Origin of the sequence: Paenibacillus sp. JQZ6Y-1, assembly GCF_040719145.1 — a bacterium.
GTDB lineage: Bacteria > Bacillota > Bacilli > Paenibacillales > Paenibacillaceae > Saccharibacillus > Saccharibacillus kandeliae.
On record NZ_JBFDUZ010000001.1, the window covers coordinates 1,614,800 to 1,845,485 of the forward strand.

General features: G+C 46.2%; 184 protein-coding genes, 4 pseudogenes and 1 other annotated feature (2 of these 189 cut by a window edge). Of the genes and pseudogenes, 161 read left to right on the plus strand and 27 right to left on the minus strand.

Annotated elements, in window-relative coordinates; translation table 11 throughout:
- From ABXR35_RS07050 to ABXR35_RS07085, 8 genes are all read left to right on the plus strand, one after another.
- On the plus strand, window positions 1-98 hold the 3' portion of the coding sequence (locus ABXR35_RS07050; protein ID WP_367057402.1) for a TetR/AcrR family transcriptional regulator. Its footprint begins 493 nt before the window's first position; 98 of the gene's 591 nt are visible here — the last part of the coding sequence; its start codon lies off the left edge, out of view; it ends in the stop codon at window positions 96-98.
- A gap of 51 nt (window positions 99-149) precedes the next feature.
- Window positions 150-1,631, plus strand: coding sequence for a DHA2 family efflux MFS transporter permease subunit (locus tag ABXR35_RS07055; RefSeq protein ID WP_367061255.1), 1,482 nt, complete (start codon window positions 150-152; stop codon window positions 1,629-1,631).
- Window positions 1,632-1,924: 293 nt separating this feature from the next.
- Window positions 1,925-2,542: a flavin reductase family protein gene (locus ABXR35_RS07060; protein WP_367057405.1), complete on the plus strand. Its 618-nt coding sequence runs from the start codon at window positions 1,925-1,927 to the stop codon at window positions 2,540-2,542.
- Between the two features lie 61 nt (window positions 2,543-2,603).
- Entirely contained in the window at window positions 2,604-3,419 is an 816-nt protein-coding gene (locus tag ABXR35_RS07065) for a uroporphyrinogen-III synthase (RefSeq protein WP_367057408.1), read from the plus strand.
- A 178-nt stretch (window positions 3,420-3,597) separates the two neighbouring features.
- Entirely contained in the window at window positions 3,598-4,539 is a 942-nt protein-coding gene (locus ABXR35_RS07070) for an oxidoreductase (RefSeq protein ID WP_367057411.1), read from the plus strand.
- Between the two features lie 471 nt (window positions 4,540-5,010).
- Window positions 5,011-5,820, plus strand: coding sequence for a bifunctional hydroxymethylpyrimidine kinase/phosphomethylpyrimidine kinase (gene thiD / locus ABXR35_RS07075; protein WP_367057414.1), 810 nt, complete (start codon window positions 5,011-5,013; stop codon window positions 5,818-5,820).
- Between the two features lie 120 nt (window positions 5,821-5,940).
- Complete coding sequence (locus tag ABXR35_RS07080; RefSeq protein WP_367057416.1) at window positions 5,941-6,627, plus strand: hypothetical protein; 687 nt, start codon at window positions 5,941-5,943, stop codon at window positions 6,625-6,627.
- A gap of 275 nt (window positions 6,628-6,902) precedes the next feature.
- Entirely contained in the window at window positions 6,903-7,181 is a 279-nt protein-coding gene (locus ABXR35_RS07085) for an HPr family phosphocarrier protein (protein ID WP_367057418.1), read from the plus strand.
- Window positions 7,182-7,413: 232 nt separating this feature from the next.
- Here ABXR35_RS07085 and ABXR35_RS07090 read toward each other — a convergent pair whose 3' ends face one another.
- On the minus strand, window positions 7,414-8,283 hold the full coding sequence (locus tag ABXR35_RS07090; RefSeq protein WP_367057421.1) for a helix-turn-helix transcriptional regulator: 870 nt from the start codon (window positions 8,281-8,283) through the stop codon (window positions 7,414-7,416).
- Window positions 8,284-8,584: 301 nt separating this feature from the next.
- On the opposite strand from ABXR35_RS07090, the gene ABXR35_RS07095 reads away from it, so the two are divergent.
- From ABXR35_RS07095 to ABXR35_RS07105, 3 genes are all read left to right on the plus strand, one after another.
- Window positions 8,585-9,841, plus strand: coding sequence for an ABC transporter substrate-binding protein (locus tag ABXR35_RS07095; RefSeq protein WP_367057424.1), 1,257 nt, complete (start codon window positions 8,585-8,587; stop codon window positions 9,839-9,841).
- A gap of 94 nt (window positions 9,842-9,935) precedes the next feature.
- Window positions 9,936-10,808, plus strand: a complete 873-nt coding sequence (locus ABXR35_RS07100; protein WP_367057427.1) for a carbohydrate ABC transporter permease — start codon at window positions 9,936-9,938, stop codon at window positions 10,806-10,808.
- 58 nt (window positions 10,809-10,866) lie between these two features.
- Window positions 10,867-11,676 (plus strand): carbohydrate ABC transporter permease, encoded by an 810-nt coding sequence (locus tag ABXR35_RS07105; protein ID WP_367057430.1) that lies wholly within the window; start codon window positions 10,867-10,869, stop codon window positions 11,674-11,676.
- A gap of 389 nt (window positions 11,677-12,065) precedes the next feature.
- On the opposite strand, the gene ABXR35_RS07110 is transcribed toward ABXR35_RS07105, so the two are convergent.
- From ABXR35_RS07110 to ABXR35_RS07120, 3 genes are all read right to left on the minus strand, one after another.
- Entirely contained in the window at window positions 12,066-12,767 is a 702-nt protein-coding gene (locus ABXR35_RS07110; protein WP_367057433.1) for a response regulator transcription factor, read from the minus strand.
- A gap of 34 nt (window positions 12,768-12,801) precedes the next feature.
- The gene (locus ABXR35_RS07115) at window positions 12,802-13,989 is read right to left on the minus strand and encodes a sensor histidine kinase (RefSeq protein WP_367057436.1); all 1,188 of its coding nucleotides are present in this window, start codon (window positions 13,987-13,989) and stop codon (window positions 12,802-12,804) included.
- 155 nt (window positions 13,990-14,144) lie between these two features.
- A complete protein-coding gene (locus tag ABXR35_RS07120; RefSeq protein WP_367057439.1) occupies window positions 14,145-14,585 on the minus strand; it encodes a CcdC protein domain-containing protein in 441 nt (146 codons plus the stop codon).
- Window positions 14,586-14,956: 371 nt separating this feature from the next.
- Here ABXR35_RS07120 and ABXR35_RS07125 point away from each other — a divergent pair, with 371 nt between their 5' ends.
- The 23 genes from ABXR35_RS07125 to ABXR35_RS07235 all read left to right on the plus strand — a co-directional run bounded on the left by ABXR35_RS07125 (window position 14,957) and on the right by ABXR35_RS07235 (window position 39,274).
- Window positions 14,957-16,102 carry an iron-containing alcohol dehydrogenase family protein gene (locus ABXR35_RS07125; protein WP_367057441.1) on the plus strand — a complete coding sequence of 382 codons (1,146 nt, stop codon included), beginning with the start codon at window positions 14,957-14,959 and terminating at the stop codon, window positions 16,100-16,102.
- A gap of 146 nt (window positions 16,103-16,248) precedes the next feature.
- Complete coding sequence (locus ABXR35_RS07130; RefSeq protein WP_367057443.1) at window positions 16,249-17,262, plus strand: ABC transporter substrate-binding protein; 1,014 nt, start codon at window positions 16,249-16,251, stop codon at window positions 17,260-17,262.
- Window positions 17,263-17,368: 106 nt separating this feature from the next.
- A complete protein-coding gene (gene ssuC / locus ABXR35_RS07135; RefSeq protein ID WP_367057446.1) occupies window positions 17,369-18,316 on the plus strand; it encodes an aliphatic sulfonate ABC transporter permease SsuC in 948 nt (315 codons plus the stop codon).
- Between the two features lie 63 nt (window positions 18,317-18,379).
- Window positions 18,380-19,204, plus strand: a complete 825-nt coding sequence (locus ABXR35_RS07140) for an ATP-binding cassette domain-containing protein (protein WP_436669325.1) — start codon at window positions 18,380-18,382, stop codon at window positions 19,202-19,204.
- 75 nt (window positions 19,205-19,279) lie between these two features.
- Window positions 19,280-19,912 carry a GNAT family N-acetyltransferase gene (locus tag ABXR35_RS07145; protein ID WP_367057451.1) on the plus strand — a complete coding sequence of 211 codons (633 nt, stop codon included), beginning with the start codon at window positions 19,280-19,282 and terminating at the stop codon, window positions 19,910-19,912.
- A gap of 68 nt (window positions 19,913-19,980) precedes the next feature.
- Window positions 19,981-20,289 (plus strand): glutaredoxin family protein, encoded by a 309-nt coding sequence (locus tag ABXR35_RS07150; RefSeq protein ID WP_367057453.1) that lies wholly within the window; start codon window positions 19,981-19,983, stop codon window positions 20,287-20,289.
- Between the two features lie 46 nt (window positions 20,290-20,335).
- Window positions 20,336-21,661: an LLM class flavin-dependent oxidoreductase gene (locus tag ABXR35_RS07155; protein ID WP_367057456.1), complete on the plus strand. Its 1,326-nt coding sequence runs from the start codon at window positions 20,336-20,338 to the stop codon at window positions 21,659-21,661.
- Window positions 21,662-21,899: 238 nt separating this feature from the next.
- Complete coding sequence (locus tag ABXR35_RS07160; protein WP_367057459.1) at window positions 21,900-22,817, plus strand: LysR family transcriptional regulator; 918 nt, start codon at window positions 21,900-21,902, stop codon at window positions 22,815-22,817.
- 773 nt (window positions 22,818-23,590) lie between these two features.
- Window positions 23,591-24,430, plus strand: a complete 840-nt coding sequence (locus ABXR35_RS07165; protein ID WP_367061257.1) for a transporter substrate-binding domain-containing protein — start codon at window positions 23,591-23,593, stop codon at window positions 24,428-24,430.
- A gap of 54 nt (window positions 24,431-24,484) precedes the next feature.
- Window positions 24,485-25,258 carry an amino acid ABC transporter permease gene (locus tag ABXR35_RS07170; protein WP_367057461.1) on the plus strand — a complete coding sequence of 258 codons (774 nt, stop codon included), beginning with the start codon at window positions 24,485-24,487 and terminating at the stop codon, window positions 25,256-25,258.
- Window positions 25,255-25,965, plus strand: a complete 711-nt coding sequence (locus tag ABXR35_RS07175) for an amino acid ABC transporter permease (RefSeq protein ID WP_367057464.1) — start codon at window positions 25,255-25,257, stop codon at window positions 25,963-25,965. Before ABXR35_RS07170 ends, ABXR35_RS07175 begins: the two co-directional genes overlap by 4 nt.
- On the plus strand, window positions 25,962-26,714 hold the full coding sequence (locus ABXR35_RS07180; RefSeq protein ID WP_367057466.1) for an amino acid ABC transporter ATP-binding protein: 753 nt from the start codon (window positions 25,962-25,964) through the stop codon (window positions 26,712-26,714). The genes ABXR35_RS07175 and ABXR35_RS07180 overlap by 4 nt, the downstream gene beginning before the upstream one ends.
- A gap of 99 nt (window positions 26,715-26,813) precedes the next feature.
- Window positions 26,814-27,881 (plus strand): LLM class flavin-dependent oxidoreductase, encoded by a 1,068-nt coding sequence (locus ABXR35_RS07185; RefSeq protein ID WP_367057468.1) that lies wholly within the window; start codon window positions 26,814-26,816, stop codon window positions 27,879-27,881.
- A gap of 48 nt (window positions 27,882-27,929) precedes the next feature.
- Window positions 27,930-29,093 (plus strand): amidohydrolase, encoded by a 1,164-nt coding sequence (locus ABXR35_RS07190; protein WP_367057471.1) that lies wholly within the window; start codon window positions 27,930-27,932, stop codon window positions 29,091-29,093.
- 212 nt (window positions 29,094-29,305) lie between these two features.
- Window positions 29,306-30,559, plus strand: coding sequence for an aminotransferase-like domain-containing protein (locus ABXR35_RS07195; RefSeq protein ID WP_367057473.1), 1,254 nt, complete (start codon window positions 29,306-29,308; stop codon window positions 30,557-30,559).
- A gap of 269 nt (window positions 30,560-30,828) precedes the next feature.
- Window positions 30,829-31,263, plus strand: coding sequence for a MarR family winged helix-turn-helix transcriptional regulator (locus tag ABXR35_RS07200; protein WP_367057475.1), 435 nt, complete (start codon window positions 30,829-30,831; stop codon window positions 31,261-31,263).
- Window positions 31,264-31,739: 476 nt separating this feature from the next.
- Window positions 31,740-32,408, plus strand: a complete 669-nt coding sequence (locus ABXR35_RS07205; protein ID WP_367057478.1) for a hypothetical protein — start codon at window positions 31,740-31,742, stop codon at window positions 32,406-32,408.
- 207 nt (window positions 32,409-32,615) lie between these two features.
- Entirely contained in the window at window positions 32,616-33,110 is a 495-nt protein-coding gene (locus ABXR35_RS07210) for a GNAT family N-acetyltransferase (protein WP_367057480.1), read from the plus strand.
- A gap of 14 nt (window positions 33,111-33,124) precedes the next feature.
- Complete coding sequence (locus ABXR35_RS07215; RefSeq protein WP_367057483.1) at window positions 33,125-33,748, plus strand: GNAT family N-acetyltransferase; 624 nt, start codon at window positions 33,125-33,127, stop codon at window positions 33,746-33,748.
- 260 nt (window positions 33,749-34,008) lie between these two features.
- Window positions 34,009-35,196, plus strand: a complete 1,188-nt coding sequence (locus ABXR35_RS07220; RefSeq protein WP_367057485.1) for a carbohydrate-binding family 9-like protein — start codon at window positions 34,009-34,011, stop codon at window positions 35,194-35,196.
- Window positions 35,193-37,937 (plus strand): transglutaminase-like domain-containing protein, encoded by a 2,745-nt coding sequence (locus ABXR35_RS07225; RefSeq protein ID WP_367057487.1) that lies wholly within the window; start codon window positions 35,193-35,195, stop codon window positions 37,935-37,937. Before ABXR35_RS07220 ends, ABXR35_RS07225 begins: the two co-directional genes overlap by 4 nt.
- Before the next feature lie 204 nt (window positions 37,938-38,141).
- Entirely contained in the window at window positions 38,142-38,795 is a 654-nt protein-coding gene (locus tag ABXR35_RS07230) for a YdcF family protein (protein ID WP_367057490.1), read from the plus strand.
- Window positions 38,796-38,818: 23 nt separating this feature from the next.
- Window positions 38,819-39,274 (plus strand): hypothetical protein, encoded by a 456-nt coding sequence (locus tag ABXR35_RS07235; protein ID WP_367057492.1) that lies wholly within the window; start codon window positions 38,819-38,821, stop codon window positions 39,272-39,274.
- 274 nt (window positions 39,275-39,548) lie between these two features.
- Here ABXR35_RS07235 and ABXR35_RS07240 read toward each other — a convergent pair whose 3' ends face one another.
- The gene (locus ABXR35_RS07240; protein ID WP_367057495.1) at window positions 39,549-39,917 is read right to left on the minus strand and encodes an iron-sulfur cluster biosynthesis family protein; all 369 of its coding nucleotides are present in this window, start codon (window positions 39,915-39,917) and stop codon (window positions 39,549-39,551) included.
- Between the two features lie 307 nt (window positions 39,918-40,224).
- On the opposite strand from ABXR35_RS07240, the gene ABXR35_RS07245 reads away from it, so the two are divergent.
- Window positions 40,225-40,689 carry a hypothetical protein gene (locus ABXR35_RS07245; RefSeq protein ID WP_367057497.1) on the plus strand — a complete coding sequence of 155 codons (465 nt, stop codon included), beginning with the start codon at window positions 40,225-40,227 and terminating at the stop codon, window positions 40,687-40,689.
- A gap of 209 nt (window positions 40,690-40,898) precedes the next feature.
- Here ABXR35_RS07245 and ABXR35_RS07250 read toward each other — a convergent pair whose 3' ends face one another.
- Window positions 40,899-41,993: a pectinesterase family protein gene (locus ABXR35_RS07250; RefSeq protein WP_367057500.1), complete on the minus strand. Its 1,095-nt coding sequence runs from the start codon at window positions 41,991-41,993 to the stop codon at window positions 40,899-40,901.
- 184 nt (window positions 41,994-42,177) lie between these two features.
- Here ABXR35_RS07250 and ABXR35_RS07255 point away from each other — a divergent pair, with 184 nt between their 5' ends.
- The 10 genes from ABXR35_RS07255 (at window position 42,178) to ABXR35_RS07300 (ending at window position 54,536) form a co-directional block, all read left to right on the plus strand.
- Window positions 42,178-43,071: an AraC family transcriptional regulator gene (locus ABXR35_RS07255; RefSeq protein WP_367057502.1), complete on the plus strand. Its 894-nt coding sequence runs from the start codon at window positions 42,178-42,180 to the stop codon at window positions 43,069-43,071.
- A 374-nt stretch (window positions 43,072-43,445) separates the two neighbouring features.
- A complete protein-coding gene (brnQ, locus tag ABXR35_RS07260; protein ID WP_367057505.1) occupies window positions 43,446-44,786 on the plus strand; it encodes a branched-chain amino acid transport system II carrier protein in 1,341 nt (446 codons plus the stop codon).
- Between the two features lie 406 nt (window positions 44,787-45,192).
- Window positions 45,193-46,089 carry an aldo/keto reductase gene (locus ABXR35_RS07265; RefSeq protein WP_367057508.1) on the plus strand — a complete coding sequence of 299 codons (897 nt, stop codon included), beginning with the start codon at window positions 45,193-45,195 and terminating at the stop codon, window positions 46,087-46,089.
- Window positions 46,090-46,403: 314 nt separating this feature from the next.
- Window positions 46,404-47,387 carry a LacI family DNA-binding transcriptional regulator gene (locus ABXR35_RS07270; protein WP_367057511.1) on the plus strand — a complete coding sequence of 328 codons (984 nt, stop codon included), beginning with the start codon at window positions 46,404-46,406 and terminating at the stop codon, window positions 47,385-47,387.
- A gap of 149 nt (window positions 47,388-47,536) precedes the next feature.
- Entirely contained in the window at window positions 47,537-48,439 is a 903-nt protein-coding gene (gene rbsK, locus ABXR35_RS07275; protein WP_367057513.1) for a ribokinase, read from the plus strand.
- Window positions 48,436-48,834 carry a D-ribose pyranase gene (rbsD, locus tag ABXR35_RS07280; protein WP_367057516.1) on the plus strand — a complete coding sequence of 133 codons (399 nt, stop codon included), beginning with the start codon at window positions 48,436-48,438 and terminating at the stop codon, window positions 48,832-48,834. The genes rbsK and rbsD overlap by 4 nt, the downstream gene beginning before the upstream one ends.
- A gap of 558 nt (window positions 48,835-49,392) precedes the next feature.
- Entirely contained in the window at window positions 49,393-50,874 is a 1,482-nt protein-coding gene (locus ABXR35_RS07285; RefSeq protein WP_367057519.1) for a sugar ABC transporter ATP-binding protein, read from the plus strand.
- 2 nt (window positions 50,875-50,876) lie between these two features.
- The gene (gene rbsC / locus ABXR35_RS07290) at window positions 50,877-51,842 is read left to right on the plus strand and encodes a ribose ABC transporter permease RbsC (RefSeq protein ID WP_367057522.1); all 966 of its coding nucleotides are present in this window, start codon (window positions 50,877-50,879) and stop codon (window positions 51,840-51,842) included.
- Window positions 51,843-52,046: 204 nt separating this feature from the next.
- On the plus strand, window positions 52,047-52,979 hold the full coding sequence (rbsB, locus tag ABXR35_RS07295) for a ribose ABC transporter substrate-binding protein RbsB (protein ID WP_367057525.1): 933 nt from the start codon (window positions 52,047-52,049) through the stop codon (window positions 52,977-52,979).
- A gap of 453 nt (window positions 52,980-53,432) precedes the next feature.
- A complete protein-coding gene (locus ABXR35_RS07300; protein ID WP_367057528.1) occupies window positions 53,433-54,536 on the plus strand; it encodes an SLAC1 family transporter in 1,104 nt (367 codons plus the stop codon).
- Between the two features lie 255 nt (window positions 54,537-54,791).
- Here the strand turns inward: ABXR35_RS07300 and ABXR35_RS07305 are convergent, their stop codons facing one another.
- On the minus strand, window positions 54,792-55,337 hold the full coding sequence (locus tag ABXR35_RS07305) for a MerR family transcriptional regulator (protein ID WP_367057531.1): 546 nt from the start codon (window positions 55,335-55,337) through the stop codon (window positions 54,792-54,794).
- 417 nt (window positions 55,338-55,754) lie between these two features.
- Here ABXR35_RS07305 and ABXR35_RS24055 point away from each other — a divergent pair.
- Window positions 55,755-56,309: pseudogene (locus ABXR35_RS24055) on the plus strand (SDR family NAD(P)-dependent oxidoreductase); the annotation flags it as partial.
- A gap of 625 nt (window positions 56,310-56,934) precedes the next feature.
- Here ABXR35_RS24055 and ABXR35_RS07315 read toward each other — a convergent pair.
- Window positions 56,935-58,401: a glycoside hydrolase family 1 protein gene (locus ABXR35_RS07315; protein ID WP_367057537.1), complete on the minus strand. Its 1,467-nt coding sequence runs from the start codon at window positions 58,399-58,401 to the stop codon at window positions 56,935-56,937.
- A gap of 353 nt (window positions 58,402-58,754) precedes the next feature.
- On the opposite strand from ABXR35_RS07315, the gene ABXR35_RS07320 reads away from it, so the two are divergent.
- From ABXR35_RS07320 to ABXR35_RS07335, 4 genes and pseudogenes are all read left to right on the plus strand, one after another.
- Complete coding sequence (locus tag ABXR35_RS07320; RefSeq protein ID WP_367057540.1) at window positions 58,755-59,099, plus strand: hypothetical protein; 345 nt, start codon at window positions 58,755-58,757, stop codon at window positions 59,097-59,099.
- Window positions 59,045-59,836: pseudogene (gene yidC / locus ABXR35_RS07325) on the plus strand (membrane protein insertase YidC); the annotation flags it as partial. The gene ABXR35_RS07320 and the pseudogene yidC, both read left to right, overlap by 55 nt.
- 520 nt (window positions 59,837-60,356) lie before the next feature.
- Complete coding sequence (locus tag ABXR35_RS07330) at window positions 60,357-60,989, plus strand: CidA/LrgA family holin-like protein (RefSeq protein ID WP_367057543.1); 633 nt, start codon at window positions 60,357-60,359, stop codon at window positions 60,987-60,989.
- The gene (locus ABXR35_RS07335; protein WP_436669349.1) at window positions 60,986-61,678 is read left to right on the plus strand and encodes an LrgB family protein; all 693 of its coding nucleotides are present in this window, start codon (window positions 60,986-60,988) and stop codon (window positions 61,676-61,678) included. The genes ABXR35_RS07330 and ABXR35_RS07335 overlap by 4 nt, the downstream gene beginning before the upstream one ends.
- A gap of 177 nt (window positions 61,679-61,855) precedes the next feature.
- Here ABXR35_RS07335 and ABXR35_RS07340 read toward each other — a convergent pair.
- A pseudogene (locus ABXR35_RS07340) lies at window positions 61,856-62,686 on the minus strand (ZIP family metal transporter).
- 422 nt (window positions 62,687-63,108) lie between these two features.
- On the opposite strand from ABXR35_RS07340, the gene ABXR35_RS07345 reads away from it, so the two are divergent.
- The 5 genes from ABXR35_RS07345 to ABXR35_RS07365 all read left to right on the plus strand — a co-directional run bounded on the left by ABXR35_RS07345 (window position 63,109) and on the right by ABXR35_RS07365 (window position 70,916).
- On the plus strand, window positions 63,109-64,524 hold the full coding sequence (locus ABXR35_RS07345; RefSeq protein ID WP_367057548.1) for a cytochrome ubiquinol oxidase subunit I: 1,416 nt from the start codon (window positions 63,109-63,111) through the stop codon (window positions 64,522-64,524).
- A complete protein-coding gene (cydB, locus tag ABXR35_RS07350; RefSeq protein ID WP_367057551.1) occupies window positions 64,511-65,527 on the plus strand; it encodes a cytochrome d ubiquinol oxidase subunit II in 1,017 nt (338 codons plus the stop codon). Before ABXR35_RS07345 ends, cydB begins: the two co-directional genes overlap by 14 nt.
- Window positions 65,528-65,734: 207 nt before the next feature.
- Window positions 65,735-67,801 carry an ABC transporter ATP-binding protein/permease gene (locus ABXR35_RS07355; RefSeq protein ID WP_367057554.1) on the plus strand — a complete coding sequence of 689 codons (2,067 nt, stop codon included), beginning with the start codon at window positions 65,735-65,737 and terminating at the stop codon, window positions 67,799-67,801.
- The gene (cydC, locus tag ABXR35_RS07360) at window positions 67,798-69,594 is read left to right on the plus strand and encodes a thiol reductant ABC exporter subunit CydC (RefSeq protein ID WP_367057557.1); all 1,797 of its coding nucleotides are present in this window, start codon (window positions 67,798-67,800) and stop codon (window positions 69,592-69,594) included. The genes ABXR35_RS07355 and cydC overlap by 4 nt, the downstream gene beginning before the upstream one ends.
- Window positions 69,595-69,878: 284 nt before the next feature.
- Complete coding sequence (locus ABXR35_RS07365; RefSeq protein ID WP_367057560.1) at window positions 69,879-70,916, plus strand: cation diffusion facilitator family transporter; 1,038 nt, start codon at window positions 69,879-69,881, stop codon at window positions 70,914-70,916.
- An 86-nt stretch (window positions 70,917-71,002) separates the two neighbouring features.
- Here the strand turns inward: ABXR35_RS07365 and ABXR35_RS07370 are convergent, their stop codons facing one another.
- On the minus strand, window positions 71,003-71,380 hold the full coding sequence (locus ABXR35_RS07370) for an ArsR/SmtB family transcription factor (protein WP_367057562.1): 378 nt from the start codon (window positions 71,378-71,380) through the stop codon (window positions 71,003-71,005).
- A 539-nt stretch (window positions 71,381-71,919) separates the two neighbouring features.
- On the opposite strand from ABXR35_RS07370, the gene ABXR35_RS07375 reads away from it, so the two are divergent.
- Complete coding sequence (locus ABXR35_RS07375) at window positions 71,920-73,221, plus strand: arsenic transporter (RefSeq protein ID WP_367057565.1); 1,302 nt, start codon at window positions 71,920-71,922, stop codon at window positions 73,219-73,221.
- A gap of 209 nt (window positions 73,222-73,430) precedes the next feature.
- Here ABXR35_RS07375 and ABXR35_RS07380 read toward each other — a convergent pair whose 3' ends face one another.
- Entirely contained in the window at window positions 73,431-73,925 is a 495-nt protein-coding gene (locus ABXR35_RS07380) for a DinB family protein (protein ID WP_367057568.1), read from the minus strand.
- 326 nt (window positions 73,926-74,251) lie between these two features.
- Between ABXR35_RS07380 and ABXR35_RS07385 the strand changes: the two genes are divergently transcribed.
- The 5 genes from ABXR35_RS07385 to ABXR35_RS07405 all read left to right on the plus strand — a co-directional run bounded on the left by ABXR35_RS07385 (window position 74,252) and on the right by ABXR35_RS07405 (window position 82,052).
- Window positions 74,252-74,806, plus strand: coding sequence for a CGNR zinc finger domain-containing protein (locus ABXR35_RS07385; RefSeq protein WP_367057571.1), 555 nt, complete (start codon window positions 74,252-74,254; stop codon window positions 74,804-74,806).
- 88 nt (window positions 74,807-74,894) lie between these two features.
- Window positions 74,895-75,182, plus strand: a binding site (T-box leader).
- A 174-nt stretch (window positions 75,183-75,356) separates the two neighbouring features.
- Complete coding sequence (locus ABXR35_RS07390) at window positions 75,357-77,117, plus strand: glutamine--tRNA ligase/YqeY domain fusion protein (protein WP_367057574.1); 1,761 nt, start codon at window positions 75,357-75,359, stop codon at window positions 77,115-77,117.
- Window positions 77,118-77,479: 362 nt separating this feature from the next.
- Window positions 77,480-79,861: a heavy metal translocating P-type ATPase gene (locus tag ABXR35_RS07395; protein WP_367057577.1), complete on the plus strand. Its 2,382-nt coding sequence runs from the start codon at window positions 77,480-77,482 to the stop codon at window positions 79,859-79,861.
- Between the two features lie 486 nt (window positions 79,862-80,347).
- Window positions 80,348-81,001 carry a flagellar brake protein gene (locus tag ABXR35_RS07400; RefSeq protein ID WP_367057580.1) on the plus strand — a complete coding sequence of 218 codons (654 nt, stop codon included), beginning with the start codon at window positions 80,348-80,350 and terminating at the stop codon, window positions 80,999-81,001.
- Between the two features lie 601 nt (window positions 81,002-81,602).
- Window positions 81,603-82,052: a C40 family peptidase gene (locus tag ABXR35_RS07405; protein ID WP_367057583.1), complete on the plus strand. Its 450-nt coding sequence runs from the start codon at window positions 81,603-81,605 to the stop codon at window positions 82,050-82,052.
- Window positions 82,053-82,340: 288 nt separating this feature from the next.
- Here ABXR35_RS07405 and ABXR35_RS07410 read toward each other — a convergent pair whose 3' ends face one another.
- Together ABXR35_RS07410 and ABXR35_RS07415 are read right to left on the minus strand one after the other, a co-directional pair.
- On the minus strand, window positions 82,341-84,971 hold the full coding sequence (locus ABXR35_RS07410) for an FAD-dependent oxidoreductase (RefSeq protein ID WP_367057586.1): 2,631 nt from the start codon (window positions 84,969-84,971) through the stop codon (window positions 82,341-82,343).
- Entirely contained in the window at window positions 84,968-85,282 is a 315-nt protein-coding gene (locus tag ABXR35_RS07415) for an ArsR/SmtB family transcription factor (protein WP_367057589.1), read from the minus strand. The genes ABXR35_RS07410 and ABXR35_RS07415 overlap by 4 nt, the downstream gene beginning before the upstream one ends.
- Before the next feature lie 310 nt (window positions 85,283-85,592).
- Between ABXR35_RS07415 and ABXR35_RS07420 the strand changes: the two genes are divergently transcribed.
- The 18 genes from ABXR35_RS07420 to ABXR35_RS07505 all read left to right on the plus strand — a co-directional run bounded on the left by ABXR35_RS07420 (window position 85,593) and on the right by ABXR35_RS07505 (window position 107,370).
- The gene (locus tag ABXR35_RS07420; protein WP_367057592.1) at window positions 85,593-85,823 is read left to right on the plus strand and encodes a DUF896 domain-containing protein; all 231 of its coding nucleotides are present in this window, start codon (window positions 85,593-85,595) and stop codon (window positions 85,821-85,823) included.
- Window positions 85,824-85,858: 35 nt separating this feature from the next.
- Window positions 85,859-86,059, plus strand: a complete 201-nt coding sequence (locus tag ABXR35_RS07425; RefSeq protein ID WP_367057595.1) for a hypothetical protein — start codon at window positions 85,859-85,861, stop codon at window positions 86,057-86,059.
- A gap of 278 nt (window positions 86,060-86,337) precedes the next feature.
- Entirely contained in the window at window positions 86,338-86,925 is a 588-nt protein-coding gene (locus ABXR35_RS07430) for a TetR/AcrR family transcriptional regulator (RefSeq protein WP_367057598.1), read from the plus strand.
- Window positions 86,926-86,972: 47 nt separating this feature from the next.
- Window positions 86,973-90,143, plus strand: a complete 3,171-nt coding sequence (locus ABXR35_RS07435) for a bifunctional cytochrome P450/NADPH--P450 reductase (RefSeq protein ID WP_367057601.1) — start codon at window positions 86,973-86,975, stop codon at window positions 90,141-90,143.
- Window positions 90,144-90,475: 332 nt separating this feature from the next.
- Window positions 90,476-91,102 (plus strand): GNAT family N-acetyltransferase, encoded by a 627-nt coding sequence (locus tag ABXR35_RS07440; RefSeq protein ID WP_367057604.1) that lies wholly within the window; start codon window positions 90,476-90,478, stop codon window positions 91,100-91,102.
- 139 nt (window positions 91,103-91,241) lie between these two features.
- A complete protein-coding gene (locus tag ABXR35_RS07445) occupies window positions 91,242-92,291 on the plus strand; it encodes an LLM class flavin-dependent oxidoreductase (protein ID WP_367057607.1) in 1,050 nt (349 codons plus the stop codon).
- Window positions 92,292-92,483: 192 nt separating this feature from the next.
- Entirely contained in the window at window positions 92,484-93,482 is a 999-nt protein-coding gene (locus ABXR35_RS07450) for an ABC transporter substrate-binding protein (protein ID WP_367057610.1), read from the plus strand.
- 160 nt (window positions 93,483-93,642) lie between these two features.
- Window positions 93,643-95,889 (plus strand): helix-turn-helix domain-containing protein, encoded by a 2,247-nt coding sequence (locus ABXR35_RS07455; protein ID WP_367057613.1) that lies wholly within the window; start codon window positions 93,643-93,645, stop codon window positions 95,887-95,889.
- A gap of 258 nt (window positions 95,890-96,147) precedes the next feature.
- Complete coding sequence (locus ABXR35_RS07460; protein ID WP_367057616.1) at window positions 96,148-96,444, plus strand: hypothetical protein; 297 nt, start codon at window positions 96,148-96,150, stop codon at window positions 96,442-96,444.
- 112 nt (window positions 96,445-96,556) lie between these two features.
- A complete protein-coding gene (locus tag ABXR35_RS07465) occupies window positions 96,557-97,423 on the plus strand; it encodes a prolipoprotein diacylglyceryl transferase (protein WP_367057619.1) in 867 nt (288 codons plus the stop codon).
- Window positions 97,424-97,478: 55 nt separating this feature from the next.
- Window positions 97,479-98,891: a radical SAM protein gene (locus ABXR35_RS07470; protein WP_367057622.1), complete on the plus strand. Its 1,413-nt coding sequence runs from the start codon at window positions 97,479-97,481 to the stop codon at window positions 98,889-98,891.
- 191 nt (window positions 98,892-99,082) lie between these two features.
- On the plus strand, window positions 99,083-101,074 hold the full coding sequence (locus ABXR35_RS07475) for a stalk domain-containing protein (protein WP_367057625.1): 1,992 nt from the start codon (window positions 99,083-99,085) through the stop codon (window positions 101,072-101,074).
- A gap of 908 nt (window positions 101,075-101,982) precedes the next feature.
- A complete protein-coding gene (locus ABXR35_RS07480; RefSeq protein WP_367057628.1) occupies window positions 101,983-102,504 on the plus strand; it encodes an SMI1/KNR4 family protein in 522 nt (173 codons plus the stop codon).
- A 78-nt stretch (window positions 102,505-102,582) separates the two neighbouring features.
- Window positions 102,583-103,029, plus strand: coding sequence for a YxiJ family protein (locus ABXR35_RS07485; protein WP_367057630.1), 447 nt, complete (start codon window positions 102,583-102,585; stop codon window positions 103,027-103,029).
- Between the two features lie 223 nt (window positions 103,030-103,252).
- The gene (locus ABXR35_RS07490; RefSeq protein ID WP_367057633.1) at window positions 103,253-104,455 is read left to right on the plus strand and encodes a GTP-binding protein; all 1,203 of its coding nucleotides are present in this window, start codon (window positions 103,253-103,255) and stop codon (window positions 104,453-104,455) included.
- Window positions 104,456-104,647: 192 nt separating this feature from the next.
- Window positions 104,648-105,847, plus strand: coding sequence for a GTP-binding protein (locus ABXR35_RS07495; protein WP_367057636.1), 1,200 nt, complete (start codon window positions 104,648-104,650; stop codon window positions 105,845-105,847).
- A gap of 25 nt (window positions 105,848-105,872) precedes the next feature.
- Window positions 105,873-106,706 carry an AAA family ATPase gene (locus ABXR35_RS07500; RefSeq protein WP_367057639.1) on the plus strand — a complete coding sequence of 278 codons (834 nt, stop codon included), beginning with the start codon at window positions 105,873-105,875 and terminating at the stop codon, window positions 106,704-106,706.
- 196 nt (window positions 106,707-106,902) lie between these two features.
- Window positions 106,903-107,370: a DUF6678 family protein gene (locus ABXR35_RS07505; RefSeq protein WP_367057641.1), complete on the plus strand. Its 468-nt coding sequence runs from the start codon at window positions 106,903-106,905 to the stop codon at window positions 107,368-107,370.
- Window positions 107,371-107,547: 177 nt separating this feature from the next.
- Here ABXR35_RS07505 and ABXR35_RS07510 read toward each other — a convergent pair.
- Together ABXR35_RS07510 and ABXR35_RS07515 are read right to left on the minus strand one after the other, a co-directional pair.
- Window positions 107,548-109,266, minus strand: a pseudogene (locus ABXR35_RS07510) (alpha-amylase family glycosyl hydrolase); the annotation flags it as partial.
- Between the two features lie 518 nt (window positions 109,267-109,784).
- Window positions 109,785-110,099: a hypothetical protein gene (locus ABXR35_RS07515; protein WP_367057644.1), complete on the minus strand. Its 315-nt coding sequence runs from the start codon at window positions 110,097-110,099 to the stop codon at window positions 109,785-109,787.
- Window positions 110,100-110,308: 209 nt separating this feature from the next.
- Between ABXR35_RS07515 and ABXR35_RS07520 the strand changes: the two genes are divergently transcribed.
- From ABXR35_RS07520 to ABXR35_RS07530, 3 genes are all read left to right on the plus strand, one after another.
- Window positions 110,309-111,814 carry an alpha/beta hydrolase family protein gene (locus tag ABXR35_RS07520; RefSeq protein ID WP_367057647.1) on the plus strand — a complete coding sequence of 502 codons (1,506 nt, stop codon included), beginning with the start codon at window positions 110,309-110,311 and terminating at the stop codon, window positions 111,812-111,814.
- Window positions 111,815-112,007: 193 nt separating this feature from the next.
- Window positions 112,008-112,610 carry a phosphoglycerate mutase family protein gene (locus tag ABXR35_RS07525; RefSeq protein WP_367057650.1) on the plus strand — a complete coding sequence of 201 codons (603 nt, stop codon included), beginning with the start codon at window positions 112,008-112,010 and terminating at the stop codon, window positions 112,608-112,610.
- Window positions 112,611-112,656: 46 nt separating this feature from the next.
- Window positions 112,657-113,505: an LD-carboxypeptidase gene (locus tag ABXR35_RS07530; protein ID WP_367057653.1), complete on the plus strand. Its 849-nt coding sequence runs from the start codon at window positions 112,657-112,659 to the stop codon at window positions 113,503-113,505.
- A gap of 186 nt (window positions 113,506-113,691) precedes the next feature.
- Here ABXR35_RS07530 and ABXR35_RS07535 read toward each other — a convergent pair whose 3' ends face one another.
- On the minus strand, window positions 113,692-114,573 hold the full coding sequence (locus tag ABXR35_RS07535; RefSeq protein WP_367057656.1) for a LysR family transcriptional regulator: 882 nt from the start codon (window positions 114,571-114,573) through the stop codon (window positions 113,692-113,694).
- A 333-nt stretch (window positions 114,574-114,906) separates the two neighbouring features.
- Between ABXR35_RS07535 and ABXR35_RS07540 the strand changes: the two genes are divergently transcribed.
- The 15 genes from ABXR35_RS07540 to ABXR35_RS07610 all read left to right on the plus strand — a co-directional run bounded on the left by ABXR35_RS07540 (window position 114,907) and on the right by ABXR35_RS07610 (window position 132,914).
- A complete protein-coding gene (locus tag ABXR35_RS07540) occupies window positions 114,907-116,622 on the plus strand; it encodes an NAD-dependent malic enzyme (RefSeq protein ID WP_367057659.1) in 1,716 nt (571 codons plus the stop codon).
- Window positions 116,623-116,920: 298 nt separating this feature from the next.
- On the plus strand, window positions 116,921-117,886 hold the full coding sequence (locus tag ABXR35_RS07545) for an AEC family transporter (RefSeq protein ID WP_367057662.1): 966 nt from the start codon (window positions 116,921-116,923) through the stop codon (window positions 117,884-117,886).
- Window positions 117,887-118,206: 320 nt separating this feature from the next.
- Window positions 118,207-118,698: a GNAT family N-acetyltransferase gene (locus ABXR35_RS07550; protein WP_367057665.1), complete on the plus strand. Its 492-nt coding sequence runs from the start codon at window positions 118,207-118,209 to the stop codon at window positions 118,696-118,698.
- A 348-nt stretch (window positions 118,699-119,046) separates the two neighbouring features.
- Window positions 119,047-119,430: a DUF3024 domain-containing protein gene (locus ABXR35_RS07555; protein WP_367057668.1), complete on the plus strand. Its 384-nt coding sequence runs from the start codon at window positions 119,047-119,049 to the stop codon at window positions 119,428-119,430.
- Window positions 119,405-120,589, plus strand: a complete 1,185-nt coding sequence (locus tag ABXR35_RS07560; protein WP_367057671.1) for a CobW family GTP-binding protein — start codon at window positions 119,405-119,407, stop codon at window positions 120,587-120,589. Before ABXR35_RS07555 ends, ABXR35_RS07560 begins: the two co-directional genes overlap by 26 nt.
- 24 nt (window positions 120,590-120,613) lie before the next feature.
- Entirely contained in the window at window positions 120,614-121,612 is a 999-nt protein-coding gene (gene folE2, locus ABXR35_RS07565) for a GTP cyclohydrolase FolE2 (protein WP_367057674.1), read from the plus strand.
- 30 nt (window positions 121,613-121,642) lie between these two features.
- Complete coding sequence (locus ABXR35_RS07570) at window positions 121,643-122,356, plus strand: MBL fold metallo-hydrolase (protein WP_367057677.1); 714 nt, start codon at window positions 121,643-121,645, stop codon at window positions 122,354-122,356.
- Window positions 122,357-122,649: 293 nt separating this feature from the next.
- The gene (locus ABXR35_RS07575; RefSeq protein ID WP_367057680.1) at window positions 122,650-123,012 is read left to right on the plus strand and encodes a cupin; all 363 of its coding nucleotides are present in this window, start codon (window positions 122,650-122,652) and stop codon (window positions 123,010-123,012) included.
- A gap of 119 nt (window positions 123,013-123,131) precedes the next feature.
- Window positions 123,132-123,620 carry a MarR family transcriptional regulator gene (locus ABXR35_RS07580; protein ID WP_367057683.1) on the plus strand — a complete coding sequence of 163 codons (489 nt, stop codon included), beginning with the start codon at window positions 123,132-123,134 and terminating at the stop codon, window positions 123,618-123,620.
- Between the two features lie 181 nt (window positions 123,621-123,801).
- On the plus strand, window positions 123,802-124,992 hold the full coding sequence (locus tag ABXR35_RS07585) for an MFS transporter (protein WP_436669350.1): 1,191 nt from the start codon (window positions 123,802-123,804) through the stop codon (window positions 124,990-124,992).
- Window positions 124,993-125,203: 211 nt separating this feature from the next.
- Window positions 125,204-126,379 carry a sensor histidine kinase gene (locus ABXR35_RS07590; protein ID WP_367057689.1) on the plus strand — a complete coding sequence of 392 codons (1,176 nt, stop codon included), beginning with the start codon at window positions 125,204-125,206 and terminating at the stop codon, window positions 126,377-126,379.
- Window positions 126,380-126,388: 9 nt separating this feature from the next.
- The gene (locus ABXR35_RS07595) at window positions 126,389-127,060 is read left to right on the plus strand and encodes a response regulator (protein WP_367057692.1); all 672 of its coding nucleotides are present in this window, start codon (window positions 126,389-126,391) and stop codon (window positions 127,058-127,060) included.
- A 212-nt stretch (window positions 127,061-127,272) separates the two neighbouring features.
- Window positions 127,273-128,820, plus strand: coding sequence for an efflux RND transporter periplasmic adaptor subunit (locus ABXR35_RS07600; RefSeq protein WP_367057695.1), 1,548 nt, complete (start codon window positions 127,273-127,275; stop codon window positions 128,818-128,820).
- Window positions 128,817-131,939, plus strand: coding sequence for an efflux RND transporter permease subunit (locus ABXR35_RS07605; protein WP_367057698.1), 3,123 nt, complete (start codon window positions 128,817-128,819; stop codon window positions 131,937-131,939). Before ABXR35_RS07600 ends, ABXR35_RS07605 begins: the two co-directional genes overlap by 4 nt.
- Before the next feature lie 204 nt (window positions 131,940-132,143).
- The gene (locus ABXR35_RS07610) at window positions 132,144-132,914 is read left to right on the plus strand and encodes a hypothetical protein (protein ID WP_367057701.1); all 771 of its coding nucleotides are present in this window, start codon (window positions 132,144-132,146) and stop codon (window positions 132,912-132,914) included.
- Window positions 132,915-133,092: 178 nt separating this feature from the next.
- On the opposite strand, the gene cyoE is transcribed toward ABXR35_RS07610, so the two are convergent.
- On the minus strand, window positions 133,093-134,019 hold the full coding sequence (gene cyoE, locus ABXR35_RS07615) for a heme o synthase (RefSeq protein WP_367057704.1): 927 nt from the start codon (window positions 134,017-134,019) through the stop codon (window positions 133,093-133,095).
- Window positions 134,020-134,554: 535 nt separating this feature from the next.
- Window positions 134,555-135,829, minus strand: coding sequence for an MDR family MFS transporter (locus ABXR35_RS07620; RefSeq protein ID WP_367057707.1), 1,275 nt, complete (start codon window positions 135,827-135,829; stop codon window positions 134,555-134,557).
- 218 nt (window positions 135,830-136,047) lie between these two features.
- Between ABXR35_RS07620 and ABXR35_RS07625 the strand changes: the two genes are divergently transcribed.
- The 5 genes from ABXR35_RS07625 to ABXR35_RS07645 all read left to right on the plus strand — a co-directional run bounded on the left by ABXR35_RS07625 (window position 136,048) and on the right by ABXR35_RS07645 (window position 143,018).
- Complete coding sequence (locus tag ABXR35_RS07625; RefSeq protein WP_367057710.1) at window positions 136,048-137,805, plus strand: ABC transporter substrate-binding protein; 1,758 nt, start codon at window positions 136,048-136,050, stop codon at window positions 137,803-137,805.
- A 242-nt stretch (window positions 137,806-138,047) separates the two neighbouring features.
- Window positions 138,048-138,557, plus strand: a complete 510-nt coding sequence (locus ABXR35_RS07630; RefSeq protein ID WP_367057713.1) for a hypothetical protein — start codon at window positions 138,048-138,050, stop codon at window positions 138,555-138,557.
- A gap of 235 nt (window positions 138,558-138,792) precedes the next feature.
- Complete coding sequence (locus ABXR35_RS07635) at window positions 138,793-139,299, plus strand: hypothetical protein (RefSeq protein ID WP_367057716.1); 507 nt, start codon at window positions 138,793-138,795, stop codon at window positions 139,297-139,299.
- Window positions 139,300-139,372: 73 nt separating this feature from the next.
- A complete protein-coding gene (locus ABXR35_RS07640; protein WP_367057719.1) occupies window positions 139,373-141,103 on the plus strand; it encodes an ABC transporter ATP-binding protein in 1,731 nt (576 codons plus the stop codon).
- On the plus strand, window positions 141,096-143,018 hold the full coding sequence (locus ABXR35_RS07645) for an ABC transporter ATP-binding protein (RefSeq protein WP_367057722.1): 1,923 nt from the start codon (window positions 141,096-141,098) through the stop codon (window positions 143,016-143,018). Before ABXR35_RS07640 ends, ABXR35_RS07645 begins: the two co-directional genes overlap by 8 nt.
- A gap of 240 nt (window positions 143,019-143,258) precedes the next feature.
- Here ABXR35_RS07645 and ABXR35_RS07650 read toward each other — a convergent pair whose 3' ends face one another.
- A complete protein-coding gene (locus tag ABXR35_RS07650; RefSeq protein ID WP_367057725.1) occupies window positions 143,259-144,299 on the minus strand; it encodes an NAD(P)-dependent alcohol dehydrogenase in 1,041 nt (346 codons plus the stop codon).
- A gap of 510 nt (window positions 144,300-144,809) precedes the next feature.
- On the opposite strand from ABXR35_RS07650, the gene ABXR35_RS07655 reads away from it, so the two are divergent.
- The 5 genes from ABXR35_RS07655 to ABXR35_RS07675 all read left to right on the plus strand — a co-directional run bounded on the left by ABXR35_RS07655 (window position 144,810) and on the right by ABXR35_RS07675 (window position 150,704).
- A complete protein-coding gene (locus ABXR35_RS07655; RefSeq protein ID WP_367057728.1) occupies window positions 144,810-147,164 on the plus strand; it encodes a TerD family protein in 2,355 nt (784 codons plus the stop codon).
- 48 nt (window positions 147,165-147,212) lie between these two features.
- A complete protein-coding gene (locus ABXR35_RS07660; protein WP_367057731.1) occupies window positions 147,213-147,683 on the plus strand; it encodes a hypothetical protein in 471 nt (156 codons plus the stop codon).
- Window positions 147,684-148,200: 517 nt separating this feature from the next.
- On the plus strand, window positions 148,201-149,079 hold the full coding sequence (locus ABXR35_RS07665; RefSeq protein ID WP_367057734.1) for an aldo/keto reductase: 879 nt from the start codon (window positions 148,201-148,203) through the stop codon (window positions 149,077-149,079).
- Between the two features lie 245 nt (window positions 149,080-149,324).
- The gene (locus tag ABXR35_RS07670; RefSeq protein ID WP_367061259.1) at window positions 149,325-149,906 is read left to right on the plus strand and encodes a LysE family translocator; all 582 of its coding nucleotides are present in this window, start codon (window positions 149,325-149,327) and stop codon (window positions 149,904-149,906) included.
- A 60-nt stretch (window positions 149,907-149,966) separates the two neighbouring features.
- Window positions 149,967-150,704 (plus strand): AraC family transcriptional regulator, encoded by a 738-nt coding sequence (locus ABXR35_RS07675; protein ID WP_367061262.1) that lies wholly within the window; start codon window positions 149,967-149,969, stop codon window positions 150,702-150,704.
- Between the two features lie 102 nt (window positions 150,705-150,806).
- On the opposite strand, the gene ABXR35_RS07680 is transcribed toward ABXR35_RS07675, so the two are convergent.
- Window positions 150,807-151,724, minus strand: coding sequence for an AraC family transcriptional regulator (locus tag ABXR35_RS07680; protein WP_367057737.1), 918 nt, complete (start codon window positions 151,722-151,724; stop codon window positions 150,807-150,809).
- A 288-nt stretch (window positions 151,725-152,012) separates the two neighbouring features.
- Here ABXR35_RS07680 and ABXR35_RS07685 point away from each other — a divergent pair, with 288 nt between their 5' ends.
- The 7 genes from ABXR35_RS07685 to ABXR35_RS07715 all read left to right on the plus strand — a co-directional run bounded on the left by ABXR35_RS07685 (window position 152,013) and on the right by ABXR35_RS07715 (window position 162,286).
- The gene (locus ABXR35_RS07685; RefSeq protein ID WP_367057740.1) at window positions 152,013-152,243 is read left to right on the plus strand and encodes a hypothetical protein; all 231 of its coding nucleotides are present in this window, start codon (window positions 152,013-152,015) and stop codon (window positions 152,241-152,243) included.
- A gap of 15 nt (window positions 152,244-152,258) precedes the next feature.
- The gene (locus ABXR35_RS07690; protein WP_367057742.1) at window positions 152,259-153,239 is read left to right on the plus strand and encodes an aldo/keto reductase; all 981 of its coding nucleotides are present in this window, start codon (window positions 152,259-152,261) and stop codon (window positions 153,237-153,239) included.
- Between the two features lie 312 nt (window positions 153,240-153,551).
- Window positions 153,552-156,719: a GNAT family N-acetyltransferase gene (locus ABXR35_RS07695; RefSeq protein ID WP_367057744.1), complete on the plus strand. Its 3,168-nt coding sequence runs from the start codon at window positions 153,552-153,554 to the stop codon at window positions 156,717-156,719.
- Window positions 156,720-156,751: 32 nt separating this feature from the next.
- Window positions 156,752-157,621 carry an amidohydrolase family protein gene (locus ABXR35_RS07700; RefSeq protein ID WP_367061265.1) on the plus strand — a complete coding sequence of 290 codons (870 nt, stop codon included), beginning with the start codon at window positions 156,752-156,754 and terminating at the stop codon, window positions 157,619-157,621.
- A 331-nt stretch (window positions 157,622-157,952) separates the two neighbouring features.
- Window positions 157,953-158,792, plus strand: a complete 840-nt coding sequence (licT, locus tag ABXR35_RS07705) for a BglG family transcription antiterminator LicT (RefSeq protein ID WP_367057747.1) — start codon at window positions 157,953-157,955, stop codon at window positions 158,790-158,792.
- 154 nt (window positions 158,793-158,946) lie between these two features.
- Window positions 158,947-160,815: a beta-glucoside-specific PTS transporter subunit IIABC gene (locus ABXR35_RS07710; RefSeq protein ID WP_367057750.1), complete on the plus strand. Its 1,869-nt coding sequence runs from the start codon at window positions 158,947-158,949 to the stop codon at window positions 160,813-160,815.
- Window positions 160,816-160,828: 13 nt separating this feature from the next.
- Window positions 160,829-162,286: a glycoside hydrolase family 1 protein gene (locus tag ABXR35_RS07715; RefSeq protein ID WP_367057753.1), complete on the plus strand. Its 1,458-nt coding sequence runs from the start codon at window positions 160,829-160,831 to the stop codon at window positions 162,284-162,286.
- A 142-nt stretch (window positions 162,287-162,428) separates the two neighbouring features.
- Here the strand turns inward: ABXR35_RS07715 and ABXR35_RS07720 are convergent, their stop codons facing one another.
- Complete coding sequence (locus tag ABXR35_RS07720) at window positions 162,429-163,349, minus strand: AraC family transcriptional regulator (RefSeq protein WP_367057756.1); 921 nt, start codon at window positions 163,347-163,349, stop codon at window positions 162,429-162,431.
- Between the two features lie 217 nt (window positions 163,350-163,566).
- On the opposite strand from ABXR35_RS07720, the gene ABXR35_RS07725 reads away from it, so the two are divergent.
- The 29 genes from ABXR35_RS07725 to ABXR35_RS07865 all read left to right on the plus strand — a co-directional run bounded on the left by ABXR35_RS07725 (window position 163,567) and on the right by ABXR35_RS07865 (window position 197,951).
- Entirely contained in the window at window positions 163,567-164,286 is a 720-nt protein-coding gene (locus ABXR35_RS07725; protein ID WP_367057759.1) for an SDR family oxidoreductase, read from the plus strand.
- Window positions 164,287-164,434: 148 nt separating this feature from the next.
- Entirely contained in the window at window positions 164,435-165,133 is a 699-nt protein-coding gene (locus ABXR35_RS07730; RefSeq protein WP_367057762.1) for a response regulator transcription factor, read from the plus strand.
- A gap of 2 nt (window positions 165,134-165,135) precedes the next feature.
- Complete coding sequence (locus ABXR35_RS07735; protein WP_367061268.1) at window positions 165,136-166,602, plus strand: ATP-binding protein; 1,467 nt, start codon at window positions 165,136-165,138, stop codon at window positions 166,600-166,602.
- On the plus strand, window positions 166,599-167,756 hold the full coding sequence (locus tag ABXR35_RS07740; protein WP_367057765.1) for a hypothetical protein: 1,158 nt from the start codon (window positions 166,599-166,601) through the stop codon (window positions 167,754-167,756). Before ABXR35_RS07735 ends, ABXR35_RS07740 begins: the two co-directional genes overlap by 4 nt.
- 247 nt (window positions 167,757-168,003) lie before the next feature.
- Window positions 168,004-168,828: an SGNH/GDSL hydrolase family protein gene (locus ABXR35_RS07745; RefSeq protein ID WP_367057768.1), complete on the plus strand. Its 825-nt coding sequence runs from the start codon at window positions 168,004-168,006 to the stop codon at window positions 168,826-168,828.
- A gap of 44 nt (window positions 168,829-168,872) precedes the next feature.
- Window positions 168,873-169,256: a hypothetical protein gene (locus ABXR35_RS07750; protein ID WP_367057771.1), complete on the plus strand. Its 384-nt coding sequence runs from the start codon at window positions 168,873-168,875 to the stop codon at window positions 169,254-169,256.
- Window positions 169,257-169,588: 332 nt separating this feature from the next.
- Window positions 169,589-170,974: a hypothetical protein gene (locus ABXR35_RS07755; RefSeq protein WP_367057774.1), complete on the plus strand. Its 1,386-nt coding sequence runs from the start codon at window positions 169,589-169,591 to the stop codon at window positions 170,972-170,974.
- Window position 170,975: 1 nt separating this feature from the next.
- Window positions 170,976-173,039, plus strand: coding sequence for a DUF8727 domain-containing protein (locus ABXR35_RS07760; protein WP_367057777.1), 2,064 nt, complete (start codon window positions 170,976-170,978; stop codon window positions 173,037-173,039).
- A complete protein-coding gene (locus ABXR35_RS07765; RefSeq protein WP_367057780.1) occupies window positions 173,023-174,855 on the plus strand; it encodes a DUF2357 domain-containing protein in 1,833 nt (610 codons plus the stop codon). The genes ABXR35_RS07760 and ABXR35_RS07765 overlap by 17 nt, the downstream gene beginning before the upstream one ends.
- Window position 174,856: 1 nt before the next feature.
- Window positions 174,857-175,252 (plus strand): hypothetical protein, encoded by a 396-nt coding sequence (locus ABXR35_RS07770; RefSeq protein WP_367057783.1) that lies wholly within the window; start codon window positions 174,857-174,859, stop codon window positions 175,250-175,252.
- Between the two features lie 239 nt (window positions 175,253-175,491).
- On the plus strand, window positions 175,492-176,448 hold the full coding sequence (locus ABXR35_RS07775; protein WP_367057786.1) for a hypothetical protein: 957 nt from the start codon (window positions 175,492-175,494) through the stop codon (window positions 176,446-176,448).
- A gap of 248 nt (window positions 176,449-176,696) precedes the next feature.
- Window positions 176,697-177,254: a hypothetical protein gene (locus ABXR35_RS07780; RefSeq protein ID WP_367057789.1), complete on the plus strand. Its 558-nt coding sequence runs from the start codon at window positions 176,697-176,699 to the stop codon at window positions 177,252-177,254.
- Between the two features lie 166 nt (window positions 177,255-177,420).
- Window positions 177,421-178,101: a response regulator transcription factor gene (locus ABXR35_RS07785; RefSeq protein WP_367057792.1), complete on the plus strand. Its 681-nt coding sequence runs from the start codon at window positions 177,421-177,423 to the stop codon at window positions 178,099-178,101.
- A gap of 27 nt (window positions 178,102-178,128) precedes the next feature.
- Window positions 178,129-179,913, plus strand: coding sequence for a sensor histidine kinase (locus tag ABXR35_RS07790; protein ID WP_367057795.1), 1,785 nt, complete (start codon window positions 178,129-178,131; stop codon window positions 179,911-179,913).
- Window positions 179,906-180,475 carry a hypothetical protein gene (locus ABXR35_RS07795; protein WP_367057798.1) on the plus strand — a complete coding sequence of 190 codons (570 nt, stop codon included), beginning with the start codon at window positions 179,906-179,908 and terminating at the stop codon, window positions 180,473-180,475. Before ABXR35_RS07790 ends, ABXR35_RS07795 begins: the two co-directional genes overlap by 8 nt.
- A gap of 450 nt (window positions 180,476-180,925) precedes the next feature.
- Window positions 180,926-181,057 (plus strand): hypothetical protein, encoded by a 132-nt coding sequence (locus ABXR35_RS07800; protein ID WP_367057801.1) that lies wholly within the window; start codon window positions 180,926-180,928, stop codon window positions 181,055-181,057.
- Between the two features lie 263 nt (window positions 181,058-181,320).
- On the plus strand, window positions 181,321-182,304 hold the full coding sequence (locus ABXR35_RS07805; protein ID WP_367057804.1) for an ABC transporter substrate-binding protein: 984 nt from the start codon (window positions 181,321-181,323) through the stop codon (window positions 182,302-182,304).
- Between the two features lie 152 nt (window positions 182,305-182,456).
- On the plus strand, window positions 182,457-183,470 hold the full coding sequence (locus ABXR35_RS07810; protein WP_367057807.1) for a FecCD family ABC transporter permease: 1,014 nt from the start codon (window positions 182,457-182,459) through the stop codon (window positions 183,468-183,470).
- The gene (locus tag ABXR35_RS07815) at window positions 183,467-184,507 is read left to right on the plus strand and encodes a FecCD family ABC transporter permease (RefSeq protein ID WP_367057810.1); all 1,041 of its coding nucleotides are present in this window, start codon (window positions 183,467-183,469) and stop codon (window positions 184,505-184,507) included. Before ABXR35_RS07810 ends, ABXR35_RS07815 begins: the two co-directional genes overlap by 4 nt.
- Window positions 184,508-184,533: 26 nt before the next feature.
- Window positions 184,534-185,352, plus strand: a complete 819-nt coding sequence (locus ABXR35_RS07820) for an ABC transporter ATP-binding protein (RefSeq protein WP_367057813.1) — start codon at window positions 184,534-184,536, stop codon at window positions 185,350-185,352.
- On the plus strand, window positions 185,324-186,121 hold the full coding sequence (locus ABXR35_RS07825) for an IucA/IucC family C-terminal-domain containing protein (protein WP_367057816.1): 798 nt from the start codon (window positions 185,324-185,326) through the stop codon (window positions 186,119-186,121). The genes ABXR35_RS07820 and ABXR35_RS07825 overlap by 29 nt, the downstream gene beginning before the upstream one ends.
- A gap of 398 nt (window positions 186,122-186,519) precedes the next feature.
- Window positions 186,520-187,584 carry an ATP-grasp domain-containing protein gene (locus tag ABXR35_RS07830; RefSeq protein WP_367057819.1) on the plus strand — a complete coding sequence of 355 codons (1,065 nt, stop codon included), beginning with the start codon at window positions 186,520-186,522 and terminating at the stop codon, window positions 187,582-187,584.
- Between the two features lies 1 nt (window position 187,585).
- Window positions 187,586-188,935, plus strand: coding sequence for a diaminobutyrate--2-oxoglutarate transaminase (locus tag ABXR35_RS07835; protein ID WP_367057822.1), 1,350 nt, complete (start codon window positions 187,586-187,588; stop codon window positions 188,933-188,935).
- On the plus strand, window positions 188,935-190,377 hold the full coding sequence (locus tag ABXR35_RS07840; RefSeq protein WP_367057825.1) for an MFS transporter: 1,443 nt from the start codon (window positions 188,935-188,937) through the stop codon (window positions 190,375-190,377). The genes ABXR35_RS07835 and ABXR35_RS07840 overlap by 1 nt, the downstream gene beginning before the upstream one ends.
- The gene (locus ABXR35_RS07845) at window positions 190,346-192,244 is read left to right on the plus strand and encodes an IucA/IucC family protein (RefSeq protein ID WP_367057828.1); all 1,899 of its coding nucleotides are present in this window, start codon (window positions 190,346-190,348) and stop codon (window positions 192,242-192,244) included. The genes ABXR35_RS07840 and ABXR35_RS07845 overlap by 32 nt, the downstream gene beginning before the upstream one ends.
- A 5-nt stretch (window positions 192,245-192,249) precedes the next feature.
- Entirely contained in the window at window positions 192,250-194,040 is a 1,791-nt protein-coding gene (locus ABXR35_RS07850) for an IucA/IucC family protein (protein WP_367057831.1), read from the plus strand.
- Window positions 194,037-194,813 (plus strand): HpcH/HpaI aldolase family protein, encoded by a 777-nt coding sequence (locus ABXR35_RS07855; protein WP_367057834.1) that lies wholly within the window; start codon window positions 194,037-194,039, stop codon window positions 194,811-194,813. Before ABXR35_RS07850 ends, ABXR35_RS07855 begins: the two co-directional genes overlap by 4 nt.
- Window positions 194,810-196,102, plus strand: a complete 1,293-nt coding sequence (locus ABXR35_RS07860) for a type III PLP-dependent enzyme (protein WP_367057837.1) — start codon at window positions 194,810-194,812, stop codon at window positions 196,100-196,102. The genes ABXR35_RS07855 and ABXR35_RS07860 overlap by 4 nt, the downstream gene beginning before the upstream one ends.
- The gene (locus ABXR35_RS07865; RefSeq protein ID WP_367057840.1) at window positions 196,053-197,951 is read left to right on the plus strand and encodes an IucA/IucC family protein; all 1,899 of its coding nucleotides are present in this window, start codon (window positions 196,053-196,055) and stop codon (window positions 197,949-197,951) included. The genes ABXR35_RS07860 and ABXR35_RS07865 overlap by 50 nt, the downstream gene beginning before the upstream one ends.
- 257 nt (window positions 197,952-198,208) lie before the next feature.
- Here the strand turns inward: ABXR35_RS07865 and exlX are convergent, their stop codons facing one another.
- Entirely contained in the window at window positions 198,209-198,889 is a 681-nt protein-coding gene (gene exlX / locus ABXR35_RS07870) for an expansin ExlX (RefSeq protein ID WP_367061270.1), read from the minus strand.
- A 415-nt stretch (window positions 198,890-199,304) separates the two neighbouring features.
- On the opposite strand from exlX, the gene ABXR35_RS07875 reads away from it, so the two are divergent.
- Window positions 199,305-203,177, plus strand: coding sequence for an S-layer homology domain-containing protein (locus ABXR35_RS07875; RefSeq protein WP_367057843.1), 3,873 nt, complete (start codon window positions 199,305-199,307; stop codon window positions 203,175-203,177).
- Between the two features lie 159 nt (window positions 203,178-203,336).
- Here the strand turns inward: ABXR35_RS07875 and ABXR35_RS07880 are convergent, their stop codons facing one another.
- Complete coding sequence (locus ABXR35_RS07880; protein ID WP_367057846.1) at window positions 203,337-204,713, minus strand: SMP-30/gluconolactonase/LRE family protein; 1,377 nt, start codon at window positions 204,711-204,713, stop codon at window positions 203,337-203,339.
- Between the two features lie 270 nt (window positions 204,714-204,983).
- Here ABXR35_RS07880 and ABXR35_RS07885 point away from each other — a divergent pair, with 270 nt between their 5' ends.
- The 6 genes from ABXR35_RS07885 to ABXR35_RS07910 all read left to right on the plus strand — a co-directional run bounded on the left by ABXR35_RS07885 (window position 204,984) and on the right by ABXR35_RS07910 (window position 212,272).
- Complete coding sequence (locus ABXR35_RS07885) at window positions 204,984-205,202, plus strand: hypothetical protein (RefSeq protein ID WP_367057849.1); 219 nt, start codon at window positions 204,984-204,986, stop codon at window positions 205,200-205,202.
- Window positions 205,203-205,482: 280 nt separating this feature from the next.
- A complete protein-coding gene (locus tag ABXR35_RS07890) occupies window positions 205,483-205,848 on the plus strand; it encodes a hypothetical protein (RefSeq protein WP_367057852.1) in 366 nt (121 codons plus the stop codon).
- A 337-nt stretch (window positions 205,849-206,185) separates the two neighbouring features.
- Entirely contained in the window at window positions 206,186-207,727 is a 1,542-nt protein-coding gene (locus ABXR35_RS07895) for a PucR family transcriptional regulator (protein ID WP_367057855.1), read from the plus strand.
- A gap of 480 nt (window positions 207,728-208,207) precedes the next feature.
- A complete protein-coding gene (locus ABXR35_RS07900; RefSeq protein ID WP_367057858.1) occupies window positions 208,208-209,512 on the plus strand; it encodes a purine-cytosine permease family protein in 1,305 nt (434 codons plus the stop codon).
- A 65-nt stretch (window positions 209,513-209,577) separates the two neighbouring features.
- The gene (locus tag ABXR35_RS07905; RefSeq protein WP_367057861.1) at window positions 209,578-210,696 is read left to right on the plus strand and encodes an S-methyl thiohydantoin desulfurase family protein; all 1,119 of its coding nucleotides are present in this window, start codon (window positions 209,578-209,580) and stop codon (window positions 210,694-210,696) included.
- Window positions 210,689-212,272: a hydantoinase/oxoprolinase family protein gene (locus ABXR35_RS07910; RefSeq protein ID WP_367057864.1), complete on the plus strand. Its 1,584-nt coding sequence runs from the start codon at window positions 210,689-210,691 to the stop codon at window positions 212,270-212,272. Before ABXR35_RS07905 ends, ABXR35_RS07910 begins: the two co-directional genes overlap by 8 nt.
- 202 nt (window positions 212,273-212,474) lie before the next feature.
- On the opposite strand, the gene ABXR35_RS07915 is transcribed toward ABXR35_RS07910, so the two are convergent.
- Window positions 212,475-213,428 (minus strand): alpha/beta hydrolase, encoded by a 954-nt coding sequence (locus ABXR35_RS07915; protein ID WP_367057867.1) that lies wholly within the window; start codon window positions 213,426-213,428, stop codon window positions 212,475-212,477.
- Window positions 213,429-213,761: 333 nt separating this feature from the next.
- Between ABXR35_RS07915 and ABXR35_RS07920 the strand changes: the two genes are divergently transcribed.
- From ABXR35_RS07920 to ABXR35_RS07940, 5 genes are all read left to right on the plus strand, one after another.
- Window positions 213,762-214,910 (plus strand): tyrosine-type recombinase/integrase, encoded by a 1,149-nt coding sequence (locus tag ABXR35_RS07920; protein WP_367057870.1) that lies wholly within the window; start codon window positions 213,762-213,764, stop codon window positions 214,908-214,910.
- Window positions 214,903-215,718, plus strand: a complete 816-nt coding sequence (locus ABXR35_RS07925) for a hypothetical protein (RefSeq protein WP_367057873.1) — start codon at window positions 214,903-214,905, stop codon at window positions 215,716-215,718. The genes ABXR35_RS07920 and ABXR35_RS07925 overlap by 8 nt, the downstream gene beginning before the upstream one ends.
- A gap of 375 nt (window positions 215,719-216,093) precedes the next feature.
- Entirely contained in the window at window positions 216,094-217,155 is a 1,062-nt protein-coding gene (gene desA / locus ABXR35_RS07930) for a Delta(5) desaturase DesA (protein ID WP_367057876.1), read from the plus strand.
- A gap of 86 nt (window positions 217,156-217,241) precedes the next feature.
- Window positions 217,242-218,366 (plus strand): sensor histidine kinase, encoded by a 1,125-nt coding sequence (locus ABXR35_RS07935; RefSeq protein WP_367057879.1) that lies wholly within the window; start codon window positions 217,242-217,244, stop codon window positions 218,364-218,366.
- Window positions 218,367-218,402: 36 nt separating this feature from the next.
- Window positions 218,403-219,008, plus strand: a complete 606-nt coding sequence (locus tag ABXR35_RS07940; protein ID WP_367057882.1) for a response regulator — start codon at window positions 218,403-218,405, stop codon at window positions 219,006-219,008.
- A 192-nt stretch (window positions 219,009-219,200) separates the two neighbouring features.
- Here the strand turns inward: ABXR35_RS07940 and ABXR35_RS07945 are convergent, their stop codons facing one another.
- A complete protein-coding gene (locus ABXR35_RS07945) occupies window positions 219,201-219,947 on the minus strand; it encodes a GTP pyrophosphokinase (RefSeq protein WP_367057885.1) in 747 nt (248 codons plus the stop codon).
- 140 nt (window positions 219,948-220,087) lie between these two features.
- On the opposite strand from ABXR35_RS07945, the gene ABXR35_RS07950 reads away from it, so the two are divergent.
- Together ABXR35_RS07950 and ABXR35_RS07955 are read left to right on the plus strand one after the other, a co-directional pair.
- Window positions 220,088-220,870, plus strand: coding sequence for an arylamine N-acetyltransferase family protein (locus ABXR35_RS07950; RefSeq protein ID WP_367057888.1), 783 nt, complete (start codon window positions 220,088-220,090; stop codon window positions 220,868-220,870).
- Window positions 220,871-220,911: 41 nt separating this feature from the next.
- Window positions 220,912-221,223, plus strand: coding sequence for a Dabb family protein (locus ABXR35_RS07955; protein ID WP_367057891.1), 312 nt, complete (start codon window positions 220,912-220,914; stop codon window positions 221,221-221,223).
- An 81-nt stretch (window positions 221,224-221,304) separates the two neighbouring features.
- Here ABXR35_RS07955 and ABXR35_RS07960 read toward each other — a convergent pair whose 3' ends face one another.
- Window positions 221,305-222,459 carry a Gfo/Idh/MocA family protein gene (locus ABXR35_RS07960; RefSeq protein WP_367057894.1) on the minus strand — a complete coding sequence of 385 codons (1,155 nt, stop codon included), beginning with the start codon at window positions 222,457-222,459 and terminating at the stop codon, window positions 221,305-221,307.
- 125 nt (window positions 222,460-222,584) lie between these two features.
- On the opposite strand from ABXR35_RS07960, the gene ABXR35_RS07965 reads away from it, so the two are divergent.
- The gene (locus tag ABXR35_RS07965; RefSeq protein ID WP_367057897.1) at window positions 222,585-223,421 is read left to right on the plus strand and encodes an AraC family transcriptional regulator; all 837 of its coding nucleotides are present in this window, start codon (window positions 222,585-222,587) and stop codon (window positions 223,419-223,421) included.
- Between the two features lie 18 nt (window positions 223,422-223,439).
- Window positions 223,440-224,543 carry a glycosyl hydrolase family 18 protein gene (locus ABXR35_RS07970; RefSeq protein WP_367057900.1) on the plus strand — a complete coding sequence of 368 codons (1,104 nt, stop codon included), beginning with the start codon at window positions 223,440-223,442 and terminating at the stop codon, window positions 224,541-224,543.
- Between the two features lie 138 nt (window positions 224,544-224,681).
- Here ABXR35_RS07970 and ABXR35_RS07975 read toward each other — a convergent pair whose 3' ends face one another.
- Window positions 224,682-225,620 (minus strand): AraC family transcriptional regulator, encoded by a 939-nt coding sequence (locus ABXR35_RS07975; RefSeq protein ID WP_367057903.1) that lies wholly within the window; start codon window positions 225,618-225,620, stop codon window positions 224,682-224,684.
- Window positions 225,621-225,796: 176 nt separating this feature from the next.
- Here ABXR35_RS07975 and ABXR35_RS07980 point away from each other — a divergent pair, with 176 nt between their 5' ends.
- Window positions 225,797-226,531, plus strand: a complete 735-nt coding sequence (locus ABXR35_RS07980; protein ID WP_367057906.1) for an SDR family oxidoreductase — start codon at window positions 225,797-225,799, stop codon at window positions 226,529-226,531.
- Between the two features lie 155 nt (window positions 226,532-226,686).
- On the plus strand, window positions 226,687-230,686 hold the 5' portion of the coding sequence (locus tag ABXR35_RS07985) for an S-layer homology domain-containing protein (RefSeq protein WP_367061273.1). 764 nt of this gene lie beyond the right edge of the window; the window shows 4,000 of its 4,764 coding nt (coding positions 1-4,000); its start codon is at window positions 226,687-226,689; the stop codon falls past the right edge of the window.

Sequence of the window (230,686 nt, forward strand, 5' to 3'; positions counted from 1 at the left end):
TCATTATCAGCCTGACCAACCAGAATAACAAGCCGCTGCTGACGGCTGCGAAATATTTATCCATGGTCATGAAAAGCTATGGAGATTCAGTAAAATAACTACACATAGACAGAAAGATTGTCAAGGAGGATGGGCACGTGGATGCTTCCATGAAAAATGATTCTGCACAGAATCAACAAGAAACAACGCAATATAAGGTGGCACCGATTTTGTTCGCCATGCTGCTGAGTGGATTTATCGGCCTATTCGGCGAAACGGCGTTAAATGTAGCGATTACGCCGCTTATGGGTGTATTGGGTATAGGAGCGACTACGATTCAATGGCTGACCACTGGCTACTTGCTCGTCATGGGTATTCTTGTTCCCGTATCAGGCTTGTTGCTGCAATGGTTTTCGACAAGACAGCTGTTCACCACGTCACTGATCTTCTCGATTGCTGGTACGCTGGTGGCGGCGATGGCGCCAAGCTTTGAAGTATTGATGATTGCACGTTTGCTGCAAGCGGTCGGTACGGCATTGCTGCTGCCATTGATGTTTAATACCATTCTCGTTATTTTCCCAGTAGAAAAGCGCGGTTCTGCGATGGGATTGATTGGTCTCGTTATTATGTTCGCTCCGGCAAGTGGGCCAGCCATCTCAGGTCTGATTCTGGCGAATCTGACATGGCACTGGATTTTCTGGATTTCACTGCCGTTCTTCATTATCTCGCTGCTGTTCGGTCTGAAATTCCTGCCGAACATCTCGCGTCTGACTAAGCCGAAGATCGATGTATTGTCGATTGTGCTGTCTACGCTTGGATTTGGCGGAATCGTATACGGATTCAGTAGCGCTGGTGGACACGGGGATGCAGGTAGCGGTTGGAGCAATCCTATTGTTATTGTGACACTCGCGATTGGAGTTATTTCCTTGCTCCTATTCAGTATCCGTCAGCTACGGATGGAGCAACCGATGATTGATCTGCGCGCGTTCCGTTATCCGATGTTTACGATTGGCTTGATCCTTGTCTTCATTTGTATGATGATGATTTTGTCATCGATGCTGATTTTGCCAATGTACTTGCAGCAAGGATTGGCACTGACAGCTCTGGCAGCAGGCTTGATTCTACTTCCAGGAAGTCTGCTGAACGGTTTCCTGTCGCCAGTCATGGGTCGTTTGTTTGACAAATTCGGTCCGAAATGGCTCGTAACGATTGGTATGGCAGTGGTAGCAGTTGTGCTGTTTATTTATACAAGTATTGATGCGTCTACGCCGGTTGGTCTGATTATTACGCTGCATATCTTTATGATGGTCGGCATTTCGATGATTATGATGCCAGCGCAGACCAATGGTCTGAATCAGCTGCCAAGTCACTTCTATCCGCATGGTACGGCAATTATGAATACTCTTCAACAAGTGGCAGGTGCGATTGGTACAGCCCTGGCAGTAAGTATTCTGAGTGCTGGTCAAGCTAGCTATCTTAGCGGTGTTGCTGATCCGTCCAGCCAAGCGAATCAAGCGATGGCATTTACAACTGGTATCCAGCACTCCTTTATCTTTGCGCTGGTGCTGGCGATTGTTGGACTGGTCTGCTCGTTCTTTGTGAAACGTGTCATTGTGAACAAGCAAGCAGGCGCACAAGGTCCGATGCACTAAGAGAGCGTCTATTTTGCTTGAGCGAATCCGATGAATTGGATATAAATACTGGGATTCTGATTCGATTGAGAGAATACTAGAATGAGATTACACATAGCCTCGGTCTTCAAATGATGAAGATCGGGGTTATTTTGTATGAAGATTGCAGTTATGTTTTGATATCAGCTTTTGTCTTGAAGCATAATGGAGAGAGGCTGGATTCATGCTTACCGCTAAGGGTGAACTTCAACCATTTCGCTGCACTCTGAATTTTGATATGCTGAATCCACTTTTCAATTACAGGAGGTTTTTTCATGATTACGATTGATCCGCAATCTATTACCAATATTCAAAATTACAAGCTTGTGACCGGTTCTGTGATTCCGCGTCCGATCGCATGGGTCAGCACCTTATCGGAAACGGATGTATATAATATTGCACCGTTTAGTTATTTTAACATCGTTGCCTCTGATCCGCCGATTGTATCGGTGTCGGTTGCGCGGCGCGAAGGGCAGATGAAGGATACAGCACGCAACATTATCGCTCGCGAAGAATTGGTGATTCATGTTGTCAGTGAAGAATTGACAGAGCAAATGAATATGACCGGCGCAACGCTGCCACCGGATCAAAGTGAATTGGAATTGACCAATCTTACAACAGTACCAAGCGATAAAATCGCTGTGCCGGGAATCGCCGAAGCGCTTGTACGCTTTGAATGCAAATTGGAAAAGCATATCCCGATCCAAAACGATCAAGGTGAAATTGTACAGGATCTGCTGCTTGCACGTATCCTGTGGTATCATTTTGATGAAAAGGTGATTGATGCCGACAAGTTTTACATTCATGCCGCCGAACTGAAACCGGTAGCACGTATTGCTGGGAATGAATACGCACGTTTGACAGATCCGTTTGTTGTAGAGCGTCCGCTTTAATTCAATAGGCAAAAAAGCTATCGGAACCGTTTTGGCAAAACAGACAGAGGGGGAGCATGTTTTGACCAGAGCTATGGAAGGAAAAACAATCGTCATCGGAGGTTCGCGTAAGCTGGACGAGATGACATCACTGATTGTGAAGCAGGGCGCACAGGCTGTCGTTCGTTCGCTTCAAGGAATGACCATGTTTAAGGAAGAGGAAATGGAGCAGGAGCTGAGACAGGTCATCGCAGATAAGCCCGATTGGTTTGTATTTACAACTGGAATCGGAACAGCAGCATTGTTTGCAGCTGCGGATCGTCTTGGTATTGGCGAAGCGTTCCGCGAAACGGTACGGGGTGCACGTATTGCCATTCGCGGCTACAAGACGTACAGTGCTCTCAAATCTGAGGAACTTGCACCGGATGTGCGCGATTCTGATGGTACGGTTCGAGGGCTAGAGGAGCAATTGGAGTCAGTGGATTTGCACGGGGCGCGTATCTGGGTGCAGCTGCATGGCGAACCTGCGCCGACACTTGTTTCTTTTTTGGAGCAAAAGGGGGCTGCTAGCGTTCACACGCTGCTACCGTATCTGAGCATCCCGCCCGAACCGGATACACTAGAGCAGTTGCGGCGAGAGATTGAGCAGCAGACGGTGCATGCTATTTGCTTTACAACGGCAGTACAGGTGCGGCATCTATTCGTTCATGCTACAGAACATGGATATGCAGAGCAGCTGCGTGAAGCGCTGCATGGTCCGATATTAGCAGTATCTGTTGGCAAAGTTACCTCCGAAGCGCTTCGTCAGGAGCAGATTACACGCATTGTTGCGCCAGATAATGAGCGTATGGGTGCAATGATTGTTGAAATGGCGCGTTACTATGAGCAGCAGTCCTGATCTTCAGGGCTGCTGTTTGTTTATGATTGTGCGAAATTGGGTTTTGCGGGTAAATGAAAGTATACTATAAAGTAATGAAGCAACCTACGTTCTGTCCGCAGTAAGGATGGGCGGTACTTTACCTTGCATTACAGTTGAATAGTAGCAGACATAACCACAATAGACGGGAGAGGATTATATGAGTACACAATGGACAGTAGAGCAAATACCTGATCTTACAGATAAGCGGGTTGTCATTACCGGCGGCAGTGGTGGTCTTGGACTAGAGACCGCAAGAGCATTGGCTGCACATGGAGCAAGCCTGATATTAGCGGTACGGAATTTGAAAAAGGGTCATCAGGCAGCAGTCGAGCTACTGCATCAATATCCTCGATCCAAGGTTGAAGTCATGCACTTGGATCTCGCTGACCTCGAAAGTGTACATCAGTTTAGCCAAACCTATATCCAGCGTTATTCATCGCTAGACATCCTGATCAACAATGCAGGAGTGATGATTCCGCCGCTTGGACGAACAGTGCAGGGCTTTGAGCTGCAATTTGGCAGTAACCATCTCGGTCACTTTGCACTGACTGGTGAGCTGCTGCCGGTGCTGCTGGATACACCAGACTCGCGTGTAATTACCCTGAGCAGTATCGCTGCACGCAGTGGATACATTTATTTCAACAATCTGAACGCTCAGATTGGTTATAGCGCGATGAAATTTTATGGTCAAAGCAAGCTTGCCAACCTGCTATTCGCCCGCGAACTGCAAAAACGCCTGCAAGCAACCGGCGCATCAACGATCAGCATCGCCGCCCATCCCGGCGTCGCCAACACCAACCTGATCTCCCGCGGCTCTGGACAAAAAGCCGGCAAAGCCGCAAGCTTCCTGTGGGGCTTAGTCAGCCAATCCGCCGAAATGGGTGCCCTGCCAACATTATATGCAGCTACAAACCCATCGCTAAAAGGCGGCGAATACATCGGTCCCGACGGTAAAGGTAGCCGCAAAGGCTACCCACACATCGACCGCACCTTCGAACACAAATACAACGCCACCACCGCCGACAAGCTCTGGAAACTCTCCGAAGACATGACCGGCGTCTACTACCAATTCCGCCAACCACAAGCCATCGAAGAATAAGTACCAATCCGCTACGTATCCATAGTTACTACAATCAAACAAATAAGAGCAATAATTCCAAAATGGCTGTACGATGAACAAAATCGTACAGCCATAAAATATTTCACATCACAAACACCAAACAGTACAGTCTCTATATCTACTCAACCTATCCCATCACCTGCTACCTCTTTTGCTGAAGTGGTTTGGGATGCAGCGCATTAGATGTACGCTCGGCGGAGGGAAGGGAATTAGGGAAAAGGGCGACCTTGGAGCTGCGGGAATCTTCATTCTTTCCCCATTCCAAAAGATTCCCGCGGCTCCACTGGAGTCCCGTTCCCTAATCCCTTCCCGCAGCCAAGTAACTCCAATGCGCAATGTACCCAAACCACCCATGCAGCATGAAAACAAATGGACTTTTCATGAAAACCTATATTCTCATGTCAGCTTGTGTTAAAATAGGGTCATATTAAGCGAAGGAGAATCACTCACATGACTATACCCAAAACGTTAACGATAGCCGGCTCGGATACGAGCGGCGGTGCAGGCATACAGGCAGATCTGAAAACTTTTCAGGAACTAGGCGTGTACGGCATGACCGTACTGACTACCATCGTGGCGATGGAGCCAAAAACGTGGAATCATCAAGTATTTCCGGTAGATTTGGGCGTAGTCGAAGCCCAATTGCGCACGGTTATGGAAGGTATCGGTTTTGATGCGGTGAAAACAGGGATGCTTGGTTCGGTCGAAATTATTGAGCTGGCAGCCAACTACTTGAAGCGTTTCCCTCTGAACCGTATCGTGATTGATCCGGTTATGGTTTGCAAAGGCACAGACGAAGTGCTGCAACCAGAAAATACGGAAGCGATGCTGGAGCTTCTGATTCCGGGTGCGGATCTCGTGACGCCAAACCTGTTCGAAGCGTCCCAACTGGCAAAAACGCCTTTGATTCGTACCGAGGATGAAATGAAGGAAGCAGCTGTGCGGATTTACGAGCGCGGCGCCAAGCATGTACTCATCAAAACACGCGGTAAAGTGAAAGAAGGCAAAGCGCTGGATCTGCTGTACGATGGCAAAAACTTTGACTGGTTTGAAGTGGATGCAATCGCAACGGAATTTACACACGGTGCAGGCTGCACGACATCTGCTGCTGTAACCGCAGGTCTTGCCAAAGGTCTGACGGTCAAAGAATCCTACAGTGAAGCCAAAAACTTCATCACGCAGGCGATTGCTAACGGCTTCCGTCTGAATGAATTTGTTGGACCAACGCTGCATGCAGCACATCGTCTGCAATTGAGCTAAACGTCTACAGGCAGTGATTTTCCATCCTCCGAAGCAGGCTACAGCTGTCGCTTCACCAAGATCACTTTTCGTTGAACCACAGGTTTAACATTCGCAAGCACTGGAAATGGAGGAACTTCAATGAATCGCTTAACAAAATGGATGCTCGGTGCAGGGCTGGCATTGATGATGATCACCGTGAGCGCATGTTCATCAGGCAATTCCGGTGAATCAGCTCAAACGCCGCAGCAACCGACAACCAATAATGAATCCACTGGCAATACCGAAACCCCAGGTAATGAGAGTACTGGCACGGATACAACCGGTGGCGGTGCAGGCAGTACAGAGCCTTCGACTGGCTCTAGCACCGATAACCAAGGATCGACTGAAGGAAGTACCGGCAGCAACGAATCTGGTACAGACGCAACGTCAGGAACTGGAAACAGTAGCTCCGGTACTACTAGCGGTAGCTCCGAAGTCAACAACAATGCAGACCCAGAACTGACTCCGCAAACAACCGAGCTGAAAATTAGCACGGTCCAGCAGGGTCCGGGTCAAATGTTCCTTCGTGTAGAATCTTTGCCCCAGGGCTACAAGGTGAGCACGATGGAATGGGAATCTCCCGGTTATACTGAATCAGCTACCTTTGATCAGGCTGTGCAGAACGGGAAAAATGGCAAAGACGGTTTTTATGCAAGCAGTGACCAGCGTAATTTTGGTTTTATTTATAATCAGAGCCACAGTGGACAAACAGGGAAAGTTACTCTGACGCTACGCAATGCGTCGAATGATGAATTAACCTGGTACGATGATGTGACCTTACAGTAAATAAAATGTCGAAACGCTCTTACCCGCACAAAAGCCTCTGCCGATAATAAGGGCAGAGGCTTTGTTACTGTTTGGTAATATTTACCGAAAGCCTGGATCAAACATCGTCAAAGATCGGATTGTAATGATTTAAAAAATTAAAATTGGAAACAATGGAAAATGGGTTGAAATTCAGTACATGAAAGGGGTATCATTTGCCTTAAAAAAAGGTAATGGATATCTATACCGCTTGTTGAATGTAGACACGTATCCATCATGAGAAAGGATATGACAAAATGAGAGTACATCAATTCACTATTCAACACACCTTGGATCGCGCGCACCTGTTGCGTATCGCAAATGAAGCATCTAGCTTTGCTTCCGATATTCGTATCGCCTTCGGTCCAGAACAAAGTCGTCGTGAAGTAGACGTAAAAAGTCTGCTTGGTATGATGTTGACTATTATTCATTCCGGTACAGAACTGCTGCTGAGCACCCGCGGCAAGGATGAGCTGGAAGCGCTGGAGCATATTCAGCTGATGTTTGAACAACCAGTAATTGCACCAAGTATGTAGTAAAACATGAACGTATAGCAAAGTGTAGCATGATGCGATAAACTTGTGCATGTAGTACGAGAGAAAATACTCCATCCGCAACACGGAGATGCTTGTATAACCTTATGAATAAAACAGCTCCTTTCGATCTTGTCCCATGAAGTGTATGGGTAAGATAGACGAAAGGGGCTTTTTGCTATACCGTGAGCGGAGCGGTATGCAGCCAGATGCACACCGTGTCCGCTTTTACATGTTACAATACGTGCAATCTGTATTTCTTAGGCGTGAAGCCGCTGTGCTTTTTGAATGCCTTGGAAAAGGAAAAGACATCAGGATAACCAATCGCTTCAGCGATCTCTGCGACCGAGTCATTAGTATCGCTCAGTAGGCGACGTGCCTTTTCCAGCTTGAGGCTACGGATATATTCGGCAGGCGGAACTTTATATTGCTGATGAAATTGCTTGCTGAAATGCGTGCGGTGAATACCGACATGCTCTGCGACCTGATTGACCGTAATCCCTTGATGAAAGCGAGCATGAATATACTCCATCGCTTCTTCCATCCAGCTTTGATCTTTCTTTTGCTCGGTGTAGTCGATGCGGCTGCTCTCATCGCTGCACATGAGACCAAATAGGCGATAGATCATTTCCAAACGAGCTAACTCGCAGGCAATCGTATCAACTTCTTGTTTTGTGTTTAATATAGTACTGTAACAGTGCAGCAACTCTTCAAACAGGCGATCGCTAACTTCGCTGTAACCGTCATGCATACCACTATGACGGATCAGCTCATCCGCTTGAGGGCCGGCAAAGCCGATAAAGAAAGTTTCCAGCGGCTCGTCGGTATTATTAATATATTCAAGGGTGATGTGGGAAGGCACACACCAGACATTGTTTTTGCCAAGTACATAATTTTGACCGTTTTTGATAATGATGCCATCCTGACGGGTGGCGACCCAGAATGCAACGCTATTGCCGGAGAAAATGCGTCGGTTGTCGGGATTGAGCAGATAACGGCCTGCCTGCGTAATCCATAGACCACCGGACTGGGTAAAGGCGGAAGGCGTCACGACGAAGCGCTCAGCGCGTTCACGATCCGTGACGATAGTTACGTCTCTGGTCATGCTTGAGAAATCATCCTTTCGTATTTAAAGGTACAGTTCCATTATACAACACATTTTGACAAATAAAAAAGAACACATATTGACATTGTTTGACATTCTTAAAATTTGCTATGATTTAAATCACGGTATTCCCACTATAATAATAGGGATATGGTCGTGATTAAGATCATTTGGCGTGCCTAAATTGCATTGCGGTAGAGCAGTGCAGTTATTATGTGTACATATCGATGAAGGATATACGCATGATTATAAGGAAACGCCCAGATGAGCTTGCATGCCAATATATAATGGAGGATCGATCATGAAAACAATGACAACCAAATGGGCCTTGCTGCTAAGTGCAGTGCTGCTGCTGTCGGGCGTGCTCGCAGCATGTGGTGGGGGTTCCGATAATGCAGCAAACGGCAAAGTTACGATCAGCTTCCTTCACTGGCGTGGAGAGGACACCCAGGCATTCCAGAAAATCATTGATCAATTTGAAGCAAAAAATCCAAACATCGTCGTTGATATGCAAACGCTAACGTCGGATCAGTATCAAACAACTGCACAAGCCAAATTGACCGATGGCTCGGTCGGTGATGTGTTTGCATCCTTCCCAGGCTCGCAATTCGCAGCTCTGTCCAAAGCCGGTTTATTTACCGATCTGAGTAGCGAATCATTTGTGAAAAACTATAATGCAAGTCTGATTGATGCAGGAAAACAAGATGGCAAGCAGCTCGCTCTGCCATACCAGCTCGTATACAACCAACCGATCTACAACAAAGCGATCTTTGAAAAATACAATCTGACACCGCCAAAGGATTGGGATGGCTTCCTGAAACTGTGCCAGACGCTGAAGGATAACGGCATTATCCCGATTGCTTTTGCAGGCGGGGATATTGGTCCAGGTCAGTTTATGAACACGATGGTGATGAACAATGAACCAAGCGAAGATATTTTCACGAAAGTAGAAGCGGGACAGGCGAAGCTGACCGACGAATTCTGGGTGAAAACATTGACGCAATTCAAAGAACTGAACGACAAAGGCTACTTCCAATCCAACTCGCTGGGTACGAAGGATGCAGCGGCTGGTGCACTGTTTATTCAGGGCAAAGCAGCTATGCTGGCAAGCGGTTCGTATCAGCTGGCGCAAAATGCAAAACAAAATCCAGAGCTGCAACAAGGCTTACTGGCGCCGATCACCGTGTCTGCTGATCAAGCCAAATATCAAGGTGTGCATACGAGTACATTTATGTTGGCGGTCAATAGCCGTTCTAAGCATCCAGAAGAAGCGAAGAAATTCCTCGAATTCCTAAGCCAACCGGAGATTGCTGCTGAGTATGCGAATGCAACTGGTCAAAACGTGACATTGAATGACGTTACGTATGATAGCCCAGAATTGAAAATTGTGCAGGAGTGGGCTGATAAGAAGACGCTGTTCCAGCCACGCTTCACGATTCTGAATGCGGAAAATCAAAAAGCCGTAACCAACTCTATTCAAGCGGTACTTGGTGGCGCAACTCCAGAGCAAGCTGCTCAGGACGCACAGGCAATCATCGATCAGCAGGTAGGGAAATAATTGAGCAAGGCAGTACAAGGCAAATCCGGTCGGGGCTCTAGCGCCGCCCGGAATTTTTGCCGCTAAGATGAAGTAAAGGGATACGGTAACGCTTATGATCAATCGTAAAATGCTGTGGCTGTTCATGCTGCCAGGGATATTACTGTACACAGGACTATTCGTATACCCGGCTTTATCGGGATTGTTTTATTCGTTTACGAACTGGGATGGAGTATCTCCGGCGTATGATTTTGTCGGTATTTCTAATTACAAGGATAGCTTTGAGAGCATTACGTTCCGCAAAGCGTTTGTCAATAATATTAAATTTATGGTCGTTGTAGTAATTATTCAGACGATTGTCTCGCTTGTACTGGCGCTTATTCTGGCACGCAACTCCAAGACCCATATTGTATTCCGGGCGCTGTACTTTTTCCCGGCGATTTTATCATCGGTATCCGTCGGTCTGATCTGGTCATTTATCTATGATCCGTCGATTGGTCTGCTCAATACAGCTCTGCAAGGCGTTGGACTAGAGCAGCTTGGCAAAAGCTGGATTGGTGATGCCAAGATTGCATTGTATTCCATTGCCTTTGTGCAAATCTGGGCGCATGCCGGTCAGATGATGATTATCTTTATTGCGGGTTTGCAGGCGATTCCGGGTGAATTAGTAGAAGCGGCACGCATTGATGGCGCTACCCGATTGCAGGTATTCCGAAAAATTACGTGGCCGCTGCTCGCACCATCGGCAGCAATCGTCATCTCGTACACGACCATTCAGTCGTTCAAAGCGTTCGATCTGATCTTCGTAATGACCGATGGCGGGCCGAACTATTCGACCGAGATTCTGACGACATATATTTATCATCTGGCGTTCTCGAACTACTCATTTGGTTTGGCATCCGCCGGCTCAATGATCTTCCTCATTCTGCTCGGCATCCTTACCTTCTTCCAGTTCCGGGCATTGCGCCGTGAAGGTGCGCATGGATAATGTTGGTAGCATCACCAGTAGGACTAATCTGATTAAACAAGCGGGGTGAATAGCTGCGATGAAATGGGTCGGACGCATCATCATGATTTTGTACGGGCTGCTAGTTGCAGCACCGCTCTACTTTGTGATTGTTTCTTCGTTTAAAACAAGTCAGGGATTTTACGCCAATCCGCTCGGTTGGCCAGATCCGTGGAGTTTTCAGAACTTTATCAATATCTTTGAAGCACAGCCGATGCTGCAATACTTCTGGAATAGTGCACGTGTGACGATATTTACAGTCATTCTGGTATTGTTCCTCGGTAGTCTGATCTCGTACGGTATTGTACGTCTCGGTGGACGATTGGGTAAATTTGCGTTTGCCTATTTTGTAGCTGGATTGATTATTCCATCGCAGGTCATTATGCTGCCGCTGTATTCGCTCGTGCGTCAGCTGGGCTGGTCGGATAGCCTAACTGCGCTGATCTTCGTCACAGCGGCAGGGCTGCTGCCCTTGACGGTATTTACCTTAACCGGCTTTATGGAGATGCTCAGCAAGGAAATGATGGAGGCAGGCAGCATGGATGGCGCAGGTGAGTGGAAGATTTACTGGCGTCTCGTGTTACCGTTATCCGGTCCCTCGCTGTCGGCAACGGCGGCATTTCTGTTCGTCATGGTATGGAATGATCTGTTGATTCCATTGCTGCTGTTGAACAGTACAGAAAAGCTAACCTTGCCGCTCGCCTTGATGCAATTCCGCGGGGAGTATGTGACCGATTATACAATGCTGCTCACTGGTGTTATCATTACGGCATTGCCGATGGTGATTCTGTTTATGTTCCTGCAACGCTTCTTCGTAACGGGTCTGACGGCTGGTTCGGTGAAGGGTTGAGTAGGAAGGGATTTGTGAGGTGAGTATCTTACAAATGGGATGGAATAGATAGAATGGTATATGGTACAGTTGATGAAACGACCTGCGAATTTTACTGTTGCAGGTCGTTTTTTTATAAAACAAGATATGGAGAATGACGTCAAACCTTGAATAGAAAGCAAATCTAAAGTGCAGATTTAGATACGAATCAAGTAAAAAGGCGAACACAGATTAGATGTGTTCGCCTTTTTGTCTGTCTGGCATTTAGACGAGATGGCTGCTTTTTAGTTGGTTTGGAGTGGTTGACATTTTGACTAAGAAATAAACGTTTTTCAACAGCATCAAAATGCCGAATGTATCATCTACCTGTTCGAGCACCATTCAATCCTCAATCGTACCGACGAACTGGATTAGTTCACTAACCCCTGGCGAATCGCCACCACGGCAGCTTGTGTACGATCTTTGACACCAAGCTTCTGTATCAGATTATGCACATGCGTTTTGACCGTGCTTTCCGATACATATAATTCGTCAGCAATCTCAAAATTGCGTTTGCCATAAGCGATTGCCTGCAATACTTCCAGCTCGCGCTCTGTTAGTGGTTCAATCAATTCTAATGGGGAATTTTGCTGTACACGGAATCCGGTTGCATGTTCACTCTGTAATGGCAATGGGCGACCGACCAGTTCGATTAGTGCGCTGCCAGCATTGGTTGTATTGTATACCGCTCCACCTGCGCAGACGGAGCGAATGCCTTGGATCATTTCGCTCATATCGATGTCTTTGAGCAAATAACCGGATGCACCAGCGCGGATGCCTTCGATAACGTATTCCTGCACATCGAACGTAGTCAGTAGCACAATCTTTGTATCCGGCAAATGGTTCAAAATCGTACGTGTTGCTTCAATTCCGGTTTGACCGGGCATCTGAATATCCATCAGCATCAGATCGGGCTTGTGCTGTTCTGCGAGCTGGACTGCCTCGTTACCATTCGATGCTTCGGCGACAACCTGAATATCGGGCTGAAGATCGAGAATATAGCGGATGCCTTGCCGGATCAGCGCCTGATCGTCGGCAAGAATGATGCGAATGATAGAATCGGTTTCGTTCATAGAAGTACTCCTTTAGCGGGTATTGGTCAATGGATTATGACAATGCAGTTGTTACAGGTGTATGTAGTGGTAATTCCACTTCCACCGTCATGCCACCGCCGGGAGTCTGTCGGAAGGTACAGCTGCCATTCAACTCTGCACAGCGACGGCTCATATTGTTCAGCCCGAAGCCATGCGTCAAGGTCTGTTCTTCACGATAGCTTCCATTGTCCACCACTGTCAATCGAACGGTAGAAGCGGATTGCAGAATTGTTACATCCACCTGCGTTGCATGAGCATGTCGTACAATATTGGTCAGCGATTCCTGTAACAGCCGATATAACATCCGTTCAATGGTATCACCCCAGCTAGCATGATCGCCTTCGGAATGGAATGTTAGCTCTAATCCTGAACGCTCCGCCACCTGTGTAGCGAGCATACGCAGCTCGTCATCGGTATGCTCACTGGCAGACCAATCCTTGACCACACTGCGTACTTCTGCTAGACCTTGACGCGAGACTTCTAGCAGCTGGTCGACCGTTTGTTCAGCTTGCTGCGGATTGGGACGGATCATCCATTTTAATGCCTGTAGCTGCACAATAATCGAAGTAAAATGATGACCCAGCCCATCATGAATTTCACCAGCGATACGTGTACGCTCGGTTAGTGCGGCATAACGCACGGATTGGAGGGCATTTTCTTGTAGAGCGTCATGAGCGCTTTGCAGCTGACTGTGTACCTTTTCCAATTCCGCTAACTGCTCGCGGTTAACGCGATTGATACGGATATACCGTGAAAAGCTACTAATACCTACGTACAGACTAAATATGGAGATCGCCATGCTATAAGGCAAGTTTCCATCATAGCTGAACACCAGCATTACCAAGCCAGTAAGGATCAGCAGAATCGTTGTCAAAGGCTCCCGTTTAACGGAGCGCGCTGATAGAATGGAGAACCATGCCCACAATAGAGCAAAATAGGAGTCCACTGCAACATGAAAGTACTCACTAATACTTGCCATCGTAAACAGAAAGATACTCATCACAATGAGTAGCATATTGCTCATGCGGAAGCGCCACCAGATCAAGGAGGCGAAAAAAACAACCGCTAGCAGGTAAACCACTGTAATCCAGCTAGGCTCCTGAATATAACTGCGAATGGAAAAATAGATCAAAATAAGAATGGCGCCGAACCGGAACCACGGTCTGTTATTGTTGAGACGTTCCAGTCGGGACGTGTCCATGAACAGTTTCCTTTCTGTATGGGATCTTAACTGTATAGAATCATATCTGTATGGAATCGGATTGATGTTATCTATGAAGAACAAGGATACTTTATAAAGGATGTATGATAGCAGATCCATCAAGGCATGTTAAAGCTTGACGATATGCCCTTGACTCAATATGAAGAACGGCTACGTCGGACAAGCTGATTATATTGAATAAATATTATGATTCGTGTGGTGGCAATATTGGTGACAGCAGCTAGGAGCAGCGCGCCCGTTAACGCATTGCCCAGTGCAGCATGATGAGGGAGTAGATAGCCTGCACCAATCAGGTACGATACTACGATACGCAGCAGAATCAGTACAATGATCGTGATTCGGCTCATAATCGAAGCACTGGTTACAATTTTACCACTCTCCGGGTCTTGATGAACAGTATGCCAGCGCGAACGGTACCAACCGAGCGCAACCCCTACGGCAGCACCGACGATGAGAAGTAGGGTAAGCACCATTCCGCCATCTAACAGTGGCAAGATTTGTGAAGATAAACCGAGCAGCAGGAGCACCGGCACAATTAGTAAGGAAACAGGACGAACTTCTTTGGACTTGGACATAGGATTCACTCACTTTCCTGCGAATCATAACAATTCGCGGTATAGGATATTGGTCGTTTGAATTACGTTTAGTATAGAAAAGATAACGATATGCTTCATCCGTACAGCGGTGGAATAGGTATGTTGACCTCTCCACCTAGAGGTGGAGATACAGGGCATGCTGAAATGAATGATGGGATGTATAGAACCTTTTGATATACATATAGAATTTATTGATTACCAGATGCGTTGACGCTAGTTCCTGCCGGATGCTAGACTGTATTCAAGTTTTAACCAACTTAAAAGGTCGGAATTATAAGATATATCCAATTCCGTATGACATGGAACGCGAATGGTTATAACCAAACCTGATCATAGAGGAGTGTGGAATCATGATTACTGTGAAAGCACCAGCGGTGTATCGTAATGAACGCGGATTGTTAAAACAAAGCGGTAACTGGGTACGCGAAATCGGTAACTATGCGCTGGTCATCGGAGGACGCAGAGCGCTAGCAAGTGTAAGGGAATCGTTGTTGCCTTCTTTGGAGCAGGCAGGTGTGCAGGTACATATAGAGACATTTGACGGATATTCCACTCGGCAGGAGATTGCGTCGTATACTGCGATCGCCCGTCAGCTACACGTGGATGTCATTATCGGAGTTGGCGGTGGCAAGGTGCTCGATCTGTCCAAGGCGGTTGCACAGGAGTCCAATGTTCCGATCGTCACCGTACCAACGATTCCGGCAACATGTGCAGCATGGTCGGCATTGACTGTGTTGTACGATAGCGACGGTCAATCTGCTGGGTACTTACCGCTCCATCAATCGCCTGCTCTTGTGCTTGCTGATCCAGAAGTACTTGTACAGGCACCGCGCCGTTATCTAGCAGCAGGCATTGGTGATACCTTGGTGAAATGGCATGAATTTGCCGTCAATCTGAATGGGAATGCAGGGAGTCTTGCTTTGCGCAGCAGTGTAGGCACAGCCAAGTTAGCACTGGATATTTTGGAGCGTCATGCGTTGGAGGTGTACGAGCAAGCAGGAGATGGGCAAGCAACGGATGCTTTTGTTGAAGTGAGCGATTCGATCATTCTGCTCGCTGGTCTGGTCGGTACGATTCAGGACGGCTCCGCTCATGCAGCAATTGCACATGGATTGCATGACAGCTTGACTCGATTGGAAGAAACGCATCATAGTCTGCATGGGGAAAAGGTGGCATTTGGACTGCTGACCCAGTGGGTGTTAGAGGGCAAGGAGCAGCAAGAGCTGCATCGGCTTGCTTCATGGCTGCATCAGCTGGATTTGCCAGTTACGTTGAATCAGCTAGGTATCGAAAGCGATCACGAGCAGGCGGCGACCATTATTGCGAATGGGTTGGCACTGCGCGAGGGAGCAGCAGAGCATTTGGCTTTCGCTGTGGATGCGGATAGAGTAAAATGGGCAATTTTACAAGCGCATGAATTGGGTCGTGCATTACGTCAGCATAGCGATTATCCAGTGGGAAAACATGCACAGCGTAGCTTTTCTAGCTTCAATTGATGGGATTGTTAGACCTTTCGTAAGTTATGAATAATGAGATTTTATAATAAATAGAGAAAAGGTGAGGATTCATGAAACAGCAGGTTAATAAGCGTGAATCTATATTAGAAAGGCGTCAATTTGTATCAGCAAGGCGCAAGTCCATAGTGAAAATCGTTCCATCTATGCTGCTTATTGCACTGCTACTCCTAACGGCAGGCTGCTCCAAAGGTAGTCCCAATGCCGCCGCAGAATCGGCATCTGGCTCCGATAGTGGTGTCGTATTGAAGGTTGGACAAACGGGCTGGGGCAATCTAGAGCAAGGGTTAAAAGCTGCTGGGCTGGACAATACGCCATACAAAGTGGAATACAGCGTCTTCCAAGGCGGTAATCTGATTCTCGAAGCGATGGCTGCCAATCAGGTGGACTTCGGAACAACTAGCGAGATTCCACCGATCTTTGCTTCGCAGGCTGCTAATGGCGGTAATTTCAAAGTCGTTGCTGTGCAGGAGGGTAATACGCTGAATCAGGAGGTAGTTGTGCCGAAGGATTCACCGATCAAGACACCTGCCGATCTGAAAGGCAAAAAGGTCGCTTTTGTCAAAAACACAACCGCTCATTATTTTCTTTTGAAAATCTTAGAGGATGCAGGTCTGAGCTGGCAGGATATTCAGCCAGTTGAGCTATCGACCGCCGATGGACTGAGCGCACTGATCAGCGGCAAAGTCGACGCACTGGCAAGCTACGGAAATGCGATTATCTCGGCACATCAGAATGGAGCGAACACACTAGCAAGTGCCAAAGACATTTTATCCGGTAGCTTCCTCGTCACTGCCTCAAATAGCGCACTTGCCGATGCAGCTAAAAAAGACGCGATTGCTGATTATCTCAACCGCATAAACCAATTCTATGACTGGACACGCACACATCAGCAGGATTGGGCGAAAATCACTGCCGCCGCTACGCATCAGCCGGAGGATCAAGCATTAACAACGCTCAAAGAAGGCGAAGCACAGCGTCCTAGTCATATCGTCGCCACCTCTAAAGAAGCCATTGCTTCCGAACAGGATGTAGCCGATACATTCAGCGATGCTGGGGTATTGTCATCCAAAGTGGACGTATCGACATTCTGGAGTGACGATTTAAACGACAAGCTCAAAGCATCGACTACGTCGAAATAAGAGCAATCTGTTATAGGGATGAGATGGAAAGGATTCCTCTATCTTCAAACGTTATGATTCTGACCCCATTTGAATAGACACGAAAATAGCAGGGAGGTGCACAACGATGTCTTCCAAATTCATATCATCAACCGCATCGGCTCGCATGCAGGAGCGTTCCGCAGCGCAGGATGCCGATGTTGAGATTCAGCATTATCAAGCTGCTGTATCCTCGCAGTCATCCGACATGGTACAGCAGCCATCGGTCGTCAGGACAGCAACGAAGAGTGGGAAAGGCAGACTTTTTTTACAAGCTTGGGGCTCACGACTGCTGCCATTCGGCTTGCCGGTGCTGCTGATTATCGCATGGCAATGGTTATCAACGACGGGCTGGATTACGAATAACATTTTGCCATCTCCGGCGCAGGTGCTGGAAGCCTTTTTCCGACTGCTCGGTACGGGTGAGCTGGTGGATAATATTGCGATCAGTACGCAGCGTGCACTAAGCGGCTTTGCTATTGGCGGTGGGCTTGGCTTCCTGCTGGGTGCGCTGAATGGAATCTCTCGCTTATCGGAAAAGGTATCCGATTCTTCGATTCAGATGATCCGCAATATTCCACATCTATCACTTATTCCGCTCGTTATTGTCTGGTTCGGTATTGGAGAGGAAGCGAAGCTGTTTCTCGTCTCGCTCGGCGTATTTTTCCCCGTGTATCTGAATACCTTTCATGGGATTCGGTCGGTGGATCATAGTCTGATTGAGATGGGACGTGTGTATGGGCTGAGTCGATTTGCCCTCTACACGAACATTATTTTGCCGGGTGCATTGCCATCCATTCTGGTCGGTATCCGCTATGCGCTGGGGATCATGTGGCTGACTCTGATCGTTGCCGAGACCGTCGCTGCGGATTCTGGTATTGGATACATGGCGATGAATGCACGTGAATTTATGCAAATGGACGTGATCGTGCTGAGTATTCTGCTATATGCACTGCTTGGCAAGCTGTCCGATAGCATTGCCAAACTGCTGGAAAAACGCTGGCTACGTTGGAATCCATCGTTATCGCGCAAATAAAATTCAGAGCATCTATACTATACGCAAATACAATCAAAACCAATCAAACGAGGAGGAATGGCGATGACTCCATCTGCGAATATCCCGTATTTGCATATCGATCGCATACAGAAACAGTTCGGTGAGCGACTCATTCTGGCGGATATTGATGTACAAATCCAAAAAGGCGAATTTATCGCTATCGTCGGTCGCAGCGGCTGCGGCAAAAGTACGTTGCTGCGCTTGATTGCGGGATTGGAGCAGCCAACGTGCGGAACAATTCATGTTCAACAGCTCTCCACTCATGCAGCCACTGGTGCAGACAGACGGGGGAAAATCAGTCGTCAGCGTCAGGTGGCACGACCGAACACCCGCTTTTTATTTCAGGAATCTCGATTACTGCCGTGGAAAACAGTACTGGATAATGTAAGGCTCGGGATTCCAGACAAAAACCGCGATCATGCTCGGGAAGCATTACAACAGGTTGGACTAAACGACCGCGAAAAGGATTGGCCTGCTGTACTGTCTGGTGGTCAGAAGCAGCGTGTCGCTCTAGCGCGTGCGCTTGCCAGCCATCCCGATCTGTTGTTGCTCGATGAGCCGCTCGGTGCATTGGATGCGCTAACTCGAATCGAGATGCAGCAATTGATCGAACGATTATGGATTGAGCAAGGATTGACGGTAGTTCTCGTTACGCATGATGTGAGCGAAGCGGTCGCACTTGCCGACCGAGTACTGTTGATCGAGAATGGGCAGATTGAGCTGGATGTACGCATCACGCTGGATCGTCCACGTGAGCGGGATAGCGGGTTTGCTCATTTTGAAAATTTGATTCTCAACCGTCTGCTGAAGCGCGACGATCATCCACATCCGCTGGAGCAGCAGCGCCAACCAAGCTTTTCCATTTAATATGAGGCGATGTGAGATTATGCCGATGGAGTAGAGGATTCAGCGATTGACCATAATGGAATGGGAGGGAAAGCCGTGAGTAATCGGTCGTCTCGTGATTCGCAGTTTCATGTCACTGCTCAGCCAGTAGATACTCATACGCAGCCTGTGCCATCACAAGTAGAGGTTGATAGTCAACAGTTGCAAAGTCAACTGGTGTATCGGCAAGCTGTGCTGGACGATGCCATTGAGCTGCATCAGGTGATTGTGGATGCGTATGAACCGCTACGTCAGCTGGAAATTCCGTTTCCGGCAGGCTATGCGACGGTGGAGATCATAGAGAACAATATCGCTGCTCACGAATGTTATGTGCTGCTGCGTGACGGTCAGATTGCTGCTACCGTCACACTGGATCGCGATGATCAGCCGCGCTTGAAGGCATTGAGCGATCTGCCGTTTATCCGCTGGTTTGCTGTCGCTCCTCGCTTCAAAGGGCAGGGAGATGGCGCGCGACTATTGGATTGGGTGGAGCAGCAAATTATTCTAGGCAAGCATCATCAGCCCGGTGTGATGCTGGCAACCGCGTCGCGTCATCCGTGGCTGGCAGCTATGTACGAACGTAAAGGGTATCGTATCTTTCACGACTATGTGAATCAGGGCGAGCATATTGTCTATATGGCGAAGCAATTGAATCAAGAAGTGGATTTCAAGTCACTGCTGCATGTATAAGTCGAACATATCGTATGTCTATTTTGCATCTATTCTAACTGTTCATATTCCAAAGGAGGAACTTTATTATGTCCAATCCATCTACCAACGCACAGGAATTTCAAGCCAATAACGGGAAAATCATCGTCTGGAGCAAAACAGGCTGCCATTTCTGCCAAGAGATCAAAACCTATCTGGAAACAAACGGCTATGAGTACAGCAATCTAGAAGTAGCAGGTAACGATGTACTGCGCGATGTGCTGGATGCCAAATATGGTATTCGTCATGTACCAGTAGTCGAGGTCGGTCACGGTGCCACCTATACTGCGCTGTTAGAAGCAGATTTGGAAAAGCTGCAACAATTGCTGCAACAGCAGCAGGTTCAAGTATCTCTGTAAGGAATGAAAGATAGGTCATTATTTACAAATCGAGAGGATGAATGCAATGAGCAAGCGTCAATTGAAATTCGGAGCGATTATTCATGGGGTAGGCGGTAGTATGTCCACATGGCGTCACCCGGAGGTGCTGTCCGATGCCAGTGTGAATTTTGACTTTTATAAACGTCAGGCATTGAAGGCGGAGGAAGGTAAGTTTGACCTTGTCTTCATTGCGGACGGGCTGTTTATTAATGAAAAATCATTGCCGCACTTTCTCAATCGGTTTGAGCCAGTAACGATTCTGTCGGCGCTGGCTGGTGTCACGTCCAAGATTGGTCTGGTTGGTACGATCTCGACTAGCTATAGCGAGCCGTTCACGATCTCCCGTCAGCTCGCTTCGCTGGATCATATTAGCGGTGGACGTGCAGGCTGGAATGTGGTGACCTCGCCACTGGAAGGTACGGCGCTGAACTATAGCCGCGACCGTCATCCGTCTCACCCTGAGCGTTATAAGATTGCGGCAGAGTATTTGGACGTTGCCAAAGGGCTGTGGGATTCATGGGAAGAGGATGCGTTTGTCCGCGATAAAGAGAGCGGGGTATTCTTTGACCCAGACAAGCTGCATACCCTGAATCATAAGGGCGAATACTTCTCTGTACAAGGACCGCTGAATATCGCTCGTACACCGCAGGGGCAGCCGGTTATTTTCCAAGCCGGTTCATCCGAAGATGGCAAAAATCTCGCTGCACGCTCGGCAGACGCTATTTTCACAGGTCAGGAGACACTGGAGGATGCACAGGCGTTCTATCAGGATGTGAAGACGCGTATTAAGGGCTATGGGCGCGATGAGGAGGAAGTGAAGATCTTACCCGGTATTACGCCGATCATCGGGCGTACCGAGGAAGAGGCAGAGCAGAAATATCAGGAAATCGCCAGTCTGGTTACAATTGATAAGGCGTTGCAATATTTGGGACGTTTCTTTGATCATCACGACTTCGCCCAGTATCCGCTAGATGAGCCTTTCCCAGAGCTGAACGGTATCGGCAGCAATAGCTTCCGCAGTGGCACGGATAAGATTAAAAAGGATGCTAAGGAGCGCAATCTGACGCTACGTGAGGTAGCATTGCAATCGGCAACACCGCGAAGCAATTTTATCGGTACAGCAGAGCAGGTCGCTGACCGCATTCAAGAATGGTTTGAGCAAAACGGGGCGGACGGCTTTATTATTCACTCCGATCTGCCATCTGGATTGCATGATTTTGTCGATCAAGTGGTTCCAATATTGCAGGCGCGTGGTATCTATCGTGAGGACTATGAGCACGATACATTGCGCGAAAATCTGGGTGTACCTATTCCGCAAAATCGGTATGCTGCTAAGCCAGTGAACAGCTAAGTATGATGGGATGACCAGAGATGTATGATTTTCCCATTCTGGTGACAAGTGGGCAAAGTGCGCGCCCCGCCTGCATTTTCCTTTTACTACAGCTAGCGGAGCGCGTTCTGTACCTGCAAAACCCGTTGACAATGCACAGTTCACAACCTATGATACATAAAACCAAGTTAAATGATTGGTAAAATGAGATTTGGTTCATGAATCAAGTCTATCCAACTTAACGAAAGGGGAATGCACCGTGAACATTGAGAATATGGAAGCCTTTGTGTACATCCATCATTACGGCAGCTTTAACAAGGCAGCAGAGATTTTGTTTCTGTCTCAGCCTTCCGTCACCGCGCGAATTCAATCGCTGGAGAGAGAACTGGGCTGCAAATTGTTCGAACGGCTTGGACGTCAAATTGTACTGACGGAAGAGGGTAGACGCTTTTTGCCGTATGCGCAGCAGGTTCTGCAAGTGCTGCAAAAAGGCAGACAACGGATTCAAACGGTCAAGACAACACCTGAGGAGCTGACCATTGGATGCACCATTTCCGTATCCAATTATGTGATACCGGAGCTGTTACCCCAATTGAAGCAGCAATATCCACAAACCAACTTTAAATTAATCACGGCAACGACCGACCAGCTCGTTAGCCGTCTATTGAATAAAGAAATTGATATCGGCTTTGTACGCAAAATGATGCACCCGTCGATCCGTACTGTATCTTCGTATGAAGATCCGATCTCCTTGTACGTATACGCCGACCATCCATTTGCCTATCGTCCGCCTACCTCTATATCTGCACTGGAACGCCAGCAGCTCGTCTTCTTTGAATGCGGCTCACTCGACTGGCTGCGTATCCATCGTGTATTTGAAGCAATGGAATCGCCACCAGAGATCGCCTTTCAAGTCGATCACTCCGAAACCGCCAAAAAACTCGTCCTGCAAAAAGCTGGCATTGCCTTCCTACCCGGCTTGAGCGTACATGAAGAAGTCAAACAGGGCAAACTCGTCCGTGTCGCATTACCAGAAATCGAAGGCATTTCCCTGCAAACCAGCCTCGTCACCTTAAAAGAACAACCTGCTCACATGACATCTATGATGGCTGATCTGCTGCGCGACGTCGACTACTTCCGCCGCCAAGACCAACCCGAAATCGCCGTCCCCGGCTAACGAGGACGACGTATCCTAGAGGAAATATCATCACTAATCTCAACACTCATAAACACATGTATGCTAATACCGATCAATCCACACATAACAGAAATCAACTCATACATCACGCAACACCCGACAAACAAACTGCAATCTATACTAGCCAACGACACTACCAGCGGGGCGAGCCAACCAAAGCACGCCCCATTTGGTATTTGAAAATGATTAAAGCTAACTAGGTGAATACCAGCTATATCATTTAAAAAAACATACCAATCAGTGAGGGCTCTATCCTTTCACCTGCCACCCAACCAAAAGGTGGAAGTTGCACAAAACGGAGGGAAGGAAATAAGGGAAAAGGAACGACTTCTAGTGTTTATAATTTTCAAACACGGGGTTCAATGAAAAGTGATTTTTGCGAAAGCAAAATATCTAACTGCTTAGAGGGCGGGAATCTTCATTCCTTCCTCATCCAAAAGATTCCCGCGGCTCCACCGGAGTTCCGTCCCCTTATTCCTTCCCGCAGTGGATACAACTCTTCACCTCCCAACCTATAGATTTGTTCAATACCAGTATAGAATCTTTCGATTAAAACCCGCATTGACGCTACCCACCACGGGATGATAGATTTATCGCACATCCACTAGATCGGGTGATAGTGAACCCGTCGATGGATAAAATCCGATTAAAAAGATAAGAATTTGGGGGAATCATGTATGAACAACAGACAAAGCCGATTCACGACATGGAATTACATTACAAAAGGACCCGTATTCGCGCTCATGGCGCTCATGCTTTTCTTATCCGGTTGCGCTTCGGTTAGCGAATCAAGCGGTGGTTCTGCTAGTGGCACAACAACAGCATCATCCGGTAGTGCCGATGCGGCAAGCTCCGATGGTGTTCGCAAAATTATCGTCGGAACAGGTACGCAATTTCCGAATGTGTGCTTTATCGATGAGAACGGCAAGCTAACCGGCTACGATGTGGAGCTGGTACGCGAGATCGACAAGCGTCTACCAGATGTGGAGTTTGAATTCAAAACAATGGAATTCTCCAACCTGCTGCTGAGTCTGGAAACGAACAAAATCGACTTCGTTGCTCACCAGATGGAAACTAACCCAGAGCGCGAGGAGAAATACCTGTTCAACAAAGTGCCATACAGCATTTTCCTGAATCGTGTAGCAGTCGCGAAGGATAACAATACCATCAAAGGTCTAGACGATCTGAAAGGCAAAAAAGTACTGACTGGCGCAACAAGTAACGCGGCGTACCTGCTGAATCAATACAATAAGACGCATAACAACGCAATCGACGTTGTTTACACTAGCGGGGCAGCCAATGATACAGTACAGCAAATCGTATCAGGACGCGTGGATGCAACGATTACTACCGATTTTGCGAACCGCTTCAACACCGATGCAGACGGCAATGTAGCCCTGAAAACAGTCGGCGAGCCGCTGAACGAATCGAATGTATACTTTGTCTTCCGCAAAGATGAGCAGCCGCTGGCAGATGAGATCGACAAAGCGATTACCGAGATCAAAGCCGATGGCACACTGAAACAATTGAGCGAGAAATGGTTGGGCGATGACTTTACCAAAACGCTGGCGGAAGCCAAAGTGACCCAGTAATTCAATATTGATGATGCCATCGATTCATATGATTCATGGCAGGGAGGAGCAGACATGAGCAGACGTTTTGACATCAACTATGTGTTTGACTTTATACCGAAGCTACTAGCGTACCTGAACATCACGCTGCTCATCGTCGGCAGCTCGATTGCACTAGGGCTGCTGATCGGTTTGCTGGTCGCACTGCCGAGGCTGTACCATGTGCCTGTCTTGCAGCGGCTGTCACGCATCTATGTATCGTTTTTCCGCGGTACGCCGATTTTGATTCAACTGTTTCTGATTTATTATGGATTGCCGGAAATACTCGGCTGGCTACATATCGATGTATCCCGCTTTTCCGTTCTGTATTTCGTCATACTGACGTATGCGCTGAATAGCGGAGCATTCATTTCGGAGATGATCCGAGCAGCGGTGGAAGCGGTGGATAAAGGACAGATTGAAGCAGCACAGTCGATCGGCATGAGCGGGTATCAGACATTTCAGCGCATCATTTTGCCGCAAGCATTGGGCATCTCAGTGCCGCTATTCGGCAATTTGGTAATCGGGAATCTGAAGGACACCTCGCTCGCCTTTACACTAGGCGTGATGGAAATGACGGGACGTTCGCAAACCCTCGGTACGGCGACCCAGCATTTTATCGAAACGTATATCGCATTATCGCTCATCTACTTTGTGATCAGCGTCATTCTAGAACGCGGATTTGTCTGGTTGGAGCGTTATTTGAACCGATATGCACGTACTGATCAGGTGCAGCAGCGTACACCATCGTCTCGGCGCTGGCAGCTGCGACCGATTCCACTTAACGGAAAAGGAGGCAAAAACGGATGAGCTTTGATCCTTCATTTATGTGGACTGCTTTTCTCAGTCTATTCAAGGCATTGCCTACAACGCTGTTGATCACATTCATATCGGTGATTGCTGGGTTTGTGATTGGCGGTGTGGTGGCATTGAGCCGGATTTACCGGATTCCGGTGCTGGCACAGCTGTCGGCGGCGTATGTTACGTTTGTTCGCGGTACACCAATGCTGATGCACCTGTTGCTGATTTACTTTGGCTTGCCGCTTCTCATCGACGGAATCGCCAAGGCGCTGGGTAGCTCCTTCACATCCGCTTCGATTCCGCTCATCGGCTTTGCCTGCATCGCCTTTTCCATTACGGCGGGAGCATATATGTCAGAGGTGGTGCGCGCTGGTATTCTGGCGGTGGATCGCGGTCAGATCGAAGCGGCGCATTCGGTTGGTATGACAACACCGCAGGCACTGCGCCGGATTGTCTTTCCACAGGCACTGGCAGTTAGTTTACCGAATCTATCCAACTCAGTGATTGGTATGCTACACGGCTCCACACTGGCATATACGATATCGGTGGTCGAGATCAACGCGCAGGCACAGATTGTAGCTGCGGATAATTGGAAATATTTTGAGGCTTATGTGGCGGCAGCGCTGCTGTTCTGGGGACTAACGGTTCTAATCGAACGGTTGAGCGGCTGGCTGGAATATCGACTGAACAGCTTTCAACGGGGAGGTGCACTATGATCGCGCTGGAGAAGATCAGCAAGTCGTTCGGTAAGCATGAGGTATTAAAACAGATCGATCTGTCGGTGGACAAAGGCGAGGTGGTCGTTATCCTTGGTCCCAGCGGCTCTGGCAAAACGACTTTGCTGCGCTGCATCAATTATTTGGAGCGTCCAGATCAAGGACAGATTCAGGTCGGCAAGCATAAGGTGAGCGGCAAGCATCCGTCCCGCCACGATATTCACCAGCTGCGTCAGCAGACTGCGATGGTCTTTCAACAATACAATCTATTCAAGCATAAGACAGCACTAGAAAATGTCATGGAAGGATTGACCGTCGTGCGCCGTATTCCGCGCAGCACGGCGGAGGAGATCAGTACCCGCATGCTGCAAAAGGTAGGGCTGGGCGAGAAGCTACACCATTATCCAAGTCAGCTATCAGGCGGTCAGCAGCAGCGTGTCGGCATTGCCCGCGCGCTGGCGCTCAATCCCGAAGTTATTCTGTTTGACGAGCCGACATCGGCGCTTGATCCAGAGCTGGTCGGTGAGGTGCTGGAAGTCATTCGGCGTATTGCAGAAGAGGGCATTACGATGATTATCGTCACCCATGAAATGGGCTTTGCCCGTGATGTGGCGAGCCGTGTCGTTTTTATGGATGGCGGTGTTGTGGTAGAGCAGGGTAAGCCGGATGAGATTTTTCAGCGTCCACGCGAGGAGCGTACGAAGCAGTTCTTGCGCCGGATTACGCCGGAAGCAAATTATTCCATTTAAAACGATGATGTATCGAATATATACACTTATCCGGTATGAGATCGGAGGAGTGAATCGGCTATTTTACCAAGTAAGCAGATCAAGAATGGAGGATATAAGATGACCATACCTGTTGGAATATTAGATCAAACGCCCATTTATGAAGGGGAAACAGCTGAGCAGTCCTTTGCCCGTACGATTGAACTGGCACAGCTTGCGGAGCGACTCGGTTATCGACGCTTCTGGGTGTCGGAGCATCACGATTCTGCGAGCGTATCTGGTTCATCACCAGAGGTGTTGATTTCCTATCTGCTCGCGCGTACGAATCATATTTTGCTTGGTTCTGGTGGCGTGATGCTCCAGCATTACAGCCCGTACAAAGTTGCTGAGAATTTTAATGTACTAGCAGCACTAGCACCGGGACGAGTGGAGCTTGGCATCGGTCGAGCACCAGGCGGGCTGCCGCGTTCGACGCGTGCGCTGCAAGGGGAGCATGGTGATCACCGTTCATTGACAGATAAGCTGGTGGAGACGCGCAATTATTTGCACAATCGAATTGCGGATGATCATGTGCTAGCAGGCATTCATGTCAGCCCGCAATCGGCACAGCCTGCGCCGATCTTCCTGCTGGGTGCAAGTCGCGATAGTGCGGAATTGGCGGCTCGTCAAGGATTGCCTTATGTATTCTCACTCTTTATCAACGGTGATGAAGAGGTGGCGTTAGAAGCCGTACAGGCATATCGGGCATCCTTTGTACCTTCTGCCGAGCTGGCAGAGCCACATGTGATCTTAGCGCTATCCATTATTGTCGCGGATAGTGATCAGGAAGCTGACGCGTTGGCGGGTGAGAATTTGTCCGTCAAAATTCATCTGGAAAGCGGTCGTGTGCTCACTGTCGGTACCGTGGCACAGGCGGAGGAATTTGGTCGTCAATCAAACGAAACGTTCCGCATCGAAGTGAAGGAAGCCAAAGTTGTCAAAGGCTCTGCGGATCATGTATATGAGCAGCTATCCCATATTCGCGAACGCTTTGATATTCAGGAGATTATTACCCATACCGTGATCCGCGATTTTGATAAAAAAGTACGCTCCTTTGAGTTGTTGCAACAGGTATTCGTGCAGCATGGTGAAGAGAACGGTATCACCAACGCTACCGCCGAGCTGGACACATCCGCAGCAGCACGATAGCATACCGTTATATGGCTATCATTACATCAGGAGAGGAGCGGAATACGGATGACACTAACAGAAGCATTGCAGGAACGGTTGGTGGAGGTGCGTCGTCATCTGCACCGCCATCCCGAACTGTCCGGTGAGGAGATAGAAACAACGGCATATCTCCGTGAGCAGCTATGGGCTGCTGAGATTGCTATTTTGGATACACCATCGCTAAAAACAGGCATAATCGCGGAAATTGGGTCGACGGACGGTCCCATCGTCGCGCTACGTGGCGATATTGATGCGTTACCTGTCCAGGAGGAAACCGGGCTTCCCTTTGCATCGGAGATTCCCGGTAAAATGCACGCTTGCGGGCATGATTTTCATACTGCTTCCCTGCTTGGTGCCGCCTATTTGCTCAAGCAGCAGGAGGATCAATTGCCGGGCAAAGTCCGTCTGATCTTCCAACCTGCTGAAGAAAAGTCGAAGGGAGCTCAGCAGGTCATCGCTGCGGGTGTATTGGAGGGCGTATCCGCTGTATTCGGTCTGCATAACAAACCGGATCTGCCAGTTGGCACGGTCGGCGTGAAGGAAGGCGCACTCATGGCAGCTGCTGATGGATTCCGTGTCGATGTACGCGGTAAAGGTACACATGCTGCGGTGCCAGAAGCGGGGCTAGATCCAATTGTGATTTCTGCCCACATCATTACGGCACTGCAATCCATCGTCAGCCGCAGCATTAGCGCACAGGATAGCGCGGTCATTAGTGTTACCCAATTGAACAGTGGACATGTGTGGAATGTCATTCCTGATTTGGCTCGTCTGGAAGGAACGATTCGTACCTTTGATGAGAAGGTGCGCCGACATGTTCGTCAACAGTTTGAACAGGTCACGTACGGTGTAGCGGCAGCATTCGGCGGTACGGTTACTATTACCTGGATTGACGGACCACCGCCCATTCACAATAGTGAGGAATGGGTTCCCGTTGTCGAACAAGCTGTACAAGCTGCGGGATTGCAAGCTATTGTTCCGGCTGTATCACCTGCGAGCGAAGACTTTTCCTTTTACCAGCAGGAGGTACCGGGGGTATTCCTATTCGTCGGTACATCCGGTCCACAAGAATGGCATCATCCGGCATTTGATGTGGATGAGCAGGCATTAAGTAGCACTGCGCATGTACTCTCACAAACAGCTCGACATGCGTTGAATAAGCTATCCAGCTTACATGATGTGCGTGTGTGAAACATGTCTGCTGTCTAAATAATATTTTCATACAGTTATGATTGGCAATATACACCATAGATCAAGCTGTCGGAAACCAACCCTTTACCGACAGCTTGATCATTATAATTTACAGAATGATGAGATGTAGGGGAATGCTGCTCTATTTGTAGCTCCGATACAACGCTGCATGCTGTGGAACAAGTCTGAATAGGAGAAAGGTGGTTATTCGCATGACTCAACCTGTTTCTACACCTGATCTGTCTCTGCTGTCACGTCATATTCCATCCACACCATCCATTGGCAGTACAACAGTTACACATGAGGATCATGTGCATTTATCCTTTGGCTTTGCTGCCCCGCATCTGTTCCCGATTGCCGAGTTGGAGCAGGCGTCTGGGCAAGCGATTACAGATCACGGGCGGCAGGCACTGCAATATTCAGGCGCGCCCGGTCCAGAGTATATTTTGGAATGGGTACTTGATCGTGCGCAGCATAACGGCATTCCAGCGCAGCGTTCGGATGTACTTATTACATATGGTGCGACCCAAGGGCTGTCGCTTGCTGCGCAATTGCTGCTGGAGCCGGGCGATGAAGTATGGACAGAAGCACCAACCTTTTTCAGTGCATTGCAGGCGTTTCGCTTGTCAGGCGCGACCATCTCATCTTTTCCATTACAAGAAGATGGGCTGAATATTGATGCCTTGGAAGAAGCGTTGATTCAGGCAAAAACGGAAGGACGCTCGCTGCCCAAATTGTTATATACTATGCCCACCTACCACAACCCCGGTGGTGTCACGCTCTCGCTGGTAAAACGTCATCGTCTGGCGGCGCTGGCGCGTGCGTACAACTTTTATCTGCTAGAGGATGATGCGTACGCGGAATTGAACTTTACTGGTGAGTACCTGCCCACCCTGTATTCTCTTGCGCCGGAACGCACCATTTACCTCAATACCTTTTCCAAAATCATCGCTCCCGGCATCCGACTTGGCTGGGCAATTGCACACCCGCTATTGATCGACAAGCTGCGTATCCTGATGCTGGGCGGCAGTACAGGTGTCTTTACACAAGAGATTCTAGCATCTTTACTATCGCGTCTGGACTTTGAACAGCATCTCCATCAGCTGAATGACCATTATCGGACGCAGCGCGACATCATGGCAGCCGCTATCGACCGTCATTTTGGCGACGAAGTTCACTATGTCTTACCTGAAGGTGGATTCTTCCTATGGCTCACCTTTCCTGAACATGTCGATACCACCATCCTTCAACAACTGGCAGCGGATCGTGGCGTCAGTATCGTGGACGGTCGCAGCTTCTATCCAGATCGCCACACCCATCATCACGTTCGTCTCTGCTTCAGCTATTGCACCAGTCTTCAAATCGAAAAGGGTATATCTCGCTTGGCAGCAGCGTATAAAGATTACAAACAAAGTGCTATACCGTATCCAGATCAACCGATTCCAACAGCAACCTCATCTAACTAGCCATCACTTGCAAGCAGTCAAGAGTCAGTATGTCTCACCTTGTATGATTTAAAAAACCTTCGCCACTGCAGGCACTTCCATTTATGACGTGGACGTGATTACAGGGGTGAAGGTTTTTTGCGCAAAAAGGGCAGAACTATTATTTAAATTTTCAACAAATTAATTGTTGACAATATATATGAATCTCGGTATGATAGGTGCAAGCAAGAATCATGTATGCAAATTATAATAACTATTAAATTAATTAAATTATTTAAAGGGTGAGAAAAGTGGATAACAAAGAAACACTGGCTCTGGAACAGCACCTCTGCTTTTCTCTTTATGCAGGTTCACGAGCAATCACGCGCATGTACTGGCCAATGCTTGAAGAAATGGGCATCACCTATCCGCAGTATTTAGCACTGGTTGTGCTGTGGGATAAACGCGAGTGTACCATTAAGGAACTGGGTAAGGAGATTTATTTGGACTCTGGTACGATGACATCGATGTTGAAACGAATGGAAGAAGCTGGGCTGATCACACGTCAGCGCTCAGTAGAAGATGAGCGTGTTGTCAAAATTCGTATTACGGACAACGGTATGGAACTGCGCGATCGCTCTGCTTGTATCCCGCAATCGCTACTGCAATCGACTGGACTAAGCCGTGATGAACTGGAACATCTGAATCAACAAATTCGTCAGATTATCGGTAAACTGAAAGTATAAATGTAAGTATAGATAGTAAAGGAATCGGGTTTCGAAACATTCGTTTCGACGCCCGTCCTTTTGCCACCAAAACTTGTATGCAAGTTGATTGTTAGAAACACAGAAGTGAAACATGGCGTTTGTATATCCCAGACTGCTTATGCGCTGGCAACGTGGAGGCAATCTTTTATATAAATTACCGTATGTACACTCAACCGCTGCTTTCCTTTTTCCTCTTATCGCATTATTCATATATGGAAAAGCGCTTGTTCCGCAGGTGGAACAGGCGCTTTTGTGTATACAAAACAAACATTCTATATATTCGCGAAACGAGTAACCTCCTACAGGTGTATAAAAAACGCTAACATGCTATGATTATTGACAGGAATAAGAAAGAGAGGGACATCATGGAGTGTCAACATGAGGTTTACGGCACTTTCCCGTATACTATTCCAGAAATGATGGGAAACGACAAGTCAGCACAGGAGGGAACAGATATGGGTTCACGAATGATGCATTATTGTATTGCCGCACTGATCGAGAGCAGGCTAGGCTGGCATGACCGTCAGTTTATGCTGGGCAATCTGGCACCAGATGTGGTGGAGTACGCAGTCAATGACCGGAGCAAACGACGCTCCCATTTTATACGGTTGGATTCGACAGGTGAAGGGTTTTTTGATCTTGAACGATTTGCTGCTACGTATTTGCGGGAGCAGCGCAGCCTTTTTCATATTGGTTACTATTTTCACCTACTGACCGATGATCTATGGATCAAAAAGATATATGCGCCTTATATTAGCAAACTGCCACCCGAAGATAGACAGGAAGCAAAAGAAAAATATGAACGCGATCTGTGCCGATTGGACAGCCAGTTGCCAGCCTATTACGGTATTGTATATACCCCGTTGAATGATGAGGTGCTTGCCATGCCGGAAGCGGATCTGAAGCTGCTGCCACTGCTAGTTAGTGATTTGGAACATAAATGGATAGACACTGATGACACATCTGCACCATTGGAATCCTTGGAATTGCTGCAATGGGATAAGGTGACGGCGGTGCTGGAAGAAACAGTACAAGCTTGTCTGACTCAACTACGGATGTGGGAAGAAGCCGATCAAATGTTTTTTCGACATGGATATCGGCAAACATTGGAAGGCAACTTATAGCTTTTGCATATAAATTGTAACAAAAGTAATGAAGGTTTTTATCTGCTGCTGGATTATTGATTTGGCAGCGCGTTTTACATACAAACAGAGCAGTGATATTGCTATACAGCATCATGACAGGGATGGTGGACGTTAGATTGACGTAGATGGTCATTTGATGTTTGCTGCTAACGATTGAGCGCGCTCTATAGCAAAGGGTAATCGTAAATGGCTACGCATCAATTACCAATAGGAAAGGAGTCGGTTATGCCTTCAACTCAGCCTACATTTGAAATTGTTGCGGCAAATGCCTCGCATGCTATGGATCTGGCACATATGAATGCTGAATTTAATGATTTGAATCGAGATCCAGCAGAGATAGCGCAACATTTGGAAAACGGAAATGAGATCGTATTGGTTGCTGTAGTGGATGGACAAGCCATTGGATTTATTTGTGCGCAGACGTATACTTCGTTTTGTTATGATCATCCGTATGCGGAAATTATGGAATTGTATATTCGTCAACCTTTTCGACGTAAAGGAATAGGTCTAGCTCTACTACGCGCTATAGAACAAGCATTGTATAAGCAAGGTGTTTTACACGTCAAACTGTTGACTGGACTAAACAATATAGCAGCATGGCAGACGTATCAAAGCGCTGGTTATACGCGTGAAGAGCATGACGTTGTTTTTAGCCGTAAACTGACACTAGACAATCGATAAATGGAGGGGATAACGTGAGTCATTCGTTATCGGAACACCAACCACTTGATCCGCTGCTGTTATCGTTTCCTGAGCAATGGACAAGTGAGCGGTTATTGATTCGTGCGCCACGTCTCGGTGATGGTGCAGTTGTGAATGAGGCGATTGTGGAAAGTGAGACCGAGTTGCCACCGTGGATGCCTTGGGTTCATCCTCTGCCTACTTTAGAGCAATCAGAAAAGAATGCACGGCAATGTCATATTAACTTTTTGGCGCGTCAGGATCTGGTGCTGTATCTATTTGATCGGTATACTGGGCAATTTATTGGCAGCAGTGGACTGCATCGTATCAATTGGGAGCTACGTAGCTTTGAACTGGGTTATTGGGTCCGATCATCGCAGGCGGGTCAAGGCTTGATTACAGAAGCGGTACATAGCATTAGTGACTTTGCGATTCGATATCTACACGCCAATCGTCTTGAGATTCGCTGTGACGAGAACAATCATGCGAGTGTAGCAGTTGCTCGTAAAGCTGGTTTTGCATTGGAAGGCAAATTGCGTAATGCAAGACGAGATCAGCAGGGAAGGCTGGGTACTACGATGATTTTCTCCAAAGTGAATGGTGTGGAGTATCAATTGGATAACGTATCTATTCGGTGATCCATCCGAAAAATATAAGCGAGCGATCCAAAACATAGAGACATGCTGTGACCTGCCTTTTCCATTGAGAGGCAGGTTTTTGACATATTCATGTATGCTATAATTGCCAATCGCAATTGTAAACTAAGTTCTGCAAAGCTCATATTTGACATACTGAACGATATATATGCCATATTTACGTCAAATTGTGAACATGTGTAGAATGTACATAAGCAAAGCATCACTACAAATCCAATTTCAACAAGCGAGGTAATCTACAGATGAATCCGTTATCCGCCGTTCCCGAACCGAAGCTTGCTTTTCAACCGAAACATTACGTGTGTCGCCGCGCAGTCGGACAGAGCGATTGGAGTGGTAGATTGGATCAGCCGTTCTGGCAGCATGCAGAGTGGACGGATGTGTTTGTCGATATTGAAGGGCATCTCCGTCCACACCCTACCAAGCAAACGAGAGTCAAAATGCTATGGGATGATGACTATTTTTATATTGCTGCTGAGATGCTTGAAGACGAAATCTGGGCATATCAGACGGAACGAGATTCTGTGATTTTTTATGATAATGATTTTGAAATTTTTATTGATCCAGATGGAGATACGCACCAGTATTATGAGTTTGAGATCAATGCGCTTGGAACCGTGTGGGATCTGCTGCTAGTCAAGCCATATCGTGATGATGGACCGCCGATCAATGGCTGGGATATTAGCGGTCTGAAAACTGCCGTACATATTGACGGACAGCTGAATAATCCAGCGGCTGATAACCGGATGTGGTCGGTGGAGATTGCTATGCCTTGGCGTATATTGCAGGAATGCGCGCCGGGTAAACGTCCTCCGCTGTCAGGGGAGCACTGGCGGGTAAACTTTTCGCGGGTGGAATGGCAGGTAGATGTGGTAGACGGTCAGTATATAAAACGCAGCGATCCTGTGACGGGTAAGTCTTTACCCGAGGATAATTGGGTGTGGAGCCCGCAAGGTGTCGTCAATATGCACTATCCCGAAATGTGGGGCTATGTCATCTTCGACGACCAAGCGTTAACAGGAACGGTCATGTCGGACACTACTATGGAAACGATACAAGGTAGCGATACACAGGCTGAAACGGATGCGCTCTATAACAAAAGCTTCGCTTCCCAAATTGCGAGTTCACCAGCGCAAACGGAGTTGGAGCAGCTCAAATGGACACTGCGCCGTCTCTATTATAAACAGCGTTTGTATGCTGAACAGTATGGTGTGTACAGCAATGAAATAGAGCCGTTGCTGAATATTGGCGATACAAGCTTTCCTTTGGCAGTTCCTTCACAATTGTCGATTCAAACGACAAGCAGCATGTTCCAACTGTCTGCTCCTTTGCATGATCAGACGCTGGTCTGCATTCGACAGGATGGTCTAATTTGGCAAGAGAATCGCAAGCAACATCCAGCAAGTAATAGCGGAGGAGGCATACAATGACAGTACAGCAGGAATATGGTCTGAATCGGCGCGACATCGCGGATAAGCTGGAATGGAAAAAGCAGCAGATTCGTGGACGTCAGCAGGAGCTGTTTGGTGTATTGGCACAAGAGTTGGATCAGGAGGAACGTTTACTGCTGGAATGGCTATACGCCTATATGCCGCTGCACGATCTGGCGGACTATGACGGGGATTATTTTCTAGCGCATGTTCGTCATGTATTGCAAGTACGTAAGGATATGCCGTGGGGAAAGGATATTCCAGATGAGCTGTTTGTCCGCTTTGTCCTGCCATATCGAGTGAACAACGAGAATATTGATGATAGCCGCACTATGATTCACGATGAGCTGGCACCGCGCGTACAGCAGTTATCGCTACAGGATGCGATTTTGGAAACGAATTATTGGTGCCATGAGCGCGCAACATATATCGGTACCGACATACGCACCGTTTCGCCGCTGACGATTATGCGAACTGCATTGGGACGTTGTGGTGAGCAGTCGACATTTACGGTAACGGCGCTGCGCAGTGTGGGCATTCCGGCACGTCAATGCTATACCCCGCGTTGGGCGCATTGCGACTCTAACCACGCTTGGGTAGAAGCTTGGGCAGACGGACAATGGCATTATCTCGGTGCGTGTGAGCCGGAGCCTGTACTGGATGAAGGCTGGTTTCGTTGGCCAGCCAAGCGCGCCATGCTCGTGAATACACGAATCGCTGGTCCGGCAGAAGGTCCTGAGGAGGTCTGTTCTACTCATCCGTGGTATAACGAGATCAATATGCTGGATCGGTATGCAGCTACCCGTCGCTTGACCGTTAAAACGGTGGATTCGTATGGGCAGCCGCTGCCAGCAGAGGTGCAATATCAGCAGTATAATGCCGCCGAGTTTTTCCCGTTGTCGATTCTAAACAGTGGTGATGACGGGAATGTCGGTTTGACGACAGGATACGGTGATCTGCTGGTGCATGCACGTACAGCGGATGGTCGGTTGTGGGGAGAGCAACTGGTGTCTGCGCAGGAGACAGAGGTCATCATCGTGCTGACGACAAATGCTCCCTCTCAAGCCTCGCCGTTGAAGCAAACCAAGGGTACATTACAATGGAAGGTGTCGCCGCCCGCTGCTCCCGCCGCTGAAGAAGGACCGTCGGTAACAGAAGCGCAGCGTATGTTGCATGAACAACGTCTGCAGGAAGGCACGGCGATTCGTACTGCATTTGAACAGACATTTATAACAGCCGAGCAAGCGGAGGAATTCGCTGAGAAATGGCAATTGCCAGTGGCAGAGATACAGTCCATGTTACAGTCAGCCAAGGGCAATGGTATGGAGATCGTAACGTTTTTGGAGCAATGTGAACCAGAACAGCGACCATTGGCGCTACGGTTGCTACAAAGTCTGCGACCGAAGGATCTGCACGATACCTTTACCGTCTCGCTTCATGATCATCTGGCGGGAGCGGTATCGTATGAATCGCAGTGGAGCGACCGCGATACTTTTGATCGGTATGTGCTGTGTCCGCGGGTGCATTTTGAAATGATTGCGCCGTATCGAAGATATTTTGGCAGTCTGTGGAATGAGCAAGAACAGGTGCAATACCGCGATCATCCGCAGCAATTGGCGAATGCCTTGCAGCAGCAGATTGTTGTGCTGGAACAGATTGACCGCTATCCGGGTATGGCAACACCTGCTGGTGCGCATCGTCTTGGTGTGACGGATTCGCTGAGTCGGGATATGGTATTCGTTGCAGCCGCACGCAGTATCGGGATTGCTGCTCGTCTGGAACCGCTGAATCAGCTGCCACAATACTGGCAGCATAACGAATGGCATGACGTGCAAATGCAAGGAACTGAACGGTATACTCAATCCGGTAAAGGTGTAGCAGAGGATGCGGCAAATGATCTGTTTACCGCGGCAGCACATACAGGGAACGACAATCATACTGTGACATCGGGCAGTCCTTCCAATTCAGCGGGGAATGAGAGGAAAGGGCAGGTCATTTTCCGTCAAAGCACAGAAGGAGATACAGCACAGGAGCCGCTGTATTACCAGAACTTTACGCTTGCTTTGCTAGAGCAAGGATTGTATCGGACGCTGCATCTCCCATATGGCGGGAAGCAGGTATGTGATCATCCGTATGAAGTGTTGCCTGGGCAGTATCGATTGACGACCAGCACACGGCTTAGTGATGGCTCAGTGCTGGGGCAGTTTAACTATTTTACCGTGACAGCGGGCGAAACGGTGGAGACACCGCTGGTCTTCCGTCTTGCGCAGGAAGAGGTTCCTGTGCTAAGTGAACAGTTGCCAAATAAAGTACGGCAATGGATTGCACCGCAGCCAGAAGCAGTATTGCCGGGCAGTACAATTTTGGCATGGCTTGAGCCAGAGCGCGAACCAACCAAGCATCTGCTGCGGGAATGGAGAGAATGGCAGCAGGAATGGAATGCTCGTCCCGAAGCGCTGCATTTGCTGATTCGGGATGAACGAGAGCGTGACATGCTGGTCGATCAGCCATTGCCGCGCCAGTCTTCTATCGGGATGGATGAGCGATTGGAGGCATTGGCGCAGCTGCCGGAGGTACTAGAGCAGGTACGCGGTCAGCAGCGTCCGGTCGTGTTGGTTGTCGATGAGCAGCAACGGATTCGTTTTTCCGTACAGGGATATAAGCCGGGAACGGCAAGCGATATTTTGAAAGTACTGGAGCAATTGATGCCTATCCATGATGACAATCGCGTATCAAAATGAGCACGCAAGTATTGCTTTAAGGAGTATTGACCAAAAGCAAAGCAGTATAACAGGAGTTCATTCCTTCATACAAGAAAAGGAAGCTAGATATATTCTGGCTTCCTTTTTTTGGTTACATGGATTGCTCGTGGTACAATAAAAAAGACTCACCACTTCATACGACAACGCCATACTACGAATGCTTGCACACAAGGTGGACTACATATGCGTAAATCAACGATTTTCAAACGCTGGCGGCAGGGATATTATGCCTTTTTTCAGCGTCATCCGATCCTGAAATGGACATTTCGCTCTGTATTGCTGCTTATAGTCGGTTCCTTCGTTTTAGCAGAAATGCTCGTGCTGTCTCGCTTTCACGAAGAAGATGATGTCACAACAGATGCACCTTATATTATCATCCTTGGCTCTGGTCTGAAGGGAGCAGAGATCACGGACACGCTCCGTATGCGATTGGATGCAGGGCGATCCTATTGGCAAGAGCATCGTGACCGCAAAATCATTGTCTCCGGTGGACGGGGAAAGGATGAGGATGTGCCGGAAGCAGTAGCGATGCGGGATTATCTACTGAAGCAGGGCATACCACAAGAGGTTATTTTGCTAGAACGTCGTTCAACCAGTACGTATGAAAATTTACTGTTTTCTCAGCAGGTTATTAAACAGGATGGATACACGGATGAACATGCCGGGGTGGTGCTCGTGACGAGCAATTATCATATGTATCGCGCCTGTTGGATCGGCAAACAGCTAGGATATTACCCGGTGTATGCTCGCACGAGCGAGGTACCGTGGAAGGACTTGCCCTATAACATGCTGCGCGAATATCCGGCACTAATCAAAGCGTTGCTCATAACAGGTTAACTGGATTGGAAGGAGAAGAGAATATGAATACATTGATCGTAAAAAAGCCAAGCAATCGGCATGGACTGATTGGGCTGCTGCTGATTACTGTTTTGATGGGAATTCTGTTTAGCGGAATGACGACGCAGGCTCAGAAAGGTTTCTTGTACTATGAAGTAGGTGCTATTTTCATTCTGGGCATAGTGTGCGGGCTGATTATGTTAGTCCAACAATTCCGCAAGCCGAAGGAGATGCGCCTGGAATCTACAGGATTACGCATTGGTACTGATATGTTGAAAACGGATGAAATTGACGAAATTCGAGTAGGCGGACGTTATGATACCATCATTGGTATCAAGCCAAAAGGTAAAACAATAGTACCATCACGGTACTGTTTCAGCTTTACTGATCATGAGGATGAAGACATCATTGCTCTCAGCAAATGGGCAGATGCGAATGGAATTCCTATGATCAATCGCCCATTTATACGTTGGAATTGAACAGTTGAATTTGAATAGTTGAATTTTAGCAGTAGTATAAATGCGATAGATATGTAGTCCATGATAATATGTGCTTGTGTACTATTCATCATACATATGGACAACGTGAAACAGATGAAATGAAGAGATAAAAGAGTCGTATAACAGAAGAAAAAGTCCCGACAGAGCTTCCATCGCTGATGGAGCAAGCTGTCGGGACTTTTTTTATTTATGGTAAAGGTTCTAAGGGTAGTAGCACTGCCATCACTGACATAGCAACCGCTGGATAGAAGGATTAACGGAGTTCGCAGGAATGAGCAGGTGTGCCTTCTGGCACATCTTGACCACGCAGGTCTCTAATTTTGACGTTGTTGCTATATAGCATAGAGTCGCTACGCAATTTGAAGGCGGTATAGTTCACTTCTGCATCCAGCGAAAGCTGTTTGTCGAAGTAAATTTCATGCTGGGCATCAATCAGGATTGGCAATGAATTGGTTTCGATCACATGATCATGCTCGCCTTGACGATCAACAATCAGCAGTACCGGAATACCGTCACAGCCACAGCCTTCACCAGTATCATAAAACAATTTATAATGACCGTCTCGCTCGCCGAGTGCTATTTTTAACTTTTGATCTGCAAGTGCCGTTACGTTGATATTCATAATGATCACCGATCCTTTATTGGAATAGGGCAGCATAAGCGCCCATGAGAATAATGTATGCTGGGTTGAAGCTGGATTATTTTGTTTACAAGATAAATATAACACAAAATTAATTTGTGTGCAATATAAATGTCGAAATAAATGAAATGAATGGTGGATGCTGTAAAGTGTCTTATGATCTGCATCGTTTCGATGAGCGCAAATGTTCAACCCATGCTACAATATCTCTTATGATTAGTATACCCGTACAGCCCTTTGGAGTATCAATCCGGTTGTACATGGAACTTATAGGACAAGGAGTCAGAGCATGATACCAACACAGGATTATATGAAAGGTTATTTACAAGGCATTGCCCAGATGAATATGAGCGGTAATTGTTCGCTTGATTACGATCTGGATGAGATTCCGGCAACGGGTACGCTGGTGGAGAGTGTATGCAAATATATGCAGCTATCACCGGGGCAGGTCAGTCTAGATCGATTGCAGCAATGGGAGCAGCCGTTGCTGGATCTATTGCCGCGCTGGTTGTTTTATCGTTTGCATGAGGGGACAATACCAGCGTCAGAGCAGAACACACTGCATTATGACGAAGAGCAGGCGAGTCGTCAATTTATACATATTCTGAAGGAGTGGCTGAGCCGTGAAGGCAGTTCCGCTACGGTATTTCGGGTAAACAGCAAGCCAGATTCGTTTTATGAGCTGGAATGGGATGATTATCTGTTTTTCACCAATGGAAAATTGTATTTCTTGCATTTTGGGCGGAGCGATTAAATAGGAGCAGGTGCGAAGTCAGCCTTGATTCCAATTTATTATATAGCATGAGAAAGGCTTACCCTGTAGTATGCGGGTAAGCCTGTTTTGCGTGGATATAACGTGGAGCATTTATAGATGGATCATCTAGCGCATATACGACGTACGCTCGGTGTTCCTGTCTGGATAAAGGCTTCGGAGAGGCTATTGCTCAGGCTTACCTTGAATGCTTAGCTGCCTGCGGGATTCCAGTTGTCACTGCCGCGTAATACGTGTTGTGGAGTAAGTTCCGCTGCTTGTTGTGAGGTGAGCTGCTTGGACCAGCTCACGCGTTTGCTTATATTTCCGCCATTGCCGATGCTGCCATATTCGGAATAGCGTGCAGTCTTCTCATTCTCGGCATTGCTCCAGTTGTTCCATCCTTCTGGACGAATATGGCTGTCCATGCTGGTATCAATAAAAGCAACTGACGCATAGGGGCGCCACGGACGGCCTAAATACACACTGGTGTTGGCAACGGTACTGGCACGCGTTAATTTGCAATTCCAAAACACATACCCGTATGCTTGTTCAGCTGTGGTCGAGGCCGCAGTCACGTAGCCATTGCCCAGACTTTTTAATTCGCAATTGTTGAAATACGCGGTGGCGCTACCAAATACAAAGTCCACGGTTCCTTCGATATAGCAGTTCTCATAATATTGCCGTCCCGTGCCAGGCGTGTACAATGTATCCTGATTGCCAAGTATACGTACATGTTTGAATATGGCTTGATCTCCGCGTACATACAGGGCGACTGCCTGACCCGCATCTTTACCAGCGGTATTGGCAAAGGTTATCTGTTGCGCAGTGAAATGGTCGGATAACACAAAGGTGCTAGAACTGTTTGTAGTACCACCAGCAGAAGCGGATGTGTCGTTATAGGTCAAAATCGTTTGGTCTGCGCTTTGTCCGGTAAGCGTGATATAAGGCTTATCTTTGGGAAAGGTAAGCTTTTCGGTATAAATTCCATTTTTGACATAGATCGTAATCGGATTTTTGTTACCGCTTTCAATTGAGTCGATGGCAGCCTGCACTGTGGTGAATTGACCAGAGCCGTCTTTGGCAACCGTAATCGTTTGTGCCTGCGCGGCTGTAGTGGACAAGGGAAAGGAAGAAGCAGATTCCTGTCCATGTACAGTTAGCGGCGATACAGGTAATAGACTGAAGCTGAGTATACAGCTGCATGAGATTAGCAGGGATTTTCGCCAATTCGGTAACGAGCGTAACGATATGCCAATGATAGGAGGTAAGGATGGAGACTGCGTTTGATGTTGTTTGATTTTCATTCAATCACTCCTTTGCTTTTAACCAGCGTTTGGTCTAGCTACAGCCAGTATAGTATGTGCAAAAGCGACATATTTTGCTTCTATTGTCCGAAAATCAAGGTACATTTTGCTCAAATTGTCTTTGTCTGAACGAATAGCAGTATATATGGCAAACAAGTGACAATGCGAGGGGGAGGATGCGATTATGCCTACATTGGCTGAAATGAATTACAGCTTGGAGCCGATTCAACCGCTGCGCATTCATTATTTGCGCCAAAGTGGATATATGGCGATGCCGCGTTATCATGCTCATCATTGCTATGAACTATTTTATGTGCAAAGCGGGGAACGTCAGTATGTGATTAACAATGATATGTATTGTGCTTGCGCTGGTGATCTGGTGCTGATTCGCCCCGATGATGTGCATCGGACGGTTAGTACACAAGCGTTGCAATGCGAGCGGATCTTAGTTCATTTTGGCGAAGACTTTGTGATGCAGGGCAGTGGGCTGCAATTTTCGCTGATGGAGTTGGGGCAGTATCCGATCTTTTCGTTGCCGCTGAGTGAGCGTAAGCAGGTGGAGCAATGCTTGCAGACGCTACTTTCGGAAATGCAGCTAAAGAAGCCGGGCTATATAGAATGGAGTCGCTGTCTACTCGTCACTCTGCTGATTGTGCTGCATCGGGTGAGAACAAATGAACAGAAGTTGCTGCACTCCCGCGATACTGTAGCGACATGCCAAGCTGCATCCTCTCACCATCCAATGGAATCGCAAATGGACGAAATTGTGAACTATATGCGGCAGCATTATCATACGGCGCTGAGTCTGCATCAGATCGCTCGGCAATTTTATATCAGCCCGGCGTATTTATGCCGCATCTTTCCACGGATTACGGGTTTGCATTTTCGCGCTTTTTTACAATGTATTCGATTGCAGGAAGCATGTCGTTTATTATCCGAAAGTCATCTGGATATTGGCTTGATTGCAGAGCGGGTTGGGTATGCGCATGCGTCCAATTTTAGCGTAACTTTTAAAAAGTCTATGGGGTGCACACCAACTGAATATCGTCGACAAAAACAGAGCAACATTCACGAATGACTGGTAACTACAGATGAAAACGGTTAATTCCAATATGTGAAGGAATTAATTAAGTATTTAAAATGATATTCCGATAATTGTCATTGAGTCCTGTCGCATTGTAGGTTAGAATATAACTCTGTGCGTCAGGTTTACGTTGGATGTCAACGTCAGATCGCCATCGTGTGAACGAAATGTTTTACCCTTTTGACACACATATGCTTCGTCGCGTTGCCGTAAAAAAGAGAAGCGGCAGGAGAGGACGAATGAATCTGCGAACGACAACGATCATCTTGTGCGCATGGCATTACGGCTGAATCAATCGCAGGGGTAGCGGCAGGATCACAGCTGGATGACAGACACAATATAGCAGTGACTTATTGGAGGTTTACACGTTGGAGAAGAAAATACCGTTTTCATTTATTGTCGTTATTGGTTTGATGTTGTTCGCACTGTTCTTCGGTGCAGGCAATCTGATTTTCCCAACCATGCTAGGCCAATCGGCTGGCACGAATTTTTGGTCTGCTAATATCGGTTTTCTAATTACCGGTGTGGGCCTGCCGACGCTGGGTGTTATCGCACTCGGATTTTCCGGCAAAGATGATCTGCAATCACTCGCCAGCCGGGTACATCCGGTATTTGGCATTGTATTTACAACCGTTTTGTATCTGTCGATCGGTCCGTTGTTTGCGATTCCGCGTACAGGCAATGTGTCATTTGAGATTGGTGTAAAACCGTTTCTGACACCGGATCAATATACAATCGTAGCAGCGATCTTCTCGGTGATTTTCTTTGCGATCACCTGCTTCTTTTCACTGAATCCAGCACGTATCGTTGATATTGTCGGCAAAGTTCTCACCCCGATCAAGCTGACCTTTATCGGCGTGCTGGTCATTACTGGTCTGTTATTCCCGATTGGTGCATTGCAGCCGCCAACTGAGAAATATACGACACACGCCTTCTTTAATGGATTCCAAGAAGGTTATCTGACGATGGATGCACTGGCAGCCTTCGTGTTCGGAATTATCGTCATCAATGCGATTCGCAGTCGTGGCGGTACAAGTCGCAAGCAGATCGTTTCCGTCTGTCTGAAAGCCGCTTGTGTTGCTGCGGTGATTCTGTCGGTATTGTATGTATCGCTGTCGTATATTAGCGCGTCCAGCGTTACACAATTCGGGTATCTGGAAAATGGCGGTCAAATTCTGGCACGCATGTCTAGTTACTACTTCGGTACGTCCGGCGGGATCTTCCTCGGTCTGATGATTACGATTGCTTGTTTGACTACTAGCGTAGGTCTGATTACATCGTGTGCATCGTATTTCAACAAATTGTTCCCACGTCTGTCTTACAAAAAGCTGGCTGTTGGCATGTGTGTATTCAGTGCTATTATTGCCAACATCGGTCTGAATGAACTGATCTCGATCTCTGTGCCAGTATTGACCATTCTGTACCCGCTGGCAATCGTGCTCATGTTCCTCACCTTCTGCCATCCACTGTTCAAAGGCGAACGTCTGGTGTATCAGGGCAGCATGCTGCTCGTATTCATTATCAGTCTAGCAGACGGTCTGGAAGCTACACCGTTTCATATGAAATGGCTGGATGATTTCCTAGCTGGTTATGTGCCAATGTACAGTATTGGTCTTGGTTGGATTCTGCCCGCCATTATTGGTGCATTTGGCGGTTATGTGATTAGCCATATGAGAAAAGATTCGGAAGTTGCCAATCAGAAAGTGTAATGATACAAGCTGCTTGCAGTTAGGTGCATATTCATAGCTGTTAGAATGAAAAACAAAATCAATAGAAATTAAAAATGGAATAAAGATATAACAAGCCCGTATCCATCATCCGTAGAGAATGATTCTGCCAAGCATCTGCAAGATCAAAGCAGTGTAGATACAGAATATGCAATACTACGATGAGGTGCGGGCTTTTTGTTATCAAAAAGAACGAATAGCGATACGGAGTGGGAATGGCGATCCAAACTTTAATAACGATACGAACGATAATAAGGAGTTACTGGATGTTTTACAGATACATACATGTTCATCTATTATTTTGCTGCAAATAGGGTAATACTGTTACAGTGCATCGGACTGTGGCACAAGCGTAGTTCAAATACAGGCAAAGTGGAGGTAGATGACAATGGAACAGCGTAAATATGGTAATACCGATATGAAGGTCAGTGTATTGGGATTTGGTGCTTCGGAAATTGGAAGCGGTGTCTCGCAGGCAGAGGTGGACACATTGCTACATAGCGCATTGGATGCAGGATTGAATGTGATTGATACTGCCGAATGCTATGGCGATAGCGAAGAGTTGATCGGCAATGCGCTGGCTGGACGCCGCGACGATTATCATCTATTTACCAAATGTGGACATGCTGCTGGGTTTGATGCTCCCGATTGGGATCGTCATATGCTGGAGCAAAGCATTGACCGCAGTCTGCGTCGTTTGCAAACCGATTATGTAGACGTTATTCACCTTCATAGCTGTTCAGAGGAAGTACTGCGTCGCGGCGAAGTGATCGAAGTGCTGCAAAAAGCGAAAAAAGATGGGAAAACTCGGTATATCGGGTATAGTGGCGATACGACGAATGCGCTATATGCGATTGAAACGGGGGTATTCGACAGTTTGGAAACGTCTGTGAATATCGCTGATCAGGAAGCGATCTCATTGACTATTCCACATGCTCGTGATCGAGGCATGGGCATCATTGCCAAGCGTCCGATTGCCAATGCCGCATGGACCAAAGCAGAAGTATCACCACAGGATTATGAATTTGTGTACTGGAACCGTCTGCGCGATCTGCAATATGATTTTTTGCAGGATGAGCAGGTGCAGAATAGCATCAAGCAGGCGCTGCGCTTTACACTGAGTATTCCGGGTGTGGATACGATGATTGTTGGCACGACCAAGTCGAATCGTTGGGCGGAAAATGCTGCTCTGCTGGAAGACGGTATGCTGTCCAAAGAAGACTTTGATCGTATTCGTCAACGCTGGTTCGAGATCGCGGAATCGGAGTGGGTAGGACAGATTTAACAGGTGTTCGTAGAAATATAGATTGGATATTCTCTCTAGTCTGTGTCTATCAATCCCTTCATTTGCAATAGAACTGCTTAGCTGAATTTCGATAAGAATCAGCAAGATTCAATAGCAATGGCATGATCCCCTTTAGGTAATCAGCGCACACTTCAAGATGCGATGAAGTGTGCGCTGATTACCTAAAGGGGAATTTTTGATTGTGGGCTGGTGATTTTCTAGTTCCTTTACATTTCTATAAACAAAAAGGTTGTCAAAAAAATAGTCCTGTGTTATTTTATTTCTGTAACCGGTTACACATCGAGGTGAATTGAGTGACGACGATTAAGGATGTAGCAAAACATGCCGGGGTATCGGTTGCGACTGTATCCCGTGTAATCAACGAAACCGGATATGTACATGAAGATACGCGGCGCAAGGTGGAAGAAGCCGTGCGTGCGCTCAACTATACGCCGAACGAAGTGGCGCGTTCGCTCTATAAGCGCAAATCACGATTGATCGGTTTGCTGCTACCCGATATTACGAATCCCTATTTTCCACAGCTAGCACGTGGAGTGGAGGATCGGATGCAGGAAAGTGGGCTGCGGCTGATTTTTGGCAATAGCGACGAGAGTAAGGAAAAGGAGCAGGATTATATCCAGACCTTTGTCCGCAACAATGTGGTTGGGTTAATCTCGTCAACCAACTATCCGGGCAGCTCAACGTATCGGAATCTGTCCATTCCAGTCGTATTTCTGGATCGTATCGCTAGCGATAGTCCTTCGGTCTATGCCGATGGACGAGAGGGCGGAAGATTGGCAGCGCGAGCAATCGTAGAGCGTGGTAGCAGCAGCATTACCATTTTACAAGGACCGGAGCATATTCGAACGGCACAGGATCGTTTTCAAGGTGCGGCGGAGGTGCTGAGCGATATGGGCATGGATTATGATGTGGTGCGTACCGGCTCATTCTCATTTGATGAGGCAGAACAATGGGCGCGCGAGCTGTTCCGTCAGTTTCCCGATACGGATGGGGTAATTGCCAGTAACGATATTACCGCTACTGCCGTACTGCATGAAGCGATGCGACTGGGGAAAAAGGTACCGGAAGATGTGCAGGTTGTCGGATTCGATGATATTCCGTTTAGCAGCTTGCTATCGCCTGCCTTATCAACCATTCGCCAGCCCGCCTACGATATGGGACGTGCCGCAGCCGAACTGCTGATCTCCTTAATCGAAGGCGATACCGTAATTCAAAAAAATATTCAGATGCCTGTGCAATTTATTGAGCGGCAAACGACAAGGGCATTGTCAGACTAACACTTCAGCGATAAACCGAATCATGATACATCTTCCAACGCAGGCTACAGTCAGAATGATCATATGGCTCGACCTACATCATGGTAGCTTGCCAAGACTTATATAAAAGCTTCTTGCATAACACACATAACAAGAAATGAGGTAATTCCATGACAACATCTCCAGCAAAACAAGCAAAAGTCTGCGTTGTGGGCAGCTGCTCGATGGATCTGGTTGTTTCTTCATCCAAGCGCCCAGTAGCCGGTGAAACGGTACTTGGTGAAAGCTTCAAAACCGTTCCCGGTGGCAAAGGTGCCAATCAAGCCGTAGCCGCAGCCCGTCTCGGAGCCGACGTAACGATGATCGGTCGTGTAGGTGATGATCATCTAGGCGAAACGATTTTGAATAACTTTACAGAAAATCATGTGAATGTAGAATATGTGAAACCGGTTACACATATGGAGAGCGGCACTGCGCATATTATTCTTGCCGAAGGCGACAACAGTATTATTGTCGTCAAAGCGGCGAATGATCAAGTAACCCCTGACTATGTACAGCAAGCCGCTGACGTGATCCGCCAGTCGGACATCGTATTGATCCAGCAAGAGATTCCGCAGGAAACGATTATGGAGGTCAGCCGCATTTGCGCCGAAGCTCAAGTTCCTTTGCTGCTCAATCCTGCACCTGCACGTCAGGTGGAAGCGGAGGTTCTAGAACATATCGCTTATATCACACCGAACGAGCATGAAGCCGCTATTGTATTTGAAGGAACAGAGCTAAAAGATGCGCTGCGCCAGTATGCCAACCGACTGATCATTACCGAAGGCAGCAACGGTGTAAGGTATTACGATGGAGAGCAGGAAGTAGTCGTGCCGACATACAAAGTCGAAGCCGTTGATACAACAGGCGCAGGTGATACGTTTAACGCAGCGCTTGGCGTTGCACTAGCAGAAGGTCAATCGTTGGCAGATAGCTTGAAATTCGCCAACCGTGCTGCATCGCTGTCCGTTACCAAATTCGGCGCGCAAGGCGGCATGCCAACTCGTGCAGAAGTGGAGGCTGCTCTGTCATGAAAAAGAACGGCATCCTGAATAGTCATATTGCTAAAGTGCTTGCCGATCTGGGACACACCGATTATATCGCCATTGGCGATATCGGTCTCCCGATCCCAGACGGCGTTCCCAAAATCGACCTAGCGCTCACGTACGGCGTCCCTAGCTTTCACGATGTGGTCGAAGCGATCGCCGCTGACATGCAAATCGAAAAAGTTGTAATCGCTTCCGAAATGGCGGACCATAACAAATCCACCCATCGCTATATGACCAGCCGCTTCGCAGACATCGAGCTACAACATTGCAGTCACGAACATTTCAAACAGCTAACTCAAAACGCTAAAGTCATCATCCGAACCGGCGAATCCAAACCCTACGCCAACTGCATCCTACAATCCGGTGTCTATTTTGGATAACAAATAAAGAAAACACACATTGTCAAATCACTATCTACAAACCTTTTTAAGATCAAAATCTATAACTACACTCTAAACCGAAAATCACCAAGCCATAATAAAACAATTGCAATGAAATCAACTAACAACGCATTGTTATTAGAGTATCTAAAATAATTTCATCTGTAAACAAAGCAAAGACAAAAGCAAAAAACTCTTAATTACTCAAATCTTCCATCTCTAACACACTACCATCTTTCAAAACTGATACGAACCAACAAGATAGGGATGGATGCAGGAAAAGGTTGCGAGCATCGCGGAACGGCGGAAAGGAAATAAGGACAAAGGACGACCTACAATGTTTGCGATTTTCAAACACGAGGTTCAAGGAATGGTGATTTTTGCGAAGCAAAATATCTTACTACTTTGGAGCATGGGAATCTACATATGATCCCATTTCCTAGATTCCTGTGTTCCATCGTAGGACGTATCTTTATTCCTTTCCAAAGTGAATGACGATGCCCCCGCACCATTTCCATTGCACCAACCCATCCATCCCAACAATGAGGAGGTCACCACATGCACATCCAAATGACCAATATCCACAAAGCCTTCGGCACCAATCAGGTACTGAGCGGCGTGGATTTCGAACTGCGCGAAGGCGAAGTTCATGCGTTGATGGGCGAGAACGGTGCTGGCAAATCGACGCTGATGAACATTCTCGTCGGCTTGCATGCCCGCGACGAAGGCACCATCACCATTGACGATAAGGAAACATATTACACCAATCCCAAACAAGCCGAGGAGCAGGGGATCGCGTTTATCCATCAAGAGCTGAACATATGGCCCGAAATGACCGTTCTGGAAAATCTATTTATCGGCAAGGAAGTCACCACCCCGATCGGCTGGCTCGATTCCCGCAAGATGAAAGCGTTAGCAAAAGAACAGTTTCGTCGTCTGGCAGTGCATTTGCCTTTGCAGCAGGAAGCTGGTCAATGCTCAGTCGGTCAACAGCAGATGATCGAGATCGCTAAGGCGCTGATGACCAATGCACGAATTATCATCATGGACGAACCCACTGCTGCCCTGACAGAACGCGAGATTCAGAAGCTGTTTGAAGTAATTCGCGCTCTGAAAAAGGAAGGCGTATCCATCGTATACATTTCGCACCGAATGGAGGAAATCTTTGCCCTGTGTGATCGCATCACGGTCATGCGTGACGGTAAAACCGTTGATACGCAGGACATTCCACATACAAGCTTTGACGATGTAGTGCGCAAAATGGTCGGACGCGAGCTAACCGAGCGTTATCCGACACGTCATCCGAAGCCGGGCGAATGGGTGCTGGAAGTGAACAACGCCAGCAAGCGCGGACAATTTGAAAATGTTAGCTTCAGCGTACGCTCTGGTGAGATTGTCGGCTTTTCTGGGCTGATGGGTGCTGGACGTACCGAGATTATGCGTGCCATTTTCGGACTAGAGTCGCTGGATAGCGGGGAGATCCGTGTCCATGGCAAAAAGGTTCATATTCGTCGTCCAGATGATGCCGTACGTCATGGCATCGGCTTTATTACCGAAGATCGGAAGGATGAAGGCTTGGTGCTCGACTTTTCCATCCGTGAGAATATGGCGCTGCCCAATCTGTTCAGCTTCACCTCAAAAGGATTCATTTCTGGTAAAAAAGAGCAGGAGTTTGTCGATACGCTTATCAAGCGGTTACAGGTCAAAACCCAATCATCGGAAACCCCAGCACGCAGTCTGTCTGGTGGGAATCAGCAAAAGGTAGTCATCGCCAAATGGATCGGTATCGGACCTAGTGTGCTGATTCTGGACGAGCCAACGCGCGGCGTCGATGTAGGCGCGAAGCGTGAAATTTACCAGCTGATGAATGAACTGACCGACCGTGGTGTAGCGATTATCATGGTATCGTCTGAATTGCCAGAGGTTCTCGGTATGAGCGACCGTATCATCGTGGTGCACGAGGGCAAATTGAGCGGTGAGTTACATCGCGAACAGGCAACACAGGAAAACATTATGACATTGGCAACAGGAGGACAATAATTATGCAAACGGCATCGCAAAGCAAGTCTCGCGCACTTAACGTTTCTGCTTTTACACAAAAACTCGGTCCGCTACTCGGTTTTATCATTCTCGTCGTCATCGTCTCTATATTGAATCCGGCGTTTCTGGAGCCGCTGAATATTTTGAATCTGCTGCGTCAGGTGGCGATTAATGCGCTGATCGCATTCGGTATGACCTTTGTTATTTTGACTGGCGGTATTGATCTGTCGGTCGGTTCTATTCTGGCATTGTCCAGTGCGTTTGTTGCCAACCTGATGTTGTCGGGCATGGATCCGATTCTGGCAATTATCGTGGGCTGTCTGGCAGGTGGTGTGATGGGGATGGTCAATGGTCTGATGGTGACCAAAGGCAAAATGGCACCCTTTATCGCTACACTGGCTACGATGACTGTGTTCCGCGGACTGACGCTTGTTTATACAAACGGGAATCCAATCACCGGATTGGGCGATAGCATGGCATTCCAGCTGTTTGGTCGCGGTTATTTCCTCGGTATTCCTGTGCCAGCGATTACGATGATTATTGCGTTTGCGATTCTATGGGTGATTTTGCATAAAACTGCCTTTGGTCGCAAAACCTATGCAATCGGTGGTAATGAAAAAGCCGCTATCGTTTCAGGGATTAAGGTAACGCGTGTGAAAATACTGATCTACTCACTCACTGGTGCACTTGCTGCGTTGGCAGGAGCGATTCTCACATCTCGACTAAATTCTGCACAACCAACCGCAGGTACATCGTATGAATTGGATGCCATTGCAGCGGTTGTGCTCGGTGGAACGAGTCTATCTGGTGGACGTGGACGCATCGTTGGTACACTGATCGGTGCGCTTATCATTGCTACTTTGAACAACGGTCTAAATCTGCTCGGCGTATCATCCTTTTACCAGATGGTTGTCAAAGGTGTCGTGATCGTCATCGCCGTTCTTATCGACCGCAAACGTTCAGCATAAGCAGATTGCATATCAAAATATTCTGCTGCGATCTAGCATAATGTGACGATTCACGATCTGTTCTGCATACGTGTATACCGCACATATAATCCATGATCCCATCCATATAAGATGCAAGCGAATCCCGAATACCTTATGCAGCCATTGTAGGGGCAGGATAAGATACCAACTGCAAGCAAGCCTAGTGAAAGAAGGGAACTATTTATGAATAAAGTGAAAATACTACTCGCCGCTATGTTAACCGCACTGCTGTTGGCAGGCTGTTCCATGCAGCCGCCGAATTGGGCGAAGCCGGAAAAGGCGACCAATACAGGCGAGATGACGATCGGGCTGTCTATCTCTACTTTGAACAATCCGTTCTTCGTCTCACTCAAAGATGGCGTGACCACAGAAGCGCAAAAGCTGGGCATCAAGGTCATTGTGGTGGATGCGCAAAATGATTCCGCTAAGCAAAGCAACGATGTCGACGATCTACTCCAGCAGGGAGTGGATGCGTTATTAATCAACCCAACCGATTCTGCGGCAATCTCGGCAGCAGTTCAATCCGCGAACGGTCTGGATATTCCGGTTATTACACTCGACCGTTCCGCAGATAAAGGTGACGTAAAGACACTCGTCGCTTCTGATAATGCCAAAGGCGGACGCATGGCAGCTGACTATCTGGTCAAACAGCTGGGCACAGGTGCTAAGATCATTGAACTGCAAGGTGTACCTGGCGCTTCCGCCACTCGTGAACGCGGTAAAGGATTCCATGAAGTCGCCGACAAGCAGCTGGATGTGATCGCTAGTCAGGCAGCCGACTTTGACCGCACCAAAGGATTGAATGTGATGGAAAATCTATTGCAGGCGAACCCAGATGTACAGGGCGTATTCGCACACAATGATGAGATGGCACTCGGCGCCATTGAAGCGATTGAGAGTGCAGGCAAGGACATTCCAGTCGTCGGCTTTGACGGTAACGAAGACGCTCTTACCTCGATCAAGGAAGGCAAACTCACAGCAACGGTTGCTCAGCAGCCAGACTTGATCGGACAAATGGCAGTCGATGCCGCACGCGACGTATTGCAGGGCAAAACGGTAGAAGCATCCATGCCAGCACCGCTCAAGCTGGTTACCCAAAATGGCGAGCAGCAATAATAAACAAATATCTACTAAAGCAGCAGGAAGCGGAAGTCAGATAGCAAATGAATCACACAAAGAAACGGCGATAGGGATGATCCTATCGCCGTTTTGGTCATCCTCCATATTCAGCTACTTCTTCGAGCCGCTTCAACTCCTACTCCATCGCATACAGTCGCATTCACAATTCAGACTCCTATTTGGCATGCTTTTGACATGATTAGAGTTCATCTTGGCAGAATTCAAGTTCATCTTATTCGACTTGGATTATGATGTATGGTGATGAGAATATGGAATGCTACTGCTCATAATTATCACCATAAAATGCACTGCTACCCTTCATGTTATGTTATAATTTTGAGTTAATACATCCTAAACGATACATTATTCATTGCAATCGGGTGAATCCGATTTGGATAGAGGCTGTAAACGGTGAAACGATACACTAAAAAATGCAAGGGAGCATGATGTATGTTTATGATTTTGCTGTTGAGCTGCATCATCATCGGCTTGATTGCACTTGGTAAAAAATTGCCTGCGGCACCGACAGCAGCAGGAAGTATGGTCATGGCACTTGGTATTTTTGTGCATGGCGTTTGGCAGCATATATCTGGTCAGCCACTCACCAGTCTGTCCGCACGTTTGCTGATCATTGGCATTGTACTGGTCTGGTTTTATGTACTGGCGAGCTATTTAACCTCGATTCGTCGCTCTACCTTTTATGAAGATCATGTGGCTCATCCGGTAGAACGCTTTGCGATTGGTACATGGGTGGCAGGCACGTCGGCGCTGCTCATTAATCTGTATACCGGATTTAATGCAGATTGGCTAAATGAAACCGTTCATATTATGGCGACGCTGAATCTGGGATTATGGCTCTTTTATATGGGCATTGTGGTTCAAGGGTGGTACAAGCTGGTAACGAATGCGCAGGCGCAACGAACTGATAGTGTTGTATTGCTGCCAGCCGTCGCTACGCAATCTATCGTGCTGATGTGTCATCAGGTATTTCAATTGCCTGTTGGCGTGTGGCTGAGCCGTAGCTTTATTATACTGGGCTTGCTCTGTTATGGAATTGGTCTTGTATTAATGGTGTGGCGCTATCGCCCAATGGGAGAGCGTAGTATACAGGATTGGAAAATCACCTACTGCATCACATACGGTAGTCTTGCGATTACTGGTGTCGCCATCAGCTTGACTGGCGCATGGAGCAGTGGGGTGAGTTACGGATTCTGGTGGGCAAGTCTGATCGTTCTCGTTATCGTCGAAAGTATAGAAGCTGTGCGAGCGATTCAGCGCATACGTGCATATGGATGGCGTACGGGTGTAGGACGGTATCATACGGCGCAATGGACACGTTTGTTCACACTCGGCATGTTCTATTTTCTGACGATGCAGACATCACAGGTGGCGGCTGGGCATCTATTAACGCAGGGTCTGCATACGATTATTTTGTCTGCGGGCACATGGGTCATTGGTATTTTATTACTGACAGAGCTGATCGTCTGGTTTCAAAAATCGTTTATGTATCATCCTCCTGTACCAGCTTCGACTGCCGAGCATACCCAAAGTTAAGCAGAGTGCAGAGGAAAAAGCAGTATAGCCAGCAAACGAAATATGACAGTAGCATGTAGATGCCACGTAGACAGCAATGGCATATACCAATATGAATAACTGAATCGAATAGCTCAAGCCGAATCCTATATCAAAAACGGAAATCTGTATCGATCACAGCGATCCGTAATATGATATGGCATTCGGCTTTTTGCTGTACATAGCTGTAACAACTCATATATGATGCAGATTTGCCAAGGAGCGGTTATTTTACTATTACTTGGATGGCAGTGAAGCTATACGCATGTGGAAGGCATCAAGACGCGAAGGCACCGCTGGTAATGTACAATCATCGACTTCATCTACATGCAGTGCATGTGATTCAGGGGACGTGTATGGATGCTCGATACTGCCAGCAAGAATTTTGGAATCAATAAAATCCAGAATGCTCAATAAGGAATCTACTTGCTGCTGGATTTGCTCGCGATGATGAAGCAAATGATCATATAGCTCCGGTGTACTGTGTAAGTTGCCATTGCTGCTTCCTAGGTGAATATACGGCTTCATTTCCTCCAGCGACATGCCCGTTTTTTTGAGACATTGGATCATTTTCATCTGGCGGATGCGATTACGATCGTAGATGCGGTGCCCGTTTGCTTTGCGAGTGGCAGCAGGTAGGATTCCTGTTTTTTCATAAAAGCGGATCGTATCCTCTGTCAATCCCGTCTGCCGAGCTGCTTCACCGATAGATACGGCGTCATTGGAAGGTGAATGATTGGAAGACTCGTTTGTATGTTGCGAGTCGGAAAGCTGGATCGTCATTATCATCACTCCTTGTGCTGTAGAATAGTGGTGCTTTGTATACTATTCATAGAGCGTCGTTGAATATGAATGGTATGGCTCTACCTATATAGAATACGTAGCTGTATCCAATCTTAGGTAAGATACATTGAATCAAACATTGAATCAAAATGAGCGTTAGAAACAGATCAACAAATATAAAGTATATGGTACACCTATATCTGTATTGTAGAACTTGGAGTTAACTCCAAGTCAACCCCCGAACACGTATCTTCTATAGTTCGTTTTATCTTTTTCATACCATTATCGTTTTTCTTGCTTGACCTGGTGTCGACTTCAGGTTGTACGCTGAATTTCTATCATGATGAGTGATCTACTTGATAAGCGCACCATTTAGAGGAGGAAGATGTTATGAACATTGATGTACCAACGACTGCCATGAACAATAGGAACAATCATAGCCTCACACCATCGGTTGCACTCGTCAGTGGCGCTAACAGCGGCATTGGTTTGGAGCTAACACGCTTGTTATTGAGCAAGGGCTACGAGGTAATTGCTTTGAATCGCTCTGACTTTGAGTCTACGAATGACAATCAGTCTATTCATCAAGCGTTCCAGCAGGGCAGACTGCGGATGTATCGTGCTGATTTGACGGATTTTCAGCAGCTGCGAGCTGCGTTGGAACAGATCAAGCAACAGGAACAGCGTATTGATATTCTATTTAACAACGCAGGCAATAGTCTGTCCCAATTGAAGCTGTCGCCGCAAGGAAGAGAATTGCATTTTGAATTGATGACGGTTGTACCCTATATTATCACGATGGAATTGCTGCCCTTACTGGCAGCAGAGCAGGGAGGAACGGTCATTCAGACTTCATCTGCCGCTTTTGATTATTTAAAATCATTTGAAGTGGATAAGCTGGATCATCCGTCTACCTTCCGCAAGCTTATCGGTCCGTATGCGTCTTCCAAGCTGGCATTGACCCTATGGGCACAAGCGGCAGCGCCTTCCTTACTACAGCAAAATATCAGAATCCGCAGTGTGGACCCTGGTGGCAACAATACATTACGTAAAAACAAACCGAGCGGATTGCCATTGCCGGTACGCATTCTAATGCAGTGGTTTATGGCACACCCATCCACAGGAGCAGGCAGATTGTATAACGGAGCAGTCGGCGACTATCGAGAACAAACGGGCATTTTACTGAAAAAAGACAAACCGGCAGAACCTCGCTTCGCCGAACAAGCGGAGGCAGTATGGAAGAAAGTTGATCATATTTATCGTGAGGAATACTTGGCAATGCCACAACCCACTCCTATACTTTGAGAGCATGAGCATGAGCATGAGCATGAGCATGAGCATGAGCATGAGCATGAGCATGAGCATGAGCATGAGCATGAGCATGAGCATGAGCATGAGCATGAGCATGAGCGAGAACAGGCGACAGTGCCGGATGGACCGGTGCTGTCGCCTGTTTCGGATGGTTGATGATTTATTTGGAGCCGAACGTTCCGTCATCCCCAATCGGGAGCGTCCAGCATCAAACCTTGGAACGGGTATTATCTAATATGCAATGTAGTACTAAATGTTGTTGATTGTATAATAGTTATTGCCAATTTTACAGCTCTTCGCCGTTGGTTGCGATCACGTTTTGATACCAAGCGAACGAATCCTTTTTGGAGCGTGCTAGTGTACCATTGCCGTCGTCATCCTGATCGACATAGATGAAGCCATAACGTTTGGACATTTCGGAGGTGGACATACTCACGAGGTCAATGGGACCCCATGCGGTATAACCCATCAGCTCTACGCCATCGCGAACCGCTTCTTTCATCTGCTCAATATGCTTGCGCAGATATTGGATACGGTACGGATCATGGATGGAGCCGTCTGCTTCTACTTTGTCATAAGCACCGAGACCATTTTCCACGATAAACAGTGGCTTTTGGTAACGGTCATACATAGCGTTCAGTGTCACGCGCAGACCGATAGGGTCAATTTGCCAGCCCCAGTCGGATGATTCCAGATGCGGATTCACAACGCTACCGGCTACAAGGTTGCCGACGCCTTCCTCACCGGTTGGATGTTCTGCTACAGTGATTGTCATATAGTAACTGAAGGAGATGTAATCTACAGTGTACTGCTTGAGCAGCTCATCGTCGCCTTCTTCTTTTTGCAGTACGATATTATTTTCTTCAAAATAACGATCCATGAATTTTGGATATTCGCCGCGTGCGTGCACATCGGTAAAGAACAGGTTCATCTGGTTGGCAAGCTGTGCTTTACGAATATCTTCTGGATTACAGCTGTTCGGGTACGTTTCCATACGAGCCAGCATACAGCCGATTTGTGCATCTGGAATGATCTCGTGACACAGCTTGGTTGCAATGGAGCTGGCAACAAATTGATGGTGAAGCGCTTGATACATGCCCTGCAATTTGTTATCCAGACGATCTACGACTACACCACCACCCGTAAAGGCACTGATCGTGATCACATTGATCTCGTTAAAGGTCAGCCAGTATTTCACTTTGTCTTTGTAGCGTTTGAATACTGTCTCGGCATAGCGTGCGTAGTGATCGACCACTTCGCGGCTTACCCAGCCGTTATATTTTTGCGTTAGACCCAGTGGTGTCTCGTAGTGAGACAGCGTTACGAGTGGCTGAATGCCATGCTTAAGCAGCTCATCGAATACGTTATCGTAGAATTGCAGACCTTCTTCATTTGGCTGCTCATCGTAACCGTTCGGGAAGATGCGCGCCCAGTGAAGGGACATACGGAATACTTTGAAGCCCAGCTCGGCGAACAGTGCAATATCTTCTTTGTAACGATGATAAAAGTCGATACCATCACGTTTCGGGAAACGAGCTTCAAACGAGCCGTTCAGAATATCTTCAATACGTTGGGAAGTGATTTCCATCGCATGCGACATGTCTTTGCTACGTTGGTCTTTAGGAATATAAGCGATCATATCGGCACTGGACAGACCTTTGCCGCCTTCGTTATAGCCGCCTTCCAGTTGGTTGGCTGCGGTTGCGCCACCCCAGAGGAAGTTTTTTGGAAAACCTTTTGGTGCCATATTCATAACCTCTTTCTACGTATGATCGGGATGAACTGCTGAAACGAAAAAAAACCTAAACCGGAACAAAAGCAGCATTTTCATGCCGGTTTCGTTGCCAATTTAGGTTTTGCCTGCATCACCAGTAACAATCCTGTGTTATGTTTTGCCTGTTTCATGTTCATTGTATACGATGATAATAACGTTTTCAAGTTTTTCGATATGGAAAAGGTTCGTTCACAAGATTGCCGCCGATCCTGTCGAAAGATGTCTACTGCAAATGATGTAAATAGTGTTATAATAAATACAGTCATCCGGGTAACGTTAGGTTGAAGCAGTGTATACCGTTACGTTATCTGAGGATAAAGGAGGTGAATCCCTTGCAGGACTTTCAAGATTGGTTACCCTATATCATGTCGTTGATGCTGATTATCGTGCTGACCTGTTCCCTGATTTTCCATCTGTATTATCATGTGACCCGGTTCTGGATGATCGGCAGCCGCGACGAAGATCATCATTTCTTTCCGCTGATCCTGTCCATTACGAGCCATCCGGCACCACTGCGCTTATCGCGCATGATCCGCCGGAAGGAAGCGCCAGACGATGATAATTCAGACTGTGTTTCCTTGTTGACCTCATCCATTATGAATGATCAACAAGGAGGAATAACATGGAAGTTTTCAAGGGGTTCACAATCGGTAAAAGAGGCCGTCTATACGGTCTGATAATTATGGCATTGATGGTGCTGCTGTTATCGGGATGCAGCAACAATGTAAGCACCATTGACTCGGCGACACCGGGATTTTTTAACCATTACGTCGTCTATCCGCTGTCCTACAGCATGCAGCATATCGCAGGCTGGTTTGGCGGTAGTTATGGCATGGCGATTATCGTGCTAACCTTAATCGTACGTCTTGTTCTGCTGCCGTTAATGATGCGTCAAGCCAAGTCGCAGCAGGGCATGAAGAAGATCATGAGCAAAATGCAGCCAGAGCTGGACGCATTGAAGCAGAAGTACGGTGACAAAAAAGACGCTGCACAGCAGCAAAAGATGCAGCAGGAAATGATGGAGCTGTACAAAAAGCACAACTTTAATCCGCTAAATATCGGCTGTCTGCCGATTCTGATTCAATTACCGATTTTGTCGGGCATGTATACAGCGATCCGATTGACACCGGAGCTATCGACGCATTCCTTCCTATGGTTCAAGCTGGGACAGCCAGACTGGATCATGGCGATTATTGTAGCGGTATTGTATCTGTTCCAAGCGAAGATTTCGCAGAAAACGATGACGCCAGAGCAGCAAAAGCAAATGGCGATGATGGCATATATTTCGCCGATTATGATGGCATTTTTCTCCTTTAGCGCACCGGCAGCGATGCCGTTGTACTGGATGGTCAGCGGTACGTTCTTGATTTTACAAACACTGCTGTTCCAACGTATGTATCCGGTTGATGCGGCGCCAATCGCTGAAGCAGCAGAGGCAGTGATCGAAGAAGAATTTGGCAAACCGCAATCCAAACAATCGTCGAAATCATCTTCGATTTCCACTGAACCATCTGCTACGTCAACATCATCGAAACCAGCAGTGCAGCTAGCGAAAAGTGATGCGTCAGCTGCGCGTTCTGCAACAGCTACATCGTCAACCAACCTTAAACGCAAAAAGAACAAAAAGTCCTCAACTGTTCATAAACCTGCCAACCCAGCAAAATTATAATTTTGTTGTAGAAATGCAGTATTATAGCCTGTAGTATCAACACAGCAAACAGTGCTTTGAATTATCCTTTTCAAGCCATTTCCTACTCTGAGGAAATGGCTTTTTGTTGTATTGCAAAAGAATCGAAATAGAGCGCTTACCCAATTCGACAACAGAAATTTGTCTGTTTTGGTATGGAACGGCTATAAAATCTGGTAAGCTATAGGTATGGAAACAAATACAGATACAGAACCATCCTCAGATGGAGTGGAAGGGAAATGAGGCAATGAAGCTGTTCAAGATCATCATCCAGATTGCGCTGCTGTACGCATTCGCCTGGCTGGGCGGTATGATTCAACAGTGGCTGCATCTGTCGATCCCAGGTAGTATTCTTGGATTACTGCTGTTATTTGTGTTGTTATTATGCCGGGTCGTTCCGGTATCGTGGATTGAGACGGGCAGCAATACGCTGCTTTTTTATTTGCCGCTGTTTTTTGTGCCGGCAACGGTCGGTGTAGTCAACCATCTCGATCTGTTTGTCGGTAAAGGTCTGCTTCTGGTCGCTGTGGTGATCATAAGCACCGCGATCACCATCGTCATTGCCGGTCATGTCAGTCAATGGCTGGCGATTCGTATGGAAAAGAAAGCCGGTGTCCATACAGTCGAAGCATCAGAGACACCGTTAGAACCGGAATGGTCGCTGGATGCTTCTGGTGAACGCGTGATCCATTTGACGGAGGATGAGCATGCTAGCCATAGCCATGTCGATGAGCAGCAGCATTCATCTAACCGGATCGCAGATCCATCGCCCTCTTTGAATCCGCAACAGAAGCAGTCAGCAAATGCACCTGCAAGCACATCAGGCAGTAGCGGTAGGTCACCGGGACATGCTGTGTACAGAGAGAAGGGGAATCGCTGATGAATATTGTACTAGCTGTCGTTATTGTTGTACTGACGGTATTCATCTATGCGATGATGGCGATAATTTACAAAAAGTATCGTTTGCCTTTTCTCATGCCAGCCTTGACAGGAACGGCGGCGATTGTAATTCTGCTGGTGCTATTTCATGTGCCGTATTCGACCTATATGGTTGGCGGGCAATGGATTAACCAGCTGCTTGGACCGGGTGTGGTAGCACTTGCGTATCCATTATACAAGCAGCGCCAGCAATTGTTGAAAAACTGGCTGCCGATTGTTGGCGGATCGCTGGCAGGTGTATTTGCTGGTATGCTGAGCGGTATGCTTCTAGCACTGGTTTGTGGATTCAGCCGCAGCTTTATTTTGTCAGTCGTACCCAAATCGGTCACCACGCCGGTAGCCATTCAGATCGTTAATCATTTGGGCGGCGATTCGTCCCTGACCTCGGTATTCGTGATGATTGCCGGATTTACTGGAGCAGTGGCAGGCGTATACTTGCTGAAACTGTTCCGTATTCGGCATATGATTGGCAGTGGGATCGCTCTTGGTAGTGCTAGTCATGCGCTTGGTACCGCCAAGGCGCTAGAGATTGGCGAACGCGCCTCATCGATGAGTTCCATTGCGATGACCATTAGCGCAATTGTCGCTTCCATCATTGCGCCCCTGGTCGTTTGGCTTGTTTTTCATTAACAAATGAAGACCCTCTACACTGTCATGTGACAGCATAGAGGGTCTTTTGCATTTGGCAATGTGTGCAATTGTAATGGCACCAGTATTTACTATCAAATACCATCCACTGCTCATACAAACGGACGCGCATCTGTAACAATACAAGCACTATGAACTATCGTATATACAGCGTTTCGTCTAACCAAGCGCCACATCCAGAATCATCATAACAGTAAAGCCAATCATTAGACTCATAGATGCCAGATCCTTATTGCCATTTTCCTGTGATCCGGGTATCACTTCTTCAGCGACAACAAAGATCATCGCACCAGCGGCAAAGCAGAGCGCATACGGCAATAGGGGAGTGATCAATGTAACGGCAAGCACACCGACAACAGCTGCCATCGGCTCCACCATTCCAGATAGCTGACCGTAGAAGAATGCCTTGCGCCGACTCATGCCTTCCCCGCGAAGTGGCATGGAAACCGCCAATCCCTCAGGAAAGTTCTGAATTCCGATTCCGATAGCGAGTGCAATAGCGCCAGCAAGCGATTCGGTGGAGGTGCCATTGGCAACGGCGCCAAAGGCAACACCGACTGCCAATCCTTCTGGAATATTATGCAGCGTAATCGCAAAAACAAGCAATGTACTACGCCGCTTGTTGCCTGTACCCATCCCTTCCGGTCGGTGTCCATCGGTAGTAGGGTGCAGGGAAGGGTGTAAATGGGGAATGATTTTGTCAGCTGCCCACAAAAACAATCCACCAAGCATAAAGCCGATTGCTGCCGGAATCCAGCCGGGTAGCGAGCTGTCTCGTTCTGCCATTTCCAGTGCTGGAGCGATCAATGATCAGAAGCTAGCGGCAATCATCACTCCACCAGCAAAACCAAGCATACCGTCAAACACCTTTTGATTTAGCTTTTTCGAGGTGAATACGAGTGCGGCACCGAGCGCCGTCATGCCCCATGTAAATAACGTTGCGAGAAATGCCTGCATGATGGGGGGAATACCTTGAAACCACTCAATCATATGTAGGGTCACGCTCCTTCAGAGTAAGGTATGTGGATGGAAGCATGAATGTTGATATCTATCATGGATTAACCTCATCGCCTGTCTATCTACCATATGTAATGGAATATTTGTACATGTATAGCGGTGTCTGCGTAATCGGCTTTGATTTTCCAGTAGTCTCCATTTGTATTGTATTCTTCTAAATGTAAACGTGAACAAGCAGAAAGGGCAAGGAATTTTGTGATTTCGATCACTTTTTGTCACTTTTTGTTTTATTTTTAGATACTTTTAGTGATAAAAATCACAATCGGTCAGTAACTTTTTTTCTAAACTTGGAATAGCTTTTCGGGCGGGCTGCATAAAAGCGATTGTACATAGACGCAGCATAGCTCCAAATTAACCAATCATTATGAATAATCAGGGGAGAAAGGAAGATTCGTATGGATGTCATTATGTTATCACGCATTCAATACGCGCTCACAACCGTGTTTCACTTCTTCTTCGTGCCGGTATCGATTGGCCTTGTGCTACTCGTTGCCTTGCTGGAGACGATGTATGTTGTGACCAAAAACGAGCAGTACAAAGTATTAACCAAGTTCTGGGGAAAGTTATTTCTAATCAACTTTGCCGTTGGTGTGGTTACTGGGATTTTGCAGGAGTTTCAGTTCGGGATGAACTGGTCCAGCTATTCGCGTTTTGTCGGTGACGTATTCGGTGCGCCGCTGGCGGTCGAAGCATTGCTTGCCTTTTTTATGGAGTCGACCTTTATCGGGCTATGGGTATTTGGTTGGGATCGATTGTCGAAAAAGGTTCATCTGCTCTGTATCTGGCTGGTAACGCTCGGTACAACGCTATCAGCGTTCTGGATTCTGGCGGCGAACTCATTTATGCAGCATCCGGTTGGCTTTACGATTCAGAATGGACGTGCAGAGATGAATGACTTTCTGGCATTGCTGACCAATGGACAGCTGCTAGTGGAATTCCCGCATACTGTATTCGGTTCGTATCTGACAGGTGCCTTTCTCATGGCAGGTGTCAGTGCATACAAGCTGCTGCGTAAGCAGGATGTGCAGTTATTTAAAAAGACCTTCAAGCTCGGCATTATCGTCGGTCTGATCTCGTCGCTGGTTGTCGCATTCAGCGGTCATGATCAAGCAAAATATCTGGTACAAACGCAGCCGATGAAAATGGCGGCAGCGGAAGGCATCTGGGAAACAACACCAGAACAAGCACCGTGGATGCTATTTGGCGGTATAGATACAGACAATCACCGCAATTCCTATGAAATCAATTTCCCGCTGAAGGGTCTGCTCAGCTACCTGTCATATGGTACATTTACCGGTTCTGTGACGGGGATGAATGATCTGCAAGCACAATATGAGCAAACATATGGCGATGGACAATACATCCCGCCAGTAAAAACAACCTTTTGGAGCTTCCGCTTTATGGTAGCGGGCGGCGGTCTGCTGATCGTAATGTCGCTGATTGGCGCGTGGATGCTGCTCCGTCGCCGTACCGAACGTATGCCGAAGTGGTATTTGTGGGCGATGACATGGAGTATTGCGCTGCCGTTCCTTTCCAATACCACTGGCTGGCTGATGACAGAGATCGGACGACAGCCGTGGACGGTATTCGGACTGATGACAACAGCGGATAGCGTATCGCCCAATGTTAGCGCAGGTTCAGTGCTGTTCTCGATTATTACGTTTACGCTTATCTATTCTGTGCTGGGTGGCGTCATGGTCTATCTGTTCGTCAAAGTTATCAAACAAGGTCCGGTGGATGAGCAACCGCAAGACGACCATCTGCACAGCGATCCGTTTGAAATGGAGGGAATGAAGCATGCTGTCTCTTAATGAATTGTGGTTTGTGCTGATTGCGGTACTATTTGTTGGCTTCTTCTTTCTGGAAGGTTTTGATTTTGGCGTGGGCATGTCGACCATGTTCGTCGCTCGTAATGATAAGGAAAAGCGGTTGCTGATCAATTCTATCGGTCCGTTTTGGGATGGCAATGAGGTATGGCTCCTGACAGCGGGCGGTGCGATGTTTGCGGCATTTCCCAATTGGTATGCGACGCTGTTCAGCGGATTTTATCTGCCGTTTGTCGCGCTACTACTGGCATTGATTGCACGCGGGGTCGCATTTGAATTTCGCGGGAAGGTTGGGCATACCACTTGGACAAAGGTTTGGGATTGGTGTATTTTCCTAGGTAGTCTGCTGCCGCCGCTGCTGTTTGGCGTTGCCTTTTCCACGATGTTAAAAGGATTGCCGATTGATGGCGATATGCAGATGCGTGCTGGTTTCTTCGATGTGATCAATGTGTATTCGCTCGTAGCGGGTGTAACGACTGTGATGCTCTGCCTTGTGCATGGATTGATGTTCGCAGCGCTGCGCACGACAGGGGAGCTTCGCGAACGGTCGCATCGTCTGGCACAGCGCTTGCTCGTTCCACTAGCGGGATTGCTTGTGCTGGTAGCAGTATTGACGGCGCTGTATACCGACGCATTCCGTGTACGCGGTACGGCGCTGATCGTGATGGCAGTTGTTGGTTTTGTCGCTTTTGTACTGGCAGGTTATTTTATTCAGAAGCGTCGCGAGGGCTGGGCATTCGGTATGACAGGCGCATTGATTGCGCTGGCTATTTCCGGTGTGTTCGTCTCTTTATTCCCGCGCGTGATGGTGAGTTCATTAGGAGCGATGTATGATCTAACCGTGTACAATGCTTCATCCGGTGCATATTCACTGAAGGTGATGACGATTGTGGCGCTATCATTACTGCCATTTGTGCTAGGCTATCAGATTTGGAGCTATTTTGTATTCCATAAACGGTTGAACGAGAAGACACATTTGGAATATTAAATGTATAGAATGAGCAATGTCTGAAGCTTCTATATGCACGTAATGAGTATGGATACTGCAATGATGTATCTCCATATTCAGTAAGCAATACCTGTAACCAAAGGATGCAGCTACATGATGCCTATGAGAAGCGACTATAGGCATCATGATTGTCGTATTCTTTCTCAAACAATCGATATATGAAATGATAGTAAAGAGGTGGCACGCATGGGCAGAGATTTGTGGAAGCTGGAAGGGATTCGACGTGTCATGATATGGACGGCATTACTCACGCTGGTGCAGTCGGTCGTCATCATTATGCAAAGCGTCTGGCTGGCACAGGCGGTCAGCGGACTCTTCAATGGGGATGCGCTAGAACGTCAGCTTGGTCATATCGGCGGTTTTGTGAGCGCATGGATTCTTCGTCAGCTGCTGTCCATGCTGCTACAAAAGCTAGCATATCGATTTGCCGAAACGACCGGACAACAGCTGCGTCGCGCGCTAATGGATAAGCTATTCGTGCTTGGACCGCGCTATGTAATGGGGCAAGGAACAGGAAATATGGTTACGCTAGTACGTGAAGGCATTGCCAAATACCGTACTTATTTGGAGCTAATCATTCCGCGCATGTTATCCAACGGCTTGACCCCGCTGCTTATTGGCATCTGGGTGCTGCGATTGGATTGGCTATCTGCACTGATTCTTGGATTGGTATTTCCGATCTTGATCGCATTTATGATTTTGCTTGGTCTGGCTGCGCAAAAGCAGATGGATCGGCAATGGGCAACGTATCGAGTGTTGTCTAATCATTTTGTTGATTCGTTGCGTGGATTAGAGACGCTGCGCTTTCTCGGTCGCAGCAAGGCGCATGGCGCGACCATTGTGCGGACGAGCGAGCAGTATCGCAAGGCGACATTATCTTCCATGAAAGTAGCATTTCTATCGTCGTTTGCATTGGACTTTTTTACCATGCTAACGGTAGCTGTTGTGGCAGTTAGTCTAGGTTTGCGATTGGTCAACGGTGGGATGCTGCTTGAACCAGCGCTAACTATTTTGATTATAGCGCCTGAATTTTTCGTGCCGATTCGTTCGCTTGGAGCAGATTATCATGCAACGATGGATGGCAAGGAAGCGGGCGAGGAAATTCGCCGTATTTTACAGCAGTCTGTAGTGGGCGAAGAAATGGTAGAACAGCAGAATGGTACAAACTGGATTGCTGCGCAACCAAATGCCATATGGAATCAGGATAGTGTGCTTTCGTTGGAACATCTATCTGTCGTTTACGGTCAATCGCCGATGCAGCAGAACATTCCATCTGGGCAAAAAGAGTCTTCCTCTCATTCAAAGCAAGGCTTATCTGGTCAAGCACAAGCTTCATTCCGCACGCAAGAAAACGTTATGACACAAGATCACTATACTGCTCTACATGATATTTCGTTTACATGGCAAGGGAGTGGCAAAATTGGCGTTATCGGCGCCAGTGGAGCGGGCAAATCTACCCTGATCGACGTACTTGCCGGTTTTCTCGTTCCGAATGAAGGCACAGCCTACTGCCAATATGAATATTCAGATAATCTGCAAACGATACAGCCGTCTATCCCACATCCAACACATACCAATGATACAGATCAAAACCATGCTAATCATGCAGATCAAATTAATCATATCAATGGAAATAATGATACAAACAAAAGTAGGGTTACCAATCATTCTCTCAATAAAGCTAGTACCGTCAAGACCACATCTACGAATAACTATCTTTCAGTCAACTTACATGATCCTTTGTGGCGGAGTCAGACCGCGTATATCCCGCAGCAGCCGTATCTATTCAGTGCGTCATTGCTGGAAAATATTGCTCTGTACGAACCGCAGGCAACGGAGCAGCAGGTAATGCAGGCAGCACTCGATGCTGGACTCTCTGGGGTAGTACAACAATTGCCCAATGGTTTGCATGAAAGGATCGGGGAAGGTGGGCGCAGTTTGAGCGGCGGTCAGGAGCAGCGGGTAGCACTGGCGCGGGCATTGCTTGGACAACGCCAAGTGCTGCTGCTGGATGAGCCGACTGCCCATCTGGATATTGAAACGGAGTACGAATTGAAGCAAACCATGCTGCCATTATTTGAGAATCGACTTGTTATTCTGGCGACGCATCGACTGCACTGGATGGCGAATATGGATCATATTATCGTAATGGACAAAGGTACAATCGCCGAGCAAGGATCACATAGCGAACTATTACGTCGCGGCGGTCTATACGCTCAGTTGATTCAAGAGCAATGGGAGGGAACCGCATGAACAGCGGAGGATGGATCAAACCTTATATCAAACAAAACCGTTTGCGCTTCGCTGGTATCATTGCATTGGCGGCGCTAACGCTGCTGGCAGCGGCGGCGTTAACGTTTATATCCGGCTTTCTCATATCCAAAGCTTCGCTGCGTCCAGAAAATATACTGATGCTGTATGTGCCGATTGTCGGCGTTCGCACCTTTGGCATTGCCCGTTCGGTGCTGCGCTATGTGGAACGGTTATTGTCCCATAATGCTGTGCTGCGTGTGTTGTCGCAGATGCGTGTCCGTTTGTATGAGCAGTTGGAGCCACATGCGTTGCAATTACGGGGACGTTATCGTACCGGCGATTTGCTTGGGGTGATGTCTGACGATCTGGAATCACTGCAACATGTGTATGTTCGCACCATTTTCCCCGGCATTGCCGCACTGGTTGTATATGGAGTTGTGATTGCTGCGCTGGGCTGGTTTGATTGGAGCTTTGCGCTACTCATTGCACTATATATTCTGGTCATGGTTGCGATTGTGCCGTTTGCTTCTCTCTACCTCACACGCAAATGGCAGCGACAGCTCAAGCAAACACAAGCGATATTATATAGTCGTCTGACAGATGGCGTCATGGGACTTAGCGATCTGCTAATCAGCGGTCGACAACAGGAGTTTGCCAATCGCTATGCGATACAGGAACAAGAAGCGATGAAGGTAGAGCGCCAATTGAGCAGTCATAAGCGTCTGGTAGGTCTGATTTTACAGGTGGTAACTGGTTTGCTGGTAGCGCAAATGGCAATATGGGCAACAGCGCAGGTAGCAGATCGCAGCATGGATGCAACGCTGCTGGCTGCTTGTGTGCTGGTTGTACTGCCGCTCGCAGAAGCATTTATTCCCATGACCGATGCGATTCATCGTATTCCGGCTTATCAAGAGTCCGTTCATCGTTTGACACGTTTGAACGAGCTGGATGCACAGGCTGAACAGGCTGAACCCAATCTACCATTTGATAAAAAAGGTTCAGTACAGCGATCAAAGCAGCACACTTCCATCACGATTGAACATGCCAGCTACACCTATCCCGGCGAACATCAATCCGTGCTGCACAATATAAATCTCCAGATTGCCCAAGGCGAGAAGGTGGCAATCATCGGTCGCAGTGGAGCGGGCAAATCGACATTGCTCAAGTTAATACAAGGTATCTATGCGCCGACCGATGGCATCGTTCATCTCAATGGACAAGCTGCCACTACACTATATGAGCAGCTGCATCATCATGTATCGGTGCTCAATCAGAAGCCCTATTTGTTCGATACGACACTGCTTAACAATGTACGATTGAGCCGTCCCGAAGCAACGGCAGAAGAGGTGGAGCGTGCGCTGCATGAAGCGCAGCTGTCCACATTAATTGATTCACTGCCACTTGGGTACAACACACCGATGCAAGAAGCAGGCAAACGCTTTTCCGGCGGTGAACGTCAGCGGATTGCACTTGCGCGTGTATTGCTACAACATACGCCGATTGTTATTCTTGACGAACCAACCGTTGGACTCGACCCGCGCACCGAGCGACAATTGCTGGATATTATGCTGCAAAGTCTATCCGACAAAACAATGATCTGGGTCACCCACCATCTGGTGCGAGCAGAGCAGATGGATCGGATCATCTTTATGGAGGAAGGCGAGATTGTCATGCAAGGCACGCATCAGCAGTTGTATGCTTCCTCTGAGCGTTACCGTCGTTTGTATCATTTAGATCATCCGAATGTGGAGATGTTGAACACTGACAAAGTATATGCTGTACAGGCACAATAATTTAGATTTCCATCATTGATAAGCAAGCATCATCTAACGAATCTAACAAATTATTCTGGAGTAAGCGTCATAACAAAGCTCTGTAGCAAGTGTCATGAGAAGTGTTGTGAAAAATGAAAAATCATCCGTCTATGTAGAGATACTGGCGGGTGATTTTTTTGATTCTACGGGTTGTCAGAGCAATGAATACGAACTATAATTAACATATGAACAATTGCTCATATGTTTTATTTTATTAAAATTCGGATAATAGTATATGAAAGAATGTACAAGGAGCTGATAGTATGTCGTCCCAATCCAACAACCACAACCACGATGAACATCATGACCACAACCATATTCACGACGAGACGAATGCGCACGATCATTCACATCAACACGAAAAGGCGCATAGTCATGGCGGGCATTCGCACAGTCACGGACATTCCCACGGTCATGGTCACTCTCATGCACATACAACGAATAAGAAGTCACTGACCATCGCATTTTTCCTGATTGCCGCGTTTATGATTGTTGAGGTAATCGGCGGACTCATGACTAACAGTTTGGCTTTGCTATCGGATGCTGGGCACATGCTGAGCGATGCGGCGGCACTGGGATTGAGTCTACTGGCGATGATCTGGGGGCAGCGGCAGGCGAATCGTGACAAGTCCTACGGATACAAACGTTTTGAAGTGCTGGCAGCGTTTCTGAACGGGATTGCTTTGACCGTTATCTCGATCTATATTTTCTGGGAAGCTTTTGAACGGTTTGGGAATCCGCCGGGTGTAGCAAGTTCCGGTATGCTGCTGATTGCGATTATCGGCTTGCTGGTCAATATCGCTGCTGCGTTTGTCTTAATGCGAGGGGAAGGGTCTTCGGAAAATCTAAATATGCGTAGTGCCTTGCTGCACGTATTCGGCGACCTGCTCGGCTCGGTTGGCGCGATTATTGCGGCACTGCTCATTATGGCATTTGGCTGGAATCTGGCTGACCCGATTGCTAGTGTGATCGTGGCGGTGCTCGTATTGATCAGTGCCTACCGGATTACGCGCGATTCCATTCATATTCTGATGGAGGGTACACCGACGAATATCGATACAGAGGAAATGAAGCAGCGTCTCGGTCAGATTCAGCATGTGAACGGCGTTCACGATCTGCACGTCTGGTCGCTCACTTCCGAATTGCCGCTACTTAGCTGTCATCTAATCATCGACCACCGCGACAACGGATCTTCCATCATGGAAAAAGCCCGTACATTGCTGCAAAAGCAGTACGGCATCGGGCATATTACGATTCAACTGGAAACCCCAGATATGAAATGTACGGGAAACGAACATTAGGCTATAACAAGTTCCATCTAAAAATAACATTTATGTAAAAGCAAAAGCACTCCATCCCTGAACCTATACAGGATGGAGTGCTTTTGTTATTTATGAATCAAATGCTGATGTGTCTGCTTGAAAATTTCCTCTACGTGATGATCATCCAACGAATAAAATACCGTCTTGCCCACCTTGCGTGGCTTCACAATCCGCATATTACGCAAATAGCGAAGCTGATGCGAAACAGCAGACTGCGTCATATCCAACACTTCACAAATATCATGCACACACAGCTCCTGCTGCAATAGTGCGTAAATGAGCCGTACCCGTGTCGGGTCGCCCAGTGCTTTAAAAATTTCCGCCATCGACAGCGCGGTATCGTCGCTGATCAGCTCTTGCTTGATACGAGCAAGTGTCTGCTGTGAAGCTTCATTGGCATTTTCGCAATGATCACATTCCTCGATAAGTGTTTCTTGCTTCACGAAATTCACCTTCCTCGTATAACGTCGTATACCGATTATACCAAAAATCGTTGTGATTACGAATAACAATTTTGCAAATGGAGTAGTTTCTTTCTTCCTGCATATGACATATGATTCATATAAGCAGGAACGGTGTAAAAATGCTCGTTACCGACTGTCGGAATTTGACGATGGTATGGTATGATGATTCCCTGAGATCTTCAATTGATAACCAAAGGTAGTGCTGTTAACAGTAGGTTGAATCCCATTTGGCTTCTGCGCGAAGCATGGGACAGATTCGCTTGTCTTATCAGTCCTGCTTGCTTTAGTCCTTGAGCTTGCTTGATAAGTAAGCTTTGCTGCTGCATTTGAAAGTAAACGCTTGAATAAGCCCACTCAGATGCCGTAACTGCTAGCAATACTGATCAGGTTGATCTTTACTATGATGATCCCTATTCATAAGTGAACAAGACGAAATGACAAGACATGAATGTGCTGCAACAAACGGCAAGCTACCCGCTGCTGTTAGACAGCACTGCCTGTAACTGGAGGATGTAAATGTGGTTGAAATTGTACTCGCTATAGCTATTTTTGTTGTCACACTGACGTTTGTCATTTGGCAGCCGCGCAATCTATCGATTGGCTGGTCGGCGTGTGGGGGAGCAGCGATTGCGCTGCTGACTGGCGTTGTTGGCTGGCAGGATGTGCGGGATGTAACTGGTATTGTATGGAATGCGACACTGGCTTTTGTAGCGATTATTATTATTTCGCTCGTGCTGGATCGGATTGGCTTTTTTGAATGGGCAGCGCTGCACATGGCGCGACTGTCGCATGGAAATGGGCTCCGAATGTTTATTTATATTTCGGTACTGGGTGCGGTCGTCTCGGCATTATTTGCCAACGATGGAGCAGCATTGATTCTAACGCCGATTGTACTGGCGATGGTGCGGGCGCTCAAGCTAGAAGAAAAGTATGTATTTCCATTTATTATCGCTGGCGGCTTTATTGCGGATACCACATCTCTGCCGTTAACCGTAAGTAATCTGGTCAACATCGTGTCGGCGGATTATTTTGGCGTGACATTTATGGAGTATGCCGCACGCATGATTATTCCGAATCTGTTCTCGCTGGCAGCGAGTATTCTTGTATTGTATTTGTATTTCCGTAAAAGTATTCCGCGTACCTTTGATGAGAGTCAGTTGAAGGAGCCGATTCAAGCCATTCGCGACCTCAAGCTGTTCAAAATATCGTGGTGGGTGCTCGGATTGCTGCTGGTGGGGTATTTTATCAGCGAGTTTCTGCATATTCCGGTGTCGGTGGTGGCGGGCGTGATCGCGATCTTCTTCCTGATTATGGCGAACCGCAGTAGTACGGTACAGGCGAGCGAAGTGCTACGTAACGCGCCTTGGGCGATTGTCTTTTTCTCGATTGGGATGTACGTCGTTGTATATGGTCTACGGAATGCGGGACTTACCTCGATTCTGGCTGAATGGATCAAAGGATTTTCGGATCATGGTCTGCTGGCGGCAACGATGGGCATGGGCTTCTTATCCGCGATCTTGTCATCGGTAATGAACAATCTACCAACCGTGCTGATCAATGCACTGGCAATTCATTCGTCCGGTGTGCAGGGCGTATTGCAGGAAGGGCTGGTATACGCGAATGTCATCGGCTCCGATTTGGGTCCTAAAATCACACCGATTGGTTCGCTTGCCACGCTGCTCTGGCTGCATGTACTCGGCAACAAAGGCATTCGCATTACATGGGGCGCCTACTTCAAAATCGGTCTGATTCTGACCATTCCAACCCTGTTCCTGACGCTGCTAGGTCTGTACTTGTGGCTGAGCTTACTGGGCGGCTAATCTATTGAAAGAATCGTAATGGCTGAATGACACACTACGTCGATAAGTGGAGCTAGGTCGAAGCTTATATGCAATGATCGGATTAGCTTCAACTTCCCCATATGTATAACCAAATCGGCAATAATAGTAGATGACAGCCATAAAGGCGTATCTACTATCATTGCCGGTTTTTTGTCATTTCATAATGTATATTTCAATCGTTCATGTGTTTAGTTGGAGGTTCGCCAGCAGCCTTGCAATTTACGCAATAATACAATTTGTCCAGCGTGATAGGCATCGTGAATGATCCAACCGGCAAGCTGCTCACCACGGCTCATATCACCATCTGCATAAGGCGTATCCAACGATTCATCGTCATACGAAGCGATTTTTTCACGTAATGCCAGCGAGGTATTCGTCACATCACGAACCAGCTGTTGCCAGCCTGCTTCATCTTGCGGATCGCCCGGAGGACCAAATGTTTCTAGATTATTGTCTGCTTCCGTCCCCGGATCGTTACCTTCATGACGGTTTAATACGCGCTCATTATAATACTGAATATGCGTTACATACTGGCGAATGGTCAGATTATCGCCTTGTGGTTGCCATGCGGCTTGCTTGGCAGTTAGCCCTTCCAGGGCAAGAGAGAGTGGAACAATCCAATCTTCATCTTTCCAGATTTGATCCTTTTGCAGTAACAATACATTCACGTTGCGCTTGCTCATCGTATTGCCTCCTTCGGTTAATATTCCGCATAGTGGACGAGCTATGAAGTAAAGTGATCAATCAGAGAAGTAGCAGCAGACCATATATGAAAAGTGTTTCCTACCATACTTGCGAAGAAGTATAGTATTTGTAACTTTCTATATGGTTCATAGATCGTTACAATGTAATTAAACACAGTAAATATAATGTAACCATCTATTTTCGTAAAGATGGTTACTAATTGATGCGATAATCTATCGTAATGATCTGTAGTTATATAGACATCATTGAACAGTTAGATGAGTGATCAGGTCATAGTGTGGATGACAAGGACAGGTGAATAGGTATGGATATGATGTGGACTGATTTTTTGAATAGTGATTATCATGACTGGAAAGAGGGCAAGCATGATCAAGACAAATTGCCACTATCCTCGTGGCAGCAGCTTTTTCTTGAGCAGCATCAGCTGAACGCCCATGCACCGGCGACTGAGCAAGAATTGGAGATGTTACAGGAATTGCGCGTGAAGCTGAGTCAAATAGCATCGCAAGCATCATCAGGCGAGTCATTATCTACGCAGCATCTAGCATATTTAAATTCTGTGTTGCAAGGAGCTTCTGTACAGCGCCAGCTACAAATCAAAGATGAACAGCTAGCCCTACATTATAGCTCACAGCAGATCGGATGGCATGCAGTAGCAGCAGAGATTGTTACGGATTTTGCAAAAACGTTGCTTGATGGCGATGCCCGCCGTATCCGTCACTGTGACAACCCTGATTGTCGCTGGGTCTTTTATGACGATACCCGTAGCCGTACCAAGCGCTATTGCGATGATAAGCTATGTGGCAACTTGATGAAGGTTCGCCGTTTTCGAGCACGGCAAAAGAACAATACAACGTAATTATCAATAAAGTCTAATCAGTAGAACAGCAGGAGAGGGAATCCAATAGTTGCCAAATGCAACAACTGGCAGTACAATAAAACCCATATCAAATGCGATGATGAGAAAAGTAGACTGGATTTGCGGTTCAACAGAGAGCTCCGGCAGCTGAGAAGGAGTGGAAAGCAACCAAGTCGAAACAAGCCTCTGAGCAGCATACCGGAACCAGCAAATGGAGATGGTATGACAGGCGCTCCTGTTATAGAGCTGGGGTATAATCGGCGTTTTCCGTCTCATCTATTTGATGAGCTATGGCACGACGACGTACCCGACAAGGCGGATGCAGTGATGCAGCCGCGAACTGGGGTGGCACCGCGATCACAATCTCGTCCCCAAGACTAACGTCTTGGAGGTGGGATTTTTTTATTTTATGGCTGGTGTACAGAAGAACTCTTCACAAGGTCATAGCGGATTGCCTAATCGGAAGCTGATATTGCGATATGCCATGATTCGGATGGCTGATCGTAGGTATTCATCGTTTCCTCACCATTAAAGGAGGTCACCCCTAATCATGATTCATTCCAATCCATCGCATTCTATAGATCCTGATCATGTTGAACATGATCATTTTATTACTCGTATCATCAAAGAAGATCTGGCAGAAGGTCTATTCAGTCGCCCTATCGCGACTCGTTTCCCGCCGGAGCCGAACGGTTACTTGCATATCGGCAGCGCCTTCGCCATTATCCTGAACGCAAGTATGGCAAAGCAGTTCAACGGTGAATTTGTGTTACGGCTGGATGATACGAATCCGCTCAAGGAGGACGAGGAATATGTCCGAGCCATCATCCGCGATCTAGCTTGGCTCGGTTATCATCCAGCGGTACATTACGGGTCAGATTACAGCGAAGATTATTATGCTGCTGCTGTACATCTGGTTAAAAAGGGTAAAGCCTATGTATGTGATCTGACGCCAGCGGACATGGCAAAATATCGTGGCACACTAACTGAAAAAGGCATAGATAGTCCATACCGTAACCGCAGTGTCACTGAGAATTTGGAGCTGTTATCCGCTATGCGTGCGGGTCAATTCGCTACTGGGGAAAAGGTACTGCGTGCACGTATTGATATGGCATCGCCTAACATGAATTTACGTGATCCAGTGCTATACCGGATCATTCATACACCGCATTATCGCACAGGGAACGAGTGGTGCATTTATCCGATGTATGATTTTGCGCATCCCATTCAAGATTGGAAGGAAGGCATCACGCATTCTTTATGCTCCATTGAATTTAAGGAGCATCGTCCCTTATACGACTGGGTGTTGCATGAGCTGGAGATCGTCGAGCCGCCGAAGCAACGCGAGTTTGGACGATTGAATATTAGCGGTGTGGTAACGAGCAAGCGGTATTTGCGGCAATTGGTGGAGGGTAGATACGTAGATGGCTGGGATGATCCGCGCTTGCCAACCTTACAAGGGATGCGTCGTCGCGGCTATACGGCAGATAGTATTCATGCCTTTTTCCAAGATGTTGGTATGATTCGGGCAAGCAGCACTGTGGATCTCGGTATGCTGGAACACGCTGTTCGTCAGGATCTCAAGCCAAAAGCCATGTCCGCTATGGTAATTCTGAATCCAGTCAAAGTCGTTATTACCAACTACGATGCTGCCACTACCGAATGGCTAGAAGTGGAGAATCATCCGCAACATGAAGCTAGTGGTACACGTCAGCTTCCATTCACTCGTGAAATCTGGATCGAGCGTGAGGATGTGATGGACGTGCCAGAGCGCGGTTTCCATCGCCTATCGCCGGGTGTGGAAGTGCGGCTGAAAGGGGCGTATTTCATCCGGTGTGAACGGATTGTGCATGACCCAGAGACGAGTGAGATCAGCGAGGTGCATTGTATGTATGATCCTGCCACACGTAGCGGTAGCGGATTCAATGAACGTAAAGTAAAATCAACCATTCACTGGGTAGCTGCCTCTCATGCTGTTCCGGTAGAGGTACATTTGTATCATCCATTGCTCAAGGAAGAAAGTGATGTAACTGAGATGGTGAATACAGATGAAGAGGCGAAGATAGAGGATATTCCCGACACAGTGCATGATCCAGTCAACGATGATCCGTGGAAGGATCGTATCCGCCCCGATTCGCGCATCGTAGTTGAGCATGCGCTGGCAGAGCCGATGCTTCGTCATCCTGATCCAGAGGCGCATTATCAATTCATCCGACATGGGTATTTTGTAACCGATAGCCGGTATAGCCGCGAGGATCATCCGGTATTCAATCGGGTCGTATCACTCAAGGACTCATGGAAACGAAGTTAATATACAGTTAGAGTCGCGTATCGATTCGTCTGGCAGTATCGAATGAATTTCACCATAGACAGGTGGTTCCTATACAGTAGGGAAGTGATTCACTTAGAGAAGTGGTTCCTACTATATGATTCCACGTGCCATTAGCCTATTGTATCGAACCGAGAAAACCAGAAAAAGTCAGCGTCGTGTCATTAGGATACGATGCTGACTTTTTTTATAATATTCCGTCTTTTAGCTTTGACATTGAGAGTAGCGAAACGTATACTGGACATAACATATGAACAATTACTCATGTATTGATAAAATAAAAATAGATAGCGAAAACATGAGCAAAAGGGATAGTAGTCTTTTCGCTAAAGGGAGGAATTACGATGGGACAGGCATCGTTAAAACTGACGACGCGTGAGTTGACACTAGATGGACTGCATTGTGCCAATTGCGCGATGAAGATCGAGAACGGTGTGAGCAAGATCAAGGGTGTATCTTCCTGCTCCGTTAACTTTGTCAATAAAACATTGACCTTAGAAACGGATCAGGAGCAGGCGGAACAAGTGACTGGTGAAGCTGCACGCACCGTGAATCGCATCGAACCGCATATACAGGTCAAGGTGAAAGCACCTATCGCAAAAACGATTGCTCAAGCCCATCGCCTCGATAGCGATACAATGGCTTTGCACCATCCAGCTATCCATGCTGATGCGGATATTTCGCACGGAAATCATACCTCAACATCGGCACAGCATATGCACGCACACGAGCATACACAGTCAGAGCATTCACATACACATACACATACACATGACCATGATCATCAAGGTCACACGCACGCTCATGGCGACAATCAGCAGCGCAATTTGCTGCTCCGTTTGGTAGGCGGCGGTATTTTACTAGCAGGCGGGTTAATACTGCCTTTGTCTGGTACAGTCGAACTGACAGTATTTCTCATAGCGTATCTGATTGCTGGCGGTGATATTGTTTGGCAGGCAGTACGCAATATCATACGCGGACAAGTATTTGACGAGTATTTTCTAATGGCGGTAGCGACGGTGGGGGCGTTCCTTATCGGTCAATATCCAGAAGGTGTAGCAGTTATGCTCTTTTATCAGCTAGGAGAGATGTTTCAAGGCTATGCGGTCGAGCGCTCGCGTCGTTCGATTGCTGAGCTCATGAATATTCGTCCAGATTATGCCAATCTGCAAACAGCGAATGGCATAACTCAGGTATCGCCGGAGACAGTGCAGATCGGCGATCATATTGTTATCAAGCCGGGGGAAAAGGTTCCTTTGGATGGTATCGTGATTGCAGGCAATTCTATGTTGGATACTTCTGCACTGACTGGTGAATCCGTTCCGCGTCAAGCGCAAGTGAATAGCGAAGTATTGGCGGGCTTTGTGAATAAAAATGGCGTGATAACTCTCCAAGTCAGCCGTGGATTTGGGGAGTCATCGGTAGCGAAGATTCTGGAGCTGGTGCAAAATGCCAGCAGCAAAAAGGCGCAGACCGAGAAGTTTATTACCAAGTTCGCTCGCTACTATACGCCAGCGGTTGTGATTATTGCAACGTTGCTGGCAGTTGTTCCGCCATTGCTGATCAGCGGTGCATCCTTTGCAGACTGGGTCTATCGCGCACTTGTGTTTCTCGTAATTTCTTGTCCATGCGCACTGGTCGTGTCGATTCCACTTGGTTTTTTTGGGGGGATTGGTGCTGCATCCCGCAATGGCATTCTGGTCAAGGGCAGCAATTATTTGGAAGCATTAAATGGCGTCAAATATGTCGTATTCGATAAAACAGGCACATTGACAAAAGGTACATTTGCCGTCACTGGAATATATCCTGCAGCAGGTACGTCCTATACGCAGCAGCAATTGCTGGAAATTGCCGCTTATGCGGAGCTGCATTCCAGTCATCCGATTGCCGAATCAATTCGTGATGCCCATAAGGATACATTGGATCAAGCACGAATCAGGGATTATAGTGAGCATGCCGGTTATGGCATTGAAGTGATGCTAGATAATCGACATATACTTGCTGGTAATCGGCGACTGATGGAGCGGAATAAGCTTGTTGCTACAGAACCGACAGGTGTGGGTACGATTGTGCATCTGGCTGTGGATGGAGAATATGCAGGGCATATCGTAATTGCCGACGAGATCAAGCCGGATGCTGCTGCCGCCATCACCATGCTCAAGCAGCAAGGAATCCGCAAAGTGATCATGCTGACCGGCGATACTCGTCAAACAGCGGAGCAGGTGGCGCATCAGCTAGGAGTGGACGAGGTGTATTCCGAATTGCTGCCAGAGGACAAGGTAGCTCAACTGGAACGACTGAATGAATTACGCGCACGTGGAGAGAAGATTGTTTTCGTTGGTGACGGGATTAACGATACACCTGTGCTGGCTCAAGCAGACATCGGTGTAGCGATGGGTGGTCTAGGTTCAGATGCGGCGATTGAAGCGGCAGATGTAGTCATTATGAATGACGAACCTTCCCGTTTACCTGCGGCAATTGGCATCGCTCGTCGTACCCGCCGTATTGTTTGGCAAAATATATGGTTTGCACTTGGTGTGAAGGTGATCTTCATGACGCTAGGCGCATTCGGCATTGCTACGATGTGGGAAGCGGTATTCTCTGATGTAGGTGTCACCTTGCTGGCTGTACTGAATGCGATGCGGGTGCTGCGGATCAACCTTTCATCCTTGATTCCATCTATCCATTCCACTTCATCTTCTATGAAGACAGCAAAAAGTAACTGATTTGTCATGTGAATGTTCATGGAAAGGGCTGCGCGACTGTGCGCAGCCTTTTTGCAGTACTATTTTTGGCAATCCCAATCATGGGACGAATGATATGCCTGCAATGCCATTCTTAACAAGTTTTCATATTTAATCATTCTTAATACCTAGGCGAAAAAATATACAAATACCCAATTTATTACATCTTTTTTACAATTGCTTCATGATAAAACCTATCAAAATTAGTTCTTTTTAACCAAAATTCGACAAAATACATATTATCAATTTGGGACTTTTGTGGTATGATACTTTTACATGATTCACTTGCTTATATAAGTCATAAGCAGTTTGAATTTACAGTTTTGCCTGAATTGGATACAAAGCATATAAACAATGGAAATGAGTACTCGGGCATGACGCAGTTGCTGCATTTTTAAAATAATAAAATCCCTGCTGTATCGCTACGCGAACGCTTACAGACAGGCTAGAGATAAGGGGAACATGGTCATGAAGCTACAAAATTATATTTTTGCCAATCAGTATCTGGATGTGCAGGACGATGAAGGCAATATGTTCGTTGGGCGGGTAGAGGAGTTCGATGAGCAATATATTACGCTGGCTGATATTGCCCGTCTGGAGCATATCGCACCTCGTGAGAAGCTTGCATTGAGCGACATGATGAAAAAGGATGTGTTCGCCTTTTTCGTTGGTCATAACAAGCTGAAATATCAGTTCAAAACTAGAATTACACGCAGCGATGAGAACCAAATTCGAATCAAGCTGCAAAGCCCTAATCCAGACGAGATTATTAAAATTCAAAACCGCGATTATTTGCGGATTAGCTCATCGCTACGCTGTGATCTGCATGTCGTGGAAGAGGATACAGATCTGGAATTGCAAATTTATACGCATGATATTAGCGGTGGCGGTTTATCCTTTTACAGCCGGCAGCCGGTGAATTACCAAAAGTATGAAGGCACCTTATATCTATATAAAGGAAGCAACGAAATGTTGCTGCCCTTCAAAGCAGATCTTGTCTATATGAATCAACTGGAAGATCAAAAATACAAAGTAGCGCTCAAATATAGCGATATTAAGGAACAGCACCGTAACCATATTATCCGTTACGCAATTCAGGAACAGGTGCGTTTCCGTAAATAAATAGTAGATACAGATGTGAATGTATGATAAATCCTGCACTCGGTAACCGCCGGGGAGCAGGATTTTTGCATGATAAAGATAAAATAGCACCTTTATTATTTATGGCGTATTTGCGTATTGTTTTATGGTTTTCACAATAAAAAGAGCGTAGATAAACCATATTTTCTGTAAAAATGACAATGTTTTTACGTTGTTATCCAATTCTAACTATATATCGCAAAAAAAATTCAAATTGCCTATTCGTGAAAAATGTCCTGCTTTTCATTTTAGCAATCCGTTCTTTTGCGAAGTACATACAGGAAGAATGACCCTACATATAGACGTAGATTCCGACGAAATTTGACAAACAAGCGTGAAATGATTTAACCTGTTAAAGGTTACAAAATTTTAACAAGTGATTCATTCCACGATTTCATGGAATCCTAGGCAGATGCGGATTACGATCCGAACTGACCTTTTATCTGTTACCTGACGTTCTTGACACGAATTTATTGCACAGCGGGTAGGTTACTTAATGGGAAAAAGCTCTACATAATGAATGTTTGCTGCCCGTCTGTACCTCTGAAATAACTCCGCAAGCACCGAAGGGAGAAGTATTTGATTGAAGAAATTGATATTGTCTCTGCTGGCTGCGGCTGTGATTTGCACAGCACAACCGGACGGCGCATCTGCCAGCACACCGACATTTAAAAGTGAAATTAAAAGCCAAGCAACTCGCGTCATCGGTACACCTTATGTGATGGGTGGAACGAGCACACACGGGTTCGATTGCTCCGGCTTTACTCGATATGTATATAAAAAGCTGAATAAGTCACTGCCACGCACCGCTCGCCAACAAGCCAAAATAGGTAAAGCTGTCTATAAGGGGAATCTTTCGGTAGGCGATCTGGTCTTTTTTAACACGATGGGATACGGTATCTCGCATGTCGGCATCTATATCGGTAATAACAAATTTATTCATTCCGCAAGCAGTACCGGTGTAACGATTAGTAGTTTATCTCAATCGTATTACAAAAACCGCTACGTGACGGCAAGGCGTGTCGTTAAGTAATGGAATCGGTCATCATGTAAGTGCAACATTGTATTGTAACGAGTTTTCTTTTAGCAATCTTGTTATTCAGTTTGCTCATTGGACAGCCTGATAACAGCAAAAGCTACGATTGAAGTAATAAAAGGTCGAATAACAAAAGGCGTACCGTACTTTCATGATCTTCATGAAGCCGGTACGTCTTTTATTATTCCTTTGTTTCCAACCAGTGATAGCTACAATGGATAGTCATAGACCATCCATTGTAATCCTACATAATGCGTATAGATATACTTGATACTTTAATGCTTCCTAAATAAACAGGTTGTGGTTCGACTGATCTGCTTGACCAAGATAATAGCCAACACCGCCAAGCATCACATCGTCTAGCAGTTCTTCCCGTTGAATGCCCATCACATCCATCGACATCTGACAGGCGACCAACTCTACGCCTTGTGAAAGAGCGCTCTGTATCAGTTCTTCGAGTGAGGCGATATTGCGTTGCCCCATTACACCGCGAATCATACGTGGACCTATGCCCAGCATATTCATTTTTGACATGCCCAGCTTGCGGCTACCGCGTGGCATCATAAAGCCGAACATGCGTCCCAGCATGTCTTTCTGCACAGGCGGTTGCTGCGGCTTACGGATCATATTCAATCCCCAGAAGGTAAAGAACATCGTAACCTTGCGACCGCTGGCTGCCGCGCCATTGGCGATAATAAAAGAAGCAATTGCTTTATCCAGATCACCGCTAAATACAACCATAGTGCTGGCGGGTGGTGACGTTGGCTGTTGGATGTCATCGATAGCGTTGGTCAAGCGTGTAGCTTGCGTTCTATGTTGCTCGGCATCTGTCGGTTTACGCAACACCGCCTCAATCACACCGCCTGCAAGATACTCCAGACGAAGCAAGGAGTAGCCTGACATCTTGCACCATGCCTTAATGTCTTCGTAAAATCCCGGATCAGATGCACGGACGCGTAGCTGTTGCCCGGCAGTCATCTGGTCAGACATTTGTTTGACTTGAATTAGAGGACCGGGACAGCTTAATCCGCATACGTCCAGCTCCAGATCGATTCCTGTACTGGTAGCTGTATGTTCGGACGCTGCACTGCCTTCGGGTGAACGTGCAGATACATGTTCTGCTACGCTTGTTTGTTGTTCACGTTGTTGTGGCTGAGAGATAGGATGACTTGTTTGCTGAGTTGGCTTTGTGTCATGTACAGAACCCTGATGATGGTAGATCTGTCCCGTACGATCCTTATCCTGAAACGTTGGCAAAGAAGCTGGGCGGAATTGTGCTTGTCGCCATGTTTTGTATCCGCCGCTTAAATTGGCGACATGGTATCCGTGCTGCCGCAATATTTGCGATGCGGTATATCCCCGTAGACCGACCTGACAATAGACCAGAATACGTTTATTAGCATCCAGCTCATCGAGACGATCACGTAGCTCATCGACTGGAATGGACAGGGAACCGGGAATATGACCGTTATCGTGCTCAATTTGGCTACGTACATCAATCAGCAATATAGAAGCATCCTCGGCATTATAGAGCTGCTCCAATTGATCATACGTAACCATCTGAGCACGTCCAGTAATCATATTATCTGCTGCATACCCAGCGATATTCACCGGATCTTTGGCAGAAGAATAGGGAGGTGCATAGCTTAATTCAAGCTCAGCAAGATCACTTACATGACCGCCAAAACGCATAGCAATGGCAATATCGTCAATTCGTTTGTCTACACCTTCATACCCTATCGCTTGTGCACCCATTATTCGTCCTTGAGGTGTAAATAAAAGCTTGAGCGTGATCGGGCTAGCCCCGGGGTAGTAGGAGGCATGTGAACTCGGATGTACAATCACGCTATGATACGGCAGACCGAGACGGCGCAACGTTTTCTCATTGGAGCCAGTGGAAGCACCAGTCAACTGGAATACCTTTAAAATGGAAGTCCCTTGCGTGCCCTTGTAAAGAGTTGGCAAACCAGCGATCCGGTCAGCGGCGATTCTGCCCTGCTTGTTTGCCGGACCAGCAAGTGGAATGGCTATAATCTGCCCCTGCTGACCATGCCATTCGGTTGCATCACCGACTGCATAAATATGCGGTTGATTTGTTTCCAATGCTTCATTTACGATAATATGTCCACGCGCCCCAAGCGTAATGCCGCTATCGTGTAGAAAAGCGGTATCTGGCTTTACACCGATGGCGAGAATAACGAGATGAGCAGATAATACATGACCGTTAGCCAATTGAACGCCGACTAGGTCATCGAGAGAAGTAAAGCCTTCTACACGCTGCCCGAAAAGAAGCCGAATGCCTTGCTGCTCCATATGCTGTGCCAGCTGTGCAGCTAACTCATGATCAAAAGGAGATAAGATTTGCTGATTGCCTTCAATCAAGGTTACTTGCATCCCTGCTTCGTGCAGATTTTCAGCCATTTCTACACCGATAAAGCCGCCACCAATAACAATCGCTTGTCCGTTGTTATTTGCATCTAGCAATTGTTTGATGTTGTCAATATCCGATACATTGCGCACGGTACGGATAAGAGGATGATCAACGCCAGGTAGCTCAGGTACGATCGGTCGTGCGCCCGGTGATAATATCAATTCGTCATATTGTTCTTCATATATACCCTTGCTTCGACTGTTTACTGTAATGGTGCGTCGCTGAGCATCTACCGCGATCACTTCGCTCTCTGTACGTACATCAATGCGAAAGCGCTCCGTCATGCCCTTTGGCGTTTGCACAAGCAGCCGCTCTCGATCCGTAATAGAGCCGCCGATATAATAGGGCAAACCGCAATTGGCAAAAGAGATATGCGGCCCTTTTTCAAACATAATAATCTCAGCATGTTCATCCAATCGACGCAATCGGGCGGCAGCAGATGCACCGCCAGCTACCCCGCCGACAATCAAGACTTTTTTACTCATGATTCACATTCTTCCTCTCCAAATAAAATGTGGACAATGGGACCAATACGCTCATCGGCAAGTACGTAGTTTACTTCTAAACCGCTGCGCTCGGTGGCGACAATTCCCGCATTGCGAAGCTTTTGCAGATGTTGAGATACGGTGGATTGCGGCATATCCAGACACTCCTGCATATACGAGACATTACATTTCTTTTTACGTATCAATCCGCGTACGATACAGAGACGTACAGGGTGGGATAGAGCTTTGAGCAGATTAGCAGGCTCGTCAAACAATTTTAAATCTTTGGGATCAAACGCGATGGAATCCATTCGTAAACCTCCTGTACTGGTGTAATAGTAGCATTCGCTGCATCAATATATCGTAATATTACGATATATTGATTTGATAGTCAATCTTAATAATTGCATTACAAGAGTTTGGTAGCTAGACGGATATATGGTGTCTGCCACCCGTATCATAGGCTTAACGCTTTACGTATTCAATCATATTACATGCTAAATTATGGATATTGATTTGAATTTCATTTATGCTATACTAATAACATCTTAAATTGTAACCATTACAAATTAAGATATATAGCAAGCAAAGGTAAATGCGATGATGCAAGGAGGAATAACAATGATCAAAAGTTTAGAACGAATCAATCAACTGGCCAAAAAACAACGCGAGCATGGCCTTACCGATACGGAAAAAGAAGAACAACATGTTCTTCGTCAAGAATACCTGCGCGAAATTCGCGGGCAGGTACTCAGTACCTTTTCCCAACTGACCGTTGTCGATGCTGAAGGTAACGATGTAACACCTGAGAAGCTCAGAGCGGAAAAGGAAAAAGGATTTACTCTGGAATAGGCAGACGCTGCCAGACGGATACAGTTCATTCATCAATGACTTGCCCGTACCATATCGAAAAAATAAATAAGCGCCGCCAGACTCAGCCTGTTTCGCTGGATCTGGCGGCGTTTTACATACTTGCAACCGCAACCGCAACCGCAACCGCAACCGCAACCGCAACCGCAACCGCAACCGCAACCGCAACCGCAACCGCAACCGCAACCGCAACCGCAACCGCAGCGAATCGAATGTAGGTTACATGTTGCACTGGTAGACTCCATAAAATAAGCAAAATCCCTATGGGTTGCGGGATGCCGAGTACGCCGCTTGCATCTGCATGTAGAACGTGCAAGAATGGAAATAGAAACCAGTTACACTGGTCGTTAGCAATGTCCATATTCATTCTGTACTCATATTTGCGCATAAACTTAGGTTGGCAACCGAAATGAATGGAGTGCAAAGGGCTGACAAGCAGATTCGTATTCATGGGTAAACGTATAGTGGAGCATGAATCTGTATGGGAGGTGAATACGTGAATAAAGTGCTGGATAAAAGAGCTCAAATTGTAGAAGCAGCGCTTGAGCTGTTTGCACAGCAGGGCTTTGATGCGACCACGGTACCGGAGATTGCTACACGCGCAGAAGTCGGGGCTGGCACGATCTATCGTTATTTTAGCAGTAAGGAAGCCTTGCTAAATGCGTTATTTCAGGAAAAAATAAGCTGGCTACATGAAGCATTTCAACGGGATTTTCCGCAGGCTGGCGATAGTAAGAGCCGTTGGATTCATATCATTGACCGCTTGCATCAGATGGCAACGCTGGATTGGGAAGGTCTGCAATTTATCGATACCCAACATTATTTCCGATTACTCGATCAGCAGAGCATCGACATTCATGATCAATTGCTGGCATTTGTATCACAGCAAATTGTAGCAGGGCAGCAGGCAAAGGTGCTGAAGCCGATGGAGCCACTGCTGATGATCTCTATTACATTTGGAGCATTTCTCGGTATTCACAAATACCGTCACGGGCAACGAACCGGATTGCCACGCGATCCCGATCAATTGCACGAGATTGCCCGACAATGCTGTTGGGATCTGATTGCGCTACATGCGGAATGAATATTCATTCCGCTATCATCATAGGTAAAGGATAGGGAGGAAACATCATGTCAAAAGAAGCAACTATTCCGCAACCGAAAACGTACGGTCCACTCGGCAATTTGCCGCATCTTGATTCTGAAAAACCTCTGCAAAGTGTTATGAAATTGCTTGGCGAATACGGCTCTGTGATGAAGCTGGGTCTAGGTGGCAAAGATCAAATCTACACTTGCGATCCTGAGATTGTGAAGCAGATTTCCGATGAACGCAAATTTGATAAGGAAGTATGGGCACCTCTGCAACGGGTACGCCCTTTTACCGGAGACGGTCTATTCACCAGTTGGACGGATGAGCCGAATTGGGGCAAGGCGCATCGGCTGCTGATGCCAAGCTTTAGCCAACGGGCCATGCAGGATTATCATGACAAAATGGTCGATATTGCGATCCAGTTAATCCAGAAATGGTCGCGCACGAATGCAGACGAAACGGTAGATGTGGCAGAAGATATGACCCGATTGACGCTGGATACGATTGGACTATGCGCGTTTAATTACCGTTTTAACAGCTTTTACAGCAAAGAGCCGCATCCGTTTGTAGAAAGTATGGTGCGCGCGCTGGATGAAGCGATGACGCAGGGGCAGCGGCTGCCAATCCAGAACAAGCTTGCCTTTTCGAACAAGCGACAATTCCAGAAGGATGTCGATTATATGTTTCAAGTGGCAGATAGCTTGATTGCTCAGCGTAAGGAGAATGGCGATCAGGGTGAGAATGATCTACTCAGCCGCATGCTGGAAAGCAAGGACCCGGAAACGGGCGAGACGCTGCCGGATGAGAATATTCGTTATCAGATGATTACGTTCCTGATCGCTGGTCACGATACGACTAGCGGCTTGTTATCCTTTGCTCTGTATTTCCTGCTAAACAATCCAGATACATTGAAAAAAGCGCGCGCTGAGGTTGACCGTGTGCTTGCCGATCCTGTGCCAACGTACAAGCAGGTGCGTGATCTGAAATATATCCGTATGATTTTGCGCGAATCGTTGCGTTTGTGGCCAACAGCACCAGCATTCTCTCGCTTTGCACGTGAGGATGTAATGCTTGGCGGCAAATATCCGCTCAAGAAAAATGAGAGTGTCAGCATCATTCTGCCATCGTTGCATCGCAATAAGGAAGTATGGGGGGAGAATGCAGAGGACTTCATACCGGAGCGTTTTGAGGATGAATCGCAAATTCCAGAGCATGTGTACAAGCCGTTTGGTCACGGGATGCGTGCTTGTATTGGTCAGCAGTTTGCTCTATATGAAGCAACGCTGGTGCTCGGCATGGTTGTGAAGCATTTTGACCTAATTGATCAGGAGAATTATCAGCTGAACATCCGCGAAGCGTTAACGCTCAAACCAGACGGATTCCGCATAAAAGTTACCCCTCGCGTATCTGAAATGGCTGTGGCGATTCCCGGTAATACGGAAGCTCCTGTACATGGAGATGTACATGTATCCGAAGCGTTCAAACGACATGATACGCCATTATTGACCTTATACGGCTCTAATCTCGGTACAGCCGAAGCAGTTGCACGTGAGCTAGAAGAAGGCGGACGCACGTATGGATTTGAATCGTCAGCAGCAGCATTGGACGATTACGCAGGCAATTTACCGAACGATGGCGTGCTACTCATCATAGCGGCTTCCTATAATGGACGCCCCACCAGCAATGCTGAGAAATTCGTAGAATGGCTGCAACAGGCGGACGATGACAGCTGCAAAGGGGTCAAGTATTCCGTATTCGGCTGTGGTGACCACAACTGGGCAAGCACCTATCAGCGTATTCCAACACTGATCGACAAGCTGATGGAGCAAAAAGGTGCTGAACGCATCTATCCACGCGGCGAAGGCGATGCAAGCGATGATTTTGAATTGCAGCTGGATGAATGGCGCAGTGGATTATGGGAACAGCTGTTTAAAACGTTCCATATCGAGATGGACGAACAGCAGTTGAAAAAAGAAAATGCGCTGCAAGTGCAATTCGTTAATTCGCCAGTCGGAAGTCCATTGGTACGCACCTACAATGCAGTGGAATGCCAGATTACCGAAGCGCATGAATTGCAGCAGCCGGAGAGCGGACGCAGTACGCTGCATTTGGAAATTGCATTGCCGCCGGGTGAGACGTATCACGAAGGCGACCATATGGGCATTATTCCGCGTAATCCGCAAGCTCTGATTCAACGCGTATTACGTCGCTTCCGACTGGATGGTGGGGAACGTATCATTATTCAAGGCAAAGGCAGCAGTGCCGCTTACCTGCCACTGGATCGTCCAATCGCGATTGTAGAACTGCTAACGCTGAGTGTGGAATTACAAGATGTAGCCACTCGCGCACAGATTCGAGCAATGGCAGAGAACAATCAATGCCCACCGCACAGAAAAGAATTGGAAGCTTTGCTGGATGACGAGACATATCATCGCGAAGTATTACAAAAGCGGCTGACTCTGCTTGATTTGATGGAGGAATATATGTCGTGCGAAATGAGCTTTGAGCAGTTTCTTGGATTGCTGCCTGCTCTCAAGCCGCGCTATTATTCCATTTCCAGCTCGCCATCGGTACAAGGCGACCGCGTGACGATTACTGTTAGCGTCGTAACGGGTCCAGCGCGTAGCGGGAAAGGCGAATTCTCTGGTATAGCTACGACCTATTTATCCGGTCTGCAAACAGGTGACACGGTGCTGATGTTCATACGTTCGCCGAAGTCTGGCTTTGAATTGCCAGAACGCGCCGAAGTACCGATTGTGATGATCGGACCGGGTACTGGCGTGGCACCGTTCCGCGGCTTCCTGCAAGCACGCGAAGCCCAGCGCAATAATGGGCAGCGCACTGGTGAAGCGTGGCTGTACTTCGGTTGCCGTCATCCAGAGCGAGATTATTTGTACAAAGAAGAATTGGAGCATTATGCCAAGGAAGGGCTGGTTCACCTACGTACTGCATTTTCTCGCCCAGACGATGGAAATAAGCAGTATGTGCAGGATCTGATTCGTCAGGACGCGACTGATATTGTACGTCTGGTTGATGAAGGTGCCAAGCTATTCATCTGTGGCGATGGCAATCGTATGGCACCAGAGGTAGAGCAAACGCTGCGCGAGATATATGCTGAGATCAAAGGCGTAAGCGCAGAAGAAGCGACACAATGGTTTGATGCATTGCAGCAAAACGGCCGTTATGTCAAAGATGTATGGACAGGGATTTGATCATCAAAGACCTGTGAGGCTGGCGGTGTACTGTGTACTCGTATGATATGGTGCATAAAAGTAATAGCTTGCATGGCAGTTATATCTTGCATGATAGTAGTACATTGGATCATTACTATATTGTAAACAGCAAGTCGAATAAACGGACAGTTCGCATCATGCGGACTGTCCGTTTTGTTAGGATATAGCTGCAACATTTAGTTCATTTTATTAACAGATAGATGTCTTCTATCGCTACTTATAGAAAAGTTCGATTAGTCATCGAGAAAATGGAATGTTAGATTTATATTCATATAATTACATCGTTATAGTCGGAATAAGGAGTGTGAATCATGACGGAAATCTATCGACTCGCGACAGCGGAGGATGCGCCGCGTGTGCAGTATATAACCTATGAAGCGTATATCACCATTCGAGAGCTGAAGCTGCAATGGCCGGCGGCGTATGCGGATGTAGAGCAGATTCGTAACAATATTTTGAATAATAAATGCTATGTATTGGAGCAGGATGGACAGATTCAAGCTACCGTTACACTTGCTGATGCAGAAAAGCTACAGTTTCTCGGCAATGTGACCGATTTGCCATTTGTGATGTGGTTTGCGGTCGATCCGTATATTCAAAGCAAAGGGCTTGGACGCAAGCTGTTGAACTGGGTAGAACAGAATGTTATCCGTGCAGAGCTTGGAGCACCAGCCGTTACACTGGCAACAGCGGAAAAGCATCCGTGGCTGTTACCGATGTATGAACGCTGGGGATATGAGCGCATCCATGCGTTTGAAGCGGGTGAGGATGGGATCATGCACCTGCTACGCAAAGTGGTAGATGAGGAGAAGTTTGCCCGCTATGTGGCATTGCAAGCGGAGGAGCAGCAACAAATAGAAGCAGGTGCAGAAGCACAGCCGGTTGGTGGTTCAGGCATTAGCAGTGTACGCGAAAGACTGCAATTCCGTCGCTTTTAGCCTGTTTTGTTTAGCCTAGGTATCCACTGCTGCTGTTGTATCGTAGATTGCAGACTAGCCAGACCATAATGCTTCTACAAGAATATACAAGCTCTATTAAAATGCTACATGTGACATGCAGCCCACAGGGAGGAATACGATGAAGTTTGCTTTATTTAGCCTAATGTCTAATATCCCGCATGCCCTGACCGGCGAGCAGTTGACCGATCAGCAGAAGTTTAACAATGTGCTGCGACAAGCCGAGCTGGCAGAGGAGCTTGGTTATGACGCATATGGAATTGGTGAACGTCATGGCGAGCCATTTCTGTCGTCTTCACCAGCGATTGTACTGACCGCTATCGCTGCACGTACTGCGCGCATTCGTCTGTTAACGACGGTAACCGTATTAAGCGTGCTGGACCCAGTGCGGGTGGCGGAGGATTATGCGACGTTGGATCATCTGTCCGGCGGACGGCTGGAATTGATTATCGGCAAAGGCAATGATCCGCGCCATTATCCATTGTTTGGCTTACAGGAGGAAGAGCAGTGGGATTCGATGGAAGAGCGGTATGAGCTATTGCGCCGATTATGGCGAGAGGAAAAGGTAACGTGGAGCGGGCGCTACCGTCCGGCGCTGCATGAGTTCACCAGTCAGCCACGTCCGTATCAGCGTCAGATTCCGATCTGGCATGGTAGTGCATCCAGTACACGCTCGACCGAATTAGCAGCGCGCTATGGCGAGCCGATCTTTTCGTCCAATACGTTTCATCGACTGGATACATATCGTGATCTGATTGACCATTATCGAGAGCGGTTGGCGCATTATGGTCACGATCCATCACAGGCAATGGTGGGAGCTGGCGCTGGCGCACTATATCTGGCGGATACGGCGGAAGAAGCGATTCGTCGTTACCGTCCGTATTATGATTCGTTTCAAGGTACAGATGCCGCCAAGCATAACAACAGCCCATTTCGTGGACTGGAAGACAATATTGCCAACGGACCTGCACTTGTTGGCAGTCCAGACCAAGTGATTGAGAAGATTCTATATTATCATCAAGCGTTTGGTCATCAAGTGTTGGGACTGAGTGTGGATGGTTTGACCGAATCGGAACAACAGGAGCAGCTGGAACGCTTCGCTACTGAGGTTGCGCCGATATTGCGTCGTGAGATTCCTTCTACCATATGGCAAAGTAAGCAGCTCATTTGAGCTGCTTTTTGTGTTGTGCAGGTAGACACTGTTATGGAGTGATACCGATCCATCCATCTTTGTATGCAAACTGCAAAATGTATAATACAACCCTGCATTTTATCCATTTCAACCCTGCGCAAAATCCGTTACGATAGTCTTAACGATAATGATTCTCATTATTAATGAAACAGGATACAGGGGGATTGTATAATGAAGGGTTGGCAACAGGGCAATATTAGATCGCGGTATCAAATGGGGATCTGCGGTATAATTCTGATGATGATTCTGCTTGCAGGATGTAGTCAGACAGGAAGCGGTTCAGCCACCGCTACCGAAAATAACGGGCAACCGACTACACAAGTATCGACAACAGGCGAAGCTTCCGGTACTCATGAATACACCGATTATAAGGGCAATACGATGCAGATTCCGGTTCATCCACAGCGTATCATTTCCATCGGTGGTGATGTAGGTGATCTATTGGCACTTGGCGTAGAACCGATCGGTGCGTCGCTTCAGGTCATTAAGGATCAGGTTGTTTATAAAGATCGTTTGCAGGGGATTGCAGATGTGGGCGAGCCAGTTGATCCAGAGAAGGTAGCTGCGTTAGCACCAGATCTAATTTTGGTGGATGGCAGTGGGCTTTATGATGAAATATATCCATCCTTGACTAAAATTGCACCCGTTGTACTGCTGGAGCGAACCGAAACGTATGAGCGCCTACGTACAACTGCAGATGTGATCGGCAAACCAGATGCAGCTGAGCAATGGATCAAAGATTACGAAGCCCGTGCTCAAAAGGTAATAAGCAATCTGAATATTCCAAAAGGCGCGACAGCAACTGCCTTTTTACAAATTGGCAAGGATATGTACGTGATGGGCGATAATGGTCTATCCTCAACCTTGTATCACATTTTACAATTCAAACCGAATGGTGGTGTACAAAAGCTAATAGATCAAAAAGAAAGCTTTGCTCAGATTGCAGGCGAATCGCTGCCAGATTATGCAGGAGACTGGTTGTTTATTTTGCATGATGATACGGATATATCCAATACGTCAGTACAAAGTATGCTGGACAGTGCGATATGGAAAACCGTTCCGGCAGTAAAGGAAGGGCATGTGTATACGCTCGCTTCGGAATGGAACTTCGATGATCCAATTACGCGTGACATGTTGCTCGATCAATTACCGACCATTATGAAAAAGTGATGGCATGAATCAGTAATAAGCAGAGATTTTATGTTTGACCATGCACCTTCGATATGGACATTAGTCAGCCTAGCAGGTACACTAATGAACATTTGAAGGTGCATTTTATATAGGTGAAGTGGCTATCACTGACAGCGTAGATAGCAGAGGAGCGATGGACATGAACAAAGCAACAACGAAGGAATCCTTTCGCTGGCATACATTATTTTGGCAGTATCGGTATTGCGTGTCCGTACATCCACAAGCGATCGGTCAATCTTTGGCATCTCAACGCGAGCGCACGAAGATGCAGCGTTTGCTAATGACTGGTAAGCAAGCGGTGACGATTCAGATTAGATTGGGAAATCAAGCTCAGCTATTTCATATAGAACAAGCAGACAATTCCATGTTGGAAAATGATTCTACTATTTCTGTCGCGCCATATAGTGCGGTATTGCTTCCGCCTCATTCGGTATATAGCATTCATGCAATCAGTGAATGTGGTGAAGATACTAGACAACAATATAATCCAGAGACTGCAAATACTTCAACAGAGGATAGCGACGCAAGCTGGGGGTATGAGTTAGGCTTTGAATATGATGATGATCGCGGTTATCATCAACGTAGTGAATCTAGTGAATCTAGTGAATCTAGTGAATCTAGTGAATCCACAACTTGTGCAGAGCAGACAGATCACACAGATGACCTACATGCTTTGCAACAGCAGTCACTGTTGCCTTATGGCATTCCGATTTCGTTGCATATTCAGAATGATATGCAGTCCACGTATAACATCTATGATGGATTACGGCAGCTACAGCAGGATGATGTCGTGCATTCTGCTGATCATCTGGATGAGTTCAATAGCTTGGATATACTTGAACATTTCGATGAGTCCGATGACATAAGTGAAATGGATAGTCTTCATAAAATGTCTCGTAATCTCATTGTGCAGCAGTGTATGTTGCAGGTCTTATTGCATCATGCTAGGACGAAGACACAAAATCAGGCGATAGCATCAGCTTTTGAGCGCAATCCGTTGCCGATGCTAACAGCAGACTCTATTACATTCCCCACACCACAACCCATGCAGCTTTACGAGGAGCAGCCGCATGAAGCGGTACAGCGGACCATTGATTATATGCGGCAGCATTATCGCGAGCCGATTACAGTGGAGATGCTGCTGGATATGAGCGGCTTAGGACGCTGGCAGTATGGGCAGTTGTTTGTGCGATTATGTGGTTGTCGTCCGCTAGAATATCTCAATCATTTACGAATGGAGCGTGCCAAGGAGCTACTCGTATTGTCGAATGATTCATTGCGGGAGATTGCGAAGGCAGTCGGATTTAAGGACGAGTATTATTTTAGCCGTCGCTTTCGTCAATTGATGGGTATGCCGCCACGTCAATATATGAATCATCGCAAACCGCCGGATGGTGAAGGGGAAACATCTGAATATAGTGACACGTCATCCGAAGACTTGGTAAAAGGAACTACCATTACACACCATGCTGTCGAACATGAACAGTCTTCATCGTCGCCTAAGCGATCCTTACATTCATCGGATCATCAATCAATACCAGACAACCAGCGAATATCGCATCATCCGTTGCGAATTGTCGTGACTGGCAGTGGGCTTGGCGATCTGCTCTGGCTCGGAGTAGAGCCAGTAGGCGCTTCGTTGAAAATTGTCGGTGCGCAGGTCATTTATAGCGAGCGTATCAAGCATATTGCGGATGTTGGGACATATGGCGACCCAGATAAGATTGCCGCGTTGCGTCCCGATCTGATCATTCATGAGTACAGAGATCGTGAGCTAAGTCGGCAGTTGTCGAGTATTGCACCTGTGTATTTGACGTATCGTCATGATCCTGCACATGTACGACTACGGCAGATTGCTGGTTTAACAGGCAAAAAACGCGAAGCAGAGCAATGGATTCGTCAGCATCGTCAGCAATCGCGTCATCAATGGAAGCAATTAAAGCAGCAGCATGGACTGTCTTCTAGCGATCATCTGTTAACTGGGCTGGTGCTGATACAGATTCAGCAGCAATTGTATGTTATGGGGGCGCATGGGGTAGCGCTGACCTTGTATCAGCCATTTGCCCTGCGACCGCCGCAAGCGGTATCGAACATGATTGTAGAAGGGATTCCGTATCAATTAGTTCAGCCAGAGCAATTGGAACAATATCGGAGTGATTGGGTGGTCCTGCTTATCGAGCAAAATGAAGCGGAACGGCAGCAAGCAATGGAATTGATCGAAAGTACGGCTTGGCGCGAGGTACAGAAGCGGCATCCATTTCAGATTTATCTCGTAGATTCAAGCTTGAATTTTGACGATGTGCTGACACGTGAAGTGTTGCTGAAGGAGCTGCCGACCTTATTTTCACCAACAGTCTCGATTACATCTGGTTTCGTTCAAGAGTAGATGTTGCTTTGACATTCAACCAATCCTATATGTGGCAGTCGGTTTATTTCTTGTATAGGCGAGAAATAAACCGACTGCTTTTGGTGTACAGTCATCTCTGCGTAGCTATCGTTTCCTTCCGTAAACGACCATTGTATAAAAGTAAATGTAAAAGATTTTTCAGAACAAGAAGGGTAATATTCCTGTTTAGCGAATATCTTGTTAAGAAGGATCAAAGTTCCATATTTGTATATACATATCTAAGGGTGAGGTGAACGCATGAACCAATTTCATTGCATGAACCATCCAGACCGAGATGCTCTGCATCAATGCTCCCAATGCGGCAAGCCACTTTGCGAAGAGTGCTATGATTCTACAACAGGTGGGTGTCGTAACAATGACCATGCTGCTGTGCATCCTGCGCCTTTTCGTCCGCCTATGCCGCAACATTCGTTACCGTCGGCATCCAGTGGCAGCCGTGTCTTTTGGCAAATTGTAGTTGCGCTGCTCGCGGTTCTAGGCGGTATTGCATTGCTGCTGTTAGCGATCTGCGGAGCGATGATTTTCAGTTATTGATTCAGTTATTAAGAGATGTGGGCTTTATTCGAGTATGCGTAGGATATCGCAATACTGTCTATCAAGTCATTGGTATCCTTTTTTAGGATTAGGGGGGAAAAGGAGGCGTGCGATGGAGTTTCCGGTGTATATTCATCTTGGCTCGCTGCGGATTCACCCGCATGTTTTGTTTGAGACGCTATCTTATTTTATCGGATTTCGAATCTATCTGTGGACACGTCGTCCAAGTGGTATGTCCAAGCTCGTCAGCTTGCAGATTCTAGCGGGTACGATTCTAGGTGCGGCGCTTGGTTCCAGATTGTTATTTTGGTTGGAAGATCCAGCAGCGACTTGGGCACAGCTTAGTCAAGGGCATCTGTTATGGGGTGGCAAGACGATTGTTGGCGGTCTGCTCGGTGGATTGATTGGTGTTGAACTCGCCAAGCGCTGGGCAGGATGGAAAAGCTCAACCGGTGATGATTTTGCTTATCCGCTTATGATTGGCATGGCAATTGGGCGAATTGGCTGCTTTTTGACTGGGCTGGAAGATCGTACATATGGAGTGGCAACAACGTGGATCACTGGTGTGGATTTTGGCGATGGAATTATGCGACATCCGACACAGCTGTATGAGATTGTATTTTTGCTGCTGCTGGCGGTGATATTGTATCCGCAATACAAACGAAGTCGCGTGTTATATTCTTCATCTATTGCTGAACCTTCTTCAAGTATAGAGCAACCAGCTGTATCTAGTGATTCCCGATCGGATGCTGTACCTTACGAATCCGGTCGGCTGTTTCAGTGGTTTATGGCTTCGTATTTGCTGTTTCGCCTATTGATCGAATATATCAAGCCAACACCGCATCTGTATTGGGGATTCAACAATATTCAATTGGCGTGCATTGTCGGAATACTATATTACGGTTGGTTGCTAAGCGGAAGAGGCAGAGGGAAACGCCTGCTTCGTCGTTCTACAGCTGCGTCTGGAGCTGTGAAATAAATGCATCGAATCAAGCATTGGATTACGCTTGACTACGATCAAGGAGGACTACATCATGCCCAAAAATCGTCCATATCTGTATCATGAGCTAACGAATAGCATCTGTTCCACCTGTTATCGTAAGGTGGAAGCAAAGATTATCGAAGAGAATGGTCGCATGTATATGTTCAAGCGTTGTTTGGTGCATGGACCGGAAAAAGTATTGTTATCGACAGATGTAGCATATTATCATCGTACACGCGAGTTTATCAAGCCTTCCGAGATGCCGCTCGTCTGGAATACGCCAATCAAGTATGGCTGCCCATATGACTGCGGATTATGCCCCGATCATGAACAGCATAGCTGTCTGACGCTGCTTGAAATTACGGATCATTGCAATTTGCAGTGTCCGATCTGCTTTGCCGAATCGTCACCTCATCGTACCTCGTATCGTACGCTAGAGCATATTGCATTCATGCTGGATCGGATTGTAGAAAATGAAGGCGAGCCGGATATTGTGCAAATTAGCGGCGGCGAACCGACACTGCATCCGCATTTTTTCGAGATTCTGGATATGTGCAAGGCGCGTCCGATCAAGCATATTATGGTCAATACGAACGGGATTCGTATTGCTCGGGAACGCGAATTTGTCGCACGATTGGCAGAATATATGCCGGGCTTCGAGATTTATTTGCAGTTTGACAGCTTTGAGGCGCATGTATTGAAGGAGCTGCGCGGAGCGGATTTGCGCAGTATTCGTGAGCAAGCGATTGCGCATCTGAATGAATTCAATTTGTCGACGACACTGGTCGTAACGTTGAAAAAAGACCTGAACGATCATGAGGTTGGCAGCATTATTCGTTACGGATTGGAGCAGCAGGCAGTGCGTGGAGTGACGATTCAACCGATTCAGGCGGCGGGACGCTTGCAGGGCTATGATCCTGCGACCGATCGGTTGACAGTGAGCGAGGTACGGCAGATGATTATCGACCAGTCCGGTGTGTTTAATGCGGACGATATTTTACCTGTGCCTTGTCATCCTGACTGTCTAGCGATGGGCTATGCACTCAAGCTGAATGGGGAGGTATTGCCGTTAACACGTATGATTGATCCCAATATTCTGTTGGAAGGCGATAGCAATACCATCGTATTTGAAAATGAACCAGCGATTCGCGGCAAGTTGTTTGAATTGCTATCCACGGGTCATTCGCCTGTGTCCTCGGCGCTCTCGCTTAAAAGTCTACTATGTTGTCTGCCGCTTGCTGCTGTGCCAGAGAAGATCGTATACGACAATGTATTTCGCGTCATTATTATGCAGTTTTTGGATGCGTATAATTTTGATGTGCGTTCTGTGAAAAAGTCGTGTGTGCATATTGCTCATCCAGACGGACGGATTATTCCGTTTGACACGTACAATATGTTTTATCGGGATGATAAGGAGAAGCTGTTGGAGGAGCGCAAGCAGGAGATCGCTACGGCTTGGGATTGATGATCGCATGGTTAAATATAGAATGCCCTATCATTTTATTTTGCCAAGTCGTAAGTATTCAGGAATATGCATAGAAGAACGATAATAATAAAGGGGTAGCCCGCTTGCTTGTGACCTATACATCCTTCAATGTGTGAGGTGAAGGCAGAGGGCGCTCACTACATAATCAGACCAAAGGGGAACGCACGTAGATGAGAGAGAGAAGCAGCAGAATTCAGAATTATGCAGCAGGAGCAATAGTAAGTCTGGCGATGGTAACGGGAACACTATCGCCTTGGACGGCGACGACCACGGTATGGGCAGCTGAACAAAATAATAGTCAGACAGGGATCGCTTCCGTGTTAAACGGTCAAACGTATCTGTTGACAGATGGCACATTATGGGCGCAATCGCTCAAAGGACCATGGCATTCGGAATACAATTTCAAAGGCATCACGGTAGGCAGCAACAATCAATATTATGGCTGGACAACGGGTGGACAGGTACTAACATGGGATGACGTTACTGGCAAAGCAACGATTATATCCGGTATCAGCAATGCTGCGCAGGTGTCCGGTAATGGTATCGTGCTAGGACGTGATGGCAAAATCAATATGGTCGGTTCAGACAAACCGGATACACTGCCAATGAATGTGAAAATGATCGATGGACACGAGGACTCGTATGCAACGGTGAATCAATCCGGTGACATGTTCTACTATAGCTCCTATCGCAATGGGCTTGGGCGCAAGGTGGGCAGTTATCCAGATGCTGCTGCCATTCGTCAAGATGGAGTCGGCTTGGCTGTGCTCAAAAATGACGGTACGGTTGTACTGCTAGATCTGCTGACTGGCGATGCACCACGTACGCTGGCAACTGACGCGGTATCTATCGATTGGCAAGGCAATAATCGTACATTGCTAGTAGCGAAAAAGGACGGTACAGTCTGGTCGTATAGCCGCTCCAATGGCTTCAACCCACAGCAACTTAGTGAGTTGACAGGCATTACCGAAATCGCTGCTAGTGCAGATGGCATCTATGCTCGTCGCAGTGACGGTAGCTGGGTACGAGATGTGCAGCAATCGGTAACTCCATTCGGCGTGCCGTCTATTACACAATTGAAGCTAGCGTTATCCAAGACGGATGCTGCGATTGGAGATAAAGTCGAAGCACAGGTTCAGGAAGTGTATTCCAACGGCTATACAAGCAGTCGTCCGGCACTTTCTGGCGAATTGGCAGTTGATCAGCCGCAAGTTGCTGAAGTTCTGTCAGATGGTACAGTAAAAGTCAAAGCGCTCGGTGGTGCAACCGTGACACTGAGCGTAGACGGTATGACCGCTCAAGCACCTTTAAACGGAACATCGGAGCAGGCACTAACGGGTGCAGTCATGATCAGCGGTACAGTATATTTGCCCGTGCAATCGGTATTCAAGGCATTGGGTGGAACTGTTGCTGTCAGTGGCAATCAATTCCGTATCAGCTGGGGCAAAGACCAGATTGTGCTGAATAAAAACAGCGCAGTGGCGACTATCAATGGACAAAAGCAGACGCTCAAAGGCAAAGTACAAAGCAGCGCTGGACAAACCGTGTTTCCGGCTGCCTTACTGACCGCTGTCTCCACCAATGCAAAAGTAAGCTGGGATGGATCGTACAAGCAGGCAATTCTAAATGTCAATGGCTCCAAAATCACTGTCCAATCGGCGGATACACAAAAGCTGATCAAGCAGGCAGAAATCGGTAACTTAACCCGACTGCTTGGTAAGTCCTATTGGGTAAATGGTTATAGCGGGGCGGGAGATCGCTTTAGCAAAGTCACTATTCGCGATATTACTGCGGAAAAAGATCCGTATAATCACACACGCTTTGTCGTTCATTTCCGTGGCGGCGATGGTAAAGATTACCCATCCAGCATGATGACTGGCTCGGAAATTACCAATCTGATTGGAGATTCCTCGGAATTTTTCACATACAACCCGTATAGCAAATACAACTGGTCGCAGTCCACATGGAACCATATCAAAAATGGCGAAGTGGTTCGCGGTATGACCAAACAGCAGGTACTGCTTTCATGGGGCGAACCGGATCGCAAAGAAGTATCCAAGCAGGGCGGATACAATGTGGAAGTATGGTCGTACATCAGCGACAGCTCACTCGATATGCTCGGATTTGGCGAAGGCGTGGTTTATGAGATTGTTAGCCTGTAAAGATGGTGTGTATGGCTATGAGTGGAATATCTATCCATAATAGTGAATGATAGGTAGTAGGGTGTTAGATAGTAGAATAAGTGATGAGGTTTATGTTTGCATACAGCCTTGGTGTACCTTTTATTGATAAAGGTGTGCCAAGGCTGATTTTTTTAGTTGGCAAATAAATATAGTACGCGATGAGATAAAATGATTAGAAATGGTACTGAAGCGTTTGGTCGAGTAGAGAGTAGAGAGTAGAGAGTAGAGAGTAGAGAGTAGAGAGTAGAGAGTAGAGAGTAGAGAGTAGAGAGTAGAGAGTAGAGAGTAGAAGAGTGAAGTAAAATTTTACAAAAAATCATTATATGAAAAATTCATAATAGAAACTTACATTCAAACTTTATAACTATATAGGGATAATGGAAAGGGGAAGGTAAGATAAGGGAGACAATCATACCGTGCACACAAACACTGCAATCGAGCATTGTGCCGAGCCTATAAAGAAGATCGACTAACTCAATAAAATTGAATCTATAGAAATCAGAAAAAATAAATTGCAGCCTTAGAGAATGCGCGATCTTCAAAAGCGATACGCCAAGATAGCGATTAACCATTCAATAACCATCCAACTGACAGATTTCAGAAAATCGGAAGAACGACTAACCAAGCATTTAAAAATAACATGCGAAGCTGCCGAGCCGAACGAGTGGAAGAGAAAATAAAAAAACAACAAAAATCCTCTCATTTCGCTCCAAACCATCTTATTTTCCTACTAAAATAAATATTTCAACATATGAAAAATTCATAATAATAAAACCTAAATCTGAAAAAAGAAATTATAAAACCCCTCAACCCTACTGTCAAAAGTTATTTTTGCTGGTATGCTTACTACTGATTACGCTATGATCTACAAGGAGGCGCCTATACATATGGACACCAAAGCTCAGCAATTATGGAGAGACATCATACAGCATGCAATGAATATCAATTCCTGTACGATAGATCAGCTGCATCTCCGTCAGGGCGCGACTTTCGAGCAGTTTGTACAATTGGAGCAGACGCTTGCTGTTTCTTTGCCGGAGCCGATGAAGCAATTGTACAGCATTCATGATGGTCAGGAAGAGACGCTGGATATAAACATACTACTGCGAAATCTAACCTTTTTGTCAGTACAACGGATCATTGAGACATGGCAGTTTTTGCAGGAGGAATTTGATCCAGATGGATGGGAACCAGATGCAGGAGATGGAGTTAAACCGTTTCTGTGGAATCCACGTTGGATTCCATTTGCAACGAATGGGGCAGGCGATTATGTATGTATCGATACTGATCCAGCTGCCGATGGTGTGCAGGGACAGGTGTTGTATTTCTGGCACGATTGGGAAAGTCGGACGGTAGAAGCCAACGACTTCTTTCAATTTGTTGAGATGTGTTTGCAGGAAGAGGAATAGGCGACGGGAAGATACGGGTATATAGGAGTACGGAAACGTAATTTTGAGTTTTACAGGCTTAATCGCCAGGTGATAAGTATGATTGAAGAACAATTCAAAAACATGCATGATATAATGATGCGTTTTGACCAACAAATCGACTATGTAACGCTGCATGAAGAATGGAAAGAGCTTGGCTGTGATTTTGACGACCATTTTCAAAATGAACAATCCTGTAATGAATTGAAGATGGAATGGGATACCTACGCATCGAACGTCTATGGATTAAGTACACATCAAATCACCCATCCGAATTGGCAAGATGCGCTATGGCGATACAAGTGGTACGTATTGTTGGAACAATCCTTTTTTGACCGATGGAAAAGGTATCGCTTCTTGCAGTATTATGATCTATCCTGCTACCCTAATATTTATATTGAAATGGAGAGTATGGAGCAATTACGAGTGTATAGTTTGAAGCTGATCCGTGATCTGAATCATCAGTACAGGGCATATAATAAATATAGTGGAATAATCAAGGTTTGATATTAAATACATGCTCACGCATAACCAATAACAGCATCCCACTAAGGTGATGTACAAAACAATATGCCTGTTTGGAATGAACGATGGAGTTGACAAACATTCCAAACAGGCATATATTGTTACATGTTAATCGTAATAATTACTATTTAAAGCTTGCAGTAGACTATGGTCCATTATTGGGTAGCATACAACAAATGATGATAAGGAACGGGGAGAAGCAAACATGACTGGGACACAGAAACCATTGCCGGTGACGGTATTGAGTGGCTATTTGGGAGCAGGCAAGACGACGGTATTGAATCATGTGCTGAACAATCGTCAAGGGCTGAAGGTAGCAGTCATTGTCAATGACATGAGCGAGATCAATATAGATGCTGCATTGGTACGAGAGCAAGGCGGCTTGTCACGCACGGAGGAAAAGCTGGTCGAGATGTCCAATGGCTGCATTTGCTGCACATTACGCGATGATCTGTTGCAGGAGGTAGAGAGACTGACCCATGAAGGGCGTTTCGATTATATTCTAATTGAGTCGACAGGCATTAGTGAACCGGTGCCGGTGGCACAGACCTTTACGTATGCAGATGAAGAGTCGGGGATTGATCTGAGTCAGTTGGCGCGATTGGATTGCATGGTTACCGTTGTGGATGCGAATCGGTTTTGGCATGATTATCAGTCGGGTGAAACACTATTACAACGCGGACAAGCAACAGGGCAGGACGATACGCGTGATGTTGTAGACCTGCTGATTGATCAGATTGAGACATGTGATGTATTACTACTGAATAAATGCGATCTGATGAAGCCTGCTGAGTTGGAACAACTGGAAAGCGTGATCCGTCAGCTACAGCCACATGCACAGATCATTCGTACGGTGAACGGAGAGATTGATCCAGCGCGAATATTGAACACGGGATTGTTTGATTTTGAGCGGACCAGTCAGTCGTCGAGTTGGATACGCGAATTGGAGCTGGAGGAGCATACGCCGGAAACGGAGGAGTATGGAATTAGCTCGTTTGTATATCGTCGACGTGCTCCGTTTCATCCAGAACGCCTGGCAGAATTCATGAACTATTGGCCAGAAGAAGTCGTTCGTGCGAAAGGGCTGGTATGGCTAGCAGCAGAGGGCGATATGGCGGCAAGCCTGAGCCAAGCAGGTCCGTCAATTCAATTTGGACCGGCTGGACATTGGGTTGCGGCATTGCCGGAAGATGAGCAGACGATGATTTTGCAAGAGGAAGATGATGTTCGCGCTCGGTGGGATGAACGTTGGGGTGATCGACTGACGGAAATGGTAATGATCGGCATCGGTATGGATCGTCAACAGTTGGAATCAGAGCTGGACGAATGTCTATTGGATGAACAGGAAATGCAGCAGGAATGGAGTGAGTTTGTAAATCCGCTGCCTTGGCCTGTGCACGTGCAGTAATGATGACCAGCGCAGGATGTTAAGTACTGTTCGTCTGGATACAGATATAATGCATTAAATGTGTAGGTAACAGGAATAATTATACTTAATTTTAAATCGTAATAATTACGCTTTTTCCCATAGAATGGATGTATGATTAGGGCTTACATTACAGCAAAAGCAAAAGAATAAACAAAGGATGGTGTATACCCAATGACTCTAGTAGAACAGGACAACCGAATTCCCGTAACTGTACTTAGCGGATATCTGGGAGCAGGTAAAACGACCATTATGAACCATGTGCTAAACAATCGGGAAGGTCTACGTGTTGCGGTGATCGTCAATGATCTCGGTGAAGTGAATATCGATGCCGATCTGATTCGTGATGGCGGCGGATTATCACGTACAGATGAGAAGCTGGTGGAGATGTCCAATGGCTGCATCTGCTGTACGCTGCGCGAGGATTTGCTGGTTGAGGTGGAGAAGCTTGCCAGTGAAGGCAAGTTTGACTATATTCTGATCGAATCGACAGGCATCGGTGAACCAGTACCTGTAGCGCAGACCTTTACGTATGTGGATGAGGACAATGGAATCGATCTGAGTCGCTTGACCCGACTGGATACGATGGTCACGGTGGTAGATGCGCCGCAATTCTGGAAAGACTACTATTCCCGCGAAAGTCTGATGCAGCGTGGTCAGGCTGCCGGTGAAGATGACACACGCGGCGTAGTGCATTTGCTGACGGATCAGGTGGAATTTTGTGATGTGCTGATCATCAATAAGGTTGATCTGGTAAATGAGGAAGAACTAGAGCGCTTGGAGAAAGCGCTGCGCGCATTGCAACCGGAAGCGAGAATCATTCATTCAGTACAGGGCAATATTCGTCCAACTGATATTTTGAATACAGGGCTATTTGATTTTGAAAAGGCGAGTCAATCCGCGGGCTGGATTCAGGAGCTATTGAAGGAAGAGCATACCCCAGAGACGGAGGAATACGGAATCCATTCATTTGTCTATCGACGCAAAATTCCGTTTCATCCTGAACGGCTGATGAAGTGGGTGACTCAGTATCCGTCTGCGATTGTTCGCTCCAAAGGATTGATGTGGCTAGCGACGCGCAACAATATGGCAATATCCTTTAGTCATGCCGGAACATCCAAGCAGCTATCACCAGCAGGATTATGGGTAGCGGCGCTGAGTCAGGAAGAGCTGGATTACCATTTTGACGGGGAAGTACCCAGAACACCAGATTGGGATGAGCAGTGGGGCGACCGAGTGACCAAGCTGGTGTTTATCGGGATTGATATGAATCGGGAAGAGATCGAACGCAGTTTGGATGAAGCGTTACTCACCCCAGAGGAAATGAACAGCAATTGGCGCGATCTGTATGATCCATTGCCATCATTTGGCTGAATAAAGAAAGAGAGGATGTATTCCTATGAGCAAAAATCGCCGCAACTATGGTAAGATGCCACTTACCAAAGGCATCGAGATGGCTTCGGTCTATAGTGTAAAAGAATGCGGGCATCGTTCACGTCATATCGTGCTATCACAGGAAAACCGCATCATTACTGAAGAATTTCTCAAGATCGTCAATCTCAAAGATACATTCGCATTGCACGATGTACCCGTTCCGAACAAAGTGATGATGTTCGGTCCACCGGGAACCGGTAAAACGCTAACTGCTTTTCACTTAGCCCATGAATTGGAATTGCCGCTGGTAACTGTACGGTTGGATGCACTCATCCATGCTCATCTCGGCGAAACCGGCAGCAATGTACGCAAGATCTTCGAGTATGCTAGACAAGAACCGTGCGTATTATTTATGGATGAATTTGATGCAGTTGCCCGAACGCGCGATAACAACGATGAGGTAAAAGAGATGGCACGTGTCGTGAATACGCTGCTGCAATGTCTGGATGAATTCCCTGAGCATTGTATTTTCATCGCTGCGACCAATTTGGAAACCGAGCTGGATAACGCCATCTGGCGACGATTTGATACGAAGATGGTATATAGCAACCCGGCGGAAGAGTTGCGGCTGGAATATATAACTCGTTTATGCGGAGACTTTCCAAGGGAGACAGGATTGGAGCAGTGGGCAGCAGAATGGATGGATGGCTGTAGCTATGCCGACATCGAACAGATTATTTTAAAAGCGAAACGCAAAGCGATTATCGACGATATTCCGATGTCGCAATTGCTGATCGAAATGTCACTCCATGAATACCGTCCCTATCATATGCTGGTGGCGGAACGGGCAAGCGTGTAGGTCATACATAGATGGCAAGAGTAAATTAGCAGTACTCTTGTCATCTTGTCATATTGTTTGATGTCTCTCGGATGCGTAGTATGCTCCTTTCTTTTGCCTTACAAACGATGATTGGTGTACCATAAACAATAAAGAATATGGGTTCGTCAAAAATTGTAGCATATCGATTATCATTACCAAGAAAGGAAGCCTCTCTATGGATTACATACGCTACAAGCAGCAAGTGATGCAGGAAGTGGAACGACGCAGTCTAACTTCAATTATGAACGATACGCGCTGGGAAAAGCTAAAATATGGTGTCTATCATAAGCTACCCTTTCCTCCGGCATTTCAAGTAAAAACGGTTCTCGCTGCTGATCCATACCCTTTGCAGTTTGAGCAGGACGTCAATTACCATGGCGATTGGAATGCGATCATTGGTGATCGTTCGGATGAAGCAGTATTTTGCGACTGGCATCGTCCCTCGTTCGATATCGAATGGATTCGCGTAAAGCCGCGGCGATTGGAGTATCGCGGTCAATTGGTGGATGACGAAGTAGTGAATATTGAAGAGTCGTTTGTCACTTTGTTGAAAGAATGTCGCATTCCGTATATATGCAGAAAAGGGGATTACTGGATATACGGTTATGCGACGGCGGAAGAGTTTGCGGAACTGCATGTATAAATGTAGTTTGATTACAATTACTATGATAGACATAACAGAAATATAAGAGCCTGCTTGCCTATGCTAACGCAAGCAGGCTCTTACATACAACTTGATGATCAAGATACCAGATGACGTTTAGGCTTGGAAAAGCGCTTTAAGCTATTGCTTTTATTGAATCATGTTCGCGGAAGAACATCATTTCGTCAGGATTTTCACTTCTTTTGGTGCAAGAGTTACTGTGATGGAACCGCTGTTCACGGTTACGGAATCCGTACCCAGCTGGTTTTTCAGCGCTGTTCCGCTACCGAAGTTGTCCAGATTTCCAATCGTACGCGTCTCGCTATTCCACGAGTTGTTGATCAGCACGACCACTTCGTCCGAACCGCTGGAACGTTGGAATCCGTAGACAGTACTGTCTGACCATTTTTCTTTTTGTGTACCGTTTTGCAGCGCTGGATGTGCATTGCGCACGGCATTCAGCTTCGCAATATATTTGTACAGCTCATTGCTTGTGTCAAAGGTCATATCTTCGCGGTTTGCTGGATCATCGCCGCCGCTGAAGCCTTGCTCTGTACCTTGATACACAATCGGAATACCACGCGAGGTTAACAGGAAGCCGAGTGCTGCTTTCAGCTGCGGCCATTTGTCATACGTCGCTCCTGGTTTGCCAGAGGCTTCGTTCAGGAAGCGTTTTACATCATGGTTGTCGATAAAGGTACCGTTCAGATTCACATTTTTGTAACGGGAATCCTGTGTATACCGATCTTTGATCAGATTCATTGAACCATCCTTGGCAAATACATCGCGGATCGTATAATACATTGGGAAATCGAGTGCAGCATCAAGATAATTTGTGTAATCACCTACATAAACCGGATCGCCATTGTATACTTCGCCGATCGTAAAAGTATTAACGGCAGTGTCGAAGTCCTTCAGGAACCACTTCGGTACATGCTTGGCAGTGTCAACACGCAGACCATCTACGCCAGATTGTTGAATAATCCATTTGCCCCAGTTTTTCAGCTCGGTAGCGACAGCTGTATTCTCTTGCTTCAGATCGTCAAGGCTGGCAACATCACCATTTTCGATACGAGTCTGATTGTTGGTGTTGTAGTCATTTTGCGTAATATCGCCAGCATTATGATACCAATCGGCATTGTCGAATGGAGCCTTGGCAGTACCGTTGTTTGGACGGAAGTCGCCTGTATGGTTAACGACTACATCCAGCATAACTGCGATGTTTTTGCTATGTGCCGTTTTCACCAGCTCTTGGAATTTCGCCATATTGCCTAAGTGTCCATCGACAGAGTAGAAGTCATAGGTGTGATAGCCGTGGTAAGCAGTCACGCTTTTTTGCATCGTTACTGGTGTGATCCAGATCGCGGTGAAGCCCATATTTTTGATGTAATCCAATTTGTTGATAATGCCTTGGAAGTCGCCGCCGTGCCATTGACCCGGATTGCTTTTATTGGAGTTAAAGCCACCGTAGTTATCATTGCTTGTATCCCCATTGCTGAAACGATCAGTCATGATAAAGTAGATGCTGCGTTTGCTCCAATCGACTGGTCCGAAATTGTCACTCGGTGGTGTCGTTGGATCGGTTGGTGTGGTAGAACCGGAGGGAGCGCCAGTCGTAATCGTACCAGCTGCACCGTTACTGCCCGGAGTGTAGGTGGAGATGCCTGTATTGAAGAAGTAGTTTTTGGAGTTGTTATTGTCCCATGTGCCATTACCGTTGTTGAAGACGGCTTCCAGCTGCGTATACGATCCGATATTGATTGTCGCCTTCGTATAGCCGCTTACTTCGGCATCCGTCATTTTCACGCCCGGTGCCGTCGTCCAATTACCATCTGCCTGACGGTAATGTATGTACGGTGTAGCAAATCCCTTTTTGTAATACACAGTGACCGAGTTATCCGCCGCATGCGTAACTGGTCCGAAACCGCCCAACATAACTGCGAGCAGAACCAGTAAAGCAAGCGAAACGGAAACCCATTTTTTGAATTGCATTTGAGCCGAACTGAACATAAACCATCCTCCTTTGTGTTGGAAAAACATTTGTGCAAACGTTTACGCAACTGATTATATGATAACGCTTACAAAAAGAAAAGATGGAATTTATATAATATTCTGGATATACAAACGTATTCAAAATCATGCACAAGAAAGCGTTCAGAATGATGATATTTGGCAATCAATAATAGGAGCAACTGTGTGGATCTTACACCAATCATTGTATGACGAATTGTATGACGATGCCATGTATCTATCGTACCTGTACCTATTCAGTAGAACCGTTATTATTGTCAATCATGAACGTTTCTTTCATTTATCCAAATCATCAGACAACCGTATCGTAAGAAAAAGACCGTTGAATGAGTAGCTTCCTCATCATGAAGAAGCCCAGTCAACAATCTATCCTTAACCTGTATTCATTTTCTCAGAGGGAAATAGGTAGCCTCTTCCAACATCAAAGCATCCACACCCAGCACAACATTCATATCAATTGTACCCATATCGTAATGCAATTCGGAACTCTCCATATAGTCAACTTCGGATTGCTGAGGATCGATATTCTCTGCATAAGATACGAGAGCGACTACTTTTGGCTCATGAATAGCCTTGAAAATGCAGTGAACAATAATGCCGAATCTAGGAAGACTTTCAAGATGTTTTTGCCATATTTCATCAAAATATTGTTGAGCAACATTGTCATCCGCAAGTGTATCTATTCGTAATAGATACATGGTTATAACTCCTTTGTGTAGAGAAATGGAAGACCGATAGTTTTTTTGCTGTTTGTTTCCTGTTCTTTTGCTATTCATTTGGATATGCTTGATACATTTTCGATTTGGTTGCTGTCTTTTACATAGTAAGCTGACGGTAGCTTATGGAGCTTGATGTTATCAGGGAGAACCACAAGATCATGAACATGCACCTACAAAGGAGAATAGACATGCGGTTAATGGAACTGTTGCTTTTTCTGTCTACAATCGGATTATTCGTATGTATTACTATATTCCAGCATGAGCGGCGTAAAACTTGGCTACTCGTTGGAAGTATAGTTGCACTTGGTATACTGATACTGCAATGGGCGATTGAAGGAGAGCGCGTGCAGCTACTGTTACTCTATGGCACTACGCTTATACTAGTGATGATTGCAGGCTTTCGTTATTTTGGAAAAGGTATATCGCTCACCCGTCCGCGCTTCCTGAGACGATTGGCTTCTGTTGGTATCATCCTTCTGTTCGTTGCAACAACAGGGCTGCTATATGCTTTCCCTGTCTTTCATTTGCCAGCACCAACAGGCGAGTGGAAGGTGGGAACGCAGACATTTCATTTGGTTGATACGAGTCGAAAAGAGTCATTTGATCCGACCGGAAAGCATAATCGGGAGTTGATGGTTCAGGTCTGGTATCCGGCTCAAGCTAGTCATGAGACCTATGCACCTTTCGTTGCAGATGCTGACATTTTACCTTATATAGCCGAGCATTATGGATTGCCCGGATTTACGTTTCAGCATTTAAAATATATTTCCAGCTATGCGTATGCAGACGCAGCAGTCGCTTCGGCACAGCAGACGTATCCACTCATTATCGGGAATCCTGGCAATGGATCTTCGCGATTCTTCCACACATCACAAGCGGAAGAACTCGCCAGTCATGGATATATCGTAGTTATGATTGATCATACGTATAATACAATTGCAACGCAGTTTCCAGATGGACGAATCACAACCAATACAAGCGATACATTGTTTTCGCCCAATCATGATTATCAGACAGAACGCGCACAGCGCGATAAGCTAGGAGTAATATTAACCGATGATGTGGCATTTGTATTGGATCAATTACAGTTGATTCAATCTGGTCACATCTCCAGTTCACTCAAGGGCAGGCTGGATCTTCAGCATATAGGCATATTCGGTCATTCCATCGGCGGAGCGACTGCATATGATGCCGCATACGATCCGCGCATCACAGTTGGGGTCGATCTGGATGGAGGGTTATATCGATTGCAAGATAGAGAACCTCTGCGCAAGCCATTCCTGTTTATCAACTCGGCAAGCAATCATGAAGCGATACAGCGGGTCATCGATCATGACGTCTATACAGATGCAGAGCTACAACAGATGGGTTCTACCAGAGCATGGGAGGACGGAGTGATGAAGGATAAGCAGTTGGAGTTAAAGGATATGCGTGAAGCCGTCGCAGCTGGAGGAGGCGTGATCTACATCCAGAATACAGAGCATCTTAATTTTACAGATGTACAGTTTGTCTCGCCTGCCTTCAAGCTAGTTGGGGCTACAGGCACAATATCACCTGCACGAGTGAGTGAGATTACGAATGCTTATATGGTAGACTTGTTTGATCACTATTTAAAAAATCGAAAGAGCGACTTACTTAAAGGACCAGATCGCCGTTTTCCCGAAGTAACATTTATCAATGTATCCTCAAACTAACTACAGTATGAGTCATACATCCAAAAAAACCTGTCGCATGACAGGTTTTTTGGATGTAGTGTAATAGTAGAGACTGCGCTTTATTAGTCATATACGCTTGCTTGCTCCATATGTTGGAATAATGATAAGATGAACGCAAACTTGGCTTATTGTAATTACATATGATATTTCAAATCCAAACAGGGAGAAGCCTATGGAAGTGATCTTTGTTCGTCACGGGCAGTCGGAACACAATTTGAATACACGTGATCGTCTGCAAACGATTCATCCACATCTTACCGCATTCGGTGAACAGCAAATGCAAGCACTGGGTACTGAAATTCAGATTACTATTAACGATCTATGTATCATTAGTCCAACGATACGTACGATAGAATCGTTTTATCAGCTTGCACGTGATCATTATTCTGATCAGGTTTGGATTAGTCCGTTATGTGGTCCACGCATGTATCCGCAGAATCCTGATTGGTATACGCTACCTTGTGATCGCATTTTGACAATAGAACAATTATGTACCGATTATGCTGATTGGCGAATAATGAATAAGCAATCATTAGAATTATGGCATGACGCAGTCAATACAATGCCTCATGCCCAGTTTGAATGTCATGCACGTCAATTGTTATTGGAATTAAAAGAAAGTGGCAGTTCACGAGCTATTATCATTTCACATGATGGAACCATCAATCATTATCGCGAATTGCTCGGCGAGCAAGGGCTGAGTAGGGATACGTTTCTCGGAGAGGCAGGATATTATCGCACCACTTTCCATGAAGCGAAGGATGGATACGATTGAATAGCAACAATATCCTTATACCAATTCATAGCAAAGGAGCAGCATAATGTCACAATTACAGTTAAACAGTGGCGACACTGTCGCTTTGATCTCCTGTTCAGATGGAATCGCTCAGGCAAATCGAGGGAGTGTGGATGAACTGATTCAACGTCTGAGCGAGTGGGGGTTGCATGTACAGGAAGCAAGAACGCTAATGGAAGCAGAGTACGGTTGGAGCGGCAGCCCGCAGGATCGGGCAGCAGAACTCAACCGATTATTTGCCGACGAACAGGTCAAAGCGATCTTTGATATTTCTGGTGGTGATTCAGCGAACGGGATATTACCGTATCTGGATTACGATGCTATCGCACGCTCAGGTAAGCCATTGTTCGGTATGAGCGATCTGTCAGTTGTGTTGAATGCGATCTATGCACGGACCGATGTAGCGGGTTACCACTATCAGGTGATGAATCTGGTACGTCAGCACGGGGAGATGCAGCGGCAAAAGTTCTATCATACCTTTTTTGAAGGTGGCAGTGATCTGTATGATCTGGAATTTGAGTTTTTGCGTGGCGAGGATTTGAAGGGAGAGTTGATCGGCGGCAATCTGCGTTGTCTACTGAAGCTAGCAGGTACGCGTAATTTCCCACATGCTCGCGGACGGGTCATCATGCTGGAGGGATTAAGCGGACGACTAAAACGTGTTGTATCTATGCTGGATCAATTGAGTCAGACAGGGCTGTTACAGGAATGCTCTGGGCTGCTGATCGGTACCTTTACCGAATTGGAGCAGCACGGAGAGCGCGATGCGTTGTTGGATTATGTGATGAAAATGACCGCAGAGCGCGAGATTCCGGTCGTTCATACGACACAACTGGGACATGGCAGTGAATGCGGCTGCTTGATTATCGGCTAAATGATGAAGCACACTACGATTCTATACGCATAGAGAGCAGCCTCTTTTTCGATAGACTACTATGCTACATGATGGGAATAGCTAAACAAACAACAAAAGCGCCTTTATCTGTTGAAATAGATAAAGGCGCTTTTTGCTTATACGATACATACACGATAAAGCAGTCTGTGTTATAGAAGAATCTAGTCAGCCTGTCGTCATCTGATTCTGCACCAGCTGGATAAACTGCTTGGCGGCATAGCCGAGAAACTTGTCATTTCGGTGCATGATGCCGATATGGCGGATCGGTGGGAAATCCTCAATTTTGATCAGTCGCAGTGTCGGATCGTTAAATGATTTGGACAGGGAATATGGCTGCAAGCAGGCGCCTACATTGGAACGAACAAAGCCGTACAGCGAAGAGGCAGTGGACGTTTCTACGATAATATTCAAATTCATGCCATGCTCGCGGCAATGGGTTTCGATCAACTCGCGTGCTTTGAAGCCTTTAGGATAGGCAATCAGCGGCAGATTCCCCAACTGCTCTAGCGCAACCGATTTGCGTCCTGCCAACTCATGGCGCTCGGACACGACAAGAACGAATTCCTCGGTATAGAGTGGAATGGTCGTTAATCGTGGATCGCTGAACTCAATCAACGTAATGCCAATATCAACTTGATTGTTAATCACCATATCGGCAACCTCAATCGCAGACGATATTTTCAAATGCACCTTCGGAAATTGCTGGTGAAAATCGATCAGAATCGGAGTCACCCGATAATCCAGCTCTGCCGCCATCAGCCCAACGACCAGATTCCCGCCGTCATATTGACGTAGCCCATTAATCTCATCATACGTATCTTGAAGCTTCAATAAGATACTGCGCGCTTGCTTGAGCAGAATATAGCCTGCTTCGGTCGGAGTGATGCGTTTGCCAATCCGATCAAAAAGCTGCATCCCCAATTCTTCCTCCATCGTGCGAATCTGAATACTGAGTGTAGGCTGGGTAATGCCCAATTTTTCCGCAGCACGGGTAAAATGAAGCTCCTCACAAACCGCTACAAAATACTCCAGTTGTCTTAGTTCCATCGCTGATTTCTCCTTATCATTGCTTCTATCTATCATTATATTATTTTTAATTTATTTTTCCAATCCTTAACATCCCGCGTCGTATCTACATAGTTTCATTTTTTGGACACATGTAAACGGTATCTTTTTTATGAAAGAAGTTGTAAAAATGAAATAAATATTCTGTATATTCATTATTATCATAGTTTTTATCAATGATAAAATGATAATTGATAGAAAATATTCAAATTTAGCCTTTACAATATGTCAAAATGATACTATTATAAATATTGTGATTACTGTTGATTACGAAAAATAACAAATAGTAAAAAAGTAAGAAAGAAGGCTATGAAAATGAATGCTTTTTATCTTGATCGTGATGGATCTCTACGTACTGTATTGAAAGGAAAAGATGTACTAGCTAACCCAATTTTGAACAAGGGGGTTGCTTTTACAGCGGAGGAACGCAAAGAACTCGACTTGAACGGAATTCTGCCTCCCACTATTTTGACTATTGAAGAGCAGGTTAATCGGGTGTACGAACAACTGCAAAGTGAACCTAATAATCTGCGCAAAAATATTATGCTGAACGATCTGTCTAACCGCAACGTGGTACTGTACTATCGTCTGCTGAGCCAGCATCTGAGCGAAATGCTGCCAATCGTGTATACACCGACTGTCGGACAATCGATTCAGGAATACAGCCAGCAATACCATAAACCGGGCGGTGTTTATCTCTCTATTGATAACATGGACGGCATTGAAGAAGCATTCCGCAACTCTGGTATGCAGCCGGGCGACGTTGATCTGATCGTCGCAACGGACTCTGAAAGTATCCTTGGTATCGGCGACTGGGGCGTAGGCGGTATCAATATCGCCATCGGTAAACTTGCTGTATATACTGCTGCTGTAGGTATTAACCCAAGCCGTGTACTGCCAGTCGTACTGGATGCAGGTACGAACAACGAAAAATTGCTGAATGATCCACTGTACATCGGTAATCGTCATGAACGTATCCGTGGTGAGAAATACGACCAATTTATCGATCGTTATGTAGAAACAGTTCGCAAGCTATTCCCAAATGTACTGCTGCACTGGGAAGACTTCGGTAATGTGAATGCACGAAACATCATTAACAAATACGGCGATAACATTCTTACCTTTAACGATGATATTCAAGGTACTGGTGCGGTAACACTGGCAGCCATCATGTCCGGTGTACAAGTAAGCGGCACACCACTGCGCGATCATCGTGTACTCGTATTCGGTCCGGGTGCTGCGGGTATCGGTAATGCCGACCAAATTCGCGATGCTATGATCAAAGAAGGGCTGTCGCAAAAAGAAGCGGAACAACGCTTCTGGGCATACGACTATCGTGGTCTGCTGACAGAAGAAACAGAAGGCGTTTTTGAATTCCAAAAACCATATGTACGTGAAGTATCTGAAGTAAGCGACTGGGCGACTGATGCTGATGGCAAAATCAGCCTGCTGGAAGTGATTCGTCAAGTGAAACCAACCATTCTGCTTGGTACATCCGGTGTAACTGGCGCATTCAGCGAAGAGATAATCAAAGAAATGGCGAGCCATGTGGAACGTCCGATCATTATGCCAATGTCCAACCCAACGTCACTGGCTGAAGCTGTACCTGCTGATCTGTTAGCATGGACAGATGGTAAAGCACTGATTGCTACTGGTAGCCCGTTTGCACCAGTTGAATACAAAGGCGTGACTTACGAAATCGGTCAATCCAACAATGCGTTTGTCTTCCCTGGACTTGGTCTAGGTGCCATTGTTGCCAAAGCAAGCGTATTTACAAAAGGCATGTTTACCGCTGCTGCTGATGCAGTTGCTCATGCGGTCGATTCTTCCGCACCGGGCGCATCGCTGCTACCACACGTGAAAGATCTGCATACGGTATCGTTTGCCGTGGCTGTTGCCGTCGCAAAAGCAGCGATTCAGGATGGTGTTGCCAACCATACTCCAGACGATGTGGAGCAAGCAATCAAAGATGCCATGTGGCATCCAGTATACCGTGATGTAAAAGCTGCCGAAATGTCTCAAGTAGGCTAAATCGAGACAGGCATTCCTATAGAAGAAACGCATCAAAGCGTAAAAGAGAAGCTCTATACAAGAGAGAGCTGTCGAATCACCGGAATACCGGGTATGGATGATGCCCGGAAGATTCCCTAACCGTATTGCCGCGGTTTGTAGATATGTACGCTGCAAACGCGAAGTCAGCTGCTACACACAAATGATGATGCAACTGCTCTGCGTTTGCAGAACCCGGCTGCCTGTCCCTTTGGATAGGCAGCCGCCCTTTTGGGCATTACACAACATAGCGCAACCATAAGATGGAGGTCCTGTAATCATGTCAGTCGGTCATATTTTTGTGATTTTAATTCCGATTTTCTTTGTTATTATTCTTGGGTTTCTAGGCGGTCATTTTAAAGTATTCAATCCCGCCTCGTCCAAAGGTTTAAATACATTAGTTACCAAATTTGCGCTACCTGCGCATCTGTTCATTGGTATTACCACTACCAGCAAACAGACGCTGATTGAGAAATGGCCATTTTTTATGACCATGTTCCTTGGCATTATCGGCTTCTATGTCGTTATGCTGCTGGTTATGCGTCTGGTATTCAAAATGGATCTGAACAAAGCATCCATTTTCTCGCTAAACTCGACACAGCCATCGTTCGCTTTTATGGGGATTCCCGTTCTGGGCAGTTTGTTCGGAGCAGCGGAAGTTGCCATCCCGATTGCGATTACGGGTGTTGTTGTAAACGCACTGCTTGATCCAATTGCCACCATCGTTAGCTCGGTTGGTAAGAAAACACAAGCCAACAGTCAAAAAGAAGGTCATCAAGAAGGTCTCCTGAAGCTGACCATTCATTCCATTTTGCATGGTTTGCGTGAGCCGCTTGCTTGTGTACCGCTGCTTGGTGTCATTCTGACGCTGCTGGGATTCCAAGCACCACAATTGCTGCAAGATTCTTTGGATCAAATCGGGGATGTTACTTCCGGTGCTGCACTGTTTGCTATCGGTGTAACCATTGGTCTGAACCGTATCAAATTCAGCGGTAGTGCCATTGGTATCTCGCTGTTAAAAGTCATTGCACTGCCTGTTCTGACATTTGCATTGGCACTGGCATTCGGTCTGTCATCGAATGATGTGACGATGGCAGTTCTGCTCGTATCGTTCCCAGGTTCAGCTGTCGCTGCCATGATCGCGACACGCTTTGAAACGCTTGAGGTCGAGACAGCGTCGTCCTTTGTCCTAAGTGCAATCCTATCTTTGATTTCCTTACCGATTCTGATCTCCATTCTGTTGTAACAGATCCGATAGTTGCAATTTTAGATGATTTTTGGATAAAAGAGATTTGAATGATTATAGATTTGCATGATAATGCTACATCGTTATCTTGATGTTTATATAACAGTACGTGGTGCCAATATAGAGCGATACAATAAGCATCATGTAGTATTCAATCCGTGAAAAGGCTGCCGTTTTGTTGAAGATATACAATTCAACAGAACGGCAGCCTTTTATATATGAGGTGCTTGTACAGAGGAGCATGACGCATTATCATAAACATACCAACATTTACATACACAAAGCCGGATGATATCGGCATGGGGAAAAGGAGTGGTATGATGTCCAATCAACTGAGTATTCGTCCATATGAAGAGAGTGACCGCGAGCCAATTGCAGAACTGATTGTACATATTCAGCAGCAGGAGTATAACATTGCAATTACGCGTGAGGATCAGCCTGATCTGATGAGTATCCCGCAATTTTACCAGCAGCAGAACGGCAATTTTTGGGTAGCGCTGGATGGTCAACGTGTCGTCGGTACGATTGCGCTGGTTGACATCGACAATCAGCAGGTAGCACTGCGCAAGATGTTTGTGCATGCCGATTATCGTGGCAAGGTATGGAAAACCGCACAGCTGCTGCTACAGCAGGCGATACAATGGGCAGAGGATAAGCAAATCACCGATATTTACCTTGGTACTACTCCGCAATTTCTAGCGGCACATCGCTTTTATGAAAAGAACGGCTTCGTGGAAGTAACCGAGTCGCAATTGCCCGAATCTTTTCCAGTGATGAAGGTGGATAAGAAGTTTTATCGTTTGAAGATTTAAGAGGTGCATGTGAGGATGTGTATTGGAACGTATAGACTGCCTGGGGATCATATGAAGTTGAATGTTGAATTGGTAAGGAAAATGAAAAAGAAGCTTCACAGTTTGTGCTGTGGAGCTTTTTTGTATCCTTTTTTATGTCTGAATCCTCTGTTATGATGGTTGACAAAAATCGCAATGAGGAATATATTGATAATCATTAATCGTAATTATTACTATTAAAGATCGGTGATAAATAGCATCCGATAATGGATAACATAAGTTGATAAGCAGCGTATCAGCATTTCAGTGTTAGCAGTCTGGATACTGACTACCTGAATTGTCTAAAGCTGAAGCAGGAGTGTGGAGTGAATGACAATGGATACCTTTACGATGTGCCGAGTGCAGCGAACGATAGATGGTTATATTCACGCGAAAGTACCTGCACCTATGCGCACATCAGTACAACTGGTTTACGATATGGACGATCACAGTTTGACATTGCATGAAAAGCTACCGGGTACAGAGCGTCATCAGTGGAAAAGCACGCCAGTCGCGCGTTTTACACTAGAACATGGATATTGGCATGTACATGCTTTTCAACCGCAAGCACAGCAATGGAAGCCTGTAGATCATATTGCGCCGACTTCTGATTTTGAACAGCAATTGCAAAAGGTGGAGGAGGATGAACACCAACAGTTCTGGCCAGAATGGGCAGAGGAGGAATGGGATGAGACAGGAGCAGTACGACCATAGCAGGGCAAATGCAGAGATAAATGAATCATTGGATAAAGAACGGCAGGAAGCAGCCCATTCATCTCAATCAGAGGAGACAGAGCAGATCGGTGATCCACGGATTCCGGTTACGATTGTGACCGGCTTTTTGGGCGCAGGTAAGACCACACTGCTGAATCATCTGTTGACTGGTGATCATGGGCAGAAAATAGCAGTCATCGTCAATGAATTTGGCGAGGTCGGGATTGACAATGAACTGATTGTTAGTACGGACGATGAGATTATTGAGATGAATAACGGCTGTATCTGCTGCACTGTGCGGAGTGATCTAGTGGAGATTACAGTTCAGTTGCTGCATCGCAAATTCGGTTCACTAGAGAAAGGTTTAGATTCATGGCAGCAGAATTCAAAAAGCGGCGGGGATTTTGACCGTATTGTGATCGAAACGACGGGATTGGCTGATCCGGGTCCAGTTATTCAGACCTTTCTCGCAGAGGAGCTGCTGGCACAGTTTTTTAAGTTGGATGCGGTGCTAACACTAGTGGATGCCCGTCATGCGCACCTTCATTTGGATCAAGGACCGGAAGCGAAGGCGCAGATTGCTTTTGCCGATGTGTTGCTATTGAACAAAACGGATCTGGTGCATGATCAGCAGTTGGAACAGCTGGAAGCACGGCTACGTCGCATGAATGCGTATGCACCGATTCATCGTACCCGATATTCGAGTCTGGATATTGGGCAATTGCTTGGCATTTATTCTTTCGATGTAGAGCAGAAGCTGGATATTAGCCCAGACTTTTTACATGCGCATCATCACCACCATGAGGACGAGGTGCAGAGTATCGTTTTGCAGGCAGATCGTCCGCTAGACTTGCAGCGAATCAACCAATTTATTGATGAATGGTTGCTGCTTCATGCCGAGGACACATATCGGTATAAAGGAATTGTGCATATTGCAAATGTAGAGCAGCGAGTAGTCTTTCAGGGAGTTCATATGATGCTTGGTATCCATACCGATCGCAGCTGGCAAAAGGACGAGCCGCGCAGCAGTCGCATCGTTATTATTGGCAAGCATTTGGACGAAGAATGGTTTCAGCAGCAATTCGCTCAGTGTGTAGCCGAACCTGCGACGTATACACCGCCTATCTTATCACCGCAACCTGCCGATCCATCCCAGTAAAGCAAACTGTTAAAGGAGTCTACCATGAATAGTAAGCAGCACGACACATCTATTTATTATAATGCTATACGGCACAGACTTCCCACCAAAGCCGAGCGCTTGAAGCGATTCGGCTCGGTAGAGCCTATACAGGGAACGAAGCCTGTTCATAAGGAACAGATGAATGACTTGCAAAATACACATCATGATTATCTGTTCACGTTAGAAGAGGTTGGTATCGGTAATCTGCATTATCCGCTAATGGTTCAGTCTTTGCTGACACCGGAGCAGATGACGGTCAATGCTTGTTTTCGATTAACGACTAGCTTGCCGTCTACTTCACGTGGCATCAATATGAGCAGATTGACAGAGCAATTGGAGCGAGCACGGCGACGCGGATTGAGCGATCGGTTACAGGAGTTGTGCACATTGACCGCCGATCTAGCACAAGTGATGGATCAGCAGCAAAGTCAGTTGCAGGTGACCTACGATTGGTTTTACGAGCAGACTTCGCCGATGACCAGATCGATTGGACTCGGCAATGCAACAGCTAGCTTGCATATTGTCTATCACGCCCATGAGAATCATCCCAAGAAAATGGATCGCTTGGAACAGCAGCATTTTGCTATCGAAGCCAGCTTACAGGTACAGGTAACCACGCTCTGTCCATGCTCCAAGGAAATCAGTGAATATAGTGCGCACAATCAGCGCGGTTACGTGGAATGTACTGTTAGACCAATGGGCAAGCTGCCGTACGATTGGAAGGAGCAGCTATTGGAGGTAGCAACCAGCAATGCTAGCAGCTTGCCTTACCCTGTGCTCAAGCGTCCCGATGAGAAGGTGGTCACCGAGCAGGCGTATGAGAATCCGCGCTTTGTCGAGGATATGCTTCGCCTAACAGCAGCAGATCTATATGAGAAAGACTGGATACAATCCTTCGTGATCCAGTGCCGCAATGAGGAATCAATTCATCAGCATGATGCAGTCGGTACCGTTTCCTATCGGCGGACGGACATAGAGAACCGCAGAAACGATACTATTTGACCATAACGTTGTTTTGGGAGTGAACACCGAATGATTGCACTGAATGACCACTTCACTTTACTTGAGTTGGATATGGAATTCATGGGGAAGGATAGCACTATTTATCCTCTGCTTATTCAGGATCGTCAGTACCGTATGCTGGTGGATGTAGGTCTGCCGGGACACTATGACGAACTTTCGTATCAGTTACAGCTGGCAGGTACTTCGCCGGAATGGCTGGACGGCATTCTGCTCACGCATCAGGATCTCGATCATATCGGCTGTTTGCCAGAATTGGATGCAGTCAATCGATATGCGACCTTCTATGCACATGAACAGGATGCACCGTATATTCGCGGCGAACGACTATTGCTCAAGCCTAATGTTGTGCCTTGGCAAGCCTCTTTGCCGGTATTACCATCAGGACGAATCGACCGTTATCTTACGGATGGGCAGAGCTTTCATATTGCAGGTGGAATACAGGTCATTCATACACCGGGTCATACATCCGGGCATGTTTGTCTACTGCTGGAACAGGAGCGGACGGTGGTCACAGGTGATCTGGTATTTTATATTGATAATGAACTGGTGTTGCCGCCTGCCGAATTGACAGAGAACATGCCGCAGTCGATAGCTTCGCTGCATAAGCTGATGCAGTACGAATTTGACATATTGCTCTGTTATCATGGTGGCATTTGTCTAGATGGTAAGGCGAAGCTACAACAATTGCTGGATCGTTTACCGATATGGCAGACGAACAGCTGACAATTGAATCGTACAGGCATTGCGTGCATCGTATAACTGCTGGAAGCTTCATGAAGCTACGTCATTCCAATTAAGCTAAATCAAGCTGCATCACTCCCATTTTTTCCTGCTTATGTGTCTCATTAAGGTATATTCAGAATGTGTGAGGTACAGGAAATCGGTTTCTATTGTGAGGGGAAAGTCGAGGTAGATTTTATACGTATACTTCATATACTATAGAATCTGCCTCGACTTTTTTACTACATACACAGCCTATCACCTGTATACATCTAACTATTTGGAGGGATTTTACCGTGCATATTTTTCAATTTGGTCAACAATCAGGAAAACATATCGATAAGTTCAATTCAAACTTTATTATTTCTCGCATTATGCAATACACTGGATCATTACATATGAATTGTGTTTACCTTGAACAGGATGGCGTAATTGGATATCATCAGGCTCCTATACCTCAATTATTACTCATTATGAATGGTAAAGGACAAGTGAAGGGGAATGACGACGTATTCATCGACATTCAACAAGGAGACGCTGTCTATTGGGAAAAGGATGAATGGCATGAAACTAAAACAACCTCTGGCATGACTGCGATTATGATTGAAAGTGAGCAGTTGGATTTATCTCATTTGCAGTTGATGTCTAATAAAGCATAATAGCAATAGAATAATAGTTATGTATATGGTTCTTGATTCCATACCAAAGTTTGGCTTTTACATATTGTTGAAAAGGAAACAATAACGCCATATAATGGATGTATCAGGAGGGATCAGCTATGGACAAGCAGGAACAGGTGATGCAGGAGTTCCGCGATGTATTCAATAAAATGGTATGGCTGAATAAGAGTAAGATGGAAGTCAGTCTCAGAGGGCATACACCTTCGGAAGTACACTGCCTTGAATATATCGGCAAATACGAAGATCCTAATGTAACGCGACTGGCAGAGGCTTTTTACATGACTCGCAGCGCAATCAGTAAAATGACCAAAAAGCTGATGGAGAAAGGCTTGATCGAAAGCTACCAGAAAGCGGAGAACAAAAAGGAAATCTACTTCCGATTGACGCCGAAGGGCAAAGCGGTTGACCAGATTCATGAGGAGCTACACCGAGAGTTTCAGGAGCGCGACCAACCCGTATTTGCACAGATTACGGATGCACAATACGACGGTATGCTCCGCTTTATCGACCATTACAGTCGTCATCTAGATGAACAGATTCGGAAAATGGAAGACGATCCCAAGCATATTGCTTCAGCTAATAGCTAAACCAAACAGCCATTCTCAGTAGAGGATGGTTTTTTTGTGTTTATAATTTTGTTGACAAGGAAACAAAATAATTCTATGATATTGTCAACCAGGAAACAAAATAAACTTGTAAGGAGCGATCTACTTGTCTCAATCGACATCCAACTCATCTCATCAACCCCCATCCACACCAGAACCGGCTGTGAACAAACAAGCACTCATTTTCGGTCTAGTTGCCGTATTTCTATGCGGTATTGGCTTCAGTATTATCATGCCAGTGGTTCCGTTTCTCGTTCAGCCTTATGTTCATTCACCAGAGCAGCAGGCAACCATCGTTACGTTCCTTTTATCCGTATATGCTTTTTGCGTATTCATCGCTTCGCCGGGGCTAGGTGCATTAAGTGATCGCTTTGGTCGTCGTCCAGTACTGCTTATTTGTCTATTCGGCTCTGCTATTGGCTATATCGTATTCGGTATCGGTGGGGCGCTATGGGTGTTATTTCTCGGACGCATCATTGAAGGGCTGACGGGTGGCAGTATCGGTACGATCTTCGCTTACTTTGCAGATATTACTCCGCGTGAGCAGCGTACGAAGTACTTTGGCTGGGTCGGTGCTATGACAGGCGTAGGTATCGTTATTGGTCCCACGATTGGTGGTCTGCTTGCTACATTCGGCTATGCTGTACCGATGTATGTTGGCGCTGCGATCACGCTCGTCACCCTGATCTACGGTCTGATCTATATGCCGGAAAGTCTGGATGCACGCCATCGCTTACCCCGCATAACTGCTTCTCGCCTGAACCCCTTTACTCAGTTATTCAGTGTACTATCGATTCGACATTTGCAGCGGTTGCTGCTCTCGGCATTTCTGCTGTGGATTCCCAACGGCTCGCTGCAAGCGATCTTCTCCCAATTCACCATCGACAATTTCCACTGGCAACCAACTGTAATCGGTCTGATTTTCTCCATCATCGGTATTCAGGATATTGTCTCGCAAGGGCTGATTATGCCGCGTCTACTGAAAAGGATGAGCGATTCACAGATTGCCACGCTGGGCATGATGTCGGAAATCGTAGGCTATCTGTTCATTGCAGCATCAGCGATCTTCAGCTTCTATCCGCTGCTTATACTGGGTATGCTTGCCTTTGGCTTCGGTGATTCGATCTTCGGTCCATCCTTTAATGGGATGTTATCCAAATCCGCAGAAGCGAACGAACAGGGACGCATCCAAGGCGGTAGTCAGTCGATTCAATCCTTGGCACGTATTGTCGGTCCCATTGTCGGCGGTCAGATCTATGTCTCACTCGGTCATACAGCTCCCGCATTCATGGGGGTTGTGCTCATCAGTCTTGCCATTCTGATACTATATCGCGGACGTAAGGCGTACACATAAGCCGCCTTAGTGTGCGCAATCCGAACCATATTCGAACGATCTCACCAAGATCAAGCGCTGTCGGAGCATCTCCGCCTTGTCTTGATCTTGCTCATGTGTATCCCTCGACATCAACAATATTCCATCCACTCCAAAAAGGGCATACCCAAAAGTACAATATACAAATGCCCACACCTGATATAATGGAACAGACAGGTGAAAGGGTGAAACTATGCAGAACAGTCATCATTTTTCGGGAATCGCTCGTGAAGCCAGAAAAATCACCGTACTCTGGATATTCATTATTCAGATCGGAGTCAGCATTATCGTGACCGTTGCCAGACAAAGCCCAGTGCATGTAGGGCTTTTGATGCTGGTGCTGTTTGCGTTTATGATTATGAACTGGTTTTTTGATCGATTTTCGCAAAAATGGGTATGGCTTTATTTTACCGTTCAGGTATTACTGAGCGTATCCACCATCTATTTTTCCCATTATGGTTATGCACTGGTACAGCTCGGCTTGTATCCGCTGCTGGCAGGGCAATTTCTGTATGCGTATTACGACAAAGTGAAAATGTTCTTTTTCATGGCGCTTGGCTACGCGATTGTATTATGGTACACGCTCTCAACAGACGGCATATCGGGTCTTGCCTTATCGCTATCGCTGGTAACGGTTATGAACATTATTGTCATCAGCATCGTGAATTTGATGCTGCGGCAATATTATGCACGCGTGCGTACCCAGAATTTCCTTGAAGAACTGGAACAGGCACATCGGCAGGTGGAGGAATTGACCGTTGCGAACGAACGCCAGCGGATGGCGCGTGATTTGCATGATACATTGGCGCAGGGATTGGTCGGCATCATCATGCAACTGGAAGCGGTACATGTACATCTTGGCAAAGACAATGTTGGTCGCGCACGCGAGATCGTCTCATCTTCTATGGACAATGCGAGAACCACGCTAGCAGAAGCGCGCGAGGTCATTGACAACCTGCGGTTGCAATCGACGGATGATACTGATTTTGGTCATCTGCTACAAAATGAAGTGAATCGTTTTCAGGCAGCAACTGGTATCGCTATGCACACAGACCTTTCCATTCCGCAGGAGCTGTCTCCACTGCAAATGGAGCATAGTCTGCATATTGTGCGCGAATGTCTAACCAATATTGCGCGTCATGCGGAAGCGCATTATGCAGCTCTATGGTTAGGTGCGCAGGACGATCATATGCTCATTCGCGTCGTTGACGATGGACGTGGGCTGGATACGTCGCAAATTGGCAAGCAGCCCGGTCATTATGGTCTACTCGGCATCCGCGAGCGGGTACGTATTATGTATGGCAATTTGAATATTATGCCTAATAAGCCAAAGGGCACGATTATCGAGATTGAGATTCCGCTCAGATAGGAGGGTGACATGAAATATCAAGTACTGATCGTCGATGATCATTTTGTCGTTCGGGAAGGGCTGAAGCTGATTCTAGAAACGAGTGATGACTATCAGGTTGTCGGTGAGGCAGAGAACGGGCAGGTCGCTGTTCGGCTTGCATTGGAGCTGCAACCAGATGTGATTTTGATGGATCTGAATATGCCCGTGATGGATGGGCTGGAAGCGATGCAGCAGCTGCAACAGCAGCAGTGCACCATTCCGGTTGTTATTTTGACTACGTATAACGAGGACGATCTGATGGTGAAAGGGCTGGCGATGGGGGCGCGCGGATATTTGCTCAAGGATTCCAAGCGCGAGAATCTGTTCCGCACGCTGGATTCGGCGATTCGCGGCGAGACGCTGCTACAGCCTGAGATTATGCAGACTGTCTTTCAAGCGCGCGGCAAAGCGATGGCACCCGCACCAACAGTACGCACAGCCAGTGCCTCCGGCTACAGCGCGATTCTATTATCTGAACGCGAAAAGGTCGTTTTACAGGCGATTGCGCATGGACATCGCAGCAAGGATATCGCCTTTGATATGGGCATCTCCGAGCGGACGGTTAAGGCGCATTTGACGAGCATTTACAATAAGCTTGGTGTCGATTCCCGTGCGCAGGCAGTAGCGATTGCGATTGAGAAGGGGATCGTTCATCTGTAACAAAGCAATAGACTTCGTCAAGGACACTCATTCGTAGGAATGAGTGTTTTTTTGCGTACGTTTACCCAAAGGGCAAGACTCGGCTGCCCTTTTGGGCAGAAAGGAAAAAAAGGGCAGTTGCACGTATGGACGATTCCGAATGTTGTCGATTTTGGTAGTGTGGAATACAGGAGTACAGATTAGACATACGATTATAGGAGGATACTGTAAGCATGAATAGGAAATGGTCCATAGCCTTCACATCCGTGGTGCTGGTTGCCAGTTTGGCAGCTTGCTCCAGCGAACCAGCGGCGGTAGCGCCGACAACAAGTACAGTGCAGATGACAACGGTCAAAAAACAGCCGCTCCATACGAACTACGATCTGTCCGGTACATCAATCGCGTATGAGCAGACCCCCGTCTCCTTTCAGACGGCGGGAACCGTATTGAGCGTGAGCAAGGATATTGGCGATACCGTCAGCAAGGGCGAAGTGCTTGCCCGATTGGATACGTCGGATCTGCAATTATCTCTGCAAAATGCACAGGAGGATGTATCCGCAGCCGCCGCTTCATTGGCAAGTGCGAAGGCATCCTTGAGCGATGCTCGCGCCGGGCAACAAGCTGCCGCAGCAGGTGTATCTTCGGCACAGGCAAAGCTGGAAAGCGCCCGTATCAGTGAGCAGGATGTTCAATCTGGCGCTCGTTCACAGGAGCTTGCACAGGCGCAAAATGCGGTAAATCAGGCACAAACCGCTTACAACCAAGCGAAGACCGAAGCGACCCGTTCACAGACACTACTGGATAACGGTCTGATGACACAGCAGGATTATGAACAAGCACAAACAGCGCTGTCCGATGCACAAACCGCACTCTCGGACGCGCAGGAGAAGCTGTCCCTCACCCAAGAAGGCTCTAGCACCGCAGACCGTGCCAAGGCTGCTTCTGCTGTAAAAGAAGCGCAGGTCGGCATCCAAAGCGCACAGGCAAGTGTCGAGCAAGCCAATGCAGCGGTCAGCAAGGCAAATGCAGGCGTGGAGCAATCGCAAGCGGCATATGATCAGAAGGTCGTCGCTGTACAAACCGCCAAGCTGAATCTATCCCGTGCCAGCATGAAAGCACCAGCCGCCGGTACCATTCTGGAAAAAAATCTGTCTGTCGGTCAATCCGTAAGTGCAGGCGGCGGTGGAGGCAGTAACGGCAGCTCACCCTTGTTCCAGATCGGCGATATTAGCAAGCTAAAAGTGCAGCTTCCTGTTGCTGATAGCGATATTGCTAGCTGGAAAGTCGGTCAGCAGGTAAGCGTACAGCTGTACAACGATGTACGTACCGGCAAAGTAACTAGCCTTAGCCCACAAACGAATGAAAATACCGGCTCAATCAACGTCGAAGTTGTGATCAGCAACCCGCAGCGTGACTGGAAGCCGGGGCAGGTAGTGAATGCATCTCGTCAAACCTCTGCACAGCAGGGCATTCTGCTGCCAACCGCAGCCGTCATCAGCTCTGGCAGTCAGCCTTATGTATTCAAGGCAGTCAACGGCAAAGCGGTACAAACAAACGTCAAGCTTGGCGAAGTATACAACAACCAATATCAGATTACAAGTGGACTGAAAGTTGGCGATACAGTCGTCACCAGCGGTGCTGACCGTCTGTTCAACGGAGACGAGATCAAGGTCGGCAGCTCCGAATCCAGTGCAACCGGTGGCAATGCTACCGGCACGAATACAAGCAGCAGCCCCGCAGTCTCCAACAATGGAGCTGGCAGTGAGGCTGGTGCGCAATGATTAAATATTTTGTCCAAAAGCGCAAAATCACCATTCTGTTCTTCGTGATGCTCATCATCTTCGGTGTCGCACAGGTCAGCCAGTTGCCCAAGCAGCTAATGCCGGACGTAATTATTAAAACAGCTACCGTCACAACGACCTACGCTGGGGCTACACCGGAGTTGATGGAGCAGACGGTAACCGAAGTGCTAGAACAGAAGATCAAGGAAGTAACCAATCTCAAGACGATCTCTTCTACGTCTAGCAATGGCGTATCCAGCATTACCGTACAAGCGGAGGATGATGCTGACGCGACGGATACATGGAATGAGCTGCGCCGTAAGGTTGAGGATGCACAGGCGCAATTGCCACAGGATGCCGATGCACCAGTCGTCAATGACAATCTAACACAGTCGTTTGTCAAATCATACGCCATTTATGGCAAAAGCAAAGAAGACCTGTATGCACTCAATAATCTAATGACGACTTGGCAAAGTCAGCTGCGTTCCGTTCCCGGCATTACTCAAGTGTCTATCGCCGGTATTCCCGATCAGCAGGTACGCATCGATGTAAACATGTCCAAATTGCAGCAATATGGCATCTCATGGGAAACGGTGCAGCAAGCCATTCAGGGCGAGAACAACCGTGTACCTACAGGTGATCTCACCTATGATGATCGTACCTACCAGATTACGGTGGATAAATCGACAGATTACAAGGAGTTCAATTCCATCGTCGTTTCTCAAAACGATAATAGTATCCCTGTCTACCTGAAGGATGTTGCCACTGTTGAGCTGGGTAAAGCTACCGAAACTCAGCTTAGCTACTACAATGGCAGCCCAGCAATCTCGCTCGATATTAGTAGCCAAACCGGGTCTGATGTACCGACTATGGAACATCGTCTCAATACAAAGATGGCTTCGCTGGAAAAAACATTACCAAGCAATGTCAAAATAGAACCATTATTTGCCCAGAATGACGAAGTGGATCGCATTTTCAAAGATTTGATTAAGGAAATGCTGATCGCGATTGCTGCCGTTATTCTGATTTGTACGCTTGGCATGAACTGGCTGACTGCTGGCTTCGTTGCACTGGCGATTCCAATCTCTATCGCACTCGGCTTGATCTTCCTGCCGGGACTCGGTATTACGCTCAATCAGATTACCATTGTCGGTCTGATTATCGTACTGGGGATTCTGGTCGATGATGCGGTCGTCGTCAATGACAATATCGAACGGCGACTATCCACTCTCGGAGAGAGCCCAACTGACGCAGCGATCAAAGGAACGAAAGAGGTCTCCGTATCGATCATCACGGCGACGCTGGCGACAATTTCGGCATTTGTGCCTTTGATGCTATTGCAGGGAGATATGGGTTCCTTTATCCGTCCGATTCCGACGGTTATCTCGCTCTGTATGCTCGCGTCGATGATCATGTCGTTAACGATCATTCCAATCTTCCGTCAATGGTATGAAGAACGCCAATTGGAACGCGGCAAGCGTCGTCAGGATCGCCCTGCTGGGATACTTGGTCGTCAGATTCAAGCAATTAGCAATGGCTATGCCCATAGGCTGATGCCGCGTGTATTGAAAAAACCGCTTCTGATTGCACTGATCGGTCTGATTGTTAGCACGGGCATTTACGGATTGGCGGCAGCTACACCAGTAGAGCTGTTCCCAACCTCCGAAGATCCGCGCATTACCGTGAGCGTCTCTCTGCCATCTGGCACATCGCTACAGGAAACAAACAAAGTGATGCAAAGCATGGCAGTATGGGTTGGCAAGCAAAATGAGGTAGACAAGACTTCCTATGCAGCTGGCGGTGGAGCACCCCTACTATTTAGCGGGATTGGTAGTGGTGGAGGCGGCAGCACTAACACCGGTCAGATTCTCGTGACTGGTAAAACGGGCATGGATGTGGAGCAAGTAACTGAGCAATGGTCTGATCAGCTCAAGCAGCTATATCCGGGCATTGAAATCTCTGTTAAAGGTGCTGCGCTTGGCGTGTCCGTCGGTAAGCCGGTATCGATCCGTATCGCTGGCGACGATCTGGACGAACTGCGGAGTCTGACAAATCAGATCAAGCAGGTGATCAGTGAAACGTCTGGCACGTATGGGATTACCGATACGATGGGCAATGATAACTATGCATTGGATTTTGTCGTGAATAAACAGGCGATGGATCGTTATAAAGTCAGCTATAATGATCTGACTCAGACCCTACTTATGATGGGTAGCGGCATCAATGTCGGTGACTTTGATAATGGACAGGATTTGGTGGACATCAAGCTGTATATGAACGATGCAGCGTCCTCTAGCCCGAATAAGCTGCTGCAACAGGTGAATGTCACGAATAGCGCAGGTACACAGGTTCCATTATCGCAAATCGTACAAATGAAACCCGGCTTTACGATTCAGCAGATTAACCGCTACGATCTGCAACGTGTGAATACGATTGAAGCAGACGTGAATGGTCGCACCGCTACCGAAGTCATGGGCGATATTACACCGAAGCTGGAACAAATGAATTTTCCTGAAGGCTATACATGGGAAGTAGGAGGAGAAACATCCGATCAGGCGGATACCTTCGGCGATCTAGGGCAATTGTTCGTCGTCGCCGTATTCATTATTTTCATCTTGATTGTCATTCAATTCTACTCGCTATCGATTCCGTTTATTATTATGACTACCGTGTATTTGGCAGCCGCAGGTGCAGTCCTTGGACTGTTTATTACGCAGACACCGATTGGATTTATGGCGATCATGGGGATTATCGCACTCGCTGGTATCGTCGTCCGAAACGGAATTGTATTGATCGAATTTATCGAAGATGCAAGGCGTGAAGGCATGGAGCTAAAAGAAGCGGTGATTCAAGCAGCATCTGCGCGTTTCCGTCCGATCCTGCTTACTTCGCTAACGGCAATCGTTGGTATGATTCCCATTGCTACCATCGGTGAACTACTATTCCGTCCGCTTGGCGTTGTTATTATCTTCGGTCTGATCTTCTCAACCATCCTAACTCTGTTCGTCGTGCCATCGTTGTATATGGTCGTCGCACAATGGAAAGAGAAGCGTCATATTCGCAAGGCGGAGCGCAAACAGCAACGACTTGAGAAACGTAAGCAGCAATTGACACCGTAATAAGAAATGAGAAAAAGTAGACGGCAACAAGCCTACATCCACTAAATACAGCACTTTATCAATAAATTACCCATCAAGGCAGCATGAACGAAACAGCACGAACAAGTCGGCATATGAATCATATCCGTACCCGCCGATGACAGGTACACAGGAGGCAGACCAGATTCTGCCTCCTATTTGTACAATACGAGAGGAGGGCAAGGCATGACAACTAAACATTCCTTTTCTGCGGATACTGCTTCGGTGGAGAAGGCAAAAGTGAAGATGACACTTGAGCATCCTAGGCACGCATGGATTACAGAAATCCAGCAAACGATTTTCCAACTGTACGCCGATCATACGCTGAAACGACAGCATAAAATGGGCTGGTTAATCCAGCTTTACATGACCGTGATGAATGATAACAGGAATAATGGAGCTCTCGATCATGCCAGTGCATTACAAGAGTCTAGCGAAATAGAGAGCATTTCGTATGACGTGTATGGCGACAATCCACAAGAACAAGAGCAGCAGGAGATGCCATGTGAATACTGGCTGAGTCAGCTGCTGATCGAAATGCTGCAAATCCATATCCATGAACGCCATCCTAGTGACAGCATCAAAGAAACGCAGAAAAGAGAATGTGATACTGTTAACGCCCGCCGCGATGATTTTACCGTCCATTTACAGCAATTCAAATTCAATCTATCCTTCTCCAACCAGCGCTTGCTAGATACTGCGTTGCAGCATGCTGCTTGCTTATACACTGCAAAAAAGAAGCTGCATACGCAGTATTTGTATCCATCCCTCCGACAAAAGCGTTGGCAGCAATTGCTAGACAGAGAGAGGGATCAGCTGCAACCATCACATCGATTAGTGCTTGTGCGTCTATGGCTGGATTATATAGAGCAACACCCCAAGCTGTTGGAGGAGTGTATGCAAAGCAATGGACAACCGGAATCTGATTCCATGCTTGGCAGTGGACGCATACATTAACTGCAAATGACAAGAATGCAAATGACAAATCCATATGATAAGTAGCACGCATCCATGCATCTATGAGCAGTAAAATATAATCAACAAAAGGTATCTCTAAAAAGCAATGAATCGTAATAGATCAAAAAAAGGCTGCACCGGAATATTCCAGTGCAGCCTTGAGTTTGTGATTTGATGCTTATCTCAACCATTCCGCAATCAGCGAGAAGGCGATGATGATCAGGAACAGCAGAGTGATGTGGTTGAGGGAGAAAATAAACATTTTCTTCGCCCATGGACCAACATTCGTTTTGTCATAGCTTTTGAAGCTGAAGACGAGCCATGCGGTGCTGAGTACGAATGCAACGCCAGCGATGTACGGGCTAAGTGGCCAGAACATGAAGCTGGACAGTACGAGCAATACCAGATAGAAGTTCGTTTGTGCATAGGTGCGTTTCAGACCTTTTACCACTGGCAGCATCGGTACGCTAGCTGCTTTGTATTCGTCGAAGCGACGAATCGCAATTGCGTAGAAGTGAGGCATCTGCCAGAGCAGCATAGTAACAACGAGCGCCCAGATTTCCCAATGTCCCAGATCGCTTGATACTGCTGCCCAACCGATCAATGGAGGTACAGCACCGGACAAGCTACCTACTTCGGTATTGTAGATCGTTTTGCGTTTGGTCCACATAGTATAAGGAACCACGTACAGGAACAATCCGAGGAATCCGAACAGTGCAGCTAGCGGAGAGCTAACATACAACAGCGCCACACCGATCAGCGCCATGGTCGTTCCGATTGCCAGACCGTTTGGCGCGTCCATTTTGCCGGTTACGGTTGGTCGTGTTTTGGTACGTTCCATGATCGCATCAATATCGCGGTCATACAGATTGTTGAATGCACCGGCAGAGCCGATTACGAGCGAGGAGCCGATAAAAGCCAGAATGATCGCCCCAATATGCTCAAAAAATGAAAGATTGAATACGTAGATTGCCATGCTCAAACCGGCGAACATCGCAATCAGATTGGATTTGATGATCCCCGTTTTGATCGTAGCAAAAAAGATGGCAGGAAACGAATTTACCTGAACATTTGTTTGTGCAACTTGACCTGTTTGATTTTTCATCTCTATATATGTCACCCGTTTCGATGTATTGTATGGATCAATCATACCATTTATAAGGTACAAACACGCATTGTAAATGATGATTTTAAAAATTAAGACATGAAATTGTGAAAACTTTATAACTTTTTTCACAAAAGTATAGGAATCTTTGTGAAAATATGTATGAACATTGATATCATATTAAGATAAATACACATGACAGCAGCAAAATAAACCATATTCTCTGAAAATATAACCTCTTGATTGATAACGTTCTTTTGAAAATCGTAACATTTACCATAAACGATTTATAAGAAAATCGATATTCCATATAGGCAACACCAAACTCCCAATATTCTACACATCAGCGCATGGACATAAAAAAGGGCCGTTATGTGCGGCAACCGATGTTCGTTAGGGGGAAACAGTCGGCGTACCAGCCAGCATAACGGCCAGAATATGTTTTATTGCTGAATATATAATAGATGGTAAAGCAAAATCTAACTTCGTATACCATACATAACGTTCCGCTACATAGCGGTGAGTCTATACCTATCTATGCGCGAGCGGCGCTTCGTTTCTCTGGAAGCGATGTTTCCTGCTGCTCTGCCTGTTGCTGATCGCGAATCGTTAAGCGGCGGTGAGCAACGAACAGGAACGGCAGACCGACCGCAGTTAACAGAGCAAGTGGGACGAATACCATCCAGCCACCCTGCGAAGCATAGTGATCCAGCAGCACGCCACCAGTAATTGGTGCTAGCACATTACCGATATTGTTAAATCCAATCGTTCCGAAGTACGTACCTTTCCAATCGGGATGGGCGATATGATCGATCAATATATCCATCATGGTGAACATCAATACTTCACCGATGGTGAACACGAATACCCCAACAAGAAATGAGATCAGATTATGCGAGAATCCGAAAATAAGCAGGGATACCGCAACAAGCAGATTCCCCATGATGAGCGGTATAATCGGACGGAATCGACGAGCAAAACGCACCACCGGATACTGCACAATCAGTACAATGGCAGCATTGGCAGCTAGCATGTAGGAGAAGATCGTACTGCCATTTTGCAAGTCAGGCGTCAATGACAAATATTGCGCTAAGGTAGAACTAAAGTGACCGTAGCCAAGCACGCAGAAGATCGTACCAATCAGCACAAATAAGAAAATGCGGTCAGAGGTCGTCACACGCAATGCTTCAGCAAGCCGAGGCTTTGCTACGTCAGTTGACGTTGTTACATTCGCTACATCGCGGTGAGCAGCAAATTGAATCATTAGCACGATGCCATATACAATGTACACTAATCCAGCGATTAAAAAAGGAAAGGTCGATTTCGCCGAGCCGAGCTGTAATCCGATAATCGGTCCAAACACAACACCGATGTTGATCGCAGCATATCGCAGATTGAAGACGAGCAGCTTGTGCTCTGGTGGAGTCGTTTCTGACAATAACGCTCGCGATGCTGGCTCAAATACCGCGCGGCAGATGCCGTTCAGCACATTAACAACAAAGAACATCCAAATCTGATTTGCTGCTGCAAAGCCGAAAAAGACAAGTGCCCAGAAAAAGGCGGAGAATAGCATCACCTTTTTGCGTCCGATTCGGTCTGATATGTACCCACCGTAGAAGCTGACAGCTACACCTGCCAATGAACTGGCGGCGATAATGAATCCTGTTTCCGTAGCGGCAATGCCAAGCGTTGAAGTGAGGTAGATCGCCAGAAACGGAATGCTCATGGAAGTGACGAGGCGCCCGAATACCGTTCCGATAATAACGGTCCAAGCGAGAGGATGAATAGCGGTAAGATGTTTGGCAATCATAATCAACACTCCTATGTTTTACAATACGTCAGATGAATTGTTATTATTGTAAAAAGAAAAAAGGAGAAGAAAAAGAGTAAGCTTTTCTATGGTAGTTTCCCCTTTTATTTAAAAATTGTCATTTGCCTATTGAAGCATGCGAAATTACGCTTAGCACGGACGATGCGGACGATGCGGACGATGCGGACGATGTTCATTAAGGAGTACAACGTGAGAGAGTGGTGGAGTGGATGGAGCATGAGGCGTTGCAATATATGCAGTTGTACGAACGATTAAATCCAGAACGAGATGTACCGTTGACCTGCACAGCGACAATTGCTGAGTTGGCGGATATTTTGTACTGTACGCCGCGCAATGTGAAGTTTGTGCTGCGCAAGTTGGAGGAACGAAGCTGGATCAACTGGCAGCCGGGACGTGGACGCGGCAATCATTCGCAGCTTGAATTTCGCTGTCATCATCATGAGTTGGTAGAGCAGCAATTGGAGCATTTACTCAGTCGGGATCGGGTGAAGGATGCGCTAGAGTTGACGGGTACTATGGAGAATGACGAGCCCTTTCGGGAACGGCTATGGCAGCGGATTAATATTTATCTTGGTCTGCATCGTGAGCAGGAGGAGAGCAGCACACAGGATGTGCTGCGTATGATCCGTTATCGTCCGCTAGAGGAATTGAATACGGTAAAAGTCTTCACCGCATTCGAGGTATTTCTGCTGCGTCAATTGTTTGATACACTCGTTTGCTACGATCCGCAGCAGGAAGATTTTGTACCGCGTATTGCTCATCGCTGGGAAGCCAATGATACGTTTACGGAATGGACGTTTTATTTGCGGAAAGGGATTCGTTTTCATGATGGCAGTTTGCTGACTGCACGCGATGTATATTCTACGGTTCAGCGTTTAAGGCAGCGTGGACGCAATATTAGCTGGCTGTATAGCGATATGGATGAGGTGATCGTTCATACCGATTACACGTTAACTTTTTGTCTAGCGCAGCCGAATGCGATGTTTTTGCATCTATTGTCTAATATCTTTATGGGTATTGTGCCGGAGCATGAACAGGGTGACGAAACATTGAATGGTAGTGGTCCCTTTCGGATTGCACAGCGTTCTGCTAGTAAGCTATCACTGATCGCGTTTGACGGATATTACGGATTCCGTCCGATGCTGGATCGGGTGGATGTATGGTTTATGCCGGATGAAGGGCATAGCAATCGGTATTACCGTCTCAGTAACGGCAGGGAAGAAGACGAGCAATACAGTCGTCTGATCAATCAACCAGCGCAGGGTGGACGGTATATGCTGTTTAATTTTAATCTACCGGGTGTTCAGCATGAAGCAGCGTTTCGGCAAGCCATTCGTCTGTTGTATGACCGAGAAACGATGCGGCGTGAGCTAGGTGGGGATCGAATCTCGTCAGCGGGCAGTTTTTTACCGTGGCAAAGTGCGAAGATGTCCTTTCCAGAAATACCGCTGGAACAGGTACGGCAACAATTGACACAGAGCAGCTATGCTGGCGAGACACTTAAACTGACGTTTGTGGATAAATATGAGGAGAGGCGAGAAGCAGAGTGGTTGCAGCAACGAGCACAGCAGGTGGGCTTGCAGCTGGAATTGGAGCCACAGGAGCGTAAGCTGATCGTTGGCGGACATATGGTGCTTGCCGTAGAGGTGCTAGAGGATGATTGGGAATGGGATCTGATCAATTATTTCTCCAATGAGGCGAATTATCTGCATCATATGCTGGGCGCTGAGCAATTGCAGCAGATCCATGAGATGCTGTATGACATTATGCGCAAGGAGCAGGAGCAGCGCAGACAGAGATTGACACAGATTGTTGAACGATTGCAGCAGGAGAATTGGCTGTTGTTCGGGAATCATATTAATCAGCGTGCTTATTTTAATCGAAATCTGTATGGGCTGCATTTGGATTCGTTTGGATTTCCGAATCTGTCCGCATTGTGGATTAAAAACCGATAATAGACGCTCATCCTCTTGCCATCATTTGTTACTGCCTGCTTGCCATTTATTCTTGTGCCTTCTGTATGCAACAGGTAAAGGTAGAATATAGGTCTGATTACGGCGAACTGCGCCTAAAGTACAAAAATGGCTTAATTAAGCGAAAAGCGCTTAGTCTAGCAAGCTTATGGGTTAATTATTCCACAGAAACAAAGGAACACGAGCAAAACGTTACCATACCATGTCGGAATGAGGAGATGGCGATGATCTATTTTGTACGTAAAACCGAATTGGACAAGCTGCCGGCAGGCGGAGATGAACTACAACGCTGTCTGCAGCGAATGGTGGAGCAGAATGAAGCGATCGGTATTGATCGTATGCCGGCTGAAATGCAAATGCAAAGCTTGCAGTTATTGTTGAGCAATCCGGCATTTTCACTTGTACAGGTACAGGGGGATTATGCGGATCGGTTTGTACGTTCGCCGCTGCATGGTCATGCAAACGAGGTATATCTAGAATCGCTGGAAGTCGTAACCGATTATATTCGCGAATTGCAGGATGAGATTATTCGGGGTGCCGAGTCGCTCGCACGGTATCGCATAAGCGAGCAGGATGGTAGTATGGAGCGCGCGGGACTGCGGCAGGCATTGATTGATCTAAGTGAACGGCGTGAGATTTTGACGATGGTGCTGCATGAAATTCGGCATCGCATTGATAAGCAGATGGAAAAGGAAAAGCTGCGCTCTACCGAGCAGGCGCTGGAAAGTGAATAGTAATGATCTCTACTCTCGAAGCTGCATCCGTTGAAACGATGGATTGCGGCTTTTTTGTTATGGCATTCTTCTGCGGAAAGAAATGTACAGCAAGCAATAAATATCGATAGATATAGATATTGCTACATAGTATAAAAAAGAAATGTATATATTGACACTTCTGAGTTTTTTGTATACATTTGTATACACGAACAAAACGTATACAAATGTATACAAAATCCAAGGAGGAATACACATGCGTGAAGGAAGACATGAGCATCGAGGCCCACATCATCATGGGGAGCATCGCGGACCAAAAGGCGGACGAGGCAGAAGTGAAGAGGATAAAAAGCATTTTCGCAGCGCACAGACTTTTCGGCGCGGGCGTGCAGTCGCTTTCTTGGAGCGATTAGAGGTGAAACGCACTACGCTGGTGCAGCAATTGGAGCAGCCGGAATATGTAGAGATCAAAGCAGTGATCAGTGGCGAATTGAAGGCAACAGATGCCATCATTCAGGAGTTTATCCATATGTTTGAGCTACAGGAATGGCAGGAAGCAGAACCGCAGGAGCAGCAAATGAATGAAACAACATCTTCGACCGAAGCAGCAGTAACCAACAATGTGGAAACCGAAGAGAGTGAAGCAACAACAGTTGCTCCAGCCGATGCTACAGACCAGCCTACAGACCAGCAAAGCACAGAGTTCAACGCTGATTCTACTTCGTCTACTACCAGCACCTCGAAATCAAACGATGAACAATAATGAATATTGGCCGGTCGAGACAGCAGCTTTTGCCTACAGGTACCGGCAACATGCCGGAAGGAAGGGATCGTGAATGTGGAAACTGCTCAGGATGCTCAAACCATACTGGGTATCCAGCCTGCTTGCACCCCTACTGATGCTATTAGAGGTCAGCATGGACCTGATGCAGCCAACGTTGATGGCGAGCATTGTGGACGATGGCTTAATGAAGAACGATTTGCAACACATTATTACGACCGGCCTGCTCATGCTTGGTGTCGCTCTGATTGGTCTGCTTGGTGGGGTAGGTTGTACGATCTTTTCCAGTATGGCTTCGCAGCATTTTGGCAACGATCTGCGGATTCGATTGTTTGAGCATATTCAGACCTTTTCCAATCGCAATCTGGATACACTGCAAACCGGTTCGTTGATTACAAGGCTGACCAATGACGTCGTACAGCTACAAAGCTTTGTCCAGCTCATTCTACGGACCATTCGCTCGCCGCTACTGCTTATCGGCAGTTTGATTATGGCGATTGTGATCAGTCCCAAGCTGACGATTATTTTGCTGATTTCGGTGCCAGTATTGACCGTTTTATTATATGTATTGATCAAAGTATCGTTTCCCTTATTTTCTCGTATGCAATCGCGACTAGATCAGGTGAACACCGTATTGCAGGAAAATCTCGCGGGTATTCGTGTGGTGAAAGCATTTGTACGCGGATCGTATGAGGAGAAGCGTTTCGATGAATCGAACAGTGGCTATACCGCCGTTGCAATCAAGGCGGTACGATTACTGGCGCTGAATATGCCGCTTATGATGTTGATTCTGAATGTCAGTATTGTAGCGGTGTTATGGTTTGGTGGAATGCAGAGCTGGAATGGCTCGTTGGAAGTGGGGCAGTTGGTCGCTTTTATCAATTATGTCACTCAGTTGCTCATGTCCATGCTGATGCTTAGCAGTCGCCTTACGATGATCTCGCGTGCCAGCGTATCCGCGAATCGTATCAATGAAGTGTTAGAAACGAATAGCGAGATCGTTGATCACTCATCTGCAGCTGCCGATATTATTCGTGGCGGCGAAATTCAATTTCGTGATGTGTCCTTTGCCTATAACGCGGATGATAACGATGTGCTTCAGCATATTAGCTTCACCGCTAGACCGGGCGAGACGGTCGCCATTCTCGGTGCTACCGGCTCGGGCAAATCAACGCTTGTCAGTCTGATTCCACGTCTGTACGAAGTGAGTAGCGGGAGCATAATGATTGATGGAACCGATATTCGGCAGATTGAACTGGATCATCTGCGTAGTCGGATCGGTTTTGTTATGCAGCAGACCATTCTATTCAGTGGTACGATCCGCGACAATATTCGCTATGGTCATCCGCAAGCAACCGAAGAACAAGTGATAGAAGCGGCAAAAGCAGCGGAAGCGCACGAGTTCATCGTTCAGCTCAGCGAGGGCTATGATACCGTGCTCGGTCAGCGTGGCATCAATCTGTCTGGCGGACAGAAGCAACGGCTATCGATTGCGCGCGCATTACTCATCCAACCATCGATTCTCATTATGGATGATAGCACCAGCGCGCTGGATGCCGTAACAGAAGCAAGGATTCGTCAGCGACTGCAACGTGGTACGCATGGCAGTACACATATTATGATTGCGCAGCGTGTATCGTCAATCCGTGATGCCGATCGGATTATCATTTTGGAAAATGGACAGATCGCCGCTCAAGGAACGCATGACGAGCTGATGCGAACAAGTGAAGCATACCGCGATATTCGGCAATCCCAGCTGCGTGAGGAGGAGGTGCATCATGGCTGATTGGCAAAAACCGTCTTCTCATGCGCAAGACGCCAAGGAAAGCAATTCCCCTACACGTCAAGAAACTATGCCATCCATGCCGGGTCCGGGCGGACGTGGACCGATGCGTGGCAATGTACCGATTGTGCGTGCCAAGCATCGCACTGCCACCATCCGCAGACTATGGAGCTATCTGAATCGTCAGCGCAAAGGCTTAATTATTGTCTATGTTTTCACCGTTCTGAATGCGATCCTATCGTTACTCGGACCATATCTACTTGGTCGGGTCATTGATCTAGCGATTATTCCGCGCGATTATACTATGCTACTCAAGCTGGCGGGAATGCTGTTAACCATTTATGTGATCGGCAGTGCCGTCTCGTGGGTGCAGGCGTATGTGATGACAGGTGTATCACAGCGTACGGTGTACGATCTGCGACGTGATTTGTTTGGGAAGTATCAGCAGCTGCCCATTCCCTTTTTTGATAAACGGGCAAAGGGCGATCTGATGAGCCGGGCGACCAATGATATTGATAATGTATCCAATACGCTGAATCAGAGTGTAACCCAATTGCTGAACAGTCTGATCATGCTGGTCGGTTCGCTGATTATTATGCTGACACTCAATATTCCGCTTACTATAGTAGCGCTATTAACAGTGCCAATGATTCTACTGGCAAGCCGCCGTATTGCTGCCATGAGCCGCAAGTATTTTAAACGTCAGCAACGTCATCTGGGCGAGCTTAACGGCATGATCGAGGAGTCGATTGGCGGGCAGAAGATCATTCGTCAGTATCGGCGTGAACAGACGGAAGCAACTCGGTTTCGTCATACAAGCGGTGAGCTGAATCAAGCAGGCATTCGAGCGCAAATCGCTTCTGGTTTAGTCGGACCTGTGATGAATATGGTAAATAATATCGACTTTGCACTGATTGCTAGTATTGGCGGCTGGATGGCATTTCATCAGCTAACGACAGTCGGTATCATCGTCAGCTTCTTGAACTATTCCAAGCAGTTTGGTCGCCCGATTGCTGAGCTGGCGGATCAGTACAATATGATTCAGTCTGCTATTGCTGGTGCGGAGCGTGTGTTTGAGATTATGGACACACCATCTGAGTATGAGTCGCAAACAGTACGTGCTGCAAGTGATGGATCTGCACCTTCGTTTACGACGGGTGTGAAACTACAGGGGAATGTTCAATTTGACGATGTATCGTTCGGTTATGATCCAGAGCGTATGATTCTCAAGCATATTGATTTCACTGCACAACCCGGCGAGAAGATTGCATTGGTAGGTCCAACAGGAGCAGGCAAGACGACAGTGATTAATCTACTGAACCGATTTTATGAAGTGAACAGTGGTACCGTTCGTATCGACGGACGTGATGTACGAGAGCTGGATAAGGATCAGCTGCGCAGTCAAGTGGGCATGGTGCTACAGGATGCGCATGTCTTTTCTGGAACGATTCGCGATAATATTCGCTTCGGTCGACTGAGTGCGAGCGATGCCGAGGTGGAAGAAGCAGCACAGCTTGCGAATGCAGCGCCATTTATTGCGCGCTTGCCGCATGGATATGATACCGTCTTAGCGGCGGAAGGGAGCAATCTGAGTCACGGTCAGCGGCAATTGCTGACGATTGCGCGTGCCATTCTAGCGAATCCGACTATTCTCATTCTGGACGAAGCGACAAGCAGTGTGGATACGCGAACCGAGATGCACATTCAGCAGGCGATGAAGACGCTGATGAAAGGACGTACGAGCTTCGTTATCGCTCACCGTCTCAGCACGATTCGTGATGCCGACCGTATTCTGGTCATTCGCGAAGGCACAGTTGCTGAGCAGGGGAATCACGAGCAATTGCTGGAGCAGCGCGGTGCCTACTATGAGCTGTATAACAGCCAATTCCAGCAGGGCGCTCAACCGGAATCCAGTTGATTCATAGCCTTGATTCATAACCTGTTATCATTCTGATGTTGCAGAGCAGACCATTTTAACTCTCACCCTATTGCTATCTATACTAAATAAAAATCCCCTGAACTCCATGAGTGGAGAACAGGGGATTTTGTATATGCCTACTATGAACAATAAAAAGAACTTTCATTATGATCCGAAATCGAAGCTTCTAACGGTCTCGGAGTACATGGTATCGAACTGTTATACGTTTCCGTTCACAGCTTACAGTGTTGCTACATCGATAACGAAGCGATAACGTACATCACTGTTCAGGACGCGCTCATATGCTTCATCCACCTGATGCGCATGAATGACTTCAATCTTTGGCTCGATGCCATGCTCGGCAGCGAAGTCCAGCATTTCCTGCGTTTCGGCAATACCGCCTACAAGGGAACCAGCGATGCTGCGACGACCCATGATCAGGGAGAACACGCTGTATTGATCCTGCTCAGCTGGTGCACCCACGTTAACGAGCGTACCATCTACACGCAGCAGCGACAGAATCGCGTCTACATCCATATTGGCAGATACGGTATTCAGAATCAGGTCAAATTGACCTGCCAGCTGCTTGAATGTCTCTGGATCTCCCGTTGCAAAATAGTGATCCGCGCCAAACTCAAACGCTTCATCTTTTTTGTTCATCGAGCGGCTCAGTGCGGTAACTTCCGCGCCGAGTGCATGCGCGAATTGCAGCGCCAAGTGACCCAGTCCGCCGACACCGATGACTGCTACTTTTTTACCCGGACCCGCATTCCAGTATTTCAATGGGGAATAGGTAGTGATACCTGCGCACAGCAGTGGGCTTGCTACGTTCATTTCCAGCTTCTCTGGAATGCTAACGACAAAGCGGTCTTTGACGACAATCTTCTGGCTATAACCGCCATAGGTTGGCGTACCATCATATTCGCGGGAGTTGTACGTTTGTACAACGCCTTGGGTGCAATATTGCTCGTCGCCGCGCTGACAGTATTCACATTCTCCACAAGAATCTACAAAACAGCCAACACCGACACGGTCGCCGACTGCAAATTTGGTTACATCTGTTCCGACAGCTTCTACAATTCCGGCAATCTCATGACCTGGAACCATAGGGAAAATACCGCCGCCCCACTCATCGTAGGCGCTATGAATATCGGAATGGCAAATGCCACTGAATTTGATATCGATCAAAATATCATTCGGACGAAGTTCTCTGCGCTCAATCGTTGTCTTTTCAAAAGGTGCTTTAGCATGGGAAGCACTCAATACTCGTGTTTGTACCATTTTCTCCACTCCTCATTCTGTATGGTTTGGTAAGTATCTAAACAAAGTGACATCTGCTTATCAATGAACACTTACTCATTTATTATATACATAATTTGAATAGATGCAATTTTAGGTAGACAATCGGGTGCAATTAAATAGGTTACTGTTTAATAGTTTCCTATTTATTTAGATAGCAAAATACGTGATTATTCTCTGTTCGCCATACTTGTGCCCTGTTCGCAGTGAGAAGGATGACGTAAAGTGTACCTATCAGCAAGACGAACAACATGCTGTAACGAAGCCGCAGGCTATGGAAAAGCTTCCTTCTACTCTTTTAAGCCAGAGTGGAGATTCGTCTCCCCTGGCATGGTATATTTCAGCTTTCCCGCTCTCCTGCAGCTTACTTATCGCTTTGTTCGTTCAACATCATACGTCAGCCGCAGGCTATCAGAACACTTCCTTCTAACCCAACTTGTCCTTCAGTGTTCCGGCTCTCCTGCGGCTGTTGTATATCTAGGAGGTTTACATATGAATACCAATAACTCCAAACCGATCATCCAGCAAGCACAAGGCAATCCATATCCCATCATCCCTACCTTTGAGTGGATGAATCCTATTTTGCTGCGTCGTGTACAGCAGCTTATCCTGCCTAAGCAACTATCTCAGCTCTCTCATCGAACAGAACACGTACAAGCTAATCTTTCAGCATATACCGAGCAATCGACTATAGAAAATTCATTGTCAAATGAGCGTATTCTAGCTACACTGCTTCAACATATACAGCAAATCGGCTATACATTTGACCGCGAGCTGTTGCAAGCATGTCATACCTTGCCAGTAAAAGTACTGATCGACTTGCATCAACAGATCATACCGATCCTGCAGCAGATGGTAGGCGATCATGTGAACTACACACCGATGTATCCCAACTTTCCAAATGAAGTGATGGCAGCTTCCGATGCCCAGCTGTATCTGAATGCGGTGCTGCATTACGCCTGCGGCACATTACCAGATCACGAAGCACAGCCTCGTCCGCTGCTACTGGATGATACTCCACTTCGATTCCTATCGCTTGCGGAGGAATCGACTGGCATCAACATCATACGCAATCTGGCAGCCGCCAACGGCTCGCTTTCCGAACAGGATAAAGAAGATCTGCGTACAGCGCTGCAACAGATCGAGGATATAGAGTTGCTGTTGCCAGAGCAGATTCCCTATAAGGAAAATGCTGCGTATATCGCAGCGGTCTTGTTGGACAATGGACGTGCTAGTGTTCAGCGATTGAGCGTGTATTTCCGCACAGCTACCGATGTGCTACGACTTGCTGCTGGCTTATCTGGTCTAGATACAAGTCTAGCGTGGGCGAAAAAGCTGCCGCAGCTCACGCGCCCATTTGCCAATCTGTACAACATGAATCAAGGTATGAATATTCAGGTGAATCGTACATCAGGTGTAAACCAAGAGAGTGGAACAGCGGTCACTGATCTCGCAGCGGCATATCATTTCCGCAAATTCAAGCGTTCGGAGCGTAGACTGCTGCTTGGCTTGCTAGAGCGTACGGTGGAACCGCTGGAAGATATGGTGCTATACCGTGAGCAATGGAAACGGTTGGGTGAGATTCTGCATCCTGGCGAGATGCGCAAGCAATATCCGTATGCGTTTGCAGCCTTTACAGCATTGCGCCGCGACAAGCATATCGTTACATTCCGCAGTGAGATCGAGCGCGGTTTGTCCGTCGGTGATTCCGCGATGATTGCCAAGCTAGGAACGCGTCCGGGCGAACTGGCACGACGCTTGGATAAGCTGCTACGCTCTCAGCCAGCACGAACTGTCGTTATTCTGGATCAGTTTCAGCAAAGTGCGAACCAGCTAGCGGTACCGCTACTGCTGCAAATGATGGCACATTTCAAGCATCGTCATGAACCAAAACGGTATCGTGTCTTTTTCCCGAAAGGCAATATGGGGAAAGTAGTGGCGATGCCGAATCATCTGCCTGCATTACCAGATGGAGTAGCGCAGCAGCTCGTACAAGTAATCAAAGAAGAATTGAAACAGCGCTTTGCCCAGCAAGAAACATTGGGACGGGTATATATAGATCCAGCACTGCAACAGATTCCCGTTCCATTGTCACAGCGTTCCGCAAGTCGCGCGCTTCGTGCATTGCCACGTGGAAGTAGAGTGAATATGCCGGATGGAGATACGGTGCGTCTATTCTGCTGGTGGAGCGATATGCGCGAGGGTTCACAAACTCGCGTCGATGTCGATCTGTCGGTGATCCTGATGGATGAGAACTGGCAACATATCGATACACTAGCTTTTTACAATCTAAAATCGGAATTTGGTGTGCACAGCGGTGATATTGTGTCCGCACCTAATGGAGCCTCCGAGTTTATTGATCTGCATATTCCGGCTGTATTGGCACAGACCCGTGCGCGTTATGCTACGGTGCAGGTAAACTGTTTTACGGGACAGGCATTCGCCGAGCTGCCAGAGTGCTTTGCCGGATTCATGATGCGTCAGTATGATCAGACGGGGGAGATTTATGAGCCACGCACAGTACAGTCGAAGTTTGACCTGACTGTTGAGGCGCAGCAAGCTGTGCCGTTCGCGCTGGACTTGCATACTCGCGAGATGATCTGGATGGATGCAGTATTAAAAAATCGCAGCTTCCAGATTACCGCACAGGACAATATGACGGGTTTGCAAATGCTGGGACATGCCTTTTCCGATCTGCGCCGACCAATGCTGTCCGAATTGTTCACCTTGCATGCAGAAGCAAGAGGTAGCATAGTGGAGCATATAGAAGATGCAGATACTGTGTTCGCAATGGAAGAGGGCATCACACCGTATCAGACGGATCGAATTTTAGCTGAATTTGTATAAAAATTGCGTTATTAGCTTATATCCCATTTCGTAGAGAGGAAGAGGATCGTGGACTCTGATTCTGCAAAATATACAAGCTATAATCGGCGACATATGGATATTATTCAAGCAGGTATCGAACCGATTCAAGTCTTTTTGCAAACGGAAAGCCAGCAGGAAAAGGACAATTTGCTATTTTGCATGGATCGGTTTCTCGACCCATGGTTTGGATACGATCTTCCGCATTTCGATCTGATCATTGTCTTGCTACAGCAGCATTTGTTTACAGAAGAAACAGTGGAGATCAAGACCGTAATTCTGGAATTGCTGACTCAATATGGAGGGCAAGTACTGGATATTATCGCCGATCAGATAGATCAGCTTGAGCCAGAATTACTGGCAGAGGCAGTGTATGCACTAGGAATAACCTACAATCATAAATATATTCCGATTGTGGAGAAGTATGAATCTCATCATAATAAGACGGTTCGCAATGCTGCTAATGAAGCGTTACGTGAACTGTACCTTACCAAATCATGAAGATGTGGAAAGCAATAGGATGACGGTGTAAATGGAAATGAAAAAATAAGATAGAGGAGAGACGTGAATGGCTGAAGGTTAGTATTCAGCGATTTGCGTCTCTTTTTGTGATGATGTCTTGTTAGTATGTTTGTGAGTATCCTGTTTTGTTATTTCATTTCGATGGGTATGATGGTTGCTAATTAATGAGGAAGGATAAGCATTGTTTTATTGCATCAATTAGTTTACATAATAAATATTATGTTGATTATATAAACGTAAAGAGAATTAGAATCAAAAAATGCAATATATTATAAAACATAGCATAGATAAAACAAATATCCCTACATAGATCAAATAAAGATAAATATTTCCATTCAACTTCTTAATTATTACCATAATAAATATTATGTAAACTAAATGAGTTGTAAAAAATAATATTGCCCTCATGTATAGAAAGTTTCAATTAAGGGTAAAGGTATAATTAGGTGTAGAATGACAGGAATAGGATCATCCACAAACGAGAGGAGCTTTTCATATGACAACCGAAAACCTGAATGCAGCCGCATCTGGTACGTTTAAGATTGGCGGCGACCTGGAAGTGAATCGTCTTGGTTATGGAAGTATGCAACTAACGGGTAAAGGTGTATGGGGCGACCCGAAAGACCCAGATGAAGCAGTACGCGTCTTGCAGCGCGCAGTAGAGCTAGGTGTTAACTTTATTGATACAGCGGATTCGTATGGTCCGTTTGTAGCGGAGCAGTTGATCCGTAAGGCGCTGCATCCGTATAGAGATGATCTGATTATCGCTACCAAAGCGGGTTTAACCCGTTCCGGTCCAAATGATTGGCGTCCAGTAGGACGTCCAGAGTATTTGCGTCAGCAGGCAGAGCTTAGTCTGCGTCATCTAGACTTGGAGCGCATCGATCTATTTCAATTGCACCGCATTGATCCGAAGGTGCCACTGGAAGAACAGCTTGGCGAACTGGAAAAGCTGCGTCAAGAAGGCAAGATTCGCCATATCGGTCTGAGTGAAGTAGACGTCGACCAGCTACATGCAGCAAGCCAAATTACCAAAATCGCGTCTGTGCAAAATCTCTATAATCTGTCCACTCGCAAGTCGGAGGACCTGCTCAACGAGGCAGAAAAGCAAAATATCGCCTTTATCCCGTGGTTCCCACTGGCAACCGGCGAACTCGCACGCGATGGCGGTCCATTGGACGAAATCTCCAAAAAACTGAATGCCAAACCAGCACAAGTAGCTCTTGCATGGCTGCTGCGTCGTTCTCCGGTTATTCTGCCGATTCCGGGTACATCGACGGTATCGCATTTGGATGAAAATATCGAAGCGGCGAATCTGCAATTGAGCGATGAGGACTTTGCTACATTGGATCAGCTGTCTAAGCAAGGGGAATAGGTTTATATGAGTTAGCATAATCAGTTACACAGTATAGCCAATCATCATAAGTTTGGATGAGGTTCAACTATACAAAACCCGAAGTGCCAGCATACGGCACTTCGGGTTTTTTACATATTCAGCGGCAAAATCATTCATTCACATCCATTAAGGCATCCAAGCTGCAATAATATACTATAGCCATTCCATAACGACAGGTATATTGATATAAAAACACCGCCAACGTGCAGAGAGGGGTTTTTCCCATCAGTATCCTGTCCTTTTTATTGTATTGCTTCATTATTACGTTCACACCCGGTCCAAGCACCATCGTTATTCTCTCAATTGCCCAAAAAGAGGGGACTCAGCGAGCATTGCGTTACACCTACGGTGCTACACTGGCGTTCGCGTTGCTGCTTGCGGCATCCGCCTTTTTGAATAGTATGCTGGCAGCCGTGTTGCCTAAAGTTATGATTGTTATGCAGATTGTCGGTAGCGCATATATGCTGTATCTGGCGTACCAGATTTCACGCAAATCCAAAACATCCAAATCGGGTACATTTAGCGGCATGGGTACCTTTCATTCTGGCTTTATCACACAATTCGTCAATCCCAAAGTCATTATGTTCACGATGACTGTGATTCCGACGTTTATTATGCCATACTATCCGGCGATCAGCGGACTAACAATGGGCGTGCTCGTCATTACCTGTATCGGATTTCTTGCCTATACAACATGGGTGATGTTTGGTACAATTTTCAAACAGTTTCTACAGCGGCATCAACGACCAGCGAATCTGATTATGACACTATTTCTGATCTACGCTGTCGTTATGATCTGGGTATAGGAGGAGAATGCGGTGAATCCGACAGAGCATTTTATCTATAAAAAAGCAGCGGGTATTACGATGCTGTCCGCCAGTATCAACGAATTTACGTACAAACGCCATTCGCATCAGGAATATTCACTTGGCGTGACACTGCGCGGGATTCAGCGGTTTACGATGGATGGCAGTCTGCAACTGTCGCATTCCAGCGGAGTGATGCTATTCAATCCCGAACAGGCGCATGATGGCATGGCAAATGACCGCAGCGGGCTGGATTACGTCATGCTGTATGTCGACCCACAGCTCATGACCGAAGCCACTGGGCAAAAAGAGCTGCTGCGCTTCTCATCGCCCATCGTTTACGATCCTGTCTTAAACCGCAAAATCGTCTCCTTATCTAAAGCGATGTTGAGCGATCAGGATGACGCATTGTGCAGTGAATTGCTAATCTCCTTGACTGACAGCCTTGCCCGTACGGATTGGACCTCCCGTGCTTCACAGGATGTCGGATTTATCCGTAAATCCAAAGATATGCTGCATGCAGATCTTGGCGGCGTGATGAAGCTGGAAGAGATTAGCGCAGAGCTGGGACAGTCCAAGTTCCAATTCATCCGTATGTTTAAAGCACAGACGGGCATTTCGCCTTACCAATACTTTCTAAATCGCAAAATTGAGTACGCCAAGCAGCTGATCGAGCAGAACAAGGATGTATACACAGCGGTGACGGAATGCGGATTTGTAGATTTAACGCATTTGAATAAGCATTTTAAAAGCGTGTATGGCATTACTGCTTTTGAATATATGACGTATCTTGGATAAAGAATACAAGCCAGATGAACACCGGACTATCCGATGAGCATCTGGCTTCTTTTCATACTATAAGCTTTATCTGCTAAATCTACTAAACTTCGCTAATCGTATTCACGCATTGAGCGTGGTTCCGTATTTTTCCTTCCATTGCTTCATATCCGTGCGCGGTGGCGCACCGAATAAGCGTGCATACTCCCGGCTGAATTGGGAAGCACTCTCATATCCCACACGAAAAGCAACATCTGCGGCATCCGCTGATTCTGCGAGCAGCAAGCGCCTTGCCTCCTGCAAACGAAGCTGCTTTTGGAATTGCAATGGACTCATCGCAGTAATCTCCTTGAAATTACGGTGAAACGACGACACGCTCATGCTCGCCAGCTCCGCCAATTCCTCCACACGTAGTGGCTGATCATACTGCTGAATAATCTGCTCAATTACTTCATGAATGCGATATGAGCTGCTGCCTTCCAACGCAATCTGTGCCAGAGTTACACCATACGGAGTTTGAAGCAGCTTATATAAGATCTCTTTGGTAAACAGTGGCGCTAGAAACGGAATATCTTTTGGCTGCTCCAACAATCGTGTCAGTCGCACTGCCGCATCCAATAACTGCTGCTCACTTTGCCCAACAAACAATGCCCGTTTCGCATGATCACGCGGCATCTGTGGCAGATCGGTATTATGAAGTACTTCCAGAATCTGTGCTTGAGAGAATTCCAGCTTAAAGCTTAAATACGGCTCGTCCACTGATGCCTGTACTACCTGACCGACAACCGGCAGATTCATGGAAGCAACCAGATAGCTGGCAGGTCCATAGGCAAGATGCTCGTTAGCGAGAAAAATATCTTTGGCACCGCTGGCAATCATGCACAGACAAGGCTGATATACGCGAAAAGCACGTTCCGTCGTCTGCCGATGATGTATGAGAAACAGCGAAGGTACTGCTGTTTCAAACAATCCTTCGTCTGGGCAATGCCGTTGAATAAGTGTTGCCAGCTCCGCATTCTGATGATGTAGCTGCTGGGTCATACGATGGGTTCCTCCTCTGTATAAGCTACTGTGAAGTTTGGCTATGTCTGCATTATATACCTGTGACATTGCTACTGTTAATGGTCATAAGAGAAATAGGCAATCATTTGAGACGAATGAGATAACGGTTTTGCTGGGACTGCGGCATACTGAAGGAGTAGTCGCTGTGTGTTATACAACATAGACAGTCTCATGAAGCAGAGAAAGGAGGTGACCTCGGCTTCGCAACCCTTTTATCATATGTCTATGTTGCTGTTCTAGTATTGCAGCAATCAAGAATCGGCATAAATGCAGGTTGTCGTTGCCGTGATCATGATGGAGAAATGGATGATGTATTTTGAGAAACGTTTGATATGGCGTCTGCACACATTGATACAGCATGAAACAGAAGCCCCATTCCGTGAGTTATATCAACAATCGCTGGATCAATTGGAGCGCAAATATCCAGAAGCTTCACCATCCACACGTAAAGGTTATCCATGCAAACGCATGTTCATACGCGATCTCAATAAAGGATAAAGGAGACAGTATCTTATGGAATATAGCAAACTTGGCAACACAGGTCTCGACATTTCCCGTATTTGCCTCGGCTGCATGGGCTTTGGCGATGCTAGCCGCTGGGTACACCCGTGGGTAAAAGACGAGGAAACCAGTCGCTCTATCATTAAAAAAGCATTGGAGCTAGGTATTAATTTCTTCGATACTGCCAATGTCTATTCGATGGGCAGCAGCGAAGAATATCTTGGTCGTGCGCTCAAAGACTATGCGAACCGCGACGAAATCGTCATCGCCACCAAAGTATTTAGTCGAATGAAGGAAGGTCCGAATGGTGCAGGTCTGTCCCGTAAAGCAATATTAAGCGAAATCGATCAAAGTCTTCTACGTCTAGGTACCGATTATGTCGATCTATACCAGATTCATCGCTGGGATTATACCACACCGATTGAAGAAACGATGGAAGCCCTACACGATCTGGTCAAAGCAGGCAAAGTGCGCTATATTGGGGCATCTGCCATGTATGCATGGCAATTCCAAAAAGCACTGCATGTTGCTGAAAAAAACAACTGGACGCGATTCGTCTCCATGCAAAATCACCTCAATCTGCTATACCGCGAAGAGGAACGCGAGATGCTGCCATTGTGTCGTGATGCAGGGATTGGCGTTATTCCGTACAGCCCGCTCGCGTCTGGGCGTCTCACCCGCGATCCAGAAGCACAAACCTTCCGCTCGGAAAGCGATCAGATACAAAAATCCAAATACGACGCGACGCTCGACACTGACCGTGTCATTATCCAACGTGTCGCCGAACTGGCATCCAAATATGAGGTGACTCGTGCGAATATCGCTACTGCATGGCTGCTGCAAAAAACACCTGTCAACGCACCGATCATCGGAGCAACCAAAATTACGCATCTGGAGGATGCAGTGGCGGCGCTGGATGTGAAACTAACGGACGAGGATGTGGCCTTTTTGGAAGAACCGTATGTGCCGCATCCTGTAGTGGGTGCGAACTAAGTCTGTTTGCAACATTACCCTTTATCGAATGTGATCAACGATCACAAATAAGAAGTCTCTTATCCGATTCTGCCAAATGTTATATGACGCAGGATCGGATTTTTACATATTGAAGTAAGTTACCATGCAATCTGGAAAAAAAGTAGCCACATAGCAACCAAATTACCTCTTCACTCGTCAAGTATCATATAGCATGCTGTTCAGCCACCCATATCTGCGCCCGGATGGTCAGCAGACTATGATATAGTAGCTAGTAGAATCACAGATCGTACCAGCTTCATACTACATAGAATAACGGAGGATTAGACTGCAATGACGATCAATCCCACAGATATTCAAATTGTCGAATACGAACCGCGTTATGCTGCATCCATTGCGGACATGTGGAACGCTAGCCATGAGAGCTGGGGCGGTGACAACGCAATCCAAACGGAACAAATGATTTTGAAGGAACATCACAATAGCGTTCATTTGAATGTGTTTCTGGCAGTGAACCAAGATGAAGTCATCGGATATTGTAGCTTTTCGCATTACAAAGAAGACGCAGGAGCGCTCTATATTGCCCTGCTGAATGTACGCCCAGATTATCACGGGCAAAAGATCGGCAAACGCTTAGTGCTGCGCGCGGTAGAAGAAACGATCACGCTTGGTTGGCCACGTGTGGATCTGTATACATGGCCAGGCAATGTCAAAGCGGTTCCTGCATACAAAAAAGCAGGCTTTTTCTGGGAGCGCCGTGACGATGTTACCCATCTGATCAACCTGATTCCGTCTGTATTGCAAACGCCTGCGGTACAGTCGTATTTTGATCAGATTGACTGGTATAACGATAGTGTACGCGAGATTGCGACACAGCCGGATGGAGAAGGCGAGAACGGGTTCGATTATTTCGTCTATGAATGGCGCAAAGATGACCTGCATCTGCGAATGGAATATGAGCGTACGGGACGAGGGCTGCGCCTGATTGAAACCGACGATTATCTTATTTCCGCTACCATTCCGAAGCAGCATCGTTTGCCGTTTGGCATGAGCTATCCCATACAATACGAGATCGTCAACAAAACAGGTAAGCCGCTGCAAGTAGACATTAACGCCTCAGGCAATGAGCAGGTGGATTATGAGCTGCACCAGTCCGTAACGGTGCAGCAACGCGAAACGATACAAGGCAGCTTTGTATTGAAACCGATTGAGCAGGAACAGAATCCGTTTCAAACCCATCCTGTTGTCGAGGCGGAGCTACTCATTAACGGGCTTGCTGCGGTATTCAAGTTAGGCGTCGAACCGAAATTCCCCGTACGGCTCAAGCTACAGCCGCCGCATCGTACGCTGTATGTTGGCGATCAGGTGGAATTGGAGCTATCGGTCGAGAATGAATACGACACCGAAGAAACGTATCGTATCCGCTGGCCGCAGCATGCGCTGCTCTCGTTTGTTGAGCCAGAGCTGTTGATTACTGTACCCGCACAATCGCGCCGTTCGGTCATGGTTACAGCTCAAGTACTTCAATACGGCATCTGGCATGAGCGTATAACCATTGATAAGGCAAATGGCGATGCAATGATTCATGTGCTGGATCAATACGTCAGTCTCGTCTTGCCACATGTGCAGTCTGCTTTTGGCGGCGAAACAGAGAAAGAATGGGTCGCAGTCAACGGCTTGTGTCATGTGCACTTGAACAAGGAAAGCAACAGCCTCAACGTGTATTATGGCTCGGAGCAGGGCACGGTATTGTTTTATCCGAAGTTTGGTTTGCCGTATAACGATGCGTTTCAGAAGAATCGTCCAGTACGCGTAAGCTTCCGTCAGGAGGACCATATGATCATGGAAGTGGAATACGAGCTGGAGTCGCAACAGCTGCAATTCACTACCGTGATTACACTACAACGCAATGGCATTGTCACGCGGCATCATATCGTACGAAATCAGATGAATGAGCAACGGATAGAACCATTATTTTTAAAAGAAAAATTCGCAATTTCGCTGCATGATAGTGTTATTCCTTATCGCGGCGAGTTTATTCACACATCCAGTGGGCCAGATGCGTCCTCTAGCGATTATTGGCTAGTAGAGGATTGGAGCGAGAACTGGGTGTTTACACAGAAGGATCATTCCGCATGGGGAACCAGTTGGCCGCAACATCTGCCATTGCAGCGCGATCTCTGGCATTATGCGTTGGAGCATCCGCTTGGTGTACTACAGTCAGGCGAAGTGGTAACTACATCCGCGATTACGCTGGCGGGCGGAACATGGAGCCGCTGGCAGGATTTCCGTTCCTTTGCAATTGCTGAGGGTACGAAGGAGTCATTATCGACCTTACCGCCACTGGAACTTGTATTCAACAACGGCAATCCGTTTGTACATGGTGTAGCCGCTCCGATCCAATTAATCGAACACAAAAATGCCGTACTGGATGGCAAAATGCTCGTGGAATCGCAACAAGCACAGAATCATTCGCATACGTCTAACGATGGTAATATGTCAATCCAGCCGCAGCAATTCCACATGCCGCTGGAAGAGCAGTTGCGCCAATACAATGGATCGTGGTCGTTGGAATCCCAACGTTCTGGTGAAGTGGATGTACTGAATATCCATCTCGATATGGATAGCTATGAGCTGAAGCAGCAACGCTTGCTAATTCCGGTTGCGGATCATTCAGTGAACATGCAGATTATCACGGATGAGCATGGTGAGGTTCATAGTGTGAACAATGGCATATTGGAGTTCAAAGCAAGCGAAGCTTTTGCACCGACGATCTTTTCCTTACAATATAAAGGGCAGGAATGGCTAGATTCTTCTTACCCACAGCCCGGTCCCAAATCATGGTGGAACCCGTGGCTGGGCGGATTGTCACTTCAAATTGGTGAAATGTCGCAAGCTAGCATGCTGGAAGAAACACATACATGCTCATTTACAGAAATGCTAGATACAAATGGGAATCGCTGGTCAGGAATTGCCATTGATACAGCTATTCGCAAAAACGCCAAATTCAAAGGCTTGTCTTTGCGCCAATACTATCTCACGTTGCCGGGGGTACCGCTCGTCGCTTCGGTTGTGCGTGTGGATCAGCAAACGGGTACAAGCTTGACTCCACTAAATGTGCGCTACTGGAACTATTACAAGCCGGGAGAAGATATGGCTTCCGGTAAACTGCATGTTCGCAATACAGTGGGTGAAGAATTGGTCTACAAAGCGGGTAAAGTAGAGTATGATGTTCGTGTTCTGAGCGGAACGGCACGCTTGAGTTCCAGTGAACGAAATCATCATTTGTATGCAATCTCTGTGCCGCAGGATGAAGAATGCTGGGGATTTGTCGATGCTGGCAACATGTTGACGGCTGCGGATAATCTGCTATATCTTCATCATGGACAGACCGTGCTGACCCGTCCACAGTTCCATCTATTCACATCGATTGAGCTTGCCGATGAGGCATTGAACGATCTGCGGCGCATTCGTTTTGTATCAGAGGAGCCTACTTCATAACAGCGGGAAAGGAACATTCCATGACACATCCTATGAAGATTATTGATGCACATATTCATTTTTCCGAGATCGAGGCATTTCATGATACAGCGCGCAATTTGGCATCCATCGACTATACGACCGATGGATTATTGGCTGAATTTGCAGCATCGAATATTATTGCAGCAGTGGGAATGGGTGTAACCGAAACGACACCGGGCGCATTCCCAGATGTGAAGGCGACGAATCCGATGCTGCTGGATCTGAATGACGAGATGCCAGACAATGTATTTACCTGTGTCGGTATTAACCCAGAGACGCTGCATGAACCGGGGCAATTGGAAGCATTAGAGCAATCGCTTGCCAATCCGCAGGTGGTTGGTTTCAAGCTGTACGCTGGATATTACCATTACAATGTAGGCGATGCTATTTATGATCCGGTATATGACCTTGCCCGCAAGTATGGTCTACCCATCGTAATTCATGGTGGATTAACTTATGCAGATCAAGGGCTGCTCAAATATTCGCATCCGCTATCTATGGAAGAGACGTTTCTCAAGCATCGCGATATTACGTTTATGCTGTGTCATCTAGGCGATCCGTGGGTGATGGATGCAGCAGCGATGCTGGAAAAGAATCCGAATCTGTATGCTGATCTGTCCGGCTGGATTGTCGGTGATCATGCCAAAGTACAGCGTCTAATGGGTGAACAGACGTATGTCGACCATTTTCGGCGCGCACTTGTCTTTGCGGAAAAGTATGATCGTGTGCTGTTCGGTACTGATTGGCCGCTCGTACCGCTGGATGCGTGGATTGGATTTATCAAAAACCTGATTCCAGAGCCGCATTGGGAGGATGTATTTTACAATAATGCACTGACCGTATTTCCGCGTTTGCGGGAATGGATAGAGCGGCAGGAATAGGAGAAGTACGATTATATTTGTATAGTAATATAACTCTGTAAGCATGCGGTATGGATTCCGCTTAGCTTACAGAGTTTTTGTGTATCCGATCGGCTGAATCATAAGCTGAGATGAATGATTGCATACCAACCCGAACCAAGGAATTGACAAACATATTACTTTACACTAATATGACTCTATAAGAAAATAATGAACGCGATCTGGATTGTTACTGCTTCGGCAGGCAAGACCGATTAATACGAGGCATGATTCGCTTTATTTCATGTAGTCGTCATTATCGGTCTTTTTTATTTCTAAATTTTGTAAACGTTTCATTTTAAAAGGAGATCCCATGAAAATCACACGCATTATTAACAATAATGTCGTCTGCGCAGTGAACGATAGGCGGCAAGAGATGATGCTTCTCGGGAGTGGCATCGGTTTTCAAAAGAAGAAGGGAGACGATGTAGAGACAGGGAAAATTGAAAAAGAATTCTTCCTCAAATCTAAAAATGTAACCGGTAAATTGTATGCTCTACTCGCGCAAATCCCGATGGAATATATTCGTGTGTCAGACAGTATCATTCAATATGCCAAAGAAACGCTCCATAAAGAATTGAATGAGAATATATATTTAACGTTAACCGATCATATTAACTTTGCAGTAGCTCGCTATAAGCAAGGGATGAATTTTAACAATGCGTTATTGTCTGAAATTAAAGCGTTCTATTCCAATGAATTCCGAGTTGCCTTGAAAGCGTTAGACATGATTAATCAGGAATTCGATATTGCTCTGCCAGAAGATGAAGCAGGTTTTATCGCTCTGCATATTGTAAATGCCGAACTCGGTTCTGAAATGGAAGAGACGATGCGGATTACGCAATTTATACAGAAGGTACTAAATATTATTCGTTATCAATTTAAGATTAACTTCAATGAAAGCTCCATTCATTATTCCAGATTGACTACTCACTTAAAATTCTTTGCATATCGCTTGTTTAATAATACGGTTGTGAAGCATAATGATAGTGATTTTCTCCATATTATCAAAGCGAAATACGCCAAAGAATATGAATGTAGTCTCCGTATCGCCACATTGATTCGAGTGGATTACGGCAAAGAATTAACCGAGGATGAACTGGTCTATTTGACCGTTCATATCAAGCGAGTCATTGATGAAGAAACAGATTGATCCATGTATCGTGAATTATCTCATAATGAATAGACTAGGATTGTTACTGGTGAAGCAGGCAAGACCTAGAGCCCGATCGTGTATAGAGCACATCTATATGCGATCGGACTCTAGGTCTTTTTTTATATCAAAATTGTTCAAAGGGGAACCGTCCATGAAACATGAGAACACAGCCGCCGAGGTTTTAAAGCTCGTTGGTGGAGAAAAGAATATAGACAGTGTCACGCATTGTGCTACCCGACTTCGGTTTAATTTGAAAGACGAGGCTGTTGCCAATGGCGAAGCAATCAAAAATGTGCCTGGTGTGATGGGTGTTGCCAGTAGTGGTGGGCAGTATCAAGTCATCATTGGTAACGAAGTAAATAATGTGTACAAGGCATTAACCCAGCTCGGTAATTTCAGTAACCAGCAATCTGATGTACCCACAGTGAAAAAAGGGAGATTCACTACGATTCTGGATACGATTGCTGGTATCTTCACACCGATCCTGCCAGCAATGATCGGTTGTGCGATGATCAAAGCGGTTTTACTTATTTTGAAAACATTCCATCTCGTCGATCTAGATGGTCAATTCAATACGATTATGACCTTTATCGGGGATGCTGCTTATTACTTCTTACCGATACTGCTTGCTTGGAGTGCAGCAGTTAAGTTGAAAGCGAATGTCGGTTTGTCGTTAACGGTTGCTGGTATTTTGCTACATCCTAGCTTTCTGGCATTGATGTCCACAGGGAAGCCTATAAGCTTTCTAGGATTACCTGTCACGCCAGCGACGTATTCATCGTCGGTTATTCCGATTATTTTGGCAGTATGGATTCTCTCGTATGTAGAGCGCTTTGCTGAGAAATATTCCCCGTCAGTGGTTAAGTCGATACTTAAGCCGTTGATTATTTTGATCGTCATGGCTCCGTTAACACTGATTGTGTTAGGTCCGCTTGGTGCGATTGCAGGTAACTATCTGGCAGCAGGCGTAGGTTACATCAATACGCATGTCGGCTGGTTATTGTCTGGTGTGATCGGGGGTGCATTCCCATTCCTCATCATGACGGGTATGCATTACAGTCTCGGACCCGTTGTACTTACCGCCTATGCTCAGACTCAAAAAGATAGCATCGTTGGTCCGGGTATGCTCGTACACAATATCGGACAAGGTGCAGCAGCACTCGCTGTCGCTCTGCGAACCAAAAATAAAGCGTTCAAGCAAGTTGCTTTCTCTACTAGCGTTACTGCACTACTCGGTATTACGGAACCTGCCTTATTCGGGGTCAACCTACGCTTGAAAAAGCCATTAATCGCGGTCATCATCGGGGGAGCGGTCGGAGGAATCTATGTTGGATTGTTTGGAGTGGGTAGATCTGCTTTAGGCATCGCGGGACTGGCTACACTACCTGCATTCATTACGGAAAACCCATGGAATCTGGTGCATGCAGCAATTGGCTGTGTGATCAGCTTTGTTGTTACTTTTATCATGACGCTAATCTTGGGGTTTGAAGATATACCAGAAGATACAAGTGATCAAGCAACACAAGGCAAATCGCCCGCTAACGCTGGAGTACCTGTTGAGTCGGTATCTGATCGTGTGCTGGTTGCACCATTATCCGGTAGAGTACTAGAGTTATCTACGATTAAGGATGAAGCCTTTGCTTCCGGTGCGATGGGCAAAGGGGTAGCGATTGAGCCGACGGAAGGCAAACTTATTTCACCTGTCGATGGTGTAATATCTGCTGTATTCCCGACTTCTCATGCGATTGGGATCAGCTCAAGTGGGGGAGCGGAGCTGCTTATTCATGTAGGTATGAATACAGTAAAGCTCAAAGGCGAGCATTTTGTTGCACATGTACAAGAAGGAGACGTCGTCAAAGCGGGCGACCTACTTCTTGAATTCGATATGGATGCGATTGCATCCAAAGGCTATGACCTTACGACGCCGATTATTGTGACGAATTCCGATGCTTTTGCAGATGTCATTAGCACGGATAAGCCTTCAATTGCTATGGGAGAGAAACTAATCCAAATCATTTAAGGAGGAAATATCTATGAATCACGACAATGTACATGTATTCCCAGAACACTTTATGTGGGGTGGCGCGACGGCTGCCAATCAATATGAAGGTGCATGGAATGTAGATGGTAAGAAAGCAAGTACTGCCGATATGATGACAGGTGGAAGTCATACCGTTCCGAGACGTATCACACGCGAGATTCAAGAGGGTGTACATTATCCTTCTCACGAAGCAGTAGACTTCTATCATCATTATGAAGAAGATATTCGTTTGTTCGCTGAAATGGGTTTCCGTTGTTACCGAATGTCAATCGCTTGGTCAAGAATCTTCCCGAATGGCGATGAGATGGAGCCGAATGAAGCGGGGCTTCAATTTTATGATCGAGTATTCGCTGAATTGAAAAAGTACAATATCGAACCCATTGTCACCATCTCGCATTATGAAGCGCCCTTTGGCTTAACGGAGAAGTTCAACGCATGGGCTTCCCGAGAGATGATCGACTGCTATGTTCGTTATTGCGAAGCGATCTTTAACCGATATCGGGATGTCGTTACGTACTGGATTACGTTTAACGAGATCAATAGTCTGATCGTACCTGCTGGTGCATATTTGGCTGGAGCACTGCTGGTGGATGATAGCGGAGTATTCAACAGTACTGCTGTGGATAGCACTCAGATGAGATTCCAAGCGCTGCATCATCAGTTTGTAGCTAGTGCCAAAGCGGTCAAGCTCGCACACGAGATCAATCCTGACTTCAAGCTTGGCTGTATGATTAACTATAGCCATGGCTATGGCAGTACATGTAAGCCAGAAGATATGTTACAAGCACTGCGTATGGATCAGGTGAACAATATGCTGAGTAGTGATGTACAGGTACGAGGGGAGTATCCTGACTTTGCGAAGAGATATTTTGCAGAGAAGGGGATTGAGATTCAGATGACGGAAGATGACGAAGCTACGCTCAAGCAAGGCTGTGTTGATTTCTATAGCTTCAGCTATTACAAGTCCCACGTCGTAGGTACTCGCCCTGAGGGAGATGAGACACAAGGGAATGTATTTGGTGGCTATAAGAATCCATATTTGAAAGCAACGGATTGGGGCTGGCAGATTGATTCGGTTGGGCTGCGGTATGTGCTCAATCATGTGTATGATCGTTACCGGATTCCCATCATGATCGTCGAAAATGGTCTGGGTGCTGTCGATGTCATTGAACCGGATGGCACGATCAATGATACGTATCGGATCGAATTCCTGCGTGCACATATTGAACAGATGAGAGAAGCGGTACGTGATGGTGTAAACCTGATTGCGTATACGTCATGGGGCTGTATTGATATTGTGAGTGCTTCGACGGGAGAGATGAGCAAGCGCTATGGCTTCATCCACGTAGATAAGGACAATGAAGGTAAGGGAACACTAAAGAGAAGTAAGAAGAATAGCTTCTATTGGTATCAAAAGGTGATTAAGTCTAATGGCGCCGATCTAGGCTAAGATTCAAAACAAAGAGAGCAGGAGGATTCAATACAATTCACCTGCTCTCACCTATACAATCAATATAGAAAATAGATACAGAATAAAATGAAAAGCTGCTGAAATAGCGGCTTTTTTGTACATAGAGGAATGTATATTAGCTCTATTCATAGTGCTGCTTGATCAAGAATTCGGCTTGTTGCTTACTATCGCTTTTGGGCGGTAGTCCGAACATACGCGCATACTCTCGGCTAAACTGGGATGGGCTCTCATAGCCGACTTGAAATCCGGCTTCTGCTGCATCTATTGGGGAACCCAGTAACAGACGACGCGCAGTTTGCAATCTGATTGTTTTCTGATATTGAATCGGGCTCATTGCAGTTGCTTGCTTGAAATATTTATGCAGCGTCGCAGCGCTCATATGCACTTCCTTTGCCATCTGAGAAATGTTGAGCGGTTGGTCATAATGCTGATTGATATGATCGACAACCTGTAGGATCCGGTTGATATAACTTCCAGTCACAGCATAATATGCAAAAATTGCTCCTTGCTCCCCTTGTAGAACGCGATACAGAATTTCGCGGATAATTAACGGCGCTAGCGTATCAATATCTGTAGGATGATCCAGTAAGCGAAGAAGACGACTAGCAGCATCAAGTACATCGCTAGTCATAGAGTCGATAAATAGCCCTCCATCATGCTGTATCATCGCGGGCTCTGGTCGCGGTTTAACAAGGTCTAAAATCATATCCATATCAAAATCTAATTGAAGGCTAAGATAAGGCTTCTGAATCGAAGCTTCCTCAATTCTTCCGATAACCGGCAAATGAACGGGATTGACGAGATAATGCAGCGGGTCATAGTGATAAGTCTGGTTGGCTAGTGTTACCGTCTTAGACCCTTGGGCAATAATATAAAGGGAAGGAGAAGCGATGGAGTGTACAGGCTGTGTAATCTGGGTTGTATGTCGTAAACGAACACCTGAAATCATTGTCTCGTATACACCGTCCTCAGGTGCATGGCGTAGCATTATGCAAACCAATTCGTGCAATCGCATATCTATATCTGCATAGGATGATATCATAGTGAGCTCCTTTATTTTGCGAACTAGATGTTTGTATCATTTTATTGTAACGGAAGAGGTAAGGCAACTCGTGATAGGCTCGTCCATGTGATGCAGAGGAATAGGCAATGATCGTTTTGGAATGTTCTACTGTATGAGAGATGTATTCATGTAAGCTGAAATCAACCCATTCCATCTAAACACATACACTGAGCGAGAAGAAAGCGAGGATGTTAACATGAGTACACATTCCAAAGTGGTTATTGTTACAGGAGCTAGTAGTGGTATCGGTAAAGCGACTGCTCTTTTGTTAGCTGAAAAAGGAGCGAAGCTTGTTTTAGGCGCAAGAGGAGAAACAAAGCTTGCACAATTGAATAAGCAGATCAACGACTCTGGTGGAGAATCCATCTACGGTATCACAGATGTATCAAAACGTGAGGATGTAGCAAGATTGGTGCAAATGGCTGTCGAGCATTATGGACGATTGGATGTATTGATTAACAATGCTGGTGTAATGCCTATTTCCCCTTTGGATGCACTCAAAGTAGACGACTGGGAAGCGATGATCGATATTAATATTAAAGGCGTATTGTACGGAATCGCTGAAGCACTACCTGTTTTCCGCAGTCAAGCATCCGGGCATTTTATCAATATCGCCTCAACAGCTGCCCATCGAGTCGTACCGAATCAATCGGTATATGCAGGGACGAAGTTTGCGGTGCGCGCGATCTCCGAAGGGTTGAGACAAGAGGCGGGAGATAAGCTACGTGTTACGATCATCTCTCCGGGGATGACACGGACAGAATATGTAGAGAGTGCGACAGACCCGGTTGTTCGCTCGAATGTAGAGATAGCGATGCCGCCGAGAGCTGTAGCGGATGCAATTGCCTTTGCCATTGAACAAGCGGAGCAGGTAGATGTGAGTGAGATCGTGATCCGACCTACTGCGCAAGCGTGAATCTATGGATGGTGCACAAACTCTCATCCAAGATTATGAATATATTGTAGTGATTTAATGACAATCTGTATTTGCTTGTTTGCAGGCTGACCGTTAACATATGAACGATGTTTACAATACCGGATCAGAGGTAGAGAAGAGGATTGTCATGAACAAAGCCAAAATTTTGATTATCGAAGATGATGCACCCATTGCTGATTTGCTGTCTTACGGATTGACGATGGAAGGATTCCAGACGCGTACAGCTTCTAGTGGAGCAATAGGGATGAGCGAGATTCAAGCATTTCAGCCGGATTTGCTGCTACTGGATTGGATGCTGCCCGATCAGAGTGGTCTAGACATTTGCAAAAAAGTCACTGCTCACTATAACCTTCCGATCTGCATGATTACCGCCAAATCCGATATTACCGATAAAATTCTCGGTCTTGAATTCGGAGCGGATGATTATATTACTAAGCCATTTGATCTGCGTGAGGTCGTGGCGCGCATCCGCACGATTTTACGTCGGGTGGAGCAGGCTAGTGATTCTATACGGCAGGAGTCACTACCTGTCGTTATCCGTTTTCGCCATTTGGAAGTCATCGAAGACGAGCGGCTGGTCAAAAATGCGGGGGAACCAGTCGAGCTTACACCGAAGGAATACGATCTGCTGATAATGCTACTCAAAAATCAGGGCAAAACCTTTACCCGTTCTGACTTGCTTGATCTCGTATGGGGGTACCATTTTGTCGGCGATACCCGTACCGTGGATACGCATATTCAGCGGCTTCGCAAAAAGCTGGATGCTACTGATTGCATTACGACCGTTTTCGGCATCGGTTATAAGTTTGAGAAGACGGGTGGATAATGATGGTACGCAAAATCAGTATCAAATTCCTGATCGGATTTCTCCTGATCTTTTCATTATCTTTTGTTGTGCTAAATCAGACGGTGAAAGAATTCATTCGCAACAGCAATCAGAGTCTAGTCACGAATGAGCTAGAAGGGTTGAAAAACAATAGCAATGGCTATGTGCGGCAGGCATTTCTAATCAATCACTATAGCAGCAATCAGCTGTATTTCGGTGAGATTGCCAAAGAAATCGCAGTAGATCTGAACCGGATGACAGATAGCGGTATCGGCATTTATAACTTGAATGGTAAGCTGCTCTACGCATCGGATACTACGGTTTTCCCCGTCAATATGCAAAGTGATCTCGAGCAAGCCATTGGTGGTAATACAGCATACAGCATTACGTATAATGGCAAATATACAACGGTTCTGTTCTCATATCCGGTCATTATCGACGGCGCAAAGGTCGGGATTTTGCGTTTTTACAAAGACTTTAGCGCATTATATCGACAAACTGGTCAAGTGCTGCAAATTACACTCTATATCGCGCTCGCTATCTTTGCAGCAGCATTTCTATTCTCGTACATTCTATCAAGGCATATTACGATTCCACTCACTCGGCTGACCGAGGCTTCGACTGAAGTGAAGAACGGCAATCTGGACGTGCGACTGCATGTTAAGCGCAAGGATGAGATTGGCAAGCTGGCAGACAATTTTAATGATATGATCGACCAGATTAGTCGCCAGATTCATATTATCGAAAAAGATCGAGATCACCTCAAGCAGCTGCATGAGCAGGAAAAGCACTTTTTTGACAATATTACACACGAGCTCAAAACACCGCTGACCTCGATTCTCGGATACGCGGAGATCATTCGCAAGAATGGTGAGAAGGACCCGATATTTTTTGATAAAGGTATGAATCATATTATCGAGGAAAGTCGGCGGCTGCACGATATGGTATTGAAGCTGCTGGAAGTCTCTCGCAACCAAAATGCTATTCACGAATGGCAGCCAGTAGACGTGGGACCGATTTTGCTGGATGTCTGCGAGTCCATGACAATGCGCGCCCAGCGTTACAACAAGCAAATTCATTGCGACATCAGCGACAATCTCATACTGCTTGGCGACGGTGATCGGATGAGGCAGCTGTTTATCAACTTGGTCGACAATGCGATCAAATACAGCCTGCCTTGCTCTACCGTCTCGGTCAAAGGGCAGCGAGATCATGACCGCATTTGTTTACTCTTCAGCAATCCCAGCGATCCCATCGACGGCAAATATTTGTCGCGATTATTCCAACCCTTTTATCTCGCCCATGCCGGAAGTGCGGAAGAGGGAAGTGTGGGGCTAGGGCTTAGCATTGTGAAGTCGATTGTGCAGCAGCTCGAAGGTACGGTTCACATCGCTAATGATCACCATGAGACAATTGTCACTTTGGAATTCCCTGCTTGGGTCGGAATGGAAAAGGAGGGGGCGTTATGAGAGTTCGAACTATGATGCTATCCATTCTGATCCTGCTGTTGACGATGATACTAGCTGCATGTAATACAGCACCCAAGACAGAGGTAGTCATCATTCCAGATAATAACGAAGCTCCAATGGTCGATCCAGCATCCAAGCCTGTACAGGTCAAAACAATCTATCGGCTACCTGGACATTTTTCCAACGCCGGTCACTTGCTGGGCTGGTCTGCTCATGATGAAGTTATATCTGCAATGAATTTTATGTCTGTGCTGGAACAAGGTACGTTAGAACAGATGGCATATCCGTTTGAAAAAAGTACACCTAACACTGTCGTTGGTCATATCAACTACAATACCTTCCTATCGCCGGATGGTAATTTCTTTTGCGAAACACTCAATACCTCTAACCAAACGGTATTGAAGCTTGTATCTATGCAGGATGGCAAAAAGACTGTGCTGACACAATTGAATGACTCTAGCACATATATCCAAAATGTATCGTGGTCACCGAATAGCAAATACGTCAGTTATCTGGTGGATCGACCTGCTTTTAATGCGAATGAGAAACCTAGCGCGGTTCTGCATATTTACAATATGGAGAATCATCTGGATAGTAGCTATTCGCTGACTCTGTTTACGGCGCAAGACTCCATATTCCATGTGGACATTGCGAATAATGGTACTAGCATTTTGATGCAGTCGTATCAGTCGAGTCATGGTCAAAAGAAGGTACTGACCATGGCAGAAGCATCGAATAAAAAGCTGGATGTGAAGTATGAGCGTAAGATTGGTGGGGATGATGTGAGCTGGATTACTAACGATCAGTTTGTCTTTATCGGCTCTGACCAATCGTTGTATGAATACGACCGACGTAACGGGGAGTTATCCGTCCTTCTGGATCATGTACAGGGCTTTGAATTTTCCCCAGATCGTAAAAGTGTCGTATACACCTCATTGCAGGATCAGAATATAGTATTTGTTGGCAAAATGCAGGGCAGAAATGTGCTGTATCGCGAGCCGATCTATCGCGGGATGCTACCTTACAATATGTTCTGGAATCAGGATAGTAAAAGCTTACTTATTCAAGGCTCCAAGCCGTGGAATCCTGCGCAGACCTCTTCTGCTTCCTCGGACGGCTATGCAGATGAGGCATTGGTTATTGAGTTAGAGTAGTGTAGGATAGATCGGAATCAAATAAATAATTTACTCCATCATTTTTTCCACACATCGCTGATAGATCATACGATCATCACAAAAGCATGATGAAAAACCCTGCTTGGGCAATACACGCCATAGCAGGGTTTTTCTATGTTAGACAACCGCTGTGACAATTTGTTTACAAGTTCATCAAACTTTGGCGACAACTGTTCGGCATAATGAAGACATCAAGAACAACACATACAGAAAAGGAATGGATGCTATGCATAGAAAACATACATGGATCGCAAATGCACTTTGGGGAGTGGTGGCAATCGTTATCGCTAGCGGCGTGATCTGGCTATTCAACTCACAGGAACAAAAACAAGCCTTTGGCGATAATTCGGCAGTTTACAATGCCGACGCTGTACCTGCTGTATATCAACAGCCGTCTGCGGATCGAGAACAACCTACCAATCTTCAACAACCAGCCGACTCGTCGGTTATGAATGGTCAAAATAACAATACTACCAATAGCGAACAAAGCAACGATGCTAACAATAACGACTCAACACAGCCAACATCAATAGCCGGAAATCATGAAAATAGTCCAAAAGGTTCATCCTCCACATCTGTACCGGATGGCACTGGCGTGAGTATGATCGGCGACTCTGTCACGGTAGGTGTCGCACCATATTTGCAAGAACAACTGCCTAATATGACCATCGACGGCAAAGTGAGTCGTCAAATGTCACAAGCAGATGATGTCATCAATAATCTGGTTGCTGCTGGTAAGCTGGGTGATCATGTTATTATCGAGCTTGGCACTAACGGTCCATTCAGTTCGGATCAATTACGAAGTGTTCTACAATCCTTGTCCAGCGTGAAGCAAGTATTGCTCGTAACGGCGCGAGTGCCGAAACCTTGGCAGGATACAGTGAATGATACGATGACTCAAGTGGGACGTGAGTTTTCCAATGTTCAGATCGTAGACTGGTATGGAGCAAGCGCAGGTAAGGATCAGTACTTTTACAATGACGGTGTGCATCTGAAGCCGGATGGCAGCCGATACTATACATCGCTTCTGGTCGCTGCGCTGAAGAAATAAAACTTGCAGCGCTCCAGCTGACGCGTGACAGGGAGTAGACGGACATGACGGAACAGGAACAAAGCAGGCAACGAAGAAAAACCAGATGGATGATCGGATTATTGAGTGCAGTTACCATCGGGCTTGTCGTATGGTATTCCATCTTCTTATTTGACCAAATTGAAATGTTGAATCAGAATAGAGGTGATTCTGTATTTGTACAGGTGACACCGGGTGTGAATGGTTCACAGGTGTATAACGGAGATCGAGATAACTCGGCGGCGTATGATGAAGGTGATACATCGTTATCGCTAAACGAGAATCAGGCATCATGGTATAACGGTGTGATTCCTAATGCGCCTAATCAGTTAGAAAAGCCGCTGCATAGCCGTTCGTTTATCCAAGCGCTGTACGAGTGGAGCCGTTTGAAATTGAGTGATTCTCGTTAATATGATAGATAGAATTAACATAAGCCATTATTTTATAAAGCAATAATAAAAGACGTTTGCATACTGTATTATCCAGTGCAAATGTCTTTTATTATTATATACATTTTTTGAATTATGAAATGTCCTACTTTATCGTATGTTTTAGATATATTTTCAAATCCCATTAGCTATTTTATATTTGTTATTTTTAACTTAATATGAATAATCAACTGTTTATTCCTAATATATTTTATAGTTCTATAATACTAGCTAATATATTAATAATATGTTTAAATGGTAAAGTATACCTAGTTGGGATATAAGGGGAGTCAAACAATAAAGGAGCGATACGAGTGAACGAAATTGATCTTTATGTAGACTTACTAGATGATAAGAGTTCTAGTGAAATACTTAAAGGATTGAAAGAAACAGTGCCTGGATTTAGTAGAAACCCTTCTTTACAACAAAAAAAAAATTATCTTCGCAATGTTTTTAAGGGGCAAGCCAACAATAGAAATAATAGGAAAAGCAATATTTTTTATTCTCATTTGATAAGTTATAAGAATCCCAAAAATGATGAAATGTTTGGAGAATTAAGTGCAAAAGATATCAGTATTCTATTTTCGACTTCAGATAACATACCTGAGTATGTGAAATTAGGAATAAGTTTAGTTTATCACCCGGAATTGATAAACGAAGAGTTAGAAAATTTAATTGAAAATCATAAAAATAAAAAGCCATTATTTTATTATCAACATCATTTTGAAGATGATGAAATGGCTGAAAAATATCTTAGAAAAAATGCTTCATTTATTACTGAGGAAAAAGTAGAAAATTTATTGAATATTTTAAAAGACTATTTTGAAGAAAAAGAAATAAAAGAGATAAATGATTTAAAAATAGATTTTGAATCTCTCGATCTTTACCAGTTTATGAATAACAAGGAAATCCTTCTTTCAAAATTCCCAAGAGAAACTGTATATTACGCTTATGCTTCTGTCCAAAAAAAAATGTCGGAAGATATTAGATTAGGAATGGTATTAGATGTATTCAATACTTTGTTAGAAAAGAAAGATGAGTCTCTAAAAGCTAAACAATTTTTGATAAACGAATTTAAACAAGAAGAACTTAATTTTGAAAATTTAAATGTAGTAAATGAACATTTAAAAGAAGAAATTAAACAATGTAAGCAAAAAAAATCTAAAGAATATGAAGAACTATTGAATAGTCTTAAAAAAAGTGAAAAATCAAATCTACTAATAATTGAAAATCAAAATAAAGAACTGAATAATAATCAAATTAAATACAACAAAGTTCTAGAAGATTTAAAAATAAAACAAAAAAATGAAATTAAAGAATTCAAAAAAAATTTACTAGAAACTAAAAAAAGTCTTCTTCAAAAAGAACAAGATCTTGCTCTGTTAGAAAATGAATTCAATGATAGTAGTATAATCGATGAATTTGCTATTGTATGTATTGAGAACAAAACTATAATACAAAAAATATTTCCAGAAATCACTAGCGTCTCAACAAATGATTGGAACAAAAAGCGGAATGGATTAAAAAATTTTAAACTTATTTATTTTCAAAGAGAAGGTATTGATAGTGCTCTTATATATAATATACAGGATTTTTGTGCAAAAAATGAAATAGAACCTGTATTTTTTAATGCTAGAAATACTAAAGAAATTATAGAAACAATCTCTTATTATAAATTTAAAAGTAGAGAGGGAAATTAAAATGATAGATATTAATAAAACATTACGTTCTCAACTCCAAGAGTCTAATTCAAATTATATGCTAGGTGTATTATCAACTGATCCACTAACTTTCCCTAATATAGGAACCGAAAGAAACGAGTCAGTTACTTTTACAAAAACAGGATACAATATTTGTTTTTTTGTTAATCCAATTAGCGCTCAGCCAACACCAATCAATGAATTGGACAGTATTCTTCAAGAGAATGGGATATTATCCACTGTTTATATTGGGTTTGAAGAATCATTCCCTCGAAATCTTTTACCTCTAGAATCTACTTACAATAGTGATTATCAGAATAAATTGCAAAAAATCAAAGAAATTTTAACCGGAAAAATAATAGTTTTCCGACCCAAAATAACAATCAATAATGAAGGTAAAATCTTCAAAAATATAGATATAGTTTCTTTGGAAGATGCTAATATAACTCAAAATATGGATTATCTTCCTGTTCCTTTAATCAAAGAAAAAGAAAAGTTTGAGGTTGCACTTACTAATTCTGAATTATTACTTCTACAAGATTATTATCACACCATGCTCCCACCAGTCCATGCTTTAAGTGAAAATCAACTCTATTATTTTGAAGGGGAATGGAAAAAAGTTCCCGGGAAGAAAAATGGTTGGTTGTATACTTCTTCAAAAACAGCACAGTTAATAAACATTAATGCTCCAGAGTTAAGAAGCCATCAAGTTGTTGCAAGTCCTAATAACCTGGTTTTCATAGAAGTCGATTATATTCTAGGGTTGCAAGAGAGGTTTCAAAATGAAGGGATTGATGTTTTAAAAGAAGATCATAGTCAAGGAGATGTAAATAATAATTTGATAATAAATAAAGTTTCAGATGAGAAACATAAAACAGATGAACAATATTTTTCAAAAGACAATTATTCTAACTCTGATGCACAAAAACTTGAACAGCAATTTTTAAATGATTTACAAAAAAACGCACTTTCAAAAAAATTGTGTTATAAAAAAGAAGATTTAATTAATTTTCATATCAGTGTAAAAACTAATCCTATAACAATTTTGTCAGGAATGAGTGGAACGGGAAAAAGTCAATTAGCATTGTTATATGCTAAAACATTAGGATTGTCCAAAGAAGAAGGGACATTGTTAATGCTACCTATTAGTCCGTCTTATACAGAACCAGAAGATTTGATTGGTTTTCATAATTCAAGTACTGGTTTATATATGCCTTCCGAAACGGGATTAGTTGATTTTTTAATACATGCAAAAAATGAGACTAATAAAATGCATATGGTGATCTTTGATGAAATGAATTTGTCTCAAGTAGAATATTGGTTTGCACCATTTATTTCTTTATTAGAAATTGATGAATCTGTAAATTATAGAGAGTTAAAACTTTGGAGTAAAGATACAGTTTGTCATAATGCTTCTAAATATCCACCCTCTATAAATATTGGGAACAATATTATTTTTATAGGTACTGCAAACATGGATGAAACAACTAAAGATTTTTCTGACAGGTTGTTAGATAGAGCTAATATAGTTACGCCACAAAAAATGAAATTTGTTTCTCTCCAAAAAGCATTAGATGATAATGAAGAAAACTTTCAAGTAAAAGAAGAATATATAGAGTTATATCGTACCAAATATCGATCTTGGAATTTTAGTAAAGATGCTTGGTCAGCTTTTAATGAAAACGAGTTAGAATTTTTTGACAAACTCCATGACATAATACAAAAGTATGATCGTCAAAAAGGTGTATCTTTCAGAGCGCTGGAAAGAATAGGAATGTATTTGAATAATATACCGAAAGACGAACTAGGGAATTACACCATACAACGTTCCGATGCAATTGACTTACAAATCAAGCAAAGAATATTAACTAAAATTAGAGGTTCTTTTGAAAAGATTAATAACTTAATAGGAACTATGACTTCGCAAGAATCTACACCACAAAATAGCGAGTTATATGATTATTTTATGTTAGAAGAATCGCAAATGATTAGTCATTTTAATTTAACTATTGAAGAGATAAGACGAAAGTCAAGGGAGTTGAGTATTAATGACTACACTTCCTAGAGTGAAAATTTATTTGAAAAAATATAGTAAAGCCCCTTGGGTTTATAAACAGGATTTAAAACTAGAATCACGCACCAGCCCTGTAATTGATATAATTGCGTTTAAAGAATATGAAGGGATACAGTTGGAGTTTTTATCATCTGATCCTGAAGATCTTATGTTGGTAGAAGTCCCTAATGGAGAACCTTATAAAGAATTTCAAGTTGGTGACAAGAAAATATTAACTGAGACAAGAAATGATGAAGATATATTAGTGCCAGGGGACTATTTGGTAATAGTTAAAACTAAAAAAGAAACTTATGAATCACTTTATCGGATTTCACCTAAAAACATGGATTGGGATAGACTCATGAACTTACGTGACTATCTTGAAAAAAAAGTCATGGGTTTATCTCACAATTTATTGAAAAGTCAAGGCGGGAGTCTTGAAACGGAATTTGAACATGCTCCTCATATTTTGATGATCTATCAGCATATCAAAAAAAACTCACCAAAGTTATTCCGTTCCATAGAAGATATCTTGAAAGATCCAATCAAGAGCGTAGTACAAAACTATAGACAGAAGAACTATTCAAGGAAGCCTGATATCAAAAGCCAAAGATGGTTGTCTCGGAAGGGTTCAACCAAAAACGCTAATCACATAGTGCCTAATTTCTTTTTTGAAAAACACACAGAACTCACTGAAAATAATTTGGAGAATCGTTGGGTTAAACACATTTTAAAAGTAACTAAACAAAATCTTAATAAAATCGATAGTCTTTATAAGTTAGAAAACACACTTAAAAAAGAAAATCTATATAACAAAAATAAGGAAATAGAGGGTTATGAAAATCGTATTAAAAAACTAAATAATTCTTTGGGTTATGATGGTACAAAAAAAGATCTTACTAAATTAATAAACCGGGGGAAAGAAGAGTCAAAATCTATATTAGATAATCTTTTGAGGATAGAAAAAAATTCTTCGGAAATTGCTAAAATCACCTCAAAAATATCTCGTTATGAACAAGAAACATTTTTGGGTAAGATTGATGGTTTTAAAAGTGATCGCAAAGTATCAGTAAATATATTCAAGGATTCTAGGTATAATACGATTTACCGATTTTACAAACAAATCGAATCTATAAATCGAAAAACTTCATCAGCTAAACAAATTACATTTCCTTATAAAAGAACATCTTTGTTATTTGAGTATTATGTTTTATGTTTATTAATTGAAGTAATTCAAACAAACGATTTTGATTGGATTAGTGGTTGGTTAGCCGATAATAATGATCCAAGTCTTGGGATGAATGAACTCATGGCAGGAACTCTTCTAAAGTTTGAAAATATAGAGCGAGGTTTCTCAATTGAATTAGCTTACGATACTCAAATACTTCCTAGTAATTCGGAAAATAAAAGTTACTTTCAAGCGAATAATAATAGAACTCCGGATTTTAGAATTGCCATTTATAATAAAGAAGGTATTTTTATTGATGGGCTAATTTTAGATGCTAAATATCGCCATCACAAATATTTATGGAGTGATAGTGAAGAGAACGATGTTATGAGACAATTAAATGATTATCTTAGAATATGGCATTATAATTCTGTTTCAGATAAATGGAATCGCGAGGCAATACAGAAAGTGATAGCGATATATCCCAAACAAGATGGAGTACCTTCTTATTTTGAGAAAAATTCCAATATGCTTTCTTTTTTACAAATTGAACCCAGCGATCCTGATAGCGATGATGAACCTTTTGGCTATAGAAAAATGGAAGAGATAATTAATAGATTCTTAATGAAGTCAACTGTTTCCGAAATGGAGGAGAGATAATTTGAATAATGCTGAAGACTTACAAAATTTATTAAAAAAAGAATACTTGAAAGGTCCAGAATTTAAAATGGATAATAAAGTAGGCATAAATTATTATTCAGGAGATTCAGAATCTGTCTTTTATGAGTTGTGGGGAAAGGAAGAAATATTTCAAATAATTATTCTGAAGCCCTCTGTAAATTTATATACTACTAAGTTTGTAGGTAAGAATCATCTTTTGATTCTGCTTGTTGTAGAAAACGATCAAACTATAGGAGGGTTTATTTCTTTGAAAGATGAAGTTAAAAATCAATTTGTAGATATTTTCCCGAATTTAGACGAGAATAACGTTTTTCAATTGTCGGAATTATGGAATAACTTTGTCATAGATCATTATAATGACTTATTACAAAAATAACAGTTATAAAGCTTTGATTTAATGTTAAAAAACAGCGTATAATATAAATTATACGCTGTTTTTGTTTTAAAGGGATTTATATTCACTGTTCGACCACTTTCCTTGCTTAAAAAATCGATTTTCAGCCCATTGTATTGCTTCAGTCAAATATAATTGGAATGAGATTCCAGTCTATACTAACCATCTCATTTTCGATCTTGATTATTTATTCTCTATAAAAGTTATTACGGAGGAGACATATGCAAAAGGATATGCTTAAACATGGGCTCCAGATCATCGCTAACTGCAAAAGCAAAACAGGTGATATTTGGGAGGCGCATTTTGGAGTTGCTGCAATTGCTGCTTATTTCTTTATCCAAGAAAATCATATCCCTTCCACAATCGCGGATACAATTTTTATACAAGCACAAGCCATGCTGGATTATCACTCATCGATCGAAACGAATGCTTCCATAGCAGAAGTGAAGATATCCGAGGTGGAGAGTGCTCTTCTACAATCATTGCAATTCGTGATGGATGATTTGCATTGGGTAGGGCATAATGTGATCTACACGGCATTGAGTGTAAAGGCGATTCGGGAGTTGGGTGAATGGGGAACAAGTTCCGACATAGCAGGCATTTGCACATTAATCGAATCCTTCCGCAAAACCATTCCCGGCAGATCGTGGCTCGGTTATTCCGCAGCTCAAGTGAAGCGATTGGAGATTACAGAGGGTGATGCTTTCCCGACAATTACCAATGCGAAGCAGTTGTCGGAGTTCGTTGTAGGTGAATTGTCTTACTTTGAAACAATCTATAGAGCAGAAGCGCATCATGATCTAATTGGTCATATGTTGACCTTTTCGCATAGCTTGAATATTCTGTTTGATCTTGGGTATGTGGAGTATTTTGAGCGTGGGCTTCCAGCATTATTGAAATTGGTCAAGGTGCTGAGGGCTTCGCAGCATCTTTCATCTCAATCCTCTATCCAACTGTATTCTTCTGTAGATCAATTGCCGCTCGTGAAAGCGAAGCGGTCGGAATGGTTACCAGCGGAAGAGCAATATTGGGCTACGGATTTTGCAGAGGTGGATTGGGATTTTGGGCATGTATTCAAATTTCCGTTTAGTTTTTATAATCACCTTCATAGAATCGACGCTTACGCGCCGAGCGCTATGGAGAACTTTCGCTATATTATCTATTCTCCAATCGAATAGTAAAAACTAGTAAAGATAATCGCGACAGCAAGATGCGAAGCTTTCGTGAACTCAAAAGCGGCAGATAACTACTGGATCAAACCAGTTCGTGTCTGCCGCTTTTTTCATATTCTACTTAGGAGCATTCCATTCACGAAAAGCATGAATACAACACAAGAATATGTTGAATATACACCCTATGTACACCTGAACTACACATCGCCTATCTATAATAAAGTCATACCAAACAACATAGGAGGTCATTCATTATGAACAAAATATCTCGTAATCTTATGAGCATCACACTGGCAGGAGCTGCATTGGTTGCAACATCCTCCGCTATGACAGCAAGCGCAGCATCTATTACTTACAGTTCATCACCGGATACAAGTTACGCTAACGCTATAACAGAATCTGCGGTTGCTCCTCAGGAAACGTCAGGAAGCACCAAGGCGACACTAGAAAGATCGATGAACAAAACGACGAACAATAAATATGAAGTGGCAGGCATCGACGACCCCGCTGTTGTCCAAACTTTCTTTGTGAAGCTGCAACAAGCAGTGAAGAAAAATGATAAAAAGACCGTTTCGACATTGGTTCATTATCCACTACGCGTAAACAGCGATAGCGGAACGTATTCTTTCACTACACCAGAGCGATTCATCGCCAAATACAATTCGATCATCACGCCAAAAGTTAAAAAAGCAATTGTAAGCAGCACTGAAAAAGACTTGTTCGCTACATGGCAGGGCGTGGCTACAGAAGGCGGAGACGTATGGATGGGTATCTTCAATACCAACATGGGAATCGAGGCAATTAATAAATAAGTCGTATAGAGTGACAACTATCGTTTTACAGATCCTGCATAGATAGAACCGTTTTAGACTGATAACGGAATCCATTTTGATACTCTGCCGCTGTGTTTTGACAGCGGCTCTATCTGAATGTAGCATGTAAGGGATATTAAATCCGACACATACGGAGTGCATAGAGATGAAGAAAAGTATTTTGCTGGTCGAAGATGATGTGCTGATGCGCGAATTTATGACAGATTATTTTAAAAAAGATGATTGGCATGTGCTGGAAGCTGATAATGGTCGTGAAGCCTTGGAAATGTTCGAGCAGCATGAATTGGATCTGATTGTGCTGGATATTATGATGCCCGAGATTGACGGCTGGTCTGTCTGCCGCCGTATCCGCAAAATGTCTGCGATTCCAATCATTATTATTACTGCTCGAACGGATGATGATGATCAGGTGATGGGTTTTGAATTGGGTGCAGATGAGTATGTAACCAAGCCGTTTAGTCCAAAAGTACTTGTGGCGCGTGCGACGGCTTTGCTAAAGCGAACACAAGGGACACTCGGACGTGAAGGGGATACGCTTGTTTATGCAGACGGTCAGTTAAAGATAGACAAGCGCGCCTATACCGTGCAAGTGAACGGTGAGAATGTCAGCTTAACGCCTAAAGAATATAGCTTGCTGGATTTATTGACTCGTCGTTATGGAGCGGTGCTAGATCGGGATGAGATTCTTACCGCTGTCTGGGGTGCGGATTATTTTGGTGATACCCGTGCAGTCGATACTCATATCAAAAAGTTGCGTGCTAAGCTAGGGGATGAAGGACGACATATCCGTACGGTGATTGGAGCGGGATATAAGTTTGAAGTGTAATGTAAAGTAGAAAGAGGGACGGCGATTGTGAAAAAAAGGGGTATTGTATTCAAGCTGTTTGTCGTCACATCCGCCGTGACCATCGGCATATTCGCTCTTATTTTGCTGGCGCAGGGATTGTTTTTTGAGAAATTTTATCAGACGGTCAAGGTGCATGATCTGGAACAGAGTATGCGCTCTTTTGGTAAACAATATGCTGAGCAGGGTGAGGACCCAGTCGCATCAGCGCGTATATTGGGGCAGTACAGTAACGAAAACCATGCAGCACTTGCAATATATGATAGTGATCTGGAGCGGCGTAGTTTGAACCCGTATTTTATAACTATACACACCAATGATCGTGACGTTTCACTGCTATTTTCCTCTTTGGGAACGACGATTCATGATGTACCACCTAACTTGCAGGTGGGTGCGACCTTGACGGTGGATGGCATGTATATGGATCAAAAGGATACCATAATGCAGCCTTCCATGTTGGAGCCGGAAACAGCGGAACCGGAGCAGGGAGCGACCCGCATCCGAGGTACTATTACTGATTTGCTGCTACCGAAGGGACAGGAGCTTAGTCCATTTTATACGAATACACTGGTCGATAACGCATTCAACGATTGGCGTAATCATAGCATGGACACAGGTCAACAAACCGTTGCTGAGCTGCAAGCAGGGAAGACCATTCAAACCGAATGGACGGACAACTGGAGCGGTGTAACGTATGCTATGATTCTGATGCCGGTAAGCGGAGAGGGGAATCAGGTAAATTATGCGCTCTCGCTGTCGTCATTGCAGCCGGTTGGAGAAGCCGCTGCTTTACTACAGCGCTACTCGTATTATCTAGCTCCGATCATTGCGGTCATTTTGCTGCTGCTGTCATTTGCGTATTCGCGCTTGTTGTCGCGACCATTATTACAGCTAAGTCGAACGTCGGCACGAATGGCACAACTGGATTTTCAGCCAATTTATCCTCGCACACTACAATCTCAAGATGAATTCGGTGAGTTATCCCGTAATCTTGATACCCTACGTCACAACCTTGATGCTGCACTGCGTAAATTATCCGAAACGAATGAAACACTCAGCCATGAAATGGAAGAGAAAACGCGAGCTGAGCAACTGCGTAAAGAGCTAATCGCCAATATCTCACATGAATTAAAAACACCACTTGGCATCGTCAAAGGCTTTGCCGAAGGATTACAGGACGATGTTGCCGCAGATAAGCGTGAGCGCTATGTACAACTAATCATTACCGAAACCGACCGCATGAATGCGCTGATTATGGATATGCTTCAGCTATCACGCTTTGAAGTGAAGGCGGTCAAGCTCAAGCAGCAACCGATGGATATTGTGCGTCATATTCAAGCGTTGTTGCATTCCTTTGCTCACCAATTGGATAGTCGCCATTTACGAGTGATTACATCCGGTGATCAAGCGCTCTGGGTAACAGCAGATCCAAGACGGATAGATCAGGTGCTGTTGAATTTGATCAGCAATGCCGTTCGACATACTCATGAGGGCGGTACGATTACAGTGGCTTGGCAGACGATCAACGATACAGAAGTGGAGATTGTAATCGAGAACGAAGGGGATCATATCCCTGCGCAGGATCTAGAACGAATCTGGGATCAATTTTATCGGGCAGAGCGTTCAAGAGATCGCAAAACGGGTGGAACTGGGCTGGGACTAGCGATTGTGAAGCATATTTTTGAATTACATGAGAGTCAATATGGAGTGACGAATACAGAACATGGCGTGGCGTTTCGTTTTACATTGAAACAAGCGGCGTCTGATATAGAGATGAGGGATAAGGATGAATAAAATGAATATTCCAGCAGCCTGTGTGTTGCTGGCAGGCATTGTATTACTGAGTGGTTGCGGAAAGCAGATGGAGAGCACGAACGCTGGATCTTCCACAACAGCTGCAGAACAACAAGGAACGACGAATGCTTCACCATCATCGAGTGAATCGGCAGGGGCGATAGCTGATACAACTACTAATCAGGAATCGACTACAACAAGCGATGATTCTGCCAGCTCAGACGATATTCTAATGATTATTGATCAGTCCGAGCTGCCGATCACCAAAGGCGGTCTCACGTATTGGGTCGAGAAATTGCCCAAAGGGTATACGCTGACTGGTATGCGGTGGGATGGCAAAGGCAAGCCGATTGTCAGCACATTTGAACAATCAGTAGAGAACGAAACGAAAGCCTCAGAGGGTGTAGATACGGGAGAAGGATTTTATGTAGGTGGTACTTCTGGCAACCAAACTTTTATATACGAGAATTCTAGAAAAGGTGAAAAAGGGACGTTATCGTTTACCTTTACCAATGATGCAGGCAAGCAGCTGACATGGAAAAAAGAGATTACCTTAAAATGATTACGAATGATCATGATGCAAATGCTCTGTCCGTATAGAGGGACAGAGCATTTTGGGGCGAGTAAACAAACAATAATTGTTTGTTTACGTTCTCATTCTGTAGAATAGGCGATTGTATCCAAATAAAGACGATGATTGAATCCAAATGAATCAAATTCTCTGCGATATATTTGCTATATAATAGAAGGAATTTTTCTAGAGAAGTACTACGATGGTGTGCTTTCCCCATGTTTTGAGTGGTGAAATATGCTTCGATTTTATAGAATTTACATACGATTTGTAATAGACATTTAGCGTTATAGGACCGCTTGCAAGGAAGGTTGATGCAGTTCCTTATTGTTATATACGGAGAAGATTGAATCAAACATAAACAAACACATTCATGCTGAACTCAAATTGACCGAACCAAAACCTCATTTCCTGCATATAACTAGAAAAGGAGGTGATACGATGAATCAATCTTTATCCAAGGAACAAGCGCAAGCCTTATTTGAAGAACATTCCTCATACATTTTTAAATGTTTATTTTATGTAAAAGAAGATAGCAAAGCCATCATAGTTTACATAAAAATAGTTATGTAAACTATGATGGCTAAAATAGGTTTTTGCTCAAACTATCCTATTCTCATTGAAAACATCAGAAGCTTACATCTATGACTTTTCCGAACCCCTATCGCTCATTTCTCAACACCTACAAAACCGCAATACCGCATGTTTCGCTTACATACTTACCTATATCTCTCTAAATACGGAAATAAAGCGCTTGAAAAAAGTTCCTGTTTCTACTACAATTACAAACGATAATGATATTCAATATCAATTAACAGTGTAGGGGGAACTAAATCATGTTCAGGTTTCAAAAATCGGTAGCCGGAATGATGGCATTGTTATTCGTGCTGATCATGCTGGCAGGCTGTGCTTCCGGTACAAATAAAGGGGAATCCGCTAACGCTTCTGCTCAACAAGGTAGTAGTACAGAAGCTTCGGCAAACACGCGCGTCATTAAGCATGCAATGGGCGAAACAACCATTACTGGTACGCCAAAGCGCATTGTGACGCTATATCAAGGAGCCAATGATATTGTTGTATCTCTGGGCATCAAACCCGTTGGCATTGTAGAATCATGGGAGCAACAGCCAGTCTACGATTATCTGAAAGCCGATCTCGGTGATGTGCAGCAGGTAGGTCAGGAAACTCAGCCGAATCTGGAGGAAATACATAAGCTCAAACCGGATTTGATCATTGCGACCAAAACGCGTCATGAAGACATTTATGAGCAATTGTCGCAGATTGCTCCAACCATCGTAACAGATAAACTGTATGACTGGAAAGAAGGCGTCAAGCTTATTGGGGAAGCATCCGATCATCAAGATCAGGCAAACCAATTGCTGGCAGATTGGGACAAACGGACAGCTGATTTTAAACAAAAAATGGGCGACCGTTTGCCAATCGTTGCGAATATTATCAACTTCCGTGAAGATGAAGTTCGTGTCTACTATCTAAGCTATGCAGGTATGATTCTGAAGGATCTGGGCTTTACAAGACCTGCCGGACAGAACGATGAAGACTGGGGAGCGGAGTTGACGACCAAGGAAAGCATCCCTGATCTCAATGCAGATATGATATTCAACTTCAACTATGACAAAGGAAGTCCGGAAACGGTCAAATTGTACAATGACTGGACCAGCAGTCCCCTTTGGGCCAATCTGGATGCTGTGAAGAAGCATCAGGTATACCAAGTCGATGAAATTCTGTGGAATATGGCAGGCGGCTACAAATCAGCGAATCTGCTGCTGGACGACCTGTACAAGCAGCTCAAATTAAATTAAACATGTAGAAATACAAGCAAATAAGGGGACTGTTCGGACGGTGCATAGGGCGATGTTACTTACCACCGGACGGACGCCCTTTTTTTCATGACATGAAAGTAGGGTCCGAATTGCGATTTGGATTGGAGATTATTACATGAGAGAGTGAGTCTATGTTTCCGTTATGTAAAACGTATCAGTCTAGACTATTGGGAATTCTATTGCTGGCGATGGTCTGTATCGCTTCAGCTATGGCAAGCATGATCTTCGGACGAACGCCGATTACGATGAGCGATCTAATCCATGCGTTTACCCAGTACGATCCGCAATCCATTCCAGATGTCATTTTGAAAACAGAGCGTTTGCCGCGTACCTTGATCGCTGCTGCTGTAGGGGCGAGTCTGGCGGTCGCTGGTGCGATGATGCAGGCATTGACACGCAATCCGCTCGCTTCGCCTAGTGTATTCGGCATTAATGCTGGTGCTATTTTCTTTATTGTGATTGCGATTGTTGTGTTTTCTATTCGCTCGTTAACGTCCCTGATGTGGTTTGGATTCGCTGGAGCAGCGGTATCGGCGATTATTGTATATATACTCGGCTCAATCGGACGTGATGGCTTGACGCCAATTAAGATCGTATTGGCAGGTACGGCAATGACGGCATTATTTTCGTCCTTTACGCAGGGGATTCTTGTGTTGGATGGTACAGGCTTACAGGATGTATTGTTTTGGCTGGCGGGTTCGGTCAGCAATCGGTCCTTGGAGATGCTGTATCCAGTGCTTCCTTATATGGGGCTTGCGGTAGTCATCGCGCTAGGTATGGGACGAGCTGTAAACCTGCTGCTCACAGGTGATGATATTGCGCGTGGGATGGGACAAAATGTACTGCTCGTCAAGCTGTTGATGGGTCTAGTAACCGTGCTGCTTGCTGGAAGTGCTGTGTCGGTTGCCGGTGCTGTCGGTCTGGTTGGTCTAGTAGTTCCGCATCTAATGCGCGCGCTGGTCGGCAATGATTATCGCTGGCTGGTACCGTATTGTCTGCTTGGCGGCGGTATTCTGCTGCTGCTATCAGATGTGGTTGCACGGCTGATTATTTCTCCATCCGAGCTACCGCTTGGCGTGATGACGGCGCTGATTGGCGGGCCATTCTTCATTTATATCGCCCGCAAGGAGGTAACCCGGATATGAAAAAGACCTTTGTACTGCGTAGCCGTGGAAATGGCTTCTCTATACAGCTGGATAAGCACTCGCTCGGTATCATACTGATTCTTCTGCTGCTTGTATGTATAGCTGCGGTTCTGGGTACCAGTCTGGGGAGCGATTGGATATCGCCGCTAGATGTGGTACGAAGCATTCTTGGTTTGGATAACGGGGACAATGATTTTGTTGTATTAACGCTACGTTTTCCAAGGGTACTACTATCGCTGCTGGTCGGGCTGGCGCTGGGCATGTCCGGTGCTATTTTACAAGGCATTATTCGCAATCCGCTGGCTTCGCCGGATGTGATCGGCATTACGGGTGGTGCGGCAGTGGCGGCAGTTGGATTTGTCACGTTATTAGGCGGTGCAATTAGTATTAAAATGCTGCCACTGTTTGCGATTGTCGGTGCGTTAATAACGGCGTTGATCATTTATATATTGGCTTGGAAATCGGGCGTAACACCGATTCGATTGGTGCTGATTGGGATCGGAGTATCAGCGATTACTGGCGCGGCGACAACCTTTATGCTGATTATTAGTCCATTTTATACAGCAGGGCAAGCGTATGTGTGGCTGACCGGCAGCATTTATGGAGCAACATGGACGGATGTGAATACGATCTGGCCTATACTGGTTATCGTTATTCCAGCAGCACTATGGCTAGCTCGCAGTCTGAATGCGCAGGAGTTCGGTGACGATCTGGCGACTGGTCTTGGTGTAACAGTGCAGCTACATCGACTGCTACTGATCGGATGCAGTGTACTACTAGCAGGAATCGCGGTAGCAGTAGCAGGAACGATTGGATTCGCTGGTCTGATGGCACCGCATATTGCTCGTCGTTTGGTCGGGCGCATGTTTGGCAGTTTGCTGATCGTGTCGGGATTGATTGGAGCATTGATTGTGTTTGCCGCTGATCTGATCGGGCGTACGCTGTTTGTTCCGCTGGATGTACCAGCAGGTGTGTTTACCGCTGGGATTGGAGCACCGTTTTTCTTATATTTGCTATTCCGTAATCGTAATCAATAGTCATATCTGCCAGAGGAGGAATATGTATGAGTATACTAGAAGCCAAAGAGTTAACCATCACGTATGGCGCGGCTCCTGTGATTGAAAATCTAAATCTAACCATTCCATCTGGGCAAATCACGGTGCTGATTGGCAGTAACGGCTGCGGCAAATCAACACTGTTGCGTACGATGGCGCGCCTGCTCAAGTCGCGTTCCGGCTCAGTGCTGCTGGATGGTGAGGATATTGCACGCTTGCAAACCAAGGAGGTATCGCGGCGCATGTCGATTTTGCCACAGGGACCGACAGCGCCGGAAGGGCTAACAGTGAATCAGCTAGTGCGGCAAGGACGTTATCCGCACCAGAGCTGGCTCAAGCAGTGGTCTCGTGAAGACGAACAGATGGTACAGCGGGCGCTACAAGCGACCCGTCTTACCGAACTGTCAGATCGTCCGGTGGATGCACTGTCGGGTGGTCAGCGTCAGCGCGCTTGGATTGCGATGACACTGGCACAGGGAACCGAAACGCTACTGCTAGATGAACCGACCACTTATCTGGATATGACGCATCAAATCGAAATTTTGGATTTGTTATTTGAGCTGAATGAGCATGAAGGTCGTACGATTGTTATGGTGCTGCATGATCTGAATCTAGCATGTCGGTATGCGCATCATATTGTGGCGGTACAAAATCGCAATATTTTCGCACAAGGCAAGCCGGAGGAAATTATCAATCAAGAACTAGTACGGCAGGTGTTTCATATGGAGTGTGAGATTGCAGTCGATCCGCTGTTTGGCACACCGCTTTGTATTCCACATGGAAAGGGGCGACGTCTGCATGATCCAGCAGTCACATCACAGATTTGAACCGCATGAGCTGGATGTATTGACCTCACAATATCGGCTGGCATTGGAGCCGGGGCAAGACCCGTCATTTTCGCTTCCTTGTCGGGAACTACTGAAACCCGAACGGAGCCAGCCCTATTTGCAGCGGGTCGCGGGCATTTTTGAAACAGATTCGATGACAGCGAATGTATCCCTTTTTGCCAAGCGGTATGCCTATTTGACGATTGCTGCGGGGTTGTTTGCTATGTCACGATATAACAAGGCACTGGATTTGACGCTGGAAAATTGTACGCTGGATTCGTACCGTAAGGGTGAGGCATGGCTTCCACGCGTGCTGCTGCATGATCTATCGGTGACGATGCCGGAGCCAGAGCAGCGCCATGTTTGGCGCGATGAACTGATCCGGCGTATGTTTGCCGATAATCTGGAAAGAGTCTGGTCAGCGCTATCACGCGATACCGGAGTGTCAAAGGCGGTCTTATGGGAAAATACGGCGATTTATATGTACTGGCTATACGAAAACTCGTTTGTGGAAGGAGCCAAAGGTGAGGAGCTAGCACGGATAGAGGAGGACTTTCACTATCTGCTGCATGATGCACCAGCGGTATTATTTGGCGACCGTAAAAATCCGCTACATACCTTCAACACGCCGAAGCGCACCACGATGGTATCTGAAACCCCGATTCGTGTGCGGAAAACATGCTGCTTGTATTATCTGGCGGCGGATGAGCCTGATGATTATTGTCCTACCTGTCCTAAGTTAAAGCATGGAGCGGCAAGCTGTATATAAGCGACTGCCGTTCTAGCGTTTCATTCTTTTATGCAGAGACATCGATTCCTCATAGCTTTGCAAGTACGTTATGGGGAATCGTTATCGCTGTACAAGGTTTTTAGAATGCAGGATGTCGTGGAATTCTAATATAAGAACAGGATCGACACAAAACAATAATATTCGATAAACAGCGATTTACCGCACATCCAAGTGCGATTGCATCCTTTTACAAAAAACATATTCCTCTATTCAGCAGTGTATGCCTATTTTGCTGTCGTTTTCTTCTATAATCCATAACTTTCTTACATTTCCTAAAAAGTTGATTGTTGACAACTATATCACGCATCTTATAAGATAGGAATCGTATGAATGATACTGATAATCATTATCATCTTAGAAAACGGAGGAGATATGTTGTGCATGTTACAGAAATGCAAAATCTGCAAAATCGGTTAATTGCGAAAGCTGCCGATGAGCTGGGAATACAATGCGAGTTGCTGATTCCGGGCTGCGAGGATTTTTTGCAATTGAGGAAGCAGGATGTCAGCATTGTCATTAACAAGACTCGCTCCCACCGCTTGCCGCTTATGTCAGGATTACTTGCCAAAAATAAGCAGGCTGCGAATCAGCTGCTATCACAGCAAGGATTACCTGTACCTGCTCACATCGTACTCAGTGATAGTGATAGGAATGAACAGGCGTTATCGTTTCTGGAATCTGTATCGGCAGCCGGACAGTCGTTGGTGGTCAAGCCGCTGGATAGTAGTGGTGGCAATGGAGTAACCCTTGATGTACGTACACAGCAGCAGTTGGCAAAGGCAATGAAGGATGCGTCGGCATTCAGCGAACAGATACTGCTGCAACAGTATGTACAAGGCAATGACTACCGAGTACTGGTTATCGACAGCAAGGTAGTAGCAGTGACGGAATATTCACCTGCGTATCTGGTTGGTGACGGTCAACGAACGATTGGAGAACTGATCGACGATCTGAATCGTCAGCATCTGAGGCAAACTCCGATTGGTCAGCTGACTCTGTTCCATAAGCTACAGCCGGATGATCCGTCGATTGTGCAGTCTTTGGCAGAGAAGGGATATACGCTTGATGCTGTACCAGAAACAGGCTGCACCGTTACGCTATATTCGCTGCAACATACCGAGATTGATAAGGTGAGCGAGTTCTCGCGTGATTGCACAGATGAGATTCATGCCCACAATCAGGCACTTGCCATTCACGCCGCACAGATTCTGAATATCGACGTCGCTGGCATCGACATTCGCTGCAATGACATTTCAATTCCTTTAACTTCCGATTGTGGCGGTATATTGGAGGTGAATGCACTGCCGGACTTTGTATTTCATGTCTATCCGTATGAGGGGCAAAGTCGGGATGTAGCGCGTCGATATGTAGAATATTTATTTCATCAACCAGTCAATGAACCCGTTGCAACGAGTTCAAACCTACAAAGGAGTGTACATTGATATGTCACTGGAATTACAAAGTCGGTATTTGAAAATGCAGGAGCAAAAGGAATCGAATGCACGCGCGTATCCACGCCATTTCCCGCTTGTGATCAGCAAGGCGAAGGGCATCATGGTGACCGATACGGAAGGACGGCAATATTACGATTGCCTTGCCGGAGCAGGAACGCTGGCGCTGGGACATAATCATGATGTGGTTATTGAGGCGATTCGGGAGGTGCTGGATCAGCAGATTCCTTTACATACGTTAGATCTGGCGACGCCGCTGAAGCTGGCGTTTATGGAGGAACTGTTCTCGCTGTTGCCAGTGGAGATGAGGGATCATTCCAAAATTCAGTTTTGTGGACCAACTGGGGCGGACGCAGTGGAAGCAGCGATCAAGCTAGTGAAAACAGCGACTGGTGGGCGTTCGATTCTTGCTTTTCAGGGCAGCTATCATGGCTCTACACAGGCGACGATGGCGATGAGTGGCAATCTGAGCAAGAAGCAGCATTTGCAAAGTTTGCTGCCGGATGTACATTTCCTGCCATTTCCGTATGAGTATCGTTGCCCGTTCGGTGTAGGTGGCGAAATGACAGCACAGCTGAGTGCGCAATATATCGAGAATCTGCTCGACGATTGTGAAAGTGGTATTTCCGCGCCATGCGGTGTGATCGTGGAAACAGTGCAAGGCGAAGGCGGAGCGATACCAGCGAATATCTACTGGTTGCAGGAGCTGCGCCGAATCACGGCAGAACGCGGCATTCCGCTGATCATTGACGAGGTACAGACGGGATTTGGACGTACGGGAAAAATGTTCTCGTTTGAACATGCAGGGATTGTGCCGGATGTGATTATCTGTTCCAAAGCGGTCGGTGGCAGTCTGCCGATGTCGGTCATTATGTATCGCGATGAGCTTGATCGCTGGCAACCGGGAGCGCACACAGGTACATTCCGTGGCAATCAGATGGCGATGGCAACGGGGCTGGCAACTCTTCGTTATATCAAGAATCAGCATGTAATGGACAATGTGCGCGAACGCGGACAGCAGATCATGAACCGGTTGCGCAGTCTGCAAGAGAGTGTGCCTTCGCTTGGTGATGTGCGGGGTCGTGGCTTGATGATTGGCGTGGAAATTGTCGATACTACAGCTGCCGTCGATCGGCTGGGTCATTATCCACCGAGTGGTAAATTGGCAGAACAGATTCAACAGCGCTGCTTTGCCAATGGATTGATCATCGAGGTAGGCGGACGGCATTCGTCAGTGATTCGCTTCCTACCACCGCTCGTGATCAGCGAGCAGGAAACGAACAAGGTGCTGGAGCTGTTCACTATGTCGGTGCATGAAGCGCTGGCGGAGTACAGACGCTAATGTCACTCCTTGGTCGGCTGCGACAGCATGCAGTGCTAGGATCGATTCTGATTGGTGCTTTTTCACTCGTACTGACGAATAGTGCGTTCAATGTGCTGTTACCTTATTTTGTACAGTATTACGATGTATCTACATTGACGGGTGGTTGGATTATCGCTCTGTATATGCTGGCGATGACATTAACGATGCCAGTCGCTTCATTGATCGTAGATCGGCTCGGTCGCAAGCGTACGTACATGCTAGGTATTGTGCTGTATGGGTCCTTTTCCATTCTCGGTGCGCTGTTCTATCCGTATGTAGCGGTCATGCTGGTGGTGCGATTTGTGCATGGTGTAGCGGCGGGGCTAATGATTCCGCTATCGTTGGTGCTGCTATTTGACTATTATGGCACCGAGGTACGGGGGCGTATTACCGGAGCATGGGGCATGCTGCTGATGATTGCTCCTGCAGTCGGTCCCACATTGGGCGGAATTATTATTCAATTTGGTCGATTGGATCTGCTGCTATGGCTGAATGTGCCGTTTGCGATTGGAGCGCTGATCTGGTGTGGGCGATATATTCAGGTGTACGAACCGGCACGACGTAAGTCGGTGCAGCTATCTAGTCTACTGTTGATGGTAGGCGGAATTGCGCTGCTTAGCTTCGGCATTCAGCTGCATGCGTCGACATGGCTGCCTGTCTGGGTACCGTGGCTAATGCTGGCAGCCGGGCTATCTTCGCTGGTCATCTTCGTTCGAGTGGAGAATCGACGTAGTGAGCCAATGATTCGGTACGGACTACTACGGCAAAATCGGATCTTCGCGTGGACGGTATTCATCTCTACGATTCAGGATTGTGTCATGTTCGGGGCGATCTTCGCACTGCCGCTGTTATTTCAGCAGGTGTTTGGCTTATCACCGTCATGGTCAGGGATGATGTTTTTGCCGACGGCGATTGGTACGAGCCTATTCATGTGGATTGGCGGTACATGGATGGACAAAGGGCAATCGCGCCGCTTTATCGCTTGGGGCGCATTGCTAGTGACGGGGACGCTGATTTCCTTTGCTTGGCTGCCGCACATGACAGTGACGATGGCAGTTCTGGTCATTGTTGTGCTGATGGCTCTACGCGGGATCGGTATGGGCTTGTCCGGTATGAGCGTATCGGCGATTGGGCTACAAGCGTTACCTGAAGAGGATATGCACGAAGGCTCGGCACTGGCGACCACACTGCAACGATTGATCTCATCGTTTGCGCTTATTATATTGACGCTCTTTTACGATGCGCGTTGGCAGATGCTGATGACAGCCGGGCAATCGGCAAGTGCGGCACAGTGGGCGGCATTGCGAGAGATTTTTCTGATTCTCGGCGGGCTGCTACTATGCACGCTGCCGGTTATTTTAACCATAACAAGAAAGAAGGTTGGCATCATTGTTGAAGATCATAAGCAAACCACAGCCTGATTGCTTGCATCAAGCCGGTCAACATGCCTGCAAGCTGTTGCTGAACTGCTATATTCGCGAATGGAGAGATCAGCGTCCTCAGCAGATTGTAGTGGATGAAGCAGCTATGGCAGCTGTGATCCGGTTTCCTCATAGCGGCATGATAGTCAAGGCAGAGCTGGCGTATTATTCGGCAGTCGGCGAGCATGAATATGCGTCGCTGTTGTGGTCTAGCGATGGATCAACAGAGAAAGTAACGATGGAAAAGGCAGCATCTCAGCTGCCAACGGAATCGTCGTGGATAGATGAAGCGACATCAGGTAAATATGTGCCTGCACAGGAGTCGGCATTTTTCCCAACACATCAATCAGCTGATGCTGATGAGCAACCATCCGCATTGAGTTATGATCAGCTACTGCGTTGGATGATTGCAGAGCTTTCTGCCGCGCAGAATGTAGAGATAGATGCTGTGCAGCAGTTTATGAGTCGAGTCGATAACAGTGTGCGCAATATGGCGCTGTATATGCAGCACGCGCAACGTAAACAGAATGAAGTTCATGACTATAGAACGTCGGAACAGGGGCTGGTGTGTGGGCATCCATTTCATCCTTTTCCGAAAAGCACGGTTGGATTTCATTCAGAGGACAAGCAACGGTTTAGCCCGGAGTTAGGAGCTTCCTTTCAGCTGTGTTATATGGCAGTGCATCGGGATTGCTATAGCACAGAATGGGTGGACGAGCAGACAGAAATTCAATTTACACAAGCATTGGAGACGCTATTGCAGGATATACTACGTACACAGTCTGACCGTATAGCGGATGATTATGCGCTGCTGCCTATGCATCCTTGGCAGTATGAGCATGTGCAGCAGTTACTGGATGTACAGCAGTATATAAAGCAGCGGCTACTGATTCCACTGGGCGCCGCTGGCCCGCTCGCTTATCCAACCTCTTCTGTTCGTACGGTATATGTGCCGGATATGAACTGCAATATGAAGCTACCACTGAATATTCAGATTACCAATCTAACGCGCAATAACAGTCAGGAGCAGATGCAGCGAACATTGGAAGCAGCACGTTATGTGCTAGATAGAGATGGTTTTGCTGACGAGCAGGGTACACATATCGCTTATGAAAAAGGGATCGGTACATGTACGTTTATAGATGAGCAGATTACGTGTCTATTCACGGTAGCGTATCGACCGATCACGTTCGATCCAGCATGTACGTATGTGTTATCCAGTTTGGTAGAAAGTCATGTTCCGGGCGGTATGTCTCGATTGGTGAAGATGCTAGAGGAACAGGTTCAGAAGCAGGAATCAGCTGAAGCAGAAGCCGAGCATCATCCTTCACAGATGCTTATCCAACAGGCAGAGCGATGGTTACAGAAGTATTTGGAGCTGTCCTTGCTGCCGATTGTGCGGATTGCCGAGCGAGAAGGCATTCATTTTGAAGCCCATTTGCAAAATACGCTAGTAACGCTGTATGAAGGAATGCCGAAGCAGTTTATCCTTCGCGATCTGGAAGGGGTTAGCGTAGAGGAGCAGCATGGGCGACAACATCTACTGCAATCAAAGCAACCTCAGTATCTGTTCTACGATCAGCAATCGGCGCGGAATCGTACGACGTACTATTTTATCGTGAATCATCTTGGTTCGCTGATTCATGTGCTAGCACGGGATACGGGATGCCGGGAGCAACATTACTGGCGCATCGCGCAGGCAGTATTGAAACGAGAGTTGGAGGAGACGGGCAATAGCTTCGCTGATTACCTGCTGCAAGCAGATGCTTTTCTGGCGAAACAGAATTTGCGTAGCTGTCTGCGAGGGCATGGCGATACACCGGATTACGTATATGTAACTAACCAACTAAAGTCAACGGAGGAGTGAGCACAATGGGAACAAGCGCAGTTGTAACGACATTGCCGGATCAACAGTGGACGGCGTATATACAGGTGCAGGAGCGAATTATGCGGCAGACGCTGGAGGCGCTCTGGTTTGAAGGCATCGTATCGTATGAATGTGAAGGAGAGCGCTGGACGACAGATGGAACGACAGTGGATGGACAGAATGTTGTCTATTCCTGTATTGCAGAGCAGAAAGCCAGCTTTGGACGGGTGAAGATACAATCGGGTACGCTTCAGCGGAATGAGGAACCATGTACCGACCTGTATGTATTCCTAGAAGAAGTGGTGCATCATCGACTGGAAGGAGAGCGGGTTTCACATTTTATTCAGGAGTTGCTAGAGACGCTTGCAAAAGACAGTCAGTGCCGCGCCCAGCTACCCGCATGTATTCCGGCAGAGGATCGTCATTATGATGCACTGGAAAGTCATATGACGGATGGTCATCCATATCATCCCAGCTACAAATCACGCTTGGGCTTCTCATTGCGCGACAATGCCGCTTATGGACCAGAGTTCAATGCCGATGTGCAGCTATTCTGGGTGGCGGCAAGACGCGAATGGGCAGATACAGCATTATCGCAAGGTGTAAGCTACGAGCAATTGCTGGATCAGCATCTGACAGCGGAAGATCGGAATCGATTTGAACAGTTCATTATGGATACTGGGAATCCTGTCGATGCTTATGTACTGCTACCTGTGCATCCGTGGCAATGGGAGCATCAGATTCAGTCTGTATTCAGCGGTCAGCTGTCGCGGCAGGAACTGATTGCACTGGGCTACAGCGATACTCCTTATCGGGCGCAGCAATCGATTCGTTCGTTATCCAATCGTCATCAGTCATATGCACCCTACATTAAGCTAGCACTGCATATGACGAACACATCGACCAGTCGCATTCTGGCGCATCATACGACACAGAATGCGCCGCTGATCAGCGACTGGTTGGAGCATTTGATTCAGCAGGATGCGTATTTGCAACAGCTAGATTTTGATATTTTAAAAGAAATCATGGGCGTTTCCTTCCGCTATGCCGAGTTGCCTAAGCTGCAATATAGTAGCGCATACGGTTCACTGGGTACGATCTGGCGAGAAAATGTAAACACCAAGCTGCATGAAGGCGAAGAAGCATGGCCGCTCAATGCAGTATCGCTCATTCAGCCGAACGGCGAGTCATTCTGTGCCGAAGGGATCGCTAAGCATGGTGTACAGGTATGGAGCCGTGAGCTGGTCCGTGCGGTTGTGCTGCCGATTGTGCATCTGCTGTATGGTCATGGCATCGCATTGGAAAGTCATGCGCAAAATATCATTCTCGTGCTAGAACAAGGACTACCGAAGCGGATCATTGTCAAAGATCTGCATGACGGTGTACGTTATGTGCCAGATCAATTGCTCCATCCTGAATGGGCACCAGAGCTGCATCCGATTCCTGAAACCCATCGCAAATTTAACCGCTATTCGTTCATCCATGCGGAAACGAAAGAGGAAGTGCGGGATTATACATATGACGCCTTTTTCTTCATTTGCGTAACTGAGCTGGCATTGACGATGGAGCGATTCGGCTTACTGGAGCGTGAATTCTGGAAGCTGTGTGCAGATACGATCGGTGACTATCAGCAGCAGCATCCGCAGTATAGGGAGCGCTTTGCGGATTATGATCTGTTTGCACCGGATTCGTTAATTGAGGAAATGACCAAACGCCGCTTATATGGCGATAGCGAGCTGTATTTCCGTAGTGTGAGCAACCCGCTGCGTCAGGCACGCGACGGACAATGGTCATGAGAAATAATCTATTATTATCCAAAATTCGCGATGGACAGCCAGTATTTGGCCTATTCGTCTCGATTCCGCATCCGATCATCGTTGAAATGATTGGGCATGCGGATTATGACTTTGTGATTATCGACTGCGAGCATACAACGACAAGTATGGAGCAGGTGGAAGAGATGATTCGTGCTGCGGAGCTGGTAAATGTAACCCCGCTCGTTCGCATCGGACAGCTGGAACGCACGCATATCCTACGCTTGCTGGATAGCGGTGCGCAGGGAATTGTCATTCCGAGTGTGGAAGGTCTTGAGCAGATTGAGGAAGTCGTACAGCATATGTATTATCACCCAGAAGGACAGCGCAGTCTGAACAGCGGGCGTGCGGGCGTGTTTGGCAAGTACAACTTGCAGGAGTATGTACAGCAGGCGAATGAACAGGTGATGCTAGTGCCGATGATCGAAAGTGTCACTGGTGTTGAGCGCAGTCTGGAGATTATGAGTCATCCACAAGTGAGCTTTGTGCTGGAAGGGGCTGCGGATCTGTCGCAATCGCTGGGTGTACCGTGGCAAACGGATCATCCCGATGTGCTAGCAGCGTTGGAGCAGGTATATGAAGCGGCACGTACGGCTGCTGTGCCGTATGCGACGGTTGCAAGGCAGAAGCAAGATATGCAGCGCTGGCGGGAACGCGGTGTACATATCTTCGTCTTGGGCGATGATCGCAATACCGCCTTTCGCGCGTATCACACGAAACGAAATCAATACCGTACGTCAGGAGGGTGGATATGAGACAAGCTGTAAAGGAAGTCATACAACAGATACAGCAGAGCAGTAGCGAGCCGGTATGCGCGTATATGTATGATCTGGCGGCGATGCAGGAGCATGTACAACAGATGGTGCGAAGTCTGCCAACGCAATGCTCGTTATTTTACGCGATAAAGGCGAATCCTGATCCGCATATTATTCGCAATCTGCTACCAGTGGTAGGCGGCTTTGAAGTGGCTTCGATCGGTGAACTGATGAAGGTGCGGAAGATAAGCCGCGATGTGCCAATTCTGTTCGGTGGTCCCGGTAAAAAGGAGCATGAGTTAGAGCAGGCGATTCGTCAGCAGGTGTACTGTCTGCATGTGGAGAGTTTGTTGGAGTTGCGACGGATTATCCATATTACGCGTCGTTTGCAGGCGCAGGAGAGTTCTACGTTTACCCAGCCGACGCGTATTATGCTGCGCATCAATTTGCATTCTGACGATTTGCCGCAGACGAAGATTACGATGGGCGGACGGGCAACGCCATTTGGCTTGGACGAGGGATTGCTGGAAGAAGCATTATCCATCATGACCAATGAAGGTGTGGGAGCGGTGAAGCTGAGCGGATTCCATTTCCATTCGTTATCCAATAACCCCGATGCGGCGCTGCATGCGGAGATGGTTGGCTTGTATGTACAAAAGGCTGCCCAGTGGCAGCAGCAGTATAATCTTACACCGCTAGAGCTGATCAATGCAGGCGGCGGCTTTGGTGTGTCATATGACGAGCAGACACCGAACTTTGACTGGACGTTGTTCACCTCGCTGGTGGCGAAGTTGCCTTTGCAGGAGTTATTGCCGCAGGCACGGCTGATCTTTGAGCCGGGACGGATGCTGGTGGCGGATTATGGGTATTATGCTGCCGAAGTTAGCGATTTAAAGGTATCGCATGAGCAGAACTTTGCTGTACTGCGCGGAGGCACGCATCATAATCGGCTACCTGCATCGTGGGGTCATAATCATCCCTTCATCGTGATGGAGTCGGAGCGTTGGAGCTATCCTTGGGAACGTCCAGAGATTCGTCAGCAGGCGGTGCATCTGGTCGGTGAGCTGTGTACGCCAAAGGATCGTATGCACAGCGATGCTAGGGTGGAGCGTTTGCGGGTTGGGGATCTGATCATATTCGTGAAGTCAGGTGCGTATTGCTGGACGATCTCGCATCATGATTTTCTTGGACATCCGCATCCCGAATTTTATTACATAACGAAAGGAAGTGACGGCGATTATGTTATCCACGGTAACGACGGCAGTGCAGTCGGGCAGACGCATCGCTGAGCAGCAGATTTGCCGCGATTTGATGAATGCTTTGCTGGCGGAGCAATTTTTCCCGCTGGATGAGAGTGAGTGGGTGCAATGGGACGATGCACCGCAGGAGATCAGAGAGCGCTACAGTGAAGAGATGAAGACTGTAGCGGCAAATACTGCGGAATCTGAACATTCTACATGGTGGGTATACGTGTCTGACGAGCTGCTCTTTTTGGCGATGGATAGTATTCGGCTATGCAGAGAATGGGTGGCGAATTCACCAGTGTATGTTCGGTCTACATCAGAAGCATCGGAGCAGCTGGAATCCTCATGGCAACACCTACATGAAGCGGGAGAGATTGCGGATCGTATTCTTTCCTTGAAGCTGACTACAGACGAGTTTGCTCAGCCGGGGGTTGCCGAGTTTATTACCGGTATCCGTACGGCTGTACAACAATTGTCACTGAGTTTGAACCCGGAATCATTGCAGACACTGATGGATCGTCAACCGGAATCTGCGTACGAATGGTATGTATATGCGGAGCAGGTCGCTGCGCTACGAGATCGTCCATTTCATCCATCGTCGAAGGCGAAGACGGGCTTTAGCGAGCAGGATTGTCTGGATTACGCTGCCGAATTTGGTACGTCCATTCCCCTACGTTGGTTGGCAGTTCAACATACTCATATCCAGCAGGGTAAAGAAGGCGATTCGCTCATGCTTACGGATCTGCTAAGCGATGCGGAGCAGCAATCGCTGCATACGGAATTACGATCTCTCGGTCTAAGTACAGAGCAATATATGTTGCTGCCCGTGCATCCATGGCAATTGGAGCATGTGATCCTGCCACGCTTTGCCAGTGAATTGGAGCAACGCATTCTGGTGGTTTTGACAACAGAAGTTGGTCATGTACAGGCAACGTCCTCGCTGCGTTCGATGGCTCCTAAGCAGCCCAATACTACTATGCTCAAGCTGCCAGTAAGTGTATTGTCACTCGGCGCGGCAAGGTATTTGCCAGTCGTGAAGCTGCTAAATGGATTGTCCGGTGAGCGTATGCTACGTCAGGCAGTGGAGTGTGATGCACAATTGCAGAATAAAGTATGGCTCTGTCACGAAAATCACTGGTGGGGCTACATGCCGTCCGATATGGGATTGTATGATGATCACCCGCGTCATCTGGCAGCGCAGCTACGCTTGTATCCAGAGGTACTACTGGATGAGCAATATCGCATCGTACCGATGGCAGCATTAGGTGTACAGATGAAGGATACCCACCTATTGACTGCGTTACTTGGTCGCTCCCTGTCGGCAACGGAAGCAACTACATTTTACCGTCAGTTGAGTACATTGTTCTACGATGTAGTGATGCGCTTGTTCACAATTGGTGTTGTACCGGAGATTCATGGGCAAAATTGCTGCGTCGTCTTGCGCGACGGTGTGCCGCATAGCCTGCTGTTCCGTGATCATGACTCGGTACGTCTGCATCCACCTTATACCGAAAAGCACGGTATCGCTGATCCGCAGTATCATATCCGTCCGGGCTATTCCAACAGCCTGTACAATGAAACGCTAGAAAAGCTCATTTTCTACGTGCAATCGCTCGGTACGCAGGTGAATCTGGCTGCTATTATGGAAAGTCTGAGCGAGGTGTATGGTGCAGACGAGCGGCAGCTTTGGCAGATTACGTCGGCAGCTTGGCAGCAGGCGCTGGATGAGGTAGATCTACCGGAGGATGATCGCGAGCTACTGCATCGGTGCATTTTCCAAGCAGAACAATGGCCAACCAAGCTGATTGTACGCCCGTTGCTGGAAGCGGATGGTGTACCGGGTGCAATGCCGTCAGGTAAAGGCAAAGGGCATAATCCATTTTATCGTTTGTAGGCTGGGATTCTACATGATACGGCTAAGCACGATATGAATCATATGGAACAAGCGCATGTATTCTGCTGTGTCTATTCCTGAGCTATATTGGTTTTGAGAATGGTTCAGAACCATCTATATGCACATCAAAAAGAGACAGTCGCAACGTAAACGCGACTGTCTCTTTTCGATTGATACGGACGAGAGGTATTGCAAACGATACACCATATAGCATTCTGTATCGGCAATACGCTCATATGACCGAGACGGATGATCGATCAATCTGGAAATTGTACATTGCCCGGTACGATATACGCATTGGAGGTACCATTCGCAGGCAGTGCTTGGAGCGTATCGGTTACAGAAATACCACGAATATCGGTAATCCGTACTTTGAGCGGCTGTGTACCCAGCTGTTCGCCAACGAAGTGGTTGTAATCCATCTTCGGCAGACTTACCCAGCTACCGTTCTTTTGTACTTCCAGCTTCAGCACTGGATATTTATGATTGCGAACCTGAATGGCTGCCCACCACTGGGAACTGCCTTCTTTGATCCGATAGCTGAAATTGCCAGTAATCGGCGCTTTGACAACTTTCCATGAAATATTGATTTTACCGTCCGCTACATTACCGATTTTGGCAAAAGCATTAGGTGACAGATCTAGCGCACCGCTTGGAGCTTCTAGATACAGATCAGTGACGTATACAACGGTTTTGCCTTTCGGTCCTTGCACTTCCAGATAAGCGCCTGCCAGTGCAGCTTTGACACCACCATAGTTCATTTGCGTTGGATTGAGTGCTGTAATCTCCATATTCGCCGGAATCGGATCAAGCAGTACCGCACCACCGGAATAACCGGAGCTGGTATATGTAGCATAGCCCTTATACGTATCGTTCCATGCGGCAGATGCAGGTACAGCGAACATCGCAAAGCTCAATGTGGCAATGAGTCCGATCATACTCCATCTTTTCGTTTTCTTTGTCTTGATCATAGGGTTCCCTCCAAATTATGAATTGAAGTGTAGCTGTTACAGGACGTCATAATGAATAAAAGAGTGGATAAAACGATCCTGTCACCATACACCTCGCGCTTCCTTTAACAATGTACTATATCCTTCATTTAATTACAATTATTATCAAATATAACAAAAGAGAAGGAGGATACAACGAGCAACTATGTATTGTCGCATCTGACAAGCAAAACGAATCAGATTTAGCATTCGCGTCTTATAAGCAGTGTTTTATCCATTCTTCGATAGAAAATAGGTACTGAGGCAAAACGACTATTTTTACATGGCGCTGATTCCATTTTGATTATTTTGTGATAGTTTAAAAAGAAACCCATTCTTGTAAGAACATTGGAGGACGATACATATGAGGCGATGGAAATCAAAAACAGGGGCAGGTCTAGCAGCGGTCATGCTGGCATCTTCCATAGTACCGGGGGCAAGCTGGAATCTATCTACCGCTAGCGCAGCCGAGCGTAACGAGACGAACCATGACGGTATCACTTCCATATCCGCTTCAGCCGAAAGCGCATCACTTGCACATATACAACATAAGGTATCCACTGCAAGTGAAGATACATATTCGATTGCAACCGCCCGTCAACAGACGATTGGCAATACGGTCAACATACAGGGCATCGTTACTTATCGTCAGGATACTGGAAGCGGCTACAGTAATCTTTACATTCAGGACAATCAGGCAGGCATTGTTGTACGTGGCAGCAATCTATCTGCACAGCAGGGGCAACGTGTTCAAGTGAGCGGGACATTAGGTGCATATCGTAATCTGCTGCAAATCTCTGCTTCATCAAGCAATGTCATCGTTACCGATCCGAACAGTACCGTTCCGTCACCAAGCCCGATCACGTCCGCTGATTTTGCTGTAGGAAACTCGTACGAAGCTCGTCTGGTAGCCGTTCATAACATTCAAGTAGACAGTGTATCTGGCAGTCGTTATACCGTTTCGGACGGTACAGGAACCTTTATCGTCTATTCAACCGAACCGTGGCTGGAAGCTGGCAAATCGTATGATTCCATTACTGGTGTTATTACACGCTACAACAATGAATATCAACTAATCCCACGTACTGTTAGTGATATTGCGGGCAGCGTGCCGCCAGTAGAACAGGAACCGTTCAAGCTGACAATCAGCCAGATTCAAGGCACCGCGCAGACTTCTACGTATGCCGACGAGCAGGTACAGCAGGTGGAAGGCATCGTAACGATGGTCAAGAGCAAATCAAGCTTTTATATGCAAATGCCGGATAATCTGGATGATGGAGATGACCGCACATCACAAGCCATTCTTGTCTATCGTGCTTCACATGGAGTGAAGGTAGGCGATAAGGTCAGCGTAGATGGCTCAGTCAAAGAATACCGAGAAACCGGCTACAGCGATGCCGCGGATCTGACGACAACCGAAATTGCCGCTACTGCTATTCAGGTATTGGATGAGAACCAGACACTGCCTAAGCCAACGGTAATTGGAGCGGGAGGACGTGTGATTCCATCGCAGATTGCTGCACCAGATGGCTTTGCTACATTTGATCCATCAGCATACAGTATTGACTTCTATGAAAGTCTGGAAGGAATGCGGATTCAGCTGAACAACGCGGATATTATCGGACCGTATGGATACGAGACTCCGGTATCCGTTGATATAGACAATAGCCCACGTCGTACACCCGCTGGTGGATTGATCATTAGTAACGGCGAGTTCAACGCCAATCGACTGCTCATTGCCGAGAAGCCCAAGCAGTCGATCAAGACAGGGGATCGTTTCGACGGATCCATAACTGGTATTATGAGCTACAACTATAGCAATTTTAAAATACTACCAGATGCCGAGCTGCCTCCTATCGTAGATGGTGGCTGGAAGCGTGAAGTATCTGCGTTGCACAACGGCGACAAGCAACTCTCGATTGCTTCCTTTAACGTCGAGAACTTCTGGGATGACCCTGCCAATACGGCAAAAACCAAGCAAATCGCTCGCAATGTAATCGACAATCTGCATACCCCGGACATTATCGGGCTGATGGAGGTTCAGGATAATAATGGAGCGACCGACGATGGTACAACCGATGCCAGCACCAGCTTTAACGCGCTCATTCGTGATATTGTCGCTGCGGGCGGACCGGAATATCGTTACGCCAGCATTGCGCCTCAGAACAATCAGGATGGCGGCGCACCGGGCGGGAATATCCGCGTCGGTTTCCTGTACAATCCAGCGCGGGTTTCATTGCCTCAGGCAGCAGGTGGAGCAGGCGATTCAGTCACAGCTGTCACCTACGGACCGCAGGGATTAAGCGCGAATCCCGGTCGCATCGATCCGCAGAATCCAGCTTTTACGGATTCGCGCAAATCACTGGCAGCTCAGTTTGAATTTCATGGGCAGACAGTCATTGTGATCGCCAATCACTTCAACTCCAAAGGCGGCGATCAGGCATTATACGGTTCAGCACAGCCACCGGTGCGCAGTAGTGAAATCCAGCGTGCCAAGCAGGCAGCAGTGTTGAACAAGTTTGTTCAGGATACATTGGCACAGAACAGCGATGCCAATGTAGTGCTGGTCGGTGACTTTAACGATTTTCAATTTTCCAATACATTTAAGATTTTGAAAGGTACACAGCTCACTAATCTAGTCGATACCTTGCCGATCAATGAGCGTTATTCCTATGTGTATGAAGGGAACTCACAAACGCTAGACCATGTACTGATGACGTCAAGCATTGCAGGCAAAGCTAAGCTGGACATCGTGCATATCAATGCCGATTTCATGGAAGCAGATGGACGAGTTAGTGACCATGATCCACTACTAACGGTGATTGATTTTGCCAAAAAAGGGCATTCCGACGATGATGACGATTCGGGCAATAATACAGGCGGCGGTTCAGGCAATGCAGGCAGTGGAAGCGGTAATGGTGGCGGAAGTGGAACGACAACACCGACCAACCCACAAACGACTCCAATATCACCAATCGCTACTTCGCAAGGATTATCAACAGACGGCAAAACGGCACGCTGGTTATTCGCACCGACCATTTCTAAGCAAAATAATCGCCCTCTAAACGCTGTGACGCTAACCGCAGATCATATCCAGCAGATGCTGAATAGTGCAGAAGCAGCTACTGCTCTACAGATTAATGTAGATTCCAACGACACGGAAGGTGCTTTTGAAGTGCAATTGGCTTCGGCAGCTATACAAGCCCTGACCAATCAGCAGCAGGTAGAGCAATTGCTGATTCAAACACCCGTAGGTAGCTATACATTACCGCTAGCACTCATTCGAGAATCTGTAACAGGCACGCAGGCGCTAGGAGTGAACATCACGCCATCCCCCGCGGCATTGGCTCAGGCAAGCCAAGAAGGATACACGGCGCGTGCCGCTGTGGATTACAATCTATATACATGGAGCGATAACACAGCACAGCCTATAACGGAGTGGAACGGTTATATTCAGCGAACGATTCCAGTTGCAGGTATCACATCATCGAATCGTCTGGCAGTGGTACGAGTGGAAGAAGCATCCAATGGTACGTTCGCTTATACACCTGTTCCATTCACTGTGCAAAATGATAAGGTAACTGTATTCAGTCGCAGCAATAGCACGTATGTGGTATTAGATGCCAAGCCGCAAGCATGGACGGACATGCAGGCGCACTGGGCAGCATCGTCTGTACAGCAGCTTGCTGATCGTATGATTATCCATGGCACTACCAAACAAACATTCTCGCCCTCTGCGGCAATCACCCGTGCAGAAATGGCTACACTTCTGAACCGCGTGCTTGGATTATCCAAGGCTACGGCTACAACAGGCAATGATCATTCTTCGCGCGACCAAGCAGGAAAGGGAAAGGAATTTTCCGATATAGCATCCTCCGCATGGTATGCAGAAGATGTTTATACCGCTGCTGCTGCGGGATTGCTGCAAGGCGATGCTAGTGGTACATTCCGACCCAATGCGACCATCACCCGTCAGGAAATGGCAGTGATGCTGGATCGTGTTCTACAGCAAAATGATCTGCTTCGTACTGCCGCCACGGAATCTGCAAACAATCCTATGAATCGGTTTCCCGATTTGGGAAAATCAGCGACATGGGCGAGACAGGCAATTGTGAATCTAGATGCTTCCGGTTTGCTACAAGGAAATGAAGCAGGATTGTTTCAACCTAAGCAGTCACTTACTCGAGCCGAAAGTGCAGCCATCATGTATCGCTTATTGAATGAAATCGCAAAATAGTAACATAATAATAATTATGTAAACTAATAACAAAAAAAGCAACCAAGCTCACAACAACAGCCATCATTCTTGTCAATTGTAGACAAAGAATAATGGCTGTTGCTATTAAGAGCCATTATTTTCGTTATATGAAAGGATAAGCCTCTTTTCTAATAAGGATCATTCCAATTCCAGCTTGGCGATAGATGAACCGATACCCGGCGTATTCGGATTGTTACTACCGCGCGGCTGATCGAAATTACTGATGTACAACGTATTTCCTATAAAAGAAAGACTGGCTGGGAACTCCAGTGGACCGCTATTATCATTGCGTGCAATATCGGTTACCGTGCCATCCAGTGTAACCCGCACAATCGCATTGCGTTCATTAGCGGCAATATACAGGTTACCATCCGGTCCAATCGTCAGACCATCGGCACCGTATAACAGCTCACTCTTAGCAATCGATTGCGATTGACCCACTGCACCATCCTCGTCCACCGTAAAGCGATGCACCTCTCCAGAACTTGTATTCGCAACATATAGATACCCATCTGTACCGACAGCGATCCCATTTACAACGATTGCCTGCTGCGGTCGTTCTGCGGTTAAGCCGCTGGCGTACGTGCTCAACTGTCCCTCCGGTGTGACCGCATAGATATTGCCCGTTGCGCCACCCGTTACGTACAGTGTTCCTTCGCGGTCAAATGCCAGTCCATTCGCACCCGCTACACCGCTGACGAAGGTATCCACCTTAGAACTGTCAAATGGATCACCGTTCAGATCAGCAGCGTTTATTTTGTAAATTAGACCTTCTTCACCACCGCTGGCAATATACAGATTGCCGCTCTCATCCATTGCCATACCAGTCCCCGTTCGTGGCAGTACGGTCAGCACCTCTGCTGCACCCGTACTAGCATCTATGCGATACAACTCGCGTGTATCCATATCAGCAGTAAATACATTATCCCCATAGGCAACAACACCTTCAATCCGTGTTCCTGTATTCTGATCCGGCTTCAAATCCGTCAATATCGATACGTTTAGCAGTCCCGCGTATGTGTCAGAAGTTACACTATCGTCTGTAGTGTTACCATACACATCATTACCTACCGTATTATCGTTGGAGCTACCTGATACTGGCGGCTGCGTATCGTCATCCGCTTGCACATGAACCCATCTATTCGCCGAATCATACGAAACGGTATAGCTGAATGCCTCAAATGCTTTACGTACGGGAATGAGTACCTCACCATCGGTCTGAAATAAAGAGGAGGTCGTACTGCTCTCGGTAAAGGTAATCTGTTTCTCTCCGCGCTGCAACGTTAATGTTCCTGTCTGTTTATTCCAATCCACATCTGCACCAAGCTCCTTGGCGATCGCCGCATACGGAGCATACAAGCTGTGATTCACCGTATATCCTTCCAATGCTAGCTCCTGTCCATCGACCTGTAGCTTCATATCTGTTTCTGCTGGTGTCGCTGCCCACCCCGTAGATGGTAACAGCAGTAACCCACCAGCCAGTGTAGCGGTAATAAATGCTTTGTTTTTGATCATAAGTATTCCCCTTTCTGATTATAATGGGCGTTTGAGCCTGTTACCCCTATTCCACAAAAGCAAAGCGTTTCCTTTGAAAAGACACGATAAAATAGACAATCACCACTTATTTTTTACTTTTTATGTAAATGATTACGCAATATATTGACTCTCTACATCTAGAGGCGGAGAGAAAAGGCAGTAGATTTCATCCTATGAGCTGATTCAAACAATTGCCATATGCACTACTATGATAACAGGCAACATATTCCTGAATGGAGGGCGAATAGCATGGGGAAGATGTTATATGATACGGAGCAGGCACACAGCACAACCAATTCTACAGAGCAGCAAAGTCGTCTTTGCTACATCTGGACACCGGAGGAAACGATCATGAACGAAAATCAACCTACCGAAGATGAATGGATGGACGAGCTGGATGAGCAGCAACAAATTGAGCAGGAGCTAGAATACTTAAATTCATGGGATCGCGTGCTAGAATTTTTGTGAATCATGGATTAGACCTTATGAAGCATGTGCATCACTCACCGCCAACTTTTCATTTTTCTTGCATGAAACAAGAGATGAGAAATTGGCGGTTTTGTATGTCTGTAGTGGGGTAAGTAAGCTGTATAGCTGCGAATGCGTTTCTACTGTCATCCTTGACATATAGACATCGCTATTGCTTTGGGATCGCAGTTCATGATCTTTGCAAAAGGACGTATAGCTTGGTATCAAGCTTCCTGTTTGCGAATGCAATTCAATATGAATATGAAGGAGGATGCTCATTATGGGCTTCAATCTCAATAATCTCAAGGATATGCTAACAGGCTCCAACAAAGACGGACAACAATCCGGTGGTTCTTCCGGCGGTATTATGGATATGATCAGCAAATTGCCACTAGATCAGATTATTCAAAAGCTACCACTGGACAAGCTGCTGACTCCCGAATTTATGCAAAAACATACTCCATTTCAATCAGCAGGTGACATGCTGCAAAAATTCGGTCTTGGTTCAACTACCGACTCTGCCGACAAAGTAAAACAAGTACCGCAGGATCAGATCGACACGCAGGTTAGTCAAAATACACAATTCGGCTCGCTGCAACAAATGCTGCAAAAAGCTGCCGAATTTTACGCTTCTCGCAAAGGCTAATCTAAGCCATCAGTGCAACAGAGCTGCGTACAAATGCGCTCTACAGATAACAACGATCAAGATCAAGACGAATAGAACGAACCCAATAGCGTTCATTGCTGATATTACTGGCAATGAACGCTATTTTTGTATGTAACTATGACAAGCAACAAGTACCATAAATGGCGCATTTTGTTTTGCATGCTTTTGATCATCGGCACTATAATAATGGACAAATTTACATCTGCCTACAATGCGTTTTGACTAAACTGTTATAGGACTGCAATGCTATCAATAAAATACGGAACTCAGTGATCAGCAAAGGAATGTGCAAGGTTACGCTGGAAGGAGAGAGAACATGAGCAGTATTACGGTTGAAGAAGCGATGGCAGTCGGAGCGCTCGCGCGCGCCCAGATCATTGCTGGGCATACCGGCTTGCGGAATCCGATTGAGCATGTGACCGTACTGGAAATTCCCGATTCGGAAGAATGGTTTAAAGGGCATGAACTGATTATTACTGCCTTTTATAATATTGGAGACGATGTACAGCGGCAACTCGCTCTGCTGGATAAAATGAAAAAAATGCACGCCGCCGCACTTGCGCTTTGCTATCCCGGTCTGCATTATCATTCGCTATCGCCCGTTGTCTTGCAGCGGGCGGATGAACTGCATCTACCAATCATTGAAATTCCACGCGATGTGCCTTATATCGATATTATCTCGCCAGTCGTACAAGAGATTCAGAAACATCGTTCGCTTGAGATCCGTCAAATGCTGCAAATCCAAAACTACGTAACCGAATGGCTTGCGGAGAAGCTAGATCATACTGTCATCATTCCCAAAATCGGCGAAATTCTTGGTGATCCGTTGCTGCTGGTTGATGAGCAATATCGTCAGCTTGCTAGTTATGAGGTCGAGCTAGTGTATACCGATACCGCCGAATCAATCGCTGCCCATCCACCGGATGAGGCGGATGATTCTCCATTTGATATTGTAGAGGTGATCCAATCTGCCGAGCGAGTATACGGGTATCTGTGTATTCGTAGTGATGAGAAGATGCCGCCATTTAAGGAGATGCTATACCATTCTGTTGCTGTCAGTCTCGCATTGTATTTTGCGCAAGAGGATGCTATTCAGAGTGCGGCGCGTGATTATCAGCAGACCGTGCTTATTCATTGGCTGAATGGGCAAGAGATTGGGCAGGAGCAGCTGGAACGTAGTCTCAATGAAGCCGGGTATGATCTGCATAGCTTTGGCGGGATGGTCATTCTAATCGTGCAAGATACAGCACAACAGCAGCAGCTTCATACATCGATTCAAACAGCCTATGAGAAGGTATGGCATACGAAAGGCATGATTATCACGCATGGTCAGCAGCTAGTACTGTTATTGCCGCATCCATCCAGCCCAAGTGAGCAACCAGACGAGTATAGACATCGGCTTGACGCTTTGAAGGCAGCATTGCCTGTTCCGGTGATCATGGTATATCAGCGTATTCAACGTGATCTGATAAACGAAGGCGCAGCGATGTATCGAGGTCTGCTCGATATTCTTCATTTTCGTCGGCGGATGCCAGCCTTATCTGATCTGTTATGCGCGGACCGCTTGCCGTTATTCCAGCTACTGCGTCATATGGAAGACGATACGTTACAGCGTACGATTCAGCCTTTGTTAGAGCCACTTTTGCAGTATGATCGTAAAATGAATGCCGATTTTCTGGATACGCTGGAGTATTTTCTATTTTACCCAGAGCAGCAGGAGCTTCCTGATGTGCTGCATATTCATCGGAATACGCTCAATTATCGCAAGCAACGTATTATTGATATTTTAAAAGTCAATCCATTTGAGAATCCGCATCGTATTCATTTTGAGATGGCATTGCTGCTGAATAAGCTGTAAAAGAGATAGACGTATAGTGAGCAGACATGAGGAAATAGCAATAATTAAATAGAAATGATAAAGCCAATGCTTCCTATGTACTGCATTTGTTGCAGTCAGGTCATTGGCTTTACGTTTTCATTGTGTAGGAAGTTCAAATTACATAGAACGTTCAAGTTAGGTGGAGAGTTGAAGTTACATAGAACAATAAAGCGCATCTAAAGAGAGCTAAGCAGAGGCGGCTGATTGTTCATCTAACAAAGGATTAAGAGAGCAGTAAAAAGCTTGTTATGAAGAAGATAGAAGTAGTAACAAATTCATCAATCAAAAATAAAATATCGACCTTTACGAGTTAACTTTCATAACATTAAATCTTATATTTGTTCATTTGACCAACATCATCGTCTTTATTTCGTGTCACAACCTTATTATCATGATAGAATTTATGCCCTATATTAGATACATACCCGATATCGTTCGGGACATAAGGGAGGGATTCCGATGAGTCAAAATGGAAATGCGGATGATTATTCACTAGCAAGAGTGCCTGCTGACCGCAGAGAGTCGATGTTTAGTATTATGCTCGTCAGAATCGGGGCGCTCACCTGTATTTCGCAATTTCTGATTGGTGCGGCGCTTGGCTACGGTATGACGTTATGGGACGCATTTTGGGCAACGATGTTCGGGAGTGTTATTTTGCAGGTGGTATCGGCATTACTTGGAATCGCTGGTGCAAGAGAAGGCATGTCCACCAGTCTACTGGCGCGCTGGTCGGGATTCGGGCAGTATGGTTCTAGCATTATTGGGCTGATCTTCGCCATTTCTTTGACGGGATGGTTTGGTGTACAAAATTCAGTCTTCGCCGAAGGCATTGATGGAGTAACCGGAGGCAAGCTGGGCTTCGTTCTAGCTTCGATTATTACGGGGATTGGTACCACCTTGCTCGTGTATTTTGGCTTCAAATGGATTAGCTGGACAGCGAAGATCACTGTTCCTCTATTCTTAATTGTTATGGGTGTTGGTGTGTATCAAGTATTGAAGAATCACTCCATCGTCGAGCTGGCAACAATGGCTCCACCGGGAACGGCATTGACCATTGGCGCGGCGACTACGATGGTAGCGGGTGGCTTTATCGTCGGCTGTGTCACTACACCGGATATGACGCGCTTCGCCAAGTCGGGACGGGATGTTATCTGGATTACGCTGGTAGGTACCTTCCTCGGCGAATTTGGGGTCAATTTAATTGCAGTACTGATGGCGCATGCAGTGGGCAGTGCAGATATTATGTCGATTGTTATGCAACTGACCGGATTGCTCGGCGGCGCGATTGTTGCTTTTGCTACATTGAAAATTAACGATATTAACCTGTACTCCTCTTCACTAGGGATTACGAACTTCCTGAGTACGCTGTTCAATGTCAATATGAACCGCGGGGTGCTAACACTGATTCTCGGGGTGCTTGGAACGGTGTTGTCGATTGTCGGTATTCTGGACAAATTCACTTCGTTCCTGATCATTCTAGGTGTTGCCATTCCGCCAATCGCTGGCATTATGGCGATTGATTATTACCTGCTCAAGCGTTTCCGACCAGAGCTAGATGCGTCGCGTGAGCTAGGAACATTACCGGAAACCTGCGAGAAAATCAATCCTGTTGCGATCTTTTCATGGCTGATTGGCTTTGCTTCAGGCATGTTCATTACGTGGGGCGTGCAGGCGCTGACTTCGATTATCGTCAGCTCGATTGTATATTATGTCGGTATGAAGCTATTGGCTCCCAAAAAGGTACTGGGCTTGACCAAAGGATAGCATCACATTCGCAAAGCGATCTAACTACTATAGCTTGTAGTCATAACAAGGGAGGCTGATGATTGATGCGATGGATCACAGAGGAAGATATTGAGAATCTAGCAGTTGGCGCGGCGCTGCTTGGTACAGGCGGTGGCGGGGACCCGTATCTTGGCAAACTGATGGTGCAAAAATGTATTCGGGAGAATGGACCGATTCAGATGCTGCATCCTGACGAATTACCCGACGACGCTTGGGTGATTCCAACCGCGATGATGGGTGCGCCAACGATTATGATGGAGAAGATTCCGAATGGCGATGAAGCGCTGAAGTCGATGCGTTTGTTGGAGGAACAGGCAGGTGTTCAAGCCTTTGCAACGATGCCGATTGAATGCGGCGGCTTGAATTCAACAGTACCGTTCGTCGTCGCGTCCAAAGCTGGTATTCCACTTGTGGATGCAGACGGCATGGGACGAGCCTTTCCTGAGCTGCAAATGGAAACCTTCCATATCTACGGCATTCACGGTACACCGATGGCACTGCATAATGAACGCGGCGATCGGGTACTGCTGGAAACGATGGACAACTATATGCTCGAATATATCTCGCGTGGCATTGCGATACGGATGGGCGGAGCGGCTCATGTAGCGGAATACATGATGAATGGGGCGGATGTGAAGCGTACCGCTATTCATGGCACGATGACCCTGTGTATGGAACTAGGGCGCGCCATCCGCGAATCACAGATCAGCAAGCGTGATCCAATCGAAGCCATTCAAGAGGTCACTCGGCAGTCAATCTACGGCGAAGCGATTGTGATTTTCCGTGGGAAAATCACCGATATTGAGCGTCAATCAACCGATGGCTTTGTACGCGGCAAGGCGCTTGTATCTGGACTGGGCGAATATGAAGGCAAAGAGCTGCGAGTGGACTTTCAAAACGAAAACCTATGCGCACTGATGGATGGGGAGATGCAAGCAATGGTGCCGGATCTGATTACCTTTTTGGATCAGGAAACAGGCATGCCGATTACGACCGAATCGATCAAATACGGCTTCCGTGTGATTTGCCTTGCTATTCCCACACCGGATATTATGCGCAGTGCGGCAGCATTAGAAGTATGGGGACCACGATATTTTGGCTATGATACTGACTATGAGCCGGTTGAACATATTCAGCAGAGACGGAGGGAACAGCATGTATAAAATCGGAATCGATGTCGGCGGAACGAATACGGATGCCGTCATTCTGGACGAACAGCAGCAGGTAATCGCCAATGTCAAAGCACCAACCAGTCAAGACGTCGAATCGGGCATTTATGATGCACTGGAACGCCTGTTATCACAGGGAAATATAGATCCGGGACGTATCTCATCCGTCATGCTGGGAACCACCCATGCAACCAATGCGATCATTGAACGCAGTCGTCTCGCCAAAATCGCTTGTGTACGAATTTGCTTGCCAGCAGGGACATCTGTTGAGCCGATGTTTACATGGGATGCTGAGCTGAAGGCGGCGGCAGGGGATACGTATTATTATGTGCATGGCGGCTGCGAAAGCAACGGTCGTCCGCTGGCTAACAAGACGCTGGATCGTGACGAGTGTATGCAGGTGTTGCATCAGATTAAAGCATCTGGTGTAGAATCGCTGGCGATTACGTCCATCTTCTCTCCTGTATTAGCAGATTACGAGGAGCAATTTGCCGCTTGGGCAGCAGAGGTATTGGGAGAGGGATTTCCAGTAACCCTATCATCTGAGATCGGCAGTCTTGGTCTGCTGGAACGCGAAAATTCCGCCGCACTCAATGCTGCACTGGTTCGCGTCGCATCTGCCGTTTCCAACGGTCTGGAAATGGCGCTCAAGCGCTATGGTATCGATGCACGCATTTATTTTGCCCAAAATGACGGTACGCTAATGACGCTGGAATATGCCAAAAAGTATCCGATTCTGACCATCGGCTCCGGTCCGACCAACAGTATCCGTGGAGCTGCCGAGCTGAGTGGGCTGAAGGATTGCATTATTTGCGATATTGGCGGTACAACAACGGATATTGGTATTCTCGTGAATGGCTTCCCGCGCGAATCAAGTGTGGCGGTTACATTAGGCGGAGTGCGCACCAATTTCCGTATGCCAGATATTGTATCCATCGGTATTGGCGGCGGTAGCATTGTACGTCAGACGGAGCAGGGAGTTACCGTTGGACCTGATAGTGTTGGTTACCATATTGTGCGAGATAGTATTGCTTTTGGAGGTAGCATTTTGACGGCAACCGATTGTTTGTTGGCTTCGGGGCAGGCGCAGATTGACCATCCCCAGTGCGATTTGTCCCGTTTATCCGTCATTCCAGAAGCGGTATGGAAAGAAGCGCTACAGGTTATTCATGAAAAGGTGAATACAGCGATTGATCAGATCAAAACCAGTGCTGCCGAAGTGCCAGTAGTGCTCGTCGGTGGTGGCGCCATTCTGATTCCCGGCGATATTGAAGGTGCATCACAGGTGATTCGACCGCCTCATTCCGGCTGTGCTAATGCACTAGGAGCAGCGATTGCCCAAGTGAGTGGAGACATCGACAAAATGTTCTCCATGACGGGACGGAAACGCGAGCTGGTGCTACAGGAAGCAGCAAATGAAGCGAAGCAAAAAGCCATTGCCGCTGGCGCTGATCCCGATACCGTGGAGCTGATTGATCTGGAAGAGTTGCCAATGGCATACGTGACGTCGGAATTTGTACGAATCAAGGCAAAAGCTGCTGGTTCAATGAAGATCGTGTCAGCTGTGTAAACCATAATAGAAACAGTAGTTCCAGTGTGAGTAGGGAACAAGCAATCATTCTGTATATGCGAGGAACTATGTAAAATGTAGAACAAAAAAACCCGTATCGATCCTTGAAACAGGATGTGATACGGGTTTTCTTTCATTATAGTTGTACTATTACTTCATCGTCATATCAGATGAATGAGTACGCATCAGGAATGATCCGGTATTAGATACCGTCGCGCAGGAAGGCATTTGCCAGAATCAATGCGCCTTTTTTCGCTTGTGTATCTTTCAATACATTCAGCATCATAAAGTCATGGATAATACCGCCAAAGCGAGCTTCGGTTACTTTCACGCCTGCTTCACGCAACTTGGCTGCATATTCTTCACCTTCGTCACGCAGTACATCGGCTTCACCTGTAATGACAAGTGCTTCTGGCAGACCTTGCAGCTGCTCTATTGTTGCACGCAGTGGGGACGCAGTCAGTTGAGCACGCTCTTCTGGATCGGTTGTGTACTGATCCCAGAACCATTTCATACCTTCGCGTGCTAGGAAATAACCTTCAGCAAATTGATCATAGGAGTTCGTATCAAAGTTCGCATCCGTTACTGGATAGAACAGCAATTGTTTGTTGATTGTTGGACCGCCACGTTCTTTAGTCAACAGCGTCATGGCAGCAGTCATGTTACCGCCTACGCTGTCACCGCCAACGTAGATGCGGGAAGTATCGAAGCCTTGCTCTGTACCTTGTTCACCAATCCATTGCAATACAGCATAGATTTCCTCAATCGCGATAGGGTAGCGGTTTTCTGGAGAACGGCTATATTCCGGGAATACCACAGCAACTTCACTACCAACAGCCAATTCACGAATCAGGCGGTCATGCGTATGAGAGTTACCGAATACCCAGCCTGCGCCGTGGATATATAGCAACACGGGCAGCGTTGCAGGTGCATTTTTCGGACGGAGGATACGAATGGCGACCTCGCCTTTCGGACCGATTGGCAAAGTGACGTCTTCCATATCTACATCAGGTTTGTCGATATCGCCAGATTGTACTTCATCTACCGTTTCGCGCCCTTTTTCCGGTCCCAATTGATAGAGGAAAGGGGGTTTCGAGTTGTCGTCAGCGAATTTCTGTGCAGCAGGTTCTAGTACAATACGTTTTTCTTTAGCCATGGTAATGCCTCCTTGAGTAGTTTTGAATCATGTATGTGGACGAATATTGCCAGTATTCTTCGTTGTAACATGAAGGGAACAATATTTTGATGAATACAAAACATACTGGCAATCGAAGAAGATTCGCAATATTCATCACTACATTGTATATGATTGATCGTAACGATTGTTCCTAATTTCAACGTAAACGAATTATAAGTTCATGAAACAAAGGATTGTATGCAAAATGTTCTTTTATCCGATGAATGTCATTTGTTTTCAACTAAAAACAGCGTATAATTGTGAAACACGAATGTCTGCATTGTTATATAGCTGTGAAAGGAACGAAGCTGATTGAACCGAAAACGAATATCGTCTATGTCTGCTGCACCGGATACCTATAATCGGAATACAGCGCAGACCTACCTATCTATAGATCACGAGCAAGAAGAAGACAAGGTTAACCACCATGATCGTGCCCGCCGTATGAATCGTACAGCTGCATCATCACCCTCTTCGCGATACAGAGAAGAGGAGGATGCGATTGCCGAGGAGCAAGATGACGACGATGAATTGCTGTCTATCTACAGCGAGGAGCTGGAAGCCTTTCAGGATTGGATGAAGGACGCGGGATATACTGGCTATACTCGTCGTTCCTATAACCACGATATTCATGAATTTCTGTCATCCCATTCTGTTTATGGTAAGCCATTGGATGAGCTGAAAAAGCGGCATGTGCTCTCATACCTAAGCGGTGCACGTTCGCGCGGAGTAAGTGATTCGACACGTAATCGCAAACACGCAGCAGTCAGCTGTTTTTTTAAGGCATTAATGGAAATGGAGCTAGCTTCGCACAACCCTGCTGCTGGGATCAAAAAAGCGAAAACAGAGCAAAACAAAGAACCGCTATATCTTGATCAGTCACGGCTCACAACATTTTTGCAATCCGTGGATGGCAAGTATCGGACACGCAATCTGACTGTATTTCTGCTCATGGCATATATGGGGCTGCGTGTTGGCGAAGTCCATCTGCTAAATGTACAAGATTACAACGAGGAGCGCCGTACATTGCAGGTGTTTGGTAAAGGTCGCAAATGGCGTACATTACCGGTACCGGAAGCGGTAGCCGATGTGCTAAACCTCTGTATCCGCGAACGTCTCACCCCATGGCGCGATGGCGAGCATGCGCTTTTCATTTCACAAAAGGGGAGTCGGCTATCCATCCGCAATATTCAGCAGATTGCCGCAGATACATTTGACCGATTCCAGAGCGATGTAGAGCCATCGCGCCGACTGCCGTACTCTAGCCATAAGCTGCGACATTCCTTTGCAACGATGCTGCTGCGTCAGGGAACCGACCTACGCACCGTGCAGGAATTGCTCGGTCACTCGTCGATCCAGACGACTATCATTTACACTCACGTCAGCAACCGTGAGAAGGAAGCAGCGATTTCTCAGTTGAATGTAGAATTGCCAAAGATGAAGGGGGAAGAGGATGCTTGAATGGATGAGCCCCGCATGGGCAGAGCTGAGAACGGCATTCGGAACAGCAGAGCAGATACCGATCCTACTGGATCACTTGTATGTCCAGTTTGAGCCAGACGTATTTCGCGAATTAACAGAACTGCTAGTGCATCAGCATACGATTTATGGTGCTACGCTGGCAGCAGTCCCTCATCTTTTGCAGCTGGCAGCATCGCTGGATGCGAATCCTGATGCACAGGCAGACATATATATCGAATGCGGTGTAATTGAGGCGATATTTGCTGGCTCTGGGGCGTGGATGTCAGAGATGATCGGCGATGTCAATCCGATGCAATGGCAGCGAATCATCGCCGATTATCGTTTGGCGCTGGAAAAGGTAGAGCCTTTGCATGAAAAGATGCTGACATATGCCCAGCAGCGAATCGAAAATGAATATGAACTGGACTACATACTGGCAGCGTATTGTGCTTATCATGGGCATGATCGATTGGCACGGCTGCTTATTCATTATGCAGGCGGGGAAGAATATGTGGGCGTTTGTCCACAGTGTGATGGCGAATGGTTTATCGATCAGCTAGAAGGCGATTCTATGCGTCTGCATGGCACTGATCCTGTGCTATATCCGGGCAATTCCAGTATGATGATTACACCAGCATCGCTGAGTCTAACAGATACCTATGGATTCCATACGTTACAAAGAGCAGCAGAGCTTGTGGAGGCAGAGGCATTACTGGAACGACTGCCTTATCTAAATGGCACGGTCATCTGTCCACACTGCCATAATTCAGTCAGTGTAAGTGGCGGCTTGTTTAAGGAAGTCGGATAATTGCACAGTTACTGCTCTTAGGGGAAATGATGGATACAGATTGCTGTCATTCTCACTACATCCCACTAGACTTATGATGTATCACATTGCTGCATAGGTGAGCATGAAAGAAAACAGCCATAACCATACCAAAAAGCACACTGTAATCAACAGTGTGCTTTTTGGTATACATAATGCTATATCCACATCATAATTGGAAAAATATTCTTGATAACGCTTAAATACATGACAAGTGTCATGTATAGACACTGACACTTATGACTTATTTGAACCTACCTATTCCTTTACAATGGAGATATACCCGGAGCCAATATAATCGAATCACTGAACCGGATACTAAAATCAGGTGCACTCTACCTGAGAGGGAGTACATTTATGTCTTTGACCAAACAACTCAAAAAAGAAGTCGCTCCATTTGAAAAAGTTGATTCTCGTAAAAGTATACAGCAACTAATTACAACATTGGTGCCCTTGATCCTATTATGGGCGGCTGCATACTGGAGCCTGTCCATTTCTTACTGGTTGACTATACCGATTACAATGGTAGCCGCAGGTCTTGTTATTCGTACCTTTATCATTTTCCATGATTGCTGTCATGGTTCATTTTTCAAAAATAAAAAGCTCAATCATTGGATCGGTACGATTACCGGCGTGATTACGCTGACGCCGTATATGCAATGGAAGCAAAGCCATTCCATTCACCACGCAACCAGCAGCAATCTGGATAAACGCGGAGTAGGCGACATCTGGACGATGACTGTTCAGGAATACCAAGAAGCAACATGGTTTACTCGTTTAAGCTATCGTCTGTATCGCAATCCGATTATCCTGTTCGGTATTGGTCCTATCGCTGTATTTTTGATACAACAACGCTTTAACCGCCGCGATGCAAAATGGGCAGAGCGTCGTAACACGTATCTGATTAACGTATTGATCGTATTGCTGTATGCGGCACTGTGCTGGCTCGTGGGCTGGCAGGCTTTCCTGCTGATTCAACTGCCAATCTTCTACATTGCAAGCATGATGGGCATCTGGCTGTTCTATGTACAGCATACCTTTGAAGATTCGTATTTTGAAAAGGACGATGAATGGTCGTATGTACAAGCAGCTGTAGAAGGTAGCTCGTATTACAAACTGCCGCTCATCCTGCAATGGTTCACTGGTAACATTGGGTTCCATCATGTGCATCACTTGAGCCCACGCGTACCGAACTATTATCTGGAAGAAGCGCATAACGCTACACCGCCACTGCAAAAGGCAACAACCATTACACTCAAAACGAGCCTGCAATCGCTACGTTTCCGTCTATGGGATGAAGAGGGTAAACGCTTTGTGAGCTTCCGCCAGTATAAGCGCAATGCCAAGCAAGCTTTGAAGCATGCGAAGGCAATGGGGGATAAGAAAACGTTTAATGCAGTCGGCATCGATCTGAAGTAAAATAGAATCATCTGAACAAAAGCATGCGGCATCCATCAGGCGCTATTATCAGGCGCAATCTCTGGATGCCCGGCAAAGGTGACTACATGAACAATTGGAAAGACCTGTTTCGGAAAACGACAGGCGGCGTCAATCTATACATCTGGCTGTTGTTTTTCCTGCTTCCGTTTTACTTTATCTTTAATAAGTTTACGATTGGTTATGTAATCGCCGGTGTGCTGATGATCATCGTATTTTTCACCTCGAATTTGCTGTCCCTGATCATTAAGGGGCGGCAAATTTATGTTTGGTTCGGGGTGCAAATTGTGCTGTCGATCGTAGTAGGGTTGATGTTCGGATTCATTTACTTCTCCCTGTTTCTGGCGTTCTTCATCGGCACGGTGCATCACCGGATCGGCTTCTGGGTGCTCTACGTGATCAATCTACTTAGTACACTCGGACTGACGTACAGTAGCATCATTTCCGACTTGGATCAGTTTCTGTCCCAACTGCCGCTACTCGTTATCAATCTGACAGCAGTCATTCTCGTGCCGATTCATGCGCATAACAAATCGCGTGAGGATCATCTACAAGGACAGCTGAACGATGCCAATCGCAAAATCTCCGAGCTGGTGAAGCTTGAGGAGCGTCAGCGCATTGCCCGTGATCTGCATGATACACTGGGACAGAAGCTGTCCCTAATTGGTCTGAAAAGTGAGCTGGCATACAAGCTGATTGAGAGCAATCCGCAAAAGGCAGAGCAAGAGATGCTAGATGTGCGACAGACTGCTCGTACTGCGCTCAATGAAGTCCGTGAATTGGTCACACGCATGAGAGGCATGCGGCTGGATGAGGAGTTGTTCCGGGTGCAGCAGATACTGGATGTGGCGGAGATTAAGCTGCATTTATCTCAGAACAACGATACGGAGGATATTTCGCTAATTAGTGAGAATGTATTAGCGATGTGTCTCAAAGAAGCGATCAACAATGTCGTGCGTCATAGTGAAGCAACGCAGTGCGACATTTCGCTAGAGTCCAGTGCCACGGAATTTGTATTGACCGTGCAGGATAATGGCTCCGGTATCGATCTGAAACGTCAGAAATATGCTGGCAATGGGCTAAAAGGAATCAAAGAACGGTTAGAATTTGTCAATGGTAGCCTGTCGGTATCGTCGAATCAAGGCACGATACTGCGTATGGTCGTACCAAACGCAGTACAGCGCCAATTGTAAACCAAATGAAATACCAGCGAGAGGGGGATCATTATCATGATCAATATTGTCATTGCGGAGGATCAGCGCATGCTGCTCGGCGCGCTGGCTTCGCTGCTCGATCTGGAAAAGGATATGAACGTAATCGGCAAAGCTACGAATGGAGCAGAGGCGGTAGAGCTTGTTCATGCGTTGAAGCCAGATATTTGTATCATGGATATTGAGATGCCTGCCAAAAGCGGTTTGGATGCTGCGGAGGAGCTGCGTGATCAGAGTGATTGCAAGATTATCATATTGACGACATTCGCACGTACGGGTTATTTTGAACGTGCTCGTCAGGCAGGGATTCATGGCTATTTGCTCAAGGATAGCCCGATTGAAGAGCTGTCGCATACAATTCGTATGGTGATGGCGGGGCGCAAAATTTATGCTTCTGAGCTAATTGACGAAGGATATCGTGAGAAAAGTCCACTTACCGAGCGTGAACATGCCGTACTGGAATTGATCGCCGATGGCAAAAATACGCGCGAAATCTCCAATGAGCTTTTTATTACGACAGGTACGGTGCGCAATTATGTCTCAATCATTATGGATAAGCTGAATGTGAGCAATCGCATCGAAGCAATCAAGCATTTTAAGGAAAAAGGCTGGTTCAAGTCATAATTCCAATAATCAATACCCATCACAAAAAGAGCAGTGCCTTCTTAACAGAAGCACTGCTCTTTTGCATTTCAATAAGGTTCGTATGCTATTTTTAATGACATTTGTATATGTGAACGGTACCGGATAGTAACACAAACTATCGGACACTCCATCATATGACCCAATTCCATACAGACTCAACTTGCCTACCTATTACTTCTTATCGACAAATCCGCCTGTCAAGCGCAGCAATGCTTCTGGAATCTGTAAGCCTTGTTCTCCAGTCAACTGCTGCATAAGCTCATACTCGTCGTCGATTTCATCTGCATGCTTAATCGATTCGATCTCATGGCGCAGCTTCTCCATTTTTAGATCCAGCGCAGTGGCGGAATCAGCAGCATCCTTCAGCTCGTTGGTCAGCTGCTCTGGCACAGAGCCTTCGTATTTGTAAAAGATTTTATGCTCCAAGCTTGCCCAGAAGTCCATCGCAATCGTACGAATCTGAACTTCCACATACACCGATTCCTGACGATCGGACATGAATACAGGCACTTGAATGATCATATGAAGACTACGGTAGCCATTCGGCTTCGGATTGCGAATGTAGTCCTTGATCTCGATGATTTCGATGTCGGACTGATTTTTTAACATATCGCATACCCAGTAAATGTCCTCGGTAAATGAGCACGTAATACGCAGCCCGGCAATATCACGTACACGCTCGCGGATATCTTCCAGACTCTGCACGCCGCCTTTACGCTGGATCTTCTTCAAAATACTATCTGGCGATTTGACTCGTGACTTGGTATGCTCAATCGGATTGTATTCGTGCAGAGACAGAAACTCATCGTTCAGAATTTCGATTTTCGTTTCTAGCTCTTTTAGTGCAAATTCATACATCATCATAAAACGGATGACGTTCTGGCGAATATGTTTTAATTGCTCCATTTGATTATTCATTGCATTCTCCTATTTGCTCGTCTAGTTTGGCAATATCAGTTCTGTTAAGAAAAACATCTATATATGTAGTGTACCTAAATATTCGCGTGTTTGAAAGTTTACGTTTATAATAGGAATTATCACCCAAAGGAGGGAAAGATATGAAAGAAATTATTTCGCTGTTTGAGAAACGATTACATATGAATGAAGGGGCTTTAGCGGATGAATCGATGCGGCTGGAGCAACTGAACGAGCTATTGGAACAGATGGCGCTAGTGCTGCCGTTTGAGAATCGAAGAGTGCTTACAGAGGATGCGTATCGCGTGGATCGTGACTCGCTGCTGGAGCGGCTATTGCTGCATCGTAGTGGAGGTCTCTGCTATGAGCTGAATACCTTGCTGTACTATGTGTTATCCGCTAAAGGCATGGATGTATCGCTTGTACAAGGGCAGGTCTATGACGCAGCGCTGGGCGACTGGTTAAGTATGGGTAATTCGCATATACTGATTATTCTGCAACTGAACGAGCAGCAGTATCTGGTCGACAATGGATTTGGCATCCGATTGCCGCTACGCGCTGTTCCTTTACATGGCAATCCTGTGGTCAGCCGGAACGGCGAGTTCCGCATATCCACAGAGGATGGATATTGTATTCTTCAGCAAAAACAGCTGCATCAAAGTCCAGACTGGCAGATATGCTATCGTTTCCGATTGGATGATGTCATTGATGAATCAGTAGTCAACGATATTCAGCAGTTGGTACGTCAGCACCCTGATTCCAAATTCAACAAGTCGGTGCTGATTACCCGCTGCACAGACACTGGCAGCATGACACTGACCGATCATTCCTATACCGTTGTAAATCATGGTGATATTCAAAAAGAGCCTATTGATGATCAGCAATTTGCCGTTCTCGTGCGTGATACTTTCCAATTGGATGTATAATGGATGGAAATGACTTGAGCATGAACAAGGAGGAGTACCGAATGAGTACAATCAAGCATATGGTGACATTCTCGCTTCATACTGGTAAGGATAACGAGCAAGCAGACGCATTCCTGAATATGAGCAAGCAGGAGCTCACAGAGATCCCCGGTGTTCAGCAATTCGAGGTCTTCCGACAGACTAGTGGCAAAAATGACCATGATTACATGTTCTCCATGGTATTCGCTGATCAAGCTGCATATGACGCGTACAATCAACATCCGGTGCATGTGAAGTATGTAAAAGAGCGCTGGGAAAAGGAAGTTCGCGCGTTTCAGGAAATTGATGTGGTACTATACGAACAAAACGCTTAACATTTAGCACGCTTGACGCTTCAACTCAAAAGCCATGGAAATGATATATCATTCATTTCCATGGCTTTTCCTTTCTTCTATTTATTTTAAATTGCTGCCTGTAGTAATAACCTGATCCTGAAAATTCTCAACAGAAGCTGTTTTCTCATAAAAGTATGGAACATGCTCTCGAATACCTTGACGCGTATAAAAGGGATCGTCCATAGCAATCGGAAATGTGACGGTAGTGCCTGTGCTTGCTGATTTGTAAATGCCGATGATCAATTCCAGCGTATCTCGACCGCTATGTCCATCGATCAGCAGCGGCGTGCCTTGTTCGATAGCGGATAGCATATGATCGATTTGACCAGTATGCCCTTCATACCGCAGTTCCGGCAGAGAATCATAATACGTCTGAATATCGGCAGCAAGAGTGGAATGCGGCTCAGGGAATCCGTTAGGCAGTGAACGGGAACATACCAATTCCCATGGCGCAGAGACGCGAGCATGCTCACCTTGAAAAATCAATTGCTGCTGTTCTCCATGATGAACAACAGAGCTTGTGATCTGTCCAAGACCGCCATTTTCAAATGTTACCATCGCGATGGATATATCCTCAACCTCAGCGTTATCGTGCATCGTGTTGCTCATAAACGCATGCAGCTTAGTTGGCGAACCCATCATCCATAACAGAGCATCGATATGGTGAACGGCATGATTCAGCGTACAGCCGCCGCCTTCGCTTTCCCATGTGCCGCGCCACCACAGATCATAGTAATTATGTCCACGCCACCAGTAGGAATCCACCTGTACATGGGCGATACGACCGATCATTCCGCTGTCGAGCACGGATTTCAATTTCATCATTGGTGTACGAAAGCGATTTTGGCTGACGACGGAGAGCAGCTTACCGCTCTGTTCGGTCGCCTGCAAAATAGCATCACATTCCTCTAATGAAGAAGCCATAGGCTTTTCCAGTAGTACGTGTTTGCCTGCCTGTAGGCAGTGGACAGCAAGATCGGCATGCGTATGCGGAGGTGTGCAGATGGAGATCAGATCAATAGATTGATCTAGTAATGCAGTATAATCACTATAGGCAGTTGCAGCGTGCAGCTGATATTCGTCGATTCGTGTTTGTGCCTTGTTTTCATACATATCCGCGACAGCAACAATGGTGCATCGATCTGTAAAGGTGAGATACGCTTCGATATGAGCTCTACTGATCGCCCCGGCACCGATGATGGCTACATTTAGCATAGAACAGAATCACAACTCCTTTGATAGATTTGTGATAAGAATATATGGAAAAAGTGTCCAACAATGATGCCATATTGCGTTAAAATGTTTATATCTTGTGGTTATGTCGGAGGAGGAGCAAGCCCATGTTTCATGGCAACTGGTTCTGGTATGAGCATCGCAAAACATCAACCGAATCTTTTCACAACGTGTTCCATGCGCATTCGCAGATGGAATTGACCTATGTGCATGAGGGTAGAGGGCAACTAATCAGCGATAAAGCAACGTATTATATTCAGCCGGGGACACTTCTTGTATTCCCGCCGTTTCAGCTGCATCATGTGCAGATACAGGTGACGGAAGAGCAGCCGTTTATCCGAAGTGTGCTGGCATTTGAAGCTGCGCCAGTGTACAAATATTTGAATGATTTTCCGAGTCTACGCAGCTTTTTTCAACGGTTGGTTCTGAATCAGATCCATGTGCAACCAGTGCTGGCGATGGATGAATACGATCCGCTGGTGGCACTGATGCAGCAATTTCGTGAGGGAATGGAGCATATCACGGAGATGGAATTGGAGGAGCATATCGGTCTTTTCCTGCTTGGACTGATCTATCAACTACGTCAGCGTCCGCAAGAACATTCCGCCTTTGCTAAAAAGCAGCATCAGCATGTGGAGGATATCATTCAATGGATTGAACAACACTATATGGAAACTTTTCGTTTGGAGCATGTGGCTAATGAGCTACATCTGTCGTCGTATCATATGGCTCATTTGTTCAAAGAGGCAACCGGCACGACGATTGGCATGTATACGCGCGCAACCCGCATTCGTCATGCGTGTTCATTGCTGCGCAAATCCAATCTACCTCTGTCTGAAGTGGGCTATCGGGTAGGGCTACCGAATCCATCGTATTTCAGTAAATTATTCAGTGATATGATGGGAGTCACGCCGTTAGCCTATCGTCAGCGATTGATGAAATAGCAGCTAGGAGACATGATTATGAATAGAAAAACCAGTCTTATATTGGCGCTGCTGCTTGGTATCGCCATGATCGGCACCGCTGTTGTATGGGCTACCAGTGCGCCAAACCGTACGACTATACCTGCATCGTCTGCATCATCGACTTCGCCATATGCGCAGGCTTCACCGCTTGTGCTTGGTTATTATACAGAAGCTTCAGCGCAAGCTTTTACCAACTATCATCCATATATGAATCAGCTCTCTACGGATACACTAAATACGGATGCCGAAGGAAACCTGATCGGAACAACGCCTCGTCAAGCGATTCAACAGGCAAGGCAGTGGCATATGAGCACATTTGCATTGGTGTCCAACTATGGCGAAACCGACTGGGACCCACATGCCGCACATGAGGTAATGACCCATCCTTCTGCGCGTAAGAAGCTAATTGCCGGTCTATTACAAACAGTAAAGCAAAATCGCTACACGGGTGTCAATCTGGACTTTGAATCATTAGTACCGGAAGATCGTGACGCATTGAGCGCCTTTGTACGTGATACAGCCAAGGTGATGAAGAAGAACGGATTCCAAACAATGGTATCTATACCCGCCAAGCAGCAGGATGATCTAAAAGATAGTTGGGCTGGCGCTTACGATTATGCGGCGATTGGCAAAGCAGTCGATTGGCTACAAGTGATGACGTACGATGAGCATGGAACATGGAGTGAGCCCGGCTCGTCCGCAGGCAGAGATTGGATACAGGCTTCCCTTGCGTTTGCGGTGAAAGAAGTACCTGCCCGCAAAATATTGATGGGATTACCTGCTTACGGTAATGATTGGAATGTAAAACAGACCGCATCTGGGGAGTATGCGGATAATACTATGGTTCCATGGAAAGCTACAACATCCCTACTGGCAAAATATCATACAACCGGAACACGTGATCAGGCATCCGGCTCTATGGTGGCGCATTATACGGATACCAATGGAGAGCCACATGAAGTCTGGTACGAGGATGCAACCAGCATCAGGCAAAAAGCAAAGCTCGTTCAAAACTACCATCTGGCTGGTGTGTCCATGTACGCAATTGGCATGGAGAATGAGGATTTCTGGAAAGCAGTGCAGGCAGGCTTGCAACAGTAAATGGATTGACTATTCAGCATATATAAACATAAACAAGCAACCCAATGGATGGTTGGCTACACCGAAAGAGTAGCCGACATTCAACTGGAGTTGCTTGTTATGCTTATTGAATAAACGCTTTATTGAATAGACACCTATTTATTTCACAGATACCTGCGTATCCGCTAGTAGATTGCGCATATCCTGAATATTTTGCATTGGTGGCTTGCCATATAATCTCGCATACTCACGGCTAAACTGCGATGGGCTTTCATAACCAACCAAAAAAGCAGCATCCGCTGCTTGCATCGCTTCGGTCAGCATCAATCGCTGCGCTTCCTGCAAACGAATCGTTTTCTGATATTGCAACGGGCTCATCGTTGTAATGCGTTTAAAATGCTTATGAAATGCCGAACTGCTCAAATGAACATCACGTGCCAGCTGTTCCATTTCTAGCGGCTTGTTGTACTCACGCTTGATGACTTGAATGGTTGCTGCAATACGGGACGAGTAGCTGTCTGTAACTGCAAACGGATATAACACATGCCCCTGTTCACTTTGCAGAATACGGTAAACTAGCTCACGAATGATCAGAGGGGATAGCACCGCAATATCCTCTGGATGATCCAGCAATTGCAGCAGCCGCACGACCGTATCCAGTATCGGCGACGACATCGGATTGATCGTGATCCCTTGACTAGTTTCGGTAGTGGATGGTAACGGATGCTCCATCATACGAACGACATCCAGAATCACATCGGTATCAAAACTTAATTTTAGCCCTAGATAAGGAATCTCCGACGATGCTTCACTAATCCGCCCCATAATCGGTAGATCGACAGACGTAATCAGAAAGGAATCAGGATCATAACGGTACATTTCATCAGCAAGCATCGCAGTCTTGGCTCCCTGAACGACGATGCAGATCGATGGCTTGTAGACCGTAATGAGCGGTTCCGATACTTCCTCCGCGCGTACGATGGATAAAAGAGGAATGCTCGTCTGACATGTCCCTGTTGTAGGCGTATGTCGTGTGATGATCTGTTGAAGCTGCTGTAATGCATGGTCTAGACGCTGACGTTCATCTACTGAGTTCATAGGAAGGCGCTCCTGTCGAGAAGGATTTATTTTATTATAAAAACAGCAAACAAAAATAGGCAAGCGACATACAGGATTATTCTACCGTCACCGCAGAGGGAGGCTTTATACTGAATACAGACGATCACGAGAGAGTGAGTAGATCGAATCTGTAGGTATAGAGGAGAGTGTGTAGTATGGAAGCAACAAAAACAGCCATTGTAACCGGAGCATCACGCGGCATTGGTCGCCAAATCGCTATTCAATTGGCACAGTCGGGCATAAACGTCATCGTTAACTACGCATCCAGCAGCGCCAAAGCCGAAGAAGTCGTCACCTTGATCCGCAATGCTGGCGGTGAAGCGACAGCGATTCAAGCCGATATAAGCAAAGTCAGTGAAGTGGAGCGACTATTTAACGAAACTCTCCAACAGTACGGAGCTGTTGATATTTTGATTAATAATGCTGGAACGATGAATATGGCAACGCTCGATACAGTCACAGAAGAGGAATTTGATCAGCATATGGCACTGAATGTCAAAGGAACGTATTTTGCTTGCCAACAAGCGATGCAGCATATGCGCGAGGGCGGTACTATTATTAACTTCTCCACATCGGTATCAGGAGCAATGCTGCCAGGATATAGCTTGTATGGCGCAACCAAAGGTGCAGTCGAGCAGCTGACACGTCAACTCGCCAAAGAATTCGGACCGAAGGGCATTACGATTAACAGCATCGCTCCGGGACAGGTAGCGACCGATCTGTTCTTAAATGGCAAATCTGACGAGCTAGTGGAGTCATATCGACGGATGAATGCGTTTGGTCGATTAGGAGAGCCTGAGGATATTGCTAATGCGGTAGAACTACTAGTTAGCGACAAGTCTCGCTGGATTACTGGGCAAACTATTCGTGTGAATGGTGGATTTAACTGAGTTAGAGAATGTCCGATTTTCCTCTTTGCTTTTTTTCTAAAATGCAGTATGATAATGACAATTACATGAAGTTACGAGGAAGCACCTCGCTTATAGATATTTTTATATCTATGGCGAGGTGCTTTTTTGTCTTCTCGGAGGCGATTGAATTGAAAATGATCCAAGATTCAAATGTACCACAAGACCAACAACGTAAGATGATGAGTAGCAATCGACATCTATTTCGTCCCAAATTGATTCAAACTTCTCTATGTACGCTCATTCTTGCATCTGCTTTTGGTCCTATTCCCACTGCTTCGGCAGCAAGCGTTACAGCTAATATTACATCCATCAAAGCAAATGCTGATTCCGTACACCTTGAGTTTTCTGTGCCGTTAGCAGATTCAGATGTGCTATTTAAGACTGGCTTTGAAAGTGGTGAGCCGCAGTTAAATCTTAACTGGCATGGCACAGGCAATCAGTCGTATGTGACTACAGACCAATCCCATGGCACAGTGCTTCAATTGACAGATACAATCAATACGCAAAAAGGTAATTATTATGATAATGTAGGTGGCGCTACATCTAGTGTTGACAGTATGGCACAATACGGTATCCCATCCATCAAGGCAGCCAGTAAGTTGACTATGCAGTATGATTTAAAAATCACAGGCGATAATGCGAATATTTTACCTTTCTTCGGGAGTTTGTGGAAGATGAAAGGAGACGCTCTTGTTGACAATTCAGGTTATGTAGTAAAATTTGCACAATCTACAGCATTCTCATCATCGTCTGCACCCACCAAGTTTTATGTAACAACAGATAACGGAGTAGTTAATATACAGGATGGCGTTTTAGTAACGCTTATCTCATCCAAAGATGCTAATTATGGCTGGGGTTATATGTACTATCGATTCAATAAGTCGGATAATAGTATGAATCTTTTAACAAACTATATGACACAACCGACATCCGTTACGATAGGCGGCTCGGGCATTTCTTCATCGCGTGCTGGAGAAACATTTGCTGCTGGTGATACAGTTCTAAGCCTTTCAAATTTTGGTGATATATGGGCAGGGGCAAAGACATTTAATAAGACTACGGATTGGATTACATATAACAATAGCTTTGATCTACCAACCACAGGATATGATCCTGATAAGTACGGTGCACAATTCTATACCCGCTGGGCAACCAATGGACAGTTACAATTGGATAATATCAAGATTGGCTATGCTGAAAAAGCGATCATCTATCGTGATGGAACGCAAGTCTATGCCGGCTATGATTCAAACTATACAGATACAGGCGCTACAGATCATGTTAGCCCTGATCCTGTTTCCGATGAGTCGTTGCATTATACGTACTCCCAAGACACCAGACAAGTCATCGCTTCATGGGCGCCCGCGACTGATCGCGGCACGTATTATCATTATCAAATTCAAGGACAACTACGCGATGGTACTGTCGGACAAGTTCAACCTGCACAAACTGCACTCGTCACTTCAGGCATCAAAGGCTATATTGTAACCACAGATGATTCCTCTACAACCAAAATCGTATCAGGTGACATTGCAACAATGAGTACATCGTATACATTTACACCAACTGAGGATAAACGATACATCCATATTGCTCCTGTTGATAATAATGGAAATATCGGTGAAACCAAAACAATGACCCTGGCTGATAACGATCTGCCAGTATTAACATTAACTCCATCAACACAAACACCAACGAAATCGGACGTTCTTGTCTCTATCACTGCTACCGATGATACAACATGGATTACTCATACCACATTACCAAACGGTGAGAATGTGGCATCAGGCAACACGTCATTTATTGCTAAGGAAAATGGAACATACACCGTGACGGCGCGGGACTTTTTAGGGAATACAACAAGCCAGTCAATCACCATCTCCAATATTGATAAAGACAGCCCTGTCATTACATTCACTCCAGATGGTTCCGATTGGCAACCAGACAAGCTGAATGTTAATGTACTCACCAATGATCGTATACTGAAGACAGTAGCGTATATCGTCAATCAAGAAGCGACACGTCCAGATCATAATGCAGCTTGGATAGACGGAAGCGAGAACTTCTCCATTACCTTGCCAGCTGAAAATGAAGGGGGATGGTATGTACACGTTGTTGCTCTAGATTCTGCTGGCAATGAGTCGTACAGTCGTTCTCAAGCATTTCGGATAAAAGCTTTACCAAGCAAGCTTTCGGATAGCGATATTAGCTTACGTTCTTACTCTACAGATAGCATTACGGGTATACTAGCAACCCATTTAGATGCATACTATGAAGTGAAGAATACAACAACCGGAACAACGACGATCATTCCTGCGGGAAGGTCTACCTTTGTAGATACACATTTGGCTTCGGGAACGTTGTATGAATATATCATTACACCCATCAATGCTTCGGGTCGGGGACAAAGTACAATCGTGCACTATCTTACTTTACCGGCTGCTGCAACATTTGATGGAGCCTATCCACATTCCGAAACATCGGTAGAAGTGAAACTTAAACCAGTACAATCGGCAGATCACTATCTCTATATCCTGACCGATAAAAATGGAAACACAGTGTCTAACGGCATCATGGGTACTAGTCATGTTTTTGATGGTCTGCTGCCCAATAATAAATACACGCTTATCACAGAAGCCGTAAATTCGTCCGGTCAAAGTTTAGAGAGCCGCTACACCTTCCTAACGTTGCCTTCACTATCTCATTTAAGCGTGGTAGCTGTCGGCGTTGATTATGCAAAGCTATCTTGGGATACTGTTACTGGTGATGTGTACTACGATGTCAAGCGAAATGATCAGCATATCGTTACGGTTACGGGTGAAACATACTCAACGGTGACGAATACAACGTACAATCAGTACGATATTGCGTATCGCAATGCCAGTGTATGGTTGGGCGATTATAATCTTACATCAGGCACGGAATACAATTATGCGATTGCTGTGAGCAATGCTAGTGGTCAAAGCAATTTTAAAAATATTTCCTTATGGACGCTACCAGCTGCTCCAGAGATCTATAAAAGAAATACAACAACAGAAACAGCCGCCTATGCTTGGAATCATGTGCGAGGTGCGAAAGGATACGATGTATATATAGATGGTGGTAAAATAGCGCAAACCGATCAAACCAACTATGAGTTCACCGGTCTGAAACCGGGTAGTGTGCATTCGATTGCGATTGTACCTTTTAATGATTTTGGTACCGGACAGGCAGCTCAAACCTCGTTTATTTCATTGTCTGATTCAGTAAGTAGTATCCAATTAAAACATATCAATCCTACTTCGGCGACTGTGTACTTTGCGCCAGTAGAGGGAGCAGATTCTTATCTTGCCTTGGTCAATGGTGTGGAATTCACAAGTAAAACGCCAGAGATCGATCTAACTGGACTCACAGCTGGTGAAAGCTATACAGTTCAAGTGCATGCGCTAAACGAAAGCGGGAAATCGGCACAACATACAATCCAATTTCAAACCCTGCCGCTCGCGCCAACAAGTGCAAGCGTAACTTCAAATACAAATCATGATTTCAACTTGTCTTTTACAGCCGCTTTTGGTGCTCAGTCATATCGTATCTATAATCCATATGGTCAACTCATGACTACTACCAAGCAATTACAAGTAACACTCCCAAGTCCGGGAGCAGGTATTCCGTCTTCTTTTGGTATTGCAGCCGTGGGTAAGGATGGAGAAAGTGTTGATCGTCTTTGGATTGACTTTCAGGGTGCAGCAACTCCAGCTGAAGCAGATCCGCTACATATTCAAAATCTAACCAACGATTCCGCAACGATTACATGGAAACCTTTCAATGGGGCAGTATCATATAATCTGTATAACGGCGATGAGTTTGTCAAAAATGTACAAGACGAATATGTAACTGTTGATCAATTAGCAAGCAGTACTACCTACGATAACTTGGGTATACGTGCAGTGAATGCCACTGGTGTATTAAGTGATATGTACAAGGTCAAGTTTGAAACTCATCCTTACTCTGACTTTCATGTACATGTCCAAGACATTACAACATCTACAGCGACGATCAACATCACCGACGGAAGAGAAACAGATCTATATATTTTTGCAAATGAACAAGGTGAAATTCAGCGTTCGCCATTACAGACCGTCAATTTAGAGCATT

Coding starts and splice junctions, on each gene's coding strand:
- folE2 (WP_367057674.1), top strand. CDS start 120,614: ATGAATAGTAAGCAGCACGACACATCTATTTATTATAATGCTATACGG.
- ABXR35_RS07265 (WP_367057508.1), top strand. CDS start 45,193: ATGGAACAGCGTAAATATGGTAATACCGATATGAAGGTCAGTGTATTG.
- ABXR35_RS07100 (WP_367057427.1), top strand. CDS start 9,936: ATGATCAATCGTAAAATGCTGTGGCTGTTCATGCTGCCAGGGATATTA.
- ABXR35_RS07605 (WP_367057698.1), top strand. CDS start 128,817: ATGATTAAATATTTTGTCCAAAAGCGCAAAATCACCATTCTGTTCTTC.
- ABXR35_RS07395 (WP_367057577.1), top strand. CDS start 77,480: ATGGGACAGGCATCGTTAAAACTGACGACGCGTGAGTTGACACTAGAT.
- ABXR35_RS07970 (WP_367057900.1), top strand. CDS start 223,440: ATGAATAGAAAAACCAGTCTTATATTGGCGCTGCTGCTTGGTATCGCC.
- ABXR35_RS07095 (WP_367057424.1), top strand. CDS start 8,585: ATGAAAACAATGACAACCAAATGGGCCTTGCTGCTAAGTGCAGTGCTG.
- ABXR35_RS07765 (WP_367057780.1), top strand. CDS start 173,023: ATGACTACACTTCCTAGAGTGAAAATTTATTTGAAAAAATATAGTAAA.
- ABXR35_RS07785 (WP_367057792.1), top strand. CDS start 177,421: ATGAAGAAAAGTATTTTGCTGGTCGAAGATGATGTGCTGATGCGCGAA.
- ABXR35_RS07645 (WP_367057722.1), top strand. CDS start 141,096: ATGGCTGATTGGCAAAAACCGTCTTCTCATGCGCAAGACGCCAAGGAA.
- rbsC (WP_367057522.1), top strand. CDS start 50,877: ATGCAAACGGCATCGCAAAGCAAGTCTCGCGCACTTAACGTTTCTGCT.
- ABXR35_RS07820 (WP_367057813.1), top strand. CDS start 184,534: ATGAGTATACTAGAAGCCAAAGAGTTAACCATCACGTATGGCGCGGCT.
- ABXR35_RS07455 (WP_367057613.1), top strand. CDS start 93,643: ATGAACAAAGCAACAACGAAGGAATCCTTTCGCTGGCATACATTATTT.
- ABXR35_RS07440 (WP_367057604.1), top strand. CDS start 90,476: ATGACGGAAATCTATCGACTCGCGACAGCGGAGGATGCGCCGCGTGTG.
- ABXR35_RS07880 (WP_367057846.1), bottom strand. CDS start 204,713: ATGATCAAAAACAAAGCATTTATTACCGCTACACTGGCTGGTGGGTTA.
- ABXR35_RS07365 (WP_367057560.1), top strand. CDS start 69,879: ATGTCGTCCCAATCCAACAACCACAACCACGATGAACATCATGACCAC.
- ABXR35_RS07815 (WP_367057810.1), top strand. CDS start 183,467: ATGAAAAAGACCTTTGTACTGCGTAGCCGTGGAAATGGCTTCTCTATA.
- ABXR35_RS07685 (WP_367057740.1), top strand. CDS start 152,013: ATGCAGGTTGTCGTTGCCGTGATCATGATGGAGAAATGGATGATGTAT.
- rbsK (WP_367057513.1), top strand. CDS start 47,537: ATGACAACATCTCCAGCAAAACAAGCAAAAGTCTGCGTTGTGGGCAGC.
- ABXR35_RS07180 (WP_367057466.1), top strand. CDS start 25,962: ATGATCGCGCTGGAGAAGATCAGCAAGTCGTTCGGTAAGCATGAGGTA.
- ABXR35_RS07450 (WP_367057610.1), top strand. CDS start 92,484: ATGAAGGGTTGGCAACAGGGCAATATTAGATCGCGGTATCAAATGGGG.
- cydC (WP_367057557.1), top strand. CDS start 67,798: ATGAACAGCGGAGGATGGATCAAACCTTATATCAAACAAAACCGTTTG.
- ABXR35_RS07190 (WP_367057471.1), top strand. CDS start 27,930: ATGACACTAACAGAAGCATTGCAGGAACGGTTGGTGGAGGTGCGTCGT.
- ABXR35_RS07545 (WP_367057662.1), top strand. CDS start 116,921: ATGTCAGTCGGTCATATTTTTGTGATTTTAATTCCGATTTTCTTTGTT.
- ABXR35_RS07520 (WP_367057647.1), top strand. CDS start 110,309: ATGCGGTTAATGGAACTGTTGCTTTTTCTGTCTACAATCGGATTATTC.
- ABXR35_RS07540 (WP_367057659.1), top strand. CDS start 114,907: ATGAATGCTTTTTATCTTGATCGTGATGGATCTCTACGTACTGTATTG.
- ABXR35_RS07530 (WP_367057653.1), top strand. CDS start 112,657: ATGTCACAATTACAGTTAAACAGTGGCGACACTGTCGCTTTGATCTCC.
- ABXR35_RS07210 (WP_367057480.1), top strand. CDS start 32,616: ATGGCTACGCATCAATTACCAATAGGAAAGGAGTCGGTTATGCCTTCA.
- ABXR35_RS07245 (WP_367057497.1), top strand. CDS start 40,225: ATGATACCAACACAGGATTATATGAAAGGTTATTTACAAGGCATTGCC.
- ABXR35_RS07570 (WP_367057677.1), top strand. CDS start 121,643: ATGATTGCACTGAATGACCACTTCACTTTACTTGAGTTGGATATGGAA.
- ABXR35_RS07525 (WP_367057650.1), top strand. CDS start 112,008: ATGGAAGTGATCTTTGTTCGTCACGGGCAGTCGGAACACAATTTGAAT.
- desA (WP_367057876.1), top strand. CDS start 216,094: ATGTCTTTGACCAAACAACTCAAAAAAGAAGTCGCTCCATTTGAAAAA.
- rbsD (WP_367057516.1), top strand. CDS start 48,436: ATGAAAAAGAACGGCATCCTGAATAGTCATATTGCTAAAGTGCTTGCC.
- ABXR35_RS07315 (WP_367057537.1), bottom strand. CDS start 58,401: ATGAATATGGCACCAAAAGGTTTTCCAAAAAACTTCCTCTGGGGTGGC.
- ABXR35_RS07485 (WP_367057630.1), top strand. CDS start 102,583: ATGATTGAAGAACAATTCAAAAACATGCATGATATAATGATGCGTTTT.
- ABXR35_RS07415 (WP_367057589.1), bottom strand. CDS start 85,282: ATGGATTCCATCGCGTTTGATCCCAAAGATTTAAAATTGTTTGACGAG.
- ABXR35_RS07710 (WP_367057750.1), top strand. CDS start 158,947: ATGAAACATGAGAACACAGCCGCCGAGGTTTTAAAGCTCGTTGGTGGA.
- ABXR35_RS07760 (WP_367057777.1), top strand. CDS start 170,976: ATGATAGATATTAATAAAACATTACGTTCTCAACTCCAAGAGTCTAAT.
- ABXR35_RS07060 (WP_367057405.1), top strand. CDS start 1,925: ATGATTACGATTGATCCGCAATCTATTACCAATATTCAAAATTACAAG.
- ABXR35_RS07490 (WP_367057633.1), top strand. CDS start 103,253: ATGACTGGGACACAGAAACCATTGCCGGTGACGGTATTGAGTGGCTAT.
- ABXR35_RS07230 (WP_367057490.1), top strand. CDS start 38,142: ATGCGTAAATCAACGATTTTCAAACGCTGGCGGCAGGGATATTATGCC.
- ABXR35_RS07725 (WP_367057759.1), top strand. CDS start 163,567: ATGAGTACACATTCCAAAGTGGTTATTGTTACAGGAGCTAGTAGTGGT.
- ABXR35_RS07825 (WP_367057816.1), top strand. CDS start 185,324: ATGATCCAGCAGTCACATCACAGATTTGAACCGCATGAGCTGGATGTA.
- ABXR35_RS07055 (WP_367061255.1), top strand. CDS start 150: ATGAAAAATGATTCTGCACAGAATCAACAAGAAACAACGCAATATAAG.
- ABXR35_RS07120 (WP_367057439.1), bottom strand. CDS start 14,585: ATGTCCAAGTCCAAAGAAGTTCGTCCTGTTTCCTTACTAATTGTGCCG.
- ABXR35_RS07780 (WP_367057789.1), top strand. CDS start 176,697: ATGAACAAAATATCTCGTAATCTTATGAGCATCACACTGGCAGGAGCT.
- ABXR35_RS07155 (WP_367057456.1), top strand. CDS start 20,336: ATGAGCAAGCGTCAATTGAAATTCGGAGCGATTATTCATGGGGTAGGC.
- ABXR35_RS07610 (WP_367057701.1), top strand. CDS start 132,144: ATGACAACTAAACATTCCTTTTCTGCGGATACTGCTTCGGTGGAGAAG.
- ABXR35_RS07240 (WP_367057495.1), bottom strand. CDS start 39,917: ATGAATATCAACGTAACGGCACTTGCAGATCAAAAGTTAAAAATAGCA.
- ABXR35_RS07435 (WP_367057601.1), top strand. CDS start 86,973: ATGTCAAAAGAAGCAACTATTCCGCAACCGAAAACGTACGGTCCACTC.
- ABXR35_RS07355 (WP_367057554.1), top strand. CDS start 65,735: ATGGGCAGAGATTTGTGGAAGCTGGAAGGGATTCGACGTGTCATGATA.
- ABXR35_RS07855 (WP_367057834.1), top strand. CDS start 194,037: ATGAGAAATAATCTATTATTATCCAAAATTCGCGATGGACAGCCAGTA.
- ABXR35_RS07840 (WP_367057825.1), top strand. CDS start 188,935: ATGTCACTCCTTGGTCGGCTGCGACAGCATGCAGTGCTAGGATCGATT.
- ABXR35_RS07640 (WP_367057719.1), top strand. CDS start 139,373: ATGTGGAAACTGCTCAGGATGCTCAAACCATACTGGGTATCCAGCCTG.
- ABXR35_RS07345 (WP_367057548.1), top strand. CDS start 63,109: ATGGATGTCATTATGTTATCACGCATTCAATACGCGCTCACAACCGTG.
- ABXR35_RS07500 (WP_367057639.1), top strand. CDS start 105,873: ATGAGCAAAAATCGCCGCAACTATGGTAAGATGCCACTTACCAAAGGC.
- ABXR35_RS07730 (WP_367057762.1), top strand. CDS start 164,435: ATGAACAAAGCCAAAATTTTGATTATCGAAGATGATGCACCCATTGCT.
- ABXR35_RS07775 (WP_367057786.1), top strand. CDS start 175,492: ATGCAAAAGGATATGCTTAAACATGGGCTCCAGATCATCGCTAACTGC.
- ABXR35_RS07595 (WP_367057692.1), top strand. CDS start 126,389: ATGAAATATCAAGTACTGATCGTCGATGATCATTTTGTCGTTCGGGAA.
- ABXR35_RS07795 (WP_367057798.1), top strand. CDS start 179,906: ATGAATAAAATGAATATTCCAGCAGCCTGTGTGTTGCTGGCAGGCATT.
- ABXR35_RS07980 (WP_367057906.1), top strand. CDS start 225,797: ATGGAAGCAACAAAAACAGCCATTGTAACCGGAGCATCACGCGGCATT.
- ABXR35_RS07960 (WP_367057894.1), bottom strand. CDS start 222,459: ATGCTAAATGTAGCCATCATCGGTGCCGGGGCGATCAGTAGAGCTCAT.
- ABXR35_RS07810 (WP_367057807.1), top strand. CDS start 182,457: ATGTTTCCGTTATGTAAAACGTATCAGTCTAGACTATTGGGAATTCTA.
- rbsB (WP_367057525.1), top strand. CDS start 52,047: ATGAATAAAGTGAAAATACTACTCGCCGCTATGTTAACCGCACTGCTG.
- ssuC (WP_367057446.1), top strand. CDS start 17,369: ATGTCTTCCAAATTCATATCATCAACCGCATCGGCTCGCATGCAGGAG.
- ABXR35_RS07680 (WP_367057737.1), bottom strand. CDS start 151,724: ATGACCCAGCAGCTACATCATCAGAATGCGGAGCTGGCAACACTTATT.
- ABXR35_RS07220 (WP_367057485.1), top strand. CDS start 34,009: ATGAATCCGTTATCCGCCGTTCCCGAACCGAAGCTTGCTTTTCAACCG.
- ABXR35_RS07445 (WP_367057607.1), top strand. CDS start 91,242: ATGAAGTTTGCTTTATTTAGCCTAATGTCTAATATCCCGCATGCCCTG.
- ABXR35_RS07495 (WP_367057636.1), top strand. CDS start 104,648: ATGACTCTAGTAGAACAGGACAACCGAATTCCCGTAACTGTACTTAGC.
- ABXR35_RS07150 (WP_367057453.1), top strand. CDS start 19,981: ATGTCCAATCCATCTACCAACGCACAGGAATTTCAAGCCAATAACGGG.
- ABXR35_RS07105 (WP_367057430.1), top strand. CDS start 10,867: ATGAAATGGGTCGGACGCATCATCATGATTTTGTACGGGCTGCTAGTT.
- ABXR35_RS07205 (WP_367057478.1), top strand. CDS start 31,740: ATGGGTTCACGAATGATGCATTATTGTATTGCCGCACTGATCGAGAGC.
- ABXR35_RS07835 (WP_367057822.1), top strand. CDS start 187,586: ATGTCACTGGAATTACAAAGTCGGTATTTGAAAATGCAGGAGCAAAAG.
- ABXR35_RS07675 (WP_367061262.1), top strand. CDS start 149,967: ATGCTGTCCGCCAGTATCAACGAATTTACGTACAAACGCCATTCGCAT.
- ABXR35_RS07650 (WP_367057725.1), bottom strand. CDS start 144,299: ATGGTACAAACACGAGTATTGAGTGCTTCCCATGCTAAAGCACCTTTT.
- ABXR35_RS07125 (WP_367057441.1), top strand. CDS start 14,957: ATGATTACTGTGAAAGCACCAGCGGTGTATCGTAATGAACGCGGATTG.
- ABXR35_RS07115 (WP_367057436.1), bottom strand. CDS start 13,989: ATGGACACGTCCCGACTGGAACGTCTCAACAATAACAGACCGTGGTTC.
- ABXR35_RS07555 (WP_367057668.1), top strand. CDS start 119,047: ATGACAATGGATACCTTTACGATGTGCCGAGTGCAGCGAACGATAGAT.
- ABXR35_RS07300 (WP_367057528.1), top strand. CDS start 53,433: ATGTTTATGATTTTGCTGTTGAGCTGCATCATCATCGGCTTGATTGCA.
- ABXR35_RS07535 (WP_367057656.1), bottom strand. CDS start 114,573: ATGGAACTAAGACAACTGGAGTATTTTGTAGCGGTTTGTGAGGAGCTT.
- ABXR35_RS07560 (WP_367057671.1), top strand. CDS start 119,405: ATGAGACAGGAGCAGTACGACCATAGCAGGGCAAATGCAGAGATAAAT.
- ABXR35_RS07900 (WP_367057858.1), top strand. CDS start 208,208: ATGAGTCAAAATGGAAATGCGGATGATTATTCACTAGCAAGAGTGCCT.
- ABXR35_RS07505 (WP_367057641.1), top strand. CDS start 106,903: ATGGATTACATACGCTACAAGCAGCAAGTGATGCAGGAAGTGGAACGA.
- ABXR35_RS07085 (WP_367057418.1), top strand. CDS start 6,903: ATGAGAGTACATCAATTCACTATTCAACACACCTTGGATCGCGCGCAC.
- ABXR35_RS07410 (WP_367057586.1), bottom strand. CDS start 84,971: ATGAGTAAAAAAGTCTTGATTGTCGGCGGGGTAGCTGGCGGTGCATCT.
- ABXR35_RS07170 (WP_367057461.1), top strand. CDS start 24,485: ATGAGCAGACGTTTTGACATCAACTATGTGTTTGACTTTATACCGAAG.
- ABXR35_RS07945 (WP_367057885.1), bottom strand. CDS start 219,947: ATGAATAATCAAATGGAGCAATTAAAACATATTCGCCAGAACGTCATC.
- ABXR35_RS07385 (WP_367057571.1), top strand. CDS start 74,252: ATGGATATGATGTGGACTGATTTTTTGAATAGTGATTATCATGACTGG.
- ABXR35_RS07110 (WP_367057433.1), bottom strand. CDS start 12,767: ATGAACGAAACCGATTCTATCATTCGCATCATTCTTGCCGACGATCAG.
- ABXR35_RS07700 (WP_367061265.1), top strand. CDS start 156,752: ATGAAGATTATTGATGCACATATTCATTTTTCCGAGATCGAGGCATTT.
- ABXR35_RS07655 (WP_367057728.1), top strand. CDS start 144,810: ATGAATACCAATAACTCCAAACCGATCATCCAGCAAGCACAAGGCAAT.
- ABXR35_RS07740 (WP_367057765.1), top strand. CDS start 166,599: ATGAGAGTTCGAACTATGATGCTATCCATTCTGATCCTGCTGTTGACG.
- ABXR35_RS07895 (WP_367057855.1), top strand. CDS start 206,186: ATGAGCAGTATTACGGTTGAAGAAGCGATGGCAGTCGGAGCGCTCGCG.
- ABXR35_RS07390 (WP_367057574.1), top strand. CDS start 75,357: ATGATTCATTCCAATCCATCGCATTCTATAGATCCTGATCATGTTGAA.
- ABXR35_RS07475 (WP_367057625.1), top strand. CDS start 99,083: ATGAGAGAGAGAAGCAGCAGAATTCAGAATTATGCAGCAGGAGCAATA.
- ABXR35_RS07975 (WP_367057903.1), bottom strand. CDS start 225,620: ATGAACTCAGTAGATGAACGTCAGCGTCTAGACCATGCATTACAGCAG.
- ABXR35_RS07400 (WP_367057580.1), top strand. CDS start 80,348: ATGAAGCTACAAAATTATATTTTTGCCAATCAGTATCTGGATGTGCAG.
- ABXR35_RS07885 (WP_367057849.1), top strand. CDS start 204,984: ATGGGGAAGATGTTATATGATACGGAGCAGGCACACAGCACAACCAAT.
- ABXR35_RS07745 (WP_367057768.1), top strand. CDS start 168,004: ATGCATAGAAAACATACATGGATCGCAAATGCACTTTGGGGAGTGGTG.
- ABXR35_RS07690 (WP_367057742.1), top strand. CDS start 152,259: ATGGAATATAGCAAACTTGGCAACACAGGTCTCGACATTTCCCGTATT.
- ABXR35_RS07470 (WP_367057622.1), top strand. CDS start 97,479: ATGCCCAAAAATCGTCCATATCTGTATCATGAGCTAACGAATAGCATC.
- ABXR35_RS07860 (WP_367057837.1), top strand. CDS start 194,810: ATGAGACAAGCTGTAAAGGAAGTCATACAACAGATACAGCAGAGCAGT.
- cyoE (WP_367057704.1), bottom strand. CDS start 134,019: ATGAAAAATCAAACAGGTCAAGTTGCACAAACAAATGTTCAGGTAAAT.
- ABXR35_RS07550 (WP_367057665.1), top strand. CDS start 118,207: ATGTCCAATCAACTGAGTATTCGTCCATATGAAGAGAGTGACCGCGAG.
- ABXR35_RS07865 (WP_367057840.1), top strand. CDS start 196,053: ATGTTATCCACGGTAACGACGGCAGTGCAGTCGGGCAGACGCATCGCT.
- ABXR35_RS07225 (WP_367057487.1), top strand. CDS start 35,193: ATGACAGTACAGCAGGAATATGGTCTGAATCGGCGCGACATCGCGGAT.
- ABXR35_RS07805 (WP_367057804.1), top strand. CDS start 181,321: ATGTTCAGGTTTCAAAAATCGGTAGCCGGAATGATGGCATTGTTATTC.
- ABXR35_RS07940 (WP_367057882.1), top strand. CDS start 218,403: ATGATCAATATTGTCATTGCGGAGGATCAGCGCATGCTGCTCGGCGCG.
- ABXR35_RS07630 (WP_367057713.1), top strand. CDS start 138,048: ATGATCTATTTTGTACGTAAAACCGAATTGGACAAGCTGCCGGCAGGC.
- licT (WP_367057747.1), top strand. CDS start 157,953: ATGAAAATCACACGCATTATTAACAATAATGTCGTCTGCGCAGTGAAC.
- ABXR35_RS07695 (WP_367057744.1), top strand. CDS start 153,552: ATGACGATCAATCCCACAGATATTCAAATTGTCGAATACGAACCGCGT.
- ABXR35_RS07250 (WP_367057500.1), bottom strand. CDS start 41,993: ATGAAAATCAAACAACATCAAACGCAGTCTCCATCCTTACCTCCTATC.
- ABXR35_RS07195 (WP_367057473.1), top strand. CDS start 29,306: ATGACTCAACCTGTTTCTACACCTGATCTGTCTCTGCTGTCACGTCAT.
- ABXR35_RS07600 (WP_367057695.1), top strand. CDS start 127,273: ATGAATAGGAAATGGTCCATAGCCTTCACATCCGTGGTGCTGGTTGCC.
- ABXR35_RS07950 (WP_367057888.1), top strand. CDS start 220,088: ATGAAAGAAATTATTTCGCTGTTTGAGAAACGATTACATATGAATGAA.
- ABXR35_RS07515 (WP_367057644.1), bottom strand. CDS start 110,099: ATGTATCTATTACGAATAGATACACTTGCGGATGACAATGTTGCTCAA.
- ABXR35_RS07890 (WP_367057852.1), top strand. CDS start 205,483: ATGGGCTTCAATCTCAATAATCTCAAGGATATGCTAACAGGCTCCAAC.
- ABXR35_RS07620 (WP_367057707.1), bottom strand. CDS start 135,829: ATGATTGCCAAACATCTTACCGCTATTCATCCTCTCGCTTGGACCGTT.
- ABXR35_RS07175 (WP_367057464.1), top strand. CDS start 25,255: ATGAGCTTTGATCCTTCATTTATGTGGACTGCTTTTCTCAGTCTATTC.
- ABXR35_RS07185 (WP_367057468.1), top strand. CDS start 26,814: ATGACCATACCTGTTGGAATATTAGATCAAACGCCCATTTATGAAGGG.
- ABXR35_RS07800 (WP_367057801.1), top strand. CDS start 180,926: ATGAATCAATCTTTATCCAAGGAACAAGCGCAAGCCTTATTTGAAGAA.
- ABXR35_RS07750 (WP_367057771.1), top strand. CDS start 168,873: ATGACGGAACAGGAACAAAGCAGGCAACGAAGAAAAACCAGATGGATG.
- ABXR35_RS07955 (WP_367057891.1), top strand. CDS start 220,912: ATGAGTACAATCAAGCATATGGTGACATTCTCGCTTCATACTGGTAAG.
- ABXR35_RS07305 (WP_367057531.1), bottom strand. CDS start 55,337: ATGACGATCCAGCTTTCCGACTCGCAACATACAAACGAGTCTTCCAAT.
- ABXR35_RS07235 (WP_367057492.1), top strand. CDS start 38,819: ATGAATACATTGATCGTAAAAAAGCCAAGCAATCGGCATGGACTGATT.
- ABXR35_RS07665 (WP_367057734.1), top strand. CDS start 148,201: ATGACAACCGAAAACCTGAATGCAGCCGCATCTGGTACGTTTAAGATT.
- ABXR35_RS07720 (WP_367057756.1), bottom strand. CDS start 163,349: ATGATATCATCCTATGCAGATATAGATATGCGATTGCACGAATTGGTT.
- ABXR35_RS07915 (WP_367057867.1), bottom strand. CDS start 213,428: ATGGCTAAAGAAAAACGTATTGTACTAGAACCTGCTGCACAGAAATTC.
- ABXR35_RS07925 (WP_367057873.1), top strand. CDS start 214,903: ATGCTTGAATGGATGAGCCCCGCATGGGCAGAGCTGAGAACGGCATTC.
- ABXR35_RS07635 (WP_367057716.1), top strand. CDS start 138,793: ATGCGTGAAGGAAGACATGAGCATCGAGGCCCACATCATCATGGGGAG.
- ABXR35_RS07330 (WP_367057543.1), top strand. CDS start 60,357: ATGAAGCTGTTCAAGATCATCATCCAGATTGCGCTGCTGTACGCATTC.
- ABXR35_RS07735 (WP_367061268.1), top strand. CDS start 165,136: ATGGTACGCAAAATCAGTATCAAATTCCTGATCGGATTTCTCCTGATC.
- ABXR35_RS07070 (WP_367057411.1), top strand. CDS start 3,598: ATGAGTACACAATGGACAGTAGAGCAAATACCTGATCTTACAGATAAG.
- ABXR35_RS07460 (WP_367057616.1), top strand. CDS start 96,148: ATGAACCAATTTCATTGCATGAACCATCCAGACCGAGATGCTCTGCAT.
- ABXR35_RS07935 (WP_367057879.1), top strand. CDS start 217,242: ATGAACAATTGGAAAGACCTGTTTCGGAAAACGACAGGCGGCGTCAAT.
- ABXR35_RS07080 (WP_367057416.1), top strand. CDS start 5,941: ATGAATCGCTTAACAAAATGGATGCTCGGTGCAGGGCTGGCATTGATG.
- ABXR35_RS07910 (WP_367057864.1), top strand. CDS start 210,689: ATGTATAAAATCGGAATCGATGTCGGCGGAACGAATACGGATGCCGTC.
- ABXR35_RS07905 (WP_367057861.1), top strand. CDS start 209,578: ATGCGATGGATCACAGAGGAAGATATTGAGAATCTAGCAGTTGGCGCG.
- ABXR35_RS07255 (WP_367057502.1), top strand. CDS start 42,178: ATGCCTACATTGGCTGAAATGAATTACAGCTTGGAGCCGATTCAACCG.
- ABXR35_RS07850 (WP_367057831.1), top strand. CDS start 192,250: ATGGGAACAAGCGCAGTTGTAACGACATTGCCGGATCAACAGTGGACG.
- ABXR35_RS07380 (WP_367057568.1), bottom strand. CDS start 73,925: ATGAGCAAGCGCAACGTGAATGTATTGTTACTGCAAAAGGATCAAATC.
- exlX (WP_367061270.1), bottom strand. CDS start 198,889: ATGATCGGACTCATTGCCACATTGAGCTTTGCGATGTTCGCTGTACCT.
- ABXR35_RS07090 (WP_367057421.1), bottom strand. CDS start 8,283: ATGACCAGAGACGTAACTATCGTCACGGATCGTGAACGCGCTGAGCGC.
- ABXR35_RS07285 (WP_367057519.1), top strand. CDS start 49,393: ATGCACATCCAAATGACCAATATCCACAAAGCCTTCGGCACCAATCAG.
- ABXR35_RS07480 (WP_367057628.1), top strand. CDS start 101,983: ATGGACACCAAAGCTCAGCAATTATGGAGAGACATCATACAGCATGCA.
- ABXR35_RS07140 (WP_436669325.1), top strand. CDS start 18,380: ATGACTCCATCTGCGAATATCCCGTATTTGCATATCGATCGCATACAG.
- ABXR35_RS07590 (WP_367057689.1), top strand. CDS start 125,204: ATGCAGAACAGTCATCATTTTTCGGGAATCGCTCGTGAAGCCAGAAAA.
- ABXR35_RS07425 (WP_367057595.1), top strand. CDS start 85,859: ATGACTTGCCCGTACCATATCGAAAAAATAAATAAGCGCCGCCAGACT.
- thiD (WP_367057414.1), top strand. CDS start 5,011: ATGACTATACCCAAAACGTTAACGATAGCCGGCTCGGATACGAGCGGC.
- ABXR35_RS07420 (WP_367057592.1), top strand. CDS start 85,593: ATGATCAAAAGTTTAGAACGAATCAATCAACTGGCCAAAAAACAACGC.
- ABXR35_RS07715 (WP_367057753.1), top strand. CDS start 160,829: ATGAATCACGACAATGTACATGTATTCCCAGAACACTTTATGTGGGGT.
- ABXR35_RS07165 (WP_367061257.1), top strand. CDS start 23,591: ATGCTTTTCTTATCCGGTTGCGCTTCGGTTAGCGAATCAAGCGGTGGT.
- ABXR35_RS07965 (WP_367057897.1), top strand. CDS start 222,585: ATGTTTCATGGCAACTGGTTCTGGTATGAGCATCGCAAAACATCAACC.
- ABXR35_RS07875 (WP_367057843.1), top strand. CDS start 199,305: ATGAGGCGATGGAAATCAAAAACAGGGGCAGGTCTAGCAGCGGTCATG.
- ABXR35_RS07465 (WP_367057619.1), top strand. CDS start 96,557: ATGGAGTTTCCGGTGTATATTCATCTTGGCTCGCTGCGGATTCACCCG.
- ABXR35_RS07580 (WP_367057683.1), top strand. CDS start 123,132: ATGGACAAGCAGGAACAGGTGATGCAGGAGTTCCGCGATGTATTCAAT.
- cydB (WP_367057551.1), top strand. CDS start 64,511: ATGCTGTCTCTTAATGAATTGTGGTTTGTGCTGATTGCGGTACTATTT.